Source organism: Hymenobacter defluvii (assembly GCF_017589435.1).
In the GTDB taxonomy this organism is placed as follows: Bacteria; Bacteroidota; Bacteroidia; order Cytophagales; family Hymenobacteraceae; genus Hymenobacter; species Hymenobacter profundi.
In genome coordinates this window covers 115,343-346,028 of sequence record NZ_JAGETX010000001.1, presented here as the reverse complement: position 1 = coordinate 346,028, position 230,686 = coordinate 115,343, and the positions used below count along the sequence as shown (strand labels likewise).

At 57.8% G+C, this 230,686-nt stretch carries 190 protein-coding genes, 2 other RNA genes, 2 pseudogenes and 1 riboswitch (2 of these 195 cut by a window edge); of the genes and pseudogenes, 90 read left to right on the top strand and 104 right to left on the bottom strand.

What is annotated here, in order from left to right; genetic code table 11:
- Positions 1 to 2,601, top strand: partial view of a heparinase II/III domain-containing protein gene (locus J4D97_RS01395; protein ID WP_208306051.1) — the 3' portion only. It extends 315 nt beyond the left edge of the window; the window shows 2,601 of its 2,916 coding nt (coding positions 316-2,916); the start codon falls outside the window, past its left edge; it ends in the stop codon at positions 2,599 to 2,601.
- A gap of 75 nt (positions 2,602 to 2,676) precedes the next feature.
- On the opposite strand, the gene ffh is transcribed toward J4D97_RS01395, so the two are convergent.
- Positions 2,677 to 4,035, bottom strand: coding sequence for a signal recognition particle protein (gene ffh, locus J4D97_RS01390; RefSeq protein ID WP_208306050.1), 1,359 nt, complete (start codon positions 4,033 to 4,035; stop codon positions 2,677 to 2,679).
- A gap of 243 nt (positions 4,036 to 4,278) precedes the next feature.
- Here ffh and J4D97_RS01385 point away from each other — a divergent pair, with 243 nt between their 5' ends.
- Positions 4,279 to 5,592, top strand: a complete 1,314-nt coding sequence (locus J4D97_RS01385; RefSeq protein ID WP_347879313.1) for a glycosyltransferase family 4 protein — start codon at positions 4,279 to 4,281, stop codon at positions 5,590 to 5,592.
- Positions 5,593 to 5,611: 19 nt separating this feature from the next.
- Here the strand turns inward: J4D97_RS01385 and J4D97_RS01380 are convergent, their stop codons facing one another.
- Positions 5,612 to 7,450, bottom strand: a complete 1,839-nt coding sequence (locus J4D97_RS01380; RefSeq protein WP_208306049.1) for a hypothetical protein — start codon at positions 7,448 to 7,450, stop codon at positions 5,612 to 5,614.
- A gap of 342 nt (positions 7,451 to 7,792) precedes the next feature.
- Between J4D97_RS01380 and pseB the strand changes: the two genes are divergently transcribed.
- The 7 genes from pseB (at position 7,793) to J4D97_RS01345 (ending at position 16,659) form a co-directional block, all read left to right on the top strand.
- Positions 7,793 to 8,815, top strand: a complete 1,023-nt coding sequence (gene pseB / locus J4D97_RS01375; protein WP_208306048.1) for a UDP-N-acetylglucosamine 4,6-dehydratase (inverting) — start codon at positions 7,793 to 7,795, stop codon at positions 8,813 to 8,815.
- A gap of 167 nt (positions 8,816 to 8,982) precedes the next feature.
- Complete coding sequence (gene pseC, locus J4D97_RS01370; RefSeq protein WP_208306047.1) at positions 8,983 to 10,143, top strand: UDP-4-amino-4,6-dideoxy-N-acetyl-beta-L-altrosamine transaminase; 1,161 nt, start codon at positions 8,983 to 8,985, stop codon at positions 10,141 to 10,143.
- Positions 10,144 to 10,171: 28 nt separating this feature from the next.
- The gene (locus J4D97_RS01365) at positions 10,172 to 10,909 is read left to right on the top strand and encodes a cytidylyltransferase domain-containing protein (RefSeq protein ID WP_208306046.1); all 738 of its coding nucleotides are present in this window, start codon (positions 10,172 to 10,174) and stop codon (positions 10,907 to 10,909) included.
- Positions 10,910 to 11,007: 98 nt separating this feature from the next.
- Complete coding sequence (gene pseG, locus J4D97_RS01360) at positions 11,008 to 12,471, top strand: UDP-2,4-diacetamido-2,4,6-trideoxy-beta-L-altropyranose hydrolase (RefSeq protein WP_208306045.1); 1,464 nt, start codon at positions 11,008 to 11,010, stop codon at positions 12,469 to 12,471.
- A 78-nt stretch (positions 12,472 to 12,549) separates the two neighbouring features.
- Positions 12,550 to 13,593, top strand: coding sequence for a pseudaminic acid synthase (gene pseI, locus J4D97_RS01355; protein WP_208306044.1), 1,044 nt, complete (start codon positions 12,550 to 12,552; stop codon positions 13,591 to 13,593).
- Between the two features lie 127 nt (positions 13,594 to 13,720).
- The gene (locus J4D97_RS01350; protein WP_243900084.1) at positions 13,721 to 15,007 is read left to right on the top strand and encodes a hypothetical protein; all 1,287 of its coding nucleotides are present in this window, start codon (positions 13,721 to 13,723) and stop codon (positions 15,005 to 15,007) included.
- Positions 15,008 to 15,063: 56 nt separating this feature from the next.
- Positions 15,064 to 16,659, top strand: coding sequence for a glycosyltransferase family 39 protein (locus J4D97_RS01345; RefSeq protein ID WP_208306043.1), 1,596 nt, complete (start codon positions 15,064 to 15,066; stop codon positions 16,657 to 16,659).
- A gap of 42 nt (positions 16,660 to 16,701) precedes the next feature.
- Here J4D97_RS01345 and J4D97_RS01340 read toward each other — a convergent pair whose 3' ends face one another.
- Positions 16,702 to 17,448, bottom strand: a complete 747-nt coding sequence (locus J4D97_RS01340; protein ID WP_208306042.1) for a DUF92 domain-containing protein — start codon at positions 17,446 to 17,448, stop codon at positions 16,702 to 16,704.
- A gap of 102 nt (positions 17,449 to 17,550) precedes the next feature.
- Between J4D97_RS01340 and J4D97_RS01335 the strand changes: the two genes are divergently transcribed.
- The gene (locus J4D97_RS01335) at positions 17,551 to 17,847 is read left to right on the top strand and encodes a hypothetical protein (protein WP_208306041.1); all 297 of its coding nucleotides are present in this window, start codon (positions 17,551 to 17,553) and stop codon (positions 17,845 to 17,847) included.
- Between the two features lie 79 nt (positions 17,848 to 17,926).
- On the opposite strand, the gene J4D97_RS01330 is transcribed toward J4D97_RS01335, so the two are convergent.
- Positions 17,927 to 18,925 (bottom strand): phosphotransferase enzyme family protein, encoded by a 999-nt coding sequence (locus J4D97_RS01330; protein ID WP_208306040.1) that lies wholly within the window; start codon positions 18,923 to 18,925, stop codon positions 17,927 to 17,929.
- Positions 18,926 to 19,062: 137 nt separating this feature from the next.
- On the opposite strand from J4D97_RS01330, the gene J4D97_RS01325 reads away from it, so the two are divergent.
- From J4D97_RS01325 to rpiA, 4 genes are all read left to right on the top strand, one after another.
- Entirely contained in the window at positions 19,063 to 22,449 is a 3,387-nt protein-coding gene (locus tag J4D97_RS01325) for a S41 family peptidase (protein WP_208306039.1), read from the top strand.
- A gap of 99 nt (positions 22,450 to 22,548) precedes the next feature.
- The gene (locus tag J4D97_RS01320) at positions 22,549 to 23,997 is read left to right on the top strand and encodes a DUF7033 domain-containing protein (RefSeq protein ID WP_208306038.1); all 1,449 of its coding nucleotides are present in this window, start codon (positions 22,549 to 22,551) and stop codon (positions 23,995 to 23,997) included.
- 109 nt (positions 23,998 to 24,106) lie between these two features.
- Complete coding sequence (locus tag J4D97_RS01315) at positions 24,107 to 25,576, top strand: lipopolysaccharide biosynthesis protein (protein ID WP_208306037.1); 1,470 nt, start codon at positions 24,107 to 24,109, stop codon at positions 25,574 to 25,576.
- A 149-nt stretch (positions 25,577 to 25,725) separates the two neighbouring features.
- Positions 25,726 to 26,472 carry a ribose-5-phosphate isomerase RpiA gene (rpiA, locus tag J4D97_RS01310; protein ID WP_208306036.1) on the top strand — a complete coding sequence of 249 codons (747 nt, stop codon included), beginning with the start codon at positions 25,726 to 25,728 and terminating at the stop codon, positions 26,470 to 26,472.
- Positions 26,473 to 26,507: 35 nt separating this feature from the next.
- Here the strand turns inward: rpiA and J4D97_RS01305 are convergent, their stop codons facing one another.
- Positions 26,508 to 26,957, bottom strand: a complete 450-nt coding sequence (locus J4D97_RS01305) for a hypothetical protein (protein WP_185283214.1) — start codon at positions 26,955 to 26,957, stop codon at positions 26,508 to 26,510.
- Between the two features lie 303 nt (positions 26,958 to 27,260).
- Here J4D97_RS01305 and J4D97_RS01300 point away from each other — a divergent pair, with 303 nt between their 5' ends.
- Positions 27,261 to 27,446 carry a hypothetical protein gene (locus tag J4D97_RS01300; RefSeq protein WP_185283213.1) on the top strand — a complete coding sequence of 62 codons (186 nt, stop codon included), beginning with the start codon at positions 27,261 to 27,263 and terminating at the stop codon, positions 27,444 to 27,446.
- Here J4D97_RS01300 and J4D97_RS01295 read toward each other — a convergent pair.
- The 5 genes from J4D97_RS01295 to J4D97_RS01275 form a co-directional block, all read right to left on the bottom strand.
- Positions 27,400 to 28,188 (bottom strand): EcsC family protein, encoded by a 789-nt coding sequence (locus J4D97_RS01295; RefSeq protein ID WP_347879311.1) that lies wholly within the window; start codon positions 28,186 to 28,188, stop codon positions 27,400 to 27,402. The two genes, J4D97_RS01300 and J4D97_RS01295, sit on opposite strands and share 47 nt — an antisense overlap.
- A gap of 61 nt (positions 28,189 to 28,249) precedes the next feature.
- Positions 28,250 to 29,278 carry a Gfo/Idh/MocA family protein gene (locus J4D97_RS01290; protein WP_208306035.1) on the bottom strand — a complete coding sequence of 343 codons (1,029 nt, stop codon included), beginning with the start codon at positions 29,276 to 29,278 and terminating at the stop codon, positions 28,250 to 28,252.
- 147 nt (positions 29,279 to 29,425) lie between these two features.
- The gene (locus J4D97_RS01285) at positions 29,426 to 30,232 is read right to left on the bottom strand and encodes a M48 family metalloprotease (RefSeq protein ID WP_208306034.1); all 807 of its coding nucleotides are present in this window, start codon (positions 30,230 to 30,232) and stop codon (positions 29,426 to 29,428) included.
- 113 nt (positions 30,233 to 30,345) lie between these two features.
- Positions 30,346 to 30,531: a hypothetical protein gene (locus J4D97_RS01280; RefSeq protein ID WP_185283210.1), complete on the bottom strand. Its 186-nt coding sequence runs from the start codon at positions 30,529 to 30,531 to the stop codon at positions 30,346 to 30,348.
- Between the two features lie 149 nt (positions 30,532 to 30,680).
- Positions 30,681 to 31,829 carry a DegT/DnrJ/EryC1/StrS family aminotransferase gene (locus J4D97_RS01275; RefSeq protein ID WP_208306033.1) on the bottom strand — a complete coding sequence of 383 codons (1,149 nt, stop codon included), beginning with the start codon at positions 31,827 to 31,829 and terminating at the stop codon, positions 30,681 to 30,683.
- A 147-nt stretch (positions 31,830 to 31,976) separates the two neighbouring features.
- Between J4D97_RS01275 and J4D97_RS01270 the strand changes: the two genes are divergently transcribed.
- A complete protein-coding gene (locus J4D97_RS01270; protein ID WP_208306032.1) occupies positions 31,977 to 32,894 on the top strand; it encodes a DUF6565 domain-containing protein in 918 nt (305 codons plus the stop codon).
- Between the two features lie 37 nt (positions 32,895 to 32,931).
- On the opposite strand, the gene J4D97_RS01265 is transcribed toward J4D97_RS01270, so the two are convergent.
- The 5 genes from J4D97_RS01265 to J4D97_RS01245 all read right to left on the bottom strand — a co-directional run bounded on the left by J4D97_RS01265 (position 32,932) and on the right by J4D97_RS01245 (position 35,681).
- The gene (locus tag J4D97_RS01265) at positions 32,932 to 33,864 is read right to left on the bottom strand and encodes a glycosyltransferase family 2 protein (protein WP_208306031.1); all 933 of its coding nucleotides are present in this window, start codon (positions 33,862 to 33,864) and stop codon (positions 32,932 to 32,934) included.
- Between the two features lie 33 nt (positions 33,865 to 33,897).
- Positions 33,898 to 34,590: a cell division ATP-binding protein FtsE gene (locus J4D97_RS01260; RefSeq protein ID WP_208306030.1), complete on the bottom strand. Its 693-nt coding sequence runs from the start codon at positions 34,588 to 34,590 to the stop codon at positions 33,898 to 33,900.
- Between the two features lie 88 nt (positions 34,591 to 34,678).
- A complete protein-coding gene (locus tag J4D97_RS01255; protein WP_185283205.1) occupies positions 34,679 to 34,882 on the bottom strand; it encodes a fructose-6-phosphate aldolase in 204 nt (67 codons plus the stop codon).
- Positions 34,883 to 35,036: 154 nt separating this feature from the next.
- Positions 35,037 to 35,133, bottom strand: an RNA gene (gene ffs / locus J4D97_RS01250) — signal recognition particle sRNA small type.
- 116 nt (positions 35,134 to 35,249) lie between these two features.
- Positions 35,250 to 35,681, bottom strand: a complete 432-nt coding sequence (locus J4D97_RS01245; RefSeq protein WP_208306029.1) for a carboxypeptidase regulatory-like domain-containing protein — start codon at positions 35,679 to 35,681, stop codon at positions 35,250 to 35,252.
- Positions 35,682 to 35,847: 166 nt separating this feature from the next.
- Between J4D97_RS01245 and guaA the strand changes: the two genes are divergently transcribed.
- On the top strand, positions 35,848 to 37,380 hold the full coding sequence (guaA, locus tag J4D97_RS01240) for a glutamine-hydrolyzing GMP synthase (RefSeq protein WP_208306028.1): 1,533 nt from the start codon (positions 35,848 to 35,850) through the stop codon (positions 37,378 to 37,380).
- A 93-nt stretch (positions 37,381 to 37,473) separates the two neighbouring features.
- Here the strand turns inward: guaA and J4D97_RS01235 are convergent, their stop codons facing one another.
- The 3 genes from J4D97_RS01235 to J4D97_RS01225 all read right to left on the bottom strand — a co-directional run bounded on the left by J4D97_RS01235 (position 37,474) and on the right by J4D97_RS01225 (position 41,637).
- A complete protein-coding gene (locus tag J4D97_RS01235; protein WP_208306027.1) occupies positions 37,474 to 39,342 on the bottom strand; it encodes a DUF4153 domain-containing protein in 1,869 nt (622 codons plus the stop codon).
- Between the two features lie 246 nt (positions 39,343 to 39,588).
- Positions 39,589 to 41,253: a beta-N-acetylhexosaminidase gene (locus tag J4D97_RS01230; RefSeq protein WP_208306026.1), complete on the bottom strand. Its 1,665-nt coding sequence runs from the start codon at positions 41,251 to 41,253 to the stop codon at positions 39,589 to 39,591.
- Between the two features lie 72 nt (positions 41,254 to 41,325).
- The gene (locus tag J4D97_RS01225; RefSeq protein ID WP_208306025.1) at positions 41,326 to 41,637 is read right to left on the bottom strand and encodes a DUF6686 family protein; all 312 of its coding nucleotides are present in this window, start codon (positions 41,635 to 41,637) and stop codon (positions 41,326 to 41,328) included.
- Between the two features lie 187 nt (positions 41,638 to 41,824).
- Between J4D97_RS01225 and J4D97_RS01220 the strand changes: the two genes are divergently transcribed.
- Complete coding sequence (locus J4D97_RS01220; RefSeq protein WP_208306024.1) at positions 41,825 to 45,049, top strand: AsmA-like C-terminal region-containing protein; 3,225 nt, start codon at positions 41,825 to 41,827, stop codon at positions 45,047 to 45,049.
- 231 nt (positions 45,050 to 45,280) lie between these two features.
- Complete coding sequence (locus tag J4D97_RS01215) at positions 45,281 to 45,748, top strand: hypothetical protein (protein WP_208306023.1); 468 nt, start codon at positions 45,281 to 45,283, stop codon at positions 45,746 to 45,748.
- A 117-nt stretch (positions 45,749 to 45,865) separates the two neighbouring features.
- On the opposite strand, the gene J4D97_RS01210 is transcribed toward J4D97_RS01215, so the two are convergent.
- Positions 45,866 to 46,564 carry a DUF1361 domain-containing protein gene (locus J4D97_RS01210; RefSeq protein WP_208306022.1) on the bottom strand — a complete coding sequence of 233 codons (699 nt, stop codon included), beginning with the start codon at positions 46,562 to 46,564 and terminating at the stop codon, positions 45,866 to 45,868.
- A gap of 189 nt (positions 46,565 to 46,753) precedes the next feature.
- Here J4D97_RS01210 and J4D97_RS01205 point away from each other — a divergent pair, with 189 nt between their 5' ends.
- The 5 genes from J4D97_RS01205 to J4D97_RS01185 all read left to right on the top strand — a co-directional run bounded on the left by J4D97_RS01205 (position 46,754) and on the right by J4D97_RS01185 (position 52,508).
- Positions 46,754 to 48,487 carry an ABC transporter substrate-binding protein gene (locus J4D97_RS01205; protein WP_208306021.1) on the top strand — a complete coding sequence of 578 codons (1,734 nt, stop codon included), beginning with the start codon at positions 46,754 to 46,756 and terminating at the stop codon, positions 48,485 to 48,487.
- A 240-nt stretch (positions 48,488 to 48,727) separates the two neighbouring features.
- Positions 48,728 to 50,056, top strand: coding sequence for a glutamate-1-semialdehyde 2,1-aminomutase (hemL, locus tag J4D97_RS01200; RefSeq protein ID WP_208306020.1), 1,329 nt, complete (start codon positions 48,728 to 48,730; stop codon positions 50,054 to 50,056).
- Positions 50,057 to 50,282: 226 nt separating this feature from the next.
- Positions 50,283 to 51,101, top strand: a complete 819-nt coding sequence (locus tag J4D97_RS01195; protein WP_208306019.1) for a hypothetical protein — start codon at positions 50,283 to 50,285, stop codon at positions 51,099 to 51,101.
- 122 nt (positions 51,102 to 51,223) lie between these two features.
- Positions 51,224 to 51,760 carry a dCTP deaminase gene (gene dcd, locus J4D97_RS01190; protein WP_185283193.1) on the top strand — a complete coding sequence of 179 codons (537 nt, stop codon included), beginning with the start codon at positions 51,224 to 51,226 and terminating at the stop codon, positions 51,758 to 51,760.
- A gap of 193 nt (positions 51,761 to 51,953) precedes the next feature.
- A complete protein-coding gene (locus J4D97_RS01185) occupies positions 51,954 to 52,508 on the top strand; it encodes a hypothetical protein (RefSeq protein WP_208306018.1) in 555 nt (184 codons plus the stop codon).
- A gap of 85 nt (positions 52,509 to 52,593) precedes the next feature.
- On the opposite strand, the gene gldC is transcribed toward J4D97_RS01185, so the two are convergent.
- The 6 genes from gldC to J4D97_RS01155 all read right to left on the bottom strand — a co-directional run bounded on the left by gldC (position 52,594) and on the right by J4D97_RS01155 (position 62,489).
- A complete protein-coding gene (gene gldC, locus J4D97_RS01180) occupies positions 52,594 to 52,932 on the bottom strand; it encodes a gliding motility protein GldC (RefSeq protein ID WP_185283191.1) in 339 nt (112 codons plus the stop codon).
- Positions 52,933 to 53,066: 134 nt separating this feature from the next.
- Entirely contained in the window at positions 53,067 to 54,191 is a 1,125-nt protein-coding gene (gene dnaN, locus J4D97_RS01175) for a DNA polymerase III subunit beta (RefSeq protein WP_208306017.1), read from the bottom strand.
- Positions 54,192 to 54,422: 231 nt separating this feature from the next.
- Positions 54,423 to 55,766 carry a DUF5103 domain-containing protein gene (locus J4D97_RS01170; RefSeq protein ID WP_185283189.1) on the bottom strand — a complete coding sequence of 448 codons (1,344 nt, stop codon included), beginning with the start codon at positions 55,764 to 55,766 and terminating at the stop codon, positions 54,423 to 54,425.
- Between the two features lie 166 nt (positions 55,767 to 55,932).
- Positions 55,933 to 57,993: a hypothetical protein gene (locus J4D97_RS01165; RefSeq protein WP_208306016.1), complete on the bottom strand. Its 2,061-nt coding sequence runs from the start codon at positions 57,991 to 57,993 to the stop codon at positions 55,933 to 55,935.
- A gap of 219 nt (positions 57,994 to 58,212) precedes the next feature.
- A complete protein-coding gene (locus J4D97_RS01160) occupies positions 58,213 to 60,123 on the bottom strand; it encodes an ABC-F family ATP-binding cassette domain-containing protein (RefSeq protein ID WP_208306015.1) in 1,911 nt (636 codons plus the stop codon).
- Positions 60,124 to 60,974: 851 nt separating this feature from the next.
- Positions 60,975 to 62,489, bottom strand: coding sequence for a TolB family protein (locus tag J4D97_RS01155; protein ID WP_208306014.1), 1,515 nt, complete (start codon positions 62,487 to 62,489; stop codon positions 60,975 to 60,977).
- A 149-nt stretch (positions 62,490 to 62,638) separates the two neighbouring features.
- Between J4D97_RS01155 and J4D97_RS01150 the strand changes: the two genes are divergently transcribed.
- Positions 62,639 to 63,157, top strand: coding sequence for a GNAT family N-acetyltransferase (locus J4D97_RS01150; protein ID WP_208306013.1), 519 nt, complete (start codon positions 62,639 to 62,641; stop codon positions 63,155 to 63,157).
- An 85-nt stretch (positions 63,158 to 63,242) separates the two neighbouring features.
- Here J4D97_RS01150 and J4D97_RS01145 read toward each other — a convergent pair whose 3' ends face one another.
- The 3 genes from J4D97_RS01145 to J4D97_RS01135 form a co-directional block, all read right to left on the bottom strand.
- The gene (locus tag J4D97_RS01145) at positions 63,243 to 63,575 is read right to left on the bottom strand and encodes an ASCH/PUA domain-containing protein (protein ID WP_208306012.1); all 333 of its coding nucleotides are present in this window, start codon (positions 63,573 to 63,575) and stop codon (positions 63,243 to 63,245) included.
- A gap of 151 nt (positions 63,576 to 63,726) precedes the next feature.
- Positions 63,727 to 65,355 carry an amidase gene (locus J4D97_RS01140; RefSeq protein ID WP_208306011.1) on the bottom strand — a complete coding sequence of 543 codons (1,629 nt, stop codon included), beginning with the start codon at positions 65,353 to 65,355 and terminating at the stop codon, positions 63,727 to 63,729.
- 43 nt (positions 65,356 to 65,398) lie between these two features.
- Entirely contained in the window at positions 65,399 to 65,581 is a 183-nt protein-coding gene (locus J4D97_RS01135) for a DUF2256 domain-containing protein (protein WP_185283181.1), read from the bottom strand.
- Positions 65,582 to 65,719: 138 nt separating this feature from the next.
- Between J4D97_RS01135 and J4D97_RS01130 the strand changes: the two genes are divergently transcribed.
- Positions 65,720 to 66,724, top strand: coding sequence for a hypothetical protein (locus J4D97_RS01130; RefSeq protein WP_208306010.1), 1,005 nt, complete (start codon positions 65,720 to 65,722; stop codon positions 66,722 to 66,724).
- Between the two features lie 97 nt (positions 66,725 to 66,821).
- Here the strand turns inward: J4D97_RS01130 and J4D97_RS01125 are convergent, their stop codons facing one another.
- Positions 66,822 to 67,190, bottom strand: coding sequence for a DoxX family protein (locus J4D97_RS01125; RefSeq protein WP_185283179.1), 369 nt, complete (start codon positions 67,188 to 67,190; stop codon positions 66,822 to 66,824).
- Positions 67,191 to 67,351: 161 nt separating this feature from the next.
- Positions 67,352 to 69,529, bottom strand: coding sequence for a hypothetical protein (locus tag J4D97_RS01120; protein ID WP_208306009.1), 2,178 nt, complete (start codon positions 69,527 to 69,529; stop codon positions 67,352 to 67,354).
- Positions 69,530 to 69,710: 181 nt separating this feature from the next.
- On the opposite strand from J4D97_RS01120, the gene J4D97_RS01115 reads away from it, so the two are divergent.
- Positions 69,711 to 70,298 carry a 2'-5' RNA ligase family protein gene (locus J4D97_RS01115; RefSeq protein ID WP_208306008.1) on the top strand — a complete coding sequence of 196 codons (588 nt, stop codon included), beginning with the start codon at positions 69,711 to 69,713 and terminating at the stop codon, positions 70,296 to 70,298.
- A gap of 71 nt (positions 70,299 to 70,369) precedes the next feature.
- Positions 70,370 to 70,840, top strand: coding sequence for a hypothetical protein (locus J4D97_RS01110; protein WP_185283176.1), 471 nt, complete (start codon positions 70,370 to 70,372; stop codon positions 70,838 to 70,840).
- Positions 70,841 to 71,045: 205 nt separating this feature from the next.
- Here the strand turns inward: J4D97_RS01110 and J4D97_RS01105 are convergent, their stop codons facing one another.
- The 6 genes from J4D97_RS01105 to J4D97_RS01080 form a co-directional block, all read right to left on the bottom strand.
- Positions 71,046 to 71,714 (bottom strand): hypothetical protein, encoded by a 669-nt coding sequence (locus tag J4D97_RS01105; protein ID WP_208306007.1) that lies wholly within the window; start codon positions 71,712 to 71,714, stop codon positions 71,046 to 71,048.
- An 11-nt stretch (positions 71,715 to 71,725) separates the two neighbouring features.
- On the bottom strand, positions 71,726 to 72,496 hold the full coding sequence (locus J4D97_RS01100; RefSeq protein WP_208306006.1) for a hypothetical protein: 771 nt from the start codon (positions 72,494 to 72,496) through the stop codon (positions 71,726 to 71,728).
- Positions 72,497 to 72,517: 21 nt separating this feature from the next.
- The gene (locus J4D97_RS01095) at positions 72,518 to 73,033 is read right to left on the bottom strand and encodes a hypothetical protein (RefSeq protein ID WP_208306005.1); all 516 of its coding nucleotides are present in this window, start codon (positions 73,031 to 73,033) and stop codon (positions 72,518 to 72,520) included.
- Positions 73,034 to 73,257: 224 nt separating this feature from the next.
- Entirely contained in the window at positions 73,258 to 74,019 is a 762-nt protein-coding gene (locus J4D97_RS01090) for an SDR family oxidoreductase (RefSeq protein WP_208306004.1), read from the bottom strand.
- Between the two features lie 77 nt (positions 74,020 to 74,096).
- The gene (locus J4D97_RS01085) at positions 74,097 to 74,513 is read right to left on the bottom strand and encodes a helix-turn-helix domain-containing protein (RefSeq protein ID WP_208306003.1); all 417 of its coding nucleotides are present in this window, start codon (positions 74,511 to 74,513) and stop codon (positions 74,097 to 74,099) included.
- Between the two features lie 65 nt (positions 74,514 to 74,578).
- Complete coding sequence (locus J4D97_RS01080; RefSeq protein WP_208306002.1) at positions 74,579 to 75,337, bottom strand: OBAP family protein; 759 nt, start codon at positions 75,335 to 75,337, stop codon at positions 74,579 to 74,581.
- A 113-nt stretch (positions 75,338 to 75,450) separates the two neighbouring features.
- Between J4D97_RS01080 and J4D97_RS01075 the strand changes: the two genes are divergently transcribed.
- The 4 genes from J4D97_RS01075 (at position 75,451) to J4D97_RS01060 (ending at position 79,534) form a co-directional block, all read left to right on the top strand.
- Positions 75,451 to 76,353 carry a helix-turn-helix domain-containing protein gene (locus J4D97_RS01075; RefSeq protein ID WP_208306001.1) on the top strand — a complete coding sequence of 301 codons (903 nt, stop codon included), beginning with the start codon at positions 75,451 to 75,453 and terminating at the stop codon, positions 76,351 to 76,353.
- An 81-nt stretch (positions 76,354 to 76,434) separates the two neighbouring features.
- On the top strand, positions 76,435 to 77,274 hold the full coding sequence (locus J4D97_RS01070; RefSeq protein ID WP_208306000.1) for an SDR family NAD(P)-dependent oxidoreductase: 840 nt from the start codon (positions 76,435 to 76,437) through the stop codon (positions 77,272 to 77,274).
- A gap of 189 nt (positions 77,275 to 77,463) precedes the next feature.
- Positions 77,464 to 78,318: an SDR family oxidoreductase gene (locus J4D97_RS01065; RefSeq protein ID WP_208305999.1), complete on the top strand. Its 855-nt coding sequence runs from the start codon at positions 77,464 to 77,466 to the stop codon at positions 78,316 to 78,318.
- A gap of 169 nt (positions 78,319 to 78,487) precedes the next feature.
- On the top strand, positions 78,488 to 79,534 hold the full coding sequence (locus J4D97_RS01060; protein WP_243900082.1) for an N-acetylmuramoyl-L-alanine amidase family protein: 1,047 nt from the start codon (positions 78,488 to 78,490) through the stop codon (positions 79,532 to 79,534).
- A 15-nt stretch (positions 79,535 to 79,549) separates the two neighbouring features.
- On the opposite strand, the gene J4D97_RS01055 is transcribed toward J4D97_RS01060, so the two are convergent.
- The 7 genes from J4D97_RS01055 to J4D97_RS01025 all read right to left on the bottom strand — a co-directional run bounded on the left by J4D97_RS01055 (position 79,550) and on the right by J4D97_RS01025 (position 87,702).
- Entirely contained in the window at positions 79,550 to 79,879 is a 330-nt protein-coding gene (locus J4D97_RS01055) for a hypothetical protein (RefSeq protein ID WP_208305998.1), read from the bottom strand.
- A gap of 175 nt (positions 79,880 to 80,054) precedes the next feature.
- Complete coding sequence (locus J4D97_RS01050) at positions 80,055 to 81,623, bottom strand: DUF6770 family protein (RefSeq protein WP_208305997.1); 1,569 nt, start codon at positions 81,621 to 81,623, stop codon at positions 80,055 to 80,057.
- Positions 81,624 to 81,684: 61 nt separating this feature from the next.
- Positions 81,685 to 83,019: a M48 family metallopeptidase gene (locus J4D97_RS01045; protein WP_208305996.1), complete on the bottom strand. Its 1,335-nt coding sequence runs from the start codon at positions 83,017 to 83,019 to the stop codon at positions 81,685 to 81,687.
- 400 nt (positions 83,020 to 83,419) lie between these two features.
- Entirely contained in the window at positions 83,420 to 84,391 is a 972-nt protein-coding gene (locus tag J4D97_RS01040; RefSeq protein WP_208305995.1) for a deoxyhypusine synthase family protein, read from the bottom strand.
- A 120-nt stretch (positions 84,392 to 84,511) separates the two neighbouring features.
- On the bottom strand, positions 84,512 to 85,051 hold the full coding sequence (hslV, locus tag J4D97_RS01035; RefSeq protein WP_185283159.1) for an ATP-dependent protease subunit HslV: 540 nt from the start codon (positions 85,049 to 85,051) through the stop codon (positions 84,512 to 84,514).
- 151 nt (positions 85,052 to 85,202) lie between these two features.
- Positions 85,203 to 86,933, bottom strand: coding sequence for a pyruvate dehydrogenase complex dihydrolipoamide acetyltransferase (locus J4D97_RS01030; protein ID WP_208305994.1), 1,731 nt, complete (start codon positions 86,931 to 86,933; stop codon positions 85,203 to 85,205).
- Between the two features lie 154 nt (positions 86,934 to 87,087).
- The gene (locus J4D97_RS01025; protein ID WP_208305993.1) at positions 87,088 to 87,702 is read right to left on the bottom strand and encodes a histidine phosphatase family protein; all 615 of its coding nucleotides are present in this window, start codon (positions 87,700 to 87,702) and stop codon (positions 87,088 to 87,090) included.
- Between the two features lie 77 nt (positions 87,703 to 87,779).
- Between J4D97_RS01025 and J4D97_RS01020 the strand changes: the two genes are divergently transcribed.
- The 9 genes from J4D97_RS01020 to J4D97_RS00980 all read left to right on the top strand — a co-directional run bounded on the left by J4D97_RS01020 (position 87,780) and on the right by J4D97_RS00980 (position 97,461).
- Positions 87,780 to 88,208, top strand: coding sequence for a hotdog fold thioesterase (locus tag J4D97_RS01020; protein ID WP_208305992.1), 429 nt, complete (start codon positions 87,780 to 87,782; stop codon positions 88,206 to 88,208).
- A gap of 149 nt (positions 88,209 to 88,357) precedes the next feature.
- Complete coding sequence (locus tag J4D97_RS01015) at positions 88,358 to 89,569, top strand: chorismate-binding protein (protein ID WP_208305991.1); 1,212 nt, start codon at positions 88,358 to 88,360, stop codon at positions 89,567 to 89,569.
- A 157-nt stretch (positions 89,570 to 89,726) separates the two neighbouring features.
- Positions 89,727 to 91,568 carry a 2-succinyl-5-enolpyruvyl-6-hydroxy-3-cyclohexene-1-carboxylic-acid synthase gene (menD, locus tag J4D97_RS01010; RefSeq protein ID WP_208305990.1) on the top strand — a complete coding sequence of 614 codons (1,842 nt, stop codon included), beginning with the start codon at positions 89,727 to 89,729 and terminating at the stop codon, positions 91,566 to 91,568.
- A 96-nt stretch (positions 91,569 to 91,664) separates the two neighbouring features.
- A complete protein-coding gene (gene menB / locus J4D97_RS01005; RefSeq protein WP_185283153.1) occupies positions 91,665 to 92,489 on the top strand; it encodes a 1,4-dihydroxy-2-naphthoyl-CoA synthase in 825 nt (274 codons plus the stop codon).
- A gap of 416 nt (positions 92,490 to 92,905) precedes the next feature.
- Positions 92,906 to 93,643 carry a DUF2490 domain-containing protein gene (locus J4D97_RS01000; RefSeq protein ID WP_243900080.1) on the top strand — a complete coding sequence of 246 codons (738 nt, stop codon included), beginning with the start codon at positions 92,906 to 92,908 and terminating at the stop codon, positions 93,641 to 93,643.
- Positions 93,644 to 93,758: 115 nt separating this feature from the next.
- The gene (locus J4D97_RS00995; RefSeq protein ID WP_208305988.1) at positions 93,759 to 94,226 is read left to right on the top strand and encodes a DUF305 domain-containing protein; all 468 of its coding nucleotides are present in this window, start codon (positions 93,759 to 93,761) and stop codon (positions 94,224 to 94,226) included.
- 84 nt (positions 94,227 to 94,310) lie between these two features.
- On the top strand, positions 94,311 to 94,733 hold the full coding sequence (locus J4D97_RS00990) for a hypothetical protein (protein ID WP_208305987.1): 423 nt from the start codon (positions 94,311 to 94,313) through the stop codon (positions 94,731 to 94,733).
- 114 nt (positions 94,734 to 94,847) lie between these two features.
- A complete protein-coding gene (locus J4D97_RS00985) occupies positions 94,848 to 95,966 on the top strand; it encodes an AMP-binding protein (RefSeq protein WP_208305986.1) in 1,119 nt (372 codons plus the stop codon).
- A gap of 262 nt (positions 95,967 to 96,228) precedes the next feature.
- Complete coding sequence (locus tag J4D97_RS00980; protein WP_208305985.1) at positions 96,229 to 97,461, top strand: cation:proton antiporter; 1,233 nt, start codon at positions 96,229 to 96,231, stop codon at positions 97,459 to 97,461.
- A gap of 203 nt (positions 97,462 to 97,664) precedes the next feature.
- Here J4D97_RS00980 and J4D97_RS00975 read toward each other — a convergent pair whose 3' ends face one another.
- A complete protein-coding gene (locus J4D97_RS00975) occupies positions 97,665 to 98,327 on the bottom strand; it encodes a hypothetical protein (protein ID WP_208305984.1) in 663 nt (220 codons plus the stop codon).
- A 183-nt stretch (positions 98,328 to 98,510) separates the two neighbouring features.
- On the opposite strand from J4D97_RS00975, the gene J4D97_RS00970 reads away from it, so the two are divergent.
- The 3 genes from J4D97_RS00970 (at position 98,511) to J4D97_RS00960 (ending at position 100,974) form a co-directional block, all read left to right on the top strand.
- Positions 98,511 to 98,960, top strand: a complete 450-nt coding sequence (locus tag J4D97_RS00970; RefSeq protein WP_208305983.1) for an ABA4-like family protein — start codon at positions 98,511 to 98,513, stop codon at positions 98,958 to 98,960.
- A 28-nt stretch (positions 98,961 to 98,988) separates the two neighbouring features.
- A complete protein-coding gene (locus J4D97_RS00965; protein WP_208305982.1) occupies positions 98,989 to 99,858 on the top strand; it encodes a hypothetical protein in 870 nt (289 codons plus the stop codon).
- Positions 99,859 to 99,921: 63 nt separating this feature from the next.
- Positions 99,922 to 100,974, top strand: coding sequence for a sensor histidine kinase (locus J4D97_RS00960; protein WP_208305981.1), 1,053 nt, complete (start codon positions 99,922 to 99,924; stop codon positions 100,972 to 100,974).
- Here J4D97_RS00960 and J4D97_RS00955 read toward each other — a convergent pair.
- Both J4D97_RS00955 and J4D97_RS00950 read right to left on the bottom strand, forming a co-directional pair.
- The gene (locus J4D97_RS00955) at positions 100,964 to 101,317 is read right to left on the bottom strand and encodes a hypothetical protein (protein ID WP_208305980.1); all 354 of its coding nucleotides are present in this window, start codon (positions 101,315 to 101,317) and stop codon (positions 100,964 to 100,966) included. The two genes, J4D97_RS00960 and J4D97_RS00955, sit on opposite strands and share 11 nt — an antisense overlap.
- A gap of 242 nt (positions 101,318 to 101,559) precedes the next feature.
- Positions 101,560 to 102,222, bottom strand: coding sequence for a response regulator transcription factor (locus J4D97_RS00950; RefSeq protein ID WP_185283142.1), 663 nt, complete (start codon positions 102,220 to 102,222; stop codon positions 101,560 to 101,562).
- 132 nt (positions 102,223 to 102,354) lie between these two features.
- On the opposite strand from J4D97_RS00950, the gene J4D97_RS00945 reads away from it, so the two are divergent.
- Entirely contained in the window at positions 102,355 to 103,122 is a 768-nt protein-coding gene (locus J4D97_RS00945; protein WP_208305979.1) for a LytR/AlgR family response regulator transcription factor, read from the top strand.
- Positions 103,123 to 103,361: 239 nt separating this feature from the next.
- Here J4D97_RS00945 and J4D97_RS00940 read toward each other — a convergent pair whose 3' ends face one another.
- The 3 genes from J4D97_RS00940 to J4D97_RS00930 all read right to left on the bottom strand — a co-directional run bounded on the left by J4D97_RS00940 (position 103,362) and on the right by J4D97_RS00930 (position 106,079).
- Positions 103,362 to 104,132 (bottom strand): LytR/AlgR family response regulator transcription factor, encoded by a 771-nt coding sequence (locus tag J4D97_RS00940; RefSeq protein WP_208305978.1) that lies wholly within the window; start codon positions 104,130 to 104,132, stop codon positions 103,362 to 103,364.
- 113 nt (positions 104,133 to 104,245) lie between these two features.
- On the bottom strand, positions 104,246 to 105,298 hold the full coding sequence (locus tag J4D97_RS00935) for a sensor histidine kinase (RefSeq protein WP_208305977.1): 1,053 nt from the start codon (positions 105,296 to 105,298) through the stop codon (positions 104,246 to 104,248).
- A 100-nt stretch (positions 105,299 to 105,398) separates the two neighbouring features.
- Positions 105,399 to 106,079 carry a hypothetical protein gene (locus tag J4D97_RS00930; RefSeq protein ID WP_208305976.1) on the bottom strand — a complete coding sequence of 227 codons (681 nt, stop codon included), beginning with the start codon at positions 106,077 to 106,079 and terminating at the stop codon, positions 105,399 to 105,401.
- Positions 106,080 to 106,333: 254 nt separating this feature from the next.
- Here J4D97_RS00930 and J4D97_RS00925 point away from each other — a divergent pair, with 254 nt between their 5' ends.
- On the top strand, positions 106,334 to 107,110 hold the full coding sequence (locus J4D97_RS00925; protein ID WP_208305975.1) for an SDR family NAD(P)-dependent oxidoreductase: 777 nt from the start codon (positions 106,334 to 106,336) through the stop codon (positions 107,108 to 107,110).
- Positions 107,111 to 108,077: 967 nt separating this feature from the next.
- On the opposite strand, the gene gldG is transcribed toward J4D97_RS00925, so the two are convergent.
- From gldG to J4D97_RS00905, 4 genes are all read right to left on the bottom strand, one after another.
- Positions 108,078 to 109,799 (bottom strand): gliding motility-associated ABC transporter substrate-binding protein GldG, encoded by a 1,722-nt coding sequence (gene gldG, locus J4D97_RS00920; RefSeq protein ID WP_343217124.1) that lies wholly within the window; start codon positions 109,797 to 109,799, stop codon positions 108,078 to 108,080.
- A 63-nt stretch (positions 109,800 to 109,862) separates the two neighbouring features.
- Positions 109,863 to 110,588, bottom strand: coding sequence for a gliding motility-associated ABC transporter permease subunit GldF (gene gldF / locus J4D97_RS00915; protein WP_208305974.1), 726 nt, complete (start codon positions 110,586 to 110,588; stop codon positions 109,863 to 109,865).
- 151 nt (positions 110,589 to 110,739) lie between these two features.
- Entirely contained in the window at positions 110,740 to 111,648 is a 909-nt protein-coding gene (gldA, locus tag J4D97_RS00910; protein WP_208305973.1) for a gliding motility-associated ABC transporter ATP-binding subunit GldA, read from the bottom strand.
- Between the two features lie 157 nt (positions 111,649 to 111,805).
- Entirely contained in the window at positions 111,806 to 112,495 is a 690-nt protein-coding gene (locus J4D97_RS00905; RefSeq protein WP_208305972.1) for an SDR family oxidoreductase, read from the bottom strand.
- Here J4D97_RS00905 and J4D97_RS00900 point away from each other — a divergent pair, their 5' ends adjacent.
- Positions 112,496 to 113,281: a GIN domain-containing protein gene (locus tag J4D97_RS00900; RefSeq protein ID WP_208305971.1), complete on the top strand. Its 786-nt coding sequence runs from the start codon at positions 112,496 to 112,498 to the stop codon at positions 113,279 to 113,281. It abuts the gene before it with no gap.
- A gap of 87 nt (positions 113,282 to 113,368) precedes the next feature.
- On the opposite strand, the gene J4D97_RS00895 is transcribed toward J4D97_RS00900, so the two are convergent.
- Positions 113,369 to 114,082: an SDR family oxidoreductase gene (locus tag J4D97_RS00895; protein WP_208305970.1), complete on the bottom strand. Its 714-nt coding sequence runs from the start codon at positions 114,080 to 114,082 to the stop codon at positions 113,369 to 113,371.
- A gap of 113 nt (positions 114,083 to 114,195) precedes the next feature.
- Here J4D97_RS00895 and J4D97_RS00890 point away from each other — a divergent pair, with 113 nt between their 5' ends.
- Together J4D97_RS00890 and J4D97_RS00885 are read left to right on the top strand one after the other, a co-directional pair.
- Positions 114,196 to 114,927, top strand: a complete 732-nt coding sequence (locus J4D97_RS00890; RefSeq protein WP_185283132.1) for an MlaE family ABC transporter permease — start codon at positions 114,196 to 114,198, stop codon at positions 114,925 to 114,927.
- 100 nt (positions 114,928 to 115,027) lie between these two features.
- Positions 115,028 to 115,834 (top strand): ABC transporter ATP-binding protein, encoded by an 807-nt coding sequence (locus J4D97_RS00885; protein ID WP_185283131.1) that lies wholly within the window; start codon positions 115,028 to 115,030, stop codon positions 115,832 to 115,834.
- A 221-nt stretch (positions 115,835 to 116,055) separates the two neighbouring features.
- Here J4D97_RS00885 and J4D97_RS00880 read toward each other — a convergent pair whose 3' ends face one another.
- From J4D97_RS00880 to J4D97_RS00865, 4 genes are all read right to left on the bottom strand, one after another.
- Complete coding sequence (locus J4D97_RS00880) at positions 116,056 to 116,598, bottom strand: YfiT family bacillithiol transferase (RefSeq protein WP_208305969.1); 543 nt, start codon at positions 116,596 to 116,598, stop codon at positions 116,056 to 116,058.
- A gap of 117 nt (positions 116,599 to 116,715) precedes the next feature.
- Positions 116,716 to 117,339, bottom strand: a complete 624-nt coding sequence (locus J4D97_RS00875; protein ID WP_208305968.1) for a bifunctional nuclease family protein — start codon at positions 117,337 to 117,339, stop codon at positions 116,716 to 116,718.
- A gap of 99 nt (positions 117,340 to 117,438) precedes the next feature.
- Positions 117,439 to 118,416 carry an electron transfer flavoprotein subunit alpha/FixB family protein gene (locus tag J4D97_RS00870; RefSeq protein WP_208306481.1) on the bottom strand — a complete coding sequence of 326 codons (978 nt, stop codon included), beginning with the start codon at positions 118,414 to 118,416 and terminating at the stop codon, positions 117,439 to 117,441.
- A 122-nt stretch (positions 118,417 to 118,538) separates the two neighbouring features.
- A complete protein-coding gene (locus J4D97_RS00865; protein ID WP_185283127.1) occupies positions 118,539 to 119,279 on the bottom strand; it encodes an electron transfer flavoprotein subunit beta/FixA family protein in 741 nt (246 codons plus the stop codon).
- Between the two features lie 74 nt (positions 119,280 to 119,353).
- Between J4D97_RS00865 and J4D97_RS00860 the strand changes: the two genes are divergently transcribed.
- From J4D97_RS00860 to J4D97_RS00850, 3 genes are all read left to right on the top strand, one after another.
- Entirely contained in the window at positions 119,354 to 119,695 is a 342-nt protein-coding gene (locus J4D97_RS00860; protein WP_185283126.1) for a tetratricopeptide repeat protein, read from the top strand.
- A gap of 97 nt (positions 119,696 to 119,792) precedes the next feature.
- Positions 119,793 to 120,470 (top strand): response regulator transcription factor, encoded by a 678-nt coding sequence (locus J4D97_RS00855; protein WP_185283125.1) that lies wholly within the window; start codon positions 119,793 to 119,795, stop codon positions 120,468 to 120,470.
- Between the two features lie 217 nt (positions 120,471 to 120,687).
- A complete protein-coding gene (locus J4D97_RS00850) occupies positions 120,688 to 122,085 on the top strand; it encodes a sensor histidine kinase (protein WP_208305967.1) in 1,398 nt (465 codons plus the stop codon).
- Positions 122,086 to 122,092: 7 nt separating this feature from the next.
- On the opposite strand, the gene J4D97_RS00845 is transcribed toward J4D97_RS00850, so the two are convergent.
- Positions 122,093 to 122,530 (bottom strand): hypothetical protein, encoded by a 438-nt coding sequence (locus tag J4D97_RS00845; RefSeq protein WP_185283123.1) that lies wholly within the window; start codon positions 122,528 to 122,530, stop codon positions 122,093 to 122,095.
- A gap of 250 nt (positions 122,531 to 122,780) precedes the next feature.
- Here J4D97_RS00845 and J4D97_RS00840 point away from each other — a divergent pair, with 250 nt between their 5' ends.
- From J4D97_RS00840 to J4D97_RS00830, 3 genes are all read left to right on the top strand, one after another.
- Entirely contained in the window at positions 122,781 to 124,073 is a 1,293-nt protein-coding gene (locus J4D97_RS00840) for a TolC family protein (protein WP_208305966.1), read from the top strand.
- 42 nt (positions 124,074 to 124,115) lie between these two features.
- The gene (locus J4D97_RS00835) at positions 124,116 to 125,219 is read left to right on the top strand and encodes an efflux RND transporter periplasmic adaptor subunit (protein WP_208305965.1); all 1,104 of its coding nucleotides are present in this window, start codon (positions 124,116 to 124,118) and stop codon (positions 125,217 to 125,219) included.
- Positions 125,220 to 125,333: 114 nt separating this feature from the next.
- Positions 125,334 to 128,498 carry an efflux RND transporter permease subunit gene (locus J4D97_RS00830; RefSeq protein ID WP_208305964.1) on the top strand — a complete coding sequence of 1,055 codons (3,165 nt, stop codon included), beginning with the start codon at positions 125,334 to 125,336 and terminating at the stop codon, positions 128,496 to 128,498.
- Between the two features lie 72 nt (positions 128,499 to 128,570).
- On the opposite strand, the gene J4D97_RS00825 is transcribed toward J4D97_RS00830, so the two are convergent.
- The 3 genes from J4D97_RS00825 to J4D97_RS00815 form a co-directional block, all read right to left on the bottom strand.
- The gene (locus tag J4D97_RS00825) at positions 128,571 to 129,659 is read right to left on the bottom strand and encodes a glycoside hydrolase family 43 protein (RefSeq protein ID WP_243900079.1); all 1,089 of its coding nucleotides are present in this window, start codon (positions 129,657 to 129,659) and stop codon (positions 128,571 to 128,573) included.
- Positions 129,660 to 129,731: 72 nt separating this feature from the next.
- Positions 129,732 to 131,288, bottom strand: coding sequence for a RagB/SusD family nutrient uptake outer membrane protein (locus J4D97_RS00820; protein ID WP_208305963.1), 1,557 nt, complete (start codon positions 131,286 to 131,288; stop codon positions 129,732 to 129,734).
- A gap of 35 nt (positions 131,289 to 131,323) precedes the next feature.
- Positions 131,324 to 134,413, bottom strand: coding sequence for a SusC/RagA family TonB-linked outer membrane protein (locus J4D97_RS00815; RefSeq protein WP_208305962.1), 3,090 nt, complete (start codon positions 134,411 to 134,413; stop codon positions 131,324 to 131,326).
- Positions 134,414 to 134,838: 425 nt separating this feature from the next.
- Between J4D97_RS00815 and galK the strand changes: the two genes are divergently transcribed.
- On the top strand, positions 134,839 to 136,029 hold the full coding sequence (galK, locus tag J4D97_RS00810) for a galactokinase (protein ID WP_208305961.1): 1,191 nt from the start codon (positions 134,839 to 134,841) through the stop codon (positions 136,027 to 136,029).
- Positions 136,030 to 136,131: 102 nt separating this feature from the next.
- Complete coding sequence (locus J4D97_RS00805; RefSeq protein WP_208305960.1) at positions 136,132 to 137,181, top strand: UDP-glucose--hexose-1-phosphate uridylyltransferase; 1,050 nt, start codon at positions 136,132 to 136,134, stop codon at positions 137,179 to 137,181.
- A 72-nt stretch (positions 137,182 to 137,253) separates the two neighbouring features.
- On the opposite strand, the gene J4D97_RS00800 is transcribed toward J4D97_RS00805, so the two are convergent.
- The gene (locus J4D97_RS00800) at positions 137,254 to 138,090 is read right to left on the bottom strand and encodes an IS630 family transposase (protein ID WP_347879310.1); all 837 of its coding nucleotides are present in this window, start codon (positions 138,088 to 138,090) and stop codon (positions 137,254 to 137,256) included.
- A complete protein-coding gene (locus tag J4D97_RS00795; RefSeq protein ID WP_208305954.1) occupies positions 137,991 to 138,269 on the bottom strand; it encodes a helix-turn-helix domain-containing protein in 279 nt (92 codons plus the stop codon). Before J4D97_RS00795 ends, J4D97_RS00800 begins: the two co-directional genes overlap by 100 nt.
- A 205-nt stretch (positions 138,270 to 138,474) precedes the next feature.
- Between J4D97_RS00795 and J4D97_RS00790 the strand changes: the two genes are divergently transcribed.
- Positions 138,475 to 139,215 carry an SDR family oxidoreductase gene (locus J4D97_RS00790; RefSeq protein ID WP_208305959.1) on the top strand — a complete coding sequence of 247 codons (741 nt, stop codon included), beginning with the start codon at positions 138,475 to 138,477 and terminating at the stop codon, positions 139,213 to 139,215.
- 142 nt (positions 139,216 to 139,357) lie between these two features.
- On the opposite strand, the gene J4D97_RS23700 is transcribed toward J4D97_RS00790, so the two are convergent.
- A complete protein-coding gene (locus tag J4D97_RS23700) occupies positions 139,358 to 139,486 on the bottom strand; it encodes a hypothetical protein (protein ID WP_262490745.1) in 129 nt (42 codons plus the stop codon).
- Positions 139,487 to 139,668: 182 nt separating this feature from the next.
- Positions 139,669 to 140,043 (bottom strand): annotated as a pseudogene (locus tag J4D97_RS00785) (integrase core domain-containing protein); the annotation flags it as partial.
- A 448-nt stretch (positions 140,044 to 140,491) separates the two neighbouring features.
- Here J4D97_RS00785 and J4D97_RS00780 point away from each other — a divergent pair.
- From J4D97_RS00780 to J4D97_RS00760, 5 genes are all read left to right on the top strand, one after another.
- Entirely contained in the window at positions 140,492 to 140,632 is a 141-nt protein-coding gene (locus J4D97_RS00780; protein WP_179225616.1) for a hypothetical protein, read from the top strand.
- A gap of 88 nt (positions 140,633 to 140,720) precedes the next feature.
- Entirely contained in the window at positions 140,721 to 141,632 is a 912-nt protein-coding gene (locus J4D97_RS00775; protein WP_073285409.1) for a LysR substrate-binding domain-containing protein, read from the top strand.
- A gap of 283 nt (positions 141,633 to 141,915) precedes the next feature.
- The gene (locus J4D97_RS00770) at positions 141,916 to 142,986 is read left to right on the top strand and encodes a YeiH family protein (protein WP_230687945.1); all 1,071 of its coding nucleotides are present in this window, start codon (positions 141,916 to 141,918) and stop codon (positions 142,984 to 142,986) included.
- Between the two features lie 62 nt (positions 142,987 to 143,048).
- Positions 143,049 to 143,711, top strand: coding sequence for an MBL fold metallo-hydrolase (locus tag J4D97_RS00765; protein ID WP_073285406.1), 663 nt, complete (start codon positions 143,049 to 143,051; stop codon positions 143,709 to 143,711).
- An 11-nt stretch (positions 143,712 to 143,722) separates the two neighbouring features.
- Positions 143,723 to 144,007 carry a DUF202 domain-containing protein gene (locus J4D97_RS00760; protein WP_073285404.1) on the top strand — a complete coding sequence of 95 codons (285 nt, stop codon included), beginning with the start codon at positions 143,723 to 143,725 and terminating at the stop codon, positions 144,005 to 144,007.
- A 101-nt stretch (positions 144,008 to 144,108) separates the two neighbouring features.
- Here J4D97_RS00760 and J4D97_RS00755 read toward each other — a convergent pair whose 3' ends face one another.
- The 13 genes and pseudogenes from J4D97_RS00755 to J4D97_RS00695 all read right to left on the bottom strand — a co-directional run bounded on the left by J4D97_RS00755 (position 144,109) and on the right by J4D97_RS00695 (position 156,821).
- Positions 144,109 to 145,581: a hypothetical protein gene (locus tag J4D97_RS00755; protein WP_208305958.1), complete on the bottom strand. Its 1,473-nt coding sequence runs from the start codon at positions 145,579 to 145,581 to the stop codon at positions 144,109 to 144,111.
- A gap of 107 nt (positions 145,582 to 145,688) precedes the next feature.
- A complete protein-coding gene (locus J4D97_RS00750; protein WP_208305957.1) occupies positions 145,689 to 146,918 on the bottom strand; it encodes a hypothetical protein in 1,230 nt (409 codons plus the stop codon).
- Positions 146,919 to 147,029: 111 nt separating this feature from the next.
- Complete coding sequence (locus tag J4D97_RS00745; RefSeq protein WP_208305956.1) at positions 147,030 to 148,436, bottom strand: YncE family protein; 1,407 nt, start codon at positions 148,434 to 148,436, stop codon at positions 147,030 to 147,032.
- Positions 148,437 to 148,569: 133 nt separating this feature from the next.
- Positions 148,570 to 149,025, bottom strand: coding sequence for a DUF305 domain-containing protein (locus J4D97_RS00740; protein ID WP_208305955.1), 456 nt, complete (start codon positions 149,023 to 149,025; stop codon positions 148,570 to 148,572).
- A gap of 129 nt (positions 149,026 to 149,154) precedes the next feature.
- Positions 149,155 to 149,934 (bottom strand): LytR/AlgR family response regulator transcription factor, encoded by a 780-nt coding sequence (locus J4D97_RS00735; RefSeq protein WP_044518450.1) that lies wholly within the window; start codon positions 149,932 to 149,934, stop codon positions 149,155 to 149,157.
- Positions 149,931 to 151,043 (bottom strand): sensor histidine kinase, encoded by a 1,113-nt coding sequence (locus J4D97_RS00730; RefSeq protein ID WP_082017271.1) that lies wholly within the window; start codon positions 151,041 to 151,043, stop codon positions 149,931 to 149,933. Before J4D97_RS00730 ends, J4D97_RS00735 begins: the two co-directional genes overlap by 4 nt.
- A gap of 5 nt (positions 151,044 to 151,048) precedes the next feature.
- The gene (locus J4D97_RS00725) at positions 151,049 to 151,600 is read right to left on the bottom strand and encodes a DUF4158 domain-containing protein (RefSeq protein ID WP_044518448.1); all 552 of its coding nucleotides are present in this window, start codon (positions 151,598 to 151,600) and stop codon (positions 151,049 to 151,051) included.
- Between the two features lie 166 nt (positions 151,601 to 151,766).
- Positions 151,767 to 152,219, bottom strand: a pseudogene (locus tag J4D97_RS00720) (IS3 family transposase); the annotation flags it as partial.
- Entirely contained in the window at positions 152,218 to 153,054 is an 837-nt protein-coding gene (locus J4D97_RS00715) for an IS630 family transposase (protein WP_347879310.1), read from the bottom strand. The pseudogene J4D97_RS00720 and the gene J4D97_RS00715, both read right to left, overlap by 2 nt.
- On the bottom strand, positions 152,955 to 153,233 hold the full coding sequence (locus J4D97_RS00710; RefSeq protein ID WP_208305954.1) for a helix-turn-helix domain-containing protein: 279 nt from the start codon (positions 153,231 to 153,233) through the stop codon (positions 152,955 to 152,957). Before J4D97_RS00710 ends, J4D97_RS00715 begins: the two co-directional genes overlap by 100 nt.
- Positions 153,234 to 153,356: 123 nt before the next feature.
- Positions 153,357 to 154,466: a glycoside hydrolase family 43 protein gene (locus J4D97_RS00705; protein ID WP_208305953.1), complete on the bottom strand. Its 1,110-nt coding sequence runs from the start codon at positions 154,464 to 154,466 to the stop codon at positions 153,357 to 153,359.
- 39 nt (positions 154,467 to 154,505) lie between these two features.
- Positions 154,506 to 155,606: a cellulase family glycosylhydrolase gene (locus J4D97_RS00700; RefSeq protein WP_185283113.1), complete on the bottom strand. Its 1,101-nt coding sequence runs from the start codon at positions 155,604 to 155,606 to the stop codon at positions 154,506 to 154,508.
- 156 nt (positions 155,607 to 155,762) lie between these two features.
- Positions 155,763 to 156,821 (bottom strand): glycoside hydrolase family 43 protein, encoded by a 1,059-nt coding sequence (locus J4D97_RS00695; RefSeq protein WP_208305952.1) that lies wholly within the window; start codon positions 156,819 to 156,821, stop codon positions 155,763 to 155,765.
- 285 nt (positions 156,822 to 157,106) lie between these two features.
- Here J4D97_RS00695 and J4D97_RS00690 point away from each other — a divergent pair, with 285 nt between their 5' ends.
- The 4 genes from J4D97_RS00690 to J4D97_RS00675 all read left to right on the top strand — a co-directional run bounded on the left by J4D97_RS00690 (position 157,107) and on the right by J4D97_RS00675 (position 163,086).
- The gene (locus J4D97_RS00690; protein ID WP_208306479.1) at positions 157,107 to 158,177 is read left to right on the top strand and encodes a glycoside hydrolase family 43 protein; all 1,071 of its coding nucleotides are present in this window, start codon (positions 157,107 to 157,109) and stop codon (positions 158,175 to 158,177) included.
- Between the two features lie 141 nt (positions 158,178 to 158,318).
- Positions 158,319 to 159,341: a LacI family DNA-binding transcriptional regulator gene (locus tag J4D97_RS00685; protein ID WP_208305951.1), complete on the top strand. Its 1,023-nt coding sequence runs from the start codon at positions 158,319 to 158,321 to the stop codon at positions 159,339 to 159,341.
- Positions 159,342 to 159,536: 195 nt separating this feature from the next.
- Positions 159,537 to 162,023 (top strand): M1 family metallopeptidase, encoded by a 2,487-nt coding sequence (locus J4D97_RS00680; RefSeq protein WP_208305950.1) that lies wholly within the window; start codon positions 159,537 to 159,539, stop codon positions 162,021 to 162,023.
- A gap of 211 nt (positions 162,024 to 162,234) precedes the next feature.
- Positions 162,235 to 163,086, top strand: coding sequence for a transporter (locus tag J4D97_RS00675; RefSeq protein WP_208305949.1), 852 nt, complete (start codon positions 162,235 to 162,237; stop codon positions 163,084 to 163,086).
- Between the two features lie 178 nt (positions 163,087 to 163,264).
- Here J4D97_RS00675 and J4D97_RS00670 read toward each other — a convergent pair whose 3' ends face one another.
- The gene (locus J4D97_RS00670) at positions 163,265 to 164,569 is read right to left on the bottom strand and encodes a M20/M25/M40 family metallo-hydrolase (protein WP_208305948.1); all 1,305 of its coding nucleotides are present in this window, start codon (positions 164,567 to 164,569) and stop codon (positions 163,265 to 163,267) included.
- Positions 164,570 to 164,609: 40 nt separating this feature from the next.
- Complete coding sequence (locus J4D97_RS00665) at positions 164,610 to 165,383, bottom strand: hypothetical protein (RefSeq protein ID WP_208305947.1); 774 nt, start codon at positions 165,381 to 165,383, stop codon at positions 164,610 to 164,612.
- 154 nt (positions 165,384 to 165,537) lie between these two features.
- On the opposite strand from J4D97_RS00665, the gene J4D97_RS00660 reads away from it, so the two are divergent.
- Complete coding sequence (locus tag J4D97_RS00660; protein WP_185283106.1) at positions 165,538 to 166,005, top strand: META domain-containing protein; 468 nt, start codon at positions 165,538 to 165,540, stop codon at positions 166,003 to 166,005.
- Positions 166,006 to 166,103: 98 nt separating this feature from the next.
- Here the strand turns inward: J4D97_RS00660 and J4D97_RS00655 are convergent, their stop codons facing one another.
- Complete coding sequence (locus J4D97_RS00655; protein WP_208305946.1) at positions 166,104 to 169,550, bottom strand: pyruvate carboxylase; 3,447 nt, start codon at positions 169,548 to 169,550, stop codon at positions 166,104 to 166,106.
- Between the two features lie 268 nt (positions 169,551 to 169,818).
- A riboswitch (SAM riboswitch) is annotated at positions 169,819 to 169,926 on the top strand.
- 162 nt (positions 169,927 to 170,088) lie between these two features.
- Here J4D97_RS00655 and J4D97_RS00650 point away from each other — a divergent pair.
- The 6 genes from J4D97_RS00650 to J4D97_RS00625 all read left to right on the top strand — a co-directional run bounded on the left by J4D97_RS00650 (position 170,089) and on the right by J4D97_RS00625 (position 176,826).
- A complete protein-coding gene (locus J4D97_RS00650; protein WP_208305945.1) occupies positions 170,089 to 171,354 on the top strand; it encodes a homoserine dehydrogenase in 1,266 nt (421 codons plus the stop codon).
- A 138-nt stretch (positions 171,355 to 171,492) separates the two neighbouring features.
- Complete coding sequence (locus tag J4D97_RS00645; RefSeq protein ID WP_208305944.1) at positions 171,493 to 172,209, top strand: SDR family NAD(P)-dependent oxidoreductase; 717 nt, start codon at positions 171,493 to 171,495, stop codon at positions 172,207 to 172,209.
- A 150-nt stretch (positions 172,210 to 172,359) separates the two neighbouring features.
- On the top strand, positions 172,360 to 173,670 hold the full coding sequence (locus J4D97_RS00640; protein WP_208305943.1) for a cryptochrome/photolyase family protein: 1,311 nt from the start codon (positions 172,360 to 172,362) through the stop codon (positions 173,668 to 173,670).
- 44 nt (positions 173,671 to 173,714) lie between these two features.
- Positions 173,715 to 174,347, top strand: coding sequence for a TetR family transcriptional regulator C-terminal domain-containing protein (locus J4D97_RS00635; protein ID WP_185283101.1), 633 nt, complete (start codon positions 173,715 to 173,717; stop codon positions 174,345 to 174,347).
- A gap of 204 nt (positions 174,348 to 174,551) precedes the next feature.
- Positions 174,552 to 175,859, top strand: coding sequence for an ABC1 kinase family protein (locus J4D97_RS00630; protein WP_208305942.1), 1,308 nt, complete (start codon positions 174,552 to 174,554; stop codon positions 175,857 to 175,859).
- 109 nt (positions 175,860 to 175,968) lie between these two features.
- Positions 175,969 to 176,826, top strand: a complete 858-nt coding sequence (locus J4D97_RS00625; RefSeq protein ID WP_208305941.1) for a dienelactone hydrolase family protein — start codon at positions 175,969 to 175,971, stop codon at positions 176,824 to 176,826.
- A 93-nt stretch (positions 176,827 to 176,919) separates the two neighbouring features.
- Here the strand turns inward: J4D97_RS00625 and J4D97_RS00620 are convergent, their stop codons facing one another.
- The 10 genes from J4D97_RS00620 to J4D97_RS00575 all read right to left on the bottom strand — a co-directional run bounded on the left by J4D97_RS00620 (position 176,920) and on the right by J4D97_RS00575 (position 187,118).
- A complete protein-coding gene (locus J4D97_RS00620; RefSeq protein WP_243900078.1) occupies positions 176,920 to 177,651 on the bottom strand; it encodes a phenylalanine 4-monooxygenase in 732 nt (243 codons plus the stop codon).
- A gap of 375 nt (positions 177,652 to 178,026) precedes the next feature.
- A complete protein-coding gene (gene aroF / locus J4D97_RS00615) occupies positions 178,027 to 179,040 on the bottom strand; it encodes a 3-deoxy-7-phosphoheptulonate synthase (protein WP_208305940.1) in 1,014 nt (337 codons plus the stop codon).
- A gap of 50 nt (positions 179,041 to 179,090) precedes the next feature.
- A complete protein-coding gene (gene trpA, locus J4D97_RS00610) occupies positions 179,091 to 179,873 on the bottom strand; it encodes a tryptophan synthase subunit alpha (RefSeq protein WP_208305939.1) in 783 nt (260 codons plus the stop codon).
- A gap of 94 nt (positions 179,874 to 179,967) precedes the next feature.
- Positions 179,968 to 181,167, bottom strand: coding sequence for a tryptophan synthase subunit beta (trpB, locus tag J4D97_RS00605; protein WP_208305938.1), 1,200 nt, complete (start codon positions 181,165 to 181,167; stop codon positions 179,968 to 179,970).
- 63 nt (positions 181,168 to 181,230) lie between these two features.
- Positions 181,231 to 181,929: a phosphoribosylanthranilate isomerase gene (locus J4D97_RS00600; protein ID WP_208305937.1), complete on the bottom strand. Its 699-nt coding sequence runs from the start codon at positions 181,927 to 181,929 to the stop codon at positions 181,231 to 181,233.
- Between the two features lie 17 nt (positions 181,930 to 181,946).
- Positions 181,947 to 182,768, bottom strand: a complete 822-nt coding sequence (gene trpC, locus J4D97_RS00595; protein ID WP_208305936.1) for an indole-3-glycerol phosphate synthase TrpC — start codon at positions 182,766 to 182,768, stop codon at positions 181,947 to 181,949.
- 76 nt (positions 182,769 to 182,844) lie between these two features.
- Positions 182,845 to 183,834, bottom strand: a complete 990-nt coding sequence (gene trpD / locus J4D97_RS00590) for an anthranilate phosphoribosyltransferase (protein WP_208305935.1) — start codon at positions 183,832 to 183,834, stop codon at positions 182,845 to 182,847.
- A gap of 138 nt (positions 183,835 to 183,972) precedes the next feature.
- Positions 183,973 to 184,545, bottom strand: coding sequence for an anthranilate synthase component II (locus J4D97_RS00585; RefSeq protein ID WP_208305934.1), 573 nt, complete (start codon positions 184,543 to 184,545; stop codon positions 183,973 to 183,975).
- Positions 184,546 to 184,591: 46 nt separating this feature from the next.
- Positions 184,592 to 186,007 carry an anthranilate synthase component I family protein gene (locus J4D97_RS00580; RefSeq protein WP_208305933.1) on the bottom strand — a complete coding sequence of 472 codons (1,416 nt, stop codon included), beginning with the start codon at positions 186,005 to 186,007 and terminating at the stop codon, positions 184,592 to 184,594.
- Between the two features lie 226 nt (positions 186,008 to 186,233).
- Positions 186,234 to 187,118, bottom strand: coding sequence for an alpha/beta hydrolase (locus J4D97_RS00575; protein WP_208305932.1), 885 nt, complete (start codon positions 187,116 to 187,118; stop codon positions 186,234 to 186,236).
- Between the two features lie 455 nt (positions 187,119 to 187,573).
- Between J4D97_RS00575 and J4D97_RS00570 the strand changes: the two genes are divergently transcribed.
- The 3 genes from J4D97_RS00570 to J4D97_RS00560 all read left to right on the top strand — a co-directional run bounded on the left by J4D97_RS00570 (position 187,574) and on the right by J4D97_RS00560 (position 193,402).
- Positions 187,574 to 190,615, top strand: coding sequence for a SusC/RagA family TonB-linked outer membrane protein (locus J4D97_RS00570; protein WP_208305931.1), 3,042 nt, complete (start codon positions 187,574 to 187,576; stop codon positions 190,613 to 190,615).
- A gap of 19 nt (positions 190,616 to 190,634) precedes the next feature.
- A complete protein-coding gene (locus J4D97_RS00565; RefSeq protein WP_208305930.1) occupies positions 190,635 to 192,245 on the top strand; it encodes a RagB/SusD family nutrient uptake outer membrane protein in 1,611 nt (536 codons plus the stop codon).
- Positions 192,246 to 192,322: 77 nt separating this feature from the next.
- Entirely contained in the window at positions 192,323 to 193,402 is a 1,080-nt protein-coding gene (locus J4D97_RS00560) for a SusE domain-containing protein (protein WP_208305929.1), read from the top strand.
- Between the two features lie 156 nt (positions 193,403 to 193,558).
- Here J4D97_RS00560 and J4D97_RS00555 read toward each other — a convergent pair whose 3' ends face one another.
- Positions 193,559 to 196,135, bottom strand: coding sequence for a cellulase family glycosylhydrolase (locus J4D97_RS00555; protein WP_208305928.1), 2,577 nt, complete (start codon positions 196,133 to 196,135; stop codon positions 193,559 to 193,561).
- Positions 196,136 to 196,580: 445 nt separating this feature from the next.
- Between J4D97_RS00555 and J4D97_RS00550 the strand changes: the two genes are divergently transcribed.
- A complete protein-coding gene (locus J4D97_RS00550; protein WP_208305927.1) occupies positions 196,581 to 197,432 on the top strand; it encodes an N-acetylglucosamine kinase in 852 nt (283 codons plus the stop codon).
- A 131-nt stretch (positions 197,433 to 197,563) separates the two neighbouring features.
- Here J4D97_RS00550 and J4D97_RS00545 read toward each other — a convergent pair whose 3' ends face one another.
- A complete protein-coding gene (locus J4D97_RS00545) occupies positions 197,564 to 200,431 on the bottom strand; it encodes an alpha-amylase family glycosyl hydrolase (protein ID WP_208305926.1) in 2,868 nt (955 codons plus the stop codon).
- Positions 200,432 to 200,655: 224 nt separating this feature from the next.
- Between J4D97_RS00545 and J4D97_RS00540 the strand changes: the two genes are divergently transcribed.
- The 4 genes from J4D97_RS00540 (at position 200,656) to J4D97_RS00525 (ending at position 205,636) form a co-directional block, all read left to right on the top strand.
- Positions 200,656 to 201,600, top strand: coding sequence for a DUF2279 domain-containing protein (locus tag J4D97_RS00540; RefSeq protein ID WP_243900077.1), 945 nt, complete (start codon positions 200,656 to 200,658; stop codon positions 201,598 to 201,600).
- Positions 201,601 to 201,877: 277 nt separating this feature from the next.
- Positions 201,878 to 202,981, top strand: a complete 1,104-nt coding sequence (locus J4D97_RS00535) for a Smr/MutS family protein (protein ID WP_208305925.1) — start codon at positions 201,878 to 201,880, stop codon at positions 202,979 to 202,981.
- A 204-nt stretch (positions 202,982 to 203,185) separates the two neighbouring features.
- A complete protein-coding gene (locus J4D97_RS00530; protein WP_208305924.1) occupies positions 203,186 to 205,057 on the top strand; it encodes a M1 family metallopeptidase in 1,872 nt (623 codons plus the stop codon).
- A 57-nt stretch (positions 205,058 to 205,114) separates the two neighbouring features.
- Positions 205,115 to 205,636, top strand: coding sequence for a hypothetical protein (locus J4D97_RS00525; RefSeq protein WP_208305923.1), 522 nt, complete (start codon positions 205,115 to 205,117; stop codon positions 205,634 to 205,636).
- A 95-nt stretch (positions 205,637 to 205,731) separates the two neighbouring features.
- On the opposite strand, the gene J4D97_RS00520 is transcribed toward J4D97_RS00525, so the two are convergent.
- Positions 205,732 to 206,961: a S8 family serine peptidase gene (locus J4D97_RS00520; RefSeq protein WP_243900076.1), complete on the bottom strand. Its 1,230-nt coding sequence runs from the start codon at positions 206,959 to 206,961 to the stop codon at positions 205,732 to 205,734.
- A 237-nt stretch (positions 206,962 to 207,198) separates the two neighbouring features.
- Between J4D97_RS00520 and rnpB the strand changes: the two genes are divergently transcribed.
- Positions 207,199 to 207,667, top strand: an RNA gene (gene rnpB / locus J4D97_RS00515) — RNase P RNA component class A.
- A 77-nt stretch (positions 207,668 to 207,744) separates the two neighbouring features.
- Here rnpB and J4D97_RS00510 read toward each other — a convergent pair.
- Both J4D97_RS00510 and J4D97_RS00505 read right to left on the bottom strand, forming a co-directional pair.
- A complete protein-coding gene (locus J4D97_RS00510; protein WP_185283081.1) occupies positions 207,745 to 208,188 on the bottom strand; it encodes a c-type cytochrome in 444 nt (147 codons plus the stop codon).
- Positions 208,188 to 209,468, bottom strand: a complete 1,281-nt coding sequence (locus J4D97_RS00505; RefSeq protein WP_208305922.1) for a PQQ-dependent sugar dehydrogenase — start codon at positions 209,466 to 209,468, stop codon at positions 208,188 to 208,190. Before J4D97_RS00505 ends, J4D97_RS00510 begins: the two co-directional genes overlap by 1 nt.
- Positions 209,469 to 209,769: 301 nt before the next feature.
- On the opposite strand from J4D97_RS00505, the gene J4D97_RS00500 reads away from it, so the two are divergent.
- Positions 209,770 to 210,927, top strand: a complete 1,158-nt coding sequence (locus tag J4D97_RS00500; RefSeq protein ID WP_185283079.1) for a sigma-54-dependent transcriptional regulator — start codon at positions 209,770 to 209,772, stop codon at positions 210,925 to 210,927.
- A gap of 89 nt (positions 210,928 to 211,016) precedes the next feature.
- On the opposite strand, the gene J4D97_RS00495 is transcribed toward J4D97_RS00500, so the two are convergent.
- The gene (locus J4D97_RS00495; protein WP_208305921.1) at positions 211,017 to 212,018 is read right to left on the bottom strand and encodes an acyl transferase; all 1,002 of its coding nucleotides are present in this window, start codon (positions 212,016 to 212,018) and stop codon (positions 211,017 to 211,019) included.
- A gap of 110 nt (positions 212,019 to 212,128) precedes the next feature.
- Between J4D97_RS00495 and J4D97_RS00490 the strand changes: the two genes are divergently transcribed.
- The gene (locus J4D97_RS00490; protein ID WP_208305920.1) at positions 212,129 to 212,674 is read left to right on the top strand and encodes a hypothetical protein; all 546 of its coding nucleotides are present in this window, start codon (positions 212,129 to 212,131) and stop codon (positions 212,672 to 212,674) included.
- Positions 212,675 to 212,750: 76 nt separating this feature from the next.
- On the opposite strand, the gene J4D97_RS00485 is transcribed toward J4D97_RS00490, so the two are convergent.
- A complete protein-coding gene (locus J4D97_RS00485; RefSeq protein ID WP_208305919.1) occupies positions 212,751 to 215,171 on the bottom strand; it encodes an alpha-ketoacid dehydrogenase subunit alpha/beta in 2,421 nt (806 codons plus the stop codon).
- Positions 215,172 to 215,409: 238 nt separating this feature from the next.
- On the opposite strand from J4D97_RS00485, the gene J4D97_RS00480 reads away from it, so the two are divergent.
- From J4D97_RS00480 to J4D97_RS00465, 4 genes are all read left to right on the top strand, one after another.
- Positions 215,410 to 216,195: a DUF1573 domain-containing protein gene (locus J4D97_RS00480; protein WP_208305918.1), complete on the top strand. Its 786-nt coding sequence runs from the start codon at positions 215,410 to 215,412 to the stop codon at positions 216,193 to 216,195.
- A gap of 157 nt (positions 216,196 to 216,352) precedes the next feature.
- Positions 216,353 to 217,489: an alanine dehydrogenase gene (gene ald / locus J4D97_RS00475; protein ID WP_185283074.1), complete on the top strand. Its 1,137-nt coding sequence runs from the start codon at positions 216,353 to 216,355 to the stop codon at positions 217,487 to 217,489.
- 164 nt (positions 217,490 to 217,653) lie between these two features.
- A complete protein-coding gene (locus tag J4D97_RS00470) occupies positions 217,654 to 218,259 on the top strand; it encodes an SMI1/KNR4 family protein (RefSeq protein WP_208305917.1) in 606 nt (201 codons plus the stop codon).
- A 9-nt stretch (positions 218,260 to 218,268) separates the two neighbouring features.
- Positions 218,269 to 220,179 carry an LTA synthase family protein gene (locus tag J4D97_RS00465; protein ID WP_208305916.1) on the top strand — a complete coding sequence of 637 codons (1,911 nt, stop codon included), beginning with the start codon at positions 218,269 to 218,271 and terminating at the stop codon, positions 220,177 to 220,179.
- A 216-nt stretch (positions 220,180 to 220,395) separates the two neighbouring features.
- On the opposite strand, the gene J4D97_RS00460 is transcribed toward J4D97_RS00465, so the two are convergent.
- Together J4D97_RS00460 and J4D97_RS00455 are read right to left on the bottom strand one after the other, a co-directional pair.
- Positions 220,396 to 225,183 carry a cellulose binding domain-containing protein gene (locus tag J4D97_RS00460; protein ID WP_208305915.1) on the bottom strand — a complete coding sequence of 1,596 codons (4,788 nt, stop codon included), beginning with the start codon at positions 225,181 to 225,183 and terminating at the stop codon, positions 220,396 to 220,398.
- Between the two features lie 42 nt (positions 225,184 to 225,225).
- On the bottom strand, positions 225,226 to 226,554 hold the full coding sequence (locus J4D97_RS00455; RefSeq protein WP_243900075.1) for a DNA/RNA non-specific endonuclease: 1,329 nt from the start codon (positions 226,552 to 226,554) through the stop codon (positions 225,226 to 225,228).
- Between the two features lie 904 nt (positions 226,555 to 227,458).
- On the opposite strand from J4D97_RS00455, the gene J4D97_RS00450 reads away from it, so the two are divergent.
- Positions 227,459 to 227,950, top strand: coding sequence for a hypothetical protein (locus J4D97_RS00450; RefSeq protein ID WP_208305914.1), 492 nt, complete (start codon positions 227,459 to 227,461; stop codon positions 227,948 to 227,950).
- Between the two features lie 74 nt (positions 227,951 to 228,024).
- Here J4D97_RS00450 and J4D97_RS23695 read toward each other — a convergent pair whose 3' ends face one another.
- From J4D97_RS23695 to J4D97_RS00440, 3 genes are all read right to left on the bottom strand, one after another.
- Positions 228,025 to 228,156 carry a hypothetical protein gene (locus J4D97_RS23695; protein ID WP_279592400.1) on the bottom strand — a complete coding sequence of 44 codons (132 nt, stop codon included), beginning with the start codon at positions 228,154 to 228,156 and terminating at the stop codon, positions 228,025 to 228,027.
- 217 nt (positions 228,157 to 228,373) lie between these two features.
- Entirely contained in the window at positions 228,374 to 229,756 is a 1,383-nt protein-coding gene (locus J4D97_RS00445; RefSeq protein ID WP_208305913.1) for an ABC transporter permease, read from the bottom strand.
- A gap of 4 nt (positions 229,757 to 229,760) precedes the next feature.
- Positions 229,761 to 230,686: the 3' portion of an ABC transporter permease gene (locus J4D97_RS00440; RefSeq protein WP_208305912.1), read on the bottom strand. 493 nt of this gene lie beyond the right edge of the window; the window shows 926 of its 1,419 coding nt (coding positions 494-1,419); its start codon lies beyond the right edge, outside the window; the stop codon is at positions 229,761 to 229,763.

Sequence of the window (230,686 nt, the reverse complement as noted above, 5' to 3'; positions counted from 1 at the left end):
TTGGTACCACTCACAGCCAACGAACGCGCTGCACTGCTCACCAACGCCACTACCTTGCTGGCTACCCTCAACTTTCAAGTGTCGGCGTGGCCATCGTACAACGATTGGCAGTGGCGCTCCAAGGAGTTGATAGACTACCTGATAGCCTACGATTTGCTCCGCGGGGCCGGGGTTCCGGAACAAGAGCTGACTACTAGTCGGGCCAAATTGCAGAAGTTTGCCGGTAACCTGCAAACGCAATCCGTGGCGTCATTTTTTGGGATAAGGTTCTATAGTACCATCAAGAATAACCACACGCTGATGACTGCGGCGGCCCTGGGCATGGCGGCGGTAGTACTTAATGACGCAACCAGCAGCATAGCCAACCAGCAACCCGCTACCTGGATTGCCACCGGACTGTATAACATCGACAACGTGCTGTGGCAGGATGCGCAACGGCAATCAGACCCGGCGGCGGCGGCGGGCTATGCCGAGGGACCGTATTACTTCAAATACGCGTTTCTGAACTGTCTGCCCTTCTTTCGGGCCATGGGGCATTTTCTGCCGGCTGGTGCCCTACCTTACACCTTCAACGGCACCACGCGCACCATTCCTAACCCATATTTCGACCCGCGTTACGACCGCCTCTACCAATGGATAACGGCTATTCTGATGCCTGATGGCCGCTTTCCAGCCTTGGAGGACTCTTATGTAGATATGGGCATGCCCGAGCTGGCACTAACTGGCAACCCCGCCTACGTGCGCCCGCTGCACCTGAGCAAACTGGCGCCCAACCAACTGAATTCACTTACGGCTCAGCTCCGCGACATAACCGTGGACATGCGCGCCGCCTACCTCGCCGCCAACATAACCCCTACCCCTACCCCATCTATTACCCTCACAGCTCTACCCCAAAGCGGAAACCTCATCTTCCGCTCCGGCTCCGACTCGCTGGCTTCCTACCTGCATTTGTATGGCAAAAGCCAGCAAGCGCGCACTACCTCCGGCGGCCACCGCCACGCCGATGCAGGCAGCTTTGCGCTGCACGCCTACGGCCAGCTGCTGGCCCTGGACGCCGGCTACCTCAGCTTCGACCGTCGCAATGAGGTGAAGGAAGCCACCAGCCATAACATGGTGCTGGTAGATGGTGCTGGGCCCGCCTCGGATGCTACTAGCGCCGTGGGCACCGTGCAGCACACCTTTCAAACTGAAAAGCTGAGCTATGGCGAAGTGCAATCGGCTTATGCAGGCACAACGGTGACGCGTAAGGCGCTGTTTGTGCGCAATAGCTACTATTTGCTATCCGATTTCGTGCAGTCCAGTGCGCCACATGCTTACACCTGGCAGTTGCACGGCTATGGCTTGGAAAACGGCACCGCCACCACGGGCACCTTCCAAAACAACCCGGCTGCCCATGAAGGCACGTGGCTTAAAAACGGCGTGCAGCTACTGGCCCACGTAACGGCCACGGCGGGTGCCACTAGCTACGCCACTGCCACCAGCGCCCACGAAGTCACCTACAACACACCCGAGAACCACACCACCCTGCTCGTGCGCAAGGAGGGTAGCGCTCAAACGCAGTTTCTGGCGGCGCTGTATCCCTATACCGATCAGCCTACTCTTAGCCCCAGCACCACCAGCACGTCTACCACTGCCGGCCTGGCATTAGCTTCTGATTTTCAGGATGTAGTTTTCGCGCAGGCTGATACAGTATTGGCCCAAGATGAAAGCGACCTATTACCCCAGGCCGTTAGCGCCGATGGACTATTGACTTTTTATTCCCTAGATAAGGCCAATCAATTCGCCCAGCTCTTTCTTCAACAGGGCACGACCATCCGCTACGGGTCAGCAACTATGCTGGCGTCGTCGCGGCGGGCTGATATCAGCTGGCAACGCCTGAGCACCAACCTGTATGGCGGCTATGTTAGCTGCGCTACTACTCTTATGCTGCCGATGGCTACCGCACCCCAAATCGTAATGGGCACCGGCATGGCGGAGTATCAGTACGATGCGGCCGCGCAGCAGCTACGCATTACTTTGGCAGAAGCCACCGAGTTTCGGGTTGCCACCACGCCCGGCACACCACTACCTGTGGTGCTCACCAGCTTTGGGGCACAACGCCAGGAAGTAGGCGTGCAACTGCGCTGGCAAACTGCCATTGAAAGTCAGAACCGAGGCTTTGCCATCCAACGCTCTACCGATGGCGTTACGTTTGCTACCCTGACTTCTGTAGCCGGAGCCGGCACCAGCAACGCCGCGCAGCGCTACGCCTACCACGATGCCACTGCGCCCCAAACCCTGACGTACTACCGCCTGCAACAGCAGGATCAGGACGGCACCGTTGGCTATTCGCCGATAGTAGCCGTCGCGGCTTCTCCCAGCACTCTAACCGTAGCTCCCATACCTGCGCAAGATTTTTTGACGGTGACCTACCCCGATTCACCAGCCGAAATTCACCTTACCTTATTCGACCAACAAGGACGCCAGGTCTTGCAAACCAACTTCCGGCAGCAAACACAGCTCAGCGTAGCAGCACTGGCCAATGGCCTCTATATCCTACGCGCCACGGATGCCAATAGGCAACCGATAGGTAGGGCCCAACGGGTGCTTGTTGCACACTAAATACTACCAAAAAAGCAACGGCCCGCATCCAGTGGATGCGGGCCGTGTTGGCTTTATGCAGAGGTAGGCAAATTGCTAGAACTTGCTGCCGCCCTTACCCATGCCGCCCATCATCTTGGCCATTTGCGCCATGCCACCTTTAGTTTGGCTCATTTTGTTCATGGTACGCATCATCTTGCGCATGTCCTCAAATTGCTTCATTAGGTTGTTCACCTGCTGAATATCCGTGCCGCTACCCTTAGCCAAGCGGCGGCGGCGTGAACCGTTCAGCAGCTCAGGTTGAGCGCGCTCCTTAGGCGTCATGCTCTTGATGATGGCTTCAATAGGCTTGAAGGCGTCGTCGTCAATGTCCACGTCCTTCATGGCTTTGCCCATGCCGGGAATCATACCTACCAAGTCTTTTAGGTTGCCCATCTTCTTGATCTGCTCCAGCTGAGACAGGAAGTCGTCGAAGTTGAACTGGTTTTTGCGGATTTTCTGGTTGATCCGCTTGGCCTCGTCCTCATCGAACTGCTGCTGCGCGCGCTCTACCAGCGAAATCACGTCGCCCATGCCCAGGATACGCTGGGCCATGCGGTCGGGGTAGAACAAGTCCAGCGCTTCCATCTTCTCGCCCGTCGAGATGAACTTGATGGGCTTTTCTACTACCGCCCGAATCGAGAGGGCCGCGCCGCCGCGGGAGTCACCGTCGAGTTTGGTGAGTACCACGCCGTCGAAGTTCAGGCGGTCGTTGAAGGTTTTGGCGGTGTTCACGGCGTCTTGGCCGGTCATGGAGTCCACTACAAACAGGGTTTCGGAGGGGTTGATGGCCCGCTTCACCTGCTCAATCTCGCGCATCATCTGCTCGTCTACGGCCAGGCGGCCGGCGGTGTCGATGATGACTACCTTCTTGTTGTTCTGCTTGGCGTAGGCAATGGCGTTCTGCGAAATCTCAACGGGATTTTTATTTTCCACTTCGCTATACACCTCTACCCCAATCTGTTCGCCCAATACCTTCAACTGGTCGATGGCGGCAGGGCGGTACACGTCGCAGGCCACCAGCAGCACGTTGCGGTTCTGCTTTTTAATGTGGTTGGCCAGCTTGCCGGCAAACGTGGTTTTGCCCGAGCCTTGCAGACCCGAAAGCAGCACGACAGCCGGTTCGCCTTTAATCACGATGTCCTGCTTCTCGCCACCCATCAACTCGGTCAGCTCGTCGTAGACAATCTTGGTCATCAACTGGCCCGGCGACACGCTGATGAGCACGTCGCGGCCCATGGCCTCGTCCTTGATTTTGTCGGTTACTTCCTTGGCTACCTTGTAGTTCACGTCGGCATCCACCAGGGCACGGCGGATTTCCTTCACGGTGGCGGCCACGTTGATTTCCGTGATGCTACCCTGACCTTTCAGGGTTTTAAACGCACGGTCGAGTTTGGTAGAGAGATTATCAAACATGAAATCGGAGAGTATGCAGAGGTACAGGAAGGGCAAACAGCAACCGCGTTGGTAAGCTGCGTTGCCCTATTTCTCGTTGGCTACCCGTGATGATATGAAGTCAGCAACTCCTGAAAAAAGCAAGTATCAGAAGCACCAACTTTCTCAAAACAGATAGGAGGTTATGAGAAGTTCTACAAAATTAGCCAGAAAACCCCGGAAAGCCGCGGCTGCGTACCTTCGCGCCTCCATTTGAACTATCCCGTGCCCGTATCTGCTCCCCGTCCGCTTCGTTTGCTGGTGATTACGTACTACTGGCCGCCCTCTGGCGGGGCCGGCGTGCAGCGGAGCTTGAAGTTTGTGAAGCACCTGCCGGCGCTGGGCGTGGAGCCTACTGTGGTAACCGTAGACCCCGAGCGCGGCGCCTACCCTGTGCTGGATGAGTCGCTGCTGGCGGAGGTGCCGGCTGGTGTGCGCGTTATCCGCACCGATACCTCGGAGCCGTTTGGCAGCTACAAGAAGCTCACACGGCGAGAGCAGATTCCGTACGGTGGCTTTGCCAACGAAAGCAAAACGAGTTTCACGCAGCGCCTGTTCAAGTTTGTACGGGGCAATTTCTTCCTACCCGACCCGCGCCGGGGCTGGAACCGCCATGCCCTGCGGGCGGTGGCGCAGCTGCTGGCCCAGGGAGAAAAGTTTGATGCGGTGCTCACTAGCTCGCCGCCTCACTCCACCCAACTCATTGGCTTAGAACTGAAAAAGCGCTACGGCCTACGTTGGGTAGCCGACATGCGCGACCCGTGGACCGATATTTACTATCAGCAAGAGCTGCATCAAACGGCTCTCGCCCGCTGGCTCGATGCCCGCTACGAACGCCAAGTGCTAGAGCACGCCGACGTGGTGCTCACCACCAGCCCTGACACGCGCCGCCTGCTCCTGGGTAAGTCGAAGAGGCTAGAACCAAGTAAGTTCCACGTCATCCCGAACGGCTACGACGAGAGCGACTTCCGCCAGCCCTCTACCCCTCCTATCGACGCGCTGCTGATTACCCACACCGGCACCATCTCCGAAACCTACCACGTGCAGGAACTGCTGCGCGCCGTGGCCGCCTGCACCCAACGCTACCCCACGGTGCCGCTACGGTTGCGCTTTGTGGGCAAGGTATCGGAGGGCGTGCGGCAACAGGTAGCCGTGGCCGGCCTGGCCGACCGCACCGAGTTCCTACCCTTTGTGCCGCACCAGGAGTCGGTGGGGTACTTGCTGCGGAGCACGGCGCTACTGATGGCCATTCCCGACGTGCCGAACAATCTGGGCATTTTGCCCGGAAAAATATTTGAGTACCTGGCAGCCCGCAAGCCTATTATCTGCGTGGGTCCAGCCGGCTCCGATGCCGATGATATTCTGCGTCAGTGCGGCGCGGGCCAGGCCTTTCCCTACCTGGATTACGCGGCTATGCTGGCCTATCTGGAAAATCTGGTAGCCCAGTGGCAGACTACTTCTAACTTGGATTTACCAGGCAATGCCCATACGCGCTATTCCCGCCGCGCCCTCACGGAGCAGTTGGTAGAGTTGCTGTAGGGGCGCCTTGCAGGCGCCCCTACCACGGTAGGCGGCTCAGCAGACGTGCTTTCAAGTCACGCCAGCCGGAGCGCGCTAATTTTCTACCCTGCCATTCGCTGAGGGCTGTGGCTAGGCGTTGGGCCAGGGTGCGATAGTGTGCCCGCTGGTAGTGGCGCAGGTTATTGGTGACATCAGTGGGCTCGCGCACGAAGTCGCGCACGTCGATGAGGTAGCAGTTCTCGGCTTCGTCCACAAACTCAGCCAGCGCTTGGTTCATTTGCTGATGCCGTGCTTTGGCACCGGCTTCGCTGGAGCCGGGCACTTCTATTTCAGCACCGTTGAGAAAGAAAATTGGGAGGGTAGGCGGCAGTTGGGCGCGCAGCCAGCGCAGATTTTGTTGGAAGTCGGCGGGCGTCTCCTGACCGACACACACAAATTCCTGCTGAAATCGTCGTAAAAATGCCTCGTCCATACCCCAGAATTTTCGCCGGGCGTGTTTGGCAGCCTGGGCTGCGGGGTCTTGCGTCGTCAGATCATAATACCCACCAAAAGGCACAGCTGTTCCCGTACTTTTTTCGCGGTATAGCTCCTGGGTGTAATCCATCAATGGACTGTATACCAGCACGTCATAGTCGCCCTGCCACAGCTTCGTATCGAAGGCCTCAGCCCCGAGGAAGGGTAGGCGCGCCAAACGCTGCCGCTCCGATGCCGATAGTTTCCTACCATGACGTAGTAGCTCCAAATGCTCTACATGCACGGGCACCTGGTTTTCGTTTACATAGTTGAATTCCTCCACCACTTCCAGCTGAAAGGCCTGCAAAAACGGCGTGAGCTGGCCCAAGTCGCAGCCACCTTTCAGCAGCACGCGCAGGCGCTTAGCGGAGTCTGGCGCGGCGGGAGTGGGCTGTTCCGACATTGGTGTTACGATAGTAATCCAATCGGGGCGGTCGGTTTGGGTGAGTTCGGTGGCTACCTCGCCCTGCACCTCCAGACGCGGAAAACCTAGGTGGGCGTAGGTGAATTGCTCGATACCCAGATGCAGAATTCGACAGGAAAACACGAACTGTATCAGTCGGTTGCTTTCGTTCTCACTAGCAACGGCGGGCGCCTGCAAGGCGTCCCTACCCGCGTTATCTATCTGTTCTACGGCATACACCCCTACCAAGCCATAGTCGCCGAACTGGTCGCGCACGCGCACAGTACCCCAACGGGTAGTCGGGCTCTGGAAGCTGGCTCGCAACTCGTCTTTGGTCACGCGCTGCTTCGTGAAATTGAGTTGGTTGGAGCGGTTAATCAGTTCCTCTATGCGGTCCAGATCGGGCAGCACCGCCGCGCCTTCTCGGAACTCAATCTGCACCTGCGCGTCGCGCAGAAACGCCAGGTTGTCGTGGTAGGTGGCGCGGGCTTGTTGCTGGCGCTCCAGCAGCTTGTACTGTTCCAAACGCGAGAAGGTAGGGTCGGGCTTGCCGGCGGCGCGAAGCTGGGGGGCCAGGTGGGGTAGGTCGACGGGGTCGGCTACTTGCAGGGTAGGGTTGTAATAGAGTGCCTCGGCCCGGTTTACGGGGTTGTCGTCGAGGAACAGAGCGTTGGGAGCCCGCAGTTGCATATCTTCCAGCAACTGCTTGATAATGGCGCCTTTCGGCTGCCAGCTCACCCGCAGGAACACGAACAGGTCGCGGATACCCAGCTCCGTTAGTTTGGCTTCTACGGGAGCCAGGTCATTCTTGGAAACCACGGTATGCACCAGCCCGCGGGCGGCCGTATCGCGCACCAGCGCCAGGTTTTCCTCCACGGCCTCCACGGCACCCTCCGAGAGCGTACCGCGCCAAAACGTGTCGTCCAAATCCCAGATAATGAGTTTAATAGGCTCCGGCATGGTGATTTTTGTTGTTCGTATTCGGTTTTCGGCGGTGTGCTGCCTACCCTTCTAACCGGCAAAGCTACTGAGTGTCCCGCGAAATGAGCCTGGGCCGCCTGTCATTTCGAGCGCAGCAAGAAATCTGAGTTTATTAGAACGAGTCATGCTGAGCGCAGCGGAGCGAAGTCGAAGCATCTCTACCGCAACGCTAATTCTAATCGTTGGAAATCACTCACGGTAGAGATGCTTCGACTTCGCTCCGCTACGCTCAGCATGACGCGTTTCTTTGTTGCCACCCAATTCATAACCTTCTCCCATCAACGAACAACTCCGTACTTTTGCCCTTCTACCAATTCCCTTATGGCCCTCGACCTTAATCATAAATCGGTGCTGCTGACGGGCGGCACTGGCTCTTTCGGCAAGCAGTTTGTGCGCACGGTGCTGGAAAAATTTCCGCAGGTACGGCGCCTCATCGTGTTCTCGCGCGATGAACTGAAGCAGTACGAAATGGCCCAGACGTTTCCTACCTCTCAGTATCCGGCCATGCGCTATTTCATTGGCGATGTGCGCGATGCGGCGCGCCTGAAGCGGGCCTGCGAGGGTGTGGATATCATTGTGCACGCCGCCGCCCTCAAGCAGGTTCCAGCCGCCGAGTACAACCCCATGGAGTGCATCAAAACCAACATCTTTGGGGCTGAAAACGTGATAAATGCAGCGCTGGATTGCGGCGTGAAGGAAGTAGTAGCCCTCAGCACCGACAAAGCCGCGGCCCCCATCAATCTCTACGGCGCCACCAAACTGTGCTCCGACAAGCTGTTTGTGGCCGCCAACAATATGAAGGGTAGCCGGGATTTACGGTTTTCGGTGGTGCGCTACGGCAACGTAATTGGTTCGCGTGGGTCGGTGGTGCCGTTCTTTTTGCAGCAGCGTCACACCGGCGTATTGCCCATCACCCACCCCGACATGACGCGCTTCAACATCTCGCTGGACGAAGGCGTGGACCTGGTGCTCTACGCGCTGGAACATGCCTGGGGCGGCGAGATTTTCGTACCCAAAATTCCTTCCTATAAGATTACGGAGGTAGCCGAAGCCATCGGCCCTAACTGCCGCCAGGAGATTGTGGGTATCCGGCCGGGCGAGAAGCTGCACGAGGAAATGATTACCGAAACCGACTCCCTGAGCACGGTGGAGCTACCCAAATACTACGTTATTCTGCCCTTCACGCCTATCTGGGACGTGGAAAAGTTCATCCAGCATTTCCAGGGCAAGCGCGTGCCGGTAGGCTTTCATTACGACTCCGCTAACAACGAAGAGTGGCTATCGGCAGAGCAAATTCGCGACGAAATCCGCCAGCACGTGGATGCGGATTTTGAAGCGGTTTAAAGGTTGAGTGGTTGATGTTGCGTCTGTCATCCTGAGCTTGCGAAGGACCTTCTCACGTTGTAACGCGTCGTTGCTGCGCCCGCCAGTCGCTCTCACGTGAGAAGGTCCTTCGCAAGCTCAGGATGACAGACAACAGGATGACAAACAATTTATTACCAAACTACGCTATGCCTACCCCTCCCATCCCCTACGGCCGCCAGCACATCACCGACGAAGACATCCGGGCGGTGACGGAAACGCTGCGCTCCGACTACCTCACGCAGGGGCCGAAGGTGGCGGAGTTTGAGCAGGCCTTTGCCGAGTACATTGGGGTGCGTTACGCCGTGGCCGTCAGCAACGGCACGGCGGCATTGCACCTGGCGGCGCTGGCGCTGGGTGTGCAGCCGGGCCAGCGCGTGATTACGACGCCCATCACGTTTGCGGCTTCGGCCAACTGCGTGCGTTACTGCGGCGGCGAGGTGTATTTCGCCGACATCGACCCAGAAACGGCACTGATTGACTTAGCGGCCGTACGCCGGCTGCTCGAAGCTCATCCCAAAGGCCATTTCCACGGCCTGATTCCGGTGGATTTTGCGGGTTTGGCCGTCAACTTGGAAAAAGCGCGCCAGCTCTGCGACGAGTTCGGACTGTGGCTTTTAGAGGATGCGGCGCATTCGCCGGGTGGGTTCTTTGTCGATAGTCAGGGTAAGGAACAGCGGTGCGGCAACGGGCAGTTTGCTGACGTGGCCATTTTCTCGTTTCACCCCGTGAAGCACATTGCCATGGGCGAGGGCGGCCTCATCACCACCAACGACAAAGCGCTCTACGACAAGCTGTTGCTGTTGCGCACCCACGGCATCACCAAAGATACCGACCTGCTAGAGCAGAACGACGGCGGCTGGTACTACGAGATGCAGACGCTGGGTTTCAACTACCGCCTACCCGATATGCTGGCTACCCTGGGCCTCAGCCAGCTCCATCGCGCCGACGCTGGTCTGGCTCGCCGTCGGGCATTGGCAGCTTGTTATGATGCTGCGTTTAGCAAGATAGAAGGCGTGCAAACGGTAGCACCTGGCCGCGCCGGTCATGCCTACCACTTATATATTATTGAGGTAGAAGACCGCAAGGGCTTGTACGACTACCTGCGCGAGCGGCAGATTTTTGCGCAGGTTCACTACATTCCGGTGCATCTTATGCCCTACTACCGCGGCCTGGGGTGGCAGCCCCGCGACTTCCCCCACGCCGAAGCCTACTACGCCCGCTGCCTCAGCCTGCCCATGTTTCCTACCCTCACTGACGAGCAGCAGCAGTACGTTATCGACTGCGTGCGGGAGTTTGTGGCGGGGTAATTTTTCGTAGAAACGATGTTTTTTGCTTATGACTCTCGCAACTCCTAACATCGGTATCATCTCCCAGGCTCGCATGACCAGCACGCGCCTACCCGGCAAGGTGCTGCAACCTATTGCGGGACAGCCGCTACTGCACTACCACGTGCAGCGCCTACGCCAAAGCGGATTGCCGCTGTACCTGGCTACCACTACCAACTGGGAGGATGATCGGCTGGCAGATTTTGCGGCGGCAAATAACATTCCCTGCACACGCGGCGACGAGCACGACGTGCTGGGCCGTTACCACCAATGCGCACAGGAGCATGGCCTCGACGTTATCGTGCGCGTCACTTCTGATTGTCCGCTCATTGATGGGCCGCTGGTGGCCTCGTGCGTGCGCGAGTACGTGCGCCTGGCCAATCCCTACCTCTATCTCTCCAACGTGCTGCGCCGCACATACCCGCGGGGCTTCGACTTTGAAATTTTTTCGCGGAAGCTTCTGGAGGAGGCTTTCCAGCGGGCTACCCTGCCTAGCGACCGGGAACACGTGACGCCTTATATTCACCAAAACCGCTCAGGACAGGTGCATTTTCGCCATTCCAGCCGCGTGCCCGACCGCAGCCGCTACCGCCTCACGGTAGACACAGCCGAGGATTTTGAGTTGATTAAGACACTGATTGAGCAATACGGCGCCGACCAGCTCGACGTAGACGCGCTAATTCAGTTATTGGATGAGCACCCCGATCTGGTGGCCATAAACGCGCATGTGGAGCAGAAAAAGGTGTAATTGAGCGAAAATATCAGTTCATCCCGTCATGCTGCGCGGAGTCGAAGCATGACAGTCTAAACGCCTCCTATCTTTCATTCTTAATTCTTCCTTCTTACTTGAAACCTCGTCTCCTACTTCGCGCCGATGGCAATCCGCGCATTGGCTTGGGCCACGTGATGCGCTTATTGGCCCTGGCCGAAATTCTACGCGACCGGTTTCACAGCGTATTTGTGATACAGGAGCCCGACGCGGCCGTACGCGACTTGCTGCTGGCTACCTGCGACGAAGTAGTGGAAATGCCCCCTATGCCCGCTGGCGGCGAACCGGCTTGGCTGCGCCAGTACGCCCTGCGCCCCACCGATGTGCTGGTGCTCGATGGCTATGATTTTGAGTTGACCTACCAACAGGCCGTGCGCCCGGCTGTGCAGAAGCTGGTGTGTCTGGATGATCTGCACACGTTTCCTTCAATGGCCGACTTGGTGCTGAACCCGGCTGGGGGCGTCACCAAGGCCGAGTATGAGCTGCGCCAGACCGGCGCCCGCTTGCTGGCCGGACCAGCCTACGCGCCGTTGCGCGCCGCTTTCCGGGAGGCGGCCGCCCTACCCCCTGCAACGGCCGATACGGGCACGGTGCTGCTCTGCCTGGGCGGCGCTGACCCTACCCACCAAACTCAGCGCGCCGCCACTCGACTGCTGTTGCTACCCACCGTGCGCCAAGTGCACGCCGTGGTGGGCAGCGCTTACGACCAGTGGGAAAGCCTGCAACAGTGGGCCGACGACCAGCCGCGCCTGTTGCTGCACCGCAACCTGCCCGCCCCCGCCCTACGCGACCTGATGCGTCAGTGCGGCACGGCCATCTGCTCGCCCAGCACCATCAGCTACGAATATTGCGCCGCTGGCGGTGGCCTGTTATTTCTGCTACCTACTGCCACCAATCAGCACGACCTTGACCGGTATTTGCGCGGCGCGGGTCTGGCCCTCCCCTACCTCAGCGTGGGCAACGTCCTGACTTCGCCCGAAGCCGACCGCATTGCCGAACAGCTGCGCGAGGCCCAGCACCAGCACTTCGATGGTTTGGCACCCCAGCGGCTGCGGCAGGAGTTTGCGGCCCTGCTGCTCCCCACGCTGCCCTTGCACTTGCGCCCCGTAGTCGACGCCGATTCGGACCAGCTATTGGCCTGGGCCAACGAACCAGCCGTGCGCCAGTATTCCTTCATCCCTACCCCCATCACCCGCGAAGACCACGAGCGGTGGTTCGCCAACCGCCTTCAGGACGAAGACACGCTCCTGCTGCTGGCCGAAGACGAAACTACCCACGAGTCGGCTGGTCTGATTCGGTTTATAGTGGAAGACGATACGGCCCTACTGAGCTATCTGCTGGCGGCCACGCACCGCGGCCGGGGGCTGGCAGCGGGGTTGCTAGTAGCTGGCGTGCGGGCACTGCTCCAGCAGTTTCCGGAGGTGCGCCGGGTAGAAGGCCAGGTGCTGGCAGCCAATGTGGCCTCGGTGCGGGCCTTTGAGCGAGCGGGATTTGCGCAGCAGTCGGCGGGCGAATCTGTTACCTTTGCGTGGGTGGCTTAACGATTTTCGCGCACTGCGAACCTCTGCGCCTACCTCCGCGAACCTCTGCGAGAAATGACGCCTGCATCTTCCTTACCCATGCCTACCATCACCATCGGTGGCCGCGCCATTGGCCCCGACCAACCGCCGTTTATTATTGCCGAGCTGAGCGGCAACCACAACCAAAGCCTGGAGCGCGGCCTAGCGATAGTAGATGCCGTAGCCGCAGCCGGCGCGCACGCCATCAAGCTCCAAACCTACACCGCCGATACCATGACGCTGCCCGGCGCCTACCGCATCGACGACCCCAACTCCCTGTGGTTTGGCCGCGAGCTGCACGAGCTGTACCAGGAGGCCTACACGCCCTGGGACTGGCACCAGCCGCTGTTCGAACGCGCCAAACAGCACGGCATGCTGGCTTTCAGCTCGCCGTTTGACGAGTCGGCCGTGGATTTTCTGGAGACCCTGAACGTGCCGGCCTATAAGATTGCTTCTTTTGAAAACACCGATTGGCCCCTGCTGCGCCGGGTGGCTGCTACCGGCAAACCCGTTATTATGAGCACCGGCGCCAGCACCCTGGCCGAGGTAGCCGAGGCCGAGCAGGTGCTACGCGCCGCCGGCTGCCAGGAGTTGGTATTGCTGAAATGCACCAGCACCTACCCTGCCACGCCTCTCAACACCAACCTGCGCACCATTCCGCACTTGGCCCAGCTATTCCCCACGTCGCCTATCGGCCTTTCCGACCACACCGCTGGGGTAGGCGCCGCCGTAGCAGCCGTAGCTTTGGGTGCCAGTGTACTAGAGAAACACGTAACCCTACGTCGTGCCGACGGTGGTGTGGACTCGGCCTTCTCGCTGGAACCGGAGGAGGTAGCGACTTTGGTGACGGAAACCGAGCGGGCCTGGCAGGCCTTGGGGCAGATTCAGTACGGCGTGCAGCGCGCCGAGGAAAAATCGCGCCTCTACAAACGCTCCCTCTACGTGGCCCAAGACATTGCTGCCGGCGAGGTCTTCACCCCCGACAACCTGCGCGTGGTGCGCCCCGGCCTGGGCCTCCCCCCCCGTTACTACGACCAACTCTTGGGCAAGCCCGCCCGGCAAAATTTAGCCGCCGGCACGCCCCTGACGTGGGAAATGCTGTAAGTTCGTCATTTCGACCAGCGAGAGAAATATCGCGTGCTGCTACCAGACAGGCATACTGAGCGCAGTCGAAGCGGTAGAGATGCTTCGGTTGCGCTCAGTATGACAGCTTTTTTTGCGTTTCATCCCCATGTCTCCTCCTACCCTTCGCCTGCGCGACATCCTACAACTGCGCTTTTCGCCGTTGTTTGCCGGATTGCCGGCGCGCACGCTGGAAGGTATTTCGCCGCGCAGCGTTTGGAAGCGACTGGCGAAGGTAGCGGGCTATGCGGCGTTGCGACTGGTAGGCAACATTTTCCGGCCCATCCGCAATGCGGAGGAACTGCACGGCAAGGTGTGGCTCTATGTGGTAAGTCAGAATAACTACGAAGCCCTGCATTTTCTGCGCGAGGCCCTACCCGACGCTGTGCTGGTAGCCGGGCAAAGCAAACAGATTGGCCGCTATAACCAGCAGGTAAATCGACTCTCGTTGCGGCGCAAGCTGCTCTATTATGGGCAGTTTCCAGGAGCGTTAGTTGGCTTGCGAAAAACGGAAGGACGGCTGGCGTGGCGTTTTTTCAACTTGATTTTCAACGCCATCGGTTACTATGAGGTGTACTGCCGCGCACTGCGCCATTACCAGCCCCGCGCCGTAGTATTTGCCAACGACCACAACGACGACGCCCGCGCCTTGCTGCTGGCCTGCCGCGCCGAAGGCGTGCCAACGGCCTACGTGCAGCACGCCAGCGTGAGCGCCAGCTTTCCGCCCCTCGGCTTCGATCTAAGTCTGCTGGAAGGTCAGGACGCGCTGGACAAATACCACCAGTGTGGCCCCGTACAGGGTCGGGTGGAGTTGGTTGGGATGCCGAAAGCCGATGCGTTTCTCGCTCAAAAAAACCAGCAGCCCACCGTACAGTGCGTGGGCATCGCCATCAACCTGCTCGACGAAACGCCCGCCATTACAGAGGCCATAGACTTCTTACTACATGAGTTCCCTACCCTCGCTTTCACCTTTCGCCCCCACCCCGGCGACCAGCGCGACTTCACCTTCCTTCGGCAGCAGCACCCTACCCTACGCTTCTCCGATGCCCGCCAGGAAAGCGTATTCGAGTTCCTTCATCAGCAGGATGCCCTCGTAGCCGCCGATACCTCTACCCACCTGGAGGCTACCCTACTTAACGTAGCCAGCATCTATTACCGCTTCGGCACCCACGCCGGCACCGACGATTACTACGGCTACGTAGCGCACGGCCTAGTGCCCCGCGCCCATTCATTGCCAGAATTAGGCACCTTGTTACGTCAGTATCAACAGCACAAGCCGCTGGACCTTTACCAACGCGCGGCCTACTACAATGCTACCCTTGGCACTATAGATGAAGGCCACAGCCAGCAGCGCGCCGTGCGCCTATTGCGTGAGTGGCTAGGTGAGAAGCCCTAAAACGGAGTTTTCAGTACGTTTGAGACCTTTATACCTTTTAATACACTGGTTCCTTTATGCCCTTGTTACTACAAAATACTATTGCTCAACGCCGTTTATACCCTTTATTTTTTATTCTGATTTGCTTAGTAGGAGCTGCGCTCCGGTTGATTCAATTTCCTACCCTTCCACCGGGCTTCAACCAGGACGAGGCTAGCAGTGCATATGAAGCGTACTGTCTGGCTGAAACCGGCATGGACCGGTGGGGCAATACGTTACCAGTTTACTTCCCATCGTGGGGCAGTGGCCAAAACGTGCTCCTGTCGTACCTGATGGTTCCGGTGGTGAAAATATTCGGTTTGTCCATTTCTTCTGCCCGTCTGATACCAGTTGCATTGGGCATTTTCACATTACCGCTGCTAGGCTGGGGGCTACGTCCACTTGGTCGTTACCCATCACTATTGGGTATGTTTTTGGTGGCTATCGTTCCCTGGCACTTTATGATGTCGCGGTGGGCGCTGGAAAGTAATCTGGTGCCTTTCTTCATGCTGCTGGGCTGCGTTTTATTATCACGCGCCCTTATCACGCATAAGCGCCGCTGGATTATCCCAAGTTTATTGCCGTTCGCACTGGCGTTGTACGCATATGGCACTACCATTATTGTGTTGCCCATTATGGTAATGCTAATAGGCTATTGCTACCGGCGCCATATATGGCAACACCGAAAGGTCTGGCTGCTGGCATCGGTATTTTTTGTAATAGTCGCTTTCCCTTTTATAATTTTTATTATCGAACATCATATACTTAACCATAATATGGCATGGGCTGATTCTTTGTTTTTTTCAACGCCTCTTCCACCATTTAATCGTTTAGCGCAGATTAATCCGGAGCAACGATTGGATGTACTATATGCTAATCGCACCTTTTTTAATTCAGGATTTCAAGATGGCAGTGTATATAATCTAATGCCGAACTTCCCGTTGCTGCTGCTCTTTTCGCTGCCGATAGGACTTATCGGCATGGTGGCGGCCGTATTCGTGCTTATCCGTCAGCTACGCCGCCGGACGACTCAGCCAAGCCATATAGTTATTACCATCTTCCTTTTCTGGGCACTGGGTACTCTACCTATGATTTTTTTATTCACGTTAAATGTCAACCGCTTCAATCACTTTTACTTACCTCTAATGGTATTGATGATTTGGTTGGTTGATTTGCTTATCGAACATACAAACACTTGGGTTTCTAAACCGTTGCTGCGCACGCTAGTAGTGATGTGGCTAGTGGTAGAAAGCGGCTTTGCAGTGCGTCATTACTTTACCTCTTACCGAAGTAGTGGCATCCGTACTCATTTTTATGAAGGATTAGACCAAGCATTTAACGCTGTTAAGCAGTTGCCTGTTGCACAAGTTCAAATTACTAGTGACGTACACTATATATACGCGTTGTTTTTCACGCAATATCCACCCCAAGATTTTCAACAGCACGCACAGTATTCAATCCGTAACGATAGATATGAGGTATTTTTCTTTGGCAAGTATGTATTTGACGACGCCTATCTTATCCCTAATCAACCCCACGGCTACTTAATGCGTCGCAATGAGTTACCTGCTGACACCACTGCTCGACATGTAATCTTCCGCAATGAGTTGTGGGAAGTAGGAATATCGAGATAGCACAATTAATACTATCATATTATTGCTGCTGAACTATTCAACTTATAAACCAGCATTTGCTACCCAATACCACAACCCCGCTACCAGTCCCCCCACTAGCGTATTCAAAAAGTTAATCGCATTGTTGCTCAGGCGATGCTGCCGTTCCAGAGTAGCTCCTAGCACCGAATCGGTTAGGTTGCCTACAGTGCCAGCCAGCACCAGCCAGCCAAATTCCCTATCCCAGCCGACGCTCAGGCTATACAACCCCGCGATGAGGACGCTACCCGCCACGCCGCACAGCGTGCCTTCCAGACTAATTACGCCGTTCAGACCGCGCGTATCGGGCCGTAGCGTGAGGACGTTGTAGTAGCGCCTACCGTAGACGTTGCCTAGCTCTGAGGCCAGGGTGTCGGCAGTAGCGGCGGCGAAGCTTCCTGCTAGCATCAGCTGAAATAGGGCAGCCTGGGCAGGTAGCAGCCAGCCGCCCAAGCCGGCCAGAGCGGCCACACCAGCATTGGCAACCACCTGGCCCGCCGTGCGCCGGCCTTTGTTTTCTTCTGCTAGCCTTAGCCGGCGCTTTTCTGCTAGGTGCCAGCCCGAAGCCGCAGAGCCCAGCAGGAAAAACGCGGCCAGCATACTCAACCCGACAAAGCCGCCCCCCAGGTAAATGAGGGCGCCCAACAGCCCGCCTGTGAGGGCACCGCCGGGGGTCAGCTTGCCGGCCCGCACACTGTAGAGCATGCCCGCGCCAAGCAAGAACAAAACGATACCAAGCCGTAGCAGCATCATCACGGGGGTAGGAAGCACAAGCCGCGTGAGCTGCCGCGCAATGGATTTTGGGAAGAATCAGCAATATTAGCCAATAGGCCGAAAAGTAACCTTCCATGACCTACCCCCTTCGTTTGGCGCTTGGCCCGGTTATACTACCGCCGGTACACTGGTCATATTCTGCGCAACAACCTGCTGATACTGTTGGCAACCGCCGCAGTGGCGGCTGTACTAACTGGCCTGTTTCCGGAACAGCCTGCTTATATGATCCTGTTTGCCTTTGGGTATGTGCTCCAGGCACTCGTAAATATTCTGATCGGAGTTGGGTATCTCATGCAGCCTGCGCAGGGTAGCGCGGCACCGTATTTTCTGAGCGCCTTGTTGGTGCTGCTAATTGGGTTTGGCGCGTGCGCTGGCATCGTTACGATGGTACTTTAAGGTAGGGCTGCGTAAGCTCAAGGGCACACTAGGGGACTACAGGTGCAACGTAGCAGCTGTGGAGGCGCAGGTCACAGTGCTACGCCACGCCGTACCACTCCACCCACTGTTTAATCAGGGCTACGCGCTCTTGAATGTATCGAGGCGTGAAAAAGAAATTCGACCAGTCGTCGAAGTTTTCGGCGGCGAAACCCAGGTAGAAGATCCAGAACATGACGCCGAGGTAGGGAATGGCCGCCAGCTCCGCCTCGGAGAGCGGGCGCACCTCGCGGTAGCCAGCCAGAAGTACCGCAAACGCCCGCTCCGCTTCGGCAGGTGGCACCCCTTTATAGTATCGGTCTAGAAAGAAATGCACGAAAAAGCTCATCACGTCATTCACCAGATAGCCTTGCCCGGCGAAGTCAAAGTCGAAAAACGTGAGGGCATCCTGGGCATCAAAGTGAAAATTTTTGGGTAGGAAATCGTATTGGCAATAGCCGTAGCCGAAGGCACCAAGGTCGAATTCGGCGAGTTTTCTTTCCACGGCAGCCGCCAGTTCGCGGAGGTAGGTCAGGCCTTCGGGGTAGGCTTGAAACGATGGTTCGAGCACCTGCAAAGGCCCGGTGAGCGTAGTGGCTACGTTGTAGATGGGCCGCGGGTAGGGCAGTTGCAGGCCAGCCGTGCAGTTGTGCACACGCGCCATTTCGCGGCCCACCGTGCGTAGCTGCGCGTCGCTTAGGGTGTACACGCTGCTACCTTCGGCGTAGGTAAACAGCACGCCGTGACGGGAGCCTTCAGCCGCTGCAAAGTGCTGCACGTACTCCCCCGCTGCATCGGCCAGGGGTGCGGCTACACGGGCTCCGTTGTCGCGTAACAACGTCAGCAAGGCCACTTCTCCCCGAATCTCGTCCAGGGAACGGTGCGCCTCACGGTAGATTTTCAGGATGTATTTCGCGGCGGAGCCCTCTAGCACGTACGTGTCGCTGACGCCTCGCAGCAGGTACCGGCACGTCAGGCCCGTGAAACCATACGCCTGCTCAATGTACGGGCGCAGGGCCGCGGCAGACAGGGTAGAGTACTGGGTAGGGAAAAGGCTCACAGACGGTGATTTGCACGAAATACAGCCGTAAAAATGCAGTATCTGATCAACCAATAGTCGGCACGCAGCAAAAAAAGCAGCCCTCCCCCTTTTACTTGCGTCGGTGATGCGTAGTTTACCTTCTTAGCTGCTCTCCTATGACACCACACCTACGTTCTCGTTTGGGCCTGACTGCGGCCGTTTTCCTACTTCCTACCCTACCCTTGCTGGCCCAAGCTCCGCAGCCGCAATCTGCTTACGCTGAGCCGGCTGTATCGCCGGACAGCCGGGAACTGGCCTTCGTATCGGGCGGCGACATCTGGACGGTGCCGGTGGCGGGCGGCGAAGCCCACCTGCTGGTGGCCCACCCAGCCACCGAGGGACGGCCGCTCTACTCGCCCGACGGCACCCAGCTGGCCTTCACCTCCACCCGCACCGGCAACGGCGACGTGTACGTGCTCACGCTAGCAACCGGCGCGCTCCGCCGCCTGACGTTCGACGACGCCCCGGAACAGCTCGACGCGTGGACTGCCGATGGTAAGTGGCTCTACTTCTCGTCCACCAGCCACGACATTGCCTCCATGAACGACATTTACCGGGTGCGCCTCACTGGCGGCACGCCCATGCCGGTAAGTGCCGATCATTACGCTAACGAGTTTTTCGCGGCTCCCTCTCCCGATGGCCAAACGCTGGCCTTTGCGGCCCGCGGCGTGGCCGACCGCCAGTGGTGGCGCCACGGTCACAGCCACTTAGACGAGGCTGAAATCTGGCTGCGGCGCGAGCAAAACGGCACCCCTACCTACACGGCCCTCACCCACGGCGGCGCCAAGGACCTGTGGCCCATGTGGGCAACCGGCGGGCAGCAGTTGTTTTTTGTATCAGACCGAAATGGAGCCGAAAACATCTGGCGAATGGACGCCAACGGCCAGAACCCTACCCCTGTCACCAGCTTCAAGGACGGACGGGTGCTGTGGCCGACCATTTCCGCTGATGGTCAACTGATTGTATTTGAGCGCGACTTTAAAATCTGGTCGATGGATACGCGCAACGGGCAGGTGCGCGAGGTGAGCATCCGGCGGCGGGGGGCGCCGGCGGGCAACGTGGTGGAGCGCCAGCGCTTCACGGACCGTTTGCAGGAGCTGGCCCTCTCGCCCGATGGTAAAAAGGTAGCGTTTATCATTCACGGTGAAATCTTTGCCGCATCAGCGGCCGAAGGGGGTGAGGCCGTGCGCATCACCACTACCCCCGGCGCCGAGTCGGACGTGTCGTGGCTGCCCGACAGCCGCGGATTGGTGTATGTAGGCGAGCGAAACGGCGCAGCCCATGTGTACCGCTACGATATTGGGACCGGCCAGGAAACGGCCCTCACCAACGGCCCCGCCAACGATGCCGCCCCGCGCCTCTCGCCCGATGGTCGCCAGCTGGCCTACGAGCACGACGCCAAGGAATTGCGCGTGCTAGATTTGATAACCAAGAAAGAAAAGGTAGTAGCCTCTGCCAGCTTTGACCGGCCGCCCCTGCACGCCGACCGGTCCTTTACCTGGTCGCCGGATGGTAAGTGGCTGGCCTTCATGCCGAACCGGGGTAGGCGCTTCACCAACGTATCGGTGGTACCGGTGGCGGGCGGCGAGGCCCGGCCAGTGAGCTTCGTAGCCAATGCCAACAGCACAGCCGTATCGTGGAGCCCCGATGGCAAGTATATCTTGTTCGACACCGGCCAGCGCACCGAGGATGCACAGATTGCCCGCATCGACCTGCAACTGCGCACCCCGCGCTTCCGCGAGGACCAGTTCCGCGACCTGTTCCGCGACCCGGCCCCGTCCGTGCCTACCCCCGCCGACAAGAATACGGCTCCTACCCTGAAGCCCGCGACGCCCGCTGGTCCAGACAAGGCCGCCACGGCCGCCCTCCTCGACTCGACCAGCACCAAGGGCAACGCCAAGGCTAGCCCGCTGAAAAGCCCTGTCAGCATCAATTTCACTGACATTCGTCGGCGCTTGAGTTTGCTCCCAATTGGCTTGAACGTAGGCGCCCACCGCATCAGCCCCGATGGTAAGTGGCTGGTGGTCACGGGCTACGCGGCCAACCAATCCAACCTCTACCTATACTCGCTGGATGAACTGGGTAAGGAAGGCAGCGTGGCCCGCCAACTCACGTCCACTACGGGCAGCAAGCGCGAGGCGCAGTTTTCACCTGATAGCAAGAAAATCTACTACCTCGATCAAGGTAAAATTCAGGTGGTGCCGGTGGAGGCTGGAGGCAAAGCGCAGCCCCTGGCCGTATCGGCCGAGATGGAGGTAGATTTTGACCAAGAGAAACTGGCCGTGTTCGATCAGGCGTGGAGCTACCTGCACGACCACTTCGCCGATGCCAAGTTCAACGGTGTGGACTGGACTGCCGAGCGCGCTCGCTACGCCCCCCTCATTGCCGGCGCCGAAACGCCTGATGAAGCCCGCCGCCTCACCAATCTGATGATTGGCGAACTAAATGCCTCGCACCTGGGCCTGAACCCTGGCAGTTCGGGCAGCGGGGGCATTGCTCCCTCCACCGGCCGGCTGGGTCTGCGCTTCGATGCGGCTGAGTATGAGCAGCATGGCCGCCTGCGCGTGACAGAAGTCCTACCCCTCAGCGCGGGCGCTTTGGCTGGCATCCGCCCCGGTGAGGTTCTGGAAGCCGTTGATGGCGTGCCGATTACTCCTACTACCAATCTGGAAGACCTGCTGCAATACAAAGTCAACCGCCGCGTAACACTGCGCCTGGCGGGCACCGTGGCCCCTACCCTGGCCGTGACAACCAAGCGGGGCAAGAAGCAAAAAGCAACCGTTGCGCCAGCTGCTAGGGATACCCGCGAGGTGGTAGTGCGCCCCCTCAGCCGCGACACCGAGAAGGGTCTTGCTTACCGGCAATGGGTGGAGGAACGCCGCGCTTACGTGGATAAAGTCAGCGGCGGGCGGCTGGGCTACGTGCACATGTACGATATGTCGGCTAACTCGCTGGCCCAGCTTTACCTCGACCTCGACACCGAAAACCTGGGCCGCGACGGCGTGGTGGTAGACGTGCGCAACAACAACGGCGGCTTCGTGAACGTGTACGCCATCGACGTGCTCGCGCGCCGCAGCTACCTCACCATGACGCGCCGCGACCAGGATGGCCCCATGCCCGCCCGCGCCTCCCTGGGTCAGCGAACCGTAGAACGTCCTACCATCCTGGTTACCAACCAACATTCGTTGTCTGATGCCGAGGACTTTACGGAAGGCTACCGCGCCCTGAAGCTGGGCAAAGTGGTAGGCGAGCCCACCGGCGGCTGGATTATCTTCACTTACAACGTGTCATTGCTCGACGGCTCTAGCCTGCGCCTACCTAACACCACCATTCGCGCCGCCCGCGATGGCCAGATCATGGAAATGAATCCGCGCCCCGTGGATGTGGCCGTGAAGCGCCCCATAGGTGAGAGCTACACCGGCCGCGACGTGCAGTTGGATACGGCTGTGAAGGAGTTGTTGGAGCAGCTAGGCAGCAAAACAGGTAGCACGGGTGGACAATAGATAATGTCATTCAGCCCATTGTACCTGTCATCCTGAGCTTGCGAAGGATGACAGGTACAATGGGCTGAATGACAGCCGCATTTCCAATACATTTGCTTGATGCCTATCGTCCCCACACGGCCGCTTGTCAACGCCACTTTCGTTTCCCAAACAGCGCGGGTGACTTATGTACTGCGGCATCTGCGCATGGCCTACCCCACGCTACCGGACATCAGCATTGGCTACGAAGACACTCAACCTCAACTAACTGTAACGGAGGCCTCCGATAGCTTCTTCGAGCACCAACAGCCCTACCCTACCGCCCCTAGCTACCGCAAGTGGTTAGGTCGCAAGATTCCCTTTTTCTTCGACCCGAACCCCGAAAAACCGCTATTGGAGCTGCTACCTGATGGCCGCGCCATCATCTATGCGGATATTATTTCGGCGGCGTTCTACCTACTCAGCGGCTGGCAGGAATACCACTCCGAGGAGCGCGATCAGCATGGCCGTTTTCCCTACGCGGCCAGCGTGCAGAAGCAGTATGATTTCGTGACGGTGCCGGTAGTGAATTACTACTTCGACGTGCTAAAAACGGCCGTGGAGCACGCAACCGGCCAGTCCCTACCCCCGCGCCGCTGGGCTAATAATGCACCCTTCGCCGCCTGCATCACTCATGACGTTGATAACCTCTACAGCGCCTGGAAAGCGCCCGCCAAAGCCGCCTGGCAGCGCCGCGACTGGCTGGGTTTTGGGCGGCAGCTGTGGCGGCATTTCACCCGCAAAGATGCCTGGGACAATTTAGAAGAAGTACAAAAGGCCGTGGCGGCATATGGGGCCAAAAGCACGTTTTTTTTTCTCACCGAACACCGCGAAGCGGCTGATGGCACGCCCAATGCTGATTATCGCCTACCCCGTATCTGGCCGCGAATGGCTGCCCGGCTCCAAAACGCAGAGATTGGGTTGCACGCCAGCCTTGGCACCGCCACCCACGGTGGCCGATTGGGCCGCGACTGGCAGCGCCTACCGCCGCGCACAGGAGCCATTCGCTTTCACTACCTGAGCTGGGAGCCGCGTATCACTCCCACGTTACTCAGTATGATTGGTTTTGCCTATGATTCGACACTAGGCTTTGCTGAGCATTTCGGCTTTCGAAATTCGTACTGTTTACCCTTTTATCCTTTCAACTTCACTGCCGATTCTTTCGAGCATGACCCACCGCAAATCAAGCTTTTTTCGGTGGGTTCACAGCCTGATGTTTATACGACATTAGGCTCTAAAAACTCCATTCAAACCTCTCGCTTCCTCGAAATCCCCCTCAACGTGATGGACACCACGCTCCATCACCCGCGCTACCTCCAACTGCCTCCTGACGAAGTCCTACCCGCGCTGCTTCCGATGCTTCAGGAAATCGAAAAGTTTGGCGGCGTGTGCACGGTGCTCTGGCACAACCAGAACTTCGACCCAGCCAACACGCACAATGGCCCGCGCCAGTTCCACGAGTTGATGCGCTACCTTCGCAGCCGGGGCGCCGCCTTCCTGACGGGCACGGAGGTGAATACAGCCATGTAGGGGTGCCTTGCAGGCGCCCGCCGCTGCATGTCTGCGCCTGCCGTATCAACCATACATCAGCAACGAGGGGCGCCTTGTAGGCGTCCCTACATTTCACCATTTCACCGCTTTGGGTATCGTTCGGCGGCAGGGGCTGCGTAATACTATCATTTCCTACTTCGGACTAGGGCTGGGGTTCGTGAACACCACGTTTCTGCTGCCACGGTTTCTGGAGCCGGGGCAGTTGGGCCTCACGCAGGTACTGGTGAGCATCGCTACCATTTACGCGCAGCTCTCGGCCTTCGGATTTGCCAGCGCAGGCATCCGGTTCTTCCCCTATTTCCGCGATGCCGAGCGGCGCCACCACGGCTTTCTACCGTTGCTGCTGGGTGTACCGTTGCTGGGCTTTGGGGTGATGACGGCGTTGTTTTTTCTCGGCAAGCCGCTGCTGCTCAGCCTCTACACCGAACGAGCCGCCATAGCCACTTACTACCCCTGGATAGCCGTACTGGCCCTCTTCACGCTGCTCTATTCCTTGCAGGACGCTTACCTGAAAGGACTGTACCACACAGCGTTTTCGTCGTTTTTGCAGGAGGTGCTGCTGCGCATACTAATTGCGGGCGTAGCCTTGCTGTTTGGGCTGGGCTACCTTTCCTTTCCGCAGTTTGTACTGGCTTATCTGGGGGTGAATAGCGGACTTACGCTGCTACTAACCGTCTACCTTGCCTATATTGGGGAGCTGCATTTGCAGCCTACGCGGGAGGTACTGCGCGTGCGGCCAGTGCGCGAGCTGTTGGGTTTTGGGGCGTTTGCGCTGCTCTCCAATATTTCCGGCACCGTTATCACCACCATCGATGCGCTAATGCTGGGCTCCAAGGAAAGTTTAGCAGCGGCAGGCATTTACGCCATTGCCAGCAACATCAGCATTGCGTTGGTTATTCCTTCGCGGGCGCTCAACAAGATTGCGTTTCCCCTGCTGGCCGATTATTGGAAAGACGAGGACCTACCGCGCATGGCGGCTTTCTACCGCAACACCACGCGCTTGCTCACAGTGCTGGGCTGCTGGTTGGCGTTGGGTATCGGCCTGAACTTGGACTTTATTTACCACTTGATCCACCGGCCAGCCTACGCGGCGGGCACGGTAGCGGTGCTCCTACTCTTGGGAGGTCGACTATTAGACAGTATCACCGGCCTCAATGGACTAATTGTCGTTACCTCCCCGCGCTACCGCTACGATCTGATTTTTAATGCGTCGCTGGCACTTGCTACGGTCGGATTGAACCTGTTGCTAATTCCTCGCTTCGGGCTGACAGGCGCGGCAATGGCGGCCCTACTTTCCTTGGCGAGTATCAACCTGGCGCGCACATGGTTTGTGTGGCACAGCTACCGTATGCAACCATTTACATGGCGAATTGCTGGGGTTCTCGTGGTTGCGGTAACAGCTGGCGCGGCGGCGTGGGCGGTGCCTTTCGTGCATTCCTACCTCCTCACGATGCTCTTGCGCTCTGCGGTGCTCACGGGGCTGTATGGGGGCTTGTTATTGGCACTGGGCTTGGTGCCGGAGGCCGGGCCGTGGCTACGCAAGCTGCGCGGCCGCTGAGTTTTGCGGTGTTCAGCCGCTCTTTCATTCCTATTTTATCTGGAATGCGATGCTTCGCTTCTTCTGAAATACTACTCTTCTACTCTGTCATTTCTTAATCGGATAGGCACTCATTACCTTCGCCCTACCCTTTCATCTCATCAACCGCCATGTCTACTACGCCTACCCTGCAAGAACTGGAAAAACAAGCCGCCGCTACTGCTGCCCTCCGTTGGGTGCGCGACGGCATGCTGGTAGGCCTGGGCACGGGTAGCACGGCGGCGCCTTTCATTCGGGCACTGGGTGAGGCAATGCGCACCGGCCAGTTGCGGGTGCAGGCCACAGCTACCTCCGAAGCCAGCGCGGCCCTGGCCCGCGAAGTAGGCATTCCGCTGGTGCCGCCCCAACGCGGCATGCGCTTCGACCTGACAGTGGATGGGGCCGATGAACTGGACCCACAGCTGCGCCTGATTAAAGGCGGCGGCGGGGCACTGCTCCGCGAGAAAGTATTGGCTACGGCCTCCAACTACCTCCTGATCGTAGCCGATTCGTCGAAAGCGGTGTCGCAGTTGGGCAAGTTTCCGCTTCCCTTGGAAGTGGTGCCGTTTGCCCTACCCTGGGTGATGGATGCCGTGGCGAAGCTGGGTGCCAACCCTGTGGTGCGCGTCAGCAAAACCGACACCACGCAACACGTGCTTTCCGACCAGGGCAACTTGTTGGTAGACTGCCACTTTAATCAGATCAGCGACCCACAACAGCTCGCCACGCAACTCAAGACTATTCCTGGCCTGGTAGAACACGGGCTGTTTTTGGGTCTGGCCAACGCCGCCCTGGTAGCCTGCGGCGAGCAAGTGCAGGTACTGCAAGCCGGTGCAACGCCGGTGCCCGTAGCATCTTTCACCGACTTTCCGGGGTAGCAGGAAAACGGATAGTAAGAAGTTGCCGCGTCTTATTATACAGCTACCCCCGAGAGTGCAGATGCAGAAAGCGACCCAGGAGAGCGAAACTTTACCTCTCGTAGCCAAGCATACGCCGACTCCACATCATCGAACGTGACTACCACAGGGCCATCTATCTGATACATAGCAACGTTAGTCCAGAACTGCGTTTCTATGTTGGGCGAGTACGTCCAGGCAAGGTATTCGATGGTGGACAGCTTTATGCGTGGTAGGCACTCCGTTGCCAACCACGAAGCCACTTCCGGCGACAGGCTGGTAACGCTGGTATTATCATTGAGCACGCGCACGTAGTTTTTCCGCAGAAAGCACCGTGCCACGGCTATGCAGCCCTCCTGAACCGATTTTCGGGTCAGGTCGCCTTGCCAATCCAAGTACAACCAATCATTCTTCACATCGTGGAAAACAGAAAGGGCTGATGTAGTAGCGAGTAACTGTAGATGCATAGGGTGGATGTAGGGTGAGAAAAGTAGCGGAGAGCAGCAAACACGTTTAGAATAATTTGATTATCGCCTCTTTTCAGGATCAGAGCAAAAGGCAGGCCTTTAATACAAGTTTTGTTTCGCGCTTGCGTGCAATAAAGCAATATAACAGTAGAATAAAACAAGTAATAAGCAGAATTTACCCGCAGATGCAGCCTTTTGCTTTTTTGTTCCATTCTAATATAGAAGACAAAATTTTATACCACTTGTAAATCCACCCATAACTTCTACTTCGTAGGTATAGGCCTCATAAAAAAAAGCACTCTCGTGGCCCAGTCCAAACCAGCCGTAGAAAATCTGTTCCAAAATGAAATTTATTTAGAGGCCATCCTGCGCCAGCAGGCGCAGCAGATGGTAGGGCGCCCTGGCTGGCCTGATACAGTGGCCGCCATCTATCAGTGCTTGCTCAATCAGATTGAAGCCGATGTATCGGCTGGCCCTTGCCCGCGCTAGTCAGCGGCTGGCTCTCTAGCTCCTTCAACCAACGCAGGCGGTAGCAGTTACGAGCCGTGCTCCCCAGCTGTTCTAAGAGTTTATAGTTAGCAACTGCGCCCACCGCAGCCCCTACCACTGGGAGCAGCTGTGCCAGCTTGGCCAAATCAATATAATCCCGGTACTCCTGCTGAAACGTACGCCAATCGAACTCAGCCGCTGTAGGTGGTAGCGTTTTCGCATACGCATCCCAACCGGCCAACCGGCGATACACTGCGTTGCGCGTATGCTGACTGGAAAACGTGAGCTGAAAGATATGGAGCAGGTAGAGTCGCTCGGGGTACGCACGTACATCGTGCCCGTAGAATGCCGCTATATCGAACAACAGCTTCAGCTTAATCCCCAACAGCAACGGAAAATCGGCTAGCCCGAGCAAAAATCCGCCGGCGCCCGTGGCAGCACCTTCCACGGCAGCCGCGTGGCGATAATGCCGAATGCGCTTATCTACCACCGTTTCCCGCTCCTGCAAAGAGGCCGCCAGCAATGGCCGACGCGTAATGTACGTAGAGCCCGCCAACACGCCGCGCACCATGTGCTTGATGGTGGCTGTCACAGCCTGATGCACGCGCTCGGGCAACAGGCCATTCAGCCGGGTTTGTACACGGTGCGTTAGTCGGTTCAGCCAGGAGGGCGGCCGTTGCATCCGTTTCTGCCACGCTTGCAGCTCGGCGTAAACTTGCTTTTCGTAGGGCGTCATCGTCATATAGCCGTCCGTTGGGTTCTCTGGCTATATACGGACGCGGACCTGCGCGGGCCGTGGCGCTCTACCCTCGCAACTGGTAGATGCGCTCTATTATCTCCACTACTTTTACGCCATCCGAGGCGTTTGTCACCACATCGGCGGGATGCTTTACTGCCTGCACGATATCGTCAATCACCTGCACGTGGTTGGCGGCGCTACCCTGGTAGGCGCCGTAGTGGTTGGCTGGATTAGTAGGCGGCAATGGGGGCAACTCATAATTGCGCAGGTGACAGGCAGCCACCTGATCCAGATATTGGCCGCCCAGGCGTACGCTACCGTGCTCGGCTACCACGGTCAGGGAGCTTTCCAGGTTCTGGTCCCACACGGCCGTGCTGTATTGCAAAGTACCCGCGCCACCGCGCACCAAGTCAAACGTCACCAGCCCTGAGTCTTCGAACTCTGTGAGCGTTTGATGGTTGAAATCGTGAAAGCGGGCCGCGATGTTGGTGATGTCGCCGAACACCCAGTAGAGCAAGTCTACGAAGTGGCTGAACTGCGTGAACAGCGTGCCGCCATCCTGCGCCTGCGTGCCGCGCCAACTGCTAGGCTGGTAATAGCGGGCGTCGCGGTTCCAGAAGCAGTTGATCTGCACGAGGTATATCTGCCCAAGGTGACCTTCCTCGTAGATCTGTTTCAGCCAGCGGGCAGGGGGCGAGTAGCGGTTCTGCATCACCCCAAAAGCCAGCCGGCCTACCCGAGCGGCAGCATCTACCACGGCCTGAGCATCGGCGGCGTGCAGGGCCAGGGGCTTTTCTACCACCACGTGCAAACCGTGCTGCAAACCAGCCAGCGCCTGCGGTGCGTGCAGGTGATTAGGCGTAGCTATGGTCAGCACATCGGCAGCGGGGCCGACCGCCAGGTAGGCATCCAGCGACGCGAAAAACGGTACGTCGGGAAACTCAGCCGCTATCGAGGCCGGCAAGGCCGGATCGATATCGATGAGGGCAACCAAGTGCGCACCGGCCTGTCGGGCAACCAGCGCCGCGTGGCGGCGGCCGATGTGCCCCACTCCACAAACAGCGAAACGGACGGCGGCAAGAGATTCAGCCAACGGGGTGTAGGAAAGAAGCCAAGGAGCCGCAAGCTGCAAAAAAAACGTGGGGTTTTGCACGCTCGGCCCTACCCCACATTTTTGCGGCTACCTCTTTGGTAAGTGCCTACCATCTATAGAATGAATAACCGCAAACCAAGCAGCCGCTTACAGTAGCTTCTGTAGCTCTAGGAAGTTGCTATTACTCACCGTTTTGCCTGTGCAACCAAGCCGCTGGGCGCTTTTTTGAATGTTGATGACGCGTGAGCCAGGGTTGGGGTGCGTGCTCAGAAACTCGGGCGTACTGCCTCCCCCTTGCTTTTCAGCCTTGATGAAAAAGCCCGCTGCACCATCGCAGGAGTAATAACGCGTGCCGTTGAGGTAGATAGTGGAATACTTATCCGCTTCCGTCTCGAAGCCCCGGCTGAAGCGCAGCTGGCCCAGCCCGGCGGCAATCTGCGCCAGCTGCCCCGGATTCTTACCCAGCAAAATATTGGACAGTAAGCTGATACCGAACTGCTGCTGCAATTGCTGAATGCTGTGGCGCCGGTCGGCGTGCGCAATTTCGTGGCCCAGCACGCCCGCCAGCTGATTTTCGTTGTCAAGGAATTTAATAAGTCCCGAAAACACGTAGATGTGGCCGCCAGGCGTGGCAAAGGCATTCTGCGTGGCGTCGTCCTTGATGATTTGCACATCCCACGGGAACTGCTTGCGGTACTTGAGGTTGCCATTATCGAGCACGCGATTCACAACGCCATCCAGCAATTGATAGGCGCGTTTGTTTTTGCTGCGCTCCAGCAGTTGGCCCTTGGCGCGGTAAGTGGAGTCGGTTTGCTGAGCTACCTGGGCGCCTAGTGCAATATCTTGCTGAACAGGCAGCAAAATAAAACCCTGTTTGGGCTGATTGACGGCAGCAACTGCTACCACCGAAACGATGGAGAGAGGCAACCAGAGCTTAAGGAAAGAGCAGCGCATTGCGAAAAAGAAAAGAGGACTAAAGAGAGGTGAGTAGTACGAAGCAAAGAAAAAATGGTGCCAGCTCCACTCACCACGCTTCTCTCCTATTCTGCTTCACTTATGTTCACTTCTCAAATCAACAGTGCCCAATACCCCAAGTAAATAATCGGCAGCAGACTACCCCAAAAAGCCACTACTCCCCAGGCCGTTAGCGGCTTCCCGGCTAACCGACGACGTACCAAGGCTACTAGCCACCCGCAAAAAGGCAGCACCCAAAGCACGAGCAACAGCATCATAAATGGTATGAGCAAGGCCATACTACAGTGAGGTGTTGCGTTCCGAACAGGCATTGCGTGTTGATAAAACCACCTAGCATACCCTACTACTACGCTTGAAAGCACGAGCGTTACAATTAAGTAAATGCCCTCTTGATAACGCCACCACGGTTGCCTAACCATTTTTACGCTTAATCCGGCGTATGTCCTTCCAGTAACCCAGCCCGAACCGTTTCGGCAATATAGTCTACCTGCTTCTCCGTCAGGGTAGGGTGCACGGGTAGCGCCAGCACCGTGCGGCATAGTTGTTCTGCTACCGGAAACTGCCCTGTGTGGTAGCCCAGGTAAGCATAGGCTGGCTGCTGATGCACTGGCAACGGATAGTACACCGCTGTAGGCACGCCATGCAGGTGCAGGTAGGCCCGCAGCTGGTCGCGGTGGGTTTCGGTGGGTAGGGTGATGACGTATTGGTGGAAGGTATGCGTACTCTGTGGGTCGCGGGCAGGCGGATTTATCCCCGGCATATCCGCGAAAATCGCATCGTAGCGGGTGGCTATCCGCTGGCGGGCAGTAGTCCAGGTGGCAAGGTAGGGCAGCTTCACGCGCAGCAGCGCCGCTTGCAGCGTATCGAGGCGGGAGTTGAGGCCAATGTGTTGGTGGTGATACTTGCGCACCTGGCCGTGGTTGGCAAGCTGCCGTAGCAACTCAGCCCGTGCCGTGTCGTGGGTGAATAAGGCGCCCCCGTCGCCAAAGCCCCCAAGGTTTTTACTGGGAAAAAACGACGTGGTCCCTACCTCCCCTACCGTACCGGCCGGCCGCACCTGCCCATTGCCGAACATGTAGGCAGCGCCAAGGGCCTGCGCATTGTCTTCGAGCAAGGCTACCCCATGTTGGTCGGCTAGTGCCCGTAGTGCTTCCAGGTTGGCGCATTGCCCAAACAGGTGCACCGCCACGATGGCACCCGTGCGGGGCGTGAGGGCCGACGCTACAGCTGCTGGATCTAGATTGAACGTGCCGGGCAGCACATCGGCTGCCACTGGGTGTAGGCCCAGCACGGCGGCGGCTTCCAGGGTAGCCACGTAAGTGAAAGCCGGCACAATGACCTCCGCGCCGGGCGGGAGTTGTAGGCTCATCAGGGCCAGTTGCAGGGCGTCGGTGCCATTGGCGCAGGGTACTACCGCGGCCCCTTCCAGCTGCTGGCTTAGCTCGCTGGCAAAGGCTGCTACCTCGTTTCCCTGGATGAAATCGCCTGCCGTTAGCACTCGCTGGCACGCGGCGAGCAGGGCAGGTTGCAAGGGCGCGTGTTGGGCCGCGAGGTCCAGAAAGTGAATCGGTAGCATAGCTGGCAAGTTAGTGACGATCAGCCAGCCACCGGCACGCCTGTGTCTCGTCTATTCGCAACCCTTATCTATCTATCAGCGTTAAAATTAGCTAATCCCATCGGGTTCAGCACCCTACCAGGCGACTGAGCCGCAACCCTCACTCCTATGCTGAAAAGAACTTTCTCCACCTCTGCTCTCGCTGCCAGCCTATTGCTGGGCGGCCTTACGTTCACGCAGGTTAGCTGCACCGAGAACCAACAGAAAGAAGTGTCGCAGGAAAGCGACCAAGCCTATAACGATTTCAAAAGCTTCGTTGACGAAACGGAGATGAAAGCGCAAAACGTTGCCAACGAAACCGAAGCCGACTATGAGCGCGAAACTGCACAACTGAAAGCCGATTACGATACCAAAGTAGCCGTCGTAGACCGCTACGCCGACAGCTACGACGACCAGCGCAAGCAGGAGCTCGACCAGCTACGCAGCCGCTACACCACGGCTTCGGATGCCCGCACGACCGCCTGGACCAGCCGCCCCGCCGTATCTGCCGATGGTAGTGCTACCGTGGCGACCGATGGTACAAGCGTTAAAATGGGCAAATATTACAAGCCCATGACGTCGGAAATTGCTGTGATGACGCCGCAAAATGCCCAAGCGAAGTATAACGCCTTCGTAAACATGGTGGACAGCAATAAGTCCAGCTACGATATCGACGATTGGAACAACATCAACGCTGACTGGCGTGCCATGGACGCCCGTTACGACCAAATTAAAGACCAAATTTCGGCTACCGATAAGCGTCAGATTGCCGAGGAAAAAGGCAAATACGCGGCCTTCAAGTCAGTGGATAAAACCAAAATCCGAGCGGAGCAAGGTGCCAACGCGGTAGCTAACACGGCCGAAGACGTAGCGCATGGTGCTAAGGAAACAGGCAAGGACATTGGGCAAGGCGCAGCCAAAGTAGGCAAAGACGTTGGCCAAGGCGCCAAAGAAGTGGGTAAGGATATTGGCCAAGGAGCAGCCAAAGCCGGTAAAGCCGTAGGCGGTGCCGTGAAAGGCGTGTTTAATGGTAAAGAAAACGAATAGTTCGTTTTCTTTTGCTAAGTTCTAAAGGGCCGGCTGCTTATGCAGCCGGCCTTTTTTTGTGTCTTGCTTTCTCCACCCTGGTCAACTCTTGTAGCACCCAATACAGCTTTAGCAGATCGAAATACACTAGGCGGGGCGTGGCCGAGCATAGGTTGGCGTGCAGGTAGGGGCGTAGGCGCCGAAGTAAGGCAGCTACTGGCCGGCGCAGGCCTACCCGTTGCAAGCGTAGAGCCGTGCGTAGCAACTGACTATCGGCCCCTACACCATCTTTGTGGTACAGCAGCACCAGATTATAAACCGCTGCCCGCGACTTGCGCAGAAATGCAGGTGCCGGGTCCAGCCCGTCGTGCACCACGGGGTTGTCGAGGTGATGAATGGAGATGCCGGCTTGAGCCAGTTGCCACCCCAGCTTGCTGTCCTCGTGGCCGTAGCGGGTCAGGGCTTCATCGAAACCGAATAGCCGGAACACTTCGGCCCGAATAAGCAGATTGCTCGGAATAAGCTGGGCCGGCGGTAACAAGCGGCGGCGGGCGGCGGGCAGCGCTTCCCGCTGCTGGGTGTAGTACCAACGCAGACGCAAGGTGGGCTCGGTGGGCAGACTAGTGGCGCAGGTGATACCGCCTACCACCACCGACGCCAATGCCCGGGTGTCGTCGTAGCGGGTCAGAAACTGTGCATCGGGTAGCAGAACATCATTGTCGAGCATCAATAGCCACTCGTGGCGGGCAGCGGCGGCCAACTGGTTGCGGATGGCCGCGCGGCCTACGTTGCGCGGAAGCTCGTTGTAGCGCACGTTGGGCAGTAACCCCAATGGGCGGTTTTCAGCCTGGATTTCGGGTCGGGAGGCATCGTCTAGCAGGCATATCTCGACTGGTCCGTCCCAATCAGGCAGCTGCATACGCAGCTGCTCTACCAGCGGCGCCACCGCCCGGTTATACACCGGAATCAGGATAGACAGACTGGTTTTCAATTAAAAATTAAGAAGTAAGAATTCTTTTTTCGCCTACTCCCCTGTTTGAAAAGCAGCAGCCGTGGAATCTAGCAGCTGGCCGTCTTGGCAGCGCAGCACACGGCGCGGGTATTGCTGAATAATCTGGTAGTTGTGCGTAGCCATGAGCACGGCCGTACCAGCATTGTTGATTTCCACGAACAGGCGCATAATGCTGTCGGCCACGTCGGGGTCAAGGTTGCCGGTGGGCTCGTCGGCCAGCAATAGTAGGGGCTCGTTGAGCAGAGCGCGGGCAATGACTACGCGCTGCTGCTCGCCTCCAGAAAGCTGGTGCGGCATTTTACCAGCCGCATTGGCCAGCCCTACCCGCATCAGCACCTCCGAAATGCGTTGCTTCTTGCGGGCTTTGCCCCGCCAGCCGGTGGCATTCAGCACAAATAGTAGGTTATCGGCCACTGAGCGGTCGAATAACAATTGAAAATCCTGAAAAATGATACCCAGCTTACGGCGCAGGTAGGGCACCTTGCTGGCCGCCAACTTCTGCAAAGGGTAGTCGACCACGGCAGCCATGCCGCCGCCTAGCGGTAGATCGGCGTAGAGGGTTTTCAGCAGGGAGCTTTTGCCCGAACCAGTGCGTCCTACCAGGTAGGCAAACTCTCCCTTGCCCAGTGTGAACGTCACGCGCTGCAACACGGTATTAACGTCTTGCATAATATAGGCATCGTGAAGCTCAACAACGGCGGACATAAGAAGCAAAAGTTAAAAAGACAGCGTTTGGACGTATTCACGCTCTCTCTGAGAGTTCAAAAAAAAGCAGTTTACTACACTGCGCAAGTTACACCTCCAGCTTTTGCAGTTTCCCAAACGAGAGGCCTTCGATAACGGCAGCCAGCGGTTCTTCTTTGCCAGCTAGCCCGTAGCGGTGCAAGTCTTTGAGGGGTCGGTCGGCACGGAAGTAGGCAATGAGCACAAATTGCTCGTCGCGCAGCTGGATATAATCCGGAATTTTCGCCTTGCCTTTTACTTTGATGATATACATGAGGAATGACTGGCTGAATAGCTGACTCTACCGGTCTGGCAGTGATACGCTTACTTTCACTGCGGCGTTCTGTTCCTACCCGCCGGAAAGCAACAATGCCCCAAAGCTACCGGTTTGCGCGGTATGGCGCTACGGGGCGTTGGGGCAAGGACAAAAAAAAGCGAGCCAAAATCGCACCGCTCAACCGCCTACCCTTGCTACCTTCCGGTCCTGGGGGAGTTCAGCAGGAGCTGGTCGTTCTGACTCGCCGGTGCAAAGATACGCACACTATCCGGTTTTGCTGCGCAACAGGGCAATATTTTCTTCGCAGCAAGCCCTCTTAGCGCGCAGTAGCCTGATTGTCACGCTGAAAAAATGCTAATTATAGCTAGTTGCGCTTGCCTTTGCCGTTCCAGTCCTTGTACGCCTTCTTGCCTTGTTTGCGCAGTTGCTTCTTGTATTTGTCGATGGGGGCCAGCGACACAACAGCTTCTCCTGCTTGGGGTACGTCGGCCTGGTTTTCCTCGTAACCGGCACAGTTCACGATCAGCACGGGCTGGGGTTGCCGGGTGGTCAGCAAAAACATGCCTTCTTTGTTGGTAATGGCCGTATTGTCGCGCTGGTCGCCGCGCACCAGCACTGTTGCTCCGGCCAGCGGCGCCCCGGCTATGGTCGTTACCTTACCCGTAAGGGTGTAGGGTGCGCGGGCAGTTTGGCTGGCCTGCGCCCGTGCTGGCACCGTGCTAAAGCTGCTCAACAGGAGCAGAAAAAAAAATACAAGATAAGCGGGGCGGGAAATTGACTTGGAGAAGGAACGCATGTGAAATGGGGTAAGCAGGTAGCACAATGAACTGATATTAAATGTATTATTCCTGCATGGGGAATCCTATACGCCAGTTTACGTACAGATCAATTATTTTCTGATTAGTTACCAAATTCTGCGCCAGCTATGCAATCGTTCCATTCTGCACAGTACCTTTGAGCCCATGCCCGAACAGATTCTGATCCTCGATTTTGGCTCTCAGTACACGCAGCTCATCGCGCGACGCATTCGCGAGCTGAACGTCTACTGCGAGATTCATCCCTACACCCACGCCCCGCTCCTCACAGAGGATATCCGGGGCGTTGTGCTTTCTGGCTCGCCCTGCTCCGTGCGCGAGGCCGATGCTCCCAACCCCGACCTGAGCGCCTACCTGGGCCAGGTGCCGGTGCTGGGCGTATGCTATGGCGCGCAACTGCTGGCCCACCAGAATGGCGGCGAGGTGCTGCCCGCCACTATCCGGGAGTATGGCCGCGCCCGCCTCACGCATATCAACCAGCACCACCGGTTGCTGCACGGCCTGGAGCCCGGTTCGCAGGTGTGGATGTCGCACGGCGACACCATCAAAACCCTACCCGACGGTTTCCTGGCTATTGCCGGCACCCCCGACGTGCAGGTAGCTGCCTACGAAATTGAAGGCCAATCGACCTACGGCATTCAGTTTCACCCCGAGGTGACGCACTCCACCGACGGCAAGCAGCTGATGAAGAACTTTGTGGTGGACGTGTGCGGCTGCCAGCAGGACTGGACGCCCGAGCACTTCGTGGACGCGATGGTGACGGCCCTCCAAGACACCATCGGCGAAACCGATCAGGTGATTCTGGGCCTCTCCGGCGGCGTCGATTCGTCGGTGGCGGCGTTGCTGTTACACCGCGCCATTGGGCCGCGCCTGCACGGTATCTTTGTGGATAATGGCCTGCTGCGCAAGGATGAGTACGAAGGCGTGTTGGAGGCCTACAAAGTGCTGGGCTTGAACGTGCGCGGCGTAGATGCCTCGCAGGAGTTCTACGCCGCCCTAGCCGGCCTCACCGACCCCGAGCAGAAGCGTAAGGCCATCGGCCGCACGTTTATTGAAGTGTTCGACCGCGAGGCGCAGAAGGTGGAAGGCGCCCGCTGGCTGGCACAAGGCACTATCTATCCCGATGTGATTGAATCGGTATCGGTGAAGGGGCCAGCCGTGACCATCAAGAGCCACCACAACGTGGGCGGCCTACCCGAAAAGATGAACCTGAAGATTGTGGAGCCGCTGCGGGCTTTGTTCAAGGACGAGGTACGCGAGGTAGGCGACGCGTTGGGCCTGCCCCACAACATCCTGCACCGCCACCCCTTCCCCGGTCCCGGCCTGGGCATCCGCATCCTGGGCGACATCACCCCGGAAAAGGTAGCCATCCTGCAACGCGCCGATGCCATTTTCATTGATGGCCTGAAGGCGCACGGCCTCTACGAGAAAGTATGGCAGGCCGGTGTGATGCTCCTCCCCGTGCAAAGCGTGGGCGTGATGGGCGACGAGCGTACCTACGAGCAGGTAGTGGCCCTACGCGCCGTAACGAGCGTGGACGGCATGACGGCCGACTGGGCCCACCTCCCCTACGACTTCCTGGCCGAAGTCAGCAATAAAATCATCAACCAGGTGCGCGGCATCAACCGCGTGGTGTACGACATTAGCTCCAAGCCACCGGCTACCATTGAGTGGGAATAGAAGGTGAGGTTGTGAGATGGTGAAATTGTGAGTATATAATGATAGAAGGCCGCTGGTAGGGTACCAGCGGCCTTTCTTTGCTTACTATGTCTTCTATTTCTCTCCTACCTCCAGCAACATCTGGCCGCTGTATTCATAGAAGATGGTGTCTTGCTTTTTGTTCCGAGTGAGGTCTTGTATGAATAATTGTAGCTGTATTTGGTCCTTGGCTGCCTGCAAGTGCAATGGACGGTCTATACCCTCGTTTCCAGAACCGTACACATGCGCTAATGAATCAGCTAGGGTGCCAGGTGAGAGTGTGAGCTGCGTTTGCCAGCGGTGGTCGGCTTGCCTTTGCTCCAGCAGCAATTGTCGGCCACGGGCGTGAGTGCGCAACCGGAACGCCCCTTTTTGCGTGGCAACTTCAGTCAACACACTGTCTTTTTGCAAAGCATAGCGATATGATTCCACGCGTCCAAGCCAGTAACGCCCTTGACCTAAGTCGTGGTGCTCGGCGCTGTTATAGAATCTGGCAGTCTGTTGCTCGTTATCAGCAGTGGTATACTGGCTGGTACGCGGCACGCCACTCACCGCAAACGGCTGTTCCTGGTACCATTGACGTTGCTTCCACTCATCCTGCTGTTGTAGTGAATCGGGCAAACTGAGGGAAGCTGCGAAAAACGGCTGTAGCTGCGTGGTAGCCTCACGGTCGGCGAAGAACTCGAAGATGGACGTAATGCGCTGCCGGACTTGCAACGACAGTTTTGGCACGCGCTGCCCCGCCCCGTCCAGCTTGCCATCCTTCAGCAAGCCATATTCCGCGCTGATTTCGCGCAGTTGGTTCAGCTGGCTGCGCTGGGCAACGGCAAATGCGCTCCACGGTCCGGCGGCCGACAACAACGCCACCACTGCCAGCGAGGCCGGAATCCAGATGATGCCCTGGCCGCGCCGCACCAGAAAGTATACGGCCATGCAAAACAGCCACGCCGCCAGCACCAGCACAAAGTACCGTTCCTCGGTGATGCCGTAGTCGCGGATGCGGGTATCGATGGCCACAGCCAGCAGCCCCAGCAACGGAAACAGAGCCCGGTAGAACCAGCGCGCAAACGTGCGAATCCAGGTGTTTTCGGCGGCGTGACGGATGGGGTGAATCAGCAACAAAGCAAAGATACCCGCCACCGAAAACGCCAGAATCAGTATCGATACCCAGCCTTTGGGCAGCGTCCAGAGTACCACAATACGGCCCAGGTAGGCGTACAGAATAACCAGGTAGAGGACTACCAGCGGCAGCAGCACAAACTGCGTGAATAGCTTCAGTCCTTTTGGGTAGGGGGCTGTCTGCTCCAGCTCAGCAAAGTTGTGCGGTATGCCGGCCAGGAAAAACCACGTATTAAACACCGTCGCCAGCGTCACAAACAAATAGCCATAGATGTGCTCATCCAGCTTGACATCGAACAGATTATCAATAGCGACCAGCGCCAGCGCACACCCCACGAAGAGCACCCCAGAGTAGACGCCGGCCAGCAGAATGCGTAGAAACAGCGTTTCGTTGTAGCGCCAGAAGCCGGGCGTATCGGCCGAGCGGCGCAGTTCGGGCAGGTAGGGACCAGCGGCCGCGGCTAGGTGCATGCCCAGCAACAGCAGCGCCAGCCGCATGCCCCATTCCAGGTTGGGCTGCGCGGGCGCCAGCGCGTACCACAGAACTAGTAATGCTACTACTCCGACCTGCGCCCCCCAGCGCCTCGCCGGCCGCCACCCCCACCGCTCAGTAGCTAGGGCAACCGCAAGCGTACTCGAAAGGCCCAAACCAGCCGCGGAAAGGACCGGGAAAAGCCACTCCAGCTTTTGCTGTTCTTTGTAGTCAAGATGAATGACGTAGATGCCTACCCCGCAAAGCACAAACGCGCAGAGCAAGGTAAGTGGAAAGCGGCGCACCACCCGCACCGCTTCGGCGGCCAGGTGCTGGAGGGAGGGTAGTTTCACGGGGTAGGGATAAAAATAGCGACAATGCAATATAAGCGGTTGCTACCGTGTAGCCGTCTGCTTTCCTACCTCCTCTCAATGAAAGCAGCCCTTTTGCACAGCCGACAAGTGGCTGTGCAAAGGGGCTGCTTTCTAATGTTAAATCCGATTGTCATCCTGAGCGGAGCGCAGGACCTTATTACGCAAGAGCAACAAACGTAATAAGGTCCTTCACTCCGCTGCGCTCCGCTCAGGATGACAACCGGTTTACTTCTTGGCTTCTACCGGCCACTGGTAGGTAAACTTATCGTTGATGGGTGCGCCGAAATAGTTCACGTTCAGCAGGTCCAGGCGCTTCTTGTGCACGTCGAGGCGGCGGTTGAAGTCGGCGTAGTTCTTATCCTTTTTGGAAGTCCAGCCCACCTCGGCCAGGGCAGTAGCGCGGGGAAATACCATGTACTCCACGTACTCGGGCGTGAGCATATACTCGGTCCAGACGTTGCCCTGCACACCGATAATATGCTTGGCCTGGGCTGCCGTGAGGCTATCGGGGGTAGGCTCGTACGAATACGACTTTTCGGTGGTGAGGAAGCCGCCGATAGCGATGGGCTGGGTTTTAGGGTCGGCCTGGTAATGGTCGAGGTAGCAGAACTCGCCGGGCGTCATGATGGCGTCGTGGTTTTGACGGGCGGCGGCCAGGCCACCCTCGGTGCCGCGCCAGCTCATTACGGTGGCGTTGGGCGAGAGGCCGCCCTCCAAGATTTCGTCCCAGCCAATCATGCGGCGGCCTTTGCTGGTGATGAACTTGTCGATGCGGCGGATGAAGTAGCTCTGCAACTCGTGCTCGTCCTTGAGGCCTTCCTTACGCATCAGTTCCTGGCAAAAGCGGCTTTCCTTCCACTGCACCTTGGGGCACTCGTCGCCGCCGATGTGGATGTACTTGCTCGGGAACAGGTCCATTACCTCCGTCAGCACATCTTCTTCAAACTGAAACGTTTGCTCGCGCGGAAACAGCACGTCCTCAAACACGCCCCATTTGCCGGTCACGGGCACAATCTTGTCGGGGTTGCTGCCCAGGGCGGGGTAGCCCGCCAGCACCGACACGACGTGGCCGGGCATTTCAATCTCGGGCACCACCGTCACGAAGCGTTTCTGCGCGTAGGCAACCACGTCGCGGATTTCGTCTTGGGTGTAGAAGCCGCCGTAGGGCTTATCGTCGAACTTGTTGTCGGCGTAGCGGCCAATCATGGTGTGGTCGCGCTTGGAGCCGATTTGCGTTAGCAGCGGGTATTTCTTGATTTCGATGCGCCAGCCCTGGTCGTCGGTGAGGTGCCAGTGGAAGGTGTTCTGCTTGTGCAGGGCTATCAGATCGATATACTTCTTCACGAAGGTCACCGGAAAAAAGTGGCGGCTCACATCGAGGTGCATGCCGCGGTAGGCAAAGCGCGGCTGGTCCTCGATGGTGCAGCACGGCACAGCCCACGTGACACCTGCCACCGGGGTAGGGCTGAACACTTCCACCGGCATCAGCTGCAACAACGACTGCATGCCGTAGAACAGCCCCTGCGGCTCGCTGGCCGTGATGGTAATCTGCTTGGGCGTCACGCGCAGCTCGTAGCCCTCGGCGCCCAGCTTGTTCTTCTTATTGAGGTCGAAAAAGATACCCTGTTTGGCGGAGCGCTTGCCGGTGGCAATGCTGGGCCGACGACCGGTAGCGGTACCCAGCTGCTCGGCCAGCAACTCGGCCACTTGGTGCATCTGCGCATCGGTTTCAGACACGGTAATGGTGAGGTTGGCAGGCAGCGCGAAGGTGCCCGTCTGCTCGCGCAAGTGCGTGGGCTTGGGAATGATGGCGTAGCGCGCCGACGACTGGGCGCAGCTTAGCTGCACAGAGAACAGCGCCACAAGCAGTAGCAAAAGAGAAAATCGCATAGAGTAAGGTGCGGTTGTAAGAAAAGAGCGCCCTAGTATACAGCCTTTTGCCGACACTACCCATTTTGGCGCCTACCCCAGCAAGGCTTCTACCTCTAGCAGCAAGGCCGTATTTTCCAAGATTTCGTGCAGCTGCTCCAGCTCCTGCCAGCTGAGTACCAGGGCCATACGCTCGGTGGGGGTGCGCAGGGCAATGCAGCGGGCTTCCGGGTCACGGTAGGCGGAGTAGTTGCGCTCGTGCTCCTCCTCAATAAAGCGCCGAAACTCCTGGAACTCTGCCGTGGTAGCTACCAGTGCCAGGTTGCCAAAGCACAAGTGCAGGTGCCGAGTGCGCGGGCACCGCAGACAGTAGCCAAATGCGTTATGATGAAAGAACTGCGCCATACGCAACGTGAAAAAGTACGCGAGCTAGATCGTGAGTGAGAAATCAAATCTATTTAGATTATTTCTAAATAAAAAACGCAAACTTTTCTGTCCCCTTATTGCTGAGCTGACCACTCCTGCTTTTTTTGCGTACAGTTGCACAGCGCTGGCTACCCTGATATTGCTGCTCTTTGCCTGCCCACTACCTATGAAATTTTCCACCTTCTGGCGGCTGTTGGCGGCTGGCTTTGTGCTACTCCTGTTGTTGCTGCTGGGTGGCGTGTGGCTGCTTGGGTCGACGTACGGACGGGAGCAGGCCAAAAGGCTGCTACGCCAGCGGGTGAGCGAAAACACAGATCTGGTGGTGTCGCGGTTTGAGGTGGATTTCTCGCCCCTGCGCGACTTTCCGCACTTCACCATCTCGGTGCGCAACTTTGGGCTGACCGATACGGCTCATCAGCAGCTGGTGCCCGTGCTGCGGGTAGGCCGCGCCGATGCCCGTTTGGAGCTGAGCCAAATCCTGCGCGGCAAGGTCCGCGTGACCCGCTTGCAGCTCACCGACGTGTTTTTTCATCAGCAAGTCGATTCGCTGGGCCGCCAGTGGGGCCTACGCGGCAAACGGCGCCACGAGGCCGGCTCTGGTCCGCCCCTCAACTTCAAGCTGGACTCGCTGGTGCTTCGGCGTCTGCACCTCTCCACCCGCAACGACTACAAGCACAGCACCTTTGCGGCTATGATACATCAGGCGCGCCTCTCGGCGGTGGTGTACGATGGGCAGGCCCGCCTGCGTGGCACGCTGGCCGGGCAGCTGCAATACCTGCGCACGCGGGGCAACACGCTTTTTGCGCAGGAGCCAGTGCAGGCGCAAATCCGCTACCGCTATGATTTTCGGCAGCGCCAGGGCAAGCTCTGGCAGACCTACGCTACCCTCAACGGTGACACTGTGCGCGTAGGCGGCACCCACACCGCCGCCACCGACCGCGAAACCGGCTCGCGTCTCAACCTGCGCATGGTGGGCCAGCAGCCGCTGCTGGATGTGTTGCGCACCGCCCTACCCCCCAACCTGCACGCCTACTTGGCTGATGCGCACAGCCCCAGCAAGGCGCATATCCGTTACACCATTCAGGGCTTGAGTGGCCCTACCACCCGGCCCCACAACGTGCTCACGTTTCGGTTGCGCAACGCCCGCGTAGTGTGGCCCGATTCAGGCCGGGCCATCCGGCGCTGGGACCTGCTGGGCCGCCTAGACAATGGCCCGGCCCACGCCCCGGCTACCACTACCCTCTCCCTACCCCGTTGCCGCATCTACTCCTCAGCCGGAAAGCTGGATGCCGAGCTAACGCTCCGCAATTTTGTGCGTCCCTATTTGGTGGGCCGGGTGCGTGGCCAGACTGAGCTGCGCAGCCTGGCCACTATTGTGGCTCCGGGCTTGTGGCAAGCCCAGCAAGGCACTGCTACCCTAGATTTGCGTTTGCGCGGGCCGCTGCCTACCGGGCCTAATCCCGCCCGTGCCCTACCCGCCATGCGTATGCACGGCACCATAGGGCTGCACAATGCTAATTTCGTTGTACCTACCCGCCACGCCCACATCACCAACCTGAACGTGCAACTGGGCCTACAGGACAGCCTCTGGACGCTGCGCAACTTATCGGGGCAGTTGGCCGGGATGCGCTTCCGGGCCAATGCCCGCACAGTGCATTTGCTGGATTATCTCACCGACCAGTACCCAACTACTACTGTATCGGGCCGGTTTGTGGTGGAGGAGTTGCACGTGCCGCGCCTGCGCTACCTGCTGGCTAGGCCGGCACAAAAACGCATTAAGGCGGCTGGCAAGGGCAACGCAGCCAAAGCTATGACCCGTTATGCTAACCTGTTCCCGACGGGCCTGCACCTGAATGTGCAGCTACGCTGCAACCAGCTAACCCTACCTTCCGATACCCTGCACGACCTGGCCGTGCAAGTGCGCCATGATGGGCGACGCGTACAACTCACCAACCTGACAGGACGTGTGTGGGGTGGGCAAGTCAGCGGACAGGCGAGCTGGCCCACCGATACTACCGGCAAAATCAGGCCCGTGGACGCGCAGCTGGCGTTGCGTTTCGGGACCATCAATTACCGCCAACTCCTCACGCGCCTGAGCCGTCCCGCAGGACAGAAACGCGCCGCCCGCCGCGCCGCCGGTGCTGACCCTGACCCTTCGCTGCGCGAGTTGTTGCTGGAGTCGAGCGGACAGCTCACGTGTGAAATAGACCGGGTAAATCTGCTTACAGGTGAAAATCTACGCAAGCTGCGGCTGCGCTTCGATAAGCAGGGGCCGAGCCTGCGTGTGCCCTACCTCACGTTTCGGACCAGCGACGGGGGCACGGGCCGGGCGCAGGCCCGCGCCGACATTGAAGGATTGCGCCTCACCTCAGCCCACGCCGACGTTGATTTCACCTACCGCACGCTCAACGTACAGCGGCTGCTACGGCTGCTGGCGGGCCTCAACCCACCCGACGACTTATTTGCCCCGCGCAGCCCGGCCAAGCGGGCGGCCCGACGCGCGGAGCCCGCCTGGGGCGTGTCGCCGCTATTCGATGGGACCATTACGGCCCAGGTGCGCGTACGCGCCGACCGGGTGCGTTACGCCGTGTTGCAGGGCACCCAGTTTCGGCTGCGCTCTACCCTGCAAGCCGGCTCGGCGCGGGTGGAAGAGTGCACGCTTCAGGCTTTTGGGGGTGATGTGGCACTGCGCGGCCGCCTGCGCACCGATGCTGAGATGGGCCACCACCCCCTGCACGTGCAAACGCGCCTGCGCAACGTGCAGCTCCCCGCCCTGGCCGAGGTGGCCGAAGTACTCAACCTGAATGCCCTGAGCAGTGCCAACGTGCGCGGTACCATGCAGTGCGAAGCCGACCTGCGCACCGACCTCGACGCCGAGTTCCTCCCCCACCTCAGCCAAACCCTGGGCTACCTCAAAACTGACATCCAAAACCTGGAATTGCTGAACGTGGTGGTGTTGCAGGATGCGCTTAAGCTCATCAGCAAGGAGCGGGCCGGGCACCTGTACTTCGAACCTGTGAAAGCCGAATTCTTTCTGGACCGGGGCCGTATCCTGATTCCGCACCTACCTCTGCACAGCAACCTTACCAGTATGTCGGTGAGTGGCACGTACTCGCTGAATGGCCCGGCCAACCTGTACGTGGGGCTGAATCCGTTTCAGGCGCTTTTCGGCAATAACCAAAAGCGGGTAGCACGCATTCAGGCAGGCAAGCGGGTGCGGGCGGTGCGGCAGTTGCTTTATGTGAACCTGCGGCGCGAGCAGCCTGGCCCTTTCAAGGTGCGCCTGTTCAAGAAGAAAGAACAACGGGAACAACAAGCTACTATTGAGCAGGAATACCGCACCCTCCTGCGCCAACAGCCGCTGGATACTACTATGCAATTGTTGCAGTAGAAATCTTTCGCTAGCCAGAAAAAACCGCTTCTTTATGTCCTATGCAACGTTTCGTATTGATTCTATCTCCGATAATTATTCACCTTTTTGTTATCTAATATTCCTATGGTCAAGTATTTTCGTTTCGCAGGCGTTGGGCTAGTATTGCTGTTGCCTGTGTCTGTGTTGGCTCAAACTGCGCCAGCAACTAAGCCATCCTACCTACGTTTGGGCGTAGGCACTGCATACGATATGAGCGGCTATTACCGCTGCACGCGTTTAGCGTTGGAGTACGCCCCTACCCTATCCCGGCATTTTGGAGCAGCAGGCCGGGTAGTAGGCGTTTTCGGCAAGCCCGACAATAAGTTGGAGCGACAGTTACCCAATCAAGATTACAAAGCTGGCTTTGTGGAAGCAGAAGGAATTTACTACCCCTTCGGCACCGACAAGCGCGTATTATTTGGAATAGGTGCTGGTGGCTTTGCGGGCTACTACCAAAAAGATAGCTACTCTTATTTGCAGGCCACATCGGGTCAGGTAAATGCGTACGAACTGTATTCCTACCGAGGCCCATACGCGGGCGTCCTCTTTTCTCTCAATCTCGATGCTGCGGTTGGGGCAAAACAGCTGTATCGAGTAGGCGCAAAAGCCACCGTGCAAAACGGTATAAATGGCGGCAGAACGTCTACCTACAACCTCACGCTGGCCCGGCGTCTGTGACCTAGCTTGTTTTTAGTAGCAAAACGGCCCTACCTATCATCAAAAGCCTACTCCCCGCTGCTGTTTGCATTTGTGCGAATAGCAGCGGGGAGTAGGCTTTTGATGGTTCCGGATCTGTTAAAAATTGGCTGTTTCGTCGCTACGAAGCTGCCCTAACTGCCGCACCGTGAGGTAGCCCAGCAGCAAAAACACGCCGTAGAGCAGCGTGACGCCCCAAGTCCCCAAGTGAGCAAAAGGATGCAAGATGCGGCTCATGATATCATAGAATAGCATAAGTGGATTAGTAATAATATCCCAGCTATTGAAGCGCAGGTAGCGGCCCAGATACACGCCGAAGCTACTGAGCAGCAGCGCTACGGTAGCAAATCCCCAGCCCACGGCCGCACCCAGGCGGCGCTGCACCAGCATTTGCATATCCAGCAGGGAGGCGTAGGCCAGCATCAGGCCGTTCCAAGCGCAGGAGAGCAGCAGGGCCAGGTCGTACCAGTAGGGCACTCCGGCGCGGGGCGTGAGGTGGAACAGGTCGGTGAGGATGTATGGTGCGTTGGGGAAAAACAGCAGCCACACCGCCCCTACCGGCAGCAACACCCGCGCCCGCAGGGGACGGTCGGTGAGGCCCAGCAACATGCTCAGGCCAAACGGTATAAAGGCCAAAAACAGGTTCCAGAGCAAAAACACGAAGGTCAGCTCCCGGGTATATACCACGCGGCAAGCAATCAGCATAAAGCTGAGGGTCAATGAGATGCCCAACAGCAAGATGAGCCCGAGGCGCCGACGCAGAAACGGCGCGGGTGCGTGTAGAGTAGTTGTAGCCATACGCTAAAGACGGCGCCGAGCCTATGGCACCGCGGCCGGCTACCTGCCGGCTTGTTTTCTCCGAAGATACAACGCCCGGCTCAAAAACCCGGCGTAGCACCGGCCCGACTTCTGTAATACCTTTGCGCCCGCTTCCGCCGTACACTCCGGCAAGCTTTCTCCCTTTTCCCTGATTTCTGCTATTTCGCTATGCGGCCTTTTTCTTTTATTCGACTGCTTTATGTGCTGGGTAGCGCCTTGGCACTTCCCAACGTAGCCCACGCGGCCTGGGGAGCGCCCTTGCAAACGCCTACCCCTGCCACCCCCGAGCAGAACACGCGCTACCAAAACGGCAAGCTTCTCCTAGACCAGGGCAGCTACTTGCTAGCCATGAAAGAGCTGGAGCCGCTTACGCCGCCCGCTGCCCGCTTCGAGCGTGCCCCCGAAGCCGCCTACCTCTACGCCGTGGCCGCCACTCGCCTGAAAAAGTGGCCCGAGGCCGAGCAAATGCTCAATCTGCTGCGCACCGAGTACCCTACCTCCGCGCTGGTGCCCGACGCCCTGTACCTGCAAGGACAGGTGTCGTTTGAGCAAGGCGAGCCCGACAATGCCTTGCGCACCTTGCAGCAGCTACCCACCGGCAAGTTGAAGGCCGAGCGTGAGGCCATGGAAATCAACTACCTGGCGCGCCTTAATGACCGCGCCCTGTTTCAGACGCTGTTGCAACGCTATCCGCAAAACGCTACCCTCGGCCGCGTCTACGCCGACAAGCTGCTGGGCGGCTGGTACACACCCGCCGATAAGGCGACACTCGCGCGGCTGGTGGAGCAGTTCAAACTGGACCCTACCCGCTACACGCCCCGGCAGGTAGGCGCTGCCAAAAAGAACAGCTACAACATTGCGGTGCTGCTACCCTTTGAGTTCACTGATGTTGCTCAGGCGCGCCGCACGCAGTTCGTCACGGACCTGTACGCCGGCATGCGCCTGGCCCAGGACTCGTTGCAGCGGGAGGGCCGCCCGGTGCAGGTATTCGCCTATGATACCGGCGCCGACACCTTGCAACTCAAGCGGGTGCTGGCCCTACCCGAGTTGGCTTCAATGGATCTGATTATCGGGCCGGTGTATAAGTCGGGCAGCAAGATTCTGGCCCGCTACGCCCAGCAGAAGCAGATTATTACGGTCAATCCATTGTCGCAGGACGGGGAGCTGGTGCAGAACAACGCCTGGCATTACCTCTACGAGCCCAGCTCGGCCACTCAGGGTCAGCAGGCGGCCCGCTTTGCTCTCAATACCTTCACCAACCGCACCGCCGCTATTCTTTACGACAACACCAGCGACGACGCGGCCTTTGCCCAGGCCTATAAAGCGGCCTACGAGGCGCAGGGTGGCAAAGTGAAGCTCATGCGCCGCGCCGTGGGCACCAGCACCGATTCGGTGTTTGCGCAAGGTTTCGTAGGCTTCGATCTGAAGTCGGTGGGGCACTTGGTGGTGGCCTCTACGGGCCGGCGGGCGGGACCGTACACCTTCAAACGCTTGCAGGCCCAGAAGGTAACCATGCCTATCATCACCTACGCCGCCTGGCTTGACAATCCTAGCGTTAGCCTCAACCAACTTGATGCCCGCGACGTGTACATGCTCTACCCCCACTACCTCGACCCCGGTGCCGTGGGCGTACGTCGCTTCCAGCAACTCTACGCGCAGCAGTACAACCTGCCGCCGTCGGTTTTTGCCAACATGGGTTTCGAAATGCTGTACTACTTTGCCCAGCGCCTGCACGATGCTGGCCCGGCTTTTCAGCAGCAATTGTCTGATTCTGGTCCAGTTTCGGGCGCGTTGTTCCAAGGCATCGGCTACCCCGGCGGCGCCCACGACAACCAGTACGTGCCTATCGTGAAGCTGGAACGCATGAACGTGGAAGTGCAGAACCCGGTGGGTCAGCAGTAGCATTACTCTTTCTATCTGTCATCCTGAGCTTGCGAAGGACCTTCTCACGGCTGAACGACTATCGTAACAACGAATCATTCAGCCGTGAGCAGGTCCTTCGCAAGCTCAGGATGACAGATGATGATGGAGCGACACGAATGATAAATAGCAACCTTTTTCCCTTCCTACCCGCATCTTTCCGGCCTTTTGGCTGTTCTATTTCTTTTGCAACCATATGGGCTTCGGCCCTTTTCTGATTCTATGCTTTCTTCTGATTCAACGATTTCTCCTACCCTGACGCATACCCAAAGCGCGGCTCTGTTTGAGCAGGCCAAGCACCATATTCCTGGCGGGGTTAACTCGCCGGTGCGGGCGTTTCGGGCAGTGGGCGGCCATCCGGTGTTCATGCAGTCGGCGCAGGGCGCGTGGCTGACGGACGTAGACGGCAACCGGTACATGGACTTCATCAACTCCTGGGGTCCTATGATTCTGGGCCACGCGCCGGAGGTGGTGCTCACGGCCGTGCAACAGGCCCTACCCCACTCGCTGTCGTTTGGGGCGCCTACCCGCCGCGAGGTGGAAATGGCCGAGCTGATTAAGGAGATGGTACCGAGCATCGAGAAAGTACGCCTGGTAAACTCCGGCACCGAGGCCACAATGTCAGCCATTCGGGTGGCGCGGGGTTACACCGGCCGCCCCAAGATTTTGAAGTTTGAGGGTTGCTACCACGGCCACGGCGACTCCTTCCTGATTGCGGCCGGCTCGGGTGCCCTCACCCTCGGCACCCCCGACTCACCCGGCGTCACCAGCGGCGTGGCCCAAGATACCCTTACCGTACCCTTCAACGATCTGGAGGCCGCCCGCCAGGCCGTTGAAGCCAATCCCGAGCAGATTGCGGCTCTCATTCTAGAGCCGGTAGTCGGCAATATGGGCTTGGTGGCCCCTGCCGACGGCTACCTGCAAGGTCTGCGCGATTTGTGCACCCAGCACGGCATCGTGTTCATTTTTGATGAGGTGATGACTGGTTTCCGCCTTGCGCCGGGTGGTGCCCAACAACGCTACGGCATTGTGCCCGATATGACTACGCTAGGCAAGATCATTGGCGGCGGTATGCCTGTAGGCGCCTACGGTGGCCGCCAGGATATTATGGACCAGGTAGCGCCAGCTGGCAAGGTGTACCAGGCGGGCACTCTTTCCGGCAACCCTATTGCCACGGCCGCTGGCCTAGCGCAACTGCACTACTTGCAAAACCACCCCGAGGTATACGAGCAGCTAGAGCGCACCACCACCCGCCTCGCCGACGGCACCCGCCAGATTGCCGCCGACCTGGGCCTGAACTACACTGTGAACCAGGTAGGCTCCATGTTCAGCCTATTCTTCACCGACCAGCCCGTAACAGACCTCGAAACTGCCAAACAAGCTGACTTAGAAGCCTTCGGGCGCTACTTCCGCGCCATGCTCAACCGCGGCATCTACTTGGCCCCCTCACAGTTCGAGGCGCTGTTCGTGTCTACCTCTATCACCGATGAGCTAGTAGAGCAGTACCTCACCGCTTGCCGCGAGTCCTTGCGCGAAGCGCACGGGATGTAGGGGTGGTGAAGTAGTACGTAGTGAATAAAAAGTACGTCTGTCATCCTGCGCTTGCGAAGGACCTTATGTCAGTGGAACGACAAGCGAAACAACGACTCGTTCTACGGTGATAAGGTCCTTCGCAAGCGCAGGATGGCAGACGTACTTTTTATTCAACACCGCTACTTCACAATTTCACCACTTCACCTCTCTCCATTGCCTACCTTTGCGGCAAATCTGCGCCGCTATGTTTCAAGTCCGTTGTTTGTTTTTAGTTGTATTGCTGACGTGGTTGGCGCCGGTGGTGGTATGGGCGCAAGTTGAAACACCTGCTGCGGCCAACAAGCGTCTGTTCGACCGCACTGTGGACGAGTTAAATTTCCGCACCATGGAAACCGTCTACGACAAAACGTTTACGCGTCGCAAGTTCCCGGTGTCGTTGCGCACGCAGCAGCAGCGCAGGCAGTTCGACGACTTCAACGGTAATGCGGACCTGAAAAAGCTGTTTTTGAACTACAACGACTTGTCGGAGCGCTTCAAAAACCGCTTTGGCAAAGGCCGCACCGATCTGGCCGAGTTTGAGCGCCAACTCAATGGCTTGCTGATCGACAAGAATTTCGAGTTCTTCATTAGTGTCATCCCGCGCGACGAACGCATTGCGCTTATTCGCGCCGAGCAACGTATCATCAAGCAGGCCACCGCTCAGTTCAACGCCTCGCAGGACCCCACGCCCGATGAACTGGCCACTGATGCCGCTACCGTGCCACCGGCTGATGCTACTACCCTACCCTCCGGCGATGCCTCGGAGCTAGAGGACGTAGCGCCCCAGCCCGAGGTTGTAGTGCCTAGCTCCGGCGGCCCCATCATCCGCTCGGCCGACGTTCCCAGCACCCACGACTGGTTTGACTATCTCACGCTAGCATTGGCCTTGGGCAGCTCCTTAGGCCTGCTCTATGTGCTCACCAGCGTGCTGCCCGAGATGCGCGCCCGCCTCAACGAGCTAGATCCTACTCACGCCACCCGCTCCTCCGACTCACTTCCCTCCGACCGATACGAGGACGAATAGCTTTAATTAATAATTGAAAATCAGAAAGTAAAGGATAAGGCATATATGCTGTTACAACAGCCATTTGACTGTCTTTACGCTCTCCATTCTTAATTATTAATTCTTAATTTTTAATTGAAAACATGATTCTTACCGATCAGCAGATTCTCGCCGAGATAGAGCGGGGCAATATTGTCATTGAACCGTTTGAGCGCAACTGCCTCGGCACCAATTCCTACGATGTGCATTTGGGCCGCTATTTGGCCACGTACAAAGACAGTGTACTAGATGCTCGTAAACACAACGAAATCAGCACGTTTGAGATTCCGGAAGAAGGCTTCGTGCTGGAGCCCGGCGTGCTGTACCTGGGCGTGACGGAGGAGTACACCGAGAGCCACGCGCACGTACCCTTCCTAGAAGGCAAGAGTAGCGTTGGCCGCCTTGGCATTGATATTCACGCCACGGCCGGCAAGGGCGACATCGGTTTCTGCAATACCTGGACGCTGGAAATCAGCGTGTCGATGCCCGTACGCGTGTACTACGGCATGCCAGTGGGCCAGCTAATTTACTTTGCCGTGCAAGGCGACGTACAGACGTTTTACAACCGCAAAGCCAACGCCAAGTACAACGACCGCACCGACAAGCCCGTGGAGTCGATGATGTGGAAAAACAGCTTTTAGAGGACATCACTACCCAATAGTTGCCTGTCTACTGGATGAAGCGCAGGCTTGAGCGCTACCCATTGCAACCCAGTTGTTTGCTACTTCAGCTAAACTACTTCGCGCCCGTATGCGTTAGAAAGAACACGCTGGCGGGTAGCGCTTTGGCTATACTGGCTGGTATTTGATGTTGAACTGCTCCTACTGTATACTCATGAAAAAGCAAATTGCTACCGTTGCGCTGGTCTTCGTAGCCGCTCTTGGCGCGCAGGCGCAGCAGGTTTCTACGGTTATTCCCCGCGATAAAACTCAGAGTACGCCTCGCCTGAACGCCCAGGAAATCAAAGCTGACCGCCTCTCGGCCCAAATGGCCCGCGACCTACGCTTGAATGGTTACCAGTCGGGTCGGGTACAGGCTATTAATGCTGCCCAGGCCAAGAAAATGGCTACTATTGCGCAGCAAAATGCGGGTAACCAGAAGGCTATTGATCAGCAGTGCGACGAGGTGTGCCGGCAACGCGACGCCGCTTTGCGGGGCGTGCTGAGTAACGATCAGTACACCGACTACTATGGCCAGCGCGCTGCGTACAACAAAGTCGCGAAGGATTTTGCCATGCAAAACGCCGATGCTCAGTTTGTGAAATCAGTGCGCGACCCGGCACCAGTTAGCTCCAATGACGCCACTATTGGTCCTGCTAAAAGCACCACGGATCCGCGCCCGGCTGCTACCCGCGCCCGCGGCGCTGCCAAGGCCGACGGCAGCCGTTAACAACCGATACTCCATCATACAAAAGGCCCCGCCAACTACATGGCGGGGCCTTTTGTATGATAGGATAGAGCAATGGGCGCAACGCTTACTTGGCTTTGCGCTCTTCTTCTTCGATATGGTCCATCAGCTCACGACACACTTCGCGGATGCGCCGGGCCATTTTATCATCGCTGGTAGCGGTTTGCAGGCTCTCGGCCATGGCACCCATCGTATCCACGTAGAAACGCTTCATGTCGTCTACGGGCATGTCTTTGGTCCACAGGTCAATCTTCATGGTGCCGCGCTCGTCCCGGTCCCACAGGGCAATGTTGATGGCCTTGGCAAAGTGAATGTTTGGCCCCGCATCGGTGGCCTGCCAGCTAATGGCCTCGGGTACCTTCTGGTCGTCGAGGGCAATGCTAAAGTGAATTTCGGACTTCTTCATAGTGAATGAGTAAATGGTTGAATGGCCAAATAGTTTTCTATTTGGTCGTTCAAAAGAAAAAGCAGAATGGTTTAATACGAAAAATGGTCAGCCGTGCGTACGACCAACCATTTAAAAATCAAACTATTCAGCCCTTATACATAGTTGTTCAGCATCACGGGCATCACCAGCATCAGGATGTTTTCGTTGTCATCCGGCGTGGTGGGCATCAGCAGGCCAGCGCGGTTGGGCGTGCTCAACTCCAGCGTAATCTCCTCAGAGTCAATATTCGACAGCATCTCTTGCAGGAAGCGGGCATTGAAACCAATTTCCATGTCTTCGCCGTCGTACTGGCAGGCCAGCACTTCTTTGGCTTCGTTGGAGAAGTCCAAGTCTTCGGCCGAAACCGTCAGCTCGGAGCCCGCTAGGCGCAGGCGCACCTGGTGGGTAGTTTTGTTGGAATAGATGCTGATGCGCTTTACCGTGTTCAGAATCTCCTGCCGGCCGATGATGAGGCGGTTAGGGTTGCTCACCGGAATTACGTTCTCGTAATCGGGGTAGCGCTCATCAATCAGGCGGCACACTAGGCGCATCTGGTTGAAGCTGAAGAAGGCGTTAGAAGTATTGAACTCCACCGTTACGGGCGTAGCCTCTGAGGGTAGGGCGCCTTTCAACAGATTGAAGGCCTTGCGCGGAATGATGATGTTGGCAGTCTGGCCCGCGCCCACGTCGGAGCGACGGTAGCGCAGCAGGCGGTGGCCGTCGGTAGCCACAAAGGTCACCTGGTTGTCGGCCAACTGCACCAGGATGCCCGTCATGGCCGGGCGCAGCTCGTCGGTGCTTACCGCGAAGATGGTCTTGTTAATAGCCCGTGCCAGCGACGACGACGGAATTTCTACCGGCGCCGAGCCTTTCACCACCGGCACGCGGGGAAAGTCGGTGGCATTCTCACCGGCCAGCTTGTAGCGGCCGTTTGAGCTAGCAATTTCGATGGTATAGGTTTCCCCATCCAGCGTGAACGTCACGGGCTGGTCGGGCAGGTTTTTGAGCGTATCGAGTAGGATGCGAGCCGGGGCGGCAATGCGGCCGCTTTCGCGGGCCTCCACGGGCAGCTCCGTTATCATCGACGTTTCCAGGTCAGAGGCCGTAATCGTCAGCTTGCCGTCCTCAATTTCGAAGAGAAAGTTCTCCAAAATAGGCACCACGGGGTTGTTCGTGACTACGCCATTGATGCTCTGGAGCTGCTTGAGCAAGGCGGAAGACGAGACGATAAATTTCATATCGGCGGGGTGTTTGGGCTTTAGTAAGTAGAGAGCAAAGATAGGAAACCGCTACCGGAGTTTTCTACTTGCCGGAACGTCATTTCATGTTGAACGTCATTGTGTGCAGCACCTTCTTTTAAATCGAACGTCATTCCGAGCTTGCCGAGGAATCTCGCGTGTTGATGTGAGATAGTATCCACCATCAACACGCGAGATTCCTCGGCAAGCTCGGAATGACGTTCTTCTACCCTACCGCTTGTTCACATCCACCGACTGATAGCCAATGAGCAGATCGGCGCGGGTGCCAGGTGGGCGGTAGTACACCAAGAGGTCGTACTGGTTTTCGGTTTCTTGGTGCGAGCCTTCCCACATCACGCTATTGGGTCCTTGGGGAGTTTGGGTGGCGTAGATGTAGTTATAGTAGCCCTGCTTCAACAGCACGGTTTTGGTGTAAAGCTGCGCTGCGGCATCGTACGTCAGCCGGAACTCGTCGCGCAGTTGCCAGTCGGTGAGTTGGCCCAGCACGTACACCGGGCCGGGCGCGGCCTGCTCAGCGTGCAGTTGAAAGGTGACGTTGGCGTAGTCGGCATTGGTGTCGCCGTTGCCGTACTCGCGGCTCTCAAACAGGCGCTGCCCATTGATGTCGGGGTACTGGGTGTAAGCCTCCCCAGCGCGGCTGGCATCGGGGTTAAGCAACACGGCTTTCGGCACCGATTGCTGGTCCAGCTTCAGCATCCCTACCCCCATCACCTGCAAGGAGCGCATATCAAACGGCCGAAACTCGCTAAGCCCTGGAAACGTGTTTTCGAAGTTAAAGTACTGATACTCCAACCGCTGCTCTGCGTCCCGCACGAAGGTAGGGCGCAGGTTGTACTTGGCATTGTCCCACCGAAAGTTCTGGCGCAGAATCACTTTCAGCTCCTGCGAGGGGTTGATGATGGGGTAGCCCGCGTAGCTGATACCGAAGTTGAGCTGTTGCAGGGTATAGCGTTCAGCACCCGCTGCAATAGGGCCAGGCTGCAAAAACAGCTGCACGTTGGTATCATACACCAGCAGGCGGCGCGAGAGCAGGGGCGTGTTGCCGGGACCCTGCACCACCAGCAGGTAGTTGCCGCTGAGCTTCACGCGCGGCACTTGCAGCTTGTAGTGAAAGTAGGGCACCTTCGTGCCTACCGACGTGCGGTAATCGGTAATAAGCTGGTCGTTGATCTGGTCCAGAAACTGAATATCCGTCAGAAGCGACGGCTTCCAGTCCACGTCGCAGTGGATGAGCTTGGCCGTGAGGCGTTGGCTCTGGCTGCCCAGCACATCAAACTCCAGCAGGATGGGTAGGCCCTGCGAAAGCGGCACCACGGGCGGCTGGAAGATGTCGGTGTTGCCGCTGGTGCCCACGTAGCACTGCACCGAGCGCACGTTGGGGTCGTAGATGTAATCCTGATAGCGCAGGGTTTTGTCGGCGTAGTACTCCGGCGTGGTTTGCTGGCCGGGGGTAGGCGCGGCCTGGCGCGTGGTATCGGTGCTGGTAATAGGCGTGCCCAGCGGTACGCAGCCGGCAGTCAGGAGTAGGGAAAGCAGAATCGGAGAAAGGCGCATAATGCGAATGTACGGCTGGGTGGGCATTTTGCTATTGCAAAGGCTACCGCATCACAAGGGAATCAATTCTCTCTCAAAAAGCGAAGCCTGATAGGGAGGTGCTCAGAAAACGAAAAACACAGCACGCCAGGTAGCACCACGCAGCTACGTTCATCAATTTCAGAGGTTATTTCAACCGGACCTCCACCAGCATATCGTTCCTTAACGCTCGCTGTAGTACAACCTTGCCCTGTTGGACAACCTTTACCTGGAGCTTACCTCTTACTCTGCGAAGGTCAACATCAAAGGTCGTGTTAAACGCTTTCACTTGGCTGATAGTCAGATGGTCCCACGTAGTTGGCAAGTTTGGGCGTAGGGTGAAGGAGTTGAACCCCGTTGGTTCGAGGCCGAGTATGCCTTCGGTGAAGATCCGGCAATACAAGGCGCTTTCGGCGGATAGGTGCGCCATGCCGTTTTCCGGCCAAGCTTCCACGGCATAGGGTACCCGAAAACCAGTTAGACGCGTGGTGGAGTAGGACATTAAGCGCTCCAAGGCCCGATCCGCTGCGCCCGCCTTAAAGGCTCCACGAAACGCATACAGGCTTCCTCGGTCCCAAAACACTTGCGGGGAATCCGTCCCTGGTTTCCGTTCGGTCAGGACGCCGTTGGCCGACCACAATTTACCGAACAACGCATCCAGCGTGCCGGCTTTGCGTTGGGTTAGGCCCACCACCAAGGGTAGGCAGATCCAGCTCCTTAACGTCGTATTTTCTTTGTAGTATTTATACGTGTGCAGGCCTTCTATCTCCGCCCCAAAATGCTTCTCAATAGCCGTTGCTACTCGCTGCGCACGTTGTTGATAGGTTGAGTTCAGGGCGGCGGGCTTCTGCATGGCCCTCACTAACCGAGCCGCTTGAATCAACGCCCCGTAGTATAAGGACGAGGTGGAAAGATTGGCTGAGCCAGAAGGGAAACGACCTTCCAACTCGTCGCTTTCCGACGCTACAATGCCCTCCGACGTGGTTCGTTTATGGCAGTAGTCCAAGCACCACGTAATCAAGGGCCATAGCTCCTCGGCTTTTTTCTTATCGCCTGAGGCGAGCAGAAAGTGCGTGGCGCCAAATGCAATCATCGCCGCGTCGCCGCGGTCACGCTCTCCGAAGGGAAAGGTGACATCCATTTCAAACGAAGCCCAGATTTTGCCTCCGTCTTTGGGCAGGTTGCGCTGAAAGATGCGGTAGGCGTTCATAGCGGCCTCTACCCCGTTTTGATACCCCAAATAGGGAAAGAAGGGGCCGCTGTACTCGGCTTGGTCATTGGCCCAGATTCCGACGTAATAGTTGCCGCCACCTGGCGAATGGACCAGCCCGTAGCGGGAGCGAAAAATGCTTTCCGCGGTCCGGATCTTGGAGAAATAGAACAAAGTATTAATGACCTTGTCGGGCGAGTGCAGATGCAGATTGGTGGCGATGCTATCCAGGAACGTATCGCGGCTTCGCTCGATTGCGGCTACGGAGACGGGTGGCTCTGCTTCGTCGTTTAGCGTTGCGAGGAAGTAAATGCCAAAGTCATACTGCTTTCCGGGTTGTAAGGTGATGTTGCGCTTGGCATCGGTGAAAACCCTGCGGCGGTACGTGCCGTGCCAGCCTGCCTCTTCTTGTTTGAGTTCAGTGGCTCCAATCCCTACCGTACGGGGCGTCTTGCCAGTGTTGAGCAAGGTCCACTTCTCCACCAAGCAGCGGTCTTGCATCGAAGGAAAGAACGAACGAACCACGGTAAGGCCGTCTCGTTCCTTGAAATAAAAGCTGATTTTGCCGTTGATCCTGACGGAGTCTAACACGCCGGTTTCGTACTTTTTGTCCGCCAGGGTGAGAACGGGCAAGAGGTCATCCGTGTAGGTATCGCGCAGATAGGCGCGGTATAGCGACTCGTTCGATTTGGTGTATTTGCGCAGTTGCGGAAAGAGAATGTCGCGGGTAATGTGCAGTTGCTTCTCCTTCGTGACCTCGTAGCGGATGATGCCGGAAACCTGCGTGCCCGATAGTTCAATATTGTCGTTGTGGGGAAGCCTCGTTTCACGGGTCAGGTCCCAGGTGATGCCATTGTCTGCATTCGGATACCAGAATAACTCCTTTTGGTGCTGAAAGTCTTGTGCCTGACTTTGGGTGACACTACCAACAGATAAAATAAATAGGATGGCCCTACAGGCTCTCGTAAGCAATAAATAGGTTCCAGAAGTCAACGTCATAGGGTGCTTGGTTCTATGTGCCGCCCCAAGATACTGAGAGAACTTGTGCCACTTAAAGCAGCACCTCATCGAGTGCAGAATAGTATCCGACCGGTAACAGTGGCGGTGTAGGCGATTCGGCGGGTTTGCATACCCGTGTCAAGTCAACACTACTAAAAATTAAAAAGCCCCGCCAGAAGCATAACGCTTCCGGTGGGGCTTTTTAATAGCAGCAGATAATTACATTTCCGCCAACATTTCCCAACGGTCATTCAACTGAGCCAACTCCTTTTTCACCTGCTCAAATTTGAGGGTAGCGTCTTTCAGTTGGGCCGCGTTTTGGTAAATCTGCGGGTCGGCGAGTTGGGCTTCGTATTGGGCCAATTCCTTTTCCCGCTCGTCAATCTTCTTCTCTACCTCAGCCAACTCTTTTAGAGCTTTTTTCTGGTCGGGGGAGGGGGTTTTGGCGGGGGAAGCGTCGGCTTTCTTCTCCTCTTTGGGTAGGGGCTTGGGGGCCGAGGGTGAGGGTAGGCCGGCCTTTTTGGCCTCCTTCTCGCGGTCTTCCTGCCACTGCTCGTACTCGGCGTAGGTGCCGGGGTACTCCTTCAGCTGGAAATCCTCGATGTACCAGATTTTGGTGGCCACGTTCTCCACGAAGAAACGGTCGTGGCTGATGACGATGAACGTACCCTCGAACTGGTCCAGGGCCTGAATCAGGATGTTCACCGACTGCATATCCAAGTGGTTGGTCGGTTCGTCGAGCAGCAGGAAGTTGGCTTCCGAAATCAGCGTTTTGGCCAGGGCCACGCGGCTTTTCTCGCCCCCACTCAACACCTTGATTTTCTTGAACACCTGGTCGCCGGTGAACAGGAAGGAGCCTAGCACGGTGCGCAGCTCCATTTCGTTGCGCTTGGAGCCGGCCTCAATCATCTCCTGCAAAATCTCGTTTTCGATGCGCAAGCTTTCCAACTGGTGCTGGGCATAGAAGGCCATAATCACGTTGTGACCCAACTGGTGGTTGCCAGCGGTAGGCGCCTCTGTGCCGGCCACTAGGCGCATCAGGGTAGACTTACCCTTACCGTTGGCGCCAATCAGCGCGATTTTGTCGCCGCGCTCGATGTGCACGTTGGTGTCGCGGAAGATGGTTTTCTCGTCATACTTCTTGGTCACGTGCTCCATGCGCAGGATGTGGCGGCCGGGCTGCACCGAGAAGCGGAATGAGAAGTTGACCTTGGCCGCCTCGGGTGCTACGTCCTCAATGCGGTCCATCTTGTCCAAAGCCTTTTGGCGGCTTTGGGCCTGCTTGGCCTTGCTGGCTTTGGCTTTGAAACGCTCGATGAAGCGCTCTGCCTGCCGGATGGCAGCCTGCTGATTTTCGAAAGCACCCTTCTGAATCTCGTTGCGCTCCTCCTTCTCTACCATGTAGTAGGAGTAGTTGCCGGCGTAGGGCACCAGCTTGCCGCCCGTTACCTCTACCGTGGTATTGGTGGTGCGGTCCAGAAACTCGCGGTCGTGCGATACGATGATGACAGCGCCTTCGTAGCCGGCCAGGTAGTTCTCAATCCACTTGATAGAGGGTAGGTCCAAGTGGTTGGTGGGTTCGTCGAGCAGCAGCAGGGAGGGTTGTTGCAATAGGATTTTTGCCAGCATCACGCGCATGCGCCAGCCACCCGAGAACAGCTTCAGGGGCTTTTGCAGCTCCTCCGTCGTGAAGCCCAGGCCTTCCAGAATTTCCTCGGTGCGGGCCTGCATGGTGTAGCCGCCCAGCGCCTCGAAGCGCTCCTGCAAGTCGGCCAGCTTATCCACCAGGTCGTCGGTGTAGTTGGTTTCAAATTCCAGCAGCGTCTCGTCGATCTGCTTCTGCAAAGCCAGCGCCTCGCCAAAGGCCTGCATGGCCACAATAAGGATAGGCTCGTGCGAGTCGTAGCTCAGCAAATCCTGGTTCAGGAAGCCTAGGGTAACCTCCTTGCCCATGCTGATGCTGCCACCGTCGGGCTTGTACTCGCCCACCAGGATGCGCAACAGCGTCGATTTGCCCTGCCCATTCAGCCCAATCAGGCCGATTTTGTCTTTGGGCTTAATGTGGAGGTTGGCCCTGTCGTAGAGCGTGCGCGAGCCGAAGTGAAAGTCTAAGTCGTTGATGGAAATCATTTCCTACTTTGCTGTAAGGGGGCAAAGGTAAGGAACTCTGCGCGCTAGTGTAAGCACTACCCTGTCAATCCATCAGCTAATGCTAACTGAAACCTTTCTTTCCCGGCTCGAATATTCCCTGTCTGCGGCACTCCACAACTCGCGAGATACAAGTCTCCGACGTTACTGGTGCGATGGTATTCTGGAGGCAGAGCGAGAAGCTGACAATTCGCAGGAACAGGTAGTCAAAAGTCGAAAACTTACTCTGCGAGCGTGGATAGATGAGGGTAAACGTAAAGGTGGTGGCTCGTCAGTTCAGAATCTCTACCGTTTAAGTTTATTCCTTGGTCCACAATCCTTCTTAGCGTATACACAAGGGCGCAGTTTGGAAACCTGGGTAGTAGCTTCTCCTCCTGGTGATTGGTTGCTGATTGACCCAAAAAATCAGCTTATTGAGTTTCGGCTCCAATAAATACGTACGTTCTCAACGCTTGCAATAAACGCTACAACGCTGAAAACTTCTGTTACGCTTTCGTGACTTAGCAGCTATTCTGAGGTTGTATACTTTACACAGCGCCGCTACCTTCGTCGCAACGTACGGTAAACACCTCGTCAACACGGTTGCCTATAAACGGCGCCCCCTCGGCTGTTGGTAGCAACCGAGGGGTCAGGAGGTAGGTGCTCGAACACCTAACTTCTATCGCAAATGAAAAAGGGTCGTACGGACTCGGATGAGTTGTACTTTGAGTGCAACTCATCCGAGTTACCAGCATCTTCCTAGTGAAGGTACTGAGAGCAATTGGCGGCGCTAGTGGAGCAGTCTAAAATGTCAACAAATATTGACGTTTGCTATACTGCATTACTCATCTCCCCTACTTCCCCGCATCCGCGCTGTTGCTCACAAACGCCACGCGCTTACTGTCCGGCGACCACGAGGGCGTGTTAATGGTGCCCTGCCCGCCGTAGAGGTAGGCAATGACCTTGGGCTCGCCGCCCGCGATGGGTAGCAGACGCAGGTACACGTGCTTGTAGAACGGATGGTCGTTGGGAGACACTTCATCCTTTAGGAAGGAGACGAACACCAACCACTTGCCATCGGGGGAGACGTGCGGAAACCAGTCGTGGAAGTCGCCGTGGGTGACGGGCTGCTGGTCGGTACCGTCGGCGCGCATCCGCCAGATTTGCATGGTGCCGGTGCGCACCGAGTTGAAGTAGATATAGCGGCCATCGGGGGTATACTCGGCGCCGTCGTCGAGGCCAGCAGCGGTGGTGAGGCGTACTTCTGGCCCGCCGGTGGCCGACACCCGGTAGATGTCGAAGTCCTTGTTCCGCTCGCCGGTGAACAGCAGGTACTGCTTGTCGGGCGACCAGCTGTGCAGGTAGGACGGCCCGCGGGGGGTGATTTGCCGAGGCGTGCCGCCGGTAACGGGCACCGTGTACACAATGGAGCCGCCCAGTTTATCCACGCCACTGCTCAGCCCCAGCATAGTCCCGTCGAAGGAAAGCACGTGGTCGTTGTTGTTGTTCTTGACGTCGCCGGTGGGTAGCACGGTTGGCTTGCGAGCGGCCAAGTCGAAATTGTACATCAGCCCGTCGCTGTTGTAGACCAGGCTTTTACCGTTGGGGCGCCAGTTGGGTGCCTGCAACGATTTGGGCGAGGTATACACGATTTCGCGGTGGCCGTTGGCTACGTCCAGTAGCTCAATGTGGCTGCCCAGGTAGTCCCTATAGGGCGTAAGGCTGGCTGGTGCCGGAATGGCAATGCGCACGTCGCGGAACACGGCTTTCTCAACCACCCCGGCGTTGTGCGACGTCACAAATAAGCCCACATACACGGCATCTCCCAGCGCCACATCCGTTACCTGCTGCACCGTGAACGGCTGCCCGAACCGAGCCACGCGCATGGTGTAGGTAGTGCCGGTGCGCTCCAGTTGAATGACATCGGCCCCCGTGATGGTTGCCTGCGTTTCCGCGGTGGCGTCCCCCACTGTTTTGCGGAATTGTAGGGAAGTCAGCCCGTCGCCGTGCACGGCGGCGCTGATGTGAGGAGCATTGCCAGCGAGACTCTGGCGCACCATCCAGCCCAGCTTGCGGTGCGGCTCTACCCCCTTTGGAGTTTCGAAGTTGGCGCGGGCGTACAGAATAAAGTCGCCAGTGAGCTTCTTGTACACGAACTGAAACTCGTCGTGGTCACCCCAGATATTGGTGCCCGCACCCGTCACCTTATACTGTTGCGTGGCGGGCAGGTAGGTGGCACTGCCCGGTTTCACATTGGTGCCGATATCCTGGTGGTCCGTGAAAATGCCGAGGGTGGTTTGTGCGTGCACTGCCCCCTGAACGAGGACGAACAACAGCAGCAAGGCAGTTTTTTGAAGGAAAGAGCGCATAAAGGTGGGTAGGATGGACGTTAGCCTGATGGCAGACAGAGGTGACAGAGCGGATATAGCTAAAGGTAACAGATTCAATGGCTACTACAGTGACTTTTCGCCGCGCCAGCTCAGGCCTTTTTCAGAGCATCAGGCCGTATGTTTGCCGCATGATTCCTACCCTCGTCCCCGCTACCCCCGCCGACATCCCCGAGCTGGAAACCCTTGTTAACCAGGCCTACCGCGGCGAAGCTTCCCGCCAGGGCTGGACCACCGAGGCCGATTTGCTCGACGGTACCCGCATCGACGCAGTCGAACTACGCCAACTACTGGCAACACCCGGCGCCACTATCCTCACGGCCCGCGACGCAACCGGTACGCTGGTTGCTTGCGCCTACCTGCACGCGCAGCCGCCACGCTTGTACCTGGGCATGCTCTCGGTGCAGCCCACCTTGCAGGCGAAAGGGGTAGGAAAGCAACTATTACAAGCCGCCGAGCAACACGCCCGCCAGCACGGCTGCCACCTATTGAAAATCACCGTCATCAGCGACCGAACAGAACTGCTGGCCTGGTATGAGCGCCACGGCTACCAGCGTACCGGCGCTACAGAACCCTTCCCTACTGCTACCCGCTTTGGGGTACCGCGCAAGCCATTGGTACTGCTAGTGCTGGAGAAGCAGCTTGCGTAGCGTTTTGGCATTCGGGGACACCTCAAAAAGAAACGGCCCTGACGATTCGCCAGGGCCGTTTCTTTTTGTAAGGTGCAAGGAAATACTACCACAAGCTGGTATTGGTGATGCCGGGCGGCAACGGCGGATGCTCGGCAAAGCCCAGCACACACCATCCGGCCTCTACCCCAAATGCACCACCATGTAGCACGTAGCTGATCCAGCGGGTGAGGACACGGCCGGTGTACTGCTCGCTTTCGGGCTCGTACTCGCGCAGTAGCACCGCGTCGCCTACCTGAAAGTTTCGGTCGTTTTGGCGTACGTCGAAGGGCTTGGTGCGGGCCTCCACGGCCGAGAAGCAGGAAGGCCAGATTTTTAGCTCGTGTGTTTGGTGGGTAGCCGGTGCACCTTGAACGGGAAGAATTGCTATGGATGTCATGACGAAGAGTCGGTTTAAATGAGACAAGGGTTCCAATAGGAACCCATTCGGGCTCAAAAAGTAAGTGTAAGAGCCACGTATTCACCTAAATATAACATAGGCTTATCGAAATACGTGCAAACACCGACCCAACTCGCCACCACCCCAGCCCCTACCCTGCCAACGGCCCGCGAAACTGCGGAGCCTTGCGCTGCTGGGCGGCTTGCTCGTAGGCGTAGGCCAGCGGCAACAGCGCCGCTTCCTGCCAGGCCCCGGCCACAAACGACAGGCCCACCGGCAACCCGTGCGCCTGCCCCATCGGCACCGTGATGTGGGGGTAGCCAGCCATAGCAGCGGGCGACGAAAAGCCGGGGCCAGGCCAGTAGTCGCCATTCACGAGGTCGATGCAGGGCGCGGGAGCGTTGGTGATGCCCACAATGGCGTCGAGTTTGTGGGTTTGCAGGGCCGCATCGAGGGCGCGGCGGGCACCCTCGTGCGACTTGCGCAGGGCCTCTTGGTACTTTGCGCTGGCGAGGCCGTCGGTTTTTTCGGCCTGTTCCAGAATTTCCTGCCGGAAAAACGGCATGGCCTTATCGGCGTGTTGGGTGTTGAAGGCAATAACGTCGGCCAGCGTTTTCACCGAGGCATTGGCCGTGGCCAAGTACTTATTCACGCCGTCTTTGAACTCGTAAAGCAACACGTCGAACTCAGCGCCACCGAGCGGTTCAACCTCTTTCAGCAGGTCGATTTCCACCACTGTGGCACCTTGCGCTTTCAGCAACTCCACTGCTTGCTGGAAGAGCGGCACGGCGTCGTTGTTGCCGGTGAGGTGGGCTTTTTCTACACCCAATCGTTTGCCTTGCAGGCCATTTACATCGAGAAACTGGGTGTAGTCGGCGTGTAGCTTGCCGGCGCTGGCTTGGGTAGCGTTGTCCTGGGCATCGGGGCCGGCGAGGGCGCCGAGCAGCACGGCGGCGTCGCGTACGGTGCGGGCCATGGGGCCGGCCGTATCCTGGGTAGCGGAAATAGGGATGATGCCCGTGCGGCTCCACAGACCTACCGTGGGCTTAATGCCCACTACCCCACTGCACGACGACGGCGACACGATAGAGCCATCCGTCTCCGTTCCAATAGCAATGGCGCACAAATTGGCCGACACGGCCGCGCCCGACCCCGACGACGAGCCGCTGGGCGTGCGGTCCAGCATGTTGGGGTTTTTGGTCTGACCACCGCGGCTGCTCCAGCCGCTGGTGCTGCGTGAGGAGCGGAAGTTGGCCCACTCGCTCAGGTTGGTTTTGCCCAGCAGCACCGCGCCGGCCTCCCGCAACTTCTTCACAATGAATGCATCCTGTGCGGCTTTATGCCCGCTCAGCGCCAGCGAGCCGGCGGTGGTTTGCATCTGGTCGCCGGTGTCAATGTTATCCTTGATGAGTATTGGCACGCCGTGTAGCGGCCCGCGCACCTTGCCTGCTTTGCGCTCCTGGTCCAGCTGGTCGGCAATGCGCAGGGCGTCGGGGTTCAGCTCGATGACGCTGCGCAGGGTAGGGCCGCTTTGGTCGATGGCCTTGATGCGCTGTTGGTACAGCTCTACGAGGCTGCGGGCGGTGCGCTGACCGTTTTGCAGCTGCTGTTGCAAGTCGCTCAGGGTTGCCTCGTGCAGCTCAAACGCGTCAGGGGCGGTATCAGGTGGCGTGGTAGATGTCTGCGTAGCCGGCGCTTTAGAGTCGCAGGCAGGTAGGGAGAAGGTGGAAAGGGCCAGCCCGGTCAGGCCGCCGTTGCGCAGAAATACTCGTCGGTTCATCGGCTGAATTTTCTGCGTAAGATACGGGGCGAACCGGGCTTTCCTACGCTGGCAACGACGTCGTTTTGGGCCGGTTGCGCTGGCATTTCTCGCCGCAATACTTCACTTCGTCCCAGCTGTTGCGCCATTTCTTGCGGTATTCGAAGGGGCGCCCGCACGTCAGGCAAATTTTGGTGGGCAGGTTGCCCTTGGTGAGCTTGGCGGGGAGGTTGCTGGCGGCAGGCATGGCGGGGTAGGGAAATCGACAGGGTAGGAAAACCTTCTCTCAAACGGCGTGGGCAGGCGAAAGGTGCGCACGCTATAACCCTACTTGGTGGCGCCGCCGTAGTGCCTTGGTACACTGTTCACCTTACCACTACTTTCCATGTCTGCTTTTGCTACCTTCCGGCGCCCCGCGCTGCACGTGTTTCCGTTGGCGCTGTTGGGCTTGCTAGCTACCAGCTGCAACGATGATTCCGACTCGGAGCCCGATGCGCCCGACACTATCACCTTCACGCAATCGGCGCTCTACCCCGAGGGCGTGCAGTACGACGCCGCCAACAACCGCTTTCTGGTTGGCTCCCAAACCCGCGGCACGATAGGTCAGGTGAAGGATGACGGCACCTACAGCGTTTTTGCCGAGGATGCCCAATTGGTTTCCACCATTGGTATGCGCGTAGACGATGCCCGCAACCGCGTATTAGTAGCCGTGTCTGACCCTGGCTACAACACGGCCCGCACCACCGACGCTACCCGACGCAAGCTGGCCGCCGTGGCCATTTTCAACCGCGACAACGGCCAGCGCATTGCCTACGTGAACTTGGGCGCCCTGCGTCCCAACGCCCCCGGTCACTTCGCCAACGACATTGCCGTAGACGGCCAGGGCAACGCCTACGTGACGGACAGCTTTGCTCCCATTATCTATAAAATCGATGCGCAGGGCACGCCTACTGTGTTTCTCGAAAACACCCAGTTGGGCGCGCCTGCCGGCTCGTTCGGCCTTAACGGTATTGTGTATCACCCGGATGGTTATTTGCTGGTAGCAAAATCGGATGAAGGCGCGCTGTTTAAAGTGCCGCTGAATAATCCGGCGTCCTTCACGAAAGTGACAACCAGCGTGAACCTAAAGGGTGCTGATGGCTTGCTACTCTACGACAACACCACTTTGCAGGCTGTAGCCAATGCGCAAAGCACCGTGTATCGCCTCACCTCCTCCGATAATTGGACTTCCACTACCTCTACTGGCACCTTCACCACGCCGGCCGTGTACCCTACTACCCTCGCCCGCCGCGGCTCCGACACCTACGTGCTCTACTCCCACCTGAACGCGCTGCAGGCAAACCAACAGCCGCCTGTATCCGAATTCACGATTCAGGAAGTGGATTTTTAAAACCTACCCTTGGTCTTACAATACAGCTTCGGCTTTACCTTCGGCGGTCTGCTAGTAAAAGAGATTTACTGGCAGACCGCCGAAAGTAACAACCAACTTAGACTGTGGTAGTTGCTGGCCGCCGCAGCCACAATACCACCAGTAGCAAAAGCAGCAATACAATGGCCGGCACGCCGCCCGCCAGACCGCCGGGAATTTTAGTGGCGTGCAGAACAACGGCGCCGATCATGATGATAATCAACCCCAACGCGGCGGGTCGGACAAAGCGCGGTACCAGCAGGCCAATGCCCCCCAGTACTTCGGCAGCGGCAACAACATACGCCAACGCGCCCGGTAATCCCAGGCCACCAAACATGCCAACCGTACCAGGCAGGTCCATAAACTTTCTGGCGCCGGAGGCAATGAAAGCCAGGGCTAACAAGGCTTGCAGAACCCAGGCAATGATGTTGCGAGCAGATGCAGACATGATGGAAAATGGTTGTGGAGTTAAAAATGGGACCGAACGTAGCAATGCACTCTTGCTGCTATAATAGTAAGCATTGTTCGACTCAAAGACTACTACCCATCAGTAGGAAAAGCTATTCTATTGTTGGACTTGATTGGTAGGTCCAATTCACTGAGCATAGACTACTTATATACCGGTTTATCCTGCTGCTCGCTGAGCTTTTTGCTGAGAGGTGCGGGCACGCCGGCGCTGTTCAGCATACCGCTGACAATACCCTGGCGCCATAAGGTGAATACCGATACGCGAAGGTCGCGGGCGGAGGTCATGCGGCCTACCTGGAGCCTACCCTTGCGCGGGTTATCATCGCGCAGAAATAGGCCGTTGACAAGGGTTGTTTTCAAGCGAGAGCCGAGCGTTTTGTGGTCGGCACCACCTTTTTGGCTGAGCATGGTCAGCTTGAGGTCGGAGTAGCTGGCCCACATGGGGCCTGTCACCCGCTGGCGGTTGGCCTGCATGCGGAAGCGGATATGCTTCACTTGTCCGCTGCGAAACAATAGCTGCTTGGTAGGCACCGTCATCGGGTTCAGCATAGAAAGCTGTCCTTCGCTGAAAGTGCCCGTAATGGTATGCTGCCCGTTGGGGTCGAGTAGATTGGCCGTGAGCGTGGCTTGCAGCTGGCAGCGGTTTTGCAGCCACGCCGTGGCGTGTACTACTGCCGGATGCGCCGCCGACATCCGGTGCGGGTCGTTGGAGAAGTTTTCGATGGTGCCCGACACGCGGTTGATTGTCAGCTGACCCGGCTTGGCGTTCTGCGGTGCCCGGTAGATGGTATAGAGCGTCCCGTTCTGCACGTTGATGCGCCGTACGTCCAGCGTGAACCCCAGGTGGCGTAGGGCTTCGGGTGTGGCTACGGAGTGCTCAGGATTTAGGGCAAAACGACCATCGCTGCGGGTTTGGATGCGCGGTTGCCGGATGGTTAGCGTTTGCATAATCAGGCAGTGCTGATGCGTGAGGGCCGCATACTGAATAGCCGTGGCCCGCACCTGCGGAATGAGCACCGTTACGTGGGGCGCTTGGTGGTGCTTGCGCCGCGAAAGCTCCACTACCGATACCAGTGGCCGCAGCCGTATATTGTTGACTTCCAGCACTCCACCATGCGTAGCTAAGTGTGCACTTTGGCAGGCCAGTTGGTAGAACGGTGGGTCGAGCCGGGCCATTACCACGCCGGTGCGCACGTCCCACTGCTGGGCATACAGCACCCGCTGCTGGTCCTGCGCCCCCACCGAATCGACCCGCAGGTGGCTACCCTGCACCGCAATGTGTTGCGACCGGGGCTGCTCCTCCACCCCACGAATGCGCGCCGAGGCATTGGCCAGCAACAGATGCTCTAGCTGCACCCGATCCAGCCACGGCGCCAGCAGTTGGTGGATGGGTGGCGGCGACACCCGCGGAGCCGTCATATCCAGGTCGCAGGCCAACAGCAGCAGCGTATCGGCCCGAAACTGGTGGCGCATTAGGGCAGCCGTGTGCAAACCCGTGAGTGAAACCCGCGGCAGGTGCAGCGAAACGCGGGCATTGCGGCTGCGCACCTCGCTCAGCGGCTGCTGCGGCCGCACCATCACCGAATCGACCACCAGCGTACCCGGCCGAGACGCAAACCGCACGCTACGCAGTGCCAAGCGGTGCTGCACAGCCGAGGCAACCAAGTGCCGTACGTGTGCGGTTACGGCTGCTGCGTAGCCTACCCGCTGCGAGTCGGCGGCTCCTGCGGCACTCAGCAGGATGTCGCGCGCCGAGAGGTCTGCCTGCTTCCAGGCTACACCCGTTTGCGGCGCAGGCTGGTAGGCGGTCTGTACGTGGCGAAGCGACAAGTAACCCAGTCGTATCCCTTCCAGGTGCAGGGGTAGGCGCTGGTAGAGGGGCTGCGACTTCTTGGCTGCGGGCAACCTTCCCAGCAAGCGAATATGCAGGGAATCAAGCACCAAGCTGTCGATAGGCACCGTGCCCCGTTGCACCAACTGCCATAGGCCTACCCCCGTCAGGCGGGCGTGGCCTAGGGTAAGCTGCACGGGTGGCAGCGCGGCTCTATCGTTGGTAGCAGGGCCTACCGTACGCAGCTGCACCCCGCGCACATACACGCTTTGGTGCCACAAGCTGGTTTGCAGTTGTGTAATGTGTAGCTGGTAGCGACCGTGTGTACCTTCAGCTACCTGCTTTTCCAAGTACTGTCGCAGCCAGGGGTCAAGAGCCAATAATGCTGCACCTACCAGCGCTACCAGGCCTAACACCACCCAGTACCACCACCGCCAGGTAGGCGGCGCAGGGGGAGTAACAACCTGAGCGGGAGAAGCTGACGACACGGAATAATAAAAAAGAAAGAATGCCTTTGTAACGTACAACTGAATCGTAACGGTTATCGCGCTCTTTGTTTTTTAGCTGCTTCTGCCGCGCTTACGTACTGTCAGAACAATTGCCTGGTTGCGCTGCTGGCCCTATCTTGCTGGTCGCATCCTACCCTTTTCGCCTTCTATTCATTCGTGCATGCTTGCTATTACTTCGCTGCTCAGCCCCAAATACGCGGCACATATCAACAAGATTATCAAAAGCTTAGAAGAAAAGTTTGGTCTTGATGATGTGCAGGCTACCCCCGACCCCCATATCACTTACCAGCTTGCCGGGGTACGCCAGTTGTCGGTCCTGAAAGAGGTGTTGCAGGAGGTAGCCCATACTACGCATTCATTTCCGGCCTTCACCACCGGCCTGGGCGTATTTCCAGGACCAAACCCGGTGATTTACATTCCGGTGCTCCGCTCCGATGAGTTGAATGCCTTGCACCAGCGCATTCTGCGGGCCACGGCGCCGCTGTGCCTCCACACCGATAAGTACAGTGCCCCCGACTGCTGGCTGCCGCACATTTCCCTAGCCCTGCACGACACCACCCCCGAGTTGCTGGGGCCTGTGCTGCAATACCTCAACGAGCAAACCTTCAACCTGAAAATCAGCATAAATAACCTAGCCATTCTGCGGCAGGAGGGCGAGCTATTTGTGCGCGAAAACGTATTCAAGTTTGCAGGGCATAAGCTCGATGAAGCTGCGCCTGTGCTGGAGGTTCCCGTGCCGAGCCTGTAAATTTCTGGGGTAGGGCGCGGCATTTCGCGCCCCGCGCCCGACCTTTGCACCCCAACCACTCCTACTACCTGATGACATTCTACTCCATCGTACTGCTACTGCACAACTGGACGCGCTGGCTCGTCCTCATCTTTGGCCTTATTGCCATCTTCCGCGCATTTAGTGGCTGGCAGGGCCGCAAGCCCTACGTTGGCGCCGACAATGGTATGGCTGCCGCCTTTGTGGGCTCCATGCACTTGCAATTGCTGCTGGGCATTCTGCTGTATTTCTTCTTGAGCCCCGTTGGCTTATCGATGATGAAGGCGATGGGCGGTGCGGCTATGAAAGACCCGCAAGCCCGCTTTTGGGGGGTAGAGCACATCACGGCTATGATTCTGGCCTGGGCCGCCGCGCAAATCGGCCGCAGCAAGTCCAAGAAAATCAGCGACGCCGTGCTCAAGCACAAAACTGCGTTCATCTGGTTCACTATCTCGCTGGTGCTGGTACTGATTATGATTCCGTGGGGCATCTGGAACCCTGCTCGTCCTCTGATTCGCCCCTAATCACGGATTTTTTCGGATTAATCGGATTTCGTGGACGATTGTCGTTCAAACAAGAAAGGCTTGCCAATTGGCAAGCCTTTCTTGTTTAGGCTAGTTCAGGTAACCAATACAATTCATCAACCACTCAAGCATAAGTAAGCGTATCGTACTGGCGAAGGCGCCTTTCCGGCCCCTACCCACGCTGTATGTGGTCATATAAGCTAGACTACTTGCACCAGGCCACGCCTACCCGAAACCCAACGGGTAAGTAGTAGCCACTGGTGCCGTAGTCGCTCATGCCCCTGCTGTAATGGCTGCCGGGTAGGGTGGCGCGTGCGTGGGCTTTGCGCAGGCCGAAACCCATGTACACGTCCAGGAATATTGGTAAGTCGGGTAAGAAAAGCTGGCCGCCCAGCACAGCTGTGGCGCCGTACCGGTTTATGGTTTCCTTCTGATTGCGGGCGCGGTATTCATAGTAGGTTAAGCCATTGTCAGCTACCTCCGGCTGCCAACTCGACGCCCGAAACTCCAGCTCGAAGTGTTGGTAGTGAGGGCCATACCCAACATAAAACCCTTCTTGTGGCGTCGTCCGCTCGCTTAGGTAGATGCGGTGCTGCACGGCTAGGCCATAGCCCCGCACCACGTTGCGGCCATCGGTCACGTCGGAGGTGATGTTTTGCACCTTGCCGTGGTAGAACTGGGGCGTTAGCACCAGTGCGTGCCGATACGTCGGCCCCCATAGCTTTTCTACGCTGACGTGGTAGCCGCTTGCCATCAGGGGCACCAGATCAACCTTCACACTATACGTCCTGACCGGCGGCACCGGAATCTGAGCCTCCACGGCTGTCAGGCCACCGCACACCACGCCCCACCCCATAAGCCAGCGCGTGAACATACCGGGGCGCATCAGTTACTCGGCGTGATGGAAAGTTTGCTGAGCGGCGTGAGCGTGCCGTTGCGGTAGCGGTATTGGTAGAGTCCGCCGGGCCCGATAGCCAATAGCTGCCCCCGGTTCGGAATAACATCCGACACGTTTACATCGAACGTTTGCAAGGCCTGGAGTTCCGGCGTGTTTTGGGTGTCGAAGATTTTTAGTTGGTCTTTGTCGCATACAAACAGCAGCATGCTGTCTACCCCCAGCCCCAGGGGGTGCTGCATGGGATAGGTGCGAGCCAAGCGCGGTTGACTGAGGTTGGTGAGGTCGATGACCTGTAGCTGGTTGGGGCCACCGCCACAAGAGCGACCATCGCGCAGGGTTACGTAGGCAAACCGCTCGTCTACCACCACCGGGTCGCAGCTCATCACGTGCTCGTAGAAAGCCACTTGTTTGGGCTGCGCGGGCGCAGAAGCATCAAAAATATACATGCCCTGCTGGGTGCCCAGAAACAGGTAGGGCGCACGCGGATAAATCGTTTCAATACCCATGCTCAGGGGCACTACCTGCCCACGTGCCGGGGCAGCGGGCGTGGCCAAATCGAACAAGCGTAAGCTCTGGTTATCAACTACGTACAGCGTATTGCCAAGCACCGTGAAGCGAGCCAGAGAACCGCCTTTCCCGTCGCTGGCAGCTAGATCGGCGCTGGCGGGGCTCATATCGTTGTTGGCACTGCACGCGCCAAGGCCTAAGGCCAGCAACGCAACAAAGGAGCGGAGCAAAGGAGTAGAAAATACACGCATAGGTCGAAGAAATAGTAGCAATTATAGTTTCTGCCATCCAATCACCACAGCATCAGCAGGACGATTTTGGAGCTGATATTCGGCGGGAACGTCCCCGGTTTCGGGCATGGGCAGCTCCGGCACAGCATCTTTCACACGGTTGACCAACCGGGCTGCTTGCATGTTGGACATGTCGAACGTGAGCAAGTCGGGGCCGCTGTCAGCATAGAGCATGTTGCCCTTCATGGCCACATCCACGTTGCCCGGAATCCGCAGGAACGCCACCAACTGCGGGTTGGCTGGGTCCTGGTTATTGATAATGTGCACGCCCTCGTACCGTTCGTTGATGAGAATGTATGGGTCGCGGAGGTAGATTTTGCCGGTGTTGTGCATGTTTTGCGGCGGCAGCACAGCCACGGCCTGCTCCAGCTGAATGCGAGGCATCAGCAGTGGCTTATACTTGGGCAGTGGAACTTGGTCAACCGGTTGCACCAGCGGGCAAGCAGTCAGGCTCAGCAACAGGGCGCTACCAAGCAGGTAAGTGTAGAGTTTGTGCATAGCGGGAATATAGTAGAGTAACTATTTTCTAGAGCTCCAAACAAGCTAAGCAGGTTGCATGCAGTTATAAATAAATTATATCCAATCAGTTAGACCGTGTATACAATAATCAAAAAAGGCGCCGCTGGGCAAGCCCAGCAACGCCTTTCGCTATTTAATCAGCCTGAATCGTTCGGCTAATTAATCGTCCACAAAATCCGATTAATCCGCAGAAATCCGTGATTCTAGATACCCTGCCCGCCGGTTACCTCAATGCGCTGGGCATCAATCCAGGCAGCTTCGTCGGTGCAGAGGAAGGCAACGACTGGCCCGATATCGGTGGGTAGGCCTACCCTACCCATAGCCGTGAGGCTGGCAATGTGCGCGTTTACCTCCTTGTTGTCGCGGGTGCGGCCGCCGCCGAAGTCGGTTTCAATGGCGCCGGGCGCCACCACGTTGGCGCGGATACGGCGACTGGCGAGTTCCTTTGCCTGATACTTGGTGAGCGTTTCCGTGGCCGCCTTCATGCTGGCGTAGGTGGCAGAGTTGGGGTAGATAATGCGCGTCAGACCCGAGGAAATGTTGATGATGCCGCCACCATCGTTCATCAGCGCCAACGCCTTCTGCGTGAGGAAGAACGGGCCTTTGAAGTGAATATTCAGCATGTCATCAAACTGTTCTTCCGTCACCTCCGGGTAGGGCTGGTAGAGGCCCGTGCCGGCGTTGTTGATCAGAAAATCGAACCGCTCGGTTCCGAAGGTGCTACTCAGCGTAGCTGTTACCTGCTCGAAAAAGCTGTCGAAGCTGCTCACGTTGGAAGCGTCGAGTTGCATGGCGGCGGCTTTGCGGCCCTGGCCTTTGATTTCAGCTACCACGGCTTCGGCTTCTTCGCGTTTGCTGTGGTAGGTCAGGAGTACGTCCAGGCCTTTTTGGGCCAGATTGAGTGCCATGTTTTTGCCGAGGCCGCGGCTACCGCCCGTTACGAGGGCTATTTTGGTGGTGCTCATGGGAAAGTAATGTGTTAGGTGAAGAACCCTACAAATGTCCGGGTAGCTGGGCGCTCCGCTCTGGTGAGTAGTTCAGATTAACTGGTGACCGTTTCCGCATCTTCTACCCGTTGCCTGGCCCACAGCTCCTCGCGGTACTGCCGGGGCGTGCACCCCACAAAGCGCTTGAAAAACTTGGTGAAGTTAGACGGGTCGTAGGTGAGCTGGGCGGCCACGTCGGCCACCGACCGGCCCGCATCGGCCAGCAATTCTTTGGACACTGCCACCAGCTTGCGCTCATAAATGGCACAAGGCGCCTCGCCAGTGGTGTGCTTAAGCGTGTTGCTGAGGTGGGTAGGGTGAATGCACAGTTGCCCGGCAAAATCGCGGATTTCCAGCGCCTCCGTGGCCCTACCCGCCGCCAGATCATCGACGTGGGCGTGCACAAGGCGGGTGAAATCGGCAGTTATTTCGTGCTGGCGGGCCAGGATTTTCTTCGGAATGAGTGTCGGCATAGCAGGCAAGTGGATGAATGGCGTACAACGGAGCAGCTACCACTCACCCAACCTGCAACAGCCGCTTAATGTTGATGCGCCGCACTCGCCCGCTGCGTCACCTCGAACTGCCGTACCTCGCCTTTTTCCCAGGCATCGGCGCCGGGTAGCACGTCGGGCGCGGCAATGTCGGCCCGCTGACGGCGCTTTTCGGCCGTCGAAATTTTCATGCGCCAGTCGCGCTGGCCTACCATAGCCGTATCAATCTGTCCGTCTTGGGTGAAACCCATCATGAGTTGCGGGCCGCCGTAGGGCAGTTCCTTATCGCGGTCGGTGTGCCAGGTATGAATGGTTTTGCCGTAGGTGCTCACCACCTGCTCCATCAGCTCGTGCTCGGCTACATCGGGGATGCCCGGCGCCACCAGTGTGCCCGATTTCACCTCGTATCGGTGGCTATGCCAGAGCTTCTTCTCCTCAACGGGCAGCTTTTCAAACAAGCGCCGCGATATAATGTATTCCACGCCCATGATCTTGGCATCGGCGGTATTCCCATCAAAAATCACCGCTTGGATAACGTCCTCATTCAGCTTGGTGCAGAAGTGATGCGCCTCCATCTGTCCCTGCATATCACCACTATAAAAGTGAAAGCCATTGAGGTAGATGTTCATGTTGCGCAGCGGCTCCTTGCCCTGCAACACGTCGGCGCCAGCTTCCAACACCTCGGTTTTGGTCGATTTTTCGGCGCCGGGCGCCTGCACCGGCGAGCGGGTGTTTTGGTCGCCGCAGGCGGCTAGGAGCAGGCTCGGCAACAGAGCGCAGCTAAGGTAGAGGCGGTTTGCTTTCATGAGATAGGAGGGTGCGTATTTCTCTACCCTACGCGCTACCCGGTGCTACGTTATAGCTGAGCTGTGCCTACAAAGCCTGTATACTTCTCTGTTTGATTTACGTAGGTTTGTCTATGCAAAAGCCCCTGAGCCTCGAAGACTTTTATCAGCAGAAAATACACTGGCTGCCCGACAACCTGAAGCAGGACATCGGCCACTTCAACGTGTTTCGGCTCGATGATTTCGTGGGGCCAAACGCTTGCCACTTGCCTTACAGTCGCAAGGATTTCTATAAGATTACGCTCGTCACGGGCCGCAGCAACTACCACTTTGCCGACAAAACCATCGAAATCAGGGGCAACGCGCTGCTGTTTGCCAACCCCCTGGTGCCCTACGATTGGGAGCCGCTAGACGACCAGCAGTCGGGCTTCTTCTGCATTTTCACCGAGGCTTTTTTGCAACGCTACCTGGTAGCAGGCGCGTTGGAGCTGCCCATGTTCAAGCCCGGTGGGCAGCCGTTATACTCGCTCACCGATGAGCAGCTACCCGCCATCACGCAGTTATTCAAGAAGATGGCAGCGGAGTTGGATTCTGATTACGCCTTCAAATACGACCTGCTGCGCAACTACGTGTTTGAGCTGGTGCACAGTGCGCTCAAGCTTCAGCCCGCCACTACCCTCTATAAGGAGAGCAACGCGGCCACGCGCATTGCTTCGCTGTTCACGGAGCTGCTAGAGCGCCAGTTTCCCATCGAAACGCCGGGCCAGCAGGTGCGCCTGCGCAACGCCCACGCCTTTGCCGGGCAGTTGGCGGTGCACGTCAACCACCTCAACCGCGCCCTGAAGGAAGTAACTGGCAAAACCACTACCCAGCTCATTGCCGACCGCCTCTTGCAAGAAGCTCATGCTCTGCTCCGGCACACTGCCTGGAACGTGGCCGAAATCAGCTATTGCCTGGGCTTCGAGGAACCGGCACACTTCAACAACTTCTTTCGCAAACGGGCTGGCACCACGCCTACCGCTGTGCGCGTTGTTTGATTTTCGCAAGCATTGGTTTGAACCAGGCAAGCGGGTAGCCCCTACCCTGCTCTACTTTTGCAGTGTACCATACACGCAACTATGAGCAACTCTAAAACCTGGTTTGTTACGGGCGCCTCGCAGGGCCTTGGGCTGGCACTGGTGCAACATCTGCTGCAAGCGGGCCACCGCGTAGCGGCTACCTCGCGCCACCCCGACAATCTGATTCAAGTTCTCGGCAACGCTTCGAACACCTTCCTACCCCTGCACATGAACCTCGGCAACGAGGCTAGCGTGCAGCAAGCTATTGAACAAACCATCAACACCTTTGGTGGCCTCGATGTGGTCGTTAATAATGCTGGCTACGGGATTGGAGGCAGCGTGGAAGAACTCACCGACGCCGAAACCCGCCAGTCGTTTGATGTGAATGTGTTCGGGCCGCTGAACGTCATTCGGCACGCGCTGCCGCACATGCGCGCCGCACGCGCCGGACATATCATCAACATTTCGTCTATTGCGGCACTGGCTGGCGCTACGGGCTGGTCTGTGTACTCGGCTACCAAGGCCGCAGTGAGTGCTCTGTCAGAAGGGTTGGCCCAGGATGTAGCCCCGTTTGGGATTCGGGTAACAGCCGTGGAGCCCGGTGGTTTTCGCACCAATTTTCTCACGCCCGAGTCGCTGGTTTTTGCCGCGCAGCCCCTTGTAGAATACCAAACGGTGCGCGACACGCACGCCCGCTACCTGGCCCTGAATGGCGTACAGGCTGGCGACCCGGCCAAAGCGGCGGTAGCCATCGAACAGTTGGCCGCCGAGCCTACCCCGCCCGTGCACCTGCTACTAGGTCAGGATGCCTACCGCCGCGCCACCCAGCAGCTGCAAGGCCGCTTGCAGGAAACCGAAGCCTGGAAATCCCTCACGGTTTCCACTGACTTCGCTCAATAACCGGGGCCAGGTTAAGAAAACGTGATTTTTCGGCTTCCGATACAGTAAACGGCCGCGTGGTGCGTCTTTGTAGGTGTAGCCAACCGGCCCTACCCTTTCTCACCTTCTCACCTACCGCTTGTATGCTTTATCTATTCGGAAGTCTGGCCCTCAGTGACGCATTATCTTATAACGAAACACTTCCAGCACATGACTCCTCAACACAACATCTGGTTTGTGACCGGCGCCTCGAAGGGCCTGGGCCTGACCTTAGTACAACACCTGCTGGCCCGCGGCTATGCGGTGGCAGCTACCTCCCGCAACCTGACCGAACTCCAACAGAACGTGCCGCCTAGCGAAGGGCGATTCCTACCTCTGCACATGGACCTCAGCAACGAGGACAGTGTGCGCGAGGCCATTGAGCAGACCGTTAAGACGTTTGGCCGCCTGGATGTGGTAGTTAATAACGCGGGCTACGGCCAAGTAGGCGCGCTGGAAGAACTCTCAGACGAAGAGGCCCACCGCAATTTCGGTGTAAACGTGTTTGGGCTGCTGCACGTGCTGCGGCACGCCACCCCGCACCTCCGCCAGCAGGGCTCAGGCCGCGTATTCAATATCTCCTCCGTCGGCGGCTTTGCAGGCAATTTTCCTGGCTGGGGCATCTATTGCGCCACCAAGTTTGCTGTAGCGGGCCTCACCGAGTCGTATGCGGCCGAGATGCAGGAGTTTGGGGTGCAGGCCAGCGTGGTATACCCCGGCTATTTTCGCACCGATTTTCTGACCTCTGGCTCGTTGGGCACGCCCCGGCAGCCGCTGGCCGCCTACCAAGCAGTGCGCGACTCCCAGCAGCAGCACGAGCAGGACATCAACGGCAACCAGCCCGGCGACCCGGAGAAAGCCGCCGCCGTACTGCGCGCGCTGAGCGAAGCCCCACAGCAGCCCGTACACGTTTTTCTGGGGGAAGACGCCTACCAGTTGGCCGACCAAAAAATAGCCATAGTGCAACAGCAAATGCAGCAGTGGCAGCACTTGGCCGCGGCCACCAATCTTTCCGTTGAGGCTTAAAAGGTGTTAGGTTAGTAGGTTGTTTTCAGCCAGAAGGCCCGCGGTTATCCGCGGGCCTTTTTTTGTGGCAGACAACCAATATATCCTAAATCAGTTATTCTGACTACATCTGCCCGGTTTTTGCGGATTTTCCCTTTCACCTGCATCGTCTCCAACTCTTTTTTTTCTTTTGCGCACAGCTACATTTCTTCTCCTGTCCTTTTTTGTTTCCATAAGTGCTTTTTGCCAAAGCACTTATCGCCGTGTAGTAGCCAAACCCGGCGACGGGGTGCACACGCTGCTCTACCGCCACGGCCTCACGCCGAGCCAACACGGCCGGCAGTTTCGGGAGCTGAACAAAAAGAATCTGACGAGCCGCAACGGCCTGATCGTGGGCCGCACCTACCTTCTACCCCGCAAGACGGCTACCCCCGCTAAGGCAGCCAGCAGGGCCCGGACTGTCACCGCCCCGGCGCCTACTACCAGGCGCGCTACTATTTCGCCACGCACCCTGTTTGGCCCCAAATACGGTCCGGCGCCCGTGCGCGACCACCTCCTGCGCGGGGCGGTGTACTACCTCTCGCCCGGCCACGGCGGCCCCGACCCTGGCGCCATCGGCACGTACGGCACAAACAAACTAGCGGAGGACGAATACGCCTACGACATCACCCTGCGCCTGGCCCGCGTGCTGATGGCTCACGACGCTACCGTGTACATGATGGTGCAGGACCCCAACGACGGCATCCGCGACGAAAGCGTGCTGAAAATGGATAACGACGAGGTGACCTACCCCAATCAAGTGATTCCGCTGAATCAGTTGGCTCGCCTGCGCCAGCGTATTACGCAGGTAAACAAGCTCCACGCCCGCCACAAGGGTGCCTACCAACGCCTGCTGTGCCTGCACGTGGATAGCCGCAGCGCCGGCCAGAACATCGACGTATTTTTCTACCACCACGCCAACAGCAAGGCAGGCCTGAGCCTCGCCAAGAACATTCATAAAGTGTTCACGGCCCGCTACAAACGTGCCCAACCCAATCGGGCCACCTACTCCGGCAATGTGTCTACCCGCAGCACGCTATACGAAGTACGCACCAGCCATGCTCCGGCCGTTTTCATGGAGCTAGGCAACATCCGCAACGCCAAAGACCAGCGCCGCTTCCTGGTCGACGACAACCGACAGGCGCTGGCTAATTGGATTTGTGATGGGTTGATAGCTGATTACCGCGGGCGTAAGTAGGGTAGCCGCGAATCTTTAGGGGTTCATCAACAGGAAGAGCAGATTGTGATAGAGGATGCCTTGCTCGCCATCGTGGATGCCATCTAGCCCTGCATCCTCTAGCAGGGCTTCTACCTCTTCATACTCCTGCAAAAAGTCGATTTCTATTTCCTCCGAATCGGTTGGCTGCGTGTGTACCAGGTAGCGGCGCTTCGGCTCCAACGTGATGAAGAGCTTTCGGTACCGAGTTTGGGCAATGAGCAGCGCATCGTATGTATCTACCGTGTCCTCGTCTACGTGAATGAAGACGGTAGTCTTTTCACTTTCGGGAGTGTGGTGCAGGAAACTGGCAAGGTCGATGGGCATAGTGCAAGAAGTAGCCGTATGGTACTGCTTCGAAGGTAAGTGTTTCCAGCTGTTTTGTGCTTACTGCAGAATGGAGCATTACACCTCACTACAAACTGTTAGTTGCTTTAGGCCTTTTAATTTCAAAAAGAAACCCCAACTCAGGCCGGGGTTTCTTTTTAAAGGAGTAGCGGTATCAGATATTAAGCTTTACCAGTTTCATACCTAGCTGATTTTTCTTTTTGTAGTAATCGGCTATCATCACGTAGCCAGGCTTGGCCGGATACAGGTAGGAGTAGTTAGCCGCACTGGCCATATTGATCTTATCTTCCAAATACTGCCCATTGTCGCCGAAAGCAATGTTGCCGATAACGCGCTTGGTATCTTCTCCTTTCTCCTTGTCAAAGTTGATGTATACCACGTTGAACTGTGTATTCGCGTCGTTGCGCTGCATAAACTGGTAGTCAAAATCGCCCTGCGACTTGATGACGTGTCCCAACAAACCGGCGCTCATCAGACCAGAACCTGGAGGAAGAATAGCATTGAATGGGTCTTTCTGATAAAACTTAACCTTTGAAAGCTTTGCTTCCGGGTCGAGTTCGAAAACCAACATATTGCCGATTTTTCCTTTCGAAACGCTAGCCTTACCACCCATAGCCCGCAGTGCAATACCCATTCCGTCGCCCACAATCTTGAACTGCTCGGCCACGATGTACATCTTGCCGTTGGCCCCCTTCACAATGGATTGGGTGTAGTTCACGTAATTATCTTCCAGGCTGGCCTTTGCTTCGGCGGGCATAAGGGCCATTACCTCTTTTTGCCAACCGTAGTTTTTAGTACTCACTGCTTTGCCCGCTTCGGAGAAGCGTTTGATAAAAAAGCCCTGACTTTTATTTACAAAAGGCTTATCATCAAGCTTATAATATTCACCAACGGCTACAAACTCACGCTTCTCCGCGTCGAAGGTAAACGAGCTAAGCGAAAGCTGTTCGGTTTTGCTTGTTTCTACCGGCACATCCAGCACTTTCTTTCCGGTAGCTGCATTAATGGCTATCATGGAGGAGCTTACTTGCTTCGATAACATGCCATCTCTCCGCATCATAATGCCCAGAATGTATTTATCAGTTGCTTCCGTGAGGCTGACCATCTCGTAGAGTTTCGACTTTTCATCGGAGGCCAAGCGCCATTTTGCCTTGGCATTATCGTCGTACATCACAAGGGCGTAGCCTTTCGCCATACCAGTGTAGCTGTTGCGCACAAACCCATGACCAGGCACCGGAAACAGATCCATTTTACCCGATACGCTGCTGGTTTCTCCGCCCTGCTTCATCTGGTTTTGAATGATCATCTTGTCGACTTTCGACAAGTCCTCGATTACCTTGCTTCCTAGCTTTTTCAGGCTGGTATCGTAAGTTTCAATTTCCACCGTTTCGTCCTTCAGATTGCAGAAGTAGAAGGCGAAGGCTGTACCGTTGAAGCTATTTTTTAGCAGCGTAAATCGGTTGGCAGGCTTTTGAATTGTGATGTTAGATACTTTGCCTAAGTCCTGATCATAGAAGTCGAGTACATAATTATCGGTTTTTCGGTCGGCTTTATCACCCCGACCAAACATCAGATACCCTTTCACTTCATTGCCAGCATAAATTGGTGACAGCGCCGAGCGGGTCATGTTCTCGATGCCATCAAGCGTTTTGGTTTGCGCAAAAGTGGCTGCCGTTGCCAGCGCAAAGCAGGCAGTCAGAGCCGCCCGTTTAATACATAACATAAAACAAAGGGTAAGAAGTGAGGAATAAGCTGTTGTGAAAAAAGTGGAAGAGTAAAGGTTATCAGCGATGCGCGGCTGCTGTCTTCGGTGGCTGCGCCGAAAACAGCAGCTTATCGAATTTGCCTCCTGCGTATTGCTTTTGGTACTGCACTTTGAGAGCTGCCGCCGCTGTCGTTTCAGTAGTCAGCGCACGAGCCGCATAGCGAGCGGCCAGGTCGTATTCGTCGGCGGGAACAGTTGCATCCAAACTGGTCTTCTCTGCGAAGCAGGCACTTATGCCTCTAAAATCTTCTAGCCGGAGGTCATACAAGCTCAGCAGCAGCTTATTGAAGCTGGCAGGATTCTGCTCTGATCTATTGGATACCACTTCGGTATAGGTATGATGCTGCAAATGCTGTCGCAAAGCATATAAGCTTAGCACCACTACCGAGCGTAAGTAAGTGTTCTGCGGCTGCTGAGGTAGGAGTTGCAATGCTTCGAACAGGGCGTGGTCGTAGCAGTCGTAGTCAAACCAGCTCTGCACAACCTCCAGCCGACTAATTTGGCGAATACGTGCAAATACTGGCGAGCTAAGAGGCTGCGGCCCTTCAGCTACCCGGCCTTGCGCCAGTATTGACATGAAATGCATCCGCTTTGCACAATCGGGGTGCGACTTAAGAGTATCCGTTGTTTGCAAGACTGTTTTCTCCGATGCCTTTACCGTAAAGATGGACTGTGGCTTCGTGGGAGCGGCCTCAAACAATTTGGGGAAAGCAGTGCAGCCAAAGTAGGCTGACAGCGCTAATGGCGCCGTTGTTTCGGGCTCGTCAATGGTATCCAAAAGCTGCAATGCCCGGTAGGCTTGCGTGGCATCGTAGCCAGTATGGGTTAGCAGCACGTACCCGAGCGAATCTGCCTGCTTCTCGTGGCGACGACTGTGATAGTTGTTGTTAAGAGAAAAGCCTAATGCCAGTGCTTTGATTTTAGAGCTAATGTTATACTCTGAGTTGATAATGCGACGAAACTCTCGCTTCACCTCTTGGCTGTGTAGGGTAGTAAGCTGCTCCTGCATGCTACTCTCCATATGCCGACACGCTACGTGAGCTAACTCATGACATAAAATGAAGGCTAGTTGATCTTCGTTCTCCAGTCGAGGTAGCAGGCCAACGTTCAGCATCACGGTACCATTGCCTACGGCATGGGCGTTGGGCTCGGGGTTTCGGGTGAGTATTAGCTTTGCGGAAATAGGCAACTGCGAGTTAGCCTGCACGATGCGGTTAAATACCTGCTGCACGTACGGCTCCAGCTCCGAATCAAGTAAAGCCGAATAGCGAATGGAATTGAATACGTCCTCGGCTGCTTCTTGTACTACCTTTTGATAATGTTCGCGGTATCCCTTCGGGCCGCTTTTTGGCACTGTAAGATGTGCTTTTACCGCACTACGGTGTAGCACTGCTAGTTTGTAAGCCCGGGCTGTATCGTTGGAATAGTAAGGTAAATAAGGTTTCTCTTGTGCAACAGCCGAATAAACATGGGCTGTATATAGCAACAGTAAACACAACAGTCTCAGCATGAAAATGCTATATCGATATTCTAGCTTATGTTATTTATAAGATGATGTATAGGCTAAATCCATGCCATTTATATTAATAAAGTTATATTATCAGAGATATTTACCTTTGAGAATACATTCTGAAGTTGTATGCTAGTCGAACTCATCAGAAGTTGAATAGCATGCGTATCTCTTCATCCACCTACAGAAACGCCCGCAGCTGAGGACTCAGCTGCGGGCGTTTCTGTAGGTGCGGTAACTAGACTTATTGCCCTAGCACCATCGCAAATATCAACGGCGCTACAATCGTTGCGTCCGATTCGATGATGAACTTGGGCGTGTCCTGGCCCAGCTTGCCCCAGGTGATTTTCTCGTTCGGCACGGCGCCAGAGTAGGAACCATAGGAAGTCGTGGAGTCCGAAATCTGGCAGAAGTAGCCCCACAGCGGTACTCCGTGGCGGCCCAAATCCTGGTGCAGCATGGGTACCACGCAGATGGGGAAGTCGCCGGCAATGCCGCCGCCAATCTGGAAGAACCCTACCGTGCTGTCGTCTTTGGCTTGCTCCGTGTACCAATCGGCCAGGTAAATCATGTACTGAATACCCGTCTTCATGGTGTGCACGTTCTTGATATCGCCTGAAATAACGTGGCCGGCGTAGATGTTGCCCAGGGTAGAGTCTTCCCAACCGGGGCAGATGATGGGCAGGTTTTTCTCGGCTGCTGCCAGCATCCAGGAGTCTTTGGGGTCGATCTGGTAGTACTGCTCCAGCTCACCCGACTTCAGGATTTGGTAGAAGAACTCGTGCGGGAAGTACGCCTCACTAGCTTGGTCGGCCTTTTCCCAGAACTTCAACACCGTATTCTCGATACGGCGCATGGCTTCTTCCTCGGGGATGCAGGTATCGGTCACGCGGTTCATGTGGCGCTTCAGTAGCTCGTGCTCATCGGCGGGCGTCAGGTCGCGGTAGTTGGGCACCCGCTCGTAGAAGTCGTGTGCCACCAGGTTGAAAATATCTTCTTCCAGGTTGGCGCCGGTGCAGCTGATGATCTGCACTTTATCCTGCCGAATCAGCTCGGCCAACTGAATACCCATTTCGGCGGTGCTCATAGCGCCGGCCAGCGTAATCATCATTTTACCGCCCTCGGCAATGTGCTTGTTGTAGCCTTCGGCCGCATCAATGAGCGCGGCGGCGTTGAAGTGGCGGTAGTGGTGCTTTAGGAAGTTGGTTACGTTCATTTTTTTAAGCTGTTAGCTATTAGCTGATGGCTATTAGCCTTTGAAATATTTTTGAAAAGCAAACCGACAGTATGTACTGTACGAAAGCTAACAGCCAACAGCTATTAGCTACTAGCTTAATCAACTAGGCTCCTCGATAATGAGGTTGTGGTTGGTGTAGATGCAGATGTCGGCGGCGATGTGTAGGGCTTCCTCTACCATCTGGCGGGCCGTGAGGTGGGGCGCGTGCTTCTTGAGGGCCAGCGCGGCGGCCTGGGCAAACATAGAACCGGAGCCGATAGCGGCCACGTCGTTGTCGGGTTCCAGTACGTCGCCGGAGCCGGCGATGATGAGCAGCTCGTCCTTGTCTACCACAATCATCATGGCTTCCAACTTGCGTAGGTACTGGTCTTTGCGCCAGTCTTTAGCCAGCTCAATGGCGGCGCGCTTCAGGTTGCCGCCGTAGCCTTCCAGCTTCTCCTCAAACTTATCGAGCAGGGAAAAGGCATCGGCCGTAGAGCCAGCAAATCCCGTCACGATTTTGCCGCCTTGCAGCTTGCGGATTTTGCGCACGTTGTTCTTGGCTACGTGCTTGTCCATGGTGGCCTGGCCGTCGGCACCAATGGCAATCTGGCCATTGTGGCGCACGCCCAGGACGGTGGTTGATCTTATCTTGGTCATTTAGGAACTAGTTAAAACGCTGTCATCCTGAGCGGAGCGAAGGACCTTCTCACGATAGAACGACCTGTCTTTAGATAATTACTATCTGACAATTCGTTTTATCGTGAGAAGATCCTTCGCTCCGCTCAGGATGACAGTAGGGTGGTTACACTTAGATCAGCATCCGCAGGGGATCTTCCAGCAGGCTCTTCACCGTTTGAAGGAAGGCTGCGCCGGCTGCGCCGTCTACCACGCGGTGGTCACAGCTCAGCGTCACTTTCATCACGTTGCCGATAACCAGCTCGCCATCCTTCACCACGGCGGTTTGCTTGATGCCGCCCACAGCCAGGATGCAAGCATCCGGCGGGTTGATGATGGCCGTAAACTCGTCGATACCGAACATACCCAGGTTGGAGATGGTGAAGGTGCTACCCTCCCACTCGGCGGGTTGCAGCTTCTTGCTCTTGGCTTTGCCGGCCAGTTCCTTCACCTCAGTAGCAATCTGCGACATGCCTTTGCCGTCGGCGTTGCGCACTACGGGCACCAGCAGGCCTTCGTCCACGGCCACGGCCACTCCGATGTTCACTACCTTATTCTGGCGGATTTTGTCGCCTAACCACGAGGAGTTGATAACCGGGTGTTGCTTGAGCGCTACGGCGCAAGCCTTAATCACCATGTCGTTGAAGGACAGCTTCACCGGCGACAGCTCGTTGAGCTTCACGCGGGTTTCCATCGCCTTGTCCATCAGGATTTCCATCGTCAGATAGAAATGCGGAGCCGTGAACAGGCTCTCCGACAGGCGACGGGCAATCACCTTACGCATCTGCGACACGGGCGTGTCGGTGTAGGTGCCTTCGGCAGCAGCGGGGGCTGGTGCGGGAGCCGGTGCAGCTTTGGGAGTCTCGGCAGCGGGAGCAGCGGCTGGGGCAGCCTGGGGTGCAGCAGCAGGTTGAGCAGCTGGAGCAGCAGCGGGTTGTGCGGCGGCACTGGGCTGGAAGTTTTCTACATCGCGCTGGATGATGCGGCCGTTGTCGCCGCTACCCTTCACTTGGCTCAGGTCGATGCCTTTGTCTTTGGCAATGTTCTTAGCCAGCGGCGAGGCAAAGATGCGGCCACCGTTGGCGTTAGCCGTTTGCGCTACCTCGGGGGTAGGCGCCGCGTTAGCACCGGCCGGACCTTCGGATTTTACATCCGAAGCGGGCTGCACCGATTCAGCTTCTCCACCCGATTTGCCACTGATAAGAGCCTCCACATCAGCACCTTCTTCGCCGATAACGGCCAATACACCGTCCACCGGAATGGCTTCGCCTTCCTTCGGGCCAATGTACAGCAGCGTGCCATCTTCGTAGTTATCCAGCTCCATGGTCGCCTTGTCGGTTTCCACTTCGGCCAGCACATCACCCGATTTCACCTTGTCGCCTACCTTCTTCAGCCAGGCGGCAATGGTGCCCTCGGTCATGGTGTCGCTCATCTTCGGCATCCGAATTACGGTTGCCTTTTTGCCGTTGCCGGCGGGGGCCGACGGAGCAGCGGGCTTGGCGGCTTCGGGAGCCGGCGCTGGTTTAGGTTCTTCTTTCGGAGCTTCGGCAGCAGGAGCCGGGGCAGCCTCAGCAGCCGGAGCGCTTCCGCCGGATTCGCCGTTCAGCAGACCCGAAATATCTTCGCCTTCTTTGCCGATAATGGCCAGCACGCCGTCAACGGGCACGCTTTCGCCTTCTTTCGGACCTATATAGAGGAGGGTACCGTCGTCGTAGTTTTCCAGCTCCATCGTGGCCTTATCGGTTTCGACTTCGGCCAGGACGTCGCCGGACTTCACTGTATCGCCTACCTTCTTGAGCCACGCGGCAATGACGCCTTCCGTCATGGTGTCGCTCATTTTAGGCATTTTGATGATTTCAGCCATCTGCTTTTTGTGCTTGGGTTGGAACGCCAAATTTAGCCCGAATTTCCGGGCAGGCAAGTAATAGATTGTGTTGCGGGGCGCAATCTAAGGATTACGCCTACACCGTAGAACGTCATTCCGAGCTGGTCGAGGAATGACGTTCTACGGTTATTGCTTACGCTAAGTGCGCAATGTCCATGAAATTGCGGGCCGTGAACATAGAGCCGGTATAATCCAGCAGATACAGGCACAGGTTGTGGTGCTCAAAGGCATCCATGCAACTGAGAGGGTAGCCCAGCAGCTGGCAGAGCAGTACGCGCATGGCGCGGCCGTGCATGCACACCAGCACGGTTTCTTCCTCGGGGCGCGACAGAATCAGGTCGATAACCGGGCGCTGGCGGGCGGCTACGTCGTCGGGGCTTTCGCCGCCTATCATCGGGATGCTAGTATTGCCCAGGCGCCACTGCTGCAATACGTGGTGATATTCCTCGTCTTCCTCGGCCGTGATACGGGTGCCTTCGCGCGCGCCCCAACTGATTTCGTTGAGGCCTGCATACTGCTCGTGGGGTAGGCCCAGATCCAGAAACGCCTGCACCGACTGGTGGGTGCGCTGTAGTACAGACGTGTATACTTTCGCAAAAGGCACGTGGCCGTAGGCCGCGAAAAACTGCGCCGCCTGCCGCCGCCCTACCTCGTTCAGGCTGGAGTCGACGCCGCTGCCTTGCACGATGCCGCGCACATTCAAATCGGTCTGGCCGTGCCGGATCAGGTAGATTTTTTTGACGCTCACTTTCCCGCTAGCTTTGCTGAATTCTCCCCAAAGTACGGATTTCAGGGCCGAAATCCGCGCTGTGCTGTTATCATTCTATGACGAATTCTCCTGTTGATCTGGCTGAGCTAAACGCCTGGAGCCGCAATACGCTCGGCGAACATCTTGGTATTGAGCTGACTGAGGTAGGCGACCGATACCTGGTAGGCCGCATGCCCGTCGACCACCGCACGCACCAGCCCATGGGCCTGCTGCACGGCGGTGCCTCCGTGGCCCTGGCCGAGACTTTAGGTAGCATCGGCGCCGTATTGCAGGTAGACCGCACCAAGCAAGTTTGCGTGGGGCTAGAAATCAACGCCAACCACATCAAGGGTGTGCGCGACGGCTACGTAGTAGGCCGCGCCACCGCCGTGCACGTGGGCCGCACTACGCAGGTTTGGGAAATTCGCATCACCCACGAAGAAACCGGCGCACTGGTGTGCATTAGTCGCATTACGATGGCGGTGATTGATTTACCTAAGAAGTAAGTGTTCAGTTTGTCATCCTTAATATAGCGTCCGCTTGCGAAGGACCTTATGCCGGTTGAACGAGTCATTGGTGCGATGGTTGTTCTAGCGTGATAAGGTCCTTCGCAAGCTCAGGATGACAGCCGATTGACCTTTAATACAGCAAAAACATGCAGCAACTTGCCTGGAACCCGGAGCTGCCGACGGCGATGCGGCTGCGGCAGTTGGTGGCCCTGGCCCTTACGTCAGGTAGGCCGGTGGCGCTGTGGCGTTTGCCCGGTGCTGCCCATGCCCGGTTGTGCCTTACCCTGAAGGCCGATACGGCGCTTACGGGCCTGCCGCCGGTGCTGGAGCCAACTGCACCCGCGGGGTTTGCCTTCTTTCCGTTTTGGGATTCCGACCACAACCCGCCGCTGTTCCTACCCGCCGACTTGTTTTTCGATCTGGCTACCCCTGATAAGATTCAGGTGAGTGCGGCGGCGGCGGTTCGGTTGCCGGAGTTGCGGCAGCGCTTTGCGGCTCTACCCCCCACGGCCCCGTTGCCGTGGCACATGAGCCCGCAGCCTATCCCCAAAGCCTCTTCGCAGGCTGATTATGAGTTGTTTGTAGCTGCTGGTGTGGCGGCCATTGAGCAGGGTAAGGTACAAAAAGTGGTATCGAGCCGGGCGGTGCGGCGGCCGCTACCGGTGGGGTTTGATGCGCTAGCAGCGTTTCAGGACTTGCAGCAGCGCTATCCTAATGCCTTCGTGTCGTTGGTGAGTGCGCCGGGGGTAGGCACCTGGCTGGGCGCTACGCCCGAGGTGCTGGCCGAAATCACCGAAGACTCTGTGTTTCGGACGATGGCCCTGGCCGGCACCCAGCTGGCCCAGCCGGGGGTAGCACCCGCGGCCTCGTTGTGGACGGCGAAGGAGATGGAGGAACACGCCATGGTAGCTCGCTACATCGTCAACTGCTTCAAGCAGTTGCGCCTGCGTGAGTACGATGAGCGCGGCCCTCGCGTGGCCGCGGCCGGCAATTTGCTGCACCTACGCACCGATTTTGCCGTGCAGCTCAACCAAGTACCCTTCCCTAACCTGGGCACCGACATGCTGCGCCTGCTCCATCCTACCCCCGCCGTGGCCGGTATGCCCAAGCAGCCGGCCCTGGAGTTCCTGCGCCGCCACGAAGGCTACGACCGCGCCTACTACGCCGGTTTCCTTGGCCCGGTGAACCTGCCTGAAACCGGCTCCTCACGCTTGTTCGTGAACCTACGCTGCTTGCAGCTGCGCCCCAATGAAGCCATTCTCTATGCCGGCACCGGCCTCACCGCCGACTCCGACCCTACCCGCGAGTGGCAGGAAACGGAGTTAAAACTCCAGACGATTGGGGCGGTTTTGGAGTAGGACAATGCATCTTTCCCTCTGTCATCCTGAGCTTGCGAAGGATCTTATGCTTGCAGAACGAGTCGTTGTTACATCAATCGTTCTGCGGGCATAAGGCCCTTCGCAAGTTCAGGATGACAGAAGGTTTTGTATCAACTCAATTACGTATTCGCTATTCATGTCCCTCCAAGCTATCCACAACATCCCCGAAATTTGCGCGCAATTGGGCATTACCGACGCGGTGTTGTCGCCCGGCTCGCGGTGCGCGCCGCTGACCATTGCTTTTGCCCGTCACCCCGGCGTGCAGGTGCGTACGGTGCCTGATGAACGGGCTGCCGCGTTTATCGGGTTGGGCATTGCGCAGGCGCAGCGGCGGGCGGTGGCGCTGGTGTGCACGTCCGGCACGGCGGGGCTGAACTACGCGCCAGCTGTGGCGGAGGCGTATTTTCAACAGATTCCACTGGTGGTGTTCACCGCCGACCGTCCCCCGGAGTGGATCGACCAGCTCGACGGCCAGACTATCCGGCAGACGGATTTGTACGGTGCCCACGCCAAGGGCTCGTTCACCCTACCCGTCGATATCTCACACCCCGATGCAGAGTGGCACGCGGCGCGCATTGTAAATGAGGCCATGAACCTGGCGCAACGAGCACCCGCCGGACCAGTACAGGTAAATGTGCCGCTACGGGAGCCTTTTTACCCAAAAGCAGGCGAGGAATTGACGTTTGGGCCGATGAAGGTGATTCGAGAAGAGATGAGTGCGCCGGTGTTATTGCCAAGCCAGGCGGCCGCTCTACGCGACACCATCCGCGACGCCGCGCGTGTGTTGGTGGTAGCCGGGCAGCACCCGTGGGAGCCTGCATTGCAACAAGCACTACACCAGTTTTCCATAGCGTTTGATGTGCCTGTTGTAGGCGACACCATTGCCAACCTACCCTCGGCAATAGGTCAGCAAGATGTATTTCTGGCTGCACAAAATCAGACGCTGAGAGAATCGCTACGGCCTACCCTACTAATTACCTTCGGGCAGTCGTTGATTTCCAAGGCGCTGAAATTATATCTTCGCAATACGCCAATTGCGCAGCACTGGCACATACAAGCGGCAGGCGAAGTGGCTGATACCTATCGCGCGCTCACCCAGATAATCCGCGTAGAGCCAGCCGACTTCTTTGCTGCGTTGACTGCAATTGGTAACACAGATAGTATAGGAGTCTCTGAAGCCGTTGATTCAAGTTCGATTCTTGGCACAACGGCTATGCGTCCGCCGTTTCCGGCCGACGCTACTCGTGTGGCTCCACCTGCCTTAGTACCTATTTCTGCTGCTATCGAAACCGGGGTACCCTCAGCTTCTTACACAGCGGCTTGGCAACGTACCAATGCTCAGGCAACGGACTTTTTGGACACGTTCTTCCAGCAACCCAACCAGCCGTTCAACGAATTCGCGGCTATTCACAAGGCCCTGCACTCCCTACCCGAATATACCGTCCTACACCTCGCCAATAGTATGGCCGTGCGTTATGCCAACATCATCGGCTTACCCCAGGGTAGGGCGGTGGAGGTGTTTGCCAACCGCGGCACTAGTGGTATTGATGGGTGCACCAGCACGGCGGTGGGCGCAGCGCTGGCCCAACCAGAGCGGCCGGTAGTGCTGCTCACCGGCGACGTGGCGTTTTTCTACGACCGCAACGCCTTTTGGCACAACTACCCTACCCCCAACCTGCGCGTGGTGCTGTTGAACAATCACGCCGGCGGCATTTTCCGGCTCATTGATGGGCCACGCCAGCAGCCCGAGTTGGAGGAGTTCTTCGAGACGCGCCAGCCGTTGCGAGCCGAGAATACGGCGCGTGATTTTGGGCTGCGCTACTTCGCGGTTTCATCTTTCGCAGAACTCGAATCGGCTTTACCCGTTTTCTTTGCAGCGGAAGGCGGCGCGGCCCTGCTGGAAATCACTACTGACAGTCAGACCAACGCCGCCTTTTTTGAACACTACCGCAACACTGTGAAAGCGGCTTTTGCGTAGTCTATTTTTTACTAAAAGAACGTCATGCTTCGACAAGCAGACGCCAGATGAGGCATGACGTTCCTGCTTTACTTTAACTGACCAACACCCACTTGTATGGCTGAACAACTCGACTGGAAACCCATTAAAGAATTTCAGGAAATACTTTTCTCTGAATGTGAGGGCATCGCCAAAATCTCCATCAACCGCCCACAGGTGCACAACGCCTTCACGCCACTCACGGTGCAGGAGATGATTGAGGCCATGGACATCTGCCGCAACCGCACCGATTTGGGCGTGATTATTCTCACCGGTGAGGGCGGCAAGGCCTTCTGTTCGGGCGGCGACCAGAGCGTACGCGGCCACGGCGGCTACGTGGGCGATGACACCGTACCCCGTCTGAACGTGCTGGACCTGCAAAAGCAGATTCGCTCCATTCCCAAGCCAGTTATTGCCATGGTGGCCGGTTGGGCCATTGGCGGTGGGCACGTGTTGCACGTGGTCTGTGACCTGACCATTGCTGCCGACAACGCCCGCTTCGGGCAGACTGGCCCCAAGGTAGGCTCCTTCGACGGCGGCTTCGGGGCGTCCTACCTCGCTCGTATCGTGGGGCAGAAGAAGGCGCGCGAAATCTGGTTTCTCTGCGACCAGTACGATGCCCAGGAAGCCCTCGATATGGGCCTCGTGAATAAGGTAGTGCCGCTGGACAAGCTGGAAGAAACAACGGTGCAGTGGTGCCGAAAGATTCTGCAAAAGAGTCCGCTGGCGCTGCGTATGCTCAAGTCGTCGTTCAATGCTGAGCTAGATGGTCAGGCCGGTATTCAGGAGCTGGCCGGCAACGCTACGCTTCTGTACTACCTCTCCGAGGAAGCCAAAGAAGGCAAGAACGCCTTCCTGGAAAAGCGTCAGCCCGACTTCTCGAAATACCCCAAATTCCCATAGACAGCACTCCGGACTGCGATTTACTTGTCAGTTCAAGCGCTTGATACGCCTACTAGAAAGCAGGCGTATCAGGCGCTTTTTCATGAAAAAAGTAACCTTGTCTTCATGTATCCTTCAGCGTCTTCTGCGTCAGTTTGCAGGGGTTGTGTTAGCCGTTCGTCGTAAAGGCAGGGAGTATAAGCTGCAAGAATCAGGGGTTTATAGTATTGACTGACAGCTTTTAAACCACATTTATGCAAGCAGATTTCTAGCCTGCTCATACAAAAACAGTATGGCGCACTTCTGTTTCTGTCGTGCATGGCCAACGAGGCCGCACGACTGCACGCTAATGAGGAGCAATGCAGGTAAAAAAGATTCTTTTTGTTGTTGTCTGTAGTATAAGTACCCCAGCATTCGCCCAGATTAGTCCGCCGAGCTTGGGTCAGGCGCATACTGCCGAGTGGCTGGCAGTAGGCATTCGACAAGACCTCGATTCACTCAAGAAATGGCAGTCTATGTCCTACATTGGGGTGGGGCGCAAGAGCAAGCCTACGGATTACAATCCGCTGGATAAATCGTCTATCCTGGTTTTAAATCAGGAGTTTTACTACCGCTTGCACAAGCACTGGCAAAGCTCCTTTGCCGTGAGCTACCGTCGCCAAGACGAGTACGCCGACCGCTACCCGTATGAGCATGAGGACCCGGCTTTTGAGCAGGAGTTCAGAGCATACGGCCGCTTTTCGTACGTGCTGGAAAATGCCCGCTTCAAGTTTGTACCCACGTTCCGGCAGGAGTTTCGGAAATTCTATACCCCTACTTTCACCAGGGAAGCCGAGTCTTTTCAACTCCGCTCCCGCGTGCGGTTGCAACTGACCCTCAATCTGGACGCGGACAAAGTACATCGCCTCATTATCAGCTCCGAGCAGCTATTTTCGGCCAGTAAGCTGTCTGCTCCCAGCCAGTGGACGGGCCTTGTCTACCATGAAAGCCGCTTTGTGGGGTACTATTCGCTGGCGCCTAAGTCGTTGCCTTTCATTTTTGATGTGGGCTATATGGCCAATCGACTAGGCACTACCTCGTCCTCTTACGTGCACTATATTGTGCTGGACGTTATCTGGAAGAATCCCTTCGGCCATCGAACCACGCAACGCACCCATGTGGGCAATTTAGAGTAGTGTCATTTGCCCTGTTCAGAATTCGGGCAGGGCAAGTACAAAATACCGGATGGTTTTGCCACGGGGTAGTAGGGGTTCGTATGAGAAACAGATTCCTTTTCTTTTCTCTTCGACCATGAAAAACGAAAATCCCTACCCCCGTTTCTTCCTGATGCTGGCTGTGTCGTTTGTAGTCATGTATGTGGTGATGTACTTGAATACCTACGCGTTAGACCACGTGTATTTCAGCCTCACGCGCTTCTACATGACCATTCTGATGGTGACGCCGATGGCGCTTATCATGCTAGGGTTCATGCGCCACATGTATCAAAACAAGCAACGCAACCTGCTAATTGTGGCAGGTAGCGTGGTGGTATTTGTAGCGGCCCTCACGATGGTACGCTCCCAGACCTTCGTGGACGATTCGCGCTGGATGAAGGCTATGATTCCGCACCACTCCATTGCTATTCTGACCAGCGAGCGGGCCAACATACACGACCCCGAAGTACGCAAGCTGGCCGACAATATTATCGAGACCCAAAAGCGGGAGATTGGGGAGATGCAGCAGATGTTGCAACGGCTGAAACAGGAAAAAGCGCAGTAGGTGATTGGCAGTAGTGGCACATTACGCCTTGGTGCTACATAGCAGCTTATAGCCAGCCTACCCTATTCTTGTCGTACTATTGCTATGCTTGCTATCCGTCGCATCCGCCGTATGCATATCCTACAGTACCTGGTGCTGGGCGAGTTAATGCTGACGTTGGTATTGCTGACGGACCACCGGTTGCAAACGACCAATACCAGGCAAAATACTGCCCTGGTTGTGGTGTTGCTGCTGGTGCTGCTCGTGCTGGTGATGGGCGGTATCTACCTGGTATTCCGGCGTATGCGCCCCAACCTACGCCGTCCCGAAGCCGAGAACCTGCGCATTTACCAAAGTGTGGTGCTGCTGCGCAACAGCTTTCTGGCGCTGGTGAGCCTGCCGCCCCTGCTACTCTATCACCTTACCAGCGAGTGGGTGAACCTACTGTTTTTCGGGGTATTGCTGGTGGCGCTGTGCGTGCTGACGTTGCCGACCGAGCGCAAATTTCGCCGTTGGCTGCTAACGTGATACGGGACTTGCGACAGGCCACGAAAAGCAATTTTCTGCCTTTTGGTCGGGAGCTTCGTATGCGGTACTGGTTGTAATAAGTTGACCACCCGTTATTCGCGCCCTACCCTCTTTATGTCTGCCCCCTCGCTTCTCCCCGACTCGCTTGTACTTAATGGCCGCACGTTTCACTTTGCCGATATTCAGCAATACCCTGCCAACTCGCCTACCGAGCTGAACGGCTACGAGGCTCGCGTGCTGGACTTTTGCCGGCAGTGGCTGAACGGCACGCTGGAGTTTGAACTGCAAACTTCTGGCTCTACGGGGCAGCCCCAAACGGTGCGCATGACACGGCACCAGCTGGCAGCCAGCGCCGCCCGCACCGGCGACTACTTCGACCTTGGCCCCGATACGCCCCTGCTGGCCTGCCTGAACTGCGAGTTTGTGGGCGGCTTGATGATGCTGGTGCGCGGCTTTGAGCGCAACATGCCCATCACCATCGTAGAGCCCCAGGCCGACCCGCTGGCTCTGCTGCCCGCTGCTGCCACCATAGCCTTTGCCTCGTTTGTGCCCTTGCAGCTGCGTGCCCTTCTGGATGCCGGCCGGGCCGAGCAGCTCAACCAAATGAAAGTGATTTTGGTGGGCGGCGCCCCTACCGACGCAAGTCTCACGCGGCAGATTGAGCAGCTCACAGTGCCCGTCTACCTCACCTACGGCATGACGGAAACGGCCTCGCACATTGCCCTGCGCCGCCTCAACGGCCCCGAGGCCTCACCCCACTACCGTGTGTTGCCCGGCATCCATATAGAGCAGGATGAGCGGGGTTGCCTGGCCATCCGGGCCGATGTCACCAACGACCAGCTCATCATCACCAACGACCAGGTGCGCTTGCTCGATCAGCATACCTTCGAATGGCTGGGCCGGGCCGATTTCGTGATTAACAGCGGCGGCGTGAAGGTGCAGGCCGAAAAGGTAGAGCTGGTGCTGGAAGTGGCTTTAGCTGAGTTGAATGTGACGCGTCGTGCTTTCGTAGCCGGCCTACCCAATGAGCGCCTGGGCGAGCAAGTGACGGCCGTGCTGGAAGGGGCGTCCCTACCCTCGGCGCAGCAAGAGGAGCTCCTTCACCTACTAGCCCAGCGACTTGGTAAATACGAGCGCCCGCGCCAGCTGCTGTTTCTGGCACAATTTCAAACCACCGCGTCGGGCAAGCTCGACCGGCGCAGCACGTTACGCGAGGCCCTGAAGCAAGGCTAACCCTTTTGCTAGCAGCGCATCAGAAGCACTCCGAAACGTTGTGCAATGATTCTGCAACCCAATACTTTCATAATTGCAGCCAATAGCCTTGCGTGTACTCCTGCTGCTTGTGCGCCGATGCAGGCAGCCGCCATCCTACTAAAACACCACAAATTTTGGTGCCTGCATCCGCATAAAACAAGATACTCCTACCATAGTACATGGTTACGACAGCGACTGGGTTGTATTTCACGTAAGAGCTATTTTACGTTTTCCCCTCCTCATGTCGTTGTATAATATCGTGCTGGTGCTGCTGGGCATTTCTATTATGGGAGTGGCCTGGCTGCCACCGGTGATGGCTAAATATCCACTTTCCTACCCCATCGTTTTTATTGGGCTGGGACTGGCGGCTTATTCGCTACCCCTGGGTCTACCTGATCCTATTCCGCTACACAACAATGAGTTGGCCACGCACCTGTTTGAGCTGTGCGTGATTGTGGCGCTTACCGGCACCGGCCTCAAAATTGACCGCTCCTTTTCCTTGCGCAAGTGGCGCATGCCGCTGCTGTTGGTATTGGTACTGATGCTGCTGACCATTGCCAGCTTTGCCCTAACGGCCTGGTGGCTACTAGCCATTGCGCCGGCCCCAGCCGTGCTACTGGCCGCTACCCTAGCCCCCACCGACCCCGTGCTGGCCGGCGACGTGCAGGTAGGCGACCCCGGCGAAGGCCAGGAAGACACTGTGCGCTTTGCCCTCACGGCCGAGGCTGGCATGAACGACGGCCTCGCTTTTCCCTTCGTGTATCTGGCGCTGGCGCTTATTCCGGCCGCTACTTCCCTGCAAGACCGTTTGTTTGAGTGGGCTTGGTACGATGTGCTCTACCGCGTTGGCATGGGCGTGGCCCTGGGTTGGCTGATTGGACAAACGATGGGCAAGCTGATTTTTCGGTTGCCCAAGCATATTGAGATAAAAGGCTCGGCGTACGGGTTTATCGTACTGGCCGTTACGTTCACCACGTATGGCCTCACGGAGCTGACGCACGGCTACGGCTTCCTCGCCGTATTTGTAGCAGCCATTACGCTGCGCGGCAACGAGAAAGCCCATGAGTATCATCAGCAAATGCACGCTTTCACCGACCAGCTAGAACGCCTGTTTATTGTGGTGATTCTCGTGTTGTTTGGCGGTGCGTTAGCCAACGGGCTGCTCGTTACCCTTACCTGGACGCAGGCTGCGCTGGGCTTGCTGCTACTGTTCGTGATTCGTCCGCTGGGTGGTATGCTCACGCTGTATGGCTCGCGGGCTACACTGCCGGAGCGAGCCGCTATTTCCTTCTTCGGCATCCGGGGTATCGGCTCCTTTTTCTACCTGGCTTTTGCTCTGGAAAAAGGCGAGTTTGTTAATTCTGAGCAGCTTTGGGTGATAACGGGCTTCACCGTCCTCACCTCTATCGTCATGCACGGCATACTAGCTACCCCCGTCATGACCTGGCTCGACCGTCGCGCCGGACGTGGGTAGGGAGTGTGGGCTTGTGAAGTTGTGAGTGGAGAGTGCGTCTGTCATCCTGAGTGCAGCGAAGGACCTTATCACGTACGCACGACAAGCGTAACAACGACTCGTCCTCACGTGCTAAGGTCCTTCGCAAGCTCAGGATGACAGACACACTTTTATACACAATCTCACCACTTCACAATCTCACCACTTCACAAACTCAAGAAAAGCTATAACCCTTTCTGAGACAGCAGCTTCTCCCGGCCGCGCACGATCTGGTATAAGTCGCCTAAGAAAAGCTTGACCCGGCCGATCAGGATTATTCCGCTTAGCTCGCGCTCTTCGCGCTGGTTCAGGAAAAGCATCTGTCGGTAGCCGGCGCCGGCGCCTACCCCTATCCACCGAAACACGCGCATGTGCCCTACCACGGAGGGCTCCACCATCCAGATATGATCGATGGGGGACTGCTGCCGGTCGCCGTCGGGTAGGCGGAAGCTGGAGAAGACCGTTCCGAAGCCGAACTGCGTGGGAGTACTCAGTTCCCAGCGTGGCGTGCCAATGAGCACGTACTCGCCGTAGATTGTCACGTAGCGGAAGCGCAACTCGCTATCGGTCTCGGATGGCAGCCGGGGCGGTGGAGCCAGGCGCGCGGGTACGCCACCGCTTAGGAAATAGCCGCCCAAGCCCGCCCGCAGCCGTTCACGCCACTCCAAGCCTACCTTCATTCCGTAGATACCCACCAGCTTGCCGTTGAGGGGCGAAAAGCGCTGATCGAGTTGCACTACCACCTTGCGGTGTCGCTCCCTCCGGCTGCTATCGCGCGGGGCTATGCCAAGACCGATTTGAGCGGCAGCAGGCACAGTAACCAGCGCTACTGGTAGGAGCAAAAGCAAACGAGTAAAGTAGTTCACGCCCTCGAAATACGCGGCACAGCGGTGCGAGTTAAGATTTCGGCCTACGGTTCACCTGCTTTTTTCGCTGCCTCACCTTTCTTCCTTACTGTTTCACCCACATTTGCATCACTGGCAGAGACCTTTACAGCGACATTTACGGCTGTATACTCACTCCTTGCTGCTATGTCTGACGCTGCCCTACCTGCTCTATTATTTCGCTTGGCTAATGCTGCAGCACTAGTTGGCTGGGGGCTGCTGCTGGTAGCGCCCCGCTGGCGCGTAACGCGCCATGTGGTAGGCAACGGGGCGCTGCCGCTGGTGCTGGCCGCCGCCTACACGGTGTGCATCGGGTACCACTACCTAAGCGCCCACGGCGGCGAGGGTGGTTTCGGCTCCCTGGCCGAGGTAGCCGCGTTGTTCCAGGACCCGTGGGCACTGCTGGCCGGTTGGGTGCACTACCTCTGCTTCGATTTGGCCGTGGGCGCCTGGGCACTGCGCGACGCCCAGCGGCGCAGCCTCCCCCACCTGCTTTTAGTACCTGCGTTGGTGCTCACCTTTCTGCTGGGTCCGGTAGGGCTGCTGCTGTACGCAGGTCTGCGCCGGTTCTACCCTACCCCTGCCTTAGCTACCTAAAGTCTTTCCACCGCAAACGCTGCTTCCTATGAAAACGACCCTGGCTCCTGCCCCCGCTTTTCGGCTTTCGGCCCGTGGCCTACCCGCTCGCTGGCACCGCCCGGCCTGGCTGCGCCTGCTGCACGACTCCTACCCCCTACTCACTTGGGTAGGGTGGCTGCATGTGGCGGTAGTGGTTGGCGCCGTGGCGCTCGGGTCCCTGGACCATCGCACCGTTACGGGGCTGAACGTGTGGATCAAGCCGCTCAAATTCGGCGCTTCGGGGGTGCTCTACCTCTGGACGCTCGGCTGGCTCCTGGCCGATTTTCCCGCAGTAGTTCAGGCCAAAACCCGGCGCATCAGCCGTTTGGCGGGCATCACCATGGCCGGCGAAATTGTCTTGGTTTGCTTGCAGGCGGCGCGGGGCACCACCTCTCACTTCAACGTGAGCAGCGCCTTCAACGGAGCTGTTTTTGGTACCATGGGCGTGCTGATTATGGTGAATACTGCGGCCATTGTGTGGGCGTTGTGGCTCACGTTCCGGCACCGACCTATTGGGTCGGTGGCGTGGGTGTGGGGCATCCGGCTGGGGCTGGGCTTGTTTCTGATAGGCAGCATGATAGGCGGCGCCATGAGCGGCCGCATGGCGCACACGGTAGGCGCTGCCGATGGTGGCGCGGGCCTACCCCTGCTGGGCTGGAGCACCCGCGCCGGCGACCTACGGGCCGCGCATTTTCTGGGGCTGCATGCCCTGCAAGCCCTACCCTTTGCTGGCTGGCTGCTGGCGCGTATGGCCCCGCGCCTGCGGGCTGGCGTGCAAACCGGCGTTATGGCCCTGGTGGCGCTGGGCTACGCGGGCGCTGTGGGCTGGCTGTACTGGCACGCGCTGAGGGGGTTGCCCCTGCTGGCTCGCTCGTAATGACGTTATTTGGCCCGACAATCTACCCTAGCGCTTGTCGGGGCTGATCGTCGGGCCACATGTATGAAAGACTACCGCCTACGCCTACTGGGGATTCCGCTACTCGCGCTGTTGATCACGCTGCTGAGCGACGACCCGCACCGGTTCAGCTCGTGGATGCATTTTCTGGTGAATTGGAGCATTTCGCTACTTTTCACAACGGTGCTGTGGCTGGGCAACCGGCTACTGTGGGAATTGCTGTTGCAGCGCTTTCCTGGCGTAGAGCACACGGCCCGCCGCCTGTGGTGGCTGGCGGTGGCCTGTGTGCTGTATACCAGCGTAGCCTCGGTGGTGCTGCTGGTCTTTTTACACTTGGTGCTACCCGCCTTTTTCCCTCTCGAAGCACGCACGCTGTTGGTCCAAGTGGCCTTCAACTTGATTCCGACTACCGTAGTGCAACTTATCTACGAAAGCCGCCATTTCTTTGAGCAATGGCTTTGGAACGTGCGGCGGGCCGAGCAGCTGCAAAGTGCCGGGGTGCAAAGTCAGCTAGAGGCGCTACGCAATCAGCTGGACCCACATTTTCTATTCAATTCCCTGAACACGCTGTCGGCGCTGATTGAGCCAGACAACGAGCCGGCCCAGCAGTTTGTGGAGCAGATGGCCGATGTGTACCGCTACGTGTTGCTGAGCCGCGACCAGGCCACCGTGCCCTTGCACGAGGAACTGGCTTTTGTAGAAACCTACGTGGCCCTGCACAAAGCCCGCTTCCGCGACAATCTGCGCGTGGTCTATCATGTGCCGGATGCCGTGCAGGCGCGGCATGTGGCGCCGCTTAGCGTACAGCTGCTGGTAGAAAACGCCCTCAAGCACAACGTAGCCTCACAAGAGCAACCGCTGCTGCTCACCATTGCCTATGACTCTAGCACCAACTACCTGACGGTACAAAACCCCGTACGCCCGCGCACAGCTGGCCTGCGCCCCCACACGCAGGTAGGGCTGGCCAACGTGCGGCGGCGCTACGAGTTGCTGCAAGCTCCTCAACCAGTGCAAGTGGAAACCGATAATGGTCTGTTTACCGTGCGGCTACCTGTCTTGTCCATCACCCCCACCACGCACCCACTTCCTACTCGCTGACGCCTTCTGAGGCTATTAGCTCTGCGTCTAGCAATGTATTGGCTATCAGCAAGGTACCATGGCTGATTTCCTCCAGGCTAGTACCGGCAGCAGTGGCCGGCGGGTGACACACAACCAGGGAGGTATGTCGGCGGCGCAGCCATGCGGCGTAACGCGTTAGTATAGGCAGCATATCCAACGGCAGGAAGGAAATTCCGCTGCAATCAAGCCAGACCTGTTCTTTGCCGCTGCGGCTGGCTTGCCGCAGCGCGCTGCGCAACAGCCCCGCATCGGTTGCTGCCGGTGCAGACTCCACCAAAATGACCAGATAGCTATTTGGAAGAATTTCCCGGTATACCTGCATGAGACTAGGGCTGGAATGTGAGGCTAGTGAAGCGAAGCGATTATTGCCGTAGATAACATCGCGCAGATAGAATTATTGTTCTGCTTACCCAAGCTAATTACTCGCCTACACTTACTGATACAGCTGCCAAAGTAACGATTTTGCTGAATAAAATGTTATATAAACTATTGATTTACAGATTATTAATATTACAAGCTGTTTGCACTATGTAATGATTCAGCAATGGAAAAGCAATGCATTCGCTAGTCAATCAAGCCATGGGTGAGGGCATACTTAATCAGAGAGGCAGTGTTTTTTGCCTGGGTTTTTTCCATCATGTTTTGCCGATGCGTTTCGATGGTACGCTTGCTGTTGTACAGCTTATCGGCTATTTCACTGGTTGTAAGTCCTTCGGAAATCAGCTTCAGCACTTCCAGCTCGCGACGCGAAAGAATAGACTCCTTTTTTACCGGTTCGCTGGTGATGGTAGGCGCGGTACTGCCGCTGGAGTTTTGCAGCTTGTACAGCATCTGAAAACCCAGTTCGGAGCACAGAAAGTGACGTCCGGCAGCTACCGTGCGGATACCAAACGTAATTTCCTCTCTACCAGCATTTTTCAGGATATAGCCAGAAGCGCCGGCCTCCAACATACGGGTGATGTAGGCTTCATGGTCCAGCATAGACAAAACCAGTATGTGCGTTTGCGGGTAGAGCGCACGCACGCGGCGCGTTGCTTCTTCTCCACCCATAATGGGCATATTAATATCCATGAGCACCACGTCGACCGGCGCCTCTTGTAGCTTCTCCAGCAACTCCTGGCCATTACCAGCCTGATCAATTATTTCAATATCGGGTTCCTGCTGTAGCAGGTAGCTAATACCATCCCGAATAATGGCATGGTCATCAACGAGTATTGTGCGAATCATCCTGAAGTGTGAAAGGAAAGGGCGGAAAATAGTATATACTACCTACGTATTGTACGCAATTTGAGCTAATTGCTGCACCTGATTTTCACTTGCTAGTTTTTCTCTTTCTATCTATTCAGTAGAATGCATACCATGACTGTTCTACTACTCGAAGACGAATACCCGGCTGCTGAGCGCCTGCAACGGCTGCTACTACAGGCGGCACCCGGGGCGCAGGTGCTGGCTGTATTCGATAGCGTAGCCGGCGCCTTGGCCTGGCTTGCTACCCACCCTGCCCCCGACCTGATTTTGTCGGACATTCAGCTGGCCGATGGGCTGAGCTTTGAGCTGTTTGAGCAGACCGTGGTGCGAAGCCCGGTCATTTTCACTACGGCCTACGACCAATACGCCATTCGGGCCTTTCGGGCCAACAGCATCGACTACCTACTAAAGCCTGTGAAGCTGAAGGAGTTGCAAGCCGCCCTCACCAAGCTACACCACTGGCCTACCCCGCCTACCCTCCCCGACCCGGCACAGCGACTGGAGCGCCTGCTGGAAACGCTGGCTGCGCCCCAGCAGACCTATAAAACCCGGTTTTTGGTCCGCAGCGGCGAGCAGTTACTCCCGTTGCCCACGGCGCAGGTAGGGTGGTTCCAGAGCCGCCACGAAACCACTACCCTCGTCACGCAGGAAGGCCAACGCTTCGTAGTGGAGTATACCTTGGAGCAACTGGAGCAGCTCTTGAATCCTCAGGATTTTTTCCGCCTCAACCGGCAGTTCATTGCCCACCTGCCGGCCGTGCAGCGCCTACACGTCTATTTCAACGGGAAGCTCAAACTTGACCTGCACCCTACCCCCAGCGAAGAAGTACTCGTAAGCCGGGAAAAAGCCTCAGCCCTTAAGCAATGGCTGGAGCGGTGAGATGGTGAGATGGTGAGTTTGTGAAGTAGTGAAGTAGTGAAGTAGTGAAGTAGTGAAGTAGTGAATACGGCTGTCATCCTGAGCGCAGCGAAGGACCTTATGCCCGCAGAACGAGTCGTTGGTACGCTTATCGTTTTAGCGTGAGAAGGTCCTTCACTGCGCTCAGGATGACAGCCGTATTCACAACTTCACAAATTCACCACTCACTATCTTACCATCTCACCATCTCACCGCTCCAGCTAGGCGCGGAAGGCACTTACCCGCTCGCGGCTCACGAGCACGTCGCCCTCGGGGCTGGTGGGGGCGAGGGTGGTTTTCAGGCGGGAATTAGTGTAGTGGATGATATCCTGAATGGCTGTGTGGTGCACGAGGTAGGCGCGGTTGAGGCGGAAGAACTCACTCGGGTTTAGGAGCTGCTCTAGTTGCTCCAGCGTTTGGTCTACCACCACCCGCCGGCCTTCGCGGGTTTGCAGGAAGGTAGCCTTCTCGAAGCTGAAGAAATAAGCTACCTGCGCTACCGGAATCACCTTTAGGTGCTCACCTACCTTCACCACAAACTGCTGCTTATACTGCGGCTGGGGTTGTAGTTGCTGCATTAGCTGCGTGAGCAACGTAGCGTCAAAGGCGGGTGCTGCGGCCGGCTGGCGGGCCTGTAGGCGGGCAACGGCGGCGGCTAGCTCGTCGGCATCGATGGGCTTAAGCAGGTAGTCGATGCTGTTGTGCTTGAAGGCGCGTAGGGCGTACTGGTCGTAGGCGGTGGTGAAGATGACCGGGCAGCGCACCTCCACGCGCTCAAACAGCTCGAAGCTCAGCCCATCGGCCAATTGGATATCCAAAAACAGCACGTCGGGCGCAGGCTGCGTGGCGCGCAGCAGCTCGGCGGCTTCCTCCACCGATTCGGCCGTACCGACTACCGCTAGGGGCACTGGCTGCTTGCGGAGCAGGTCGGCGAGGCGGCGGGCGGCCAGGGGTTCATCTTCCACCAAGATGGCGCGGAGAGGGGTAAGCATAGGGTAGGGGCGGCGGGCAGCCGCCCGTTGGTGAACGAGAAATCAGGACAAGATGAAGATTGCGAACAGGAAAACAACCACGCGCCCTAGCCATGGGCGGCTACCAGCCGCCCCTACCCCAGCATTAGCAGCGGCAGCACCACGATGAACTCGGTGGCTGTGCGTTCGATCCGTACCGGCTGGTCAGTGAGGAAACCGTAGCGCGCCTGCAAATTCCGCAGCCCCAGCCCCGTCGATTCGGCTGCGGCGCGAGGGCGCAGCGTGTTAGCAACGCGCAGCTCGCGGGCAGTAGTGTCTATTGCTACCGTGATATGCAGCGGGTTGCGCTGGCTGGTGGCGTTGTGCTTGAGGGCGTTTTCGAGCAGTAGTTGTACGGCCAGCGGTGGTACCAGCAGCCTATCAGCGTTGGCCCCCGGCTGTTGTATCTCTACCTGAATGCCCTCGCCCAAACGGGTGCGCTGCAGGTGCAGGTAGGACTCCACAAAGGCTAGCTCTTCGTCAAGCGACACCACTTCCCGCTCCTGGCTATCGAGCACGTAGCGGTATACCTTGGCTAGCTGCCGGATGAAGCGCGTAGCACGGGCGGGGTCGTTTTCTTCCACCAACACCGTCAGGGCGTTCAGCGAGTTGAACAGAAAGTGTGGGTCTACCTGCCGGCGCAACGAATCGAGGCGGGCCACGGCGCTTTCCTTTTCCAGTCGCTCGGTTTGGATGGCAGCATCACGCCAGCCCAACAAAAAGGAGCGGCTGTGCAAAAACAGGGAAATAATGGCTACGAATAACAGCGGCAGAAAAAAGATTCGTTGCCAGGGCAAGTCACGCAGAATCTGATGGTAATAAAATAGTTGAAAGGCCGCGCTTACCAGAAAAATCACCAAAAACGATGCAACTAACGCATAACCAATTGACCATGCAAAACGCATCAGCGGCTGCCGAGTCCAGGAGGCATGCTGGTCAATCCAGGCGGGCGGATAACCGTTTACCAGCCATAGCCCAACCGCGTAGCAGAAGCTGTAACCGAAAGAAGCTAGAAAATCGGCACTTAGGATTGAGCAATCCTGACAGCTGGCGAAGCTAATGCCCAGCGCCAGTAGGCTCATGGCTCCCAGCATAATTGGCCACGCTACTTTGCTGCGCTGATAACTGGTTTGCGAAGATTGTTTCATTACCATTAGCGGTGCGGTCATAATGACCACTGAGCGAGTAAGAAAGATACGTAGCACCGGTTCATCACTTTGTGCTGCCTCTGTGTTATTGTGCGTAAGGCTAGTTGATAGCCGCTCCGGAACTCTTCAAAAAATCCAGCACTTGGTTTTTACCCCAGTTGGGTGCCAGGACCGAAGCTGGCTGGAAGGCGTCAAACTTAACCTTGGCCTGCTCAAAAAGTGATTTAGCTGCCGCTGCTCCGCCACCATAAGCCGTAGGCGTATGGTACACATTGTTGGCGAGGATGAGGTAGGGGCGCGGATTAGCTGGATTCAGTGCCCGCGCCCGATTTGCTGCCTCTGTGGCTCGCCCAGCGTACTCCTGCCCGCGGCCCATAAAGTCGACGCGGATGCGGCTCTGGTCAATGCGTGCCTGCAACGTCAGTAGTTCCGATTCGTCGCCGCCCAGCCTACGGGCCTGTGCCAGTGCGGCTTCAGCTTGGTCGAGCACCTGGTCAGTTTCTTTGAGCGGGCCGGTATTAGCGCATGTTGTGAGCGCGTAGGCTTGGAAGTAGCGAGGTAGCCAATCGGTGGGGGCTACGGTGACGGCGCGCTCCAACTTGGCGGCGCTGGCCTTCAGGGCAGCAGGGTCGCCGGTTTGCATCAGCTCCTGAATAGTAGCCGCCATCATGCTTTGATAGCCGGCAGGGGCCGCTTGGGTAGTGGCCGTAGCGGTTTTGGTTTGGGCCGATGCCGAGAGGGAGGCGGCAGCCAGGGCGAGCAGAAAAAGTACCTTTTTCATAGTAGTAAGTGATTGTGTGGATGCATGTTTCAAAAGTCAGCAACCCCGACGACCCATGAAGTTTCTTGTACCTAAAGTGTCAGATAAGCCGGATGAAGTGTTGAAATCCTCCGATGATATTGCGGGAATCTGGTGTGGTTCAGCTTCCTGGGAATGATGCTCACGGCCAAGTAACCCTACCCTGCTGGTCGCGTTTGCTGAAGAGGCACAACCGCCCTCTGGCTGCCTTATCCATTCTTCTCACTTCCTTTTTCATGAAAAAACTAACCAACAAAACCGCCCTTATCACAGGCTCCGATTCGGGTATTGGTCAGGCCACGGCCATCTTATTTGCCCAGGAAGGCGCCAACGTCGTCGTGGTGTATCACACCGATGCCGATGGAGCCGAGCACACGCGCCAGCAGGTAACGCAAGCCGGTCAGCGGGCCTTGGTGGTACAAACCGACGTGAGCGATGCCCAGCAAGCCGAGCAGCTTTTCAAGCAGGCCCTGTTGGAGTTTGGCACTGTGGATATTCTGGTAAACAACGCCGGTGTGAGCGGGGCGCACAAGCCCGTGGTGGAGATGCAGCCCGAAGAATTCGAAAAAACGATTCGTACTGATTTATTCGGGCCGTTTTACCTGGCGCGGCTGTTTGCCCAGCATCGCAAGCAGCACGGCGGCAAGGGCAAGATTGTCAACGTCACGTCCATTCACGAGGAGGTAGTGTCGCCCGGCACGGCCGACTACTGCGCGGCCAAGGGCGGCCTGCGCAACCTCACGCGCACGCTGGCCCTGGAGCTAGCCGAGGATGGCGTTAACGTCAACAACCTCGCCCCCGGCATGATCCTGACGCCCATGAACCAAAAAGCCCTCGACGACCCGCAAAAACGCGAAGAAGGCGAGCAGCGCATCCCCATGAAACGGGCAGGCCAGCCCGAGGAAATCGCCAAGCTGGCCTTGTTTCTTTCCTCCGCTGACTCGGATTATGTGACGGGTTCCACTTATGTGATGGATGGCGGTTTCATGCGCATGGTAGCGCAAGGCGCGTAGTTGGTAGTACCCTTTAATGTGTCATCCTGCGCTTGCGCAGGATGACAGGCTTTTTAACTTCCTACCCTCCGCACTCGCTCGGCTATGCCGAGTGAGCACTACGCCCAAGCAACTCCGTTGCGCACGTCTGCACGCCGTTGAGCCGACTTCATGCAAGCGGTGCGGCCGGATTCGGGGCGTAGCCCCTCAAGCGTAGGCCTCACTCGTCACAGCCGAGCGAGTGCGGTAGGATGACCATCGTACCAACGACTCGTTCTATGGTGATAAGGTCCTTCGCAAGCGCAGGATGACAGATTTCTTACCCACACCTCTCTACCCACACACCCTCCTACCCTAATCTTCCGGTGGCGTGTGCAGAATCCGCTGGATTAGAGGAATAAGAGGTAAAAAAATCTGCACCCGAGTGAGTGGCTTTCTATGATCTTAACCAGTGAAGCAACGGCGCAAACATTAATGCCAGTACCAGCAGTAGGCCGGTAGCCGCGACGATACGAATCGCGACGATTTGGCCTGCATTTACATAACTGTTCTCGTAATCTTTCAGCAGTACTTGCTGCACTCTAACTTTTCTCCGATGCCGCAGATACAAGTACAAAAAGCCTATTGGGGCAAATAGGAACCAACTAAAAACTCCCTTAAACAAGGCATTTATAATATATTCTAGCATTGCGGCTATTGCATAAACTAACAGGTTTTACGATTGCTAATGCTAGTTCCCCTTCTTTTTCGAAAAGGGGGTTAAGAGCGGAGCCGTTAAGTTCTGATACCTATTCTTGGCCGATTGGTCTGGCTCTCTCCTTTTCGAAGATAGGGCCGTGGGGGTGAAGCGTAACGTCGAATAAACCAAGACCTAACGGCTCTGGGGTTGGAGTTGAGACGCGCTAGAACCTACCCATTATCCAACGACTTTTACCCCCTACCCCACACTCGCTTGATGCGCGACATTTAAAGCTAGTTTCTGGTTTTTCTAAAACCGGGCGTAGCGCCGCTTGCGCCACCATGCCCGGCCCAGGCCAAACAGGCCAAGCAGCACTAGCGGGGCCACCAAATTCAGTAGTTGCCAGCGTTGGCGCTGCTCGGCTACCTTCACCTTATCCAAGGGGCGGAGGGTGATTTGCTTGCCACGCACGGCGATGAGGCCGGTTTCGTCGAGGAGGTAGTCCACGGCATTCAGCACCAGCTCGCGGTTGGCAAATTCGGTGTTGGCGAGGCGGTCGTAGCCGAGGCGGAAGGGATTACCAGTTTTCGGGTCCACGTCGTTGCGCACGAAGTCGCCGTCGGGGATGACGAGTAGCTTGGCGGGCTTGGCCAAGGGCGACTTTTCGGGCTGAAACTGCGTGGTGCCGGGTTGGGCTCGGTTGGCATAGAGCGAGCGGAACTGCCCTTCCAGCAGGTAGCCTACCGGCTCGAAGCGTTGCTTATACTGCTTGGGGTCGGGGGGTAGGCGGGCGTCGTTGAGGTTAACGGGCACGGGAGCAGGCAGCACGCGGGTGTAGCGCGAGGTGAACATGAGCGGCGTTTTGCGGATGCCTACGGCCTTCACCGTATCAATGCTGCTCACAAACTTGGTGTACACCGCATCGAGGTTGCGGGTAATGGGGTGCTGGCTGAAGTTGTTGATGAGGGGGTAGAACTGCCAGGGCAGCGGCTCCACCTGCGGCTTATCGCCCAGGGTGCCGGTCACCAGCGGAATCACGCCGGAGTTAAGGTCCAGCATGAGGTCGGGGTTGATGCGCACGCCGTATTTGAACAGCATGTCTTCCAGGTTCAGCTGCAACGGAAACGAGAGCATGCCGCCGCGGTTGGCGCTGTCGAGGTTCACGCGCATGGCATCCACGAAGAACAACGTATTGCCGCCCTGGGTGATGAACTGGTCGAGCTTGAACTTCTCCTCCTCGGTATACGCCGTGGCGGGCTTGGCCACGATGATAGCGTCGAGCGGGCGCAGGTCGCGCACTTTCGTCAGGTTCACTCGAAACACGTCGTAGTTCTGGCGTAGGGAGCCGATCAGGTCGCCGGCTTCGGCGTTGTCTAGTTCGCCGTGGCCTTCCACAATGCCGATGCGCTTGCGCTGGCTAGGCTCCAGGCGCCGAATGGTGCTGGCCAACTCATACTCTAGGCCCTCAATACTTTGGTTGAGGCGCACGTCGGCAGGGGCAGCCTGGTTGCCGCGTAGTAGCAACACCGGCAGCTCCTGGCTACCTACCGACACCGTGGCCCACGGAAAGATGATTTTCTCGACCCGCTTGCCGTTCTCGTTGGCGCCCAGGTTAGTAGGGCGCAGGCCTTTCTTAAGTAGGGTTTCGTAGTACTGATTGCGCGCCTGCTCAGTGCCGGCCGCCGAAGGGTCCACGAACACGTAGTGCAGATTGCTACCTCCATAGATCTGCATTTCGTTTAGCGTCTCGCGGGTGGCTTGCTGCAAGCGCCGGAACGCGGGCGGAAAGTCGCCATCCAGGTACACGGTGATGGTGACGGGCTGCTTCAGATTCTCCAACAATTCCTTGGTGGCCGGCGACATAGAGTAGCGCTTCTCCTCCGTCAAATCGACACGGAAGAAGAACTGCTGGGCCAGGAAATTGAGCAGCAGCAACGCGCCAATCACCACGAAAAACGTGGTCAGGTCGCGACGCTTATTGCTAGCTGTTGGCCGTTGGCTGTTGGCTATTAGCTCTTGTTCTGTACTCACAAAGACACTCAAAAAATATTCTAATCAATCCTAGAAAGCTATTAGCTAATAGCTAAACAAAGCTCACCAATTCCTACTCCGCAACGCCAGTCGCGTAACCCACAGCAGCGCTACAATCATGCTCAGAAAATACAGCAGGTCGCGGGAGTCGATAAGACCTTTGCTTAGGTCGCGGTAGTGGGCCGCAATGCCGAGTTGGCTGATGTAGTAAGCCGTGCTACCCTCGAATACCGAGGCCAGCGAATCGAAACCTGTGTATACCAGGAAGCACCCCACCACGGCCACCAAGAAGGCAATAATCTGGTCGCGGGTGATGGCCGAGGCGAAGATACCAATGGCCGCAAATACCGCCGCCAGTAGCCCCAGCCCCAAGTAGGAGCCCACCGTGGCCGCCGAATCGATGTTGCCCTCGGGGTTGCCCAGCTGGTACACCGAGTAGTAGTAGAGCAGGGTAGGAACCAATGCCAGCAACGCTAGTAGCAAGCACGCCAAGTACTTACCGCCAATAATCTGCCCATCCGTCAGCGGGCGCGTGAGCAGCAGCTCGATAGTACCCGCCTTCTTTTCCTCCGCAAACGTGCGCATGGTGATGGCTGGAATCAGAAATAGGAAAATCCAGGGCGCAATGTTGAACAGCGTTTGCAGGTCGGCGTAGCCGTAATCAAGCACCGAGCTATCAGGAAACACCCACACAAACAGTCCTGTAGCCACCAGAAATACGCCGATAACGACGTAGGCGACCGGCGAGCTGAGGAAGGCGTTAAATTCTTTGCGGAGAATGGAATACATAAAAAAGGATTGTCGTAACTCTTCTGTCATCCTGAGCCTGCGAAGGACCTCTCACGTTTAAACGATCTGGCGTCAAGTATTTACTATCTATCATACCGTTCTTCCGTGGTAAATTCCTTCGCAGGCTCAGGATGGCAGAAAAGTAAACATATTACTTCGTCAGATTCTTAAACACCTGCTCCAGCGACTGCTCTTCCTGACGCAGCCCTAGTAATATCCAGCCCTGCTCGGCTGCCAAACGTGAGATGCTGCCGCGCAGGTCGGGGCCAGCGGCGCGGATGCGGTAGGTAGCGGGCGCTGCCTCGACCTCCACGGCCAGAATGCCGGGTAGAGCGCGCAGCGGCGCGGGGTTGATGGGCTGCTCAAACTCGGCTCGAATGAGGGTTTCGCCTTTCGTGCCGGCGGCCAGGTCCGCCACGGGCGAATCGGCCACCAGTTGGCCGCGGTTGATGATGACCACCCGGCTGCACAGGGCTGTGACTTCGGGCAAAATGTGCGTCGAAAAAATCACCGTTTTATCCCCCCCTACCTCCCGAATCAGGGTGCGGATTTCACCGATTTGGTTGGGGTCTAGGCCAGTGGTAGGCTCGTCGAGGATGAGCACGCCGGGGTCGTGGATGAGGGCCTGGGCCAGCCCTACCCGCTGCCGGTAGCCTTTGCTCAGGGCGCCGATTTGCTTGTTCTGCTCGCGCCCCAGCCCTACCCTATCCACCATCTGCTGCACACGGCGGCGCAGCTCGCTGCCCTTCAGCCCGTGCACCGAACCAATGAATTCGAGGTACTCGTGCACGTACATGTCCAGGTAGAGCGGGTTGTGCTCGGGTAGGTAGCCCACGCGGCGGCGCACCTCCAGGGGCTGCTCCGTTACGTCGAAGCCGGCCAGCTTCACGGTGCCGGCCGAGGGCGGCAGGTAGCCGGTGGCAATCTTCATGGTCGTGGATTTGCCCGCGCCATTCGGCCCCAAAAATCCTAGGATTTCGCCCTTGCCCGCCGTGAAGCTGATGTTGTTCACGGCGTTTTGAGCACCGTAGGTTTTCGTGAGTTTCTCGACCTCTACCATGTACTTTGTTGAATCTTACTCTTAGCCGTCATCCTGAGCCCAGCGAAGGACCTTTCACGTCAGAACGACTATTGAACGATAACCGTACCAACGACTCGTTCTGCGGGCATAAGGTCCTTCGCTGGGCTCAGGATGACAAAACCATTTTGGCAATACTTTATTTCGGCTGCGAAGGCCGCATCTGAATTTCCGAAATCATGGTGGCCTTGGGGGCTTCCAGGGCGTGCACGATGGCCTCGGCAATATCTTCGGGCTGCATCTTGTGCGGATCGGGTTCCTGGCCAGCTTCCATGCCGCCGAAGTTGGTTTCCACCGAGCCGGGCATCACGCACGTTACGCGCACGCCTTGCTGGCGCACCTCTTTGAATAGCGCGTCCGAGAAGCCACGTACCGCAAATTTGGTGGCGCAGTAGCCCGCCATGTTGGCTGTGCCTGCCGTACCGGCTAGCGAGGCTACATTAATGATATGGCCTTCGCCTTGCTCCTTCATGCGCGGCAACACCGCCTTGGTGCAGTAGAACACGCCGTGCACGTTGGTAGCAAACATAGCGTGCCAGTCGTCGGACGAGAACCCATCAATTGGCCCCATGTTGCCGATGCCGGCGTTGTTGACCAGCACCTGCACCGCACCCAGCTTATCGATGGTAGCGGAATAGGCTTGCAGTACTGATTGCTCATCCTGCACGTTGCACTCGAAAAAGTGGAAGTTCTCGTGCTGCAAATCGTCGGGGGCCGAGCGGCTCCAGCCGGCTACTACTGCGCCTTTGGTCAGCAGCGCTTCGGCTGTGGCTTTGCCAATGCCTTTGCTACCCCCTGTGATTATCGCTACCTTGCCGCGTAAGTCCATATGCCTGTCTTGATGTTTCAGATTGCGTTGCTGCCGCAAGTTAACCGCCCTACCCGGCTTTTACGCATAGGATTAGCTAGCGGCCTGCTTTTGTTGCTCACAGCCTGCGGCGACGGCCACGAAACCGACTGCCTGAAAAGAACTGGTCCTATTACCACCGAACGCAGGGAGGTAGCAGCCTTTGAGCAGATCTACATTCATGACAATGTTGAAGTGATACTAGTACAAGACTCGGTGACGTACGCTGAAGTGCGCACTGGCAAGAATTTGCAAGAAGACATTGAGTTGACCACCTCAGGCAATCAACTGATTATCAACAATACCAGCCGCTGCAACTGGACCCGCCGATACGATGTACCGCGCGAAATTACTGTACATACACCTTCGGTACTAGATGTTTTCCAGTCTGACCAAAGTTCTCTACGCATTCCTGAGCCCTTCCGGGCCGACCGGTTTTTCTACCACTTTCTGGGTGCCGGTGATGCCGATTTGAACCTGGATGTGCAGTACCTTAATATGGATATGTATGAGCTAGGCGATGTGACCCTGCGCGGCACCGTTACCGGCGACGCGGTGACTCTGCTGGGAGGTAGCGGCACCCTTCATGCTACCACCTTGGCGGCGCGTAACCTCACCCTTCAAACTACCCGCAGCAGCATCGGCGACGCGCACATGCGCGCAACGGAAACGCTGCGTGTCTATCATGCTGGTGCAGGCACTGTCCATTACCGCGCCCCTACTTCCCACGTGGAGGTGACGGGCAAAGGCAAGGCGGTAGCTGAGTAAGGCGAAATAGCAAACGTAAAAACGTCATTCCGACCCTTCTGCTTGATGCGCAGACTGATCGGAATGACGTTCTAATTTCTCTCCTTCCTAAATATCGCCCAGTTGCGGCCGAATTAGTAGTTCTTCCACCACGGCTTGCTCGGAGAGTTGGTAGGTTGCAAACACGGCTTCGGCCAAGTCTTCGGGCTTGATGAACCGCTCGGGGGGTAGGCCGGCTCCAGCCCAGCTTTCGGTGTAGGTGGCGCCGGGTAGCACCGCCGTCACGCGGATGTTATGCTCCTTTAGCTCTTCACGCAGGTTTTTGGTGAAGCCATAGAGCGCGTGCTTGGCAATGCCGTAGGAGCCACCGTTGGGGTAGGCCGTGAGACTGGCCGTAGAGCAAATAGTGAAAATATGCCCGTGGCGCTGCGCTATCATGCCGGGTAGTAGCGCTTGGGTCACATCGTAGGCGCTTAGCAGGTTGGCGGCCAGCATCTGGCGCAGTTGCTCCCCATCAGCAGGCTCGTCTTGCAGGCGGCCGGGTACGAAGGCGCCAGCATTGTGCACCAGCACTTCTACCTCGCCTGGCAGCGCCCGTACAAATTTGCCAAACCGAACTGCGTCGGCATGGTTACTAAGGTCGGCGGGCAGGGTATGCAGAACGGCTCCGGGCGTGGCCTGTTGTACGGCGGCCGCTAGGGTAGCCAAGTCCTCTGCCGAGCGGGCGCAAGTGACGACCGGAAACCCGGCCTGCACAAACCGCTCCACCAAAGCACGTCCAATTCCGCGGCTGCCGCCAGTTACGACGATATTTTTTTGCATTCCTTTGTTTATATGTTGAGGTTTTACGTATGGTGCAACAGGCCTACTTTCGCGTGTGCGCATAGACCTGATTTTTTCGCAAGTTCCTGCTTTTCTCTTTCCGGACGCTTTTTATGGTAAAGACCTTCGGCTCTTTTCTACTCTTTCTCCAAAGCATGGTTTCCCGCGGCGAGCGGTTCAAAACGCTTTGGGCCCGCACCATCGACGAAGCCATTCTCATTGGGGTCGATTCTGTTTTTATCGTGTCGTTGGTCAGCGCCTTTATCGGGGCCGTAACCTGCGTGCAGATTTCTTACAACCTGATCAACCCGCTCATTCCCAAAGCCACCATTGGCTATATGGTGCGCGAGATGACTATTCTGGAGCTGGCCCCTACTATCACCAGCATTGTGCTGGCCGGCAAGGTAGGCTCTAGCATTGCCGGTGGCCTGGGCACCATGCGCATTACCGAACAGATTGACGCTTTGGAAGTAATGGGCATCAACTCTTCTTCCTACCTGGTATTGCCTCGCATCTTGGCCTCGCTGCTGATGTTTCCGCTGCTGGTTATTCTGGCTATGGGCTTGTCCATCATGGGCGGCTACATTGCAGGCACGCTATCGGGCTCTATCTCGGCACAGGAATACATTGAGGGTATCCGCGAGGATTTCATTCCCTATAACATCCTGTTCGCCTTGATCAAATCGTTGGTATTCGCCTTCCTGATTTCGGCCATCTCGTCTTTCAAAGGCTTCAACACCCGTGGTGGTGCTCTGGAGGTAGGAGCAGCCAGCACCGGCGCCGTTACCAACTCCATTATCGCTATCCTGATAGCCGACTTCGTGCTGGCGGCTGTTCTGTTGTAATTAGGTTGAGTGTTATGTCTGCTGGTAGAATAGCTGGTCGTTGCACGCCTGGCTACTACCACAAGTCATTTAGCAAGTCAACCATTCAACCATTCAATCCATGATTGAGATTCATAATATTCAGAAGTCGTTTGACGGAAACGCTGTGTTGAAGGGCATTAACTGCACCTTCGAAACCGGTAAGTGTAATTTGCTGCTAGGTGGTTCGGGTACCGGCAAATCGGTGCTGCTCCAGTGCATTGTGGGTCTGATGAAGCCCGATTTGGGTAGTATCACCTTCGACGGCACTGTTTTCACTAATAACAAGGTGAATATCCGGCAGGAAATCCGCCGCAAAATCGGGATGCTGTTTCAGGGTTCGGCGTTGTTCGACTCCATGACGGTGTATGAGAATACTGAGTTTCCGTTGAAGATGCTGACGCCCGAAATGACCAAAGAGGAGCGCCGCGACCGGGTGGAGTTCTGCCTGAAACGGGTAGGGCTAGAAAATGCCGGCAACAAAATGCCCTCCGAGATTTCGGGTGGTATGAAGAAGCGTGTGGGCATTGCTCGCGCCATTGCGCCCAATTGTACCTACCTGTTCTGCGACGAACCCAACTCCGGCCTCGACCCGCTCACCAGCCTCAAGATTGACGAACTGATCCACGAAATCACGCACGAATACAACATTACTACCGCCATCATCACGCACGACATGAACTCGGTAGTGGAAATTGGCGACCATATCATCTTCTTGCATAAAGGCATGAAGCTGTGGGATGGCGACAAAGACACTATTCTGAACGCCGAAGTACCTGAGCTGAAAGAATTTATCTTTAGCAGTAGCCTCGTGCGGGCCGCTAAGCGTGTGGATGACGAAGGCGGTTTGCAAGACGTGCTAGACGACGACCCTGTGCAAGCCAAATAGTCTATAGTGAGGTATTAACAAAAAGGTCCTGCTGCACTAAGAGCAGCGGGACCTTTTTGTTAATACTACCAATGGTGCGGGACTACACTCCGTGTCTACTAGTGCAGATTTCTGGCCTGCCATCTTCCGCAGTATTCCAACACATTGTTCTGACAGTGCAGGCTAGAGGCCTGCGCATAGTAGATACGGGGCATAGCCCCGCGTCATTGCTACTTTATACCCTACCATTGCTCCCGCCGCCGCAGCTCGGTAATGTGCGCTACGTGGTGCTGCCCGTGCCAAGCATACAATACCAGTGCCTGATCGAGCGTGAACGTACGTTGAGAGATAGGGTGATAGAACGTGCGCTGCCACTGCGCCTCCGTGATCTGCCGCAACAGCGTAGTCCAGCGGATGTGCAGCGCCTCCAGCAGCGCCAGCGATACGGCGGGTTTGGTGGCAGCGGTGTCGGGCAGTTCGGCCCAAGCCTGCTCATCGTAGGGGCTGATGGTAGGGTTATCCTCCGTGAGAGCCAGCTTGAAACGCACGAAGCTGTTGAGGTGGCTATCGGGTAGGTGGTGCACTACCTGACGCACCGTCCAGCCGCCGGGGCGGTAGGGCGTATCCAGCTGCGCCGGGCTAAGGCCCGTTACGGCTGCTCGGAGTTGGTCGGATAGCAGGGCCAGTTGGGCCACGTAGGCAATGCGGGCACCTTGCGCTAATGGCTCCGTGGGCAAGGTAGGTTGGCCGATGGGGTAGCGCAAGTCGGGAAGGTCTGTTGTCATGGATTGAGGTGAATTGGGAAACGCAAGGTAGCAGCAAGGCGTTAGTGGCGGCCTTCGGGGTAAAACAAAAGCCTCTCCCAAGCTGGAAGAGGCTTCTTTGGCAGTGTCATGGCCGCGTTATTCCTTGTTGCGCTTGTTTAGCTCGTCGCGGATTTTGGCGGCTTTCTCGTAATCTTCTTTTTCCAGTGCCTGGGCTAGCATTTTGGTTAGCTCGTCCAACGATACCTGCCCGCTTGGCTCGCGTGGCTCCGGCGCAGGCTTGCTGCTGCCGCTCGTGGTGTCGTCATCGTCGTCATCATCCTCGTCCGACTCTTCGGGGTTTTCGTCCAAGTCGCTCAAGATGATACCAGCTTCGCTCAGTACGCTTTCTACCGTATAAATCGGCACGCCAAAACGCAGGCCGATGGCAATAGCGTCGCTCGGGCGGGCATCCAACTCGAAAGTAGTAGCCCCATCGGAGCACACAATTTTGGAGTAGAAGACGCCTTCCTTCAAGTCAGAAATTATGACTTCCAGAATGGCTACGTGTACCTGCTCGGCAAAGGACTTGAATAGGTCGTGCGTAAGCGGACGATTAGGATTTATTTTTTCTATCTGAATCGCGATACTCTGGGCCTCAAACATGCCAATGATGATGGGCAACCGGCGGTTGCCCGTCTTCTCCCCCAAAATCAGGGCAAACGACCCCGATTGAGATTGGCTGGAAGAAAGTCCTAGTATCTCGAGCTGAATTTTTTTCACAGGAGAAAGTATGTGCTGGTAATGAGGTGAATGCGCTTAATAGGATTGCAAAGAGCGTTTAATATAGATTACAACGCTCATTATCAATCGGTTTACGCCTTAACCTAGTTCCTTAACGGCTTGGGTTAGTTTCGGTAGTACGTCGAATACGTCGCCAACGATGCCATAATCGGCCGCTTTAAAGAACGGAGCCTCCGGGTCTTTGTTGATGACCACAATCACCTTGGAGGAATTGACACCCGCCAAATGCTGAATGGCGCCCGAAATACCGCAGGCAATGTACAGGTTGGGCGAGATGGTGATGCCCGTTTGGCCCACGTGCTCGTGGTGAGGGCGCCAGTCCACGTCCGATACGGGCTTGGAGCAGGCCGTAGCTGCACCCAGCGCCTTCGCCAGATCCTCAATCAGGTTCCAGTTTTCGGGGCCCTTCATGCCGCGGCCACCCGATACCACTTTAGCAGCTTCGGGAAGCAGTACGCCGCCCGCTTGCTCCTGCATCACTACCTGCTTGGGCGCGTCGGCAAAGTCGGCGTCGGTCAGGTTGGCCGAGAACTTCTCTACCGAAGCGGTTTTGCCGGCTTCCTGCTGGGCTTCGATGGAGTTCTTTTTAACAGCAATGATCTTGCGGTCGGTAGTGAGGGCCACATCGGCCAGCGCTTTGCCCGAGAAGGCGCCGCGCTTCACCACAAATTGTCCGCCTTCGGTGCGGGGCAGCTCTACGGCGTTGGTCGCCAGGCTGGCTTTCAGCCGGATAGATAAGCGCGAGCCTACCGCAGCGCCAATGTTGGAGTTGGCCAGCACCAGCACCTGCGCACCTTCCTGCTCGGCGGCGGTGGCAATGAGCTTGGTATAGGCACCGTTCACGAAGTCTTTCAGGCGAGGCTCAGCATCGTATAGTACTTTGCTGATGCCCTGCTCGCCTAGCTTGGCTAGGTTGTCTTCAGTGGCCTCGCCTACGGCTACGGCTGTAGCTGTGGTGCCCAACTGCTGGGCTACCTTGCTAGCGTAGGTGGCCACTTCCAGCGAAGATTTTTTCACTTCGCCGTTATCGCATTCTATAACTACTAATACAGACATGGTTTTGCGTTTTGTCATCCTGAGTGGAGCGAAGGACCTTATCACGTCCGCGCCACTTGAAGTAGGAAAACCAACGAAAGCAGCCGTGATAAGATGCTTCCTTCGTCAGCATGACAGTCAAACTAAATTACCTTGGCCTCGTTGCGCAGGAGCTTGATCAACTCGCCGGCGTTTTCGGCGGGGATAAGCTTCACGCCTTGCTTCTTGGGGGGTAGGGCAAACTCGGTTACCTCCGTGCGGGGCGCATCGCCGGTGGGCTCTACTACCTTCAGGGGCTTGGTGCGGGCCGTCATGATGCCGCGCATGTTGGGGATGCGGGGCTCGCACATAGGCTGCTGGCACGACGCTACGAAGGGCGTGTTCACCTCCACGATTTCCTTGCCGCCTTCAATTTCGCGCTCCAAAGTGGCGTTGTTGCCGCTCATGTCCAGCTTCATAGCCGGCGCTACCGTGGGGATGCCCAGCAGTTCGCCTACCATGCCGTGTACCTGGAAGCCATTGTAGTCGATGCTTTCCTTGCCCATCAGAATCACGTCGTAGCCGCCATCTTTGGCCACGTTGGCAATCTGCTCAGCCACGAAGAACGCGTCCTTGGGGGCGGCGTTTACGCGAATGGCGTCGTCGGCACCGATGGCCAGGGCTTTGCGGATATTGGGCTCCGTATCGGCCTCGCCTACGTTGAGCACCGTCACGGTACCGCCGCCCTGAGCTTCCTTCAGCTCAATGGCGCGGGTCAGGGCGTATTCGTCCCAGGGATTTATCACAAATTGCACGCCGGCCTTGTTGAACTCTTTGTTGTCGGGCGTGAAGGTGATTTTAGTCGTCGTGTCGGGCACGTTGCTGATGCAAACGAGAAACTTCATTAGGCTGCGTTAGATAGACAAACAATACGGGAAAGCCCCTAATTTCGGGCGAAGATACAGAAAACTCCTACCCGATGGAAAACACACCCAGCCGCCTTTCGCAACTCCTGGCTTTCTACGCCGACGACCCGCACGATGCCTTCACGATCTACGCGTTGGCCACCGAATACCGGGCGTCGGACCCGCAAAAAGCCATGGAATATTATCAAACACTGCTGGATGAGCACCCCGAGTACGTGGGTACGTATTATCACGCCGGAAAGCTGCTGGCGCAATTAGAAAAGCCCGATGAAGCCGAAAAAGTTTTCCGCAAAGGATTGCAAGTAAGCCGCAAAGCCGGCCAGATGCACGCCGCCAGCGAATTGCAACAAGCCCTTAATCAGCACTTGGGTTTGGATTACGAGGATGAGGTATGAGGTTTTTGATGGGAACTGAGGGCTGAGAACTGAATAGGAACTCAACTACCATCCCTAACTACCCATACGCCCATCCCCTACCCCACCAAGAACCCCCATGAAAATCCTACTGATAGAAGACGAGCCGAAAGTATCCGCGTTTATTCGGCGCGGCTTGGAGGAGGAACACTATGAGGTGGAAGTAGCTTACGATGGTACGTTTGGTCAGCGGCTGGCGCTCACGCACGCCTACGACCTGATTATTCTGGACGTGATTCTACCCAACCAGAGCGGCCTAGAGGTACTGAGAGCTATTCGTCAGCAAGACCAGCAGGTGCCCGTGCTGATGCTGACGGCATTGGGCACGACCACCGATAAGCTCCACGGCTTCGACGGGGGCGCCGACGACTACCTCGTCAAGCCCTTCGACTTCGCTGAACTGCTGGCCCGCGTGAAGGCCCTGACGCGCCGCCGCGGGCAAACCGCCAAAGGGGCGGTGCTCACACTAGCCGACCTCAACCTTGATACAGCCGCCAAAACCGTTACGCGCAACGGCCAACCCATCAAGCTCACCGCCCGCGAGTTCAACTTGCTGGAGCTTTTCATGCGCAACCGCGGTCGGGTGCTCAGCCGCGCCGAAATAGCCGAAAACTCCTGGGAAGAGTCCTTCGATTCCGGCTCCAATGTCATCGACGTGTACGTGAACTACCTGCGCAACAAGATCGACAAGAACTTCCCTACCAAGCTCATTCACACAGTAGTAGGCATGGGCTATGTGCTGCGGGAGGAAGGGTAGGCAAAGGGTATAGAAAGAGTATAGAAAGAGTAGAAAGTTTGTCATCCTGAGCTTGCGAAGGACCTTCTCACGGGTGAACGACCATCTTAACAGCGACTCGTTCACCCGTGAGAAGGTCCTTCACAAGCTCAGGATGCCAGACGCTTTTCTTTATCCACCCTACTTTCTTAGCCCCCTATCCTCCCCCAAACCTTCCTATCCTTCCTACCTTCTTCCTATGACCATCCGCAACCGTCTGACGCTCTTGTTTCTCAGCATGGTAGCTGTTATTCTGGCGGTGGCACTTACGGTAGCGTACGTGCTGCAAGCTCGCTATTCGCAGCGGGAGTTTCGGCAGCGCCTGCGCGACCGGGCGGAGGTGACGGGCTACATTTTTCTGGAACAGGATGAAATGCGGGCTGGGGCTTTTCGGTCGTTTCAGCATCGCTATTTGCAGGCTCTAAACAACGAGGTATTGCAGATTTACGATTCCAACCACCAAGTGCGGTTTCTGGAGGAAGATGAGCGGGTTACGCTATCCGATAAGCTACTAGCCCGCATTGTGGTCGATGGCGAAATGTACTTCACTATTGGCTCGCGGCAGGCCATCGGGTTATTTTACCACGATAACCAGGGCGACTATATTATAGTAGCGGCGGCAGAAAACAAGCTGGGCAGAGCACGCCTGCAAAACCTCGCCCTCATCTTGTCGCTAACGTTTGTGGGTAGCCTGGCCGTTATCTACGTGGCCGGGCGAATCTTTGCGGGGCGGGCGCTGGCGCCCATTGCGGCCGTCAACGACCAGGTGGACCGCATTACGGCCCGCGACCTGCACTTGCGGGTAGACGAAGGCCTGCGCCACGAGCAGGACGAAATTGCCCGGCTGGCCCACACCTTTAACCGCATGCTGGAGCGGCTAGAAGAGAGTTTTGAGGCCCAGCGCACGTTTGTCAGTAATGCGTCGCACGAGTTGCGCACTCCGCTCACGGCTACCATTGGCGAAGTACAAGTGCTCTTAAAGCGCGACCGGGAGCCAGCCGAGTACCGCGAGGCGCTGGCGTCGGTGCTGACGGAGTTGCAGCAGCTGAAAGACCTGATCAACAACTTATTGGAATTTACACAAGCCAGCTTCACCAACTTTACTGGCGACGAGATTCGCTTGGATGAGCTGCTATTCGAAGCCCGCGAAGCCATTATGCCCCCCCAGCGGCAGCGGGTGCAAATACGCTTGGGCGAGTTGCCGTCTGACCCTACCGCCCTGGAAACCAACGGCAACCACCAGTTGCTTGCGCGCGCCCTCACCAACTTGCTGGATAACGCCCTGAAATACTCGGGTAGTGCGCCGGTTACCGTCAGCTTTCACTACGCCGACAGCCGGGTACACATTCAGATAGCCGATCAGGGCATCGGTATTGCTGAGAAAGATTTGCAGCGCATTTTTCAACCGTTTTTCCGGGCCGATAATGCCCGCGGTGTTGTTGGACACGGGGTGGGGCTACCGCTCACGCGCAAAATTATTGAGCTACACGGCGGCCAGTTGCATATTTCCTCCCGCTTGCATGAAGGAACGGTGGTTGATGTGCAGTTGCCTACAGGCAACCCGACTCAATGCTCCACCACACAAGCTACTATTTGATAATATTTCAGCTCAAAAGCGCTACTGTAGGACTACTTGGGTGAGCGGCGACGCCCTGTTTCTGCAACCACAGGCAGGCGGTAGCTACATCATCGAACGTAGTCACTACCATCGGCTTTACGTGAATAAGGATACGCTCTGTGGCATCGCGGTCGGGAAATAGGCGGGGGTAGACCCAGGCAATGTAGCGCAACCCGGCCCCTACCAACTCCCGCAACCACCATTGGTCCCAGGTCGACAGATCGACGGAGGTGCTGACGATAGTAGAGGTGTCGTTTAGAATTTTGCTGCTGGGCTGCTGGCGCAAAGCTTCCAACAGCAGCAAACCCGCCGCCTGAGACGATTCTTGTGTATGCACTCCCTGCCAATCAGTGTAGAGCCACCGGTTGATTTCATCGTAGTAAATGGATATACCCGGCGTGGTAGCAATCAGACGAAGCTGCATGAGCAAGAGCAATAAGCACTGGTAAGAACTACTGATGATCCGTGTGGACTGACGAAGCTAGTGAATAGAATGAAATTTAATAGAGTGACACTATAATTATTCCTATAAATTTCAATTTGCTTTTATTTTAATTATCTCATTAACAAGCACATATTTCAAATATACGGTTTCTAATCCGTTTCTAATCCAACTCTAATATCAGCCTAATACCGTCGGAGTACACTTGCATATCCAATTATCAGAACCGGATATGTCTCGCTTTCACTCGCAGCTGTTTTTTCTGTTGTTGCTGACCGGCACTGCCCACGCCACGGCGTTCCTACCCGTGGTGGCCGTGCCCGATACGGCCCAGTTGACCCTCGCTGAAGCCGAGCAGCGCTTCACCCAAAACAACTTGTTGCTACTGGCCCAACGCTACAACGTATCGGCCGCACAAGCGCAGATTCTACAGGCTCGGCTCTGGGACAACCCTACCCTTTCGCTGGAGCAGAATACCTATAACCCCAACACGCGGCGCGCCTTCGACGTGACACGCCGAGGTGAGAGCATTGTGCAGGTGCAGCAGCTGTTTGCCATTGCCGGCCGCCGCAAAGCTGCCGCCAACGTGGCCCAGCAGGGCGCTTTGGTGGAGCAGTTCAACCTGGAAGACCTGCTGCGCACCCTCAACTACCAGCTACGCACTACCTTCTTCGACCTGTACTACAAGCAGCAAACCGTCGGCACTTATAACACCGAAATCAACTCGTTTCAGCGGACGCTAACGGCCTACCAGAATCAGTATGAGAAGGGCAACATTGCCCTGAAAGAGGTGATTCGGCTGCGGGCCTTCTTGTTTGACTTGCAAACGGAGCGGCAGGCCCTCCTCTCCGAAATTGCCACGCAGGAATCGGATTTGCGGATTTTGTTGCGCGAGTCGTCGGGCACCTACTTCCGTCCCACAGTCAACGATTCCCGGTTACAAGCCTTGTCGTTAATAGGCTTTTCGGAGGAACAATTAGCCGATACGGCTCAGGTAGCCCGCGCCGATTTGCGCGCCCGCCAGGCCGATGTGGAACAGCAAAACCAAAACCTGCGCCTACAACGCGCCCTGGCAGCCCCCGATCTGGCCGTGGGCTACGTGTACGACCGCGCCGGCAGCTATATCCAGAACTACAACGCCGTGACCCTGGGCGTGGCCGTGCCGATTTTCAACCGTAACCAGGGCAATATCCGCACGGCGCAGGCCCAGATTGAGCAGAGCCGCGCCCAACGTGACCAGCAGCTGCTCACGGTGCGCAACGACGTGCAGGAAGCCTGGCGCCAAGCCCAGCAAACCGACGCGCTCTACCAAACGGCTACCCGCAACATCAGCGACTTTTCGCGCCTGATTCAGGGCATTGAGCAGAGCTACGCCAAGCGCAACATCACCATCGTGGAGTTCCTGGACTTCTACGAGAGCTACAAAAACAACATTGTGCAGCTCAACCAGTTGCGCGCTACCCGCCTGCGGGCGTTCGAGTCGCTCAATTTCTCGGTAGGACGCACTGTCTTCAACGCCGAGTAAGACTGCCGATACTTTCAACAGACCAAACTAACCGCATACGATATGAACCGCTTTGCCACGTTAGCCTCTACCCTGGCCCTCCCGCTCGCCGTGGGTTTGGCGAGCTGCTCCACCCATACCGAAGCCGAACAGCCACACAAAGCCGAGGCTGGCTTCTCGCTGTCGGACCAGATGTTGCAGGAGCTGAAGATTGATACGGTGCACGCCGAGCCCGTGCGCGACGAGCTGCTGCTGACAGGCCAGATTGCCTCCAACGGCGACAAAACCGTGAAAGTATACCCGCTGGTGGGCGGCGTGGTAGAGCAGCTCTCGGTGGAGCTGGGCGACCACGTGACCAAGGGGCAAGTGCTGGCTGTGATTCGCAGCGGCGAAATTGCCGACCTGCAAAACCAGTCGTCTACGGCTGGCTCCGACCTGGATATTGCCCGCAAGAACCTGCAAGTGGCCGAGGATCAGTTCGAAGATGGCCTGGCCTCGGAGCGCGACGTGACCCTGGCCCGCCAGGAGCTGCGTAAGGCCCAGAGCAACGTGGGTAAGAGCCGTAAGCAGCTGAATGTGTACGGCGTATCAGCCGATGGCACTTACACGCTACGCGCGCCCATTTCGGGCTTTATCACGGAGAAAAACGTGACCGACCACATGCAGTTCAACGCCGACAACGTGGGCAACCTGTTCACGGTCAGCAACCTGGACGACGTGTGGATTATGGCCAACGTGTTTGAGTCGGATATCTCGAAGGTGCACCAGGGTTACACCGCCCAGGTAACCACCCTCTCCTACCCCGACAAAGTGTTCACGGGCCGCATCGACAAGGTATTCAACGTGCTTGATCCCGACTCGAAGGTGATGAAGGTGCGCGTGCGCCTCGACAACCCCGGCTACCTGCTCAAGCCCGAGATGTATGCCCAAATCAAGGTAGAGAACACCCAAAACGAGAAGATGCTGGCCGTGCCGGCCCAAAGCGTGGTGTTCGACAAGGACCGCAATTTCGTGATGGTGTTCAAAGACCGCAGCCACATCGAAACCCGCGAGGTGAAGGTAGCCAAGACGGTAGGCGACACCAGCTACGTGGAGTCGGGCCTGCACGACGGCGAGCGAATCATCGCCCAGAACCAGTTGCTGGTGTACGACGAGTTGAATGACTGATTTTTTAGCTGTTAGCTGATGGCTATTAGCTATTAGCTTTTGTGCTACAAATCATCGACTCTACTTCTATAGAAAGCTAACAGCCAACAGCTACCAGCTAATAGCTAAACTCAAATGAACAAGTTCATCCAGGGCATTATTGCCTTTTCGTTGAAGAACCGCGGCTTCATCTTTTTGATGACGCTGCTGGCCATTGTGGCCGGGGTGGTGAGCTACCGGAACACGCCCATTGAGGCGTTTCCGGACGTCACGAACACCGAAATCACCATCATCACGCAGTGGCCTGGCCGCTCGGCCGAGGAGATTGAGAAGTTTGTGACGGCTCCGGTGGAAATTGCTCTGAACCCGGTGCAGAAGAAAACCAGCATCCGTAGCACTACCCTGTTTGGGTTGTCGGTGGTGAAGGTAATTTTTGATGATGGTGTGGACGATGCCTTTGCCCGCGTGCAGGTGAACAACATGCTGCAAGACGTGGACCTGCCCGACGGCGTGGACCCCGAGGTGCAGCCGCCCTACGGCCCTACCGGCGAAATTTACCGCTACACGCTGGCCAGCAAAGACAAAACCGTGCGCGAGCTAAAAGTCTTGCAAGACTGGGTGATTGAGCGCAACCTGAAAGCCGTGCCCGGCGTGGCCGACGTAAACAGCTTCGGCGGCGAAGTGAAGGACTACGAAATCAGCGTGAACCCCAGCAAAATTCAGGATTTCGGCATCTCGCCGTTGGATCTGTACAACGCCATTCAGCGCAGCAACATCAACGTGGGCGGCGACGTGATTAACGCCGGCCAGCAGAACTTTGTGGTGCGCGGCATCGGCCTGCTCAACAACATCTCCGACATCAACAACACGGTCATCAAGAACGTGAACGGGGTAGGGATTTTGGTGAAGGACGTGGCCATTGTGCACGAGTCGGCCCTACCCAAGCTGGGCAAGGTAGGCCGCAACTACGACGACAACATGGTGGAAGGCATTGTGGTGATGCGCAAGGGCGAAAACCCCTCGGAAGTTATTGCCGCTTTGAAAGCGAAAGTGACCGAGTTGAACGAGAAAATCCTGCCCTCCGATGTGAAGATCAAGACCTTCTACGACCGGCAGCAGCTCATCGATTTCTCGACGGAAACCGTGATTCACAACCTGCTGGAAGGCATTATTCTGGTGACGGTGATTGTGTTCGTGTTCATGGCCGACTGGCGCACCACGGTGATTGTATCGGTGATTATCCCGCTCGCGCTGCTGTTTGCTTTCATCTGCCTGCGGTTGAAAGGTATGTCGGCCAACTTGCTGAGCATGGGCGCCATCGACTTTGGTATCATCATCGATGGGGCCGTGGTGATGGTGGAAGGGCTCTTTGTGGCCCTCGACCACAAGGCCCACGAGGTAGGGATGGAGCGCTTCAACAAGCTCTCGAAGATGGGCCTGATCAAAAAATCTGGCCGGGAGATGGGCAAGTCGATTTTCTTCGCCAAAGCCATCATTATCACCGCCCTCCTACCCATCTTCTCCTTCGAGAAGGTAGAAGGCAAGGTGTTTTCGCCGCTGGCCTGGACGCTCGGTTTTGCCCTGCTTGGCGCCCTTATTTTCACGCTGACGCTGGTGCCGGTGCTGGCGTCTATTCTGCTGAAAAAGAACGTGCGGGAGAAGGAAAACTTCTTCGTGCGTGGCATCAACCGCGGGGCGCAACGCTTTTTCGCCTTCACCTACGCCCGCAAAACCATTAGCTTGCTGGTAGCTACGGTAGTGGTGGTAGTAGGAATGGGCGCCTTCCACTTCTTGGGCTCGGAGTTCCTACCCGAGTTGAACGAAGGCTCGATTTACGTGCGGGCCCAACTGCCGCTGAGTATTTCGCTGGATGAATCGAACAAGCTCTGTAACGAGATGCGGCGGGTATTCCTGAGCTTCCCGGAGGTAGGCGACGTGGTGAGCCAGACCGGCCGCCCCAACGACGGCACCGACCCCACGGGCTTCTACAACAACGAGTTCCTGGTGCAGCTCAAGCACACCCCCGAGGTGGAGGCCGAGATGAAGCACAAGGACAAGCGCGAGGCCCTAATTGAACACATGAAGGAGAAGCTAGCCCGATTCCCCGGCGTGGACTTCAACTTTTCCCAGCCCATCACCGACAACGTGGAGGAAGCCGCCTCGGGCGTAAAAGGCTCCATTGCTGTCAAAATTTATGGTACTGACTTGAAGCTGATGGAAGCCAAAGCCCGCCAGGTATACGATGTGCTGAAAGACATCAAAGGCATCGACGACCTGGGTGCGCTGCGCAACATCGGGCAGCCCGAGCTGCACGTGGAGCTGGACGAGCGGCGCATGGCCCAGTACGGCGTGAGCAAAGCCGACGCCAACGCGGTGCTGGAAATGGCCGTGGGCGGCAAGCAGGCCACCCAGATGTACGAGGGCGAGCGGAAATTCCCCATCGTGGTGCGTTACGAGGAAGGTTTCCGCCAGTCGCCTACCCAGATTGCGGCCCTGATGGTGCCTACCATGAACGGCAACTCCGTGCCGCTATCGGAAATTGCCACCGTCTCGGACGTGAACGGCCCCTCCCTCATCTACCGCGACGACAACAAGCGCTTCTCGGCCGTGAAGTTCTCTATCCGGGGCCGCGACATGGGTAGCACCATCGAAGAAGCCCAGCGCAAGGTAGACGCCGTGGTGAGTCTCCCCAAGGGCTACAGCATGAAGTGGACCGGCGACTTCGAAAACCAGCGCCGTGCCACCCAGCGCCTCACGCAGGTAGTGCCCATCTCGCTGGCCCTGATCTTCTTCATCCTGTTCATCTTATTTGGTAATTTGAAAGACGCCGGGCTGGTGCTCCTAAACGTGCCGTTCGCCATCATTGGCGGCATTGCGGCGCTGCTCATCACGCACACCAACTTCTCTATCTCGGCTGGTATTGGCTTCATTGCCTTGTTCGGTATCTGCATCCAAAACGGCGTGATTCTGATTTCGGTGTTCAAGCAAAACATGCTGAAAAAGATGAGCCTCGACAACAGCATCCATGAAGGCGTGACCTCCCGCGTGCGCCCCGTGGTGATGACGGCCCTCATGGCCACCATCGGCCTAATGCCGGCGGCCATCAGCACCGGCATCGGCTCCGAAACCTCGAAGCCCCTGGCCATTGTGGTAATTGGCGGCCTGATTACGGGCACCATTCTCACGCTGTTCATCTTCCCGCTCATCTTCGAGCGCGCCTACCGCGCCGAGCACACCCACTACGGCGACGACCCAACCCTGCGCCAGCACCACCGCAAGCCGGCGCTGGCAGGGGCATAGTCGCCGCCGGAAAACACGAAACCCCAGTGTCGGAAGGCACTGGGGTTTCGTGTTTCTGAGTAGGAGAAGTTGTTACTCGCCGCTGGGTACGGGTAGCGCCGTGCCAGGAGCTACGGGTGTACCAAAATCGGGCATGCCGTCGCTCTTCCAAGCGAAGGGCTGCATGCGGGGAGTGCGGGAGTTGCTGCACCCCTGGCCTGTCATTGGATTGGCGTGGTAAATCAGCCAGTCCTGGGTGCCGTCTTTCGACTTGAAGAAGCCGTTGTGGCCGGGGCCGTAGGCCTGGTTAGCGGGATTTTTGGTAAAGACCGGGGTAGCCGTTTTAGTCCAGGAATCGGGTTTGAGCGGGTCGGCGGTGCTGGAGGCCGTGAGTAGGCCCAAGGCGTAATCGTCGGTGCTGCAATGGCTGGCCGAGTACACGATGAAGGTTTTGTCGCCGTGGTGCAGGGCTTCGGGACCTTCGTTTACGAAGGGGTAGCCGGTTTTTTCCCAGCCGTAGGTAGGCTGCGAAATCTCTACCCGCTCGCCGGTGAGGGCCGTGGGGCTGCTCATTTTGGCGATGTACAGGCGTTGGGTTTCGTTTTCTACCCCGCCGCCAAAGTCCTTGTGGCCCGACCACACAAAGTAGCGCTGGCCGTTTTGCTCCAGCACGGTGCCATCAATGGCCCATTTATCGTCGGAGGTGGCTACTTTGCCTATCAACGACCACGTGCCGGTGGTAGGATCAGCCGCCGGATTTTCCAGTACCCAGGTGCGGTGGCCGCCGCAGCACATCGGATCGGCGCTGAAGTACACGTACCACTTGCCATCGAAGAAGTAGATTTCCGGTGCCCAGATGTCGCGGTAGCTGCCGTTGGGCGTCCAGATCACCTTTTCCGGGGCCGAGCCTACTTCCGACATCTTCGCGGTTTTACGCAGGCGCAGGTCGCCGCCCGAAGTGCTCATGTAGTAGTAGAAACCGTCTTTCTGATACACCCACGGATCGGGGCCAGAATTGAGCAGCGGGTTTTTGAAGGTAGCAGCCCCAGTGGTAGGCGGCGTAACGGGCGGGAGGATAGGCGGCGCAGGCGCAGGGTCCGACGACGAACCGCCCCCGCAGGCCAGGACGCCCAGCAACATACCAGGCACCAGCAACCGACGAGTAAGAATAGCTGCGAACATAGAAAAGAAGATAGAAGGATGGGGTAGAAAAAAGCCGCCGCACCGTGGCAGGCGCGGCGGCTCTCTGTGTTACTATTGCCAGCCGGGATTTTGCGTTAGACCAGCCGCGTCGATATCAACTTGCGGGATGGGTAGCAGGTTGCTCTTGCCAACTACAAAGTTGTTGAAATCGGCATCGCGGGCTTTCAGCTGATCCACTGTGCTCTGGCTATTCAGCAGGTTCCAGCGCTTTAAATCAAACCAACGCAGTCCTTCGCCGGTCAGTTCGGTTACGCGCTCGTGCATGATTTGCGTGCGTAAGCTGGTCTGGTCGAAGCTGCCACTTGTGAGCGGCGCCAGGGTAGCACGGCTCCGCACGCGGTTGATTAGCGGAATGGCGTTGGCGGTCTGTCCTTGCTCGTTCAGGGCTTCGGCTTGCAACAGCAGCACATCGGCAAAGCGCATCACGCGGTGGTTGATTGGCGAGTCGAAGTTCTCGAAATTACGATAGTAGTCGGTCTGGTACTTGCGCCAGTACACGCGAGTAAGGTTGCGCCTATCGTTTTTGTCATAGCGCGTGAAGAACCCTACCCCATACACCAGCGTGTCACCATCAGCCGGTAAGGCAGTAGAGAATTGCCGTCGATTATAGAATACAGTAGCGGCCAAGCGCGGGTCGCGGGTACCAGCCGTAGTCCCTTCCTTCAGAAATTCAGTTACCACCCAGGGCCGTACCTCTCCATCTACGAAACCGCCGGCATCGGGCGCACCCCAGAACTGGGACCGTTGCCCCCCCTCCGACGAGGTAGCGTCGTCGCCGTCGTTGCCGCCTTGCTTGGCGTCGGAGAACTGCACTTCAAAAATGGATTCTGAATTGTTCTCCGTTGTGTGCCGGAAGTTGTCGGTGTAGGTATTGGTGAGTGAGTACTGATTGGAATTAATCACCTCCGCAAACTGGGCCGATGCATCGGCCCAGCGGCGGTTTTGCATGTAGGCTTTGCCCAGCAGTGTAGCCGCTGCGTTGCGGGTAGCCCGGCCAATATCTGTGCCGGTGTACGAAACATCGAGGTCGGGTTTGGCGGCTAGCAGGTCGGCGTACACCTGGTTCCATACAGCCTCTTCGGTACCCTGGGTAGGCCGGTAGTCCAGCGTGGAGGGCTCCAGCGCCAGGGGCACATTGCCATAGAGCGATACCAGATTGAAGTAGAACAAAGCGCGCAGGAAACGGGCTTCAGCAATTACCCGTGCTTTCAGCTTTGCATCCATTTCAATGGCGGGCACATTGGTAATCACTTGGTTGCAGCGCCAGATAGCACGGTAGCCATCGCGCCACAGGTTCTGCGACACCTCAAAGTTGTAGTTCACCTGCGTGAACTTGGTGAAGTCGGCCAGTTCGCCCCAGGGGCTCTGGCTGAAGCCATCGTCAGAGCGCAGATCATAAGCAAAATTGTACCAGCGGCGGTAGGTACCCAGTTGTTGCAGGCCACTATAGCAGGCATTCACGCCCTGCACGGCATCGGCACTGGTAGCCCAAAAGGAGGCTGTGGTCGGCTGGTTAGGGTTTACCTGTTCCAGCAGGTCTTTTTCGCAGGCAGTGGTTAGCAGTAAGGTGCTCGCCAGCGCGGTTATTTTAAAGAGAGGATATTTCATGACAAAGTAGAGGCGAATAGAATGAAACGACGCGCTTAGAAGCCCAGCTGGATGCCGGCCGTGTAGGAGCGCACCACGGGGTAGGTACCATCGTCGATGCCACGGGCCAGGCTGCCGCCACCCGGCGTTTCGGGGTCGTAGCCACTGTACTTGGTGATGGTGAAGACGTTCTGGCCCGTTAGGTACACGCGCACGCTACCGATGCCTTTCACCTTGTTCAATGCCGTTTGGGGCACGTTGTAGCCAATTTGCAAGTTTTTTAGGCGTAGGTAGGAGCCGTTTTCCAACCAGCGCGTGGAGTTGATGCGTGAGTTGTTGGCAGCCGAGTAGGCACCAGCACCGCCGCCGCCCGATTTCACTGCACGCGGGGTATTGGTGGGGTTTTCGAGCGTCCAGGGGTTGTAGTCTCTGCGATAGTTGCTATTGTCGTCGCCGCGGTCTACCCACCATTTTCCTACGTTGAGCACATCGTTGCCCTGCACACCCTGAAACAGCGCGGCAATATCAAAATTCGCGTAGCCCGCAGTGAGGTTTACGCCGTACTGAATTTTTGGAAATACCCGCCCTACGTGCACACGATCGAGGTCGTTGATGATACCGTCGTTGTTGATGTCGCGGTAGCGAGCATCACCGGGTGAGGCTTCTGGCTGGGCGCTGGCCGCCACTTCGTCAGCCGTCTGAAACACACCGTCGTACTGATAGAGGTAGAAGGAGCCAATTTCGTAGCCCACCTCGGTGCGGGCCGCCCCGTTCGGGCCGGCCTGATAAATCTGCCCATTACCACCTAGCTGCTCCACCCGGTTGCGAATGGTCGTCAGGTTGGCCGATGCGCCATACGTGAATGCACTGCGCGTATCGGAATAGCCCACGTTAAGTTCAAAACCGCTGTTTTCCAGACGACCGATACGCTGGTAGGGGTCGGTGCCGGCATTGCCCAGGAAAATTGGGGGCACCGGGTTTACCAACGCCTGCCGTGTCTGGGCAACGTAGTAATCAGCCGAGAGCGTCAGTCGATCCTCCAGCAAGCCCATATCCAAACCTACGTTGGTGGTCCGGCGCTCTTCCCAGCCAATGCGCAAGCTGGGTAGCTGAGTCTGAATCTTTCCGTTTACGATGGTTTGGGTAGGCCCGAATGGGTAGTTTACGTTGGTGTTGATAGCCGCCGTAGTGAGGTAGGAAGCACCGTAAGGACCATTCAACTGGTCGTTGCCGAGGGAGCCATAGCTGGCGCGCAGCTTCAGATTGCTGATGCTACTGCCGATGTTTTCGAAGAAATGCTCCTTGGAAATACGCCAGCCCGCCGAAGCGGCGTAGAAGTTACCGTATCTGTTGGCCGGGTCGAAGCGGGAAGAACCGTCGCGGCGGTAGGCACCCGTCAGCAGGTAGCGCTGGTCGTAATCGTAGGTAACCTGCCCAAAGTAAGAGCGCTTGGTGAAGGTGTATTGATTGCCTTCCACTGCCGGATTCTGCGTACCCGCTTCCAATGCCCAGTAATAGGTAGGCCCTGTACCGTAGCCATAGTTGATCCCACGCGTCAGGCTGTAGTCGGTGCGCTGCTCGGAATAGCCGGCCACGGCCGTTACGTTGTGCAGGCCAAAGCTCTTGTCAAACGTCAGCGTATTTTCTGCCAAGCCGAAGAAGCGGCTACCCTGGTTTTCGGCAAAGCTAGATGGGTTCAGCGGGTCGTTTTGCCGCCACTGCCCATACTGCCGCTTGGCCTGGTCATGAAACGCGTAGTAGTCAGTAGCCAGGTTGAGGCGGTAGCGCAGGAAATTGGTAAACGAAAACTCCCCGAAAACACTACCCTGCAAGTGATTTTGGGTATTGGTATCGTTCAGCAGGTTTTGCAGCGCAATAGGGTTGGTGCCAAAGGTGCTGGCATTGGTATTGCCGAAGCCATAGCCTCCGGGGTTGTCCTCATTATACACGGGAATCACGGGCAGCATCCGCAGCACGTCGTTGAACGGCACGCCGTTTAGGCGGGTTTGGTTGGCCCGCGTGAGTAGCAGGCTCTCCCCTACCTTCAGCTTACCTTTGGTAAAGCCCGAATTAACGCGCAGGCTGTACCGCTCGAATTTTGGCCCTTCAATGATGCCTTTCTGGTTGAAATACCCAGCCGAAATCAGGAAGTTGGAGTTAGGACCACCACCCGAAAAACCCAGGTCGTAGTTCTGCACGGAGCCGTGTTGCAGCAACTCCTTTTGCCAATCCGTATTCACGCCGTTGTCGGTAGCAGCGAAAGGCTGCCGCGCCAGGCCGGCGTTGTCGTAAGACTGATTGTTGATTTCGCGCCACCGGTCGGCTCCTACCAGGTCGTAGGTTCGGCCAATCACCTGCGGACCACCCGAGGCACTCAAGTTCACCTTCGTCTCGCCCGAGCGCCCGCGCCGGGTAGTGATGATGATAACGCCATTTGCGCCGCTGGCCCCATAGGCCGCCAGCGAGGCCGCATCCTTCAGCACCTGTACGGTTTCTACATCCTGTGGGTTGAAGTCGCGAATGTCGAACGTCCACAAGCCATCTACCACATACAATGGGCTGCTGCCGTTGTTGATGGAGCCAATACCCCGAATATTCACCGTGGGGCTCTGGCCGGGTACGCCCGAATTCGTTACTTGCACACCCGGCAAGCGCCCCTGAATGGCTTCTGTTACGGTGGCTACCGGTGCGCGGCGCACTTCTGTGCCCGTAGTAGTGGCCACGGAGCCCGTTACATCCTCGCGCTTCTGCGTGAGGTAGCCCACTACCACCACATCGTTCAGCGTCTGGGCATCGGGTGCCAACGAAATGTTAACAGAAGTACGGCCATTCACGGCTACCTCCTGGCTGGTGTAGCCCACGAAAGAAAAAACCACGGTAGCATTGTCTGGTACCGTAAGAGTATACCTACCATCAGCATCGGTTTGGGTGCCATTGCTGGTACCTTTTACAACTACGTTTACACCGGGTAGGCCCGTACCTGTTTCATCTACTACTCGGCCCGATAGGGCTACATCAGCCACTTCAACCGCATCGTGGGTTGCAGTGCGTGCTACTGGCGGCGCTGCGGCCGCCAACGTCATCGGCAAACAGCAGAGTAGCGAGGGTAGCGCTATCTGCTGTAGGTAACGTACATTCTTTTTCATGAGGGATAACTAAAAGGGAAGTGGGAATGGGAAACTTCTTGCAAACGTTTGCTTATAAATCGTCAATAAAATATTCGCAAACGTTTGCACATAAGCAGAAAAAAAAGCTTTAGAGCGCAAATCAACGTACTGATAACGGGAATTTACCAAGATACCGGGTAACCAAGCGAGTCCAAAGGATACCACCTTGCGCGAAAGAATAAATGCAATTTTAGGTGTTCAGTGCGCTAAAGTCAACATTTTACGTTAAATAATTATAATTTAAAGCATTCTATAAGTCTTTAACAGGGAAGTATCGGACTCATAAACCACTACTGACAAAAGACTTATCAACTCTTGAGAACTATTTACTGACAATCGGACAAACGTTTGCGTAAATTTTGTTCTTTTGCATTCATCCTTCTGTTCCATTTACTCTCTGTAATATGCTTTCAGCTACCGTTGAGGCCGCTTTTCGGCAACACTTTTCTGCTACTCCCCTATTGGTCCGAGCACCGGGCCGGGTCAATCTGATCGGGGAACACACCGATTACAACAACGGCTTTGTGTTGCCGGCAGCCATCGATAAGGAAATCTGCTTTGCCGTGGCGCTGAATGACCAGTTGGAAGCGCGCTTATATTCCGTAGATCAGGATGAGCACTACGTAGTGAACCTGAAGGATGTGCAGCCGGGCAAAACCCAGTGGGCCAACTACCTCAAAGGTGTGGTGGCAGGATTTCAACAGCGGGGCGTTACGGTGCCGGGCTTCGATTGTGCTTTCGGCGGCAACGTGCCCATTGGGGCTGGCTTGTCGTCGTCGGCGGCGGTGGAGTGCGGACTGGCGTTTGCGCTGAATGAGCTGCTTGCTGCCGGTTTCAGTCGGATGGAGCTGGCCCTGATTGGGCAGCAGGCCGAGCACCAGTTTGCGGGCGTGCGCTCCGGCCTCATGGACCAGTTTGCCAGCCTGTTCGGCAAAGCCGACCACGTAGTGCGCCTCGACTGCCGCTCGCTGGACTACGAGTATTTCCCGTTCGACACCGCTACCTGTCATATTGTACTGTGCAACTCCGGCGTGAAGCATTCCCTGGCCAGCTCGGAGTACAACACCCGCCGCCAGGAGTGCGAGAAGGGCGTACAGATTCTACAGCAGTACTACCCCGAAATCGAAAGCCTACGCGATGCTACCCTGGCACAACTAGAGCAGCACCGCGAGGAGCTGGGCGATGTAGTATACCGCCGCTGCACCTACGTGGTGCGGGAAAACCAACGCGTAGAAACCGCCTGCCAGCATTTGGTGCAGGGCGACCTAGCCGCATTTGGACAGGAGATGTACGCCTCACACGCCGGACTGCGCGACGATTACGAAGTGAGCTGCCGCGAGCTGGACGTGCTGGTGGAAATTGCCCGCGAAACGCCCGGCATTCTGGGCTCCCGTATGATGGGCGGCGGGTTTGGCGGCTGCACCATCAACCTGGTGCCTACGGAGCTGGTGGACAGTTTCTGCGAGCGGGCAGCGGCTGAATACCAAAGCCGCCTAGGCTTGCACTTGGAGACGTACAAAACCTCCATTGTGGCCGGGGTAGAAGCGTTGCCAACTACCATAGAATCGGAGCGGAAGCCAGATAGCCGACGCTAGCCTGTTGCCATTTTCGGCGGAGGCAGCGCTGCCTGCGTATGCTTCCTACCTCACCGGCGCCCTCATAGCGCCCGTTTTTCACCTTTCAGATTCCAGACCGCTATGGCTGAATTCAACTTTAACGACCACCCCCACCGCCGCTTCAACCCCTTGCTGGGGGAGTGGATGCTGGTTTCGCCCCAACGCTCGAAGCGGCCGTGGCAGGGCCAGCAAGAAGAGCCCGACCGGGCCGAGCGCCCCGCTTACGACCCTACCTGCTACCTCTGCCCCGGCAACGTGCGCGCCAACGGCGAGCATAACCCGCAGTACACCGGCACCTTCGTGTTCGACAACGACTTCGCCGCCCTGCAAGCAGACGTACCTGCTGGCGACCTGAACGTGGAAGGCCTGCTGCAAGCCAAGGCCGAATCGGGAGTAGGGCGCGTGATTTGCTTCTCGCCCCGCCACGACCTCACCCTACCCGAGATGAGCGTGGAGGCCATCCGTGGGGTAGTGGATGTGTGGGTGGAGCAGTTCCAAGAGCTGGGCGCCCAGCCGGACATCAACTACGTGCAGATTTTCGAGAATAAGGGCTTTATGATGGGCTGCTCGAACCCGCACCCGCACGGCCAGATCTGGGCGCAGCGCCACGTACCCGGCGACCCGGCCAAAGAAACCGTGCAGCAAGAAGCGTATTACAAGGAGCAAGGCAAGACCCTGCTGGCCGATTACCTGGCCCTAGAGCTGCGCACCAAAGAGCGGGTAGTAGTTGAAAATGACCACTTTGTGGTGCTGGTGCCCTTTTGGGCCGCCTGGCCCTACGAAACGCTGGTGCTCCCGCGCCGCGTGGTGCAGGATATCACGCAGTTATCGGACGAGGAGCGCACAGCCTTCGCCGACATCATCCGCCGCCTCACCATTCGCTACGACAACCTGTTCCAGACCTCGTTCCCGTACTCCGCCGGCCTGCACCAGCGCCCCACCGACGGCCAGGAGCACGAAAGCTGGCACCTGCACATGCACTTCTACCCGCCGCTACTACGCTCGGCCACCGTGCGCAAGTTCATGGTAGGCTACGAATTGCTGGCCGAAGCCCAGCGCGACATCACCGCCGAGTACGCCGCCCAGCGCCTCCGCGAGCTGCCGGAAGTACATTACAAGGCAGGCTTGTAAGATATAAATAACCCTGTCTGTCATCCTGAACGCAGTGAAGGACCTTACCACGCTGAACGAGTCGTTAAGTGGTCAGCTAAAAGTAACCGTATACTCAGTTCCGACTCTGGGCATGAGGTAGTCGAGCTTGTCGCGTAGGGTTTGCTCGGTGCGATAGTCGTCCGGGGTGAGCCAGTAGTGCTTGCAGCGGTGCCAGAGGATTTCGATCAGGTTCAGCTCGGGGCAGTAGGCAGGCAGGAATTGTAAGCGCAAGCCGCGCGCGGCCCACACCCCGTGGCGGGCCTGCACGCAGGCGGCGCGGTGCACCGAGGCGTTGTCGAGCACGAGCACGGTCGGACCGGACAGCGCTTGGCTGTACTCGTCCAGCGCGGCCACGAATAGGTCGGCCGTCAGCGCGCCGGGCAGCACGTAGCTGGTCAGCGGCTGGCCCGGGGCCTTGGCCTGCCACAAGCCCAGCACGGTGTGGCCCCCGCCGCCGCGCTCGGCCGGCAGCGCGACCGGCGCCTGCCCGCGCACCTGCCAGGCATAGGGCACCGGCGCCAGGCGTGAGAAGCGGCACTCGTCTACGTACACGACCCGCAGCGCGCCGGCCGCTTCCAGCGCGTGCAGGGCCTGGACCTCCTGCTGAAAAAAACCGAACAGCACCGCGTCGCGCCGCGCCTTGAGACTACGCCGGGTGCGCTTCCAGCTATAGCCCGCCCGCCGCGCCAGCCGGCGCAGCGTGCCCACGCTTACGCGCACCTGCAGGTCGGCTGCCACGCGGGGCACGAGCCGGCGTAGCTGCTGGGTGGCCGACCCGAGCCAGGCGACTATTTTTTTTGCGCCGCCGGGGCCAGTTTGGGCGGCCGTCCGGCGCGCCGGCCCTCGGCTAGCCCCGCCAGGCCGGTCCGGTGCCAGGCCTGCACCCACCCGTGTACCGTCGCGTAACGCACGGCAAACAGCGCGGCCAGTTGCGGCAACGTCTGGCCCCGGTGGTGGCCCAGCACGGCCAGCGCCCGCCGCCGCATGCGCGGGTGCGGTCCGTGCTGACTGCACGCTTCCAAACACGTCACTTCTTCCGAACTCAACTCGGTGGCAGGTCGTCGCATGCCGCAAGCTACCAATTGCGCACTATACGCTTACTTCTGTATGGCTACTTAGCAAAAGTTTGGCAATCCATACTGCCCGCATTAAAATCGTTATCGATAACTACACTCTCACCTTAAATTAGACCACCACCCAAGAAACAATTGCTGTAGCTACCGGTTCTCCCCTACATCGCCTTAAGTAAAGCGAGGCCAAACGAGGAACATCATGGAGAATATCGAAAATAAAGTAGTCGTCATCACGGGCGCTAGCAGCGGGCTGGGCGAAACTACGGCTCGCCATTTGGCCAGCAAAGGTGCCGCCGTAGTGCTAGGCGCGCGCCGCCTCGAAAACCTGGAAAAAATTGCTGCCGATATTCGCGCCGCAGGCGGAAAGGTAGAGATTCTGCAAACCGACGTAACCAAAGCCGAAGAAGTAAAAGCCTTGGTTGATAAGGCTGTAGAAGCGTTTGGTCGCCTCGACGTTATCATCAACAACGCCGGCCTGATGGCCATTGCGCCCATGAGTGCCACCAAGGTGGACGAGTGGAACAGCATGATTGACATCAACATCAAAGGCGTGCTCTACGGTATCGCGGCCGCCTTGCCCGTGTTCGAGCAGCAAAAGTCCGGGCACTTTATCAATATCTCGTCGGTGGCGGGCATCAAAGTGTTCAGCCCCGGCGGCACCGTGTACAGCGGCACCAAATACGCCGTGCGGGCCATATCCGACGGGCTGCGCCACGAAGTAGGCGGCAGCATTCGCGTCACCAGCATCGAGCCCGGCGCGGTAGAGTCGGAGCTACAGCACGGCAGCTCGCACGAGGAAAGTGCCAAGGGCGTGGTAGAGTTCTACAAACAGGCTATTCCAGCGTCGTCAGTGGCCCGGTCCATTGCGTTCGCCATCGAGCAGCCCGCCGAGGTAGATATCAACGAAATTGTGCTACGCCCCACGGTGCAGGAGTTTTAAGCACGTCGTCCATATCTGGTAGCTCAAAGCGCCTGTCAGGTTGAGCTGGCGCAGCATCTTCCGTTAGAAATATGATTTCTCACGCGAAAAAATGCTGCGCCAGCTCAGCCTGACAGGCGCTTTAATATAGTAGGTAGGCTGGCTATTTTAGCAGCTCGTGCAGCGCGGTCTGCATCGAGAACGTCCGGTTGCCCGCTTCCTGAATGATAAGTGAGCCCGGCGCATCGAGCACCGCGTCCGAAACTTGGCCTTGGGTAAAAGGTTGGCACAAAAGCTAAACGGGCTGGCCAGTTCGTGCTGAGCATCACCGGCGTGACAAGGCCCGGTCCATACATGTCAGTCATGAGGAGCATTCTCGAGCGCATTCCAGTTCGCGGGTGGCGACGCAGTCTGTTGCGTATCGCTTCGGCAACTGACCTGCTCCCATTTACTGGGCCGGTTGAAAGTGGAGCATCAGGCATTCTGAAGCTCGACAGTAGTAGCCGCAGCCACTACCTCATCGGGCGTTAAATTCTGTAGCGAGCTGTGCGGTCGGAAGCCATTGTATTCTTGGCGCCACTGCTCAATTTTATCTTGCGCATCGGTCAGCGATAGAAACCAATGCACGTTCAGGCATTCATCGCGGAAGCTGCCGTTAAACGACTCAATGTACGGATTATCGGTCGGTTTGCCCGGCCGAGAGAAGTCCAGCGTCACGTGCTGGTCGTAGGCCCAGCGGTCGAGGGCCTTGCTGATAAACTCGCTGCCATTGTCGACTTGGATGCGCTCAGGTACTACGCCTAACTGCTGCTGTAAGCGCTGCATCACGGCCACGACATCTTCGGCCTTGGTTAAAAGTTTAGTACAAAGGTTAAACGCCCTTTGCCAAATTAGAACGGACGTTGGGCAGTAAGCTGTGCTAATGCTGCTGCGTCAGCGTCACGCTCTGGTTACCCTATACCTGCTTACTACACTCATTTGGTTGGCCGTAACTTGAGCCGTTGCTGGTACTGCGCCAGCGTACGCCGTACCTCGCCGACGGAGTGTAGACCATTGAGGGAGAGATAAGGAGTTTGGTCTGGATGGTAAGGGAGGCGGCCGGCACGGCTCCGCCCGGCGCACCGAAACACCTGTGTCTGCCACTCCGAAATGCGTCCGACCAATTTCTCGCCTACTTCGTGTCTATCAACCTGCTGCACCTCGGCGTAAACCAGCGCCTTGGGAAGGTAGTATCCGCTTCGTCAGGCTTTCGCTGGGCCTCGCCTCGCTGTACTATATCGGCCTCTGAAAAGCCGAAGTGCCTGCCCCATTCGATTCCAACTCCATTCTTGCCACCGTCATCATCGGCCCCGACGGCCAGGTGGTCACCTGCCACGACGGCATGGCCGCGTACTACACCCCCGAGTTCAAGGCCGCGCTGGAGAAGCTGGTTCGGTAAGCGGCGTTGGCAGGGTGGGCGGATGAGTGCCCGAAATGAGCGGGGAGGGTCCGCCCCGAGGTTATAGCAAACTGCCTACCTTGCCGCCATGTCCGATTTTCGTCTGCGCGTATTTGCCACCGTGGCCCGGCATCTGAGCTTTACCAAGGCCGGGCAGGAGCTGTTTGTGAGCCAGCCGGCCGTCACCAAGCACATTCGTGAGCTGGAAGCCCAGTACGGCCAGCGCCTGTTGGAGCGGCGCGGCAACCGCGTGAGCCTCACCGAGGCCGGCCGCCTGCTGCACGCCCACGCCGATGCCGCCGCCGCCGCCCAGCAGCAGCTCGAAGACCAGCTCCTGGCCCTGCGTGACCCCGAAGAGGCCGCCGGCCGCCTGCGCCTGGGGGCCAGCACCACCTTGGCCCAGTACGTGCTGCCGGGGTTGCTGCCCGCCTTTCAGGCCCGCTACCCGCAGGTGCAGCTCTCGTTCCTGAACGCCAATTCCGAGCGCATTGCCGATGCCCTACTACGCGGCGAGCTGGATTTGGGCTTTGTAGAAGGCCGCACCAAAAGCCACGACCTGCACTACGAGCCGTTGCTGCCCGACGAGTTGGTGGCCGTGCGCCGCGTCGCGCCCGGTTCCCCGCTCGCCACGCCGCTGTCCTTGGCCGAGGCCCTGGCCCACCCGCTGGTGTTGCGCGAGCGGGGCTCGGGCACGCTGGAAATTCTCGAATTTGCTCTGCGGGCGCAGCACATTAAGCTCAGCAGCCTTTCCGTAGCCCTTTACCTGGACAATACGGAAGCCATCAAGCGCTACCTCGAAGCCGCGCCGGCGGCCCTGGGATTCGTGTCGCGCCGGGCCCTGGACCGCGAGCTGGCGGCTGGACTGCTCGAAATCGTGCCCATCAAAGGGCTGCACCTGGCCCGGCAGTTCGAGGCACTCTGGGTGCAGGGACAGGTGCTGGCCCGGCCGGCCCAGCGGTTTCTGAGCTTCGTGCAGGGGCAATTCAAGGGGGCCAAATAAAGGCTGGCGATGCCGGATAACCATTCGGTGTCAGCTGGCAGCGGCTGTACTTATACAGCAGGAGGTGAACCGGGTGGTTCGTCCAACGGCAGATTGGCGATGGCACAGGTCTGCCGGTGCCGTAACAACTGCTGCCACGGCCATCCGGGCGGCTCAAGACTGGCGGGAATGCAAAAATCAGCTATTCTATAAATAACTTTTGGTTATGCAGGATAACACGATTGGATAATCCTTTGCGTAGGGGTCGCCGTATATTTGCCTCAGAAACAACCCCCTCCCGCTCATGGCACTCCCGGTTCATTCCGCAACTCCGCAAGCCCCTGATTCGCCGCTCGCTCCCGCTCCGGCGCAGGAACCGGCCGCTCCTGAATTCAACGAAACCACCGGCTTCTTCCGCCACCTGCACACGCCCCGCGTGCTGTTCGGGCAGGATTTCACCCTGAAGCAGGTGGTGTTCGTGCTGTTCTTCGTGTTCTGCCTCACGCCCTGGGCCTCGCCGCCCATTGCCCTGGCCCTGGGCTTGGTGCTGGCCCAGACCATCGGCAACCCCTTCACTACCCAAACCAAAAAGGCCACGGCCAAGCTGCTGCAGTTCTCGGTTATCGGGCTGGGCTTCGGCATGAACGCCCACGCGGCGGTGCAGGCCGGCAAGGAGGGCATCCTGTTCACGGTGGTGTCCATCTTCGGCACGCTGCTGCTGGGCCTGGTGGTGGGCCGGTGGTTGGGGCTGGGCCGGCACGTGGTGCATCTGATTTCGTGCGGCACCGCCATTTGCGGCGGCTCGGCCATCGCGGCCATCGGGCCGGTGCTGCGGGCCAAGGACGAGGAGATGTCGGTGGCCCTGGGCACGGTGTTCGTGCTCAACGCGCTGGCCCTGTTTGCCTTCCCGCCCATCGGCCACGCGCTGGCCATGACTCAGAACCAGTTCGGCCTTTGGTGCGCCATTGCCATCCACGACACCAGTTCGGTGGTGGGCGCGGCGGCCGCCTACGGCAATAAAGCCCTGGAAGTAGCCACCACCGTGAAGCTGGCCCGGGCCCTGTGGATTATCCCGATTTCCATTGGCACGGCCATGATTTTCAAGCAGAAGGGCGTCAAGGTGAAAATTCCCTATTTCATCTTCGGCTTCATCGCCGCCATGCTGCTCAACACCTTCGTGCCCGCCGCCAAGCCCCTGGGCCCGGTGATGGTGAACCTGGCCAAAATCGGCCTCACGGTGACGCTGTTTTTCATCGGCGCGGGCCTGTCGGCCAAGGTGGTGCGCTCGGTGGGCATCAAGCCCTACGTGCTGGGCATCCTGCTCTGGTTGGTGATTTCGACTGGCTCGCTCTACGTGATTCTGCACACGGTATAGCGCAAAGCGCACGGAGGAAGTTGGACTACCGAAGCAGCTAGAACAACCTCATTTTCAATGCCATGCGCATCACCAAATACATTCATTCCTGTTTGCTGTTCGAACTCGACGGCCAACAGATTCTTTTCGACCCGGGCAAGTTTTCCTTCATCGAAGGCTTGGTGCACCCCGAGGTTTTCAAAGACGTATCGGTCATCATCATCACCCACAACCACCCCGACCACCTCGACGTGGCGGCGCTTCAGAAAATCGTGGCCCTGCGTCAGGTCATTATCATCTCTAACCGCGAGGTGGCAACCGAACTGAAAGCGCACGGCCTCACGGTGCAAATCCACGAGGAAGGTCGCCTAGACTTGGGCGTGTTTCAGCTGCTGGCCCTTCCGGTGCAGCACGAGGCCATTCTCGACAGCCCCTTGCCGCAAATGACCGCCTGGCTGGTGAATGGCAAGGTGCTAAATCCCGCCGACTCTTTTGCTAACAATTTGTTGCCCTTCGCGGGGGTGGAAATGCTCCTACTGCCCGTCACCGCGCCTTTTCTCACGGAGCTGGTGGTGGCCGATTTCGCCCTGAAAATGCGTCCCAGGCAAATTTTGCCCGTACACGACGGCTACCTCAAGCCCTTCTTCATCCAGCAGCGCTACGAGAACTACGGGCCGTATTTTGAGAAGCACGGCATCGTGTTTCACCGGCTGGCCGAACCGGGCGATGCCATTACCCTCCCGTAGCCTACTCCCTTATGCCGCTACCCCCCCCCACCAACCCACTCGCCCTCTCGGACCGGCTGGCCCTGCAACGGACCCGGCTGGCCAATGAGCGCACTTTGCTCACCTACGTGCGCACCAGCCTGGCGCTGGTGGGCTTCGGGCTGGCGCTCCTTCAGTTTCACCCCGAGCGGGGCGGCCGGTTGGGTTACTCCGCGCTGGCGGTGGCGGGGCTGGTGCTGACGGTCGGGCTGCTGCGCTTTCGGGCCCATTGCCGGGAATTGGCGGCCTGCCAGCTAGCAAGCGGCGAAGGTAGTTGAGCAACAAAAAACCCCGGTGCTACCCGAAGCAAAAGCGTTTGCGCCCCTAAAAAAGCCCCTGATGCGACATGCACCAGGGGCCTTCTTGGTCAGCAGCCGGCTTACGGCTGCGTGAGCGTGACCGCGCCGGCCGGGTTTTTGTCGCCGAGCACCACCACGGCGAACCGGCCTGCCAGCCGCAGCCGAATCTGGTAGTAGGCGTTGACTTCGACTGCGCCACCATCATCGGTTTTGAAGGAAATGACCGGCTCCGGGGCCACCAATGCGGTTTTGCTGTCCGACAGGTACAGGGTGTAGGTGGTGTTGGCGGCCAGCTGCTTGAGGGCCAGTACCATTTCGTCGAGGTCTTCGGTGGGGCGGATGGTGGCCCCGCCGCCCACGCCGGGCACCGGCTGCGTACCCACGGGCACCAGGCGGATGTTCACCGGCGTCACCGGCGTGAAGGCTTCCAGCCCACTGGCGCCGGGGCTGCCACCGCCGGCTTTCACCACGTAGAGCAGGGCCTGCGGGGCCTGGCCGCTGCCGGTTTCGGTGAGCTTGGTGTTGGTTTTGGTGTCGATGCTGACCAGCGCGTCGCCGTTTTCCAGGCCCACGTAGAGCTTGCTGCCGTCGCCGTTGGGCCACACACCGTGCGGGTTGGCCCCCACCGGGATAGTGGCCAGCAGCTGGCGCTGGCGCGAATACACCTTCACCGCGTTTTCGCCGCCCACGGTTACGTAAGCGAAGTCGCCGGCGCTGGCCCCGCTGAAGCGGGTGCCGCCGCCGGGGCCGGCCATGTTCACATGGTTGGTGCCGGGGCCGGTGTCAATCACGCCTTCCACGGCGTAGGTCTGGGCGTTCACCACGGTCACCTTGCCCACGTCTTTGTGGGTCATCCAGACCTGCTGGCCGTCCTCGGTCACCACCAGGTTGGGCGAGAACTTGCTCACCACCGGCACCCGGGCAATGACCTCGCGCTTCTTCACATCAATTACGTCGAGCGTAGCGGTTTCGGAGTGGTCCACGAAGGCCACTTTGCCATCGGGCCGGAACACGACCATGCTCGGCTCGTGCTCGGTGGCAATGTTTTTCACCACCTGCATTTTCTCCACGTCAATCACCGTCACGTAATCCTTGCCGCGCACCGCCACCCAGAACTGTCTGCCGTCGGGCGAGAAAAAGCCCTCGTGGGGGTTGCGGTCCACGTACACCTTGCCCTTCACGGTGTTGGTGGCCAGGTCGATAAAAATCACCGCGTTGGTGAGCGTGGCAATCACGCCCAGCGTCTTGCCGTCGGGCGACACCCCCAGCCCGTGCACGTTCGACTCCTTGTCGTAGAGCGGGCTCAGAAACTCGGGCCGGCCCTTGCCCAAGCGAATCACGCCCAGCAGCCGGTTGGTGCTCGGGTCGTGCACCGACACGGTATTTGAGGACTGGTCGGCCAGGTACACCCGGTCGGCGGCGCTGGCTGCGATGGGGCCGGGGTCGGGCGGAATGACCATGTCGGGCTCGGTTTCCTCGCTGTTCTTTTTCGAGCAGGCCCCGAGCAACAGCGTGGCTGCCAGGGCCCAGGTGGATAAGGTAGTGATGCGCATGGAGGGATGAAATGGTTGGGAGAGGATGATAAAAAACGAAGGCTGGCTCGTTATGAAACGGGCCAGCCTTCGGGCCGTTGCGGGGCTACCGTACAAGCTTCGGGACCTTAGCGCGGAGCCGGCGTCAGCAGCTGGCCGTTTTCGACGGAGCTGATTTGCACCACCTGGGTGGCGCTGCCGGTTTTACCCGCCGCGTCGGTTACGGCGGCTTTGATGGTGACGCTGGTTTTGCCGCCCAGCTGCAGGGTGCCGCCCACGCTCCAGCCGAAGGTGGTGCGCACGAAGCCGCTGGGGTCCAGCTCGCTGCCGGCCGTGTTGAACACCGGGGCCAGGTTGCCGCCGGCCGGAATCACGTTGCCGTTGGGCTGAAGCAGAGGCACGTCGAAGGTGACCTTTAGACCCGGCGCGTAGCGGTTCACGCCGGCGTTGGATTGCGTCTTGTCCTCAATCGTGCCGCGGTCGGCGGCGGGTTTGCCGAAGGTGCCGTCCCCGTTTTCGGCCACGTTGATGCCGTTGCGCGACTTATCGAGCGCCGACACCTGGATGAAAAAGAGCGCGCCGCTGGTGGGCGGGGCCGGCAGCACACCCGCCGTCTGGATGCCGGGGCTGATGCTGGAGGGAGTGCGCGGGGCAATCATGGTCACCGTGGGGCCATCGGGGCTATCCACCGTGCCGTAGGTGATGGGTTTGGGAGCAGGCGTCAGGGCCTCGCCGCTGATGACCCCGCCGGGGCCGGGGGCCACTTTCAGCAGGCGGGTGGCCGTGGCTTTGCGGCCGGCGCGGTCCGTTACAGAGGTAGTGAGCGTGCAGCTGGTGGTGCCGGCGGCCACCGATTCCAGCACGTGCCAGCTCACCCAGGTGGTTACGCCGGGGCCGGGGGTGTCGTCGGTACCGGCGATGTTGAAGAGCGAGGCCAGATTGGTGCCCTTGGGAATGGTGCCACCGTCGGGCTTAATCAGGTCCACGTCGAGGCTGGCCGTGAAGCCGGGCAGGTTCACGTTGGGCTGGCCCAGGGCGGCGGTGTTGCGGATGTTGAGGCTTTCCTTGGTCGGGATGGCCACCGTGTCCTTGGTCACGATTTCCAGGTTAATGGCGAAGCCCGTGCCGTTGTAGTCGACCGTGGTGGCGTTGCCCAGCCGCCCGCCGGGCATGATGGTCGCGCCCTCTACCGGCGACACGATGTTGAGCACCGGCGGCGCGCTGGTGTCAGTGATGGCCTCATTGTCCTTCTTGCAGCCGCCGAGCAGCAGCGCACACGCCGCCACCGGCAGCAAGAACCGCTTGAGCGACTGCGCCCGGGAGCTGATACCAGTGGGTTGATTGAAAACAGGTTGCATGGTGTAGGGTTGTGGTTACAAGTGAATTCAGTTTAGGTTAGCTCGGCATTGCCGCGTGGATGGTTGCCCCGGCGGCCAGTATTCGCCGTCGGACGCCCAGTCCAAGCCGGACTATTCGGACAGTAAAGCGGGTTCACCGTCAGCGGCTTTAGGTGCCACGATTACCCGCGAAAACTTTTTGCCCGCTGGGTTCAGCTCGCCGCCCGCGATGCGCTGCACCGGCCCCAGCGCTTGGCCCATAGCCCCGCCTTTGGCGTCGGTGCGCACGGTGGTCAGGGCGTAGTCGCGCGCGTAGGGCGCTTTGGTGCCGCTGGTCAGGAAGATGTCGTAGTCGGTGTTCGGCGTCAGGCCGCGCAGGGCGAAGGTGGCCAAATCCACCAGCCCTTCCGAGCGCAGCGTCATGGTGCCGGTGGCGGGGCCAGCGGTGGGCGGCTTGAGCGTCCGCACCACGGCGGGCTGGTCCACCAGCTGCTGGCCCAAGCCGGTGGCGGCGGCCGCGCCGGCGGGCACGGCGTTGGGCACGTACATCAGCGCCATCGGGGCCTGGCCTACCTTGATTTTGGCCAGCACCCGGTTGCTGGCCGTGCTGACGGCCACGGCGGAGTCGCCGTTTTCCAGGCCCACGTACATCCGGCTGCCGTCGCCCGAAGGCCAGATGCCGTGCGGATTAGCCCCCACCGGAATGGTCGCCAGCTGCTGGAAGCCCGGGGCGCGGCTGTACACCTTCACTACGTCCTCGCCGCCTACGGTCACGTAGGCCAGCTTGCCGGCCGCCACATCCACCGTGGCCACGTGGTTGGTGACGGGGCCGGTGGTGAGCACGCCGCTGATGGTGAGCGTCTTGGTATCCAGCACCGACACCTTGCCCACATCCTTGTGGGTGAACCAGATTTGCTGGCCGTCTTTGGTGGGGAAGATGTTGGGCGAGAAGGGGCTCACCACCGGCACCTTTTTGATGACTTTGTAAGTGGCCACGTCCACCACGGCCAGCTCGGGCGAGAAGCTGGAGCACACAAAGGCGCGCTTGCCATCGGGGCTGAAGGCAATCTGGCCGGGGCCGTTGGGCACGGGCACACGGCGGGTTTCGCGCATCGTGGCCACGTCAATCACCGATAGGTAGTCCTCGCCGCGCACCGTTATCCAGGCCTCCTTGCCATCGGGCCGGAAGGTGGCTTCGTGCGGGGCCCGCCCCACGTACACACTGCCCCGGATGGCGTTAGTGGCCGTCTCGATGAAGGTCACGTTGTTGGAGCCCACCGACACCACGGCCAGCAGCTTATGGTCGGACGAAGCACCCAGGCCGTGTACCAGCGCCTGCCCCTTGTAGAGCGCCGAGAGCAAATCAGGCTGCGGCTTACCCAGAATAATCTGGCCCAGCAGCTTGTTATCCATGGGGTCGATAACCGAGACGGTGTTGGAAATCTGGTCGGCGGTGTACACCCGGTCGCGGTGGCTGACGGCCTGAGCCGCCGCCACGCTGGAAATGAGCAGCAGGCCGGGGAGGAGAGGGAATTTCATGGGATAGGAAAAAAAGAACGTCATGCTGAACGAAGTCGCAGCATCGCTACCTCGTTACCAATCCACACTTCTTCAACGAAGCGGTAGCGATGCTGCGACAAGCTCAGCATGACGGTTTAAACGGAATTAGGTACTATTTGCCAGGATTCTGCGTGCCCACGGGGTGCTGTTTCAGCCAGGCAGCCATCTGCTGAATCTCGACCTGCTGCTCGGCGATGATGCTTTGGGCCAGGCGGCGCAGGGCGGGGTCCTTGCCGTACAGCAACTGCAGACGGGCCATGTCCACGGCCCCCTGGTGGTGGGGCAGCATCATGGCCGCGAAGCTGGCGTCGATGTCGTCGGGGCGGGCCCCATCCATGCGGCGCATGCCCTCGTCCATCACCACCATCACCGAATCCATGCCGTGCTGGAAGGCGGCGACCGGGGTGCCGGGCGCGGCTGTGTGGTCCATTTTCAGGCCGGCCATGCCCGTCATGGAGTGGGTCATGCCCGGCATTAATGTAGTACCAGCCGGGGTATGGTGTTGGGCGCGGGCCGTCGCGACTCCGCCGAAGGTGAAGGCCAGCAAAAAAAGGAAGGGTTTGGTCATGTCGTGCGCTGTCGCCGTCCCCTGAGTGGGGGGCTGGTGCACTAACGGGCAACTTCCAAAAATGAACGCCCGACACGGGCCAACTGGACTAATCCCGGGGTGAACCGGCCTTCCAGGCTCCGGGCCGGCTCAGGCAAAGCGCTTGAGCAACTGCTGCACCCCGGCGCTGTAGCTGCGCGAGGAGGTGACGTGCTGGCCGTTGGCCATGCGAAACAGGTACTCGCCGTGCGACCAGTGCCTGAAGTCCACGATGTGGGCCGGGTTGACGATGCACGAGCGGTGGATGCGCAGGAACACGGCCGGGTCGAGCCGCTCGGCCAGCTGGCCCAGGGCCGTGCGCAGCGGGTAGTGCCGGCCGGCCGCGTGTAGCTGCACGCCGTTGCCGCTGGCCTCGAAGTAGCACACCTCGGCGGCCGGCACGAAGAAGCTGCGCTCCGGCAGCTTCACCAGGAACTGGTCCTGGTAGTCAGCTGCCGGGGCGGTCCAGCTGTGCAGCAGGGCCTCCAGCTCGGGGACGCGGGCCTGGTACTGGCGCAGGCGTAGCTGCTGCTGCACCCGGCGTACGCAGTCGGCAAACCGGTCGGGGTCCAGCGGTTTGAGCAGGTAATCGACAGCGTGGAGCGCGAAGGCCTGCACCGCGTACTGGTCGTAGGCCGTCACGAACACCACCAGCGGGAGCGGCTGGCCGGCTTCCCGCAGCCGGCCCAGCACCTGCACGCCATCGAGGTCGGGCATTTGCACATCGAGAAAGACGACGTCGTACGCGCCGGTTTGCAGGGCGGCCAAGGCTTCGGTGCCGTTCGCGGCTTCGCCCGTCACGGTCAGCGCCGGAAAATCGGCCAGCAGCTCCCGCAGCAGGCTGCGCGCCAGCGGCTCGTCGTCGACCAGCAGCGTGCGGATGGGCCTCATGCGGATAGATGCGTAACCCCGGCCGCTGCCAGCCGGAACGGGATGGACAGGCGCAGGCAGTAGCCGCACGCCGGGGCCGACTCCACCGCCAGGGCGTAGTCTGGGCCGTAGAGCGTAGTCAGGCGGCTTTCCAGGTTGCGCAGGCCGATGCCCCGGGCGGCGGTATCGGCCGCGCCCTGGCCGTTGTCGTGCACTTGCAGCACGAGTCGGTCGCCCTGTTTTTCGGCCCGCACGGCCAGCTCGCCGGCCCCGGCGCGGGGCGCCAGGCCGTGGCGCACGGCGTTTTCCACCACCGGCTGCAGCAGCAGGGCAGGCAGCAGCGCGCCCTCGGTATCGGGGGCGATGTCGTAGCGCACGGCTAGCCGGTCGGGGAAGCGGGTTTGCTCGATTTCGAGGTAGAGGCGCGTGAGGCGCAGCTCCTGTTCCAGGGTCACCTCCTGCTCGTCGGTGCCTTCCAGCACCAGCCGCAGAAACTGGCTGAGCTGGGCCAACATGCGCCGGGCGGCCTTCACGTCCTGGGTCATCAGGGCTGAGACGGCGTTCATCGAGTTGAAGAGAAAGTGCGGCTGAAGCTGCATTTTCAGGGCCTGCAGCTGGGCCTGCACCAGCTGGGTTTCGAGCTGGGCGGCCCGCACCCGGCCTTCGCGGTACCGCTCGCGGTACTGCACGGCGTAGGCGATGCACAGCAGCATCCAGTAGATGGGCACCCAGTTGTTGGCATTGGCCACAACGGTATGCAGGGAGAAGCCGCCCGGCGTGGCCCCGCTGCCGTGCATCACGGCGGCGTAGCCCAGGCGGTACACCAGGGTCAGGACGTAGCTAGCCGCCGCGTGGGCCAGCAGGTGCCAGAGGCGGTGCCGGCGTTCGGTGAGGTTGAAGCGGGCCGCCAGGGCGAACACCACTGGCGTGAGCAGGCCCCAAATCAGGCCGTGCAACAGCCGCCCGCCCAGGGCCTCGCGCCAGTCAGTGGGCGTGCCGGCCGAGAGGTTCTGCACAAAAATCAGCAGCACCATGAACCCGCTGAACAGCAGCCACGCCAGGGCAATGGTGGAGCCGCTCACCAGGGGCGGAGATAGTTGCCGTTCCAGGGGCCGTGCGGTCGTACTCATGCGCTTTAAAGGTAGCGAAACCCGCCGCCGCCGCGCTGGCCTGGCCTCCAGGATGGCCTTTTTAGCGGGTCAACGGGCCTTCGGGTCAGCATCGGAGAAAATGATTTCAGCCAAAGCAGGCAGGACAGTGCCTGAATAGATACGGAAAAAGGCGGTCCTAATAGGCGGGCGAAATGCGTCACTTGCTGGCGCACGGCGGCTTCGACCTGCTCGAAGGGCGGAACCCCGAATTGCTGCAGAATCTGCTGCTGGTGGTTAAAGCGGGTGACCTTGCCGTAGCGCGTCCACTCCACCGCTCCCAAGTGGTAACGCTGCTGCACGTACGCCTGGTCAGTCGCCAGGAACCGGTCCACGGGAAAGAAGCACCCCGTCGTCTTGAAGTAGCCGACCTGCAGTACGAAGCCGCCCCGGCTGTGCGGGGCCAGCAGCGTAGCCAGAGACCGGGTGGCCCAGTCGGGCAACGCAAAGAAGAGCTGCCGCTGGGGCGGATTGAAAACAGGGGGCTGGTCGAAGGCACGGCGCTGGGTCGCGTCGAGTAAAAACAAGTAGCGGGCCATGGAGCAGGAAGGAAATCCTAAAAATAGCCAGCTGGCTTGTTCACTAAAACGAAGGTTACCCTTTATAAGTACTTACGCCACCGTAAAGTGGTCATCCACGCCCACCGAAAGCCAGCCGCTGCCAAGGCCGCCGATTAACTTTTGTACCAAACTTTTAACCAAGGCCATCTTCACCTTTCAGCGACTGCCCCACGTGAATGGCCAGGCACTGGCGACTAAAATTATCGACTATCGTTAAGGCGCGGATTTTGCGGCCATCGAAGAGGTTATCGGCCACAAAATCCATGCTCCAGCTCTGATGCAGGCGGCCCAGTGGGAGACGTTCTAGCCGGTGGGCCGCGGCCCGATTGCGCCGTGGGCGCTTGCTACGCAAGTTCAAGCCTTCCAAGCAGTAAAGACGATGCACGCGCTTATGATTGTCTAGCCAGCCTTCCCGGCGTAGCAGGATATAGAGGCGCTGACTGCCGTAGCGCACTCGCACTTGCGCCAACTCCCGCAAGCGCTGGCGCAAAACGGTATCATCGCGTCCACGTGCTTGATAGGCGAAGCTCGCGCGCTGCAAACCAATGACTCGGCAGGCGCGCCGAGCGGAAATGCGGTAAGCGTCGATTAAGTGGTCAGCTAAAAGTAACCGTATACTCAGTTCCGACTCTGGGCATGAGGTAGTCGAGCTTGTCGCGTAGGGTTTGCTCGGTGCGATAGTCGTCCGGGGTGAGCCAGTAGTGCTTGCAGCGGTGCCAGAGGATTTCGATCAGGTTCAGCTCGGGGCAGTAGGCAGGCAGGAATTGTAAGCGCAAGCCGCGCGCGGCCCACACCCCGTGGCGGGCCTGCACGCAGGCGGCGCGGTGCACCGAGGCGTTGTCGAGCACGAGCACGGTCGGACCGGACAGCGCTTGGCTGTACTCGTCCAGCGCGGCCACGAATAGGTCGGCCGTCAGCGCGCCGGGCAGCACGTAGCTGGTCAGCGGCTGGCCCGGGGCCTTGGCCTGCCACAAGCCCAGCACGGTGTGGCCCCCGCCGCCGCGCTCGGCCGGCAGCGCGACCGGCGCCTGCCCGCGCACCTGCCAGGCATAGGGCACCGGCGCCAGGCGTGAGAAGCGGCACTCGTCTACGTACACGACCCGCAGCGCGCCGGCCGCTTCCAGCGCGTGCAGGGCCTGGACCTCCTGCTGAAAAAAACCGAACAGCACCGCGTCGCGCCGCGCCTTGAGACTACGCCGGGTGCGCTTCCAGCTATAGCCCGCCCGCCGCGCCAGCCGGCGCAGCGTGCCCACGCTTACGCGCACCTGCAGGTCGGCTGCCACGCGGGGCACGAGCCGGCGTAGCTGCTGGGTGGCCGACCCGAGCCAGGCGACTATTTTTTTTGCGCCGCCGGGGCCAGTTTGGGCGGCCGTCCGGCGCGCCGGCCCTCGGCTAGCCCCGCCAGGCCGGTCCGGTGCCAGGCCTGCACCCACCCGTGTACCGTCGCGTAACGCACGGCAAACAGCGCGGCCAGTTGCGGCAACGTCTGGCCCCGGTGGTGGCCCAGCACGGCCAGCGCCCGCCGCCGCATGCGCGGGTGCGGTCCGTGCTGACTGCACGCTTCCAAACACGTCACTTCTTCCGAACTCAACTCGGTGGCAGGTCGTCGCATGCCGCAAGCTACCAATTGCGCACTATACGCTTACTTCTGTATGGCTACTTAATACGATAATAGTTCAGCGTGGTAAGGTCCTTCACTGCGTTCAGGATGACAGATTTTATATCCTTCCCTCGCTCACTTCTCCCCGCTCGGCCGCGCCAGGGGCGTACCCGTCGCTACCGGCACACCAAAGTTGGGCGTACCGTCGGCGTTCCAAGTGAAGCGCTGGGCGCGGGGCGAGCGGAACCCGCCGCAGCCCTGACCGGGCTGGTTGTTGGCGTGGTAGAGAATCCAGTCCTGCTTGCCGTCTGGCGACTTGAAGAAGCTGTTGTGGCCGGGCGCATACACGCCGTTGGTGGGGTTGGCTTGAAACACCGGCTCGGGGCTTTTGGTCCAGCTTTCGGGCTTGGTCAGGTCGCTTTTGGCGGAGGCCGTGAGCATCCCAAGCTTGTAGGAATCAGTCCAGCACCCGCTAGCGGAGTAGATGAGGTAGAGCTTATTGCCGTGGCTAAGCACCTCGGGGCCTTCGTTCACATCTACGTGGGGCGGGTTGCTGGTGGCGCCCAGGTCGCCGTCCTTTTCCCAGGCGTAGGTAGGGGTAGACACCAGCATGCGCGGGCCGTCGATGGTCCAGGGGTTTTTCAGGTGGGCCAGGTAGATGTTCTGGCGGCCGTTCACGTCGCCTTCCCACCCCGACCATACCATGTATAGCTCCTTATTGTGCTCGAAAATGGAACCATCAATAGCCCACTTGTTGGTGGCGTCGGTGAGCTGGCCTTTGTCGGTCCAGGTGCCTTGCAGCGGGTCGGGCGAGTCGTTTTCGAGCACCCAGAGGCGGTGCGTTTGGTTGTTGCCAGCATCGGCGGCATAGTACACGTACCACTTGCCGCGCAGGTAGTGCAGCTCCGGCGCCCAGATTTCGCGGGAGTTGGGGCCAGTGGCGGGAGGCGTCCATACCACGCGCTTCTCGGCCGTACCCAACTGGCTCAGCGACTTGGTTTTCCAGAGCGTAATGTTCCGGCCCGTGGTGTGCGTGTAGTAGTAATAGCCGTCGTGGTAGATGCTCCACGGGTCGGCGCCGGAGGGTAGCAGCGGGTTGGTGAAAGTAGCCTCTGGAGCTGTAGTCGAAGCAGCGGTATCGGCGGGGGCGGTAGCAGCCGGGCGGGTGCAGCCCCCTACCCCGCCTAGCAGTGATACGCTCAGCAGCAAGCTGCTCAGCCACCGCACAGGTGCTATGCTTCTCATTGGAGGGAGCGTGCGTAAGGAAATTAACAGAGTCATAGCTTATTTACCGTTCAGCTTTTTGATGAGGTCGGCTTCATCCTGGCGGTAGGGCGTACCGTCTTTGCGGAACACTTCGTGGAACCACTCAATGGGCTCTGAGCCATCGGCCAGGGGCGTATCCCAGGCGTATTTTGTGTTGGTTTTGCCGTCAACCAAGCCCCAGTTGATGGCGCCTACGTTCTCTTTTTTCAGCATGGGCATGGTGGTGGCGAAGCGGCTGTTGCGCGGCCGGGCCATATACTCGGTACAGATCAGTGGGCGGCCGTTGGCTTTCAACAGCTGCACTACCCGGCGGTGCCAGGCTTCTTCCTCGTAATCGTGGTAGGTCACCACATCGGAATGGCCGAGTTGGAAAGCGTTCAGCTTCTCAAAGTCCCAGTTCCACAGGCCAACGCTCAGGGGCTGCGAAGGGTTGACTTCGCGGGCCCAGGCAAAGGTGTTGCGCAGCAGCGGCAACGACGTATCGCCCTTACCGGAGTTGCCGGGCTCATTGTATAAGTCCCAAAGCAAGATGCGCTTATCGTTGGCAAACGTGCGCACCACGTCCTGCACGTAGGGCTTCAGGGCCATGAAGGTAGCCGAGTCGCGCGAGGCCGGGTCGCCGGGGTCCTGCACCCAACCCGAGTTGTGAATACCAGTTTTGGGCGCCGGCTGTGTGCCGGGCTGCGACGTCTTGTTCCAACAGTCATCAAAAAACACGAAAATCGTCTGGATGTGGTGCTTATCGGCAATGGCCAGGTAGTCGTTCATGCGTTTCTTGAAGCCCGCTTGGTCTTCTTTCCAGGCCACGCTGTGTAGAAACACGCGCATGGCGTTGAAGCCGATACCCTCGGCCCAGCCCAGTTCCTTATCGATGGTAGCGGGGTCGAAGGTTGCGGCCTGCCACATTTCCAGTTGGTTGATGGCCGTGCTGGGCGTGAAGTTGGCCCCATTAATCCAGGGATGTTGCTTGTACCAGGCGTTGGCCTTGTCGGCCGACCACATCTGGCCGGTGGTGGCTGTAGCCACGGCGCGGCTTTTGGTCTTGGCTTTCGTCTTTTGCGCCTGCGCGCCGGTGGTCGTCAGCAGCGCCAACGACAGATAGAGCAATAGTTTTTTCATAGGGTAGGGAAAGTGGGAATGGAAAGATGAAAAGCGAAAAGGAGGATTATCTGTCATTTCGAACGCAGTGAGAAACCTGAGGTCTGTCAGTAGCTGACGATTTCACCAGTTGCAAGCATCAGATTTCTCACTGCGTTCGAAATGACAATCCCTACCCTACCGGCCAGCGGGCCAGCGCAAGGGCGTTTGCAACGAAACCGGCACGCCGAAATCGGGCGAGCCATCGGGGCGCCAGGTGAAGGGCTGCATACGGGAACTACGGCCCTCACATTTGCCATCGGCCTGTGCTTTGGCGTGGTACACCAGCCAGTCCCGACCGTCGGGCGATTTGGCAAAGCCGTTGTGCCCGGTGCCCCACACGTGGTTTTCGGGCGAGGGTTTGAACACCGGCTGCGGCGCTTTGGTCCACGACTCGGCCCGGAGTGGGTCTTGGCCTTTGGCGGCGGTCAGCATGCCCAGTGAGTAGTTGTCGTCCCAGCAGGCGCTGGCCGAGTACACAATAAACAACTGGCCTTTTTTGCCCTGCAAGAACTCCGGTCCTTCCAGAATCTGCCTACCCCCGCCTTTTTCCCACGCGTAGGTAGGACGGGCGATGATGGCTTCTTTGCTTTGATCAATCGTCCAGGGGTTTTGCAGAGGCGCAATGCAGAGCACGCTCTGCGGCCCCACGTAGGCCGAGTAGAGAAAATACTGCTTGTCGCCGTGTTCGAATACCGAACCATCGAGGCCAGTGTACTTCGTGTTTACTTTGCCTTTGTCTACCCACTGGCCCTGGGTAGGGTCGGCCGACGCATTTTCCAGCACAAACACGTAGCGGTGGTCATCGTCGGGGTGGGCTTTGTTGGCGGCCGTGTAGTAGAGGTACCACTTGCCCTGGAGGTAGTGCAGCTCCGGTGCCCAAATCTGGGTGGAGTTAGGACCGGTGGCTGGCGGCGTCCAGACCGTAATGGGCTGCGCTTTCCCTACCTCGCTTAGCTGCTGGGTTTTCCAGAGTGCGATGCGGTTGCCGAGCGTATTGGTGTAATAGTAGTACCCATTGCGTTGCGCTACCCACGGATCGGGGCCATTAGCTTGCAATGGGTTCGTGAAAGATTGTTGAGCCCACGCTTTTGCTGGCAGCAACACTACTAGCAGGCTCAGAGCTACCCCATACCGCAGTGCCTGCCATACATGCTGGGAAACCGGCTTGCTGGGTTGGTCAAGGTGATAAAGCAAGCTAGTGGAAGGTTGAACTGTGCTATATTTCATGCAAACGTTTGTCTGAAAACCCAAGAACAATAGCGTATCGGAACAACAGGCTGACTGTTTATAGAAACTGTCTGATGAGATTTTGCATTACATTACTACCCGCGCTAATCAGGATGCATATTTCTATTTGTGGAGTCCTATCCAGATAAGAATCTGCAAGCTAACCGACTTTACCCAATGATGCAAACGTTTGCATATTCGGTGAAAAATGCGCCTATTTGCTGAGAGTATCTACATCACTTCTTGCCTTTTATGCTTTCTCGTCGTCATTTTCTGCAACAGTCAGCTGCTGGCTTGGCTGCGCTGGCTCTTGCTCACCAACAGGTTATGGGTGCGGCCCGCACGTATACCAACCCCGTCTACTCTGGCTCTTTCCCCGACCCTTTCGTGCTACGCCACGGCAAGCGCTATTATGCTTTTGGTACCACTGGCCAAAGCCGCACGAGTGATGGCCGTATTTTCTCGCTGCTTACTTCTGACAATTTAATTGATTGGCAGCCAACGGGTGGTGCCCTTCTCCCCCCGCCCGAGGCCGAAGGCGCAGACTTCTGGGCGCCGGAAGTGGTAGAGCATGCGGGCACCTTTTATATGTACTACTCCAAAGGCGGCGGTGCCATTGCCTCCTCCGTGGGCCACCGCCTCTACGTGGCCACCAGCCAGAAGCCCGAAGGCCCCTACCAGCAGGTGGCCATGCTGGACGTGCCCGAGAGCAAGTTCACCATCGACGCCCACGCTTTCCGCGACACCGATGGGCAATGGTATCTGTTCTACGCCCGCGACTTCACGGACACCGACAACGGCTACCGCCCCGGCACCGGCCTGGCCGTAGACCGCCTCGTGGGCATGACCAAGCTGGCCGGCGAAAGCCGCACCGTGATGCGCGCCCGCCACGACTGGACTGTGTTCGAGAAAAATCGCACCATGCCGCTCTACGACAACCGCACCTTTGCGGAGTGGCACACGCTGGAAGGCCCCTTCGTGCGCCGGCACAAGGGCAAATATTACTGCTTCTACAGCGGTGCCAATTTCCTAACTGACCGGTACGGCGTGGACTACTGCGTGGCCGATACCATCATGGGTCCCTACCAGGATACCGGCTCCGACAAGGGTGCCCGCGTGCTCCACTCCATTCCGGGCAAAGTGCGCGGCCCCGGCCACCACTCGCACACCATGAGCCCCAATGGCAAAACCGAGTACCTGGTGTACCATGCCTGGAACGAAGGCATGACCGAACGACAATTGTGTATTGACAAGTTGCTTTGGACCGATCAGGGCCCACGCTGCCAGGGTCCTACCTACACGCCTCAGCCAGCACCTCGGTAGCAGTATCTGCCGTGTTGTTGGCAATGATGTGCGCCCGTAACTGAGCCAGCAGCGCATCCATTCGCTGGTTTTTATTCGTGAGATTGCGCAACAATTTGCGCAACTTTGCGGCAACCGTTGTGCTTCCTTACCCTCCCTCCCTTGGCCCGCACGAAAGCCTCCATTACCGACCTAGCGCAGCAGTTGGGCATCTCCGTTTCCACTGTTTCGCGGGCACTCAGCAACCACCCCAGCATCAGCGACGCCACCAAGCAGCGTGTCTGGAAGCTGGCGAAAGAGCTGCACTACCAGCCCAACCACCTAGCCGCTGGCCTGCGCAAAGGCCGCAGCAAGTTACTGGGCGTGATTGTGCCACACATTGATGGCCACTTCTTTACGCTGGTGGTGAAGGGTATTGAAACGGTAGCCACCAAGGCCGGTTTCAACGTGCTCATCTGCCAGTCGAACGAAGATGTGGCTCATGAGCGCCAAAACATCGAAACCCTGCTGGGGGCGCAGGTAGAAGGTATTTTGGTGTCGTTATCGCGCACCACGCGCGACTTCCGGCACTTCGAGAAGGTGCAGCGGCAGCAGATTCCGCTGGTATTTTTTGATCGTGTGCTGGATGGGCTGGATGTGAGTGCCGTGGTACTCGATGACCGCGCCGGCGGCTACCAGTCCACCAAGCACCTCATCCAGCAAGGGTACCGTCGTATTGCGCACTTCGGCGGCCCGCAGCACCTCAATATTTACAAAGACCGGCGCCAGGGCTACCTCGATGCCCTGCGGGAGCACGACCTGCCCGTGGAGGAAGACCTAATCCACATCGGCAACATGAAAATGGAAGATGGCGCAGCTGGCATTGCGCACCTGCTCGCCCTACCCAACCCACCCGACGCCGTGTTTTCGGCCAGCGACTTTGCGGCTGTGGGTGCCTTGCAAGCGCTCAAGCAGCGTGGCCTGCGCGTGCCCCAGGACATGGCCCTGGCCGGTTTCAGCAACGAAACCTTCACGTCCCTCACTGAGCCCATGCTCACCACCATCGACCAGCGCTGCGAGCAGATGGGCCAGGCCGCCGTGCGCCTGTTCCTGGAAATTCTGGCCGAGCCCTCCGGCGACTTCTCGCCCCGCCGCGTAGTGCTCCGCCCCGATTTGCTGGTGCGCGATTCTTCACAAGCGGTATAGGAACGGTATAGAGACGCATACTTGCGTCTCGTCGTTGAACAATTTAGGCGGCGGACGTTCAACGACGAGACGCAAGTATGCGTCTCTACACCGTTCGGCCGACCGCTACGCTCGGCATACACAGCCCGTTAGGCAACCTTCGCGGTACTTTCGCTTCTTTTGCGTCACAATTCCCTTTCCATCTATTTTTCTCTGATGAATAAAGCCTTTTTGCTGAGCCTGGGTCTGTTTCTGACCGCCGCTACTGTGCAAGCGCAAACCCCGGCTACGGCTACCAATGTTACTGAGGCTACCCCCTACCGTGCCACTGCTACCAAGCGCAACGATTTGGTACACAGCAAGCTCGATGTACGCTTCGACTATAAAAAACGCTACCTCTACGGCAAAGAGTGGGTGACGCTAAAGCCCCACGCCTACCCCACCGACTCGCTCCAGCTCGATGCCAAGGGCATGGATATTCAGACAGTGGCCCTGGTGAATGGCAATGCCAATCAGCCGCTGAAATTCACGTACGACGAAGAATTCCTGCGCATCAACCTGGGCAAAACCGTGCAGCCGGGCACCGACTACACGGTGTATATCGAGTACACGGCCAAGCCCGATGAGCTAAAGGTGAAAGGTTCGGCGGCTATTACCGATGCGAAAGGCCTCTACTTCATCAACCCCGACAGCTCGGTGGCCGGCAAGCCCGTGCAAATCTGGACGCAGGGCGAGACGGAAGGCTCCTCAGCGTGGTTCCCGACCATTGATCGGCCCAACCAGAAAACGACCTCGGAGATTTCGATGACCGTGCCCAGCAAGTACGTGACGCTGAGCAACGGCAAAATGACCGACAGCAAGCCCGCCGGCGCCGGCCTCCGCACCGATACCTGGAAGATGGAGCTGCCCCACTCGCCCTACCTGTTTATGATGGCCGTGGGCGACTTCAAAATCACGCACGACACGTGGCGCGGCAAGCCCGTCGATTATTACTTGGAGCCCAAATACGCGCCCTACGCCAAGGAAATCTTTGGCAAAACGCCCGAAATGATGGAGTTCTTCTCGAACCGTCTGGGCGTGGAGTATCCTTGGAACAAGTATGCCCAAGTGGTAGCTCGCGACTACGTGAGCGGCGCCATGGAAAACACTACTGCTACCCTACACGGTGAGGCGGTGGCCGGCACGGCCCGCGAAATGCTGGACCGCCCCTACGGCAGCAGCGAATCTATTGTGGCGCACGAGCTGTTTCACCAGTGGTTTGGCGACTACGTGACGGCCGAGAGTTGGAGCAACCTGACTGTAAACGAGTCATTTGCCGACTTCTCGGAGGCTTTATGGGCCGAGCACAAGTATGGCAAAGACGCCGCCGATGCCCACCGCTTCGGCTACATCCGACGTTACCTCAGCGGCCCCGGCAACGAGAACAAAGACCTCGTGCGCTTCCACTATGCCGATAAAGAGGATATGTTTGATGGCGTGACCTACCAGAAGGGCGGCGCCATCCTGGACATGCTGCGCACCTACCTCGGCGACGATGTATTCTTTAAATCGCTCACCAAATACCTCACCGACAACAAGTTCGGCAACGGCGAAGCCCACCAGTTGCGCTTGGCCTTCGAGGCCGTGTCGGGTAAGGATTTGAATTGGTTCTTCAACCAGTGGTACTTTGGGGCCGGCCATCCTGTTGTTACCATCGATTACGGTTGGGATGCGGCTAAAAAGCAGCAAAGCGTTACCATTAAGCAAACGCAGGAAGGGCAGAAGTTTATCCTACCCCTGGCTATTGATGTATATGTGAAAGGCAAGGCCGAGCGCCACCAAGTGTTGATGACAGAAGGCACGCAAACATTCAGCTTTGCCGCCGCCAGCCAGCCCGAGCTGGTGAACGTGGATGCCACCAAAATGACGCTGTGGCAGAAAACCGACAACAAGCCCTTTAGCGCCTACGTGTATCAATACCAGCACGCGCCCTTGTACCTCGACCGGCGCGAGGCATTGGTAGCGGCCCAGTCGCGGCAGAAGGATGATGCCGCTGCTCGTGCTCTCTTGCTCTCGGCCCTCAACGACAAGTTCTACGGCCTGCGCCTGGCCGCTGCACAGTCGCTGGATTTGAAGAATGCCGATATGCGCAAAAAAGCCGCCGACGCGCTGCGCAAACAGCTGAATCAGGAGAAGGAAACCGCCGTGCAGGCCGCCTTGCTCACAAATTTGGCTGTTCTCAACGACAAGCGCGACCAAAAGCTCTACGAAAAGTACCTCGATAACCAGTCGTACAACGTGCAAGGCGCAGCCCTCAACGGCCTGAGCCTGACCAAACCCACCGAGGCCCTGAGCCGCGCCAAAACACTGGAAGCCGATAGCCACGGCGCCCTCACTGAGGCTATTGTGGGAGTATACGCCAAGCAAGGTGACGCGGCGCAATGGCCCTACATTCAAGCGCAGTTTGATGAGGCAGGCGCCCAACAGCGCATCAATATGCTGGAAGCCTTGGATGAAGTGATGGTGCGCACCACCGACCCGGCCATCTTCAATGCCGCCCTCACCCGCGTGAAAGACCTGGGCATCAAGTACAAGCAGTACGGCATCGACCGGGCGGTGCTAGGCCTATTGAGCGATGTGCAGCAGCGCAAAACCGGTGCTACGGCTACCCAGGCCCAGCAGGAAATCGAAAAAGCTGCGCAGGAAATCCAGCAGGCGAAGTAAGACGAGCTTGTGAAGTAGAAAAACCGTCTGTCATCCTGAGCTTGCGAAGGACCTTATGTCCACAGAACGAGTCGTTATGACGTCTGTCGTTCACACGTGAGAAGGTCCTTCGCAAGCTCAGGAGGACAGACGGTTTTTTTAATATCCATTTTTTTCACCCGTACCTCGCCTAATCCACTGAACTTTCCGCCGCTCAAGCGTGTCGGAAGCTATGCGCACGACCACTCTGCTGACGGCTACCGGCTTGCTCCTGCTCGCCGGCTCGGCCCGCACCCTGGCCCAAAGCCTCCCCTCCGACCCTGTTGCCAACGCAGAAACACCCTTTATCCGCAACCTCCGCCCCGACCGGCCCGGCCAAACCGTTACGACGAGCATACTGTATCCCGGCCAGGTGCAGGTAGAGTTGGGGACGTTGCGCTACGCGCCGCCGGACGGCTTGGGACCGCGCCGCACGCTTTCGTCGGCCCTATTGCGGGTAGGGTTTTTCAACCACATAGAGCTGCGGGCTTCGCAAGGTTATTTGGCTGATGTTTCCGCACGTCCTACCCTTGGCGATGCGCCGCAACCTAGCCTACCCTCTTATCCCAACGGCTTCGCCCCCCTTACGGTGGGCGCTAAGTTCTTGGCTTCCAGCAACCAGGATGCCCGCTCTCAGGTGGTGCTACTCACTGAGCTGACACTGCCTACCGGTGACGCGTCCTACCTTAATCAAACCTACGAGCCGGCAGCTCGCCTGCTAGTGTCGCAGCAGTTGGGCCAGCGCTACGGCCTGGAGGCCAACGTAGGCTTTCGGCAGCGTGGGTTTCGGGCCGAAGGAACCAGCCAAGGGCAATACCTGGGTACATTGGCCCTAAATGGTGCTATTCTGCCCACCGTTGGCTTTTTTGCGGAAACTTATACCTTCTGGCAACGCACCTACGGTTGGCAGCCGGGCCTCACGGGTGGCCTCTATTGGCGCCCCCTACCCGGCCTGCGCCTCGACCTAAACGCCGGCAACACCTGGCGCGAAGGCCGCGCCGCCCCGCAGGTAGGCGCCGGCCTCAGCGTGCGGCTGCCGAAGTAGTGAGGTGGTGAGATTGTGAGTAAAAAAAAAGGTGTGTCATCCTGAGCTTGCGAAGGACCTTATTTATGTCCACAGAACGAGTCGTTGTTACATCAATCGTTCAATCGTGATAAGGTCCTTCGCTCTGCTCAGGATGACACACCTTTTTTACTCACTATCTCACCACCTCACTATAGCCCTACTCCTTCGCTACGCGTGTGGGCGTTTGCTGACCTGATATGATACTGGTAGCGCTGCGGGCAATGGCGTTGATAACGGCCGTCATATTTTGTAGATCCAGACTCTCGATTTCGTCGTCGACGGAGTGGTAGAGCTTGTCCGTGGGAATCTGGTCGGTGCTGATGGTGTGGGCTGGCACGCCTAGCTTCGCCAGCGTGGCGTTGTCGGAGCGGTAGAACAGGTTTTGCTCGGGATACGGGTCAGGCTCGAAGCGGAATGGCGAGCCTTGCAAGTTCTGCTGCAACAGCGGGCCGAAGTCGCTCCGCTCGTAGCCGGTGATGAAAGCCGTGTTGGGGCCGAACTTCGCTACCTTGCCAATCATCTCAATGTTGAACATCGCTACCACCTTGTCTGGGTCGAGCTGACGAGAGAAATACTGCGAGCCAAACCCACCGATTTCTTCTGCCGTGAAAGCTACGAAAACTAGCGTGCGGGCGTTCTTTTTCTGCTTTTTGTAGTACTCAGCCAGGGCCACTACGGCCGTGGTACCGCTGGCGTCGTCGTCGGCACCATTGGCAATGGAGTCGCCGGCTACGGCCTGGGTGATGCCCAGGTGGTCGTAGTGCGCGGAGAAAACCACCATTTCCGGGGCCAACTTTTTGTCGCGGCCGGGTAGTATCCCTACCACGTTGCGCATAGCAACGGGTTTGATGGTAGTGGTAGCCGTTACGGCGTAGGTAGGCGCAGCACCTTCTAGCGGTGCAGTCGCCAGCAACATTGCAACGGCGTGTGCTGCTGGCTGTTGGGCCTTCACCGAGCCCTTATTCAATCCTAGTAACCGCTTAAACTGCGCCTGATGCGCCGGATCGACAATGACCACGGTGTTTTCGTGCAGATCCAGCAACGGCCGCACCACCTGAAACAGATTGTCCTGCGCCCCTACCATCACTGTGCGTATCGTCGCGTCGGTATTTGTCCAGTCCACCTGGGGCAGACCCGAAGAAAGCACGATGTTATCGGGGGGTAGGGTCGTACCATTCAGGGTGGCGGTCCGGGCGCTCGTCTGTGCTTCGTAGGCCTCAAACTCCTGCAAAAAATTGTCCTTGCCAGGCAGCGGCTTCAAGCCAATACGCTTGAACTCAGCGGCCAGAAACTGACCAGCTTTCAGGTTGCCGGGGCCGGCGCTAGGGCGGCCGGCCATGTCGTCGGCGGTGAGGGTACGGGCCACGCGCTCCACAGTAGCCGCCGATACGGCCGGTTGCTTTTGGGCGGTGGCCTGAGAGCCAACCAACAGGCCAGCAGCAAGTAAAAAGAAGTGTTTCATAGGACAAGCTTACTGCTTTGCGGTAGGTTCTACAATTGCATCACGTTGTTGGGTCTACTACCCGCAGCAGCGCTATCAAGTCAGCCTCCGATTTGCCCATGCTCTTGTTGCGGTCGGCCTCGCTTTTCAGCTTAGCTGCTAGCTCCGGCGCCGCGCTCTGCAAGGCTTTCAGCGTGAGCTTATTGATGGGCACTACCATGCCATCGGGCCGGCGTAGGTAGTACGTTTCTTTGGTTACCAGCTCGTCATAGCGCTTGTCCTGGCTGTAGGCGCCTTTGTAGCTGGCTTGCTCCAGCTTCTTCTGGTACTGCTTGAGCACCGTGTACTTGCCTTCGTGCAACACCTCCACAAACTCACGGCCCTGCGCCGGTTCCGGAGCCTCCACGAAGCGTCGAAACCGGCGCTCAGGCACCGTGCCGGTAGCATCTGTCAGCACGAAGCTTTTCACGCGGTTCTCGTTCAGCAGCATCGAGTCAGTGCGGGTAGGCTGACGGGCGTAGAGGAGTTGCTGCACCACATCGTATTTCAGCAGCACGGGTTGCAGCTTCACGTCATGGTCGGTGGTGACGACGGCTGGCAGCCAGCGCGCAATAGCGTAAGGCGAGCCTACCAAGCCCTGATATCGCGTATCAATGGTGTATCCCTGTCCACCGCGCGCAATGGAGTTGATGTTTTCCTGAGCCATCACGCCGCTGCCACTGGTAGGCACCTGGCTTACTTGGGCCCTACTTTGTTGGACGGATAATCCTACCAACAACCCGGCGATAATCCCGCCCCAACCAACTGCCCGACGTGTAGTTGCGTATTGCCTCATGGTATTGCTTTTTAGTAGACTTTACTGTTGGTTCTAACGGTTCTGCTTGCGTAGCAGTATCTGCCAGCGTTTCTGGCTGCAACCAATAGCAATCGGCAAGCTAAAAGATTTCATCTTTGTTGCCTATTCCCTCGTTTTTTCCCTCATCTATCTCATGCGTATTTCTTCGTTTTTCGCTTCCGTAATCACCGCGGCACTGCTCGGCAGTTGCGCCGGCCGCGAGCCTGCCGAAACCACTCAAACGCCCACCGCAACCACCACGCCCCTACGCGGTACGTATTGGGTACTCGAGCAACTAGGCGATTCTGCCGTAACTACCCCCGAAAACAGCCAGGAAATATACCTGACATTGGCTGCCGACAGCAGCAACCGCGCCGAAGGACAAGCTGGTTGCAACCGCTTCCGGGGCCGCTTCACTCTGGCTGCCAACGATCAGTTGAGCTTTTCGCCGCTTATGTCGACTAAGATGGCCTGCCCGCGTGTGTCCCTGGAAACCCGCTACCTCAACGCCCTCGAAACAACCACGCGCTATCAGCTAGAAGGTGACACCCTCCGCCTATTGGGTGCCCCTGCAGGTACGCAAGTGGTAGCACAGTTTCACGCTGGCGAAGCGCCGGAGTAGAGTTTATAAAAGCAGTTAGCCGTTGGCTGCTAGCGTTAGCCTTTCAGTAAACGAAAGCTAAACGCTAGCAGCCAACGGCTAACTGCTTTTATAAACTCCTACCCCAATGTCAGTACCAAATCGTCGGCATTCACGAGGGTGCCCTCTTCCAGGGTTACGGCTTCCACGGTGGTATCGTCGGGGGCAGTGATAGTGGTTTCCATCTTCATGGCCTCAATGATGAACAGCGGGGCGTTGCGCTTCACTTCCTGCCCAGGTTCCACCAATACGCGCGACAGCAGCCCCTGCAACGGTGCCCCTACCTGGCGCGGATTGGCTTTGTCGGCCTTGGCGTGCTGTACTTTTACCACTTCTACCGAGCGGTCGCGCACTTCCAAGTTGCGGGTTTCGCCATTGATGGAGAAGAACACCGTGCGCTTGCCCTCGTCGTTGGCAATGCCTAGGGAGCGGAATTTTACGATGATGCTTTTGCCGCGGGCAATGTCGATGATGCTTTCTTCGCCCGGTTGCAGGCCGTAGAAAAACAACCGCGTGGGCACCACCGACACGTCGCCGTACTCCTGTACAAAGGCCCAGTATTGCTCAAACACTTTAGGATAGAGCAGGTAGGAAAGCAAGTCCGTGAACTCCACACTCGGCCCAAACTTCTGCTGAAACACCTTCCACTCCGCATCAAAGTCGATGGCTTCGAGGTGCTCGTTAGGCCGTTCGGTGTAGGCCGGCTGGCCTTTCAGGATAATCTCCTGCAAGCCCTCGGGCCAGCCGCCTTCGGGCTGCCCAATATCGCCGCGAAACAGGCTCTGCACCGATTCGGGGAAGTTTAGCGTCTGGCCTTTGTCCCACACATCCTGGGTGGTAAGGTTGTTGGACACCAGGAACAGCGCCATATCGCCTACTACCTTCGAAGAAGGCGTGACCTTGGTGATGTCGCCAAAGAGCTGATTGACATCGGCAAAGGTCTTTTTGATCAGTTCGAACTTGTCGCCCAGGCCCAGCGCTACAGCTTGCGGGCGCAGGTTGGAGTACTGCCCACCCGGAATTTCGTGCTGGAACACGTCGGCCGACCCAGCTTTCAGGCCCGACTCAAACGGCTGGTAGTACGTGCGCACGCCTTCCCAGTAGTTGCTGAACTCGTTGAGGCTCTGCTGGTCGAACTCCCGGTGGCGGGGCGTGTGGCGCAGCATCTCCACCGTGGCGTTGAAGTTGGGCTGTGAGGTAAGGCCCGAGAGGCTTCCCAGAGCGACGTCAATCACATCCACCCCAGCCTCCACGGCCTTGAGGTAGGTAGCGGCCTGCAGGCTGCTGGTGTCGTGGGTGTGCAGGTGAATGGGCAGGCTGATGGTGTCGCGCAGGCCGGCAATCAGCTCCTGCGCGGCATAGGGCTTCAGGAGGCCCGCCATGTCCTTGATGCACAGAATGTTTGCGCCGGCGTCCTCAATTTGCCGGGCCAGGCGCAGGTAGTAATCGAGGTTGTACTTTTTGTTCTGCGGATCCAGCAAATCGTTGGTGTAGCAGATGCTAGCCTCGGCCAGCCCCCCCGTTTTCTCGCGCACAAACCGGATGCAGCTTTCCATACCCGGCATCCAGTTCAACGAATCAAAAATGCGGAACACGTCGATGCCGGTTTCCCAGCTCTGCTGCACAAAGCGCTCTACCAGGTTGTCGGGGTAGGCCTTGTAGCCCACGCCGTTGGCTCCCCGAATCAGCATTTGTAGCAGGATGTTGGGCACGGCCTCGCGCAGCTTGGCCAGGCGCTCCCAGGGGTCTTCGTGCAGGAAGCGCAGGGCCACATCGAAGGTGGCACCGCCCCAGCACTCCAGCGAAAACGTCTGGGGGTGCTGCTTGGCGAAGCGCTCGGCCACCTTCAGCATATCGAAGGTGCGCATGCGCGTGGCCAACAGGCTCTGGTGGGCGTCGCGCAGGGTAGTATCGGTGTAGTGAATGAGGGTATCCTCGCGCAACCACTTGGCAAAACCTTCTGGCCCCAGCTCGGTAAGACGGTTTTTGGTGCCGGGGGGGTAGGGCGCGGTGGCATCGTAGTGGGGTAGCTTGGGCTTGGGCAGGTCCCGGGCCGGGTCCTGGGCGCCGTGCACGTCGGGGTTGCCGTTCACGATGATGTCGCCCAAGAAGGTCAGCAGCTTGGTGCCACGGTCTTGGCGCACCTCAAACTTGAATAGCTCAGGATGGTCTTTGATGAAGTCGACGGTGGCGCTACCATTCTGAAAATCAGGGTGCGCCACAATGTTTTGCAGGAACTGAATATTGGTGCGCACGCCCCGAATCCGGAACTCCGATAGGGTGCGCAGCATCCGCTCGGCCGCCTCCTTGAGGGTAGGCGCCTGGGCCGACACCTTCACCAGCAAGGAGTCGAAAAACGGCAGAATCTTGGCGCCCTGGTACACCGAGCCCTGGTCCAGCCGGATACCGAAACCGCCCGCCGAGCGGTAGGCCACAATGGTGCCGTAGTCGGGCTTGAAGTCGTTTTCGGGCGCTTCGGTGGTGAGGCGGCACTGCAACGCAAAGCCCGTAATGCGGGGCCGCACCTGCGGGTCGAGGTTGATTTCGGGGTCCTGCAAGTGGTAACCCGACGCGATGTAAAGCTGGGTTTTGATGAGGTCGACACCCGTGACCATTTCCGTGACAGTGTGCTCTACCTGAATGCGCGGGTTCACCTCAATGAAGTAAATCTCACCTTCCTCCGGCTTCACCAGAAATTCCACCGTGCCCACGTTGTTGTAGTTCACGGCGCGGGCCAGGCGCAGGGCGTAGTCGTATAATTGCTCGCGTAGTTCCTCAGCCAGGCCCAGGGCGGGCGCTACCTCCACTACCTTCTGGAAGCGGCGCTGCACCGAGCAGTCGCGCTCGTAGAGGTGCGTTACGCTGCCGTAGGCGTCGGCCACTACCTGCACCTCAATGTGCTTGGGTTGCTCCACAAACTTCTCGAGGAATACGGTGTCGTCGCCGAAGGCTTTCAGGGCTTCGTTGCGGGCCTCGAAGAAGCCCTTCTCCAACTGGTCGTCGTCGCGGATGACGCGCATGCCCCTTCCCCCACCGCCGCTGGCAGCTTTCAGCATTACAGGGTAGCCGATGCGGTTGGCCTCGGCGCGAGCTGTTTCGAAGTCATTCAACTCTTCTTCACTGCTCTGAATAATAGGCACTTGCTCGCGCAAGGCCACTTCCTTGGCGCGTACCTTGTCGCCGAGCGCCTCCATCACTTCGGGCCGTGGCCCCACGAAGATGATGCCTTCCTCGCCGCAGCGCCGGGCTAGGGTCGCGTTTTCGCTCAAAAACCCGTAGCCGGGGTGGATGGCGTCTACACCGTTGGCTTTGGCGATGCGCAGCAGGCCTTCAATGTCAAGGTAGGGTTTCAGCGGCTCGTCGTCTTCGCCAATCTGATAGGCCTCATCAGCCTTGTAGCGGTGCAGGGAGTAGCGGTCCTCGAAGGTGTATACGGCTACCGTGGTGATGCCCAATTCGGTAGCGGCACGCATTACGCGAATGGCAATTTCGCCCCGATTGGCAACGAGGAGTTTGCGAATATTCATGAGTAGGTAGAGGTGTTTTAGTCAGCGCGGCCTCAAACTAGGCAATAATTTAACAGAAAGGACAAAAAAGGCTGCTTTTTACGATCAAAATGACAATTATTAGGCACTTCCATTCAATTTTGTACTCATGCACTCACCTTCGCACTCGCTCGGCATAGTAGAGCGAGAGCGGAGGCGAGTGTGAGTAATGCTACGAGCAAGTACGAATGCAAATACTTGCCGCCAACCGCGGGCCTCGTATATTTGCCCTACCGCTCCCACAACGGAGCACTTATCAAGAAAGGCGGAGGGACAGGCCCTGCGATGCCTTAGCAACCGGTAGTCATAGCTACAAGGTGCTACATCCTGAATCTGCGACAGCAGATGAAGATAAGTTACGAAAGGCTCGGCGCCCCGTTTTGGGGTTTGGCTCTTCTGACTTGTCGGAAGGGCTTTTTTTGGGCCTTTTCGGGAAGAAATCTTGGTGAGATGCTTCGGGGTGGAGGCGGAATTTTCCCTCACCTACGGCAGTAGCCGCTGCCTTGATTTCGTTTTCCGCATGACTCGCTCCGACATCCGTATTGGTTTATTTGGTTTTGGCGTGGTAGGCCAGGGCCTGCACACTGTTTTGGAACGCACGCCCGGCCTGCGCGCCCGCATTGGCCGCATTGGCGTGAAAGACCGCGCCAAGCAGCGCAGCCTACCCACCGAGCTATTCACGTTCGACCGCGCCGATCTGCTGAATGATGAGTCCTTGAACGTGATTGTGGAGCTGATTGACGACGCTGACGAAGCCTACCACATCGTAACCGAGGCCCTGCGCCGGGGCAAAGCCGTGGTGACGGCTAACAAAAAAATGTTGGCCGAGCACTTGCCCGAGCTGATAGAATTGCAGCGTCAAACCGGCACTCCGTTGCTCTACGAGGCTGCCGCCTGCGCCAGCTTGCCCGTCATTCGGAACCTGGAGGAATACTACGACACCGACTTACTAGAAGCGGTGGAGGGCATCATCAACGGCTCCACCAACTACATTCTCACGGCCATGCACCGCGATGCCATTTCCTTTGCCGAGGCCCTAAGCAAGGCGCAGGCGTTGGGCTTCGCCGAGAGCAATCCTGCTTTAGATGTGGAAGGTCTGGACGCCCGCAACAAGCTGGTGCTGCTGCTCACGCATGCGTTCGGACTGGTAACGTCACCTCAGCAAATCCTGGCCGTAGGCATCGACCGCCTCAGCGACCTGGCCTCTGATTACGCCCGCGAGAAAGGCCTAGCACTCAAGCTAATTGCCGAGGCCCGCCGCCTACCCGACGGCAATGTGGCGGCTGCCGTGCTGCCTACCCTGGTGCGCCCCGAGCACGAGCTGGCGCGGGTGCAGGACGAGTACAACGGCCTCATCACTCAGAGCGGCTTTGCCGACCGGCAGTTTTTCCTGGGCCGCGGGGCGGGCGCCGTGCCTACTGCTTCCGCCGTGCTCAGCGACTTGTCGGCCCTTACCTACGGCTACCGCTACGAGTACAAGAAAATCAGCCAGAACATCGACTCAGCCCTGACGCCCGACGCTGCTGAAGTAGACGTGCTGGTGACGTTCACGGACGAGCATGCCCCCCAGGAAGCCGACTTCACGCGGGTGCACGAAACCTTCCGCTCGGCCGTGCGCGGGCATTACCTCACAGGTACCATTGGGCTGGCTCAACTGGCGCAAGCCGAGTGGCTGCGGCTGCCCGGCATTTGCGTAGTGCGCCTCCCTACCCCGTTGCGAGCAGCAGCTACCGCTCGGCCCGCCGATACCCAGCTCGCCGGAGCCGCCGCGTATTTTGCCGAGTAATTGATTGTCTATCAACTTATAGTTCGACGGCTATCGGGAAAGAACCCTGCTAGCTGTCGAGCTTTTTTGAGCTGGTAATAACCACCTACAGCCATTCCTGCGTAGCAGAAACTCAACCGTTCACTTGCTTCGCTTTTCATGGAATTTGCTGATAAGAATATTCTCCTGGTAGGTGCATCCTCCGGTATTGGCTTGGCTACAGCTCACCTGCTGCATGGCCTGAAAGCCAACCTGTTTACGGCCTCGCGGCACGAGTCGCCGGAGTTGGCCGAGCTGGGCACCACCTTCCTACCCCTCGACGTTACGCAGCCCCTTGTTGCTACTGCTTTCGACTCCCTACCCGACACCTTGCACGGCGTGGTCTACTGCCCCGGCAGCATCCGGCTGCGTCCGTTCGAGCGCATTGCGCCGGCTGACTTTCGGCAGGATTTTGAGCTGAACGTGCTGGGTGCTGTGCAAGTGGTGCAGGCTGTGGTGAAGCGGCTGAAAAAGGCCAGTGGTGCTTCCATCGTGCTTTTCAGCACCGTAGCCGCCGAAACGGGCATGAGTTTTCATACCAGCGTAGCCACCGTGAAAGCCGCCGTGGAGGGCCTCACCCGCGCCCTGGCCGCCGAATATGCCGGTGCCAACATCCGCGTGAACTGCATTGCGCCTTCCCTCACCGATACGCCCCTGGCAGCTACCCTCCTCAACACCCCCGAGAAGGCCGAGGCCAGCGCCAAGCGCCACCCCTTGCAGCGCGTGGGGCAGCCCCAGGATATGGCCTACATGACGTCGTTCCTACTATCCGACCACAGCAGCTTCATCACGGGCCAAGTCTTGCCCGTGGATGGTGGCATGGGCCGGTTGAAGTAAGGCAGTGATGTTTTGTAATCTGTCATCCTGAGCTTGCGAAGGACCTTCTCACGCTAGAACGAGTCGTTGGTAAACTTGTCGTTCTAGCGTGAGAAGGTCCTTCGCAAGCTCAGGATGACAGATTTTTCAGTTGCATAAGAAACAACCCTTATGAAAATCACGATTTTCTGGCACCGGCGCGACTTGCGCATCACCGATAATACCGGCCTAGCAGCCGCTTTGCAAGACAATGCGCCGGTAATACCGCTGTTCATTTTCGACCGCGACATTCTGGATAAGCTGCCCAGCAAGCAGGACGCCCGCGTGACGTTCATCTACGACGCCGTGGAGCAGCTGGCGCAGGAAACCCAGGACAACGGCGGCACTATGCTGGTGTTCTACGGCAAGCCGGAGGAGGTCTTCGAGCAGTTGTTGAAGGACTATGACTTGGCCGCCGTGCACACCAACGAGGACTACGAGCCCTACGCCCGCCAACGAGATGAGGCTATTGGCAAACTGTTGGGCAAGCACGATGTGCCCTTTACGACGCACAAAGACCAGGTGATTTTTGCTAAGGACGAGGTGCTAACCAAAGCGGGCACACCGCCTAAAGTATACGGTCCCTACAATAAGGCTTGGCGGGCCGCTTTGCAGGACGACAGCTTCCAGGAACGGCCGTCGCGGCGGTTATTCACCAAGGAAAACCTGCACCATATTGCGCATGCTCCGGCTCGCCCTACCCTCTCCGACATGGGGTTTGGACGCTACGAGCAGCCCGTACCGCCCGCTCGCCTACCCAATAAAAATTACGTAGAGGATTACGACAAAACCCGTAACCGCCTCGCCGACGACCACGGCACTACGCACCGCTCGGTGCACCTGCGCCACGGCACGCTCAGCGTACGGCAGCTAATGAGCCAGGCGCAGGACCTCAACGACAAGCTACTGGACGAACTCATCTGGCGTGACTACTTCATGATGCTGCTCTGGCATTTTCCCGAAACCGTAGAGGAAAGTTACGACAAGCCGTTTCGGCGCATCAAGTGGCGCAACAACCAGGAGGAGTTTGCGGCGTGGTGCGAGGGCCGCACCGGTTTTCCGCTGGTGGACGCTGGCATGCGTCAGCTCAACCAAACCGGCTGGATGCACAACCGCGCCCGCATCACCACGGCCAGCTTTCTGATCAAGGATTTACTGATCGACTGGAAGTGGGGTGAGCAGTATTTCGCCGACAAGCTCATCGACTACGACATGAGCAACAACATTGGCAACTGGCAATGGACGGCTGGCACGGGCGTGGTGTCGGCACCGTGGTTTCGCATTTTCAGCCCCGAAAGTCAGCTCCAGAAATACGACCCGAAGCTGGAGTACGTGAAGGATTGGATACCCGAGTTTGGCACCGACGCCTACCCCCAGCCGATAGTCGACCACAAGGAGGCCCGCCAACGTGCCCTGGATGCCTACCGCGCCGCTCGTAAATAGGTTTTTATCGGCAACTTAAACCCCTACTCAACGGTTATACCATCATGGAAAAGGAAGCTATCAAACTCGCTTATCTCGACTACGTGCTGCGCAAGGGCCAGCCGCCAGTTTCGGTCTACAAGCTCATGCACAAGCTGGGCGCTACCGAGGCTGAATTTTACCAGCACTACTCTACCTTCGCGGCCATCGACCGCGAGATTTGGGCTGATTTTGGGCGCCAAGCCCGCGCCCGTGCCGCCGAGGAACCCGTGTGGGAGCAGTACGGCGCCCGCGAAAAGCTGCTGGGTTTCTACTACACGCTGCTGGAGATTCTGAAGCAAAACCGCAGCTACGCGCTGTGGTCGTTGCGCTACTCGCTCTCCAAGATGCCCGGCATGACGCCGCGTATTCTGGACGATTTCCGCCAGGGCTTCGAGCAGTTCGTGGCCGATATTCTGCGCGATGGTCGGCGCACCGAGGAAGTGGCTTCCCGCCCCATGATTCAGGAGAAATATCCCCGCGCCTTCTGGCAGCAGATGCTGTTTGTGCTGGGCTTCTTCGCCAAAGATGATTCCCTGGGCTTCGAGCGCACCGACGCGGCCATCGAGAAAGCCGTGACACTCAGCTTCGACCTGGTAGGCCGCAACACCCTGGATTCCGCCGTGGACTTCGTGCGGTTTCTGGTGCAGAGCCGGTAGGGTCGACGATTACCCCACCCCCCGGCCCCCTTCCCTCCGGGAGAGGGGGAGCCTTTACCGGAGCTGTTAGCTGGTGGCTACTAGCCGATAGCTCGGTTCTAGGAAAAGCTAACAGCTAACAGCTAAATTATCTGGCTCCCCCTCTCCCGGAGGGGAGGGGGCCGGGGGGTGGGGTCCACGTTAGTACAGTATTCAACAGCCACAATGTCCGAACCTACTAAGCCGCTCGTTTCCCTACCTACTACCAAGGTGGCCCGCGCCGCCCGTTTCGCCAAAACGGGCTTAAACGTTGGCGCCAACTACGTGAAGCACTACGCCAAGCGAGCTGTGGGTGCGGAAAGCGCTACGGCCGATTTGCACCAAGCCAACGCCGAGGAACTGTACGGCGCGCTGAGCGAGATGAAAGGCTCGGTGCTGAAAGTGGCGCAGATGCTGGCGATGGAGAAGAACATTCTACCCACAGCTTATGCCGAGCAGTTTGCCCAAGCCCAGTACCAAACACCGCCGTTGTCGGGGCCGCTGATTGTAAAGGCGTTCCGGGATGCGTTTGGCAAATCGCCTTTCGAGCTGTTTGATACGTTTGAGTTGAACGCCCGCCAGGCCGCCAGTATTGGGCAGGTTCATTTTGCCGAGAAGGATGGTAAAGCGCTGGCTGTGAAGGTGCAATACCCCGGCGTGGCTGACAGCATCCGTTCGGACTTGCGGATGGTGAAGCCCGTGGCCTTGCGTGTGCTGGGACTGGATGAAGCCACGATGCGACCCTACCTGGAAGAGGTGGAAACCCGCTTGCTGGAGGAAACAGACTATCAGTTGGAACTACGTCGGGGACAGGAAATCGCGGCCCAGTGCGGGCACATTGCGCACCTGCGCTTTGCGACATACTATCCTACCCTGTCTGCCGCCCGCATCCTTACAATGGACTGGTTGCCGGGTCAGCACCTCAAGGAGTTCCTGGCGACCAACCCTACCCAGGCTGTACGCAATCAACTTGGGCAGGCGCTCTGGGACTTCTACGCCTACCAGATGCACACGCTGCGCCAAGTGCACGCCGACCCTCACCCCGGCAATTTCTTGCTTGATGCTACGGAAGGCGGGACCCTGGGCGTGTTGGATTTTGGCTGCGTGAAGAGCATTCCAGCCGATTTTTACCAGCTCTTTTTCGCCCTACTCGACCCAGCAGTACTAGCCGACGACGCCCGCCTCACCGACTTGCTCACCCAGCTCGAAGTCCTTCGTCCCGACGATGCCCCTACTCTGCGCGACTTGTATCTGCGCACGCTGCGCATTTCGTTGGAGCTGGTGGCACGGCCTTTCCATCAGCCCGTATTCAACTTCGGCGACCCGGCGTATATGCAGGCCGTGTATGCCCTTGGCGACGACCTGATGCAGGAACCCGAGCTACGCAAGCAGCGCGAACCACGCGGTTCGCGACACTTCATCTACGTCAATCGCACCTACGTGGGACTTTACGCGCTGCTAGCTGAGCTAGGCGCCGAAGTGCGAACGGCGTAGGGGCGCGTTGCACACGCCCATCGTTGACAGATACAGGGTAGGCACACTGTCTACCCTTAATTTCCCCTCCATCGGGCGCCTATTAAGCGTCCACATTCTTCCCACACGTATGCAAAAAATTCTCTTCCTGCTGGTGTTTTTCTTCAGTACCGTCACCTTCGCTTCGGCTCAGAGTGCTATGATGAGTTGCTGCACCAAACCCACTGCTGCCACCGAAGCCTTTGCGATGTTAGCTAACGACGACGCCTTTGTGGGTGGTCACGACGCACCCCTTCCCTACACCTACCAGGGCGCCGGCGATATGGTTTCCTACCCTACCCCCGATGGCAAAACGGCCAAGGCGTTCATGCTCAAAAGCGCCACGCCTTCCACCAAATACCTATTCGTGATTCACGAATGGTGGGGCCTAAACGATTACATCAAGCGCGAAGCTGCCGGCTTTGCGCGGGAGATGCCCGGTGTCAACATCATCGCCCTCGACCTCTACGACGGCCAGGTAGCCAGCGCCCCCGCTGAGGCAGGCAAGCTGATGCAGAGTGTGCAAACCAGTCGGGCCGAGGCTATCATCAAAGGTGCTATGCAGTATGCTGGTCCGAAAGCGCAGATTGCCAGCATTGGCTGGTGCTTTGGGGGCGGCTGGTCGTTGCAAACGGCGCTGCTGGCCGGCAAACAGGCCGTGGGCTGCGTGATGTACTACGGGATGCCTGAGAAAGACGTGGCCCGACTGAAAACGCTAAACACTGATGTGCTCGGCATTTTTGCGCTCCAGGACAAGTCGATTTCGCCCGCCGTAGTGGCGCAATTCCAAAAGGACATGGCCGTAGCGGGTAAAAAGCTAACTGTTAAAAACTACGATGCCGTGCACGCCTTTGCCAACCCCAGCAACCCCAACTACAACAAAGCCTACGCCGACGAAGCCCACGATCTGGCAGTAGCGTATTTGAAGAAAAGCTTCAAGTTGAAGTAAGGAGAGGTAGATAGTTATCAGAGAAAAAGCCCTGTCATCCTGCGCAAGCGCAGGATGACAGGGCTTTTTCTCTGATAACTATCTACCTCTCCCCTACCGCACCGCCAATTGCCAGTTACTAGCCAGCAAGGCCGCCAGTTCAGCTACACTTTCGGTTAGCTGCTCCCAGGAGTTGAGCACAAAGTATTGGTCCTGATAGTGCGCCTCAGAATACGGTGTGTGCAGTACAGTAGCCAGATCAAACGGATGGCGCACGTCGGTGCTATTCAGCCAGTGGTGAATCTCGCCCGCCGATGACAGTAAACCCGCGCCGTAGATGCGTGTGCTGCCGCCTTCGGTCACGAGGCCGAACTGCACCGTGAAGCCGTAGAGCCGCGCTAGTTTTTGCAACGCTACCGTGTCGTGCAGGTGCTGGCCGGCTACTCTACCCAGAAAGTGCAGGAAATCGGCGAAGGCGTGGTCTAGCAGCAAGGGCAAATGGCCGAAGGCGCAGTGAAACAGATCGGGCTGCTCGATGAAATCGAACTGCTGCATAGACCGAATCCAGGTCGTAACCGGGAACTTGCGGTCGGCTAGCAGGCCAAAAAAGGTAGAAGCATCCAACTCACCACCCACGGGCGCAATCTCCCACCCCGTACGCCGCCGCAGCCGCTCGCTCACTTCCTCGAAGCGAGGAATAGCTGTACGCTGAAAACCAATCTGTTGCAGACCTTGCTCAAATGCTACAGCCGCTCGTTTGTGCAGCAGGGCAGTTTGGCGGTCGAACAAAACTTTCCAGACCAGTTGGTCTTGGGTGGTGTAGTGATGGTAGTGTTGCGTATCCATAGCTTTTGGCATAAAAAAAGCCCGGCCTCCGGGAGGAGTCGGGCTTTTGTGGTTTACAGCTTCGTACGTCATGATTAGCTTCCGTACTGGCAATACCGCCCGACTCCGTCCTCCGCGGGACGAATATTCATCAGAGTAAAGCGCTTGACAGATTGTTGCTGCATGACAAAACAAATATAGAGAATATTTTTAATTTGATACTTCTTCCCGAAAGATTTTATCAAAAAAAGTTGATTAAATCTATAAATTCTTCACATAATATAAACTTACAATAAAATTATTATTTTAAATAAGCATTTATATTGCCAATTACGTAATAGATCATCCAGGTTTATGGTTTCTTTATCCCTTGGTTAAGTCCAAGCTCGACGGCAGCTATTCCAGCTCCTGCCGCAGGGCATAGACGCGGCGTAGGTTGCGGATCAGGCGCGCCGATTCAGCAAAATTCAGGGTTTGGGCGCCGTCGGAGGCAGCTTGCTCGGGCTTTTCGTGGGCTTCGTAGATAATGCCATCGGCACCGGCCATCACGCCAGCTAAGGCCATATCGGCCACATAATCTCGAATACCAATGCCGTGCGAAGGGTCTACGATGACGGGCAGGTGGGTTTTTTCCTTCAGGATAGGTACGGCGTTCAGGTCCAAGGTATTGCGTGAGGCCGTTTCGAACGTACGAATACCCCGCTCGCAGAGAATCAGCTTTTCATTGCCGCCGGAGAAAACATACTCGGCCGATGACAGCAGCTCTTCAATAGAACCCGAAATCCCCCGCTTAATCATTACGGGCTTGTCCACGCCACCCAGTGCATCCAGCAGGTTGAAATTCTGCGTGTTGCGGGCGCCTACCTGAAACACGTCTACGTAGTCGTGCATCTCCTCTACCTGCGACACCTGCATCACCTCCGTCACGATTTTGATGCCGTGCTGCCGGGCTAACTGGTGAAATAGTTTCAGCCCATCCATGCCCAGGCCCCGAAATGAGTAGGGCGAGGAACGTGGCTTGAACACGCCGCCGCGCATGATGCGCACGTCATTCTCCACCAAGTGCTGCATGATGCTTTCCATTTGGGCTTCGCTCTCGATGCTGCACGGGCCGGCCGCCAGCGTGAGCGTGCCTTCACCAATGCGCACGCCGTCGCCAAGGTCGAGGACGGTAGGGCGCACGCGCCACTTGCGCGACACCAGCTTGTAGTCGTCCGACACGCGGTGGATGTCCACAATGCCCGGCAACTGGCCCACCGTGCGAATGTCGAAATCGGCCTTACCAATGCCGATGAGGTAGTGCGCGCGCTGCGTGGTCACCTCCGTGACTTTGTAGTTCACCGCTTTGATGCGGTTGATAATCGCCTCCCGGTTTTCGGAAGAAATGGCGGGTTCTAGTTGAATGAGCATGGAGAAAGTGGCTTGTCATCCTTCGCAAGCTCAGGATGACAGGAAAACAGTTAGTTCAGAACCGATTGCACAAATCGACGGGCAGCGGCGGGGGCGTCGTCTACCCCATCCATTGCTTTAATTAAAGCCGAGCCGATAATGGCACCTTCGGCATATTGGCAGGCGCGGTCGAAGGACGACTTATCGCCAATGCCGAAGCCGATGAGGCGCGGGTTGCGCAAGTTCATGGCTTCGATGCGCTGGAAGTAGGCTTCCTGCACGCCTTCGGCCTGCCCTTGCTGGCTGCCCGTGGTGCCGGGGCCGGAGACGAGGTAGAGGAAAGAATCGGTCAGCTCGTCGATGCGACGGATGCGCTCAGGCGCGGTTTGGGGCGTGATGAGGAACACCGGCCGCAGGTTGTAGCGGCGGAAAATCTCCTGGTACTCCTCCACGTAATCGTCGAGCGGCAAGTCGGGTAGGATGACACCATCTACGCCGGCTTCGGCGGCTTCGCGGCAGAAGTTTTCTACCCCAAACTGCATCACCGGATTCAGGTAACCCATCAACAGAATCGGCGCATCGGGCACGCGCTGGCGCACGCCTTGCAGCTGACGAAACAGCACGCGCATGTTCATGCCGTTTTGCAGGGCCACAGTACCGCTGTGCTGAATCACGGGGCCATCGGCCAGCGGATCGGAGAACGGCATGCCGATTTCCACAAGGTCGGCGCCAGCTTCGGTTACGGCTTCGATGAGTGGCACGGTGGCTTCCAGGGTAGGATAGCCGGCGGTGAAGTAGACGTTGAGCAGCTTCTTACCCTTCCGCTCGAAGGTGGTTTTGATACGGTCTTTCATGGAGTATTTCTCGCAGAGGTTTTCGCAGAGGTACGCAGTGGTCGACCTCCGCGAACCTCTGCGGAAAGCCTCTGCGCACCTCTGCGAGATAAAACTACTCAGTCAGCTTTTCAGCGTATTTCAGGTAGGTTTCCAAATCCTTGTCTCCCCTACCCGAGAGGTTGATGACCACCACATCATCTGGCCCGGCCCCAATCTGGTCGAGCGCAGCCAGGGCGTGCGCGGTTTCGAGGGCCGGAATGATGCCTTCCAGGCGACTCAACTCAGCTACGGCTTTCAACGCATCTTCATCGGTAATGGCAATGAAGCGCGCCCTACCCGAGTCGCCGAGGTAGGCGTGCAGGGGGCCGATGCCGGGATAGTCGAGGCCGGCGGACAGAGAATAGGGTTCGGTAATCTGACCGTCTTCGTCCTGCATCAGCAGCGTGCGCGAGCCGTGGATGATGCCCGGCTTGCCCAGCACCGAGGTAGCCGCCGAGTGGCCGGAATTGACGCCGTGCCCGGCTGCTTCCACAGCTACCAGCTTCACCGAAGGCTCGTCGAGGAAGTGGTAGAAGGCGCCAGCCGCGTTGGAGCCGCCGCCCACGCAGGCCACCACATAGTTGGGCAGTTCGGAGCCGGTTTTTTCCAGCAGCTGCTTGCGCATCTCTTCGCTGATAACGGCCTGCAAACGCGCCACCAGATCGGGGTACGGGTGCGGGCCTACCACCGAGCCGATGATGTAGTGCGTGTCGACGGGATTCGAAATCCAGTCGCGGATGGCCTCGTTGGTGGCGTCTTTCAGGGTTTTGCTGCCGCTGGTAGCGGGGCGCACCTCGGCCCCCAGCAGGCGCATGCGGTACACGTTGGGCTTCTGGCGCTCCATGTCGATTTCGCCCATATACACGATGCATTCCAGGCCCATAAGGGCGCATACCGTGGCCGTAGCTACGCCGTGCTGGCCGGCACCGGTTTCCGCGATAATACGCTTTTTGCCCAGGCGTTGCGCCAGCAAAATCTGCCCTACCGTGTTGTTCACCTTGTGGGCGCCGGTATGGCACAGGTCCTCGCGCTTCAGGTAGATGCGCGTGTTGTACTTGGCCGACAGCCGTTTCGCCTCAAACAATGGGGTAGGCCGGCCCACGTAATCGCGCAGCAGTTGCTGGTATTCCTGTTGGAAGCCGGGGTCGGCCAGAATATCCAGGTATTGGTTGCGCAGCTCTTCCACGTTGGGATAGAGCATTTCAGGAATGAAAGCCCCGCCAAACTGGCCGTAGTAGCCGCGGGCATTGGGAGCAAAAGCAGAAGTAGCCATAGGTAGAGCCAAAGGTCGCGCCGGGCGCGCATGGTGGTTGGTAGTTGTAGAAAAAAGTCGCCGTTAGACGCTCGAAATGTTGCTGCTAGGCCGGAGTCGCTGAAACAGCTGGCGCAGCTTGCCTACGTCCTTTTCGCCGGGCGCCAGCTCGAAGCGGCTATTCAGATCGATGCCGAAGAGGCCGGGTAAGCGTAGTGTCTGTAACTCCTGCGCGTGCGCTAGATCGAGCCCACCGGCCAGAAAGTAGGGCACCGACAACGGGTACTCAGCCAGCAATTGCCAATCGAAGGTCGTCCCGTTGCCCCCCAGCGCCGGGCCTTTAGTATCGAATAGGAAGTAGTTACAGCAGTCTGCATAGGGCGTCACCTGCGCAAAGTCGAAATCTGCTCCCACCGAAAAAGCCTTGATAATGAGGATGCCCGCCGCACGCAACTCGGCGCACTGCGCAGGCGACTCGTGTCCGTGCAGTTGCACCAAATCGAGGCCGTATTCCTGCACACGCTGTTGGATAACAGGCGTTGTTTCGTTCACGAACACACCTACCTTCAGGATAGACGGCGGCAGCTTGGCAAGCATTTTTACGTCGAGTGTCGGCACGACGTAGCGCGGCGACTTCGCGTAAAAGATGAACCCCATAAAGTCCACCCCCAACTTCGCTACCTCCCAGATGTTGTTGTCGGAGCGCATGCCGCACACTTTGATGCGCAGACCTGGGCTGTTGACGGATGACAAAGGATAGGTAGCAAGTGGAGTAGGAAACATACGGTAGTAGTGGAAATTTAAAGAACAATAGCCGGCTCCGTAGCGCGCAGCTCTTGCACCAGCGCCGCGCACGCCTTCTCGGGTCGGCTGTGACGCATAAAGGCCTCGCCCATCAGGAAGCCCCGGTAGCCCACGCCGCGCAGGTAGGAAATATCGGCGGCCGAGGTGAGGCCGCTTTCGGTTACTTTCACAAACTCTGCCGGAATCTGCTCGGCTAATGCTACGGAAGTTTCCAGGCTTACGGAGAAATCGTGCAAGTTGCGGTTGTTGACGCCTACTAAGCTTACGGCGTCAGGGTGCAGCGTGCGGGTGAGTTCCTCGGCGTTGTGCACTTCCAGCAGCACTTCCAGTCCCAGCGAACGGGCAAATTTGCCCAAACGGGCTACCTCGTCGGCTGACAGCACGGCGGCAATCAGCAGCACTACATCGGCACCCATGCTCTTGGCTTCGATGATCTGGTACTCGTCAATCACAAAATCCTTCCGCAGAATAGGGCAGAAATTGTAGCGCCGCGCAATGGTCAAGTCCTCGGTTTTACCGCCGAAGAACTCCGTATCCGTCAGTACCGATAAGGCCGAGGCACCGGCCTGCATGTAGCCCAGGGTAGTACGCTCCACGGGGGCATATTGGTTGATGAACCCCTTGCTAGGCGACTTGCGCTTGAATTCGGCAATGATGCCGCTGAGGTCGTCGCGGAGCAGGTAGCGGCGCAGGCTCAGCGGCTGCGCGTCCATATAGAGGCTGCGTTCCAGCAATTTAGTGGGCACCAGCTCGCGGCGCTCGGCTACCTCGCGACGCTTGTGGGTGATGATTTTATCGAGAATGGTTTCAGTCGACATCGTGCGGTTGCAGTTTCCCACCGTAGTGCGCCGTAGAAACGCTTCGGCGCGTGGTGGGCGTTCAAACAAAGTGAAATTAAGCGGCCAGTAAGCGGCGCAGCGCCTCGCGGGCCCGCCCCGAATCCAGGGATTCTTGCGCCGCCGCTAGGGCCTGCGCAAAGGTAAACTCTGTTTCGCGACACTGAATGGCCAGGGCCGCATTGGCCGTCACCACGTCGCGCTGGGCGGGCGTGGCCCTACCCTCTAGCACATCCAGAAACAGTTGGGCCGACTCCTCTACCGTACGCCCGCCAGCCAGGCTGGTAGGCGTGGTGGTTGTCAGGCCCAGATCAGCCGCCGTTACTACCCGCTCGCCGGTGCTGGTGGCTACCTTGGCCGCGCCGGTCAGCGAGAGTTCATCGTAGCCATCCAGGGCGTGAACCACGGTGTAGCGCGTCTGGGTTTGCTGGAACAGATACTGATAGAGGCGCAGCAGCTCTAGGCTGAACGTGCCCGCCACCTGGTAGCGCGGCCGCGCCGGATTCACCAACGGCCCTAAAATATTGAAGAATGTACGCACCCCCAGTTCCCGCCGGATAGGCCCGGCGTGGCGCATGGCCGGATGAAACGCTGCCGCGTGCAGAAAACAGATATTCGCCCGCTCCAGCTGCCGCTTCAGCACGTCGTTGCCTACCCCAAACTCGATTCCTAAGCTCCCCAACACGTCGGCCGAACCGCACACCGACGACACCCCAATGTTGCCGTGCTTGGCCACCGGGTAGCCTGCGCCCGCCACCACAAAGCACGCCAGTGTGCTGATGTTGAGCGTGTCTTTACCGTCGCCACCCGTGCCCACAATGTCCACCACGTCGTGCGTGCCCAATTCCGGGTCGCGGGAAAGTTCGAGCAGCGCGTCGCGGAAGCCCGCCAGCTCCGGCACCGTGATAGGCCGCATCCGGTAGATGGTCATGAAGGCCGCCATTTCGGAGGCGTTAGCACCGCCTTGGCCAATTTGCGTCATGGCCTCACGGGCCTCGGCGTGGGTCAGGGGTTGTTGGTCGAATAAGGTATTGAGAAGGTGTTTCACGTGGGAGGGAATTTTCGAGGTAGGAGCGGCTTGCTGCCGCCCGTGGGAACGACTGGCAAACCTTGAAACAACGAGTAGGTACTTATGCGGAACTGTTAGCTCTAGCGCGTCGCACCGACGGGCGAGGACAACGTGCCCCTACCCTTCCAGCCAGTTTTTCAGCATTTCCTTACCGTACTCCGTCAGGATAGATTCGGGGTGAAACTGTACGCCGCGCACGTCGTACTCGCGGTGGCGGAAGGCCAGCACCTGGCCCTGCGCATCTATAGCCGTCACTTCCAGCTCGGCGGGTATGGAGTCGGGCTGCACCACCCAGGAGTGGTAGCGCCCTACCTTGAACTGGGTGGGTAGGCCGGCAAACAGCCGGTCGTTTCCAGTGATAATATCAGCATCGGTAGCAATGCCGTGCAGAACGGCCGGCAGATTGTAGAGCGTGCCGCCAAAGCCCTCAGCAATGCCCTGGTGGCCCAGGCACACGCCCAGCATGCGCTTGGTAGGTGCGTAGCGCTGAATGATTTGCGGCATCAGCCCCGCATCGGCTGGCACACCAGGACCAGGCGAGAGCATGATGGCATCGTATTGCTCTACTTCCTCCAGCGTCAATTTGTCGTTGCGGACGACGGTGGTTTGGTCGCCGTAGCCCAGTTCGCGCAGTAGCTGCACTAGGTTATAGGTAAAAGAATCGTAGTTGTCGAGGACAAGAATTTTCATCAGACTTAAAAAGCTAAAGCTGTTCTGAGGTTCACGTTTTCCTACCCTACACTTGCTCGGCCTCTTTCAGGGCTTTGCGCAGGGCGGCCAGTTTGTGGTGCACTTCGTTGAGTTCGGAGTTGATGTCGGAAGCGGCTACAACCCCGGCACCTGCCTGGAAGTAGAGCTGGTTATCGGTGCTGAGGAAGGAACGAATCATAATGGCGTGGTTGAAGTCGCCATTGAAGCCCAGGTGGCCCAGGCAGCCGCCGTAGTAGCCGCGGGCTGTCGGTTCCAGCTTGTCAATGAGCTGCATGGCACTGTGCTTGGGCGCCCCCGAGAGCGTACCGGCCGGAAAGGTATCAGCCACTACTTGCAACGGATTGGTACCGGGTAGCAGTTGAGCTGTCACCTCGCTTACTAGGTGAATGACGTGGGAGTAAAACTGAATTTCGCGGAACACTTTCACCGCTACCTGGTCGCCGTGGCGGGCCAGGTCGTTGCGAGCCAGGTCTACCAGCATCACGTGCTCGGCGTTTTCCTTAGGGTCCTGGGCGAGGCGCTCGGCGGCGGCGGCGTCCTCAGCATCGTGGCCGGTGCGGCGGAAGGTGCCGGCAATAGGGTAGAGACTGGCTTTGTTTCCTTTAATAAGGAGTTGCGTTTCAGGCGAGGAGCCGAAGATCTTGAAGTTGCCGTAGTCGAAATAGAACAGATAGGGCGAAGGGTTGATGGAACGCAGCGCCCGGTACACGTTGAATTCGTCGCCGGTGAAGCCCTGCTGGAAGCGCCGGCTCAGCACAATCTGAAATACGTCGCCGCGCAGGCAGTGCTGTTGTCCCTGGGCCAGCACCCGCAAAAATTCTTCGTCGGTCTGATTGGTTTCCACCTCGCCCTGGGTCTGAAACCGAAACTCCGGCAAGGAGGGGTTGCGAATCAGGTTCACCAGTCGCTTCAGACCGTCTTCGTCCACAGCGTCGTCTTGCAGCGTGTGCTCGAATACGTACAGCTCGTTGCGAAAGTGGTTGAGGGCAATAACGTAGCGGTAGGTGCCGTACAGCATCTCCGGAATATCGCCAGCTGCTTGCTTGGCCGCATTCAGGTCAAGGTCCTCGAAATGCTGCACCGCCTCGTAGCCCAGGTAGCCGAACAGCCCCCCCGTAATGAAATCAAAGCCGTCCTCTTCCGTTTGGAAGCTCTGGGAAAATTCCTGTAGCCGGGCCAGCGCGGCGCGGGGCTCGGTTAGCGTCTCGGTGGTGACGGTGCCATCGGGAAAAGTCTGCTTCACTACCCCGCGCCGCACCTCAAAGCGAGCCAGTGGGTCGCAAGCTAAGTAGCTGAAGGCGTTTTGCTGGCCGTGGTAGTCGGAGCTTTCCAGCAGCAGGCAGTTGTCGTATCGGTCGCGCAGGCGCAGGTAGAGGCCCACGGGCGTTACGGTGTCGGCCAGCACCCGTAGGTGGCGAGACTTAAGCGTGAAATGCGGCATTCGGCAGAGCGTAGCGAGGTTGGAGGTAGAGAAGGGCTGAAAAACAGAAAGCCCGGCGGTCGGCCGGGCTTTCTGTTGGAGTATGCGGAGTAGTATACTTCACCGCACGCACAGGGTATCCCGTCCGGAGTTTCGGAGAGGCCACCACCAAGCTTGCAGGGAAAGTTGCGTTTTCATCAGTTCAAGAAGCGTCTATTCGACGTGCCACAAAGGTAAGCAGCCGAGTTTACGGCGCAAGTATTTTTTTGGTTTCCGCCGAAATTCCGCCAAACAGCCACGTATAAGCCGCCGGAAACTCGCGGCGCCAGAACCACTCGCTGTGTTTTCCGTCCGCTTGTATTGTGTAATGCAGATGCCGGCTTAGCACGCCAGTTTGGTGCAGTTGGTCGCGCAGCTCGGCCATGTAGGGCACCATGGTTTCGCTTTCCTGTGCGCCGGCCACAAGGTAGAAGCGGGTGGTGTGCTTTGGCCGGGCCTGCCGCACAAAACGGTCCAGCGAATCCTTCGCAAACCACAGGGCTGGCGAAAACACTCCTACCCTACCATATATCTTTGGGTAGTGCAGGGCAGTGTATACGCTAATGAGTGCCCCCATACTGCTACCTCCAATGCCCGTATGGCGTCGGCCGGGGCGGGTGCGGTAGTGCTGGTCGATGTAAGGCTTGAGCGTTTCGACCAAGAAGGCCGCGTACTCCCTACCCTCACCCCCGCCATACTGCGGGTTGCGCCAGGGCGAGTACTCGTCCAGGCGCTTGTCGCCGCCGTTGTCTACAGCTACCACTATAGCGGCACGTTTTTCCTGGTTCAAGGTTTCGTCTACGCCCCACTCGCCGCTGAAGCTGGTTGCCTCATCAAATACGTTCTGGCCATCCTGCAAGTACAGCACTGGGTAGCGACGGTGGCTGGTTGTGTAGTCGGATGGCAAGTACACCCACACCCGGCGCGTGCGATGCAACTGGGGCACTGTTACTTCCAGCGTCGTGACGGTAGGGGAAACTGTGTGCAGCTTTTGCGCCTGCACCGATACCGACCAGCAGATTGAAGTTAAGCAGATGCTACTTAGTCGCCCCCACCCTAGCATACGCACTACCGCTGACTTACTCTCGCGCATATTTTCTCTATTCTAGTCTGATTCTAGCTTGCCAGCAAATGAGCAAAATTTATAGAGAGGATTTAGCAGAAAACAGTTGCTCACAATCTTTTTTTCAACATACTATCTTCATTTTATACAAATTGCTTTGCAAACTGATTTTCGTTAGTTAAGCAAGGTCTCCTATTCATAACCTGTTCGTAATTAACATACTATATTAAGACTACCCAAACGTTTGCGGTAGCAAATACCCAACGGCACTCGGCAAATGTCCGGGCCTCGACTAAGCGTGTCTTCTGAACACCTAGATCACAATTGTTTTTATAGGTTTTATCATAGTATCTTCGTCTTTACATTCAATTTTGGACGAAAAAAAACCGCTTAAGTAGCCAAAATGTGTAATTTTTCGTAGGAGCCGAAATCGTTTGCAAATCGGCTCTGCCGAAAGTTAAATTCCCAACCCTAATTGTTTTTCAATGAAACACCCTTACCTGGTGAAACTACTGTTTCTCCTGCTATTTGTGTGCGCTGGTTTCACCGGCGCATTCGCCCAAACCGGCTCCGTGAGTGGCCGCGTATTGGACGAACAAAAACAGGGCTTGCCCGGCGTAACCGTTGTGATAGAAGGCACCTCGCTTGGCAACTCCACCAATGCCGATGGTACCTATTCTATCCAGAGCGTACCCACCGGCCCGCAGACACTGATTATTTCCTTCGTAGGCTATAATACGCAACGCCAACCCATTACGGTAAACAATGGCCAGAACACGGCCGTACCCAACGTGGTAATCGGTGAAAACACCACCCTGTTGAACGAAGCAGTGGTAGTAGGCTACGGCACGCAGCGCAAAGAAGACGTGACGGGTGCCGTGACGCAGATTGATGAGAAGCAATTCGTGAAGGGCCAGGTAACCAACCCCGAGCAGCTGATTCAGGGCAAGGTAGCTGGCGTGCAGATCACGACCGGCGGTGGTGCCCCCGGCTCGGCTACCACCATCCGTATCCGTGGGGGCTCGTCGCTGAATGCCAGCAACGACCCGCTGATTGTAATTGACGGTGTGCCAGTAGACAATAGCGGCGTGAGTGGCGCCGCCAACGCGCTGAGCCTCATCAACCCCAACGACATCGAGACCTACACGGTGTTGAAAGACGCATCGGCCACGGCTATCTACGGCTCGCGTGCCTCGAACGGCGTTATCCTTATCACCACCAAGCGGGGTGTGCAGGGCGAGAAAATAACGGTGAACGTTAGCTCGCTGGCTTCTGTCTCGAAGCGCTACAACTCGGTAGACGTGCTATCGGCCAATCAGCTACGCAATACCGTAGCCAGCGTGGCCCCCACCAAAAGCAACCTGCTGGGTTCCAGCAACACCAACTGGCAGGACGAGATTTTCCGCACGGCTTTCACCTCCGATAACAACGTGAGCGTGGCCGGCGCAGCGGGCAAACTGCCTTTCCGAGTTTCGTACGGCAACCTGGAGCAGCAGGGTATTCTGCGCACCAACCGCCTTATTCGTAACACGGGCTCTATCAGCCTTACCCCCGTTCTGTTCGATAACACCCTGAAAGTGAACTTAAACTTGAAGGGTTCGATCATCGATAACAACTTTGCTGACGCTGGTGCCGTTGGTGCAGCCTTGGCCTTCGATCCTACCCAACCTGTGCGCAGCGGCGCCGAAGGCTACGGCGGCTACTTCGAGTATCTGCAAAGCGCCGGCGGTGTGCCCCAACAGAACGTACCCCGCAACCCAGTGGCCCTGCTGGAGCTGCGCCGCGACCGGAGCACCGTGAAGCGGAGCATCGGCAACATTCAGCTGGACTACGCCCTACCCTTCTTCCGCGACCTGCACGCCAACGTGAACCTGGGCTACGACATCACCCGCAGTAACGGCAGCAACCTGGTTGATGCAACGGCCGCAGCTGCGTATTTCAACCGGCCACTGGATCCTGCCATTACCGACCGCCAGGGCGGCTCCTTTAACCGCTACGCCCAGAACCGCGACAACAAGCTGCTAGAAGCCTACCTCAACTACACCAAGCAACTCGGCGGAACCCGCCTGGATGTGCTGGCCGGTTACTCTTACCAGGACTTTGTACAGACTTCGCCCAATCTGCCTACTTACTTGGCCGATGGCACCACCGTTTTCCGGGCGGCACCTGTTAATCCGTTCCGCACGCAATACACCATTCTTTCGTACTACGGCCGCGCTAACCTAAGCATCAACGACCGGTACGTGCTTACGGGTACATTGCGTAACGATGCTTCGTCGCGCTTCTCGCCCGAGAATCGCAACGCCTTGTTTCCCGCCGTTTCGGCCGCGTGGAATATCAAGAACGAGTCGATCCTGAAGGACAACAACACGTTCTCGGACCTGAAATTGCGCGCTGGTTACGGTATCACGGGTCAGCAGGACATCGTGGGTGCTGCGGGCAGCGACTACCCATACATTCAGCGCTACGTTGTGAACTCGCTACAGGCGCAGTATGGCTTCTACAATCCTGCTACTAGTCAGTATGAGTACTATATCCCCTACTCTCCGCAGGGCTTCAACCGCAACCTGAAGTGGGAGCAGACCACCACCTACAACGCCGGTATTGATTATGGTTTCCTGGATGGCCGCCTGAGCGGCTCGGTAGACGTATACTACCGCAAAACCAAAGACCTACTGGCCGTTATTCCTATTCCAATCCTGACCAACTACACCAACCAGCTGGTGTCGAACGTGGGTTCGTTGGAAAACAAAGGTGTCGAGCTGAACCTGAACGCGACGCCGGTACAGGGCGAGCACTGGAACTGGACGCTGAACGCCAACGGTACTTATAACGTGAATAAGATTCTGTCGCTCGGGCCACAGGTAGAAGGCTTTGCCGGTATTGAAAACAATGGCGTAGCTGGCGGTACCGGCACCAACATTGGTATCTACCGGGTAGGCGAGCCGTCTTCGTCTTTCTACGTGTACAAGCAAGTGTACGGAATGGATGGCAAGCCGCTGCAAGACGTGTACGCCGACCTGAATGGTGACGGTATCATTAACAGCAATGACCGGTACGTGTACAAGCAGGCCGCGCCGCCCGTTATCCTGGGCTTCAGCTCCAACGTAAGCTACGACCGCGTGAATCTGGCCTTCACGCTGCGCAGCCAGCTTGGCAGCTATTTGTACAATAACGTGAATTCGCAGAACGGTACCTACAATGGTCTCACCAGCCAGCCCACGGTGATAACCAACGCTACCCAAGACGCCCTCTACACGGGTTTCACCAACCTGAAGCAGGAGCGCTATTCCTCGGATTACTACATCCAGAACGCTTCTTTCCTGCGGATGGAGAACATAACCCTGGGCTACGACGCCGGCAAAATAATGGGCAACCGCGGGAATCTGCGCCTGACGGCTGCTGTTCAAAACGTGTTCCTGATCACGAAGTATTCCGGTCTCGATCCGGAGATTTTCAACGGGGTTGACAACAACGTGTATCCCCGCCCCCGCACCTACACGATTGGCCTGAACCTCAGCCTATAATTGTCTCTCTGATTGTATAATGAAAACATCATATATTTTTCGTCGCACTTTGGGCCTGGGCCTCGTTGCCGGTTCGATGCTGGCGGTTACGTCGTGTAATGACGACCTGGACCGCGTACCAACCTATGACCTGAATACGGAGAGCGTATACAAGGATGCCGAGGGCTACCAGCGCGTAGCGGCCAAGGTGTACAGCGGCTTTGCCGTAACGGGTGGCCAAGGTCCTGATGCAGCTACGGGTGACATTCTGGGCATTGACCAGGGCACTTCCGACTACGTTCGCTCTTTGTGGAGCGCGCAGGAGCTGACCACCGATGAGGCGGTTATCCAATGGGGTGACCCCGGCGTGCAGGACTGGCACAACATGAACTGGACGTCTAGCGGCGTGCTGATTCGGGGTTTGTACAGCCGTATTCTCTACGAGGTAACGCTCTGTAACGGCTTCCTGGTGCAGGCTACCGATGCCAACCTAAGCAGCCGCGGCATCACGGGTGCTGACCTGACCAACATCCAGCGCCTACGGGCAGAAGTTCGTTTCCTGCGGGCTTTGGCGTATTACCACGCCCTGGATTTGTTCGGCAACCCACCCTTCGCCACGGAAAACGACGAGATTGGAGGCACCACTCCGCCTCGTCAAACTACCCGGGCTGAGCTATTCACCTACATCGAGTCGGAGCTGAAAGCCATTGACGCCGACCTGGCGGCTCCCGGCCAGAACCTCTATGGCCGCGCCGACAAAGCTGCTGCCTGGACGCTGCTGGCGAAGCTCTACCTCAACGCCAAAGTATACACCGGCACGGAGCGTAACGCTGACTGCGCTACCTACGCCAAACGCGTGATTGACAGCGGTGTGTACTCCCTGACGCCGCAATACAAGAACCTGTTCCGGACCGACAACAACACCAGCAAGGAAATCATCTTCCCGATTGTGTATGACGGCAAGCGGACGCAAACCTATGGCGGTACTACCTTCCTGACGCACGCCGCTGTATCGGGCACCGCCAACTCCTTCTGGAATCCTGCCCGCTATGGTATTGATGGTGGCTGGGGCGGTATTCGGACCACGCCGCGCCTGTACCAGCAATTCCCGGATACGGCTGCCGATGCGCGGGCTAAGTTCGTGACGGGCGGCCAGTCGTTGGAAGTGACGTCGCAAACCACTTTCACCGATGGCTATGTACCCATCAAGTTCAAGAACATCTCCTCTACCGGCGCTCCTGGCTCCGATCTGGTGTTTGTAGATACTGACTTCCCGATGTTCCGCTTGGCTGATGTGTACCTGATGTACGCCGAAGCAGCCCTGCGCGGCGGCGGCGACCAGGCCCTGGCTCTCACCTACGTGAACCGTGTGCGGGCGCGGGCATTCAACAATGCCCCTGCTGGCAACATCACCAGCGGGCAGCTCACGCTGGACTTCATCCTGAACGAACGTTCGCGCGAGCTGTACTGGGAGGCTACCCGCCGTACCGACCTGATTCGCTATGAGCGCTTCACCACGGGCGATTACCTGTGGGCCTGGAAGGGCGGTGTGGCCGGTGGCCGGGCCGTATCCGACGACCGTCGCTTGTTCCCACTTCCGGCCGCTGACCTGAGCGTGAACCCCAACCTGACGCAGAACCCAGGTTATTAATAAGCAGGCTGCCAAGCGTCAGTTGGCACTTGGCAGCCTGTCTGGTTCCTTTTTCCGACATTATAATTTCCCACACAATGAAAACTTGGTTTACCAAAATACTGGGAATAGGTGCAGTTGCCCTAGCCCTTACCGCGTGTGAAAAGGACGAAGATAGAGCGGTAATTAGCTCGAATGGCGGGCCGACGCTTACAGCTTCATCTACAGCCCTTGGCGCACTTTCTGCCGACAATGCGGCTAAAGAAGCCGTAGTTTTCAATTGGACCAACGCCGATTACGGCTACCCTGCTGCTGTATCTTATACCTTGCAGCTTGACGTGAAGGGTAACAATTTTAAATCACCTAGCGAATTCACTACTACTGCTACCAAGCGGGCATTTACGGTAGCAGAATTAAACAGCACGTTGCTGGCTTTAGGAATTGCACCGGGCTCAACTGGCCAGCTAGATGCACGTGTGCTCTCAAACGTGAGCAGCAACACTACGTATGCGCAGCAATCGGGCGTTACTTCCGTAACAGCCATGCCCTACTTATCCATCATTGCGTACCCATCATTGTACGTTCCAGGTAAGTACCAAGACTGGGCTCCTGAAAAAGCACCCAAGATAGCCTCGCCGGCCAACAACGGCACGTACGAAGGCTACGTGAATTTCACTGATTCTACATTCAAGTTTACAAGTGCGCCTAACTGGACTAGCACCAACTACGGTCGTTCGGGTACTATTACGACTGATCCTACTACGAAGGAGGTTTCGGGCAAACTTTCTACAGATGGCGGTGCCGGTGACCTTTCGTTACCCGTTAAAGGCTACTACCTCTTGGTAGTAAATGTTCCTAACCTGACGTGGACGGCTACGCCTACTACTTGGGCAGCCATCGGTTCTGCTACCCCCGGCGGGTGGGACAATCAAACGCCGCTAACCTACAATACTGCCACCGGCACTTGGTCTGCTACGATGAACCTGAGTGCTGGCGGTGAAGTTAAATTCAGAGCCAACAACAAATGGGATATCAACTACGGTGACACCAAGGCAGACGGCGTACTGGATGCTGGCGGCGACAACATCAAAGGTCCCACGGCAGCTGGTAGCTACCTGGTTACGCTTGATTTAAGCCAGGGTGCGGGTAACTACTCGTATTCTATTCGTAAAAACTAACCTCCTGCTCTTATCCCATACAAAAAGGCTCCTGATAGTAATCAGGAGCCTTTTTGTATGAGTAGCCGTTACTGGTGACCATTGCGGGGGACTTGCTGGCCGCAGCATACATGCTGTATGAATGCACAGCTGTTAGGTCATGGAAATCTTTTGCCCTTACCGCAGCTGCACCGACTCCACATCCACGTGCCGATCTGTTGTTACGGCCGGCAGTACCACTTGTAGCACCTCCGCATCGGTCAGGCGCAGGGTAGGCGGCTGGGTGGCAGGCTGAAATGTGAGGGGTAAGAAGCTGGGGTAGGGCCGTGGGCTCAGCAGCAACGGCGCGGGCCGGAAGTCAGTAAGTGGCACACGGATGGCTTGCCGGTCGGTGCCCAGGGTGATAGTAGCGGCGTAGGCGGCAGCGTCTTTAGTTACCAGCACCACTTGCACAGTTGTGCCGGGCTGGCTGGCCTGACCCGTGAGCACTACTTCCCGGCATGCGGCCAAATTGGCGCTGCGGGCGCGGGTTTTCTCCCCAAAGTATGAGCGTAAACAGATAGCGGGCTGGTCTTTCGCAGCCGATGCATCGGGCTTTGCGATGAGGCGCACGGCCAGCGTGCCCGTAGCAGGCGTGGTCACGTAGTCAGCGTAGCTGCCCTCGCCAATGCGGCCCAGCTCCACCTGGTCGTAGTCGGTGGCGGCGGTGAACAGGGGAAGCGGCGCGGCAGCTGGCACAATGGCTGTTTCCCAGTGCTCGGGGTGGGCGTAATCCCACTGGCGTGGAGAGCCCGCAACATTGCCCGGAAACGTAGTGGTTTTGCTACCTTGCTTCACCACTACCCAGTACCGCAGCTGACCGGGATATAGCAGCTCAGCGGGTACTCTCACCTCAAACAAGGGGTAGGCCCCGCGCTGCATAGGAATGGTTTGGGTGCGGCCGTAGTAGTGTTGCGCCACCAGCAATACGCTGTCGGTGGGCGCTAGGCCTACCACGTTGGCGGTGAGGCGCAGCGGCTGCCCAGCCGCTACCTGGGGGTAGGACTTGTGCACCACTTGTAGTCCGGCAACGGTGGGCGCGGGTGCCACAAACTCACCCAGCCGCAGCGTACCTAACCGCGTTTGGGAAGTCCAGACAGTGGTTTTCTGCTGCGAAGCCGCTAGCAGGTATACGCCGGGGCGCACAGCTACTGCTCCGTTGGCGGCCTGCGCCTGGGCAGCATTGCCCTCGTTGAGGCCGCGCACAGTGAACTGTTGCCCCAGATCAGCCAGCGAAATACGTAGCGGCTGCGTGTTCCACTCGATGCGCGTGACGGTGCGTTGCAACGAGGTTTGCGCGAAAGGGTCATCCACCTGCACGGCATCGGGCATCACCTCTAGGCGCCACACGCCGGAAGCCAGCTGGTCGAGGAAGTAGGCGCCAGTACCCCCGTAGCCTACCACTGGCGACGACCCTACCCCGGCCACGTGCCGGAGGGCGGCGGGTTTTCGGGGTTGTGTTCGCGTGGTACTAGTGTAATAAAATGCTTCCGGCGTGTTCATCTCACTGAGCTGCTCGCGGTAGCTGATGCGGAAGGCCCCAAACGTAGAATCGGTGGGGTAGGCCGGCGTAGCCTGTCCGCGTTTCACTTGCCGAAATACCTGCCCAGCAATTAGTAGGCTCAGGGCTTTCGAGGGAGTGTAGGCCAGGTTCAGGTAGTGCGTTTGGTACTCGGTATTGGCGTAGGCAATGGCCAGGGGGTCGTAGGCAAACTGCGTGGCCCACTGAAAACCCGCGGCCCGGAAGCTGCGCGCCATGGCCGGGTACATAATAGGCTGCAAAATATCGGCCGACTCAAACTCGTACACCATCTTCGCTTTCGAGGTGAAGCGCTTATCCTGACGGTAGGGAATCGGGTATTGATCTACGTAGGGTAGGAAGTTGCCGCGCAGCGTGTGGCCGCTCACCAGGCCTTCGGGATACCACTGGTAGGTGAGGCCGTCCACTTTGGCATTCAGGATGGCTTCGTGCACCTGTGGGTTTTCGGCAATGTTATAGAACACGGGCTTGTGGCAGCCAGTGCTGCGAATAGCGGCGGCCATGCGGTCGGCGAAGGCCGTTACCTGCGCGGCGGGCTCGTGGTAGCGCGGCTCGTTGCACACCTCGAAGGCAATGATGTCGGGGTCTTGGCGGTTGAGCTGCTTGGTGTAGGTGTTGCGGTGGTTGAGGAACTGCGTGAGGTAACGCTCCTGCGCCGCGATGGCGCGCGGGTTGGTGTAGGCCTGGCCTTTGTCGTAAATAGACGAGAAGCCCGTCATGGCCGTGTCGGGTTCGGGGTAGCCATTGCCCCAGTAGGCAATGGGCGTCAGGATAATTTTAATACCCCGCTCCTTAAGGCGGGCCACCAGAAAGTCGAGCAGGCGCAGGTGCTCGTTTTCCAGCAGATTACCTACCGTATCGGTGATTTCCACGTCCCACACGTGCACCCGAAATGCATCGACGCCCAGCCGGGCGAGGTGGTATACGTCCTGTTCGATGGCCTGCTCCGGCGACACGTCCAGGCGCCGGTGGGCACGGTAAGAATAGGCAAACGGCGTGGTATAGTTAACGCCGAACAACGCTACCTCCTGCTTACCCTTTTGCCAGCGTAGCACGCCCTGTTTGTCAACATATACGTCGCCTTTGGGAACTGCCTGCTGTTGCGCCCACGCAGCCGGCGCCACCATCAGAGAGCAAGACAAAAAGAAGAACAACGAAAGAAAAAGCTTCTGCATCAGGAAGATAAAATGGGAGAATGTAAGCGTAAGTCGGCACTCGAGTGAGCGAAGCAGTGCCCGCATCAGGCCGCCGACTTTAAAACAGTGGCAAGTTAACGCAAACGTTTGTCTAACCCGGAAAACCAACGCCCCTACTGGCCAGCCATTGCGTTGCAGTTTGTTACTATTTGCTCTTTCCCTACCCTACTCAGCAACGCCGAGCTGATTGCGTTGTTTTCGCTGATGTTGATCACTCCCTTTCGCCTTCTTTCGAAACCTATCTGTTCAGCCAATCAGCGGTTTTTTTCTTGCACTATATCATTGCTTTCCAATAACATCATGGCCTACGGCTTTCAACTACCGAAAACTTTTCCGTGCTTCGCTATTCTGCGCTACGTAGTACAGTATGCATTCTACCCCAGGATGCTGCGCATTTCTTCTTTTACTTTCTTCTACCCTACCCATGATCATCATCGCTGACGGCGGCTCCACCAAAACCAACTGGTGCTTAATCGACAACGCGGGCACGCGCATTTATTTCAATACCGAAGGCTACAATCCCTACTTCATCAGCACCCAGGGAATTATTGAGTCACTCGAAACAAGCCTGCCCGACAACCTGGACCTGCCGGCCATTAGTGAGGTGTATTACTACGGTGCTGGTTGCTCTACCCCAGAGAAGGTGGAAACCGTAGCCGCTGCCATGCGCCATGTGTTCAAGCAGTCGGAAGTATACGTGGGACACGATTTGCTGGCCGCCGCCCGCGCCCTGCTGGGTCTGGAAAAGGGCTTTGCTGCCATCCTGGGCACGGGCACCAACACGGCCCTCTACGACGGTAAGGACGTGACGCTGAACATCGACTCGCTGGGCTATTTCCTGGGCGACGAGGGCTCGGGCTCGTTCATTGGCAAGCGTCTGCTGCGCGACTACATGCGCGGCTACCTCCCCGACGGCCTGCAAGAGGCCTTCCAGAAGCAATACGAGCTGGACAACGAGGAAATCTTCGACCGCCTCTACAATCAGCCCCTACCCAACCGCTTCCTCGCTAGCTTCGCCAAGTTCGCCTACGACCACAACAACGTGAGCTACTGCCGCGAAATCGTGTTGGAAGGTTTCAACACGTTCTTCGACAACCTGGTAGTGCACTACCCCAACTACCAGGACTACAGCTTCAACTGCATCGGCTCGGTGGGCTACAACTTCCGCGACGCCCTCACGCAGGCGGCCAAAAACCACAACATGGAAGTTGGCAAAATCATCCGCTCCCCTATTGACGACTTGGTAACCTACCACACCGTACTCAGCAAGAAATAGGTTGATGAGTTGATGCGCTGGTATAGTAGCCAGTCATACTTCGACTCGGCTCAGTAGTACAGACTTTCAAACAAAAAAGGCGGCTCCACTTGGAGACGCCTTTTTTGTTTGAAAACAATCATCACATCAGCCTAGTGCTGCACCACCAGACGCGTGGTTTGCTGCTGCGTTCCGGCTTGCAAGCGCACGAAGTAGATGCCATTGGCCAGGTTAGCCACGGGCAGCGTCAGCTCGTGGGTTCCGCTGGTCTGGCGGCCCGATACAGGTATGGTGCGTACGGTGGCACCCAGCATGTTCTGTACGGTCACCGATACGGTAGGCGCGGCGCTGGTTAGCTCGTAGTAGAGCGTGGCGGTGCTACCCGTAGGGTTAGGCGAGGCCAGCAATTTAAGGCCGCTCATGGCCTGCGCTCCTTTTACGGGCAGCACTGAGTTGGCGGGCTTGGTGATGGGCTTGTTGGTATACACGAAATACTCGCCGGGTTGCAGCGTGATGGTCGCGTTGGCATCAGCCACGTTCATGGGCGTGCTGGTGAGGTAGTTATACCAGGTACCGGTTTGCTGAAATTTGGGGTTGACGGTGGTTGCCGTCACACCGAAGTTGCCAAGCACCGTCACGCTCAGGTCGCCGTTTGATAGGTGAATGGCCTTGGCCTGCCCGGTTAGCTCCTGCGAGAAGGAGGTAAGCGCGGCGAATAAAGGCTGCTTTTTCAGTGCAATCAGGGCGCGGTAGGTGTCAAAGAGGTGGCGGCGGTCGGCCTGCTGGTAGTAGTCCCAGCGGATGGGCTTGTTGCTGAGGCGGCAGTCGTTGCTGATGGTCGTGCCATCGGCGCACACGTTAATGCTGTAGTCGTAGCCTACCTCTCCAAACTGCCACATCAGGCGCGGACCAGGTATAGTGAAGAAAAAGGCTGCTGCCATCTCGTCGCGCTTCAACCCTGTCGCCAAGTCCTTCACGTTGTAGCTACCACTGCTGTTGCCGAAAGCTGCATTCTTGAATTGCAGACGCTCTTCGTCGTGGCTTTCCATATAGGTAATCAGGTTGGGCTGGTTCCAGTCGCGCTGCCGATAATAGCCCCAGTTGAAATCCCAGCCGTCGCTATAACCCATCGTGGCTTGGTTGTATGCATGGTTTAGATTGCCCCACAGCATCATACCGTAGTCGGCTAGTTCCTTACCTTCTTGGTTGGCGGCAAATGACTCCAGAATAGGATACGACGTATTGTCGACGCTCATTTGGTAGTCGTAGTACTCTTTCCAAATGGCAATGCGCGTAGGGTCATACACAGCGTCATAGGTAGCCTCCGTTTTCTGCACCTGACTGAAACCACCGGCCAAGTCAAAGCGGTAGCCATCAATGTGATATTCCTGTAGCCAGAATTGCATCACACGCTTCGTGAAATACTTGGTGTAGGCGCTTTCGTGGTTGAAATCGTAGCCCACATTGTAAGGATGCTTGGCATCCTGGTTGAACCACGGGCTATTGGCAGCAGGTTTGTCGCCATCGAAATACAGCTGCACCATCGGCGACTGGCCGAACGAGTGGTTCAACACCATGTCCAGCACCACAGCAATGCCGCGGCGGTGGCACTCATCAACCAGCTTCTTAAGGTCGTTTTTGGTGCCGTAGTATTTGTCGGGAGCGAAGTAGAACGAGGGGTTGTAGCCCCAGCTTTCGTTGCCCTCAAACTCGTTGACGGGCATCAGCTCCAACACGTTCACGCCCAGGCGCTGGAGGTAGGCCAGCGAGTCGGTCACGGTTTTGTAGTCGTGGCGGGCTACGAAGTCGCGCACCAGCAGCTCGTATATCACCATGTTGGTGCGGGCTGGGCGCTGGAAGTTGGTCGTGGTCCAGGTGTACTCGGCTGCGCCCGGCGACAGCACCGATACAATGTCGGTGGTCTTACCCGTGGGGTAAGCCTTCAGGTTGGGGTAGGTAACGGCCGGAATGTACTGGTCGTTGTTGGGGTCCAGCACTTTTTCGGTGTAGGGGTCGGCGATGCGCAGGCTGCCATCTACCAAGTACTGGTAGGCATACTCCTGGCCGGGCGTGAGGCCGTCAAGCTGCACCCACCAGCGGCCGTTTTCGGCGTCGTTGGCGTCGGTGCGCTTCATCAGGGTGGCGGCTGTGGGCTGCCAGTTGTTGAATTCGCCAATCACGTATACGCTTTGCTTGCCGGGCGCCGTCAGGCTCAGAATGGCGGAGGTGCCCCCGTTCAGGTAGGTCACGCCGTCCTTCTTCGCGCCGGCGGGTAAGGCAGCCGTGGTGATGGTAGGCTGCACCAGCAGCAGGCGCTGATCCGTAACGGTGGTAGTCCCGTCGTTGGCCGTGAGCACCAGCGTGTTGATACCGGGCTGCGTAACGGCCACTGTGGCCGAAAGGGAGGTAGTGCTGGCCTGCTGCGCCACCTGCGTACCGTTGAGGGTGAGGGTAAGGGTAGCCGCCGCCGAGGCCGTAGCCGTCACGGACACCGAGCCGCCGCTCACCAGTACCGGGTTGTTGTTGCTCGTGGCTGGCGCCGTAATGCTGGCCTGCAAAGCTGTAGTTTGCGATACATCCAAGAAAATGTCGGTGTTGCCAGCGCCTTTGCCCTCGGGCGTGCCATTGGTCCCACGAAACACCATGGCCAGTTGTCGTACGGTTTCGCCGGAGCCTTTCAGGCCGGGGTAGTAGTCCTCGGGCACAAAGGTGATGCTGTAGCGGCGGTTGCCCAGCGCCGTCATCTTTTCGGCCGCAATGGGCGTACTGAAGCCGTTTGGGTTTTTTACGTGCTTCCAGTCGCTGGGCGTGGTGCTCAGGTTGGTGATGACGCCGGTATAGATGTACACGTCGCCGGTGTAGTTAGCCAGACCAGCGTTGCCTTTGGTGGCGTCAAAGGTGATGGTTACCTGATCCGTTGCGCGGAAAAAGGTAGGAGTAGCCGTCACTACCTGCGCCCAGGAGGCAGACGCACTACCTAGCACCATTAGCAGTAAACAGAAGAGTCGAATTGTTTTCATTTAGAACGTTAAGAAAATGGGAATTTGAAAAGCAGTACGATAACGGATTCGTACGAAAACGCTGTTTTTCGGCTCCGTAATCGTTTGCATAGCAAAGGTACGCATTGTCTTTTCCCAGTATCTAATTGCACCCGCGAATTGTGCGTAGTTTTGCTGCCTGCTACTGCTTGCGCCGCTGAATGTCCTGTTTTCACTCTCTTTGCTGCTGGTTTTCACTCTGGAGCTTGCTGCTCCTACCTCAGCAACCTACTCAAGCGCAAGCGCTAGCCCAGTTGCACACGGCACCGCAGCTTTCCGGCTTCTCTTATTCTGCGTCGGCTCCGTCTGTCCCGCTTGCCCTACCCGATTCGGCGCGGCAAGCCCACCTCAACCGCCGCCTACCCCTGCTGGCTGGCGGATTGGTAATTACCTACACTGGCCTCACCTACGGCCTCGGCAAAGCCTGGTACACGGGCGAGCGAAGCAGCTTCCATTGGTTTGACGACTTCCCAGAGTGGAAGCAGATGGACAAGGCCGGCCACTTTTGGGGGGCTTTCCACGAAAGCCGGGGCGCCGTAGACATGCTGCGCTGGGCGGGCCTCGACGACCGTAAAGCCATTTGGTACGGCGGCTTTGTAGGGTTTATGCTGCAAAGTCCCATTGAAATCCTCGACGGTCACGACCCCGAGTATGGCGCGTCGGCGACCGATCTGGCAGCTAATTTTCTGGGCTCGGCGGGGCTGATTGGCCAGCAGCTGGCTTGGAACGAAGTGCGCATCATGCCCAAAGTGTCGTTTCATACCACGCGCTACGCGGCTATGCGGCCTAACGTGCTGGGTCGCTCCTTCGCCGAGCGCCTGCTGAAGGACTACAACGGCCAGACCTACTGGCTGGCCTTCGATGTGGGCGCGTTTATGCCCACCGCCTCGCGCTGGCCCCGCTGGCTACAGCCAGCAGTGGGCTACAGCGCTCAGCAAATGGTATACAATGATGCCGACGCCAACGCTGCCCTGGGCCTGCGCGCCTACCGCCAATACTACCTCACGTTAGACGTAGACCTGCGCCGCATTCCTACCCGTAGCAAGCTATTACGCCGCGTGTTCTACGTAGCCAGCATCTTCCACCTACCCGCGCCGGCCTTGGAGTACAATAGTCGGCGCGGGTTGGTGCTGCATGGCTTGTATTATTAAGTCTGAACCACGGATTCGCTCGGATTTTTCGGATTACGCGGATTTTGTGGACGCTTGTTTTCCGAGGGTAGCGCTCTGGACTGATCTGTAAGAGCGATAGAACTACCTCAGTACAGTAGCCCAGGGTTTCAACCCTGGGCATGCGCGCCAACCGATAGTTGATAACTCACAGCTGACAACTAACAATTCACCCCTGACAACTAATAAGCAACGCTACCACCGTTTGGCCGTTACTTTTGTTGTATTCTGACATTGAACCCACCCCCTCATAATAGATATGCAAGTAGGAGATAGAGTGCGGCTGCTGACTGGCCGCGAAGAAGGCATTGTTACCCGCCTGCTCGATAATGAGCTGGTAGAAGTTGCCATTGATAACGATTTCACGATTCCGGTGCTGCGCCGGGAGGTGGTAGTGGTAGCCGCAGAGGAGCAGAAAGCCTTCGGCAAAACGGCTGCTGCCGTGGCCAATGAGCGCAAAGCCGCTAGCACTGGGGCCGCCCGCGCTGCGCAGGCCGCCGGCGAAAAGCCCGCAGCAGCATCTGCATCAGGTTCGACTAAAAAAGGAAGCGGTCCTACCTCACCTCCTGTTAAGATTGCCAAAGGTCTGTACTTGGCGCTGGTGCACCAGTCGCCGGAGCTGCTGGCCGTGCACGTCATCAACAACACTGATGCCGACGTGCTCTACACCTACGGCGAGGAGCGCCCCGACGGCACCTACCGCGGCCTGGCTTCTGATAAGCTCGATCCCAAAGCTGCTAGCAAGCCGTTGGGCCACTGGCATTTGAAGGATTTCGATAAGTGGCCCGCTGTGCTGGTGCAGCTTCTCCCCCACCAGCTCAACGGCACCACGGCCTACGATCTGCTCAGCAAGCGCACGCAGTTCAAGGCAGCTACCTTCTACAAGAGCCGTCAGCAGGCACCCATCATCCAGAAAGAAGCATACCTCTTTCAGCTCGACGAGAAACCCGCCGCGCCCCTCGCACCGCCTACCCCCGAGAAGCTGGCCGAAACCTTAAAGGCCCAACTCTCCGGCGACGCGCCCGCCAAGCCCGCCACCGTGGCGCCTACCCAGGAGCCCGCCAAAGCCCTAGTGGCCCCGCCCCACGAGCTGGACCTCCACATTGAAGCCCTACGCCCCGAGGGCGCCGAAGGCCTCAGCAACACTGCCATGCTCAAACTTCAGATGGATACATTTGAAGATGCATTGTCGCGGGCTTTGGCTACCAACATGCATGAAATCGTGTTCATTCACGGGGCCGGCAATGGCACGCTACGCAAGGAGATTCACAAGCAACTGAGCCGGAACAAGGACATCAAGTTCTTTGAGGATGCCCGCAAGGAGAAGTTTGGCTACGGCGCTACCCTGGTGCGGCTGAAGTAAGCAGCAACTGCTATCCTGATAAAAACTCGTCTGTCATCCCGAGCTTGCAAAGGACCTTTTGCCGGTTGAACGACCATCGTACCAACGACCCGTTCTCGCGTAATAAGGCCCTTCGCAAGCTCAGGATGACAGGCGAGTTTTTTGCGCTTTGGTACGCGTAGGGTTTTATAGAAAGCCAGGCTCGCTTATTGCGTACTTTGCGCCATGTTTCGCACCCTTTCTCTCGCTTCTCAGCTGGCGCTTGGTTCCTTTGCCGCCCAAGCGCAACAGCCCCTACCCATCCCACGCAACCTGGCGGCCACCTATGCCGCTGGCACCCGCGCCGAAAACGGCCTGCCCGGCCCCAACTACTGGCAAAACACGGCCGATTATACCATTAAGGTTAATTTCAATCCGGCTACCCGCTTGCTGAAAGGCACCGTGGATATTGCCTACCAGAACAATAGCCCCGATTCGCTGCGGCAGTTGGTGTTCAAGCTCTACCCCAACATCTACCAAAAGGGCGCCCCCCGCGACACCCGCTTCGCTGCCGCCGACCTCACCGACGGCGTGCAGATTGAGCAGCTGACCATCAACGGCCAAGCCACCGATGAAAGCGTGCGCCGCATAGATGCTACCAACATGACGGTTTCCGTGCCCAAGGCCATTGGCCCCAAGCAGACAGCCCGAGTAACCGTGGCCTACTCCTACACCCTCAACAAAGGTTCGCACCAACGAACCGGCGAGGTAGAGCCGGGGGCTGACTTTGTGGCCTACTTCTTCCCGCGCATTGCCGTGTACGATGACATCGACGGCTGGAACCGTATTCCTTACACCGGCTCGGCGGAGCTATACAACGACTTCTGCAACTTCAAAGCAGATATCACCGTGCCCAAGGATTTTGTGGTATGGGCTACCGGCACGCTCAGCAACGCTCAGCAGGTGTTGCAAAAGAAGTACGCCCAGCGCCTACAAGACGCGGAGAAAAAGGACGACGTTATCACAATTATCAGCGCCGCGGAGGCCAAGCGCAAGAACATCACAACAAATAACGCGCAGAACACCTGGCACTTTGAGGCGCAGGATGTCGTGGATTTCGTATTTGCTACTTCCGATCACTACGCCTGGCAGGCCAGCAGCTTGGTGGTAGACCCCGCCACCAAGCGCCGTACCCGCGTAGATGCGGCCTACAATCCCAAGCACAAGGATTTTGAAGAAGTGGTGCATTTTGCCCGCCGCACGGTGGAGGCCATGAGCTACACGTTCCCGAAGTGGCCCTTCCCCTACTCCCACGAAACCGTATTCGACGGCCTCGACCAGATGGAGTACCCAATGATGGTGAACGACAACCCCACCAAAACCCGCGAGGACGCCATTACGCTCACCGACCACGAGATTTTCCACACGATGTTCCCGTTCTATATGGGCATCAACGAAACCAAATACGGCTGGATGGACGAGGGCTGGGCCACCATTGGCGAGTGGATTATCTCGCCCCTCATCGATCCTAAGCTAGTAGATGAGTACGGCGTGATGCCTTACGCACGCTTTGCCCACACCGAGCAAGATATGCCCATCGTCACGCTCACCACGCAGCAGACAGGTACGCCGTTTTACCTCAACTCCTACCCCAAACCCGGCCTGGGCTACCTCTACGTGAAGGATATGCTCGGCGATGAGTTGTTTACGAAAGCCCTCCACACCTATATCCGCAACTGGCACGGCAAGCACCCCATGCCCTACGACTTCTTCAACTCGATGAACGCCGGTGCGGGCCAAAATATGAACTGGTTCTGGCAGCGCTGGTTCTTCGACCTGGGCTACCCCGATCTGGCTATCCAAACCGTGACCAAGCAAGCCACTGGCTACCAGGTAACGGTAGCGGCCAAAGGCACCAAACCCGTACCAGTAGACCTCACGGTGACCTTCACGGACGGCACCACCACCAAACTGCACCGTTCCGTGGCCGCGTGGCAGTCTGGCAACACCTCCGTCACGCTGGATATCTCAACCACCAAAACGGCCAAGCGCATGGTGCTAGGCAGCACCTACGTGCCAGATAGCTTCCCGAAGGATAATGTGTGGGAGGGTAGGTAAAACCTGCTGATTTTATTAATATCAATAGGTATAATTATTTTCTTTTAATTTCATTCAATGGATACTTTACGCGTCATAACATTAATTATTAAGCAGCTCGGCGTTCCTCTTACAACAATTATTGCTATAGGTTCAGCAGCAGCTGGGCTTTGGCTTTCTCTTAAACAATACCGTTTAAAAACACTATCTGAAACTAGATTGAATAAAGCTGCTAGTATTGAGGCTGATATTAATTTAATGAAATTATTCAGTGAGCTAATGAATACTGCACATGCGAGAAACACGTATCAAGTTTCTGAGAAAGCAATTGAGATGTTACTTCAACAGGATACTATGCGTGCATTGTTAAGTGCAGGAACGAATATGAGTTTAAATACTTTATTATCTCAAGCAGTTATTTCTATTCCTGTCGGAGCTGCTTCTCAAGATGCAGCTATAGCTGCTATAGCTACTTTAGGCAAAAAGCATGAGGTTTTATTGGACGCAGCTATACAAGGTCTGGAAAGTCTTAGCCATATAAAGGGCGATGTCACTGACAAATATATTTTAGAACTTAAACAACTTCGAAATAATTTATAACAAATTATTTCGAAGTTCATGTGTATTAATATACATTTCAAACAAGAAAGGCCAGCCGATATAGGCTGGCCTTTCTTGTTTGAAAAACATCGCTCTTACAAATGTGCAATCGGGTCGGCGTTGCCGTCGGGGTCATTTTTCACGGTGCCGCTGGTCGTGAAGCTCTTACCCTTCATGAGTAGTACGCCAGCCATGTGCGGGGTAGCCATGGAAGTACCGCTGATGGTGTTGTACCCACCACCCATCCAGGTAGACTGGATGTTTACGCCTGGCATGCAGTAGTCCACCGGTGGGTTGCCGTAGTTGGAGAACGACGCCCAGCTATCGGAGCTGTTCATGGCGGAGATGGTGAAGATGTTGGCCCCATTCACGCGGGCGGGCGAGTGGTTGTTGGCATTGTCAGTTTCGTTGCCGGCGGCCAGAGCAAACAGCACGCCGCCTTGAGAGGCACGTAGCACAGCATCGTCGAGGGCCTGCGATACGCCGCCGCCCAGGCTCATATTGGCCACATCGCCGGCTTTGCCGTTGGCGCCTACGTAGTCAACGCCTGCAATAACGCCGGAGTTGGAGCCGCTACCACGCGAGTCGAGCACGCGCACTGCCACTACCGAGGCGCCTGCGGCTACCCCTACCACGCCGATGCTATTGTTGAGGGCCGCAATAGTGCCCGCTACGTGCGTGCCGTGGCCGTTGCCATCATCGGGCGAAGTATAGCCCTTACCACTGGTCAGGAACGAGCGGCTGCGCGTGGCATCTACGCTCAAGTCGGGGTGGTCCAGGTCGATGCCGGTATCAATTACCCAGGCTGTTTTACCGCTGCCGTCGCCGTAGCCTACCCGCGCAATGCCGTAGGGTATGGTTTGAGAAGGAGAAGTAGTGCCACCGCCAGCCGCTGGCTTGCCCAGCGAAATAATTTTATCCTGCTCTATATAGGCCACGCTGGCATCCATGCGCAATTTCGCAGCTTCAGCAGCCGATAGCTTAGCCGAAAAGCCTTTCAGCACGTGCCCGTAGGCATGGCCCACAGCTTGCTCGCTCAACCCGTGCGCTTTCAGCAGACCATATGCCTTAGCTTTCACTTTTTTCACTTTTCCCTCATAGTTGTCGGCTGAAGTGGTAGCAACGGCGGCGTCCTTCAACACCACAATGTATTGACCGGCTATATCCTCGTCGGCCGATTTAGCGTCGTTTGTTACAGTGGCTACAACTGGTTCCGATGGCATGGCCATTTCGTCGGAGCAGGAAGTGAGGGCAGCCGAGCCAGCCGCTACAGCAGCTATTACAGCCCAGGAGGAGAGGCGCAGGTGATGTACTTTTTTCTGCATGCTACTAAGATTTAGAAAGGAGAGAAAGAGTGTTTGAAAAGAGCTAATTGCCAAGTATTCTATAATCAGAAATCGATTACGGATATAATTGGCTCATCAAACTAGCCTTTTTATTAATTTTTTCATATTAAAATAGTAAAAAATAATTTAGGCTATATATTAGAAAACGGCTTTGTCCAATATGGATTTTTGCAAGCCTATTGCCCTGCTATTTCTCATTGCACTACCTTTGCTTCTGTAATGAGTCGCTCCACCGCGGCGCCCTTGGGCGACGAGGAAAGTCCGGGCAACGCAGAGCACCCTGCTTCCTAACGGGAAGGACGGAGAAGCGTAAAGCAACTTCGGACAGCCAGTGCCACAGAAAATTACCGCCGTTCTTTGGCTGTTAGCTAGTAGTTGCTAGCTGTTAGCTCTCGTTGTAGAAAAGCTAACAGCTAATAGCCATCAGCCAATAGCTCAAAAAAAGGTAAGGGTGAAAAGGTGCGGTAAGAGCGCACCAGCGGCCGGGTGACCGTGTCGGCTGGGTAAACCTCAGGGGTTGAAAGACCAAATAAGCGGATACGCTCCAGCCTTCGGGCTGGGGCACCGGGCGGCTCGTCCGGCGTCCGTGGGTAGGTTGATGGAGCCTTTCCGCGAGGACTGGCCTAGATAAATGGTGGAGGCGCGGCAACGCGTACAAAACCCGGCTTACAGACTCATTACCAGCAACAAAAAGGCCGCTGCAACAGATGTTGCAGCGGCCTTTTTTGCTCTTAAAAAAGGAGAAGGACAGAGGCTAAGCTCCTACTTTTTCTTCGCAGCGCGGGCAGTCTTCACTTCTCCGGCTTGCACGGCGCTGGCTTTGTTGCCAAAGCTGTTGCGCACGTAGGTAAGTACGTCGGCAATTTGCTGGTCGGTGAGGAAGTCGTGGGCGGGCATTACGTTCTGGTAGGATTCGCCGTCAATGTCCTGATCCTCCATGCCATTGAGCAGGATGTTGATGAGGCGGGTTTTATCGCCCAATACGTAGCTCGTCTTGCTAAGAGGCGGGTTCATGTTCTGCACGCCTCCACCGTCGGCCATGTGGCAGGTCAGGCAATTTTGCGTGTATACCTTCTTGCCCGAAGCCAATACTGCCCCCGAAACGGCTGATGCAGCCGGCTTTTGGGTAGGCGTTGCTGGCTTTTTTTGCGCCAGGGTAGGTAGGGAAAGCAGCGCAAAGGCAGCAATTAGGAAAGGGGACTTCATTATTTTTTGTTGTAAACGATATGGTAAATAGTGCCCTTCACGTCGTCGGAGACGTAGAGCGAGCCGTCGGGGCCCTGGGCCAGGCCACAGGGGCGGTGGTCGGCGCGACCAGAGGCCGCTTTCTCGGGCGAGCCGGCAAAGTTGTCGGCAAATACTTCCCAGTTGCCGCTGGGCTTGCCATTTTTGAATGGCTGAAATACGACGAAATAGCCCTTCTGGGGTTCAGGAGCGCGGTTCCAGGAACCGTGGAAGGCAATGAACGCGCCGTTCTTATACTTCTCCGGAAACATGGAGCCGGTGTAGAACAGCAGGCCATTGGGCGCCATGTGGGCGGGGTAGGCCGCCGCCGGGTCGATGTACTTATCGTCCACGGTTTTCTTGCCGTCGCCGCCGTACTCGGGCGCCATCATTTTCTTGTTTAGCTCCTGATTGTAGTAGATGTAAGGCCAGCCCGCGTTATCGCCTTTATCGAGAGCATACATGCACTCCGCCGGGAACTGCGCCGATTCCTTCTCCGTGTATTTGTCGGGAAACAGCGTGTGCAGCTGGTCACGCCCGTGCTGCATCACAAACAGCTTATTGTCTTGCTGATTCCAGTCCAACCCTACCACGTTGCGCAGGCCCGTAGCGTAGCGCATGCCGTCACCGTACTTCTGATTCAGCTTGTTAGCCTTGAACTGCCAGATACCACCGGCCGAGTCCAGCACGGGGCAGTTGGGCATGCCCAGGGAGCCAGGGCGCCGGTCGCGCTCCTGGCAGGAGTTGGAGTAGGCGCCCACGTTCACGTAGATGTTGCCGCTGTTGTCGAGCACCACCGATTTGCTTTCGTGCTGCTTGCGGTTAATCAGGCCTGTTATAATCATCTCTGGCTGGGTAGGATTCGTTACTTCGCCTTTGCTGTCGAGCTTGTAACGGTACACATCCTCATCAGACGAAGCGTAGAGGTAGCCATCCTTGTTGTACATACCCGTACCACCATAGCCACCAAAACCGCCCGCAATGGTGGCTTTGCCAGTGCTGGTGGGGTGTAGTGTCAGGATGCCTTTGCCATCTTTCACCCGGCTCAGCTTCACATATACCACGCCTTGGGGCGTTACGGTGAGGTGGCGGGCACGCCCCCCGGTTTCGGCGGCTACCAGCGCACCGAAGCCAGCTGGCAGCTTCAGGCCGGCGTTATCGGCATCGGGCACTACCCGGGCCGGGGGAGTTAGCGCATACAGCGCAAGGCTACCTGCTACGGCCGTAGCAGGTAGTAAAAAACGAGTCAGGGTGTTTTTCATGGAGGAAAGCGTAGTGATTCTGGCAAATAACGCGGCCGACTGCCGACGGTTGCTTTTGTCGATACGGTAGGACCACCCTAGTACGGATGTGCCTGTAGAAACTACCGGGCAAACTCATTGTTTATTATATGAGTTCCTATGCAAACTAGCATTGCTTTAGCGTTCGTATATACATTTTAGCTCTTGCGCTGGGTAGCCTACCAGCACAGGTATCAGGGCGTCATTCACTTGTTGTGCGGCTGCCCATGGCTTTTTGCTACCTTCGCTCTATTACGCACCTCTCGCTTTCTCTATTTATTTCATGCCCCGTATTCTCATCATCGACGACGAAAAAGCTATTCGGAATACTCTGAAAGAGATTTTGGAATACGAAAGCTACAAAGTCGACCAAGCCGAGGACGGCCCCACTGGCCTCGACATGCTTATTAAAGATAAGTACGACGTCGTGCTCTGCGACATCAAAATGCCCAAGATGGATGGCATTGAGGTGCTGGAGCGCGCCCAAATCGTAGCGCCCGACGCGGCCTTCATCATGATTTCGGCCCACGGCAACATCGACACGGCTGTGGATGCCACCAAAAAAGGCGCCTACGATTTCCTGCAAAAGCCACCAGATCTTAACCGCTTGCTCATCACCGTGCGCAACGCTCTAGACCGCACCAAGCTGGTAGCCGAAACCAAGACGCTGAAGAAGAAGGTTGCCAAGAACTCGCAGATGGTAGGCACCTCGCCGGCCTTAGAGGTGGTGCGCAAAGCCATCGAGAAGGTAGCCCCTACCGATGCTCGCGTGCTCATCACCGGCCCCAACGGCGCCGGCAAGGAGATGGTGGCCCGCCAACTGCACGAGCTGAGCAGCCGTAACAACGGCCCTATGATTGAGGTAAACTGCGCCGCTATTCCATCCGAACTTATTGAAAGTGAGCTATTTGGTCACGAAAAAGGATCATTTACCTCAGCTGTAAAGCAGCGCATCGGCAAGTTTGAGCAAGCCGACGGCGGCACCTTGTTTCTAGACGAAATCGGGGATATGAGTCTCTCGGCGCAGGCCAAGGTGCTGCGGGCCTTGCAGGAAAACAAGATTACCCGGGTAGGCGGCGAGAAGGAAATCTCGGTGAATGTGCGCGTGCTGGCCGCTACCAACAAGAACCTGTTGCAGGAAATTGCCGACCGCAACTTCCGCGAAGACTTGTACCACCGCCTCTCGGTTATCCTCATTCAGGTGCCGCCGCTCAACGACCGGCGCGAGGATATTCCGGCCCTCATCACCAAGTTCCTGGCCGACATTGCCGGCGACTATGGCAATAAGCCCAAGAAGGTAGACCCCGCCGCCATGAAGTACCTACAAAGCCTCGACTGGCGCGGCAATATCCGTGAACTGCGCAACGTGGTAGAGCGCCTCGTGATTATGAGCGACGATACCATTTCCGAAAGCGATGCCAAGGCGTTTGCAGGGAAGTAGGGTTTGGCGGGCAGTTAACTGAATAAAAAGCATCTGTCATCCTTCGCAAGCTCAGGATGACAGATGCTTTTTATTACTAACAGTTGATCTTACGCCATCTGATTACACCCACGTACGTCGGAATTATCCATCCTACCCAGCACTTCAAACGAACCATCGGGGTGCATACGGGCCAGGTCTTTGGTTTCGATGAAGGCGCAACTGTCCACATTGGCGAGGTCGATGACGTTGAGGGCACCGTCGGGGCGGTTGTTGCTGACAGCAAACGGGTCGCTGGGGTCACGCAGGAGTACGCGCAGCTGGGCAGGGGCGTGAAAACGGCCGTCGCCGAAGCTGTAGGCTTGGCTCAGCAGTTCAGTCATGCCGTACTCGGAGTGGATGCCACTGGGGCCGAAAGCTTGTTGCAGTTCCTGGTGCAGCTCTTCCCGAATCATCTCGCGGCGCCTACCCTTCATGCCGCCGGTTTCCAGTACGGTAAGGTCTTGTAGCTCGGGCGCGGGACCGTACTCGGCCGCTAAATCCAGCAGGGCGTAGCTCACGCCGAAAAGCATGATGCGGCGGTTCGGGTCACGTTTCGCCTCGGCCAGGGTAGCAAGCAAAGCAGCGTGGTCGCGCAGGAAAAACGCCTCGTGCATCTGCCCCGAGCGGCGGGCAAAATCGTCAATCATGGCAACGAGCGACGAGTTGCCCTGCTCCAGGTAGGACGGCAGCAAGGCCAAAAACGTCCAGCTAGTAAGCGGACCGTAGTATTGCTCGAAGATGCGGGCGGCGTTGTCGCGGTAGAGTTGCGGGTCGCGGAGTTGGTGGCGGCTACGCTGTTGCAGGGTGGTGCCGCTGCTCAAGAATAGCTCCTGCCCTTCCCAGGCGTGCGGCTCGGTGCGCACGTCGTGGGTTTTGAAGAATTCGATGGGTAGGAAGGGAATATCGGTGAGCTGCTGCACGGCCTGCGGGTCGCGGCCGAGCTGGGCCAAGTAGGTGGCGTAGGGCGGGCAGTGTACGGCCTGATAACGAAAGAGTGCAAGAGCGGTTTCTTCTGCCTGCTCTACCGTTAATTGAGGTAGGGCACGTAGGTAGGTTTGCCGGAAACTCATTGGGATAAGTTGGGGTTAGAAGCGTACAACAAACAAACGCCCGCTTCGTTGGGAAATTTGTACCTTGTTGTCCTCTGAAACGTCTTTTCGGATCTTCTTAGCCGCCTCTTATGCTCACTATCCGTACGCTTGTGCTAGGTGCTTCCTTTTTGCTGGCCGGGGCTGGCGTGTCGTCGTGCCTTACCGCGCCCGACTACCCGGATACGCCCAGTATTGAGTTTGAAAAAATCACGTCGCAGCGAGTTACAAATAGTAGCGGTACGTATGACAGCGTTAGGATTACTATTTCGTATAGAGACGGTGACGGTGATTTAGGGTTGAACAACGACGGGGCCGACGCGCTGCCGCCTTATGCCTATCTAAATCCGGATAGGACGCTCAACAAATACACCAACAATTACTTTTTGCAGCCTCAGCTAAAAGATAAGGATGGTAATTTCCAGAATATCAATCTGGAAGGATACAGCAGCCGCTATCCGCGCATTACCGCAGACGACCGGAAGGAGCCAATACGCGGGACCCTCAACTTTGACCAGAAGCTGACGGTTGGCTTACCCTTTTATTCTGGCCAAACAATTCGGTTTCGGGTAAGTATTGCTGACCGCGCTCTAAACGAGAGCAACGAAGTATTCACCGACCCGATTACAATTCAGTAGCTCAAAAACTTAGATAATAAATAAAGCCGTCATGCTGCGACTTCGTGCAGCATGACGGCTTTATTTATTATCACTTCTAATAGATAGCCGGAAACTGCTTCGGGTTGGCTTCGTGCAGCAATTCGTATACCGTATCGAACACGTCCTCGGCGTTGGGCTTGCTGAAGTAGTCGCCGTCGGAGCCGTAGGGCGGACGGTGGGCCTGGGCCGAGAGGCAGCGCGGCTGGGCATCGAGGTAGCGGTAGGCCTGCTGCTGATCTAGCACTTGCTGCATCATATAAGAGGTAGCGCCGCCGGGCACATCCTCGTCAGCAAACACCACACGACTGGTTTTGCGCACGCTGTCGGCAATGCTATGCTGGGTGTCGAAGGGTAGCAGCGTCTGTACGTCAATCACCTCCACTGAAATTCCTACCTCAGCCAACTGCTGCGCCGCGTCTAGTACGATGCGGCACATAGAGCCATAGGTTACTACCGTCACGTCGGAGCCTTCGCGCAGCACCTCGGGCACGCCCAGGGGTAGGGTAAACTCGCCTACGTTGGTTGGAATCTGCTCTTTGAGGCGGTAGCCATTCAGGCACTCAATCACCAGGGCCGGCTCGTCGGAGCGAAGCAGGGTGTTGTAGAAGCCTGCGGCCTGTGTCATGTTGCGCGGCACCAGCAGCTTCATCCCCCGAATAGCGCCCAAAATCATCTGTATGGGCGAGCCGGAGTGCCAGATGCCCTCCAGGCGGTGCCCGCGCGTGCGCACAATTAGGGGCGCTTTCTGGCCGCCTTTGGTGCGGTATTGCAGGCTGGCAAGGTCGTCGGAGAGAATTTGGATGGCGTAGAGCAGGTAGTCGAGGTACTGTACCTCGGCAATGGGCCGCAGCCCGCGCAGAGCTGCACCAATGCCCTGGCCCACAATCGTGCACTCGCGGATGCCCGTATCCGTCACCCGCAACTCACCAAACTTGGCTTGCAAACCCGCAAAGGCCTGGTTTACGTCGCCAATACGGCCCACGTCCTCGCCAATGGCGAAGATGGTAGGGTCGCGGCGGAAGTTGGCCTCGAAGCACGCTTGCAGCACCTCGCGGCCGTCTACGGGTGGGGCGTTGCGGGCAAACTCGGCGGGCACTTCTTCAATATTGGGCGTGGCCTGCTCACTCTGGCTGTTCAGGTAGGAGTTGTAGCGGTCGGCGTTGTCGGCTTCGGCTTGCTCCAGCCAGTTCAGCAGGTCGCGGCGGGCGGCGCTACGCTGGCCGCGCACTTGGCGCAGCACCCGGCGCACCGTACGTACCATATCGGCCCGGATGGGCGCCGGGTTGAATTGCAGCCCCGACACCATTTCGCGCAGCTCATTCTCGGTGTTGGTTTCGAGCAGCAGCGCGTCCAATAGCTTCACGGCCTCGTCGCGCTCTTGCTTGATGGGGTTGAAGAAGGCGTTCCAGGAAGCGGTGCGCGCCTGCTTCACAGTTTCTCTAGCTTCGTTTTCCAGCTGGTCCAGTTGGGCTTCGGAGGCGTGGCCTTCTACCAGCAGCCACTCGCGCATTTTGCGCAGGCAGTCGTGCTCCTCTTCCCAGCCTAGGCGCTCCTGGCTCTTATACCGCTCGTGCGAGCCGCTGGTACTATGGCCCTGGGGCTGCGTCACCTCCGTGACGTGGATGAGCACGGGCACGTGCTGCGTGCGGCATACCTCGGCGGCGCGCTGGTAGGTATCAATGAGGGCGGGGTAGTCCCAGCCTTTCACCACAAAAATCTCGAAGCCGTCTTGGCCTTCACCATCGCGCTGAAAACCAGCTAGAATAGCCGAGATGCTTTGTTTGGTGGTTTGGTATTCAGCGGGCACCGAAATACCATAGTGGTCGTCCCACACCGATACCAGCATCGGAATCTGCAATACACCGGCCGCGTTGATGGCCTCAAAAAACACGCCCTCCGAGGTGCTGGCGTTGCCGATGGTGCCAAAGGCTACCTCGTTTCCTTGGGTTGAAAACTGCGTGAATTGGTGCAGCTCGGGGTTGTTGCGAAACAGCTTGGAAGCGTAGGCCAGCCCTACCAGGCGCGGCATCTGGCCGGCCGTGGGCGAAATATCGGCCGAGGAATTCTTGCTGGTCGCCAGGTTCTGGAACTGCCCGTCCTCATCGAGCAGACGAGTGCCAAAGTGCCCGCCCATGCTCCGGCCCGCCGAAGCTGGGTCGGCCTCGGCGTCGGGGTTGGCGTAGAGCTGGGCGAAATACTGCTGCAACGTCAACTCGCCAATGGCCAGCATAAAGGTTTGGTCGCGGTAGTAGCCGGCGCGCCAGTCGCCGGGCCGGAAAGCGCGGGCCATGGCCAGCTGCGGCAACTCCTTCCCATCTCCGAAAATGCCAAACTTGGCCTTTCCCATGAATACTTCCTTGCGCCCGGCCAATGAGGCGTGCCGACTTTCCCACCCCAGGCGGTAATCGTGCAGCAAGTCTTCCCGGCGCAAAGCAGTAGCGGTGAGCAGGTCGGCAGTTTCAGGAGTAGTAGACATAAACAAACAGAGAAAAGAGAGACGGGTAGGAATCAGAAGGAAGAACGTATGCGACGCAAAAGTACGGAAAATGCCGGGGCAGGAGCGCGTTGCAATTGGTAGCCTGCGCTCGTGCGGGGGTAGGCCAGGCAATGCGTATCTTTGCCGGAACTGATAGCCTGCCGTTTAAGTTACGACCTCTGAGAGAATTTCGGGCTGCTGACTTCTTCCTGTTTCCTAACCTCTTTGCTACGCACGTATGACGATTTCCTTACGCTTAGCTGCCAGCCTGCTGCTGTGCCTTGTGGGCTTCACGGGTGCCCGTGCCCAGGGCGTGATAACATTTCAGGAAGAATTGCACGATTTCGGTAAAGTGCCCGAGGGCACAGTAGCCACTCACGAGTTCAAGTTCAAAAATACTGGCAATCAGCCCCTGGTACTTGGCAACGTGCAGGCCAGCTGCGGCTGCACCACCCCGGAGTGGACGCGCACGCCCATCCTACCCGGCAAAATGGGCGTGGTGAAAGCTATGTACAGCAGCGCCGGTCGGCCGGGCGTGTTCAACAAAACCATCACCGTTACGACCAATACCACCGCGCCTAGCACGGTGCTTACCATTAAGGGCACCGTGCTGAACAAGGAGGAAATTCGGAAGTCGCTTACGCCGGCCGAGCTGGCGGCCGCGCCGCGGGCCGTAGTGACCCAGCCAGTACACAACTTCGGCCGCATGGAGGCCGGGCAGCAGCCAGTGGCACGCTTAGAGGTGCAGAACACGGGCAAGCAGGACCTAGTGTTCAACGGCATCACATCGGGCTGCTATTGCATTGGGTTCAAAACGCCGCCCGCGCCCATTAAACCAGGACAGAAGGGCACCCTGGAAATCATCTACACCCAGCGCAAGCTTGGCGCGATGGTTGACGAGGCCACCCTCACCAGCAACGACCCCCACGGCGACCTGAAACTGACGCTGAAAGCCGAGGTAGTCAAAAGCCTAAACGCCGCCAGCCTAGTGAAAGAAAGCGACGTGAGCGTTCCGTTTAAGTAGTGAGATGGTGAACTAGTGAATTTGATGTTCTGGTGACGCTACTTGCGCAAACTATGCCGGTGGCGCAGCTAGAACGCTAAACTCATCCGTTCACCACCTCACCCCTACCTATATTTGCATTTCCTTTTTCAACTTCTCTACTTTTTCCTTCTCAGCCATGTTAATCGGCGTTCCGAAAGAGATTAAAAACAATGAAAACCGCGTAGGTCTGACGCCCGCCGGCGTTGCCGAGCTGCGCAAGCACGGCCATACGGTGTACGTGCAAGCCACGGCCGGTTTGGGTAGCGGCTTTCAGGATGCCGAGTACCAGCAGGCAGGCGCCGAAATGCTGCCGACCATTGAGGACGTGTACGCCACAGCCGACATGATTATCAAAGTAAAGGAGCCCATTCAGCAGGAATATTCGCTGATTAAGGAAGGCCAGCTGCTGTTCACGTATTTCCACTTTGCCAGCAGCGAGGAGCTGACCCACGCTATGCTGGAGCGCAAGGCCGTGTGCCTGGCCTACGAAACCGTAGAGCTGCCCTCGCGCGCCCTACCCCTACTCATTCCAATGAGCGAGGTAGCTGGCCGCATGGCTCCGCAGGAAGGCGCCAAGTATCTGGAGAAGCCCCTGAAAGGCCGCGGCATCTTGCTGGGTGGCGTACCCGGCGTGAAGCCCGCGCACGTGCTCGTGCTAGGTGGTGGTATTGTGGGCACGCAGGCTGCGAAGATTGCCGCCGGCCTGGGCGCCCAAGTGACACTCATGGACATTAGCCTGAACCGTTTGCGTGAGCTGGACGACATCATGCCCAAAAACGTATCGACGGTGTACAGCAACGAGTACAACATCCGCGAGGCCATCAAAACCGCCGACCTCATTGTGGGCGCTGTGCTGATTCCGGGTGCCAAAGCGCCCCACCTCATTACCCGCGACATGCTGAAGGACATGAAGCCCGGCACTGTGCTCGTAGACGTGGCCGTGGACCAGGGTGGCTGCATCGAAACCTGCCGCCCCACCACGCACGAAGACCCTACCTTCATCATTGATGATGTGGTGCACTACTGCGTAGCCAACATGCCTGGTGCGGTGCCCTACACCTCTACCCTAGCCCTCACCAACGCCACCCTACCCTATGCCGTGAAACTGGCCAACCAGGGCTGGCGCGTGGCTTGCCTGCTCAACGAAGACCTGCAAAAAGGTCTGAACGTGGTGAACGGTGAGGTGGTATACAAAGGCGTAGCCGAAGCCTGGGGCCTCCCCCTGGCCAGCGTTGAATCGGTATTGAAGCCCATGCCGGCGCCGGTTGCGTAAGCTGCTTTTTAACTGAAAGGACGTCATCCAACTAGAACGTCATTTCGAACGCAGTGAGAAATCTCGCGTGCTCCCGGTAATTCCCTGACGATTGGGGTTACCTACGAGCGAGATTTCTCACTGCGTTCGAAATGACGTTCTATTTTAGGTCTATATAGTACCGCATGAAAGGAGTTATTTACCAAGGCGAGCCGGTATCGGACGCCGCTACGTTTGCCCGCCTACCCTTGGCGTTGCAGAATTACCTGTTACAGTGCAACGGCCTGCTGGCCTACCAAGGTGGCCTGCACCTGCGCGGCTGCTGCCTGGCCCCTGAGTGGCACTCGCTACGCCACGCCTGGGAGGGCGAGGTGGCACTGGCCGCCCGCTACCAAAAAGTACGCCCCACCGACATTCCGTTTGCCGAGGATTACGCCGGCAACCAATTCCTGCTGCGCGGTGAGGAAGTGATATTCCTGGATGCTGAAACCGGCGAAATTGCCTATCTCCAGGTCGATTTTGAGAAGTTTATTGCGGGGGTAGAGAAGTTCCCGCAGCAGGCGTTGGGGCTGGAGGTGCTGATTTCCTACCTCAAAGGCGGCGGCCACCTGCGCCCCGGCGAGCTGCTGAGCATTCAGCCGCCGCAGTGCGTGGAGGCGCCCAACCAGCAACGCACGTTGCGCCCTCAGCCCACAGCCGAGCGCCTGGCTTTTCTGGCTGATTTTTACCGCCAGATTCGCAACCTGCCCGACGGGCAGGCCCTGCGCATTTCGCCATCAGCCGACCACTAGCCGCTGCCTATGCCTACACTTGCGCTTCGGCTGCTGCTGCGCCGTTTCTCGTTGTTGCTGGCAGTCTATCTGTTGCTGCGCCTCGGCTTTTACTGGGCCAACCACACGACTTTTCAGGAAGCGACGTCCGGACAGGTGTTGCTGGCCTTCTGGCACGGTTTCCGGTTCGATATAGCCGCTTTGCTGCTGCTGAACCTGCCGTGGCTGGTGCTGTCGGTGGTGCCGACGTATGGGCACGGGTGGCAACGGCTGCTGCGCGTGTTGTATGTGCTGTTGAATACGTTGGGTATCGCGCTCAATATTATTGATGCTGAGTATTTCAAGTTTATTGGTCGACGCACTTCCAATGAGCTTACTACCATCGGCGACGACGTACGCCGGCAGGCAGGACAGTTGGTAGGGCAGTACTGGTATTTGCTCTTGCCACTGCTGGCGCTGCTGGCATTGCTGTGGTGGCTGTACCCAATGCCTACCCCATCGGCCATCAGAGAGGAGCAGACGCGCCAGCGCACCCAGCGTCCAGCACGGCGCTATGGCAGTTGGGCGGCGCAACTCGTGGTGTTAGTTGGGTTGATTGTACTGGGCATCCGGGGTGGGTTGCAGCTGAAACCCCTGCGCACCGGCGCGGCCTTTGTGCAGCAGCCGGCCGTGCTGGGCCACTTGGCGCTCAACAGCACTTTCACCTTCATCAAGAGCCTGGGCTACCAGAGCATTGACCATCGGCAGTATTTCGCCTCTACTACTGCACTGCGGCAGGCACTGGCGGCACGTCCGTTACCAGCCCCTACCCTACCTCCGCGCCCAGATAATGTAGTAGTGCTGTTGCTGGAAAGCTTCGCTTCGGAGTATGTAGGGGCCGAAAACAACGGCCACGGCTACACGCCTTTTTTCGATTCGCTTTCTACCCAAGGGCTGTTTTTTCGGGAGCATTACGCCAACGGGCGGCGCTCTATTGAGGCAGTGCCGGCCACGCTGGCGGGGCTGCCGTCGTTGCTGGAAAGCCCGTTTATCACCTCCAACTTCCAGACCGATGAGCTGCACGGCTTGGGCGAAATTCTGACCCGTCAGGGCTACAGCACCAGCATGTATCACGGTGCGCAGAATGGCACGATGGGCTTCAATACCTTTGCTGGGGCCGCTGGTATGCAGCGCTATCTGGGCTTGGAAGAATATCCCAACGCCACCCAAAGCCCCGATTTCGACGGCCACTGGGGTATTTTCGATGAGCCCTACCTTCAGTATTTTGCTCGGCAGCTGGGGCAACAGCAGCAGCCGTTTTTCAGCTTGCTGTTCACGCTCAGCTCGCACGAGCCATTTGGGTTACCGGCCGGTTACGAAAAACGCTTTCCCAAGGGCACGCAGCCTATTCATCGCACCATCGCCTACACCGATTTTGCCTTGCGGCAATTTTTCAAAGCAGCGGCCCGGCAGCCGTGGTATCAAAATACGCTGTTTATCCTGCTGGCCGACCATACGTCTCAATCGGACCAACGGGGCTACCAGAATACGCTGGGCGCTTACAAAACGCCGCTATTGCTGTTCCACTCCGGCCACGCCCTACCCCCAGCCGACACGCACCGCATCACCCAGCAAGCCGACGTGCCCGCCACTGTGCTCGACTACCTCCACCGCGGCGCAGGCGTCCCCCTCCTACCCTTCGGCTACTCCGTGTTCGACCAGGGCACCTCAGGCCGCGCCGTATTTCTGAGTGGCGGCAGCTACTTTTTGGTTCACGCTGATTTTGTGACGGAGCTAACGGCCGATAACCAAGTGCGCCTCTACCCCTACCGCACGCACTTCATCCCGGCTACTCCTCTGCCTAACCCTGACCCGCAGAAGTTGCGACAGTATGGAGATGAGTTGAAGGCCTGCGTGCAGTTTTACGTGAATGGATTGGTAGATAACACGTTGTATAAATAATGCTGTATCAAGGGAGTTTTTTGACTTGAGTAATACTACCAGGGCATGAACATTACATCAAAAGAACGCCCTGCTAAGCTTGTCGAAGCATCTCGCTCTGAACTACTGCAAAAGCCGCTTTTCTGGTAGTATCCAAATATCATAGCACCAACAAAAAGCCCCCACCAGCTTACGCCGGTGGGGGCTTTTCTTGTTACCCTTTCCGTACAGAGCAGCTTAGCGGAGCACAAGCTTCACTTGCTGTATGCCGCTGGCCGTGGTCAGGCGGGCCAGGTAGACGCCGGCGGGTAGGCCAGCGGGCTGCCAGGTTACCTGCACCGGCTGCCCTGCCGTGGCCGTGCCGGTGGGTAGCTGCTGCACCAAGCGGCCGCTCACGTCGTAGATGGCCAGGGTGTAAGCTTGATCCTGAGCTAGCGTGAAGGTCAGCTGCGTTTGGTCGGCGAAGGGGTTGGGGTAGCTGCGCAGGGTCACGGCGGCGCTGGTGTTACCCTCTTCAACCAACGTCAGCGAGGTGCTGGTAGCGGAAGCAGTTAGCGCGCCAGCCGGCTCGGTGCCGTATACTAGCTGGCCTTGTAGGTATACCGTCACACGGGCATTCTCCAGCAGGGTGTTGCCCTTGGCTTGGTAGGAATAGTCGTTGGCCTGTTGGAAGACCGACCAGTCCTGCTTATAGAGGCGGTACTGAATGTTGCCCGTGCTGCTGAGCGGCCCGAACGTGCCCAGCGCGGCGCTGAAGCGCAGCTCGGCGTAGGTTTGCGTGCCCGAGCGACCCGTTACAATGCGCACGTTGTTGTTGCCCAGTTGGGCGTAATCTACGGCCGAGAGCAGGGTAGCCGTGCCCTCGGGGCTTAGCCAGTAGCGCACCGTCAGGTCCTGGTAGGCGGCGGGGGTGTTGCCCTCGTTGCGCAGTTGCAGGGTAGTGCTGATGGTATTCGACGTAGTAGAAGAAGACGTGTTCTGCACGTACACGCGCAGGTTGCGGGAGGCCGCTACCGGAGCTGGCTCAACGCCCCCTACCAGCAGCCCGTTGCGGTACACCGTGATGCGTGCATTCTTGGTGTAAGCGCTGTTGCTGGCGTAAGAATAATCATCGGCTTCGTTGAAGCTGGTCCAGTTCTGCTTGTAGAAGCGTGCTTGGATGGGGCCAGAATTGGCACCGGCAGCCAGGTTGCCCGCCGCAGCCGAGAAGCTGTATTCCATGTAACCAAACGCCCCCTGACGCGGCTCCGCGAGCGACACATAGCGCAATTGCACGTTATTCGTTCCCAGTTGGGCGTAATCTACGGCCGAGAGCAGGGTAGCGTAGTCTTCGGCCGTCAGCCAGTAGCGCACCGTCAGTTGCTGGTAGGGAATGGCCGCGCTGCTCTCGTTGCGCAGTTGCAGGTAGGGCTTGATGGTGTTGTTGGTAAGCTGGCGGTCGGCATCCTGATGCAGCACGCTCAGGCTGGCAGCCGTGGCTTGCACCGTCACCGTAAACGGCTGGCTTACCGTGGCGCAGCTATTGGTAGCGGTGGCCGTCACGGTGGTAGTGCCTACCGGGAAGGTGTAAGGCGAAGTAATCGGCGTTACGGTGCCGTTCTGCACAATAGAGTACATCAGCTCAGGAGCCGGACTACCTGTAACTGTAGCGGCAAATGCTACGGAGGCGCCGGTCTGGCCATACGCGGCCGCTACAGGTGCTAGGGTAGGCACGGTTACTACGGGCGGTGCATTCACCGTTACGGCCTGCGTATAGGTGTCAGCGCACGTACCCTGCGTAATCGTCAGCGTGGCCTGGTAGGTGCCGGCCGCGGCGTAGGTGTGCGTGAAACTGCCTTTGGTGGTGTAGTCGGTTTTGCCGTCGCCATCCACATCCCAGGCAAACGTAGCGTTGCCTTCCACCACCGTAGAGGTGTTGGTGAAGGCCGTGGCCGTGCCAGCGCAAGCAGTAGTAGCCGTAAAGGCTGGCTGGGGCGTTTCGCAGGTGATGCCGGTTTGCACGGTCCGGTAGGTAGTCCCTATCCGAATGCCGTCGATAACCAGCGCTGGAGAGCTAGAGCCTTGGCGCAGGGCCAACGTGCCGATATCGGAGGGCGAAGAGTTACCGGCTTCACTGACGCTGATAGTGGCGGTGGCCGGCTCGGCGGCGGCGTCTGGGTTGATGAATAGCTGGCTCACGTTGCCGCTTTCGTCGAACACATACTTCACTACCAATTGGTAGGTGGTGTTCAGCTCATACTCGGTAGCGGTGTAGGTAGGCGCACCGCTGCCGCTGATGCCAAATTGCAGCTTGCCCGTGCTCGTACGGCGTACAAACACCCGCGGCCGGAAGGTGGAGCCCAGGTTGGCAGGACCCAAGTGCAGGAAGTAGTCGCCGGTGGTAGTAGCATTGCTCACGTTCACCAAAAACGACGCATACACCGGCGTGCGGGCATACACCGGCGCAAACGGCCGGTTCACGTCCTCGCCGCTACCCGTCAGGGCCGTGGCGTTGCCGATGTTGCTGGCGTCGTAGCCGGAGTAGCTCAGGCTGGGCGTTACCACGGTGAGGGCGCGGGAGCCCGCGCCGCTGTGGGCGGTCCAGTTGTTGTCAGTCAGCAGCGTGCCGGCAGGGTATTCGAAGTTTTCTACCAGCAGGAGCTGCGCCGGGGCGGCCGGCGTGGTCTGCTCCAAAGTACCGGGCGCCGTGGTCAGGTAGTTCTCTGCGAAAGGCGTGTTGTTGTCGTTGAACGCTACCACGGCAAACGTGTAGGCCGTGGCGGGACGCAGACCAGTAACCAGCACGCTATCGGCGCTGCCGCTGTACACTATGTAGTTGCCGGTGCCCACTTGGCTACCCTGCCCGAAGGCCGCGTTGGCAGTGTAAGTGGTAGCATCTACGGGCAGCGCACTTACGGCGCTACCCTGGCGCACCAGCACCAGGCGCTTGGCACCGTCGCCACCTGCTAAGTGCAGTTGTATGGATGTGCTGGTTACCTGCGTGGCCGTAAGCGTGGGCTGCACGGTAGGCTCGGCGGCCAGCGCCACGGTGGCGGTGGTGAAGGTAAATTCTTCGCCATAGGCCGTGCTTACAGCCGTAGTGGCGTATGCGCGCACATAGTATGTGGTACCGGGCAACAGGTCAATCAGCTTGCTTGTGAAAGAGCTGGCGCTGGTGCTATCTACCGTGCGGTTGGTGCCTAGGGTAGGATTCGCCTCCGTGCCCCACACGATGCCGCGGGCCGTTACGGGGCTGCCGCCATCATTGGCGATAGTGCCCCCGGTGGTGGCGCTGGTAGTCGCTACAGCCGATACGGCCGTAGTGCTCAACGTGGCCGGATACACGGGTGCCGTGCCGGTGCCGCTAACCGTTACGGCTTGAGCAGGTTGGCCCGTGCTGGTCACAGGAATAGCGGTCTGATACGCTTGCGCCGCCGTGGGGGCAAAGCGCACGTCAATAGTGGTGCTACCCACGGTGCCGCCGGTAGGCGCCAGCGAGATGGTGCAGCAGGCAAACGGGTTGCTACCCGTACGAATCTCAACACCCGCCGGGGGCGTGAGTAGAACAGGCGCCGTGAGGCCGACACCGCTCACCGTAAACGACTTAACTGCTGAAGAACCGCCGGCTACTACATTACCAAAATCGGCTAGGGTAGCAGTTGAAACGGCTAGCTCCGGCTGCGGGGCCGTCAGGGTGATGGTGATGGGCGTGCTGCGGCCGGTTACGTTGCCGCAGTCGGTGGTGGCGCTGGCTACTACATAGTACGTGCCCACACCAGGAAAATCGGAGCCGCTTACGCGGTAGGAGGATGCCGTAGCGTCGGCAATGGGCGTAAATGGGCCGGCTGGGCTAGTGCCGTACTCCCAGCTGAACGTAGAAGGAGCGGCGGCAGTGGCCGTCAGCAGATTACCGGTGCCCGTGGTGGCCAGCGTTTGGCTACCCGCAGGCGTTACCGTTACGACGTTGGTAGGCGAAGCCAACGTCACCGTCAGGTCGGTACCGTTGTCGTTGCCGAGCGTCGCGGGCGTATCGTTCACCACCCGAATGCGGTAGCCGATGCCACTGGGCGTGCCAGCCGGCAGCACCGCCGAAACCGGCGAGCTAGTACCCGTACCGATAATGCTAGCCGTGGTATTCGCCGGAAACACACCATTGGCGTCCGACAACTGCACCTTGAACGGGCCGCTGAACGTGCCTGTAGCAGTGAAGGGCACCTCAAACACGGCGCTGCCAGCACTGGTAGTTAAGCAATAAGAGCCCGCGTAGGCCGAGGGCGTAGTGGTGATGCTGGCCGTGGGCGTAGGGGTAGTGCCACCAGCCAGGGTAGGCGTCAGCACTACATCATCCAGCCCAATACCTTGGGCGTTGGTGGCCCCTCCTACCCCCAGGTAGGTCCAGCGCAGGTAGTAGGTAGCATTGGCAGGCAGGTTGAGGCCCGTGAGTGTCAGCTGTTTGGTGGCCGAAACAGGTGGGTAGTGGTAGGCGTTGGCACCCGCCGGCAAGCTCTCGGTAGCCGCAGGTTGCGCCTCCCAGGTCACGCCATCAGTACTCACAAAGAACTGCCATTCAAACGCGCGAGTGTTGGTGCGGTACTTCTCCACCGCAAATTCCACCGCCAGGTCCTGAATGGTAGCGCCAGACGTGTTTTGCACGGCCAACAGCACATGGCGCGGCACCGTATAGCTACCACTAGCCAGAAAGCCAATGGCGCGGTCCGGTGAAGACGCGGCTGCCCCGAAATTGTAGGTGCCACCCGCCGTGAAGTTATTGCCGTTGGCAGCCTGCGTGAAGGCCGTATAGTTGTTGGCGCTGGTGTAGGAAGGCGCGGCTTCGGCCGAGAACGTGAAGCCGGCCGGCAGCACACCGGCCGCCGTGGTGCCCAACTCGTTGAAATCAACGGTGGTAGCGGTGCCGGTGAGGGGTAGCTGGGCCTGTGCCGGCAGAGCCAAACTACCTAGCGCCGTAAGCGCTAGCAGCGTACGTACGCGCCCCAGTAGGTGCTGCGCAGGTCGCCGGAAAGAGGAAAGGGTAAAACGTGTATCCATAGAAAAGCGGCGGGGCCGCGACAAACCGTGAGAAATCAAAGGTTAATTGGTCGGGCCGTTGTCTACTTTCGCTTCCACCACAGCCTGCACTTCCAGGGGTAGGGCCGAGAGCAGGTCTAGGCCCGTGGCGGCCTCAATGGCATCCACGGAGGTGCGGTAGTCGCCCCACTGCTCGCTGAGCGAGTTGATATTGGGCGTGTCGATGGCAATGATGCGGGTGCCAGCCGTGATGCGGGCCGCGTCGTTGTCGCCGACCGGCAAAATCACCAGCACCTTCCACACGCGGTTGGGCACCGTTACGCGGCCCTGGTCAATGGTGGTGGTAGTGCCGCCGTTGCTGCCCGAGCCGCCCACGCCATAGCTACCCATAATGATATACACCTCGTTGTCAGGCAATAAGGTGCGGCCGTAGTTTTCCAGGTTGGCCCAGGTTTTCTGGTTGTTGTTGGGCGCCTGCGGAATCATGTTCGTCATCAGGAACGTGGCCGAGTTGTTTTCCCGCGTAGAGGTACGGTCGGCGGAGGGGCAGTTGTGGCCCCTATCAAAGCCCGAGCCCGTGTAGCTACTCGACTGCACCTGGTACCAACCATCGGGCAGGCTGGTGTCGTTGCGGAAGTTATCCTGCCGGCCCACGCTGCCGCGGTCCGAGGCGTCGAGGTGCCAGCTCACCCAGTTGGGCGTGCCCCGGTCGCGGCTATACGACACGGCGTACTGTGGCTTGTCGAGCAGGTAGTTGTTGGGGTAGCTTGGGTCGGCGGTAGCCCCGCTGGGGTTGCCCAGCGCCAAATGGGAGTTGTCTACCGACGGCAGCGTAGCACCAAAAGGCGTCACCGCAAAATCGTCGATGTTCAGCCGCGCAGCGCCGCCTGAGGTCTTGCGAATCTCAAACTTGACAGCACCCGGAATATTGGCCGTGAAGGCAGCGGCCTGCAGTGTGCTGCTGGTGGTGAATACCGTGCTGCCTACCTTGGTCCATTTGTCGCAATTGCAAGCGGTTTGGGGCTGCGCCCACAGCTCCCAGCTGCTGCTGGCATCGGTGCCGTAGAGGGCGTGCTGCACCGTGATGGTCGCAGCGCCGTTGGGTAGGAAGAACTGCATGGTCAGGCGTCCCGTCTGTTGGAGGCGTACGGCCTGCGCACCGTTCTTGTGGTCGGCTTCAGCGGTGCCTACTACGGCGTCGGTGAGCAGCCAGGTACCGGAGGGGAAGGTCACTTCTCCGGCCGGGTAGGCAGGTTTCGCCCCTGTATCGAAGGTTTCCTGCGTCGCACCCGTGGGTGCGGTTTGCCCCAGCACGCGCGGTACCGAAAGGGCAAAATAAGACAGGCAGAGCAGCCAAGCGGTGCGGCTACCCAAGCGTAAAGGTGTTGGCATGAAGTAGATAAAAGGATCCAAAACAGCCCCCTACCAGCAGGGGCACAAAACAACGCACAAAGCTACGATGCCCAGTAGGATCCAATCATCACCAAATTGTTAAATCTCGAAATTTTGCACAAAAAATTGACGATATAATAATATTCATATAAGCTGCTTAAAAATCGGACAACATCCTGTTAAATAATTATCTCTCCATATACTTATAATTATTCTATTTTATACCTACTCTATACGACTCCTATCTATATCAGCATCTTTTCCTACTATGTAAATAACTTGTCATTTGCTTCCAAGATTTTCCTTCTGCCTCAGAAGCGTAATTGCACTCTACCTCTCTCTATTTAAGTAGTCGCAAGTATTCTCGCTCAATCTCCTCGCTTTCCCCGAAAAAGCTGCTAGCCTGAGAGTTCCATCCTGCCTGCTTGGCCCACCAGACTGTTGATACGGGAGTTACTTCCGGCGTCTGCGACGCCCTGTGGTGAGGAAAGGTTGGCTGGGCTAGTATATGCTGCACCACGGCATCGGGCAGACGCACGGCATGACACTCGAGGTAGTGCACCAAACCTTCAGGCCAACAGTAGGTGCCATCCGTCAAGTCACAGCTGCCCAACTGATTATCAGCTATTCCGCACCGAAAGCGACACCAACTGTAGCCCATCCATGCTGATAGAGGATACCCCTGCTTTAAGTATAGGACCACAGCTTGACGCGTCTTAGCATCCCACTGCTATCTACAAACCGGGCCGGATCAGGCAAGGCAGGTTCAAACAAGCTACGCCAATATCCGAATCCTATAAGTTCTTGCATATCATTTGAATACATCCTTAAAAAACACTATCTAGGCTGCACCAATTAGAGAGAACGATACATTATAATAGAGTCTCACGTAGAATTTTACGCCATGGTGGAGTTCAAGGAAACGCAAAAAATGACCCAGTGGTGGCTGTGGCTTCTACTCGCAGGGGTTGTTGGAATTTGGGTGTGGGGCATTACGCAGCAAGTTATTCTGGGCCAGCCTTTCGGCAACCATCCTATGTCGAATACCGGGTTGCTGGTTTCCTCTGTCTTTCTAGCAGCCATCGTCGCCTTTTTTTATTCCCTCACCCTCCGCACGAACGTCAACGCGCAAGGAATCCAGTTGCGCTACACTCCGCTAACCAGCACGCAACTAACCTGGGCTGACATTCAGAAGGCTGAGATCATCCGGTACGGGTTTGTAGGGTATGGCATCAGAGCCTCCCCTACCTACGGCACGGTATACAATGCAAAAGGCAAGACCGGCCTGCTGCTGCACAAAAAGAGCGGAGAAAAGTTCTTGCTCGGCACGCAGCATCCCAAGCAATTAGCGCAGGTAGTAAGCCAATTTGTTCCAACCAGCTCCATCGCTGGCTAAGACTACTCTACGTGCCCGATGCTGAACAACTTTTGACCTTTGCTGACTGGCGGCGTGCTGAATAACGGTGCCGCTCAGCTGGGTAGGGTCCAGCGAACAAACTGCTGGGCGGCCACGATGGGCGGGTATTCGTAGCCGTGTACGCCGTCTATGATGCCCACTATAGGCCCCTTTTTGGTGCCATAAAATACGCTTACTGGTATCATCGTGCTGTCCTTATCATCTGTAAGAGGTAGTAGATAGATAGCTTCAAGCTGGCTTTAATAATTTGGTTTTGGAAGACGAAGGGCTTTACCAGCGCAGCATCAGCGTTGAAAAATTCGGTTATGCAAGCCAGTAAAAAAAAGCGTTCGAGTGAGCATACTATGAGGTAAGCTTTACGTGTTGGTCGGACACCTGTGGCGTCCGACCAACACGTAAAGCTTAGCGCGGGGCCACGGGCCGCGCCCGGAACAGTAGCAACCCCACGGCTCCTACTACCCCCGTGCTAATCAATAGCTTCCACAGCCCCTGCACGGCCGTAGGGGTTTCGGAGGTGCTAGTGAACGTGTGGGTAGGCTCGCCGGCGTAGTCGGTGTGGGTGAAGGGGGTTTTGTTGAATATGAAAGGGTAGTAATAGGCGCGTAGCGCGTCGTGATAACGCACCGCGCTTTGCTGAAACGCCAGGTGGGTAGGCAGGTCGGAACCGGCCAGGGCGTTGAGGCTGGTTTGCACGTTGATGGCCGGCGACAGCCAATTCAGCTGTTCTACTAACTCGTAGCGCTGGCGCAAGCCAGTGGTGTAGGCGGCCACCAGAGGCTGCACCGACACGTCGCCGAGGTGCTGGAAGGCGTAGTACCAACGCCACACAAACCGCTCCCGAATAGTAGCCGTGTCGCGCCATTGGGGGTAGAGGGCGAAGAAACGCTGCATCGTTTCAGCCTTAGGCTTGTCCCAACCGCCGTGGATTTCTTCTCGCTGCTTCACCGTCAGTTCGATGCCCTGGGGCACAGGGCGCTTCGCGGCTACGTATACGTTCAGCAGGCCTGGCACCAGCACTAGCAGCAACAGCCACACGCCCACCAGCGCCACCGCATTAAAGGCCGACGGCCGCTGCCACGCCGTGACCACCAGCGCCACCCCAAACCAAAACAGGCAATACAGCATCACCAAAGCCAGCCATACCCCTACCCTACCATCCAGCGGCACTTGTGCCCACAGCATGCCCAGCCCCGACAGCCCCCACGCCAGTCCGAGCACCAGCCCCAACCGAAACGTGAGCTTGGCCCCTACCACCACGCCCGCCGAAACCGGCTGCGCCAGCAGTAGCGGCAGGATCCCCTGCTCCCGCTCACTCGACAACAGATTAAAACACAAGGCGATAATCAGCAACGGAAACAGGTAAACCAGCACAAACGCCAGGTCGAAGTTGCCGCTGAGCATTTTGGTGGGGTTCACATTTTCGGCGGCATAGAGCTGGCCTTGCAGGCCCAACAGCCGCAGCTTCACGTAAGAAGGGTTCACGTCGCGCTGGCCCAGCGAGAGGCTTGCCCAGTTTAGCGGGTGGTGCACGGCAAAGGTGGTGTGGTAGTACCCAATTTCGCCGGCATCGGCAGGCTTCGGGAATTTAACTTTCAGTTCCTCCACGTTGTGGTGGGCCAGGGTAGGCAGCTCGGCCAGGTGCTGGCGCTGCCGGTTTATTTCGGTGGTGCCGTAGTAGATGCCGTAGAGCCCCACCAGCAACACTAGGCCCGTGAGCACCACAAGCCCTTTGGCGGCTTTAAAGTGCCGCCATTCGTATTGTACTAAAATCCAGAAAATCTTCATCAGCCTACACAACAGGGGTTTTATCAATTACTTTCAGCCCGAGCCAGCTCAACCCCACAGCCCACAGCAGCAAGGCCAGCGCGGGCAGCAGCAGGTAGCTCAACGCCCAGCCCACGGGCGGCGCCTGGTAGGCGAAGGTGGGAATGGCCTGCCAGGTGGCGGCATCCAGCTTGCGCTCTTTATCGCCGTAGCCCATGCCAGCTTGCAAGCGGTTGAGGCGCTGCACCAGCTGGTAGCGGTAGCTTTCGGCGGCCTGCTGGAAGTGCACGTAGTGGGCAAAGTCAGAGCCCGCCAGGCCCATCGACAGCGGCCGGATGGCCTGGTAGGGATTCAATAGCCCGGTCCAATTGGAAATGGCGTTTTGGCGCTCGTAGGTCTGGGTGAGGTCGGCGAAGTGCTGCTGATACACCTTGCTGGTGTAGGCCTCGCTTTCGGCCATTACCAGGCCGCCCACGCTCACGGGCAATTTCTCCTCGGAATCGACGCCATACTGTTTTAGCAGATTGGCTTTGAGGGCGGCCGTGCGCTGGTCCTGCGGATCGTGGCCGTTGATGCCTTTTTGGGCCGTTTCGTGCACGTCAGCGTCCATTTGGGCTTTGGTGATGGTGGGGAACAAGGTAGCGCCCAGGTTGGCCGTGGCTTTGGGTAGGATGATGCAGCCCAGCATCCAGCAGCCCAACAGCAGCACCAGCGCCGAGCGACCATGCCGCTGCCGTGCCGACACCACCACCGCGCCCACTATCCACAGGAAGAAATACACCGCGTAGCTTATCACAAACAAGGCCAGCCGCACCCATACATCGGTGGTGTGGGCAAACGACTCTTCCCCAAACAGCAGCCACGCAGCCAGCGCAAGGGCTGGCCCTACCACCAATGCCACGGCGCGGCCGTAACCCACAATCTTCCCCCACGCCACTTGCCGCAGCGGCA

Bases quoted from the DNA above. Each gene is read 5' to 3' on its own strand.
- J4D97_RS00525 (WP_208305923.1), top strand. From the start codon at position 205,115: ATGGATACTTTACGCGTCATAACATTAATTATTAAGCAGCTCGGCGTT.
- J4D97_RS01275 (WP_208306033.1), bottom strand. From the start codon at position 31,829: ATGCTACCGATTCACTTTCTGGACCTCGCGGCCCAACACGCGCCCTTG.
- J4D97_RS01165 (WP_208306016.1), bottom strand. From the start codon at position 57,993: ATGACGTTGACTTCTGGAACCTATTTATTGCTTACGAGAGCCTGTAGG.
- J4D97_RS00825 (WP_243900079.1), bottom strand. From the start codon at position 129,659: ATGTTCGCAGCTATTCTTACTCGTCGGTTGCTGGTGCCTGGTATGTTG.
- J4D97_RS01080 (WP_208306002.1), bottom strand. From the start codon at position 75,337: ATGAAAGCAAACCGCCTCTACCTTAGCTGCGCTCTGTTGCCGAGCCTG.
- J4D97_RS01305 (WP_185283214.1), bottom strand. From the start codon at position 26,957: ATGCATCTACAGTTACTCGCTACTACATCAGCCCTTTCTGTTTTCCAC.
- J4D97_RS00620 (WP_243900078.1), bottom strand. From the start codon at position 177,651: ATGGATACGCAACACTACCATCACTACACCACCCAAGACCAACTGGTC.
- pseB (WP_208306048.1), top strand. From the start codon at position 7,793: ATGGCCCTCGACCTTAATCATAAATCGGTGCTGCTGACGGGCGGCACT.
- J4D97_RS00840 (WP_208305966.1), top strand. From the start codon at position 122,781: ATGTCTCGCTTTCACTCGCAGCTGTTTTTTCTGTTGTTGCTGACCGGC.
- J4D97_RS01090 (WP_208306004.1), bottom strand. From the start codon at position 74,019: ATGAGCACCACCAAAATAGCCCTCGTAACGGGCGGTAGCCGCGGCCTC.
- J4D97_RS01075 (WP_208306001.1), top strand. From the start codon at position 75,451: ATGCAAAAGCCCCTGAGCCTCGAAGACTTTTATCAGCAGAAAATACAC.
- J4D97_RS01055 (WP_208305998.1), bottom strand. From the start codon at position 79,879: ATGCCCATCGACCTTGCCAGTTTCCTGCACCACACTCCCGAAAGTGAA.
- J4D97_RS01325 (WP_208306039.1), top strand. From the start codon at position 19,063: ATGACACCACACCTACGTTCTCGTTTGGGCCTGACTGCGGCCGTTTTC.
- J4D97_RS00990 (WP_208305987.1), top strand. From the start codon at position 94,311: ATGCTTGCTATCCGTCGCATCCGCCGTATGCATATCCTACAGTACCTG.
- J4D97_RS00865 (WP_185283127.1), bottom strand. From the start codon at position 119,279: ATGAAGTTTCTCGTTTGCATCAGCAACGTGCCCGACACGACGACTAAA.
- J4D97_RS00805 (WP_208305960.1), top strand. From the start codon at position 136,132: ATGGCTGAATTCAACTTTAACGACCACCCCCACCGCCGCTTCAACCCC.
- J4D97_RS00930 (WP_208305976.1), bottom strand. From the start codon at position 106,079: ATGAAAAAGGTACTTTTTCTGCTCGCCCTGGCTGCCGCCTCCCTCTCG.
- J4D97_RS00885 (WP_185283131.1), top strand. From the start codon at position 115,028: ATGATTGAGATTCATAATATTCAGAAGTCGTTTGACGGAAACGCTGTG.
- J4D97_RS00700 (WP_185283113.1), bottom strand. From the start codon at position 155,606: ATGAAAAAACTATTGCTCTATCTGTCGTTGGCGCTGCTGACGACCACC.
- J4D97_RS00480 (WP_208305918.1), top strand. From the start codon at position 215,410: ATGACGATTTCCTTACGCTTAGCTGCCAGCCTGCTGCTGTGCCTTGTG.
- J4D97_RS00470 (WP_208305917.1), top strand. From the start codon at position 217,654: ATGAAAGGAGTTATTTACCAAGGCGAGCCGGTATCGGACGCCGCTACG.
- J4D97_RS01115 (WP_208306008.1), top strand. From the start codon at position 69,711: ATGCTTGCTATTACTTCGCTGCTCAGCCCCAAATACGCGGCACATATC.
- J4D97_RS01270 (WP_208306032.1), top strand. From the start codon at position 31,977: ATGCTGAAAAGAACTTTCTCCACCTCTGCTCTCGCTGCCAGCCTATTG.
- J4D97_RS00545 (WP_208305926.1), bottom strand. From the start codon at position 200,431: ATGAAAACAATTCGACTCTTCTGTTTACTGCTAATGGTGCTAGGTAGT.
- J4D97_RS00635 (WP_185283101.1), top strand. From the start codon at position 173,715: ATGGAAAAGGAAGCTATCAAACTCGCTTATCTCGACTACGTGCTGCGC.
- J4D97_RS01050 (WP_208305997.1), bottom strand. From the start codon at position 81,623: ATGTTATGTATTAAACGGGCGGCTCTGACTGCCTGCTTTGCGCTGGCA.
- J4D97_RS00950 (WP_185283142.1), bottom strand. From the start codon at position 102,222: ATGATTCGCACAATACTCGTTGATGACCATGCCATTATTCGGGATGGT.
- J4D97_RS00705 (WP_208305953.1), bottom strand. From the start codon at position 154,466: ATGAGAAGCATAGCACCTGTGCGGTGGCTGAGCAGCTTGCTGCTGAGC.
- J4D97_RS01085 (WP_208306003.1), bottom strand. From the start codon at position 74,513: ATGCCGACACTCATTCCGAAGAAAATCCTGGCCCGCCAGCACGAAATA.
- J4D97_RS01380 (WP_208306049.1), bottom strand. From the start codon at position 7,450: ATGCCGGAGCCTATTAAACTCATTATCTGGGATTTGGACGACACGTTT.
- J4D97_RS00735 (WP_044518450.1), bottom strand. From the start codon at position 149,934: ATGAGGCCCATCCGCACGCTGCTGGTCGACGACGAGCCGCTGGCGCGC.
- trpB (WP_208305938.1), bottom strand. From the start codon at position 181,167: ATGGCTACTTCTGCTTTTGCTCCCAATGCCCGCGGCTACTACGGCCAG.
- trpC (WP_208305936.1), bottom strand. From the start codon at position 182,768: ATGTCGACTGAAACCATTCTCGATAAAATCATCACCCACAAGCGTCGC.
- J4D97_RS01030 (WP_208305994.1), bottom strand. From the start codon at position 86,933: ATGGCTGAAATCATCAAAATGCCTAAAATGAGCGACACCATGACGGAA.
- J4D97_RS01150 (WP_208306013.1), top strand. From the start codon at position 62,639: ATGATTCCTACCCTCGTCCCCGCTACCCCCGCCGACATCCCCGAGCTG.
- J4D97_RS01350 (WP_243900084.1), top strand. From the start codon at position 13,721: ATGTCTCCTCCTACCCTTCGCCTGCGCGACATCCTACAACTGCGCTTT.
- J4D97_RS01040 (WP_208305995.1), bottom strand. From the start codon at position 84,391: ATGAACGTAACCAACTTCCTAAAGCACCACTACCGCCACTTCAACGCC.
- menD (WP_208305990.1), top strand. From the start codon at position 89,727: ATGTCCCTCCAAGCTATCCACAACATCCCCGAAATTTGCGCGCAATTG.
- hslV (WP_185283159.1), bottom strand. From the start codon at position 85,051: ATGACCAAGATAAGATCAACCACCGTCCTGGGCGTGCGCCACAATGGC.
- J4D97_RS00830 (WP_208305964.1), top strand. From the start codon at position 125,334: ATGAACAAGTTCATCCAGGGCATTATTGCCTTTTCGTTGAAGAACCGC.
- J4D97_RS00890 (WP_185283132.1), top strand. From the start codon at position 114,196: ATGGTAAAGACCTTCGGCTCTTTTCTACTCTTTCTCCAAAGCATGGTT.
- rpiA (WP_208306036.1), top strand. From the start codon at position 25,726: ATGTCTACTACGCCTACCCTGCAAGAACTGGAAAAACAAGCCGCCGCT.
- gldC (WP_185283191.1), bottom strand. From the start codon at position 52,932: ATGAAGAAGTCCGAAATTCACTTTAGCATTGCCCTCGACGACCAGAAG.
- J4D97_RS00870 (WP_208306481.1), bottom strand. From the start codon at position 118,416: ATGTCTGTATTAGTAGTTATAGAATGCGATAACGGCGAAGTGAAAAAA.
- J4D97_RS01070 (WP_208306000.1), top strand. From the start codon at position 76,435: ATGAGCAACTCTAAAACCTGGTTTGTTACGGGCGCCTCGCAGGGCCTT.
- ald (WP_185283074.1), top strand. From the start codon at position 216,353: ATGTTAATCGGCGTTCCGAAAGAGATTAAAAACAATGAAAACCGCGTA.
- J4D97_RS01230 (WP_208306026.1), bottom strand. From the start codon at position 41,253: ATGCGATTTTCTCTTTTGCTACTGCTTGTGGCGCTGTTCTCTGTGCAG.
- J4D97_RS01345 (WP_208306043.1), top strand. From the start codon at position 15,064: ATGCCCTTGTTACTACAAAATACTATTGCTCAACGCCGTTTATACCCT.
- J4D97_RS00520 (WP_243900076.1), bottom strand. From the start codon at position 206,961: ATGCAGAAAAAAGTACATCACCTGCGCCTCTCCTCCTGGGCTGTAATA.
- J4D97_RS01210 (WP_208306022.1), bottom strand. From the start codon at position 46,564: ATGGCTACAACTACTCTACACGCACCCGCGCCGTTTCTGCGTCGGCGC.
- J4D97_RS00765 (WP_073285406.1), top strand. From the start codon at position 143,049: ATGCGCATCACCAAATACATTCATTCCTGTTTGCTGTTCGAACTCGAC.
- J4D97_RS00945 (WP_208305979.1), top strand. From the start codon at position 102,355: ATGACTGTTCTACTACTCGAAGACGAATACCCGGCTGCTGAGCGCCTG.
- menB (WP_185283153.1), top strand. From the start codon at position 91,665: ATGGCTGAACAACTCGACTGGAAACCCATTAAAGAATTTCAGGAAATA.
- J4D97_RS01140 (WP_208306011.1), bottom strand. From the start codon at position 65,355: ATGAACCGACGAGTATTTCTGCGCAACGGCGGCCTGACCGGGCTGGCC.
- J4D97_RS01255 (WP_185283205.1), bottom strand. From the start codon at position 34,882: ATGTATATCATCAAAGTAAAAGGCAAGGCGAAAATTCCGGATTATATC.
- J4D97_RS00790 (WP_208305959.1), top strand. From the start codon at position 138,475: ATGGAGAATATCGAAAATAAAGTAGTCGTCATCACGGGCGCTAGCAGC.
- J4D97_RS00970 (WP_208305983.1), top strand. From the start codon at position 98,511: ATGTCTGACGCTGCCCTACCTGCTCTATTATTTCGCTTGGCTAATGCT.
- galK (WP_208305961.1), top strand. From the start codon at position 134,839: ATGCTTTCAGCTACCGTTGAGGCCGCTTTTCGGCAACACTTTTCTGCT.
- J4D97_RS01145 (WP_208306012.1), bottom strand. From the start codon at position 63,575: ATGACATCCATAGCAATTCTTCCCGTTCAAGGTGCACCGGCTACCCAC.
- J4D97_RS01100 (WP_208306006.1), bottom strand. From the start codon at position 72,496: ATGCGTGTATTTTCTACTCCTTTGCTCCGCTCCTTTGTTGCGTTGCTG.
- J4D97_RS00445 (WP_208305913.1), bottom strand. From the start codon at position 229,756: ATGAAGATTTTCTGGATTTTAGTACAATACGAATGGCGGCACTTTAAA.
- J4D97_RS00670 (WP_208305948.1), bottom strand. From the start codon at position 164,569: ATGAAACACTTCTTTTTACTTGCTGCTGGCCTGTTGGTTGGCTCTCAG.
- J4D97_RS00450 (WP_208305914.1), top strand. From the start codon at position 227,459: ATGGTGGAGTTCAAGGAAACGCAAAAAATGACCCAGTGGTGGCTGTGG.
- J4D97_RS01015 (WP_208305991.1), top strand. From the start codon at position 88,358: ATGCAGCAACTTGCCTGGAACCCGGAGCTGCCGACGGCGATGCGGCTG.
- J4D97_RS00820 (WP_208305963.1), bottom strand. From the start codon at position 131,288: ATGAAATATCCTCTCTTTAAAATAACCGCGCTGGCGAGCACCTTACTG.
- J4D97_RS01125 (WP_185283179.1), bottom strand. From the start codon at position 67,190: ATGTCTGCATCTGCTCGCAACATCATTGCCTGGGTTCTGCAAGCCTTG.
- J4D97_RS01130 (WP_208306010.1), top strand. From the start codon at position 65,720: ATGTCTGCTTTTGCTACCTTCCGGCGCCCCGCGCTGCACGTGTTTCCG.
- J4D97_RS00660 (WP_185283106.1), top strand. From the start codon at position 165,538: ATGCGTATTTCTTCGTTTTTCGCTTCCGTAATCACCGCGGCACTGCTC.
- J4D97_RS00640 (WP_208305943.1), top strand. From the start codon at position 172,360: ATGAAAATCACGATTTTCTGGCACCGGCGCGACTTGCGCATCACCGAT.
- J4D97_RS01245 (WP_208306029.1), bottom strand. From the start codon at position 35,681: ATGCGTTCCTTCTCCAAGTCAATTTCCCGCCCCGCTTATCTTGTATTT.
- J4D97_RS01205 (WP_208306021.1), top strand. From the start codon at position 46,754: ATGCGGCCTTTTTCTTTTATTCGACTGCTTTATGTGCTGGGTAGCGCC.
- J4D97_RS01135 (WP_185283181.1), bottom strand. From the start codon at position 65,581: ATGCCTGCCGCCAGCAACCTCCCCGCCAAGCTCACCAAGGGCAACCTG.
- J4D97_RS00490 (WP_208305920.1), top strand. From the start codon at position 212,129: ATGCTCACTATCCGTACGCTTGTGCTAGGTGCTTCCTTTTTGCTGGCC.
- gldA (WP_208305973.1), bottom strand. From the start codon at position 111,648: ATGGTAGAGGTCGAGAAACTCACGAAAACCTACGGTGCTCAAAACGCC.
- J4D97_RS01320 (WP_208306038.1), top strand. From the start codon at position 22,549: ATGCCTATCGTCCCCACACGGCCGCTTGTCAACGCCACTTTCGTTTCC.
- hemL (WP_208306020.1), top strand. From the start codon at position 48,728: ATGCTTTCTTCTGATTCAACGATTTCTCCTACCCTGACGCATACCCAA.
- aroF (WP_208305940.1), bottom strand. From the start codon at position 179,040: ATGCTCATTCAACTAGAACCCGCCATTTCTTCCGAAAACCGGGAGGCG.
- J4D97_RS01105 (WP_208306007.1), bottom strand. From the start codon at position 71,714: ATGTTCACGCGCTGGCTTATGGGGTGGGGCGTGGTGTGCGGTGGCCTG.
- J4D97_RS00775 (WP_073285409.1), top strand. From the start codon at position 140,721: ATGTCCGATTTTCGTCTGCGCGTATTTGCCACCGTGGCCCGGCATCTG.
- J4D97_RS00960 (WP_208305981.1), top strand. From the start codon at position 99,922: ATGAAAGACTACCGCCTACGCCTACTGGGGATTCCGCTACTCGCGCTG.
- J4D97_RS00740 (WP_208305955.1), bottom strand. From the start codon at position 149,025: ATGACCAAACCCTTCCTTTTTTTGCTGGCCTTCACCTTCGGCGGAGTC.
- dcd (WP_185283193.1), top strand. From the start codon at position 51,224: ATGATTCTTACCGATCAGCAGATTCTCGCCGAGATAGAGCGGGGCAAT.
- J4D97_RS01215 (WP_208306023.1), top strand. From the start codon at position 45,281: ATGAGCGGCTATTACCGCTGCACGCGTTTAGCGTTGGAGTACGCCCCT.
- J4D97_RS00730 (WP_082017271.1), bottom strand. From the start codon at position 151,043: ATGAGTACGACCGCACGGCCCCTGGAACGGCAACTATCTCCGCCCCTG.
- J4D97_RS00645 (WP_208305944.1), top strand. From the start codon at position 171,493: ATGGAATTTGCTGATAAGAATATTCTCCTGGTAGGTGCATCCTCCGGT.
- J4D97_RS00650 (WP_208305945.1), top strand. From the start codon at position 170,089: ATGACTCGCTCCGACATCCGTATTGGTTTATTTGGTTTTGGCGTGGTA.
- J4D97_RS00600 (WP_208305937.1), bottom strand. From the start codon at position 181,929: ATGTTTCCTACTCCACTTGCTACCTATCCTTTGTCATCCGTCAACAGC.
- J4D97_RS00985 (WP_208305986.1), top strand. From the start codon at position 94,848: ATGTCTGCCCCCTCGCTTCTCCCCGACTCGCTTGTACTTAATGGCCGC.
- J4D97_RS00755 (WP_208305958.1), bottom strand. From the start codon at position 145,581: ATGCGCATCACTACCTTATCCACCTGGGCCCTGGCAGCCACGCTGTTG.
- J4D97_RS00680 (WP_208305950.1), top strand. From the start codon at position 159,537: ATGAATAAAGCCTTTTTGCTGAGCCTGGGTCTGTTTCTGACCGCCGCT.
- J4D97_RS01285 (WP_208306034.1), bottom strand. From the start codon at position 30,232: ATGCGCTGCTCTTTCCTTAAGCTCTGGTTGCCTCTCTCCATCGTTTCG.
- J4D97_RS00935 (WP_208305977.1), bottom strand. From the start codon at position 105,298: ATGAAACAATCTTCGCAAACCAGTTATCAGCGCAGCAAAGTAGCGTGG.
- J4D97_RS00495 (WP_208305921.1), bottom strand. From the start codon at position 212,018: ATGAGTTTCCGGCAAACCTACCTACGTGCCCTACCTCAATTAACGGTA.
- J4D97_RS00940 (WP_208305978.1), bottom strand. From the start codon at position 104,132: ATGCTTACCCCTCTCCGCGCCATCTTGGTGGAAGATGAACCCCTGGCC.
- J4D97_RS00905 (WP_208305972.1), bottom strand. From the start codon at position 112,495: ATGGACTTACGCGGCAAGGTAGCGATAATCACAGGGGGTAGCAAAGGC.
- J4D97_RS00460 (WP_208305915.1), bottom strand. From the start codon at position 225,183: ATGGATACACGTTTTACCCTTTCCTCTTTCCGGCGACCTGCGCAGCAC.
- J4D97_RS00530 (WP_208305924.1), top strand. From the start codon at position 203,186: ATGTTTCGCACCCTTTCTCTCGCTTCTCAGCTGGCGCTTGGTTCCTTT.
- J4D97_RS00560 (WP_208305929.1), top strand. From the start codon at position 192,323: ATGAAAACTTGGTTTACCAAAATACTGGGAATAGGTGCAGTTGCCCTA.
- dnaN (WP_208306017.1), bottom strand. From the start codon at position 54,191: ATGAAATTTATCGTCTCGTCTTCCGCCTTGCTCAAGCAGCTCCAGAGC.
- J4D97_RS01155 (WP_208306014.1), bottom strand. From the start codon at position 62,489: ATGCGCTCTTTCCTTCAAAAAACTGCCTTGCTGCTGTTGTTCGTCCTC.
- J4D97_RS00585 (WP_208305934.1), bottom strand. From the start codon at position 184,545: ATGAAAATTCTTGTCCTCGACAACTACGATTCTTTTACCTATAACCTA.
- J4D97_RS00835 (WP_208305965.1), top strand. From the start codon at position 124,116: ATGAACCGCTTTGCCACGTTAGCCTCTACCCTGGCCCTCCCGCTCGCC.
- J4D97_RS00510 (WP_185283081.1), bottom strand. From the start codon at position 208,188: ATGAAGTCCCCTTTCCTAATTGCTGCCTTTGCGCTGCTTTCCCTACCT.
- J4D97_RS00505 (WP_208305922.1), bottom strand. From the start codon at position 209,468: ATGAAAAACACCCTGACTCGTTTTTTACTACCTGCTACGGCCGTAGCA.
- J4D97_RS00925 (WP_208305975.1), top strand. From the start codon at position 106,334: ATGAAAAAACTAACCAACAAAACCGCCCTTATCACAGGCTCCGATTCG.
- J4D97_RS00655 (WP_208305946.1), bottom strand. From the start codon at position 169,550: ATGAATATTCGCAAACTCCTCGTTGCCAATCGGGGCGAAATTGCCATT.
- J4D97_RS00850 (WP_208305967.1), top strand. From the start codon at position 120,688: ATGACCATCCGCAACCGTCTGACGCTCTTGTTTCTCAGCATGGTAGCT.
- J4D97_RS01365 (WP_208306046.1), top strand. From the start codon at position 10,172: ATGACTCTCGCAACTCCTAACATCGGTATCATCTCCCAGGCTCGCATG.
- J4D97_RS00965 (WP_208305982.1), top strand. From the start codon at position 98,989: ATGAAAACGACCCTGGCTCCTGCCCCCGCTTTTCGGCTTTCGGCCCGT.
- J4D97_RS00535 (WP_208305925.1), top strand. From the start codon at position 201,878: ATGCAAGTAGGAGATAGAGTGCGGCTGCTGACTGGCCGCGAAGAAGGC.
- J4D97_RS00485 (WP_208305919.1), bottom strand. From the start codon at position 215,171: ATGTCTACTACTCCTGAAACTGCCGACCTGCTCACCGCTACTGCTTTG.
- J4D97_RS00550 (WP_208305927.1), top strand. From the start codon at position 196,581: ATGATCATCATCGCTGACGGCGGCTCCACCAAAACCAACTGGTGCTTA.
- J4D97_RS00630 (WP_208305942.1), top strand. From the start codon at position 174,552: ATGTCCGAACCTACTAAGCCGCTCGTTTCCCTACCTACTACCAAGGTG.
- J4D97_RS00760 (WP_073285404.1), top strand. From the start codon at position 143,723: ATGCCGCTACCCCCCCCCACCAACCCACTCGCCCTCTCGGACCGGCTG.
- ffh (WP_208306050.1), bottom strand. From the start codon at position 4,035: ATGTTTGATAATCTCTCTACCAAACTCGACCGTGCGTTTAAAACCCTG.
- J4D97_RS00845 (WP_185283123.1), bottom strand. From the start codon at position 122,530: ATGCAGCTTCGTCTGATTGCTACCACGCCGGGTATATCCATTTACTAC.
- J4D97_RS00980 (WP_208305985.1), top strand. From the start codon at position 96,229: ATGTCGTTGTATAATATCGTGCTGGTGCTGCTGGGCATTTCTATTATG.
- J4D97_RS00770 (WP_230687945.1), top strand. From the start codon at position 141,916: ATGGCACTCCCGGTTCATTCCGCAACTCCGCAAGCCCCTGATTCGCCG.
- J4D97_RS01295 (WP_347879311.1), bottom strand. From the start codon at position 28,188: ATGACGATGACGCCCTACGAAAAGCAAGTTTACGCCGAGCTGCAAGCG.
- J4D97_RS00665 (WP_208305947.1), bottom strand. From the start codon at position 165,383: ATGAGGCAATACGCAACTACACGTCGGGCAGTTGGTTGGGGCGGGATT.
- pseI (WP_208306044.1), top strand. From the start codon at position 12,550: ATGCCTACCATCACCATCGGTGGCCGCGCCATTGGCCCCGACCAACCG.
- J4D97_RS00750 (WP_208305957.1), bottom strand. From the start codon at position 146,918: ATGCAACCTGTTTTCAATCAACCCACTGGTATCAGCTCCCGGGCGCAG.
- J4D97_RS00455 (WP_243900075.1), bottom strand. From the start codon at position 226,554: ATGCCAACACCTTTACGCTTGGGTAGCCGCACCGCTTGGCTGCTCTGC.
- J4D97_RS00880 (WP_208305969.1), bottom strand. From the start codon at position 116,598: ATGACAACAGACCTTCCCGACTTGCGCTACCCCATCGGCCAACCTACC.
- J4D97_RS01110 (WP_185283176.1), top strand. From the start codon at position 70,370: ATGACATTCTACTCCATCGTACTGCTACTGCACAACTGGACGCGCTGG.
- J4D97_RS01170 (WP_185283189.1), bottom strand. From the start codon at position 55,766: ATGCGCCTTTCTCCGATTCTGCTTTCCCTACTCCTGACTGCCGGCTGC.
- J4D97_RS01020 (WP_208305992.1), top strand. From the start codon at position 87,780: ATGACGAATTCTCCTGTTGATCTGGCTGAGCTAAACGCCTGGAGCCGC.
- J4D97_RS01220 (WP_208306024.1), top strand. From the start codon at position 41,825: ATGAAATTTTCCACCTTCTGGCGGCTGTTGGCGGCTGGCTTTGTGCTA.
- J4D97_RS00565 (WP_208305930.1), top strand. From the start codon at position 190,635: ATGAAAACATCATATATTTTTCGTCGCACTTTGGGCCTGGGCCTCGTT.
- J4D97_RS00955 (WP_208305980.1), bottom strand. From the start codon at position 101,317: ATGCAGGTATACCGGGAAATTCTTCCAAATAGCTATCTGGTCATTTTG.
- J4D97_RS00500 (WP_185283079.1), top strand. From the start codon at position 209,770: ATGCCCCGTATTCTCATCATCGACGACGAAAAAGCTATTCGGAATACT.
- J4D97_RS00580 (WP_208305933.1), bottom strand. From the start codon at position 186,007: ATGCCGCATTTCACGCTTAAGTCTCGCCACCTACGGGTGCTGGCCGAC.
- J4D97_RS00855 (WP_185283125.1), top strand. From the start codon at position 119,793: ATGAAAATCCTACTGATAGAAGACGAGCCGAAAGTATCCGCGTTTATT.
- trpA (WP_208305939.1), bottom strand. From the start codon at position 179,873: ATGAAAGACCGTATCAAAACCACCTTCGAGCGGAAGGGTAAGAAGCTG.
- J4D97_RS00995 (WP_208305988.1), top strand. From the start codon at position 93,759: ATGAAAAACGAAAATCCCTACCCCCGTTTCTTCCTGATGCTGGCTGTG.
- J4D97_RS01225 (WP_208306025.1), bottom strand. From the start codon at position 41,637: ATGGCGCAGTTCTTTCATCATAACGCATTTGGCTACTGTCTGCGGTGC.
- J4D97_RS00725 (WP_044518448.1), bottom strand. From the start codon at position 151,600: ATGGCCCGCTACTTGTTTTTACTCGACGCGACCCAGCGCCGTGCCTTC.
- J4D97_RS00745 (WP_208305956.1), bottom strand. From the start codon at position 148,436: ATGAAATTCCCTCTCCTCCCCGGCCTGCTGCTCATTTCCAGCGTGGCG.
- J4D97_RS00465 (WP_208305916.1), top strand. From the start codon at position 218,269: ATGCCTACACTTGCGCTTCGGCTGCTGCTGCGCCGTTTCTCGTTGTTG.
- pseC (WP_208306047.1), top strand. From the start codon at position 8,983: ATGCCTACCCCTCCCATCCCCTACGGCCGCCAGCACATCACCGACGAA.
- J4D97_RS01195 (WP_208306019.1), top strand. From the start codon at position 50,283: ATGTTTCAAGTCCGTTGTTTGTTTTTAGTTGTATTGCTGACGTGGTTG.
- J4D97_RS00625 (WP_208305941.1), top strand. From the start codon at position 175,969: ATGCAAAAAATTCTCTTCCTGCTGGTGTTTTTCTTCAGTACCGTCACC.
- J4D97_RS01065 (WP_208305999.1), top strand. From the start codon at position 77,464: ATGACTCCTCAACACAACATCTGGTTTGTGACCGGCGCCTCGAAGGGC.
- J4D97_RS01260 (WP_208306030.1), bottom strand. From the start codon at position 34,590: ATGTCCGCCGTTGTTGAGCTTCACGATGCCTATATTATGCAAGACGTT.
- J4D97_RS23695 (WP_279592400.1), bottom strand. From the start codon at position 228,156: ATGATACCAGTAAGCGTATTTTATGGCACCAAAAAGGGGCCTATAGTG.
- guaA (WP_208306028.1), top strand. From the start codon at position 35,848: ATGCCCGAACAGATTCTGATCCTCGATTTTGGCTCTCAGTACACGCAG.
- J4D97_RS00895 (WP_208305970.1), bottom strand. From the start codon at position 114,082: ATGCAAAAAAATATCGTCGTAACTGGCGGCAGCCGCGGAATTGGACGT.
- J4D97_RS00900 (WP_208305971.1), top strand. From the start codon at position 112,496: ATGCCTGTCTTGATGTTTCAGATTGCGTTGCTGCCGCAAGTTAACCGC.
- J4D97_RS00710 (WP_208305954.1), bottom strand. From the start codon at position 153,233: ATGCGACGACCTGCCACCGAGTTGAGTTCGGAAGAAGTGACGTGTTTG.
- J4D97_RS01160 (WP_208306015.1), bottom strand. From the start codon at position 60,123: ATGATTTCCATCAACGACTTAGACTTTCACTTCGGCTCGCGCACGCTC.
- J4D97_RS01280 (WP_185283210.1), bottom strand. From the start codon at position 30,531: ATGGCCTTGCTCATACCATTTATGATGCTGTTGCTCGTGCTTTGGGTG.
- J4D97_RS01185 (WP_208306018.1), top strand. From the start codon at position 51,954: ATGAAAAAGCAAATTGCTACCGTTGCGCTGGTCTTCGTAGCCGCTCTT.
- J4D97_RS00575 (WP_208305932.1), bottom strand. From the start codon at position 187,118: ATGCGCGAGAGTAAGTCAGCGGTAGTGCGTATGCTAGGGTGGGGGCGA.
- J4D97_RS00795 (WP_208305954.1), bottom strand. From the start codon at position 138,269: ATGCGACGACCTGCCACCGAGTTGAGTTCGGAAGAAGTGACGTGTTTG.
- gldF (WP_208305974.1), bottom strand. From the start codon at position 110,588: ATGTATTCCATTCTCCGCAAAGAATTTAACGCCTTCCTCAGCTCGCCG.
- J4D97_RS00860 (WP_185283126.1), top strand. From the start codon at position 119,354: ATGGAAAACACACCCAGCCGCCTTTCGCAACTCCTGGCTTTCTACGCC.
- J4D97_RS01095 (WP_208306005.1), bottom strand. From the start codon at position 73,033: ATGCACAAACTCTACACTTACCTGCTTGGTAGCGCCCTGTTGCTGAGC.
- J4D97_RS00815 (WP_208305962.1), bottom strand. From the start codon at position 134,413: ATGAAAAAGAATGTACGTTACCTACAGCAGATAGCGCTACCCTCGCTA.
- J4D97_RS00675 (WP_208305949.1), top strand. From the start codon at position 162,235: ATGCGCACGACCACTCTGCTGACGGCTACCGGCTTGCTCCTGCTCGCC.
- J4D97_RS00690 (WP_208306479.1), top strand. From the start codon at position 157,107: ATGCTTTCTCGTCGTCATTTTCTGCAACAGTCAGCTGCTGGCTTGGCT.
- J4D97_RS00570 (WP_208305931.1), top strand. From the start codon at position 187,574: ATGAAACACCCTTACCTGGTGAAACTACTGTTTCTCCTGCTATTTGTG.
- J4D97_RS00555 (WP_208305928.1), bottom strand. From the start codon at position 196,135: ATGCAGAAGCTTTTTCTTTCGTTGTTCTTCTTTTTGTCTTGCTCTCTG.